Origin of the sequence: Microbacterium hydrothermale (genome assembly GCF_004854025.1) — a bacterium.
Classification (GTDB): Bacteria; Actinomycetota; Actinomycetes; order Actinomycetales; family Microbacteriaceae; genus Microbacterium; species Microbacterium hydrothermale.
In genome coordinates, this window is the sequence record NZ_STGM01000001.1 from 227,875 (window position 1) to 452,547 (window position 224,673).

Annotated in this window: 223 protein-coding genes and 9 tRNA genes (2 of these 232 cut by a window edge); 159 read left to right on the forward strand and 73 right to left on the reverse strand. The window is 71.2% G+C overall.

From position 1 onward, the window contains the following. From otsA to FB047_RS01090, 10 genes are all read left to right on the forward strand, one after another. On the forward strand, positions 1 to 272 hold the 3' end of the coding sequence (otsA, locus tag FB047_RS01045; RefSeq protein ID WP_240752431.1) for an alpha,alpha-trehalose-phosphate synthase (UDP-forming). It extends 1,216 nt beyond the left edge of the window; 272 of the gene's 1,488 nt are visible here — the last part of the coding sequence; the start codon falls outside the window, past its left edge; it ends in the stop codon at positions 270 to 272. A 48-nt stretch (positions 273 to 320) separates the two neighbouring features. After that, complete coding sequence (otsB, locus tag FB047_RS01050; protein WP_136585397.1) at positions 321 to 1,100, forward strand: trehalose-phosphatase; 780 nt, start codon at positions 321 to 323, stop codon at positions 1,098 to 1,100. Between the two features lie 200 nt (positions 1,101 to 1,300). Continuing rightward, the gene (gene ilvD, locus FB047_RS01055; protein WP_136585398.1) at positions 1,301 to 3,019 is read left to right on the forward strand and encodes a dihydroxy-acid dehydratase; all 1,719 of its coding nucleotides are present in this window, start codon (positions 1,301 to 1,303) and stop codon (positions 3,017 to 3,019) included. A 44-nt stretch (positions 3,020 to 3,063) separates the two neighbouring features. Beyond that, positions 3,064 to 4,872: an acetolactate synthase large subunit gene (locus tag FB047_RS01060; RefSeq protein ID WP_136585399.1), complete on the forward strand. Its 1,809-nt coding sequence runs from the start codon at positions 3,064 to 3,066 to the stop codon at positions 4,870 to 4,872. A 1-nt stretch (position 4,873) separates the two neighbouring features. Continuing rightward, positions 4,874 to 5,383, forward strand: a complete 510-nt coding sequence (gene ilvN, locus FB047_RS01065; RefSeq protein WP_058625275.1) for an acetolactate synthase small subunit — start codon at positions 4,874 to 4,876, stop codon at positions 5,381 to 5,383. Between the two features lie 64 nt (positions 5,384 to 5,447). After that, positions 5,448 to 6,473 carry a ketol-acid reductoisomerase gene (ilvC, locus tag FB047_RS01070; RefSeq protein ID WP_136585400.1) on the forward strand — a complete coding sequence of 342 codons (1,026 nt, stop codon included), beginning with the start codon at positions 5,448 to 5,450 and terminating at the stop codon, positions 6,471 to 6,473. A 199-nt stretch (positions 6,474 to 6,672) separates the two neighbouring features. Next, complete coding sequence (locus FB047_RS01075; protein WP_136585401.1) at positions 6,673 to 7,260, forward strand: DNA polymerase III subunit gamma/tau; 588 nt, start codon at positions 6,673 to 6,675, stop codon at positions 7,258 to 7,260. After that, on the forward strand, positions 7,257 to 7,595 hold the full coding sequence (locus tag FB047_RS01080) for a bacitracin resistance protein (RefSeq protein WP_136585402.1): 339 nt from the start codon (positions 7,257 to 7,259) through the stop codon (positions 7,593 to 7,595). The genes FB047_RS01075 and FB047_RS01080 overlap by 4 nt, the downstream gene beginning before the upstream one ends. Before the next feature lie 369 nt (positions 7,596 to 7,964). Continuing rightward, positions 7,965 to 9,569: a phosphoglycerate dehydrogenase gene (gene serA, locus FB047_RS01085; protein ID WP_136585403.1), complete on the forward strand. Its 1,605-nt coding sequence runs from the start codon at positions 7,965 to 7,967 to the stop codon at positions 9,567 to 9,569. A 168-nt stretch (positions 9,570 to 9,737) separates the two neighbouring features. Further along, positions 9,738 to 9,941, forward strand: coding sequence for a hypothetical protein (locus FB047_RS01090; RefSeq protein WP_136585404.1), 204 nt, complete (start codon positions 9,738 to 9,740; stop codon positions 9,939 to 9,941). On the opposite strand, the gene FB047_RS01095 is transcribed toward FB047_RS01090, so the two are convergent. Next, complete coding sequence (locus FB047_RS01095) at positions 9,910 to 10,452, reverse strand: TetR/AcrR family transcriptional regulator (RefSeq protein WP_136585405.1); 543 nt, start codon at positions 10,450 to 10,452, stop codon at positions 9,910 to 9,912. The genes FB047_RS01090 and FB047_RS01095 overlap by 32 nt on opposite strands. 95 nt (positions 10,453 to 10,547) lie before the next feature. Between FB047_RS01095 and FB047_RS01100 the strand changes: the two genes are divergently transcribed. The 5 genes from FB047_RS01100 (at position 10,548) to FB047_RS01120 (ending at position 16,549) form a co-directional block, all read left to right on the forward strand. Beyond that, a complete protein-coding gene (locus FB047_RS01100; RefSeq protein ID WP_240752433.1) occupies positions 10,548 to 12,071 on the forward strand; it encodes an MFS transporter in 1,524 nt (507 codons plus the stop codon). Positions 12,072 to 12,096: 25 nt separating this feature from the next. After that, positions 12,097 to 13,146: a 3-isopropylmalate dehydrogenase gene (locus tag FB047_RS01105; protein ID WP_136585407.1), complete on the forward strand. Its 1,050-nt coding sequence runs from the start codon at positions 12,097 to 12,099 to the stop codon at positions 13,144 to 13,146. 53 nt (positions 13,147 to 13,199) lie between these two features. Then, positions 13,200 to 14,306, forward strand: coding sequence for a branched-chain amino acid aminotransferase (locus FB047_RS01110; RefSeq protein WP_058623387.1), 1,107 nt, complete (start codon positions 13,200 to 13,202; stop codon positions 14,304 to 14,306). Positions 14,307 to 14,532: 226 nt separating this feature from the next. Further along, positions 14,533 to 15,300 (forward strand): fumarylacetoacetate hydrolase family protein, encoded by a 768-nt coding sequence (locus tag FB047_RS01115; protein WP_136585408.1) that lies wholly within the window; start codon positions 14,533 to 14,535, stop codon positions 15,298 to 15,300. Continuing rightward, the gene (locus tag FB047_RS01120) at positions 15,293 to 16,549 is read left to right on the forward strand and encodes an MFS transporter (RefSeq protein WP_136585409.1); all 1,257 of its coding nucleotides are present in this window, start codon (positions 15,293 to 15,295) and stop codon (positions 16,547 to 16,549) included. Before FB047_RS01115 ends, FB047_RS01120 begins: the two co-directional genes overlap by 8 nt. 97 nt (positions 16,550 to 16,646) lie before the next feature. On the opposite strand, the gene FB047_RS01125 is transcribed toward FB047_RS01120, so the two are convergent. Then, entirely contained in the window at positions 16,647 to 17,735 is a 1,089-nt protein-coding gene (locus FB047_RS01125) for an aminotransferase class V-fold PLP-dependent enzyme (protein ID WP_136585410.1), read from the reverse strand. Between the two features lie 80 nt (positions 17,736 to 17,815). Here FB047_RS01125 and FB047_RS01130 point away from each other — a divergent pair, with 80 nt between their 5' ends. The 10 genes from FB047_RS01130 (at position 17,816) to FB047_RS01175 (ending at position 26,768) form a co-directional block, all read left to right on the forward strand. Then, complete coding sequence (locus FB047_RS01130; RefSeq protein WP_136585411.1) at positions 17,816 to 18,766, forward strand: LysR family transcriptional regulator; 951 nt, start codon at positions 17,816 to 17,818, stop codon at positions 18,764 to 18,766. Positions 18,767 to 18,776: 10 nt separating this feature from the next. Then, entirely contained in the window at positions 18,777 to 20,285 is a 1,509-nt protein-coding gene (gltX, locus tag FB047_RS01135; protein WP_136585412.1) for a glutamate--tRNA ligase, read from the forward strand. Positions 20,286 to 20,385: 100 nt separating this feature from the next. Further along, positions 20,386 to 20,457 (forward strand) — tRNA-Gln (locus FB047_RS01140). 500 nt (positions 20,458 to 20,957) lie between these two features. Further along, complete coding sequence (locus FB047_RS01145; protein ID WP_167494115.1) at positions 20,958 to 21,737, forward strand: CE1 family esterase; 780 nt, start codon at positions 20,958 to 20,960, stop codon at positions 21,735 to 21,737. A 76-nt stretch (positions 21,738 to 21,813) separates the two neighbouring features. Further along, a complete protein-coding gene (locus FB047_RS01150) occupies positions 21,814 to 22,023 on the forward strand; it encodes a hypothetical protein (RefSeq protein ID WP_136585414.1) in 210 nt (69 codons plus the stop codon). A 63-nt stretch (positions 22,024 to 22,086) separates the two neighbouring features. Continuing rightward, positions 22,087 to 22,506, forward strand: coding sequence for a hypothetical protein (locus FB047_RS01155; RefSeq protein WP_136585415.1), 420 nt, complete (start codon positions 22,087 to 22,089; stop codon positions 22,504 to 22,506). Between the two features lie 129 nt (positions 22,507 to 22,635). Further along, positions 22,636 to 23,421 carry a DeoR/GlpR family DNA-binding transcription regulator gene (locus FB047_RS01160; protein ID WP_205822551.1) on the forward strand — a complete coding sequence of 262 codons (786 nt, stop codon included), beginning with the start codon at positions 22,636 to 22,638 and terminating at the stop codon, positions 23,419 to 23,421. Then, on the forward strand, positions 23,418 to 24,383 hold the full coding sequence (locus FB047_RS01165) for a 1-phosphofructokinase family hexose kinase (protein WP_136585416.1): 966 nt from the start codon (positions 23,418 to 23,420) through the stop codon (positions 24,381 to 24,383). The genes FB047_RS01160 and FB047_RS01165 overlap by 4 nt, the downstream gene beginning before the upstream one ends. Before the next feature lie 19 nt (positions 24,384 to 24,402). After that, complete coding sequence (locus FB047_RS01170) at positions 24,403 to 26,469, forward strand: PTS fructose transporter subunit IIABC (protein WP_136585417.1); 2,067 nt, start codon at positions 24,403 to 24,405, stop codon at positions 26,467 to 26,469. A gap of 29 nt (positions 26,470 to 26,498) precedes the next feature. Then, complete coding sequence (locus tag FB047_RS01175; RefSeq protein WP_058623374.1) at positions 26,499 to 26,768, forward strand: HPr family phosphocarrier protein; 270 nt, start codon at positions 26,499 to 26,501, stop codon at positions 26,766 to 26,768. Positions 26,769 to 26,846: 78 nt separating this feature from the next. On the opposite strand, the gene FB047_RS01180 is transcribed toward FB047_RS01175, so the two are convergent. Together FB047_RS01180 and FB047_RS01185 are read right to left on the reverse strand one after the other, a co-directional pair. Beyond that, a complete protein-coding gene (locus FB047_RS01180; protein WP_136585418.1) occupies positions 26,847 to 27,785 on the reverse strand; it encodes an Rv0361 family membrane protein in 939 nt (312 codons plus the stop codon). 60 nt (positions 27,786 to 27,845) lie between these two features. Continuing rightward, complete coding sequence (locus FB047_RS01185; protein ID WP_136585419.1) at positions 27,846 to 28,484, reverse strand: MBL fold metallo-hydrolase; 639 nt, start codon at positions 28,482 to 28,484, stop codon at positions 27,846 to 27,848. A gap of 187 nt (positions 28,485 to 28,671) precedes the next feature. Here FB047_RS01185 and FB047_RS01190 point away from each other — a divergent pair. Beyond that, positions 28,672 to 28,747 (forward strand) — tRNA-Glu (locus FB047_RS01190). 169 nt (positions 28,748 to 28,916) lie between these two features. Here the strand turns inward: FB047_RS01190 and FB047_RS01195 are convergent. Then, complete coding sequence (locus FB047_RS01195) at positions 28,917 to 29,990, reverse strand: DUF4349 domain-containing protein (protein ID WP_136585420.1); 1,074 nt, start codon at positions 29,988 to 29,990, stop codon at positions 28,917 to 28,919. Further along, positions 29,987 to 30,541 carry an RNA polymerase sigma factor gene (locus FB047_RS01200; protein WP_136585421.1) on the reverse strand — a complete coding sequence of 185 codons (555 nt, stop codon included), beginning with the start codon at positions 30,539 to 30,541 and terminating at the stop codon, positions 29,987 to 29,989. The genes FB047_RS01195 and FB047_RS01200 overlap by 4 nt, the downstream gene beginning before the upstream one ends. A 176-nt stretch (positions 30,542 to 30,717) precedes the next feature. On the opposite strand from FB047_RS01200, the gene FB047_RS01205 reads away from it, so the two are divergent. Further along, positions 30,718 to 31,779: a TerC family protein gene (locus FB047_RS01205; RefSeq protein WP_136585840.1), complete on the forward strand. Its 1,062-nt coding sequence runs from the start codon at positions 30,718 to 30,720 to the stop codon at positions 31,777 to 31,779. Between the two features lie 200 nt (positions 31,780 to 31,979). Here the strand turns inward: FB047_RS01205 and FB047_RS01210 are convergent, their stop codons facing one another. Both FB047_RS01210 and FB047_RS01215 read right to left on the reverse strand, forming a co-directional pair. Beyond that, complete coding sequence (locus tag FB047_RS01210; protein WP_136585422.1) at positions 31,980 to 33,293, reverse strand: LLM class flavin-dependent oxidoreductase; 1,314 nt, start codon at positions 33,291 to 33,293, stop codon at positions 31,980 to 31,982. Further along, on the reverse strand, positions 33,290 to 34,600 hold the full coding sequence (locus tag FB047_RS01215; RefSeq protein WP_136585423.1) for an O-acetylhomoserine aminocarboxypropyltransferase/cysteine synthase family protein: 1,311 nt from the start codon (positions 34,598 to 34,600) through the stop codon (positions 33,290 to 33,292). Before FB047_RS01215 ends, FB047_RS01210 begins: the two co-directional genes overlap by 4 nt. Positions 34,601 to 34,867: 267 nt before the next feature. Between FB047_RS01215 and leuC the strand changes: the two genes are divergently transcribed. From leuC to FB047_RS01245, 6 genes are all read left to right on the forward strand, one after another. Then, positions 34,868 to 36,361 (forward strand): 3-isopropylmalate dehydratase large subunit, encoded by a 1,494-nt coding sequence (gene leuC, locus FB047_RS01220; RefSeq protein ID WP_136585424.1) that lies wholly within the window; start codon positions 34,868 to 34,870, stop codon positions 36,359 to 36,361. 1 nt (position 36,362) lies between these two features. Then, a complete protein-coding gene (gene leuD / locus FB047_RS01225) occupies positions 36,363 to 36,959 on the forward strand; it encodes a 3-isopropylmalate dehydratase small subunit (protein ID WP_136585425.1) in 597 nt (198 codons plus the stop codon). A 63-nt stretch (positions 36,960 to 37,022) separates the two neighbouring features. Then, positions 37,023 to 38,396 (forward strand): UDP-N-acetylglucosamine 1-carboxyvinyltransferase, encoded by a 1,374-nt coding sequence (gene murA, locus FB047_RS01230; RefSeq protein WP_136585426.1) that lies wholly within the window; start codon positions 37,023 to 37,025, stop codon positions 38,394 to 38,396. Between the two features lie 4 nt (positions 38,397 to 38,400). Next, the gene (locus FB047_RS01235; protein ID WP_136585427.1) at positions 38,401 to 39,147 is read left to right on the forward strand and encodes a lysophospholipid acyltransferase family protein; all 747 of its coding nucleotides are present in this window, start codon (positions 38,401 to 38,403) and stop codon (positions 39,145 to 39,147) included. Beyond that, the gene (locus FB047_RS01240; RefSeq protein ID WP_136585428.1) at positions 39,137 to 40,279 is read left to right on the forward strand and encodes an NAD(P)H-dependent glycerol-3-phosphate dehydrogenase; all 1,143 of its coding nucleotides are present in this window, start codon (positions 39,137 to 39,139) and stop codon (positions 40,277 to 40,279) included. The genes FB047_RS01235 and FB047_RS01240 overlap by 11 nt, the downstream gene beginning before the upstream one ends. Next, entirely contained in the window at positions 40,179 to 41,264 is a 1,086-nt protein-coding gene (locus FB047_RS01245; protein WP_136585429.1) for a D-alanine--D-alanine ligase family protein, read from the forward strand. Before FB047_RS01240 ends, FB047_RS01245 begins: the two co-directional genes overlap by 101 nt. Positions 41,265 to 41,313: 49 nt before the next feature. Here FB047_RS01245 and FB047_RS01250 read toward each other — a convergent pair whose 3' ends face one another. Next, positions 41,314 to 41,823: a DUF3515 family protein gene (locus tag FB047_RS01250; protein WP_205822553.1), complete on the reverse strand. Its 510-nt coding sequence runs from the start codon at positions 41,821 to 41,823 to the stop codon at positions 41,314 to 41,316. Between the two features lie 25 nt (positions 41,824 to 41,848). On the opposite strand from FB047_RS01250, the gene thiL reads away from it, so the two are divergent. Continuing rightward, positions 41,849 to 42,853 carry a thiamine-phosphate kinase gene (gene thiL, locus FB047_RS01255; RefSeq protein ID WP_136585430.1) on the forward strand — a complete coding sequence of 335 codons (1,005 nt, stop codon included), beginning with the start codon at positions 41,849 to 41,851 and terminating at the stop codon, positions 42,851 to 42,853. A 70-nt stretch (positions 42,854 to 42,923) separates the two neighbouring features. Here the strand turns inward: thiL and rsmD are convergent, their stop codons facing one another. Then, a complete protein-coding gene (gene rsmD / locus FB047_RS01260; RefSeq protein WP_136585431.1) occupies positions 42,924 to 43,487 on the reverse strand; it encodes a 16S rRNA (guanine(966)-N(2))-methyltransferase RsmD in 564 nt (187 codons plus the stop codon). Between the two features lie 82 nt (positions 43,488 to 43,569). Between rsmD and FB047_RS01265 the strand changes: the two genes are divergently transcribed. The 6 genes from FB047_RS01265 (at position 43,570) to mutM (ending at position 48,737) form a co-directional block, all read left to right on the forward strand. Continuing rightward, the gene (locus FB047_RS01265) at positions 43,570 to 45,747 is read left to right on the forward strand and encodes an ATP-dependent DNA helicase RecG (protein ID WP_136585432.1); all 2,178 of its coding nucleotides are present in this window, start codon (positions 43,570 to 43,572) and stop codon (positions 45,745 to 45,747) included. 42 nt (positions 45,748 to 45,789) lie between these two features. Next, positions 45,790 to 46,287 (forward strand): pantetheine-phosphate adenylyltransferase, encoded by a 498-nt coding sequence (gene coaD / locus FB047_RS01270; protein WP_136585433.1) that lies wholly within the window; start codon positions 45,790 to 45,792, stop codon positions 46,285 to 46,287. 157 nt (positions 46,288 to 46,444) lie between these two features. Continuing rightward, a complete protein-coding gene (locus FB047_RS01275) occupies positions 46,445 to 46,939 on the forward strand; it encodes a YceD family protein (RefSeq protein WP_136585842.1) in 495 nt (164 codons plus the stop codon). 2 nt (positions 46,940 to 46,941) lie between these two features. Continuing rightward, on the forward strand, positions 46,942 to 47,151 hold the full coding sequence (gene rpmF / locus FB047_RS01280) for a 50S ribosomal protein L32 (protein ID WP_013586329.1): 210 nt from the start codon (positions 46,942 to 46,944) through the stop codon (positions 47,149 to 47,151). A gap of 10 nt (positions 47,152 to 47,161) precedes the next feature. Continuing rightward, positions 47,162 to 47,854 (forward strand): ribonuclease III, encoded by a 693-nt coding sequence (gene rnc / locus FB047_RS01285; protein WP_136585434.1) that lies wholly within the window; start codon positions 47,162 to 47,164, stop codon positions 47,852 to 47,854. Continuing rightward, positions 47,847 to 48,737 (forward strand): bifunctional DNA-formamidopyrimidine glycosylase/DNA-(apurinic or apyrimidinic site) lyase, encoded by an 891-nt coding sequence (gene mutM, locus FB047_RS01290; protein ID WP_136585435.1) that lies wholly within the window; start codon positions 47,847 to 47,849, stop codon positions 48,735 to 48,737. Before rnc ends, mutM begins: the two co-directional genes overlap by 8 nt. 78 nt (positions 48,738 to 48,815) lie before the next feature. Here mutM and FB047_RS01295 read toward each other — a convergent pair whose 3' ends face one another. Together FB047_RS01295 and FB047_RS01300 are read right to left on the reverse strand one after the other, a co-directional pair. Continuing rightward, positions 48,816 to 49,898, reverse strand: a complete 1,083-nt coding sequence (locus FB047_RS01295) for a GNAT family N-acetyltransferase (protein WP_136585436.1) — start codon at positions 49,896 to 49,898, stop codon at positions 48,816 to 48,818. Between the two features lie 65 nt (positions 49,899 to 49,963). Then, complete coding sequence (locus FB047_RS01300) at positions 49,964 to 50,260, reverse strand: hypothetical protein (RefSeq protein WP_136585437.1); 297 nt, start codon at positions 50,258 to 50,260, stop codon at positions 49,964 to 49,966. Positions 50,261 to 50,689: 429 nt separating this feature from the next. Between FB047_RS01300 and smc the strand changes: the two genes are divergently transcribed. The 4 genes from smc (at position 50,690) to FB047_RS01320 (ending at position 56,089) form a co-directional block, all read left to right on the forward strand. Continuing rightward, a complete protein-coding gene (gene smc, locus FB047_RS01305; RefSeq protein ID WP_136585438.1) occupies positions 50,690 to 54,208 on the forward strand; it encodes a chromosome segregation protein SMC in 3,519 nt (1,172 codons plus the stop codon). A 4-nt stretch (positions 54,209 to 54,212) separates the two neighbouring features. Continuing rightward, positions 54,213 to 55,085: a signal recognition particle-docking protein FtsY gene (gene ftsY, locus FB047_RS01310; protein ID WP_136585439.1), complete on the forward strand. Its 873-nt coding sequence runs from the start codon at positions 54,213 to 54,215 to the stop codon at positions 55,083 to 55,085. A 71-nt stretch (positions 55,086 to 55,156) separates the two neighbouring features. Then, a complete protein-coding gene (locus FB047_RS01315; RefSeq protein WP_136585843.1) occupies positions 55,157 to 55,657 on the forward strand; it encodes a DUF2004 domain-containing protein in 501 nt (166 codons plus the stop codon). A gap of 3 nt (positions 55,658 to 55,660) precedes the next feature. Further along, positions 55,661 to 56,089, forward strand: coding sequence for an MSMEG_6728 family protein (locus FB047_RS01320; RefSeq protein ID WP_136585440.1), 429 nt, complete (start codon positions 55,661 to 55,663; stop codon positions 56,087 to 56,089). A 6-nt stretch (positions 56,090 to 56,095) separates the two neighbouring features. On the opposite strand, the gene FB047_RS01325 is transcribed toward FB047_RS01320, so the two are convergent. The 4 genes from FB047_RS01325 to lipB all read right to left on the reverse strand — a co-directional run bounded on the left by FB047_RS01325 (position 56,096) and on the right by lipB (position 59,393). Continuing rightward, complete coding sequence (locus FB047_RS01325) at positions 56,096 to 56,422, reverse strand: hypothetical protein (protein ID WP_136585441.1); 327 nt, start codon at positions 56,420 to 56,422, stop codon at positions 56,096 to 56,098. After that, a complete protein-coding gene (locus tag FB047_RS01330; protein ID WP_136585442.1) occupies positions 56,419 to 57,597 on the reverse strand; it encodes an inorganic phosphate transporter in 1,179 nt (392 codons plus the stop codon). The genes FB047_RS01325 and FB047_RS01330 overlap by 4 nt, the downstream gene beginning before the upstream one ends. Before the next feature lie 129 nt (positions 57,598 to 57,726). Next, the gene (gene lipA, locus FB047_RS01335; protein WP_205822564.1) at positions 57,727 to 58,752 is read right to left on the reverse strand and encodes a lipoyl synthase; all 1,026 of its coding nucleotides are present in this window, start codon (positions 58,750 to 58,752) and stop codon (positions 57,727 to 57,729) included. Further along, positions 58,749 to 59,393 (reverse strand): lipoyl(octanoyl) transferase LipB, encoded by a 645-nt coding sequence (gene lipB / locus FB047_RS01340; protein WP_276606264.1) that lies wholly within the window; start codon positions 59,391 to 59,393, stop codon positions 58,749 to 58,751. The genes lipA and lipB overlap by 4 nt, the downstream gene beginning before the upstream one ends. Positions 59,394 to 59,453: 60 nt before the next feature. On the opposite strand from lipB, the gene FB047_RS01345 reads away from it, so the two are divergent. Continuing rightward, a complete protein-coding gene (locus tag FB047_RS01345) occupies positions 59,454 to 60,002 on the forward strand; it encodes a TetR/AcrR family transcriptional regulator (RefSeq protein ID WP_136585444.1) in 549 nt (182 codons plus the stop codon). A gap of 113 nt (positions 60,003 to 60,115) precedes the next feature. Continuing rightward, a complete protein-coding gene (ffh, locus tag FB047_RS01350; protein WP_136585445.1) occupies positions 60,116 to 61,660 on the forward strand; it encodes a signal recognition particle protein in 1,545 nt (514 codons plus the stop codon). Between the two features lie 14 nt (positions 61,661 to 61,674). On the opposite strand, the gene FB047_RS01355 is transcribed toward ffh, so the two are convergent. After that, entirely contained in the window at positions 61,675 to 62,418 is a 744-nt protein-coding gene (locus FB047_RS01355; RefSeq protein WP_136585446.1) for an SGNH/GDSL hydrolase family protein, read from the reverse strand. Positions 62,419 to 62,467: 49 nt separating this feature from the next. Next, on the reverse strand, positions 62,468 to 63,631 hold the full coding sequence (locus FB047_RS01360; protein WP_136585447.1) for a glutamate--cysteine ligase: 1,164 nt from the start codon (positions 63,629 to 63,631) through the stop codon (positions 62,468 to 62,470). Between the two features lie 222 nt (positions 63,632 to 63,853). On the opposite strand from FB047_RS01360, the gene rpsP reads away from it, so the two are divergent. The 4 genes from rpsP to trmD are packed head-to-tail and all read left to right on the forward strand — an operon-like array spanning position 63,854 to position 65,850. Further along, the gene (gene rpsP / locus FB047_RS01365; RefSeq protein ID WP_136585448.1) at positions 63,854 to 64,267 is read left to right on the forward strand and encodes a 30S ribosomal protein S16; all 414 of its coding nucleotides are present in this window, start codon (positions 63,854 to 63,856) and stop codon (positions 64,265 to 64,267) included. 5 nt (positions 64,268 to 64,272) lie between these two features. Beyond that, complete coding sequence (locus FB047_RS01370) at positions 64,273 to 64,503, forward strand: RNA-binding protein (RefSeq protein ID WP_056230892.1); 231 nt, start codon at positions 64,273 to 64,275, stop codon at positions 64,501 to 64,503. Further along, a complete protein-coding gene (rimM, locus tag FB047_RS01375) occupies positions 64,503 to 65,159 on the forward strand; it encodes a ribosome maturation factor RimM (protein ID WP_136585449.1) in 657 nt (218 codons plus the stop codon). Before FB047_RS01370 ends, rimM begins: the two co-directional genes overlap by 1 nt. A 1-nt stretch (position 65,160) precedes the next feature. Next, positions 65,161 to 65,850, forward strand: a complete 690-nt coding sequence (gene trmD, locus FB047_RS01380) for a tRNA (guanosine(37)-N1)-methyltransferase TrmD (protein WP_136585450.1) — start codon at positions 65,161 to 65,163, stop codon at positions 65,848 to 65,850. A 145-nt stretch (positions 65,851 to 65,995) separates the two neighbouring features. Here the strand turns inward: trmD and map are convergent, their stop codons facing one another. Beyond that, entirely contained in the window at positions 65,996 to 66,778 is a 783-nt protein-coding gene (gene map, locus FB047_RS01385) for a type I methionyl aminopeptidase (protein ID WP_136585451.1), read from the reverse strand. 136 nt (positions 66,779 to 66,914) lie between these two features. On the opposite strand from map, the gene FB047_RS01390 reads away from it, so the two are divergent. From FB047_RS01390 to FB047_RS01435, 10 genes are all read left to right on the forward strand, one after another. Beyond that, positions 66,915 to 67,406, forward strand: coding sequence for an MFS transporter permease (locus tag FB047_RS01390; RefSeq protein WP_240752438.1), 492 nt, complete (start codon positions 66,915 to 66,917; stop codon positions 67,404 to 67,406). Positions 67,407 to 67,593: 187 nt separating this feature from the next. Next, positions 67,594 to 67,941 (forward strand): 50S ribosomal protein L19, encoded by a 348-nt coding sequence (gene rplS / locus FB047_RS01395; RefSeq protein WP_043363166.1) that lies wholly within the window; start codon positions 67,594 to 67,596, stop codon positions 67,939 to 67,941. 140 nt (positions 67,942 to 68,081) lie between these two features. Then, positions 68,082 to 68,834 (forward strand): signal peptidase I, encoded by a 753-nt coding sequence (gene lepB, locus FB047_RS01400; RefSeq protein ID WP_136585452.1) that lies wholly within the window; start codon positions 68,082 to 68,084, stop codon positions 68,832 to 68,834. Continuing rightward, on the forward strand, positions 68,831 to 69,484 hold the full coding sequence (locus FB047_RS01405; RefSeq protein WP_136585453.1) for a ribonuclease HII: 654 nt from the start codon (positions 68,831 to 68,833) through the stop codon (positions 69,482 to 69,484). Before lepB ends, FB047_RS01405 begins: the two co-directional genes overlap by 4 nt. A gap of 77 nt (positions 69,485 to 69,561) precedes the next feature. Continuing rightward, positions 69,562 to 69,885: a DUF2469 family protein gene (locus tag FB047_RS01410; protein WP_055836674.1), complete on the forward strand. Its 324-nt coding sequence runs from the start codon at positions 69,562 to 69,564 to the stop codon at positions 69,883 to 69,885. 93 nt (positions 69,886 to 69,978) lie between these two features. Continuing rightward, positions 69,979 to 70,341, forward strand: coding sequence for a YraN family protein (locus tag FB047_RS01415; protein ID WP_136585454.1), 363 nt, complete (start codon positions 69,979 to 69,981; stop codon positions 70,339 to 70,341). Then, a complete protein-coding gene (locus tag FB047_RS01420; RefSeq protein ID WP_136585455.1) occupies positions 70,338 to 71,864 on the forward strand; it encodes a YifB family Mg chelatase-like AAA ATPase in 1,527 nt (508 codons plus the stop codon). Before FB047_RS01415 ends, FB047_RS01420 begins: the two co-directional genes overlap by 4 nt. Continuing rightward, positions 71,861 to 73,045 carry a DNA-processing protein DprA gene (gene dprA / locus FB047_RS01425; protein ID WP_136585456.1) on the forward strand — a complete coding sequence of 395 codons (1,185 nt, stop codon included), beginning with the start codon at positions 71,861 to 71,863 and terminating at the stop codon, positions 73,043 to 73,045. The genes FB047_RS01420 and dprA overlap by 4 nt, the downstream gene beginning before the upstream one ends. A gap of 143 nt (positions 73,046 to 73,188) precedes the next feature. Beyond that, the gene (locus tag FB047_RS01430; protein ID WP_136585457.1) at positions 73,189 to 74,202 is read left to right on the forward strand and encodes a tyrosine recombinase XerC; all 1,014 of its coding nucleotides are present in this window, start codon (positions 73,189 to 73,191) and stop codon (positions 74,200 to 74,202) included. 39 nt (positions 74,203 to 74,241) lie between these two features. Then, the gene (locus tag FB047_RS01435; protein WP_136585458.1) at positions 74,242 to 74,883 is read left to right on the forward strand and encodes a DUF3060 domain-containing protein; all 642 of its coding nucleotides are present in this window, start codon (positions 74,242 to 74,244) and stop codon (positions 74,881 to 74,883) included. Positions 74,884 to 74,891: 8 nt separating this feature from the next. Here FB047_RS01435 and FB047_RS01440 read toward each other — a convergent pair whose 3' ends face one another. After that, complete coding sequence (locus tag FB047_RS01440; protein ID WP_136585459.1) at positions 74,892 to 75,404, reverse strand: murein hydrolase activator EnvC family protein; 513 nt, start codon at positions 75,402 to 75,404, stop codon at positions 74,892 to 74,894. Positions 75,405 to 75,717: 313 nt separating this feature from the next. Here FB047_RS01440 and rpsB point away from each other — a divergent pair, with 313 nt between their 5' ends. From rpsB to FB047_RS01485, 9 genes are all read left to right on the forward strand, one after another. After that, positions 75,718 to 76,581: a 30S ribosomal protein S2 gene (gene rpsB / locus FB047_RS01445; protein ID WP_136585460.1), complete on the forward strand. Its 864-nt coding sequence runs from the start codon at positions 75,718 to 75,720 to the stop codon at positions 76,579 to 76,581. 213 nt (positions 76,582 to 76,794) lie between these two features. After that, entirely contained in the window at positions 76,795 to 77,622 is an 828-nt protein-coding gene (gene tsf, locus FB047_RS01450) for a translation elongation factor Ts (protein ID WP_136585461.1), read from the forward strand. Between the two features lie 127 nt (positions 77,623 to 77,749). Next, a complete protein-coding gene (gene pyrH, locus FB047_RS01455) occupies positions 77,750 to 78,469 on the forward strand; it encodes a UMP kinase (RefSeq protein WP_136585462.1) in 720 nt (239 codons plus the stop codon). Positions 78,470 to 78,544: 75 nt separating this feature from the next. After that, complete coding sequence (frr, locus tag FB047_RS01460; protein WP_076675969.1) at positions 78,545 to 79,099, forward strand: ribosome recycling factor; 555 nt, start codon at positions 78,545 to 78,547, stop codon at positions 79,097 to 79,099. A 5-nt stretch (positions 79,100 to 79,104) separates the two neighbouring features. Beyond that, the gene (locus FB047_RS01465; protein ID WP_136585463.1) at positions 79,105 to 80,154 is read left to right on the forward strand and encodes a phosphatidate cytidylyltransferase; all 1,050 of its coding nucleotides are present in this window, start codon (positions 79,105 to 79,107) and stop codon (positions 80,152 to 80,154) included. Further along, complete coding sequence (locus tag FB047_RS01470) at positions 80,151 to 80,726, forward strand: DivIVA domain-containing protein (protein ID WP_136585464.1); 576 nt, start codon at positions 80,151 to 80,153, stop codon at positions 80,724 to 80,726. Before FB047_RS01465 ends, FB047_RS01470 begins: the two co-directional genes overlap by 4 nt. Positions 80,727 to 80,775: 49 nt before the next feature. Continuing rightward, positions 80,776 to 81,492, forward strand: coding sequence for an aggregation-promoting factor C-terminal-like domain-containing protein (locus FB047_RS01475; protein ID WP_338095108.1), 717 nt, complete (start codon positions 80,776 to 80,778; stop codon positions 81,490 to 81,492). A gap of 9 nt (positions 81,493 to 81,501) precedes the next feature. Beyond that, complete coding sequence (locus FB047_RS01480) at positions 81,502 to 81,789, forward strand: hypothetical protein (protein WP_136585465.1); 288 nt, start codon at positions 81,502 to 81,504, stop codon at positions 81,787 to 81,789. Next, positions 81,789 to 82,511 carry an alpha/beta hydrolase gene (locus tag FB047_RS01485; RefSeq protein WP_136585466.1) on the forward strand — a complete coding sequence of 241 codons (723 nt, stop codon included), beginning with the start codon at positions 81,789 to 81,791 and terminating at the stop codon, positions 82,509 to 82,511. The genes FB047_RS01480 and FB047_RS01485 overlap by 1 nt, the downstream gene beginning before the upstream one ends. Before the next feature lie 2 nt (positions 82,512 to 82,513). Here the strand turns inward: FB047_RS01485 and FB047_RS01490 are convergent, their stop codons facing one another. Further along, a complete protein-coding gene (locus FB047_RS01490) occupies positions 82,514 to 83,590 on the reverse strand; it encodes an AI-2E family transporter (protein WP_136585467.1) in 1,077 nt (358 codons plus the stop codon). Between the two features lie 174 nt (positions 83,591 to 83,764). Here FB047_RS01490 and FB047_RS01495 point away from each other — a divergent pair, with 174 nt between their 5' ends. Together FB047_RS01495 and FB047_RS01500 are read left to right on the forward strand one after the other, a co-directional pair. Further along, on the forward strand, positions 83,765 to 85,561 hold the full coding sequence (locus tag FB047_RS01495) for a DUF8094 domain-containing protein (protein ID WP_136585468.1): 1,797 nt from the start codon (positions 83,765 to 83,767) through the stop codon (positions 85,559 to 85,561). Beyond that, positions 85,558 to 86,502 carry a tetratricopeptide repeat protein gene (locus FB047_RS01500; RefSeq protein ID WP_136585469.1) on the forward strand — a complete coding sequence of 315 codons (945 nt, stop codon included), beginning with the start codon at positions 85,558 to 85,560 and terminating at the stop codon, positions 86,500 to 86,502. Before FB047_RS01495 ends, FB047_RS01500 begins: the two co-directional genes overlap by 4 nt. Before the next feature lie 108 nt (positions 86,503 to 86,610). Here the strand turns inward: FB047_RS01500 and glgB are convergent, their stop codons facing one another. The 3 genes from glgB to glgX all read right to left on the reverse strand — a co-directional run bounded on the left by glgB (position 86,611) and on the right by glgX (position 93,001). Further along, entirely contained in the window at positions 86,611 to 88,749 is a 2,139-nt protein-coding gene (gene glgB, locus FB047_RS01505; RefSeq protein WP_136585470.1) for a 1,4-alpha-glucan branching protein GlgB, read from the reverse strand. Then, a complete protein-coding gene (locus FB047_RS01510; RefSeq protein ID WP_136585847.1) occupies positions 88,746 to 90,713 on the reverse strand; it encodes a maltotransferase domain-containing protein in 1,968 nt (655 codons plus the stop codon). Before FB047_RS01510 ends, glgB begins: the two co-directional genes overlap by 4 nt. A gap of 185 nt (positions 90,714 to 90,898) precedes the next feature. Beyond that, on the reverse strand, positions 90,899 to 93,001 hold the full coding sequence (gene glgX / locus FB047_RS01515; RefSeq protein ID WP_136585471.1) for a glycogen debranching protein GlgX: 2,103 nt from the start codon (positions 92,999 to 93,001) through the stop codon (positions 90,899 to 90,901). A gap of 46 nt (positions 93,002 to 93,047) precedes the next feature. Between glgX and FB047_RS01520 the strand changes: the two genes are divergently transcribed. From FB047_RS01520 to ligA, 3 genes are all read left to right on the forward strand, one after another. Continuing rightward, positions 93,048 to 94,232 (forward strand): cysteine desulfurase family protein, encoded by a 1,185-nt coding sequence (locus FB047_RS01520; protein ID WP_136585472.1) that lies wholly within the window; start codon positions 93,048 to 93,050, stop codon positions 94,230 to 94,232. 9 nt (positions 94,233 to 94,241) lie between these two features. Continuing rightward, the gene (mnmA, locus tag FB047_RS01525) at positions 94,242 to 95,339 is read left to right on the forward strand and encodes a tRNA 2-thiouridine(34) synthase MnmA (protein WP_136585473.1); all 1,098 of its coding nucleotides are present in this window, start codon (positions 94,242 to 94,244) and stop codon (positions 95,337 to 95,339) included. Positions 95,340 to 95,412: 73 nt separating this feature from the next. Beyond that, positions 95,413 to 97,863, forward strand: a complete 2,451-nt coding sequence (gene ligA / locus FB047_RS01530) for an NAD-dependent DNA ligase LigA (protein ID WP_136585474.1) — start codon at positions 95,413 to 95,415, stop codon at positions 97,861 to 97,863. A 55-nt stretch (positions 97,864 to 97,918) separates the two neighbouring features. On the opposite strand, the gene FB047_RS01535 is transcribed toward ligA, so the two are convergent. Together FB047_RS01535 and FB047_RS01540 are read right to left on the reverse strand one after the other, a co-directional pair. Then, positions 97,919 to 98,416, reverse strand: coding sequence for a hypothetical protein (locus tag FB047_RS01535; protein WP_136585475.1), 498 nt, complete (start codon positions 98,414 to 98,416; stop codon positions 97,919 to 97,921). Positions 98,417 to 98,540: 124 nt separating this feature from the next. Beyond that, on the reverse strand, positions 98,541 to 100,220 hold the full coding sequence (locus FB047_RS01540) for a long-chain-fatty-acid--CoA ligase (protein WP_136585476.1): 1,680 nt from the start codon (positions 100,218 to 100,220) through the stop codon (positions 98,541 to 98,543). 82 nt (positions 100,221 to 100,302) lie between these two features. Between FB047_RS01540 and gatC the strand changes: the two genes are divergently transcribed. From gatC to FB047_RS01570, 6 genes are all read left to right on the forward strand, one after another. Continuing rightward, complete coding sequence (gene gatC, locus FB047_RS01545; protein WP_056230955.1) at positions 100,303 to 100,602, forward strand: Asp-tRNA(Asn)/Glu-tRNA(Gln) amidotransferase subunit GatC; 300 nt, start codon at positions 100,303 to 100,305, stop codon at positions 100,600 to 100,602. Next, the gene (gatA, locus tag FB047_RS01550) at positions 100,599 to 102,119 is read left to right on the forward strand and encodes an Asp-tRNA(Asn)/Glu-tRNA(Gln) amidotransferase subunit GatA (protein ID WP_136585477.1); all 1,521 of its coding nucleotides are present in this window, start codon (positions 100,599 to 100,601) and stop codon (positions 102,117 to 102,119) included. Before gatC ends, gatA begins: the two co-directional genes overlap by 4 nt. Beyond that, positions 102,119 to 103,633 carry an Asp-tRNA(Asn)/Glu-tRNA(Gln) amidotransferase subunit GatB gene (gatB, locus tag FB047_RS01555; RefSeq protein WP_136585478.1) on the forward strand — a complete coding sequence of 505 codons (1,515 nt, stop codon included), beginning with the start codon at positions 102,119 to 102,121 and terminating at the stop codon, positions 103,631 to 103,633. The genes gatA and gatB overlap by 1 nt, the downstream gene beginning before the upstream one ends. 253 nt (positions 103,634 to 103,886) lie before the next feature. Beyond that, complete coding sequence (locus FB047_RS01560) at positions 103,887 to 105,143, forward strand: DNA polymerase IV (protein WP_136585479.1); 1,257 nt, start codon at positions 103,887 to 103,889, stop codon at positions 105,141 to 105,143. A gap of 64 nt (positions 105,144 to 105,207) precedes the next feature. After that, positions 105,208 to 105,528, forward strand: coding sequence for a hypothetical protein (locus tag FB047_RS01565; RefSeq protein WP_076675934.1), 321 nt, complete (start codon positions 105,208 to 105,210; stop codon positions 105,526 to 105,528). Beyond that, positions 105,503 to 106,096 (forward strand): nucleoside/nucleotide kinase family protein, encoded by a 594-nt coding sequence (locus FB047_RS01570; protein WP_136585480.1) that lies wholly within the window; start codon positions 105,503 to 105,505, stop codon positions 106,094 to 106,096. The genes FB047_RS01565 and FB047_RS01570 overlap by 26 nt, the downstream gene beginning before the upstream one ends. Positions 106,097 to 106,145: 49 nt before the next feature. On the opposite strand, the gene FB047_RS01575 is transcribed toward FB047_RS01570, so the two are convergent. The 6 genes from FB047_RS01575 to FB047_RS01600 all read right to left on the reverse strand — a co-directional run bounded on the left by FB047_RS01575 (position 106,146) and on the right by FB047_RS01600 (position 108,295). Further along, positions 106,146 to 106,628, reverse strand: coding sequence for a DUF2017 family protein (locus FB047_RS01575; RefSeq protein ID WP_240752453.1), 483 nt, complete (start codon positions 106,626 to 106,628; stop codon positions 106,146 to 106,148). After that, a complete protein-coding gene (gene clpS, locus FB047_RS17150; protein ID WP_136585482.1) occupies positions 106,625 to 106,939 on the reverse strand; it encodes an ATP-dependent Clp protease adapter ClpS in 315 nt (104 codons plus the stop codon). Before clpS ends, FB047_RS01575 begins: the two co-directional genes overlap by 4 nt. Continuing rightward, positions 106,930 to 107,277 (reverse strand): metallopeptidase family protein, encoded by a 348-nt coding sequence (locus FB047_RS17155; RefSeq protein ID WP_136585848.1) that lies wholly within the window; start codon positions 107,275 to 107,277, stop codon positions 106,930 to 106,932. Before FB047_RS17155 ends, clpS begins: the two co-directional genes overlap by 10 nt. 168 nt (positions 107,278 to 107,445) lie before the next feature. Beyond that, positions 107,446 to 107,521: transfer RNA gene (locus tag FB047_RS01590), tRNA-His, on the reverse strand. Between the two features lie 36 nt (positions 107,522 to 107,557). Beyond that, entirely contained in the window at positions 107,558 to 108,184 is a 627-nt protein-coding gene (orn, locus tag FB047_RS01595) for an oligoribonuclease (protein ID WP_136585483.1), read from the reverse strand. A 35-nt stretch (positions 108,185 to 108,219) separates the two neighbouring features. After that, positions 108,220 to 108,295: transfer RNA gene (locus FB047_RS01600), tRNA-Arg, on the reverse strand. 104 nt (positions 108,296 to 108,399) lie between these two features. On the opposite strand from FB047_RS01600, the gene FB047_RS01605 reads away from it, so the two are divergent. Then, positions 108,400 to 108,609 (forward strand): methyltransferase, encoded by a 210-nt coding sequence (locus FB047_RS01605; protein WP_136585484.1) that lies wholly within the window; start codon positions 108,400 to 108,402, stop codon positions 108,607 to 108,609. A 107-nt stretch (positions 108,610 to 108,716) separates the two neighbouring features. Here the strand turns inward: FB047_RS01605 and yczE are convergent, their stop codons facing one another. Further along, positions 108,717 to 109,325, reverse strand: coding sequence for a membrane protein YczE (yczE, locus tag FB047_RS01610; RefSeq protein ID WP_136585485.1), 609 nt, complete (start codon positions 109,323 to 109,325; stop codon positions 108,717 to 108,719). Positions 109,326 to 109,386: 61 nt separating this feature from the next. Between yczE and yczR the strand changes: the two genes are divergently transcribed. Then, the gene (gene yczR / locus FB047_RS01615) at positions 109,387 to 110,805 is read left to right on the forward strand and encodes a MocR-like transcription factor YczR (RefSeq protein ID WP_136585486.1); all 1,419 of its coding nucleotides are present in this window, start codon (positions 109,387 to 109,389) and stop codon (positions 110,803 to 110,805) included. Between the two features lie 52 nt (positions 110,806 to 110,857). On the opposite strand, the gene FB047_RS01620 is transcribed toward yczR, so the two are convergent. Beyond that, positions 110,858 to 111,115, reverse strand: coding sequence for a hypothetical protein (locus FB047_RS01620; protein WP_136585487.1), 258 nt, complete (start codon positions 111,113 to 111,115; stop codon positions 110,858 to 110,860). Positions 111,116 to 111,319: 204 nt separating this feature from the next. Between FB047_RS01620 and FB047_RS01625 the strand changes: the two genes are divergently transcribed. The 4 genes from FB047_RS01625 (at position 111,320) to FB047_RS01645 (ending at position 114,923) form a co-directional block, all read left to right on the forward strand. Then, the gene (locus FB047_RS01625; RefSeq protein WP_167494116.1) at positions 111,320 to 111,892 is read left to right on the forward strand and encodes a single-stranded DNA-binding protein; all 573 of its coding nucleotides are present in this window, start codon (positions 111,320 to 111,322) and stop codon (positions 111,890 to 111,892) included. A 209-nt stretch (positions 111,893 to 112,101) separates the two neighbouring features. Beyond that, the gene (locus FB047_RS17045) at positions 112,102 to 112,608 is read left to right on the forward strand and encodes a DUF6993 domain-containing protein (RefSeq protein WP_205822568.1); all 507 of its coding nucleotides are present in this window, start codon (positions 112,102 to 112,104) and stop codon (positions 112,606 to 112,608) included. 103 nt (positions 112,609 to 112,711) lie between these two features. Continuing rightward, complete coding sequence (ettA, locus tag FB047_RS01640) at positions 112,712 to 114,391, forward strand: energy-dependent translational throttle protein EttA (protein WP_076675917.1); 1,680 nt, start codon at positions 112,712 to 112,714, stop codon at positions 114,389 to 114,391. Continuing rightward, entirely contained in the window at positions 114,384 to 114,923 is a 540-nt protein-coding gene (locus FB047_RS01645; RefSeq protein WP_136585491.1) for an acyl-CoA thioesterase, read from the forward strand. The genes ettA and FB047_RS01645 overlap by 8 nt, the downstream gene beginning before the upstream one ends. Positions 114,924 to 115,030: 107 nt before the next feature. On the opposite strand, the gene FB047_RS01650 is transcribed toward FB047_RS01645, so the two are convergent. Beyond that, positions 115,031 to 115,900 carry an acyl-CoA thioesterase gene (locus FB047_RS01650; RefSeq protein WP_205822570.1) on the reverse strand — a complete coding sequence of 290 codons (870 nt, stop codon included), beginning with the start codon at positions 115,898 to 115,900 and terminating at the stop codon, positions 115,031 to 115,033. A 55-nt stretch (positions 115,901 to 115,955) separates the two neighbouring features. On the opposite strand from FB047_RS01650, the gene FB047_RS01655 reads away from it, so the two are divergent. Beyond that, complete coding sequence (locus FB047_RS01655) at positions 115,956 to 116,624, forward strand: DUF8185 domain-containing protein (protein WP_136585492.1); 669 nt, start codon at positions 115,956 to 115,958, stop codon at positions 116,622 to 116,624. Between the two features lie 171 nt (positions 116,625 to 116,795). Next, positions 116,796 to 117,632, forward strand: coding sequence for a cation-transporting ATPase (locus tag FB047_RS01660; RefSeq protein ID WP_136585493.1), 837 nt, complete (start codon positions 116,796 to 116,798; stop codon positions 117,630 to 117,632). Positions 117,633 to 117,665: 33 nt separating this feature from the next. Here FB047_RS01660 and FB047_RS01665 read toward each other — a convergent pair whose 3' ends face one another. The 5 genes from FB047_RS01665 to pepN form a co-directional block, all read right to left on the reverse strand. Continuing rightward, positions 117,666 to 118,115, reverse strand: coding sequence for a globin (locus tag FB047_RS01665; RefSeq protein ID WP_136585494.1), 450 nt, complete (start codon positions 118,113 to 118,115; stop codon positions 117,666 to 117,668). Beyond that, complete coding sequence (locus FB047_RS01670; RefSeq protein WP_136585495.1) at positions 118,112 to 119,353, reverse strand: mechanosensitive ion channel family protein; 1,242 nt, start codon at positions 119,351 to 119,353, stop codon at positions 118,112 to 118,114. The genes FB047_RS01665 and FB047_RS01670 overlap by 4 nt, the downstream gene beginning before the upstream one ends. An 87-nt stretch (positions 119,354 to 119,440) precedes the next feature. After that, positions 119,441 to 120,238: an ABC transporter permease subunit gene (locus FB047_RS01675; protein ID WP_136585496.1), complete on the reverse strand. Its 798-nt coding sequence runs from the start codon at positions 120,236 to 120,238 to the stop codon at positions 119,441 to 119,443. Then, positions 120,235 to 121,146 (reverse strand): ABC transporter ATP-binding protein, encoded by a 912-nt coding sequence (locus FB047_RS01680; protein WP_136585497.1) that lies wholly within the window; start codon positions 121,144 to 121,146, stop codon positions 120,235 to 120,237. Before FB047_RS01680 ends, FB047_RS01675 begins: the two co-directional genes overlap by 4 nt. 130 nt (positions 121,147 to 121,276) lie before the next feature. Further along, on the reverse strand, positions 121,277 to 123,826 hold the full coding sequence (gene pepN, locus FB047_RS01685; protein WP_136585498.1) for an aminopeptidase N: 2,550 nt from the start codon (positions 123,824 to 123,826) through the stop codon (positions 121,277 to 121,279). A 151-nt stretch (positions 123,827 to 123,977) separates the two neighbouring features. On the opposite strand from pepN, the gene FB047_RS01690 reads away from it, so the two are divergent. The 5 genes from FB047_RS01690 to FB047_RS01710 all read left to right on the forward strand — a co-directional run bounded on the left by FB047_RS01690 (position 123,978) and on the right by FB047_RS01710 (position 129,043). Further along, positions 123,978 to 125,165, forward strand: coding sequence for a ferrochelatase (locus FB047_RS01690; protein WP_136585499.1), 1,188 nt, complete (start codon positions 123,978 to 123,980; stop codon positions 125,163 to 125,165). 88 nt (positions 125,166 to 125,253) lie between these two features. Further along, positions 125,254 to 125,796: a ribose-5-phosphate isomerase gene (locus tag FB047_RS01695; protein WP_136585500.1), complete on the forward strand. Its 543-nt coding sequence runs from the start codon at positions 125,254 to 125,256 to the stop codon at positions 125,794 to 125,796. Then, on the forward strand, positions 125,796 to 126,785 hold the full coding sequence (locus FB047_RS01700) for an Fpg/Nei family DNA glycosylase (protein WP_136585501.1): 990 nt from the start codon (positions 125,796 to 125,798) through the stop codon (positions 126,783 to 126,785). Before FB047_RS01695 ends, FB047_RS01700 begins: the two co-directional genes overlap by 1 nt. A 144-nt stretch (positions 126,786 to 126,929) precedes the next feature. Next, a complete protein-coding gene (locus FB047_RS01705) occupies positions 126,930 to 127,553 on the forward strand; it encodes an FMN-binding negative transcriptional regulator (protein ID WP_205822571.1) in 624 nt (207 codons plus the stop codon). Beyond that, a complete protein-coding gene (locus FB047_RS01710; protein ID WP_136585502.1) occupies positions 127,550 to 129,043 on the forward strand; it encodes an amidohydrolase in 1,494 nt (497 codons plus the stop codon). The genes FB047_RS01705 and FB047_RS01710 overlap by 4 nt, the downstream gene beginning before the upstream one ends. Positions 129,044 to 129,190: 147 nt before the next feature. Here FB047_RS01710 and FB047_RS01715 read toward each other — a convergent pair whose 3' ends face one another. The 5 genes from FB047_RS01715 to FB047_RS01735 all read right to left on the reverse strand — a co-directional run bounded on the left by FB047_RS01715 (position 129,191) and on the right by FB047_RS01735 (position 132,614). Next, on the reverse strand, positions 129,191 to 129,676 hold the full coding sequence (locus tag FB047_RS01715; protein WP_056231037.1) for a Dps family protein: 486 nt from the start codon (positions 129,674 to 129,676) through the stop codon (positions 129,191 to 129,193). A 110-nt stretch (positions 129,677 to 129,786) separates the two neighbouring features. After that, on the reverse strand, positions 129,787 to 131,001 hold the full coding sequence (locus FB047_RS01720; protein WP_136585503.1) for a signal peptidase I: 1,215 nt from the start codon (positions 130,999 to 131,001) through the stop codon (positions 129,787 to 129,789). Beyond that, positions 130,986 to 131,450: a hypothetical protein gene (locus tag FB047_RS01725; RefSeq protein WP_167494117.1), complete on the reverse strand. Its 465-nt coding sequence runs from the start codon at positions 131,448 to 131,450 to the stop codon at positions 130,986 to 130,988. The genes FB047_RS01720 and FB047_RS01725 overlap by 16 nt, the downstream gene beginning before the upstream one ends. Before the next feature lie 32 nt (positions 131,451 to 131,482). Further along, complete coding sequence (locus FB047_RS01730; protein ID WP_136585505.1) at positions 131,483 to 132,007, reverse strand: hypothetical protein; 525 nt, start codon at positions 132,005 to 132,007, stop codon at positions 131,483 to 131,485. Between the two features lie 10 nt (positions 132,008 to 132,017). Next, complete coding sequence (locus FB047_RS01735; RefSeq protein ID WP_136585506.1) at positions 132,018 to 132,614, reverse strand: alternate-type signal peptide domain-containing protein; 597 nt, start codon at positions 132,612 to 132,614, stop codon at positions 132,018 to 132,020. A 147-nt stretch (positions 132,615 to 132,761) separates the two neighbouring features. Between FB047_RS01735 and FB047_RS01740 the strand changes: the two genes are divergently transcribed. After that, a complete protein-coding gene (locus FB047_RS01740; RefSeq protein WP_136585507.1) occupies positions 132,762 to 133,298 on the forward strand; it encodes a gamma carbonic anhydrase family protein in 537 nt (178 codons plus the stop codon). 281 nt (positions 133,299 to 133,579) lie between these two features. Next, complete coding sequence (locus FB047_RS01745; RefSeq protein ID WP_136585508.1) at positions 133,580 to 133,939, forward strand: SdpI family protein; 360 nt, start codon at positions 133,580 to 133,582, stop codon at positions 133,937 to 133,939. A gap of 50 nt (positions 133,940 to 133,989) precedes the next feature. Here FB047_RS01745 and FB047_RS01750 read toward each other — a convergent pair whose 3' ends face one another. The 5 genes from FB047_RS01750 to FB047_RS16800 all read right to left on the reverse strand — a co-directional run bounded on the left by FB047_RS01750 (position 133,990) and on the right by FB047_RS16800 (position 136,862). Then, a complete protein-coding gene (locus FB047_RS01750; RefSeq protein WP_136585509.1) occupies positions 133,990 to 134,817 on the reverse strand; it encodes a hypothetical protein in 828 nt (275 codons plus the stop codon). A gap of 29 nt (positions 134,818 to 134,846) precedes the next feature. Further along, positions 134,847 to 135,143, reverse strand: coding sequence for a hypothetical protein (locus FB047_RS01755; protein ID WP_136585510.1), 297 nt, complete (start codon positions 135,141 to 135,143; stop codon positions 134,847 to 134,849). 10 nt (positions 135,144 to 135,153) lie between these two features. Next, positions 135,154 to 135,774 carry a hypothetical protein gene (locus FB047_RS01760; RefSeq protein WP_136585511.1) on the reverse strand — a complete coding sequence of 207 codons (621 nt, stop codon included), beginning with the start codon at positions 135,772 to 135,774 and terminating at the stop codon, positions 135,154 to 135,156. 45 nt (positions 135,775 to 135,819) lie between these two features. Beyond that, positions 135,820 to 136,113, reverse strand: a complete 294-nt coding sequence (locus tag FB047_RS16795; protein ID WP_167494118.1) for a WXG100 family type VII secretion target — start codon at positions 136,111 to 136,113, stop codon at positions 135,820 to 135,822. A gap of 98 nt (positions 136,114 to 136,211) precedes the next feature. After that, positions 136,212 to 136,862, reverse strand: a complete 651-nt coding sequence (locus FB047_RS16800) for a hypothetical protein (RefSeq protein ID WP_167494119.1) — start codon at positions 136,860 to 136,862, stop codon at positions 136,212 to 136,214. Between the two features lie 254 nt (positions 136,863 to 137,116). Here FB047_RS16800 and FB047_RS17160 point away from each other — a divergent pair, with 254 nt between their 5' ends. Next, positions 137,117 to 137,455: a DUF4190 domain-containing protein gene (locus FB047_RS17160; protein WP_240752460.1), complete on the forward strand. Its 339-nt coding sequence runs from the start codon at positions 137,117 to 137,119 to the stop codon at positions 137,453 to 137,455. Between the two features lie 53 nt (positions 137,456 to 137,508). Here FB047_RS17160 and FB047_RS01775 read toward each other — a convergent pair. Further along, positions 137,509 to 137,582, reverse strand: a tRNA-Gly gene (locus tag FB047_RS01775). A gap of 200 nt (positions 137,583 to 137,782) precedes the next feature. Between FB047_RS01775 and FB047_RS01780 the strand changes: the two genes are divergently transcribed. From FB047_RS01780 to FB047_RS01810, 7 genes are all read left to right on the forward strand, one after another. Further along, a tRNA-Pro gene (locus FB047_RS01780) sits at positions 137,783 to 137,856 on the forward strand. 73 nt (positions 137,857 to 137,929) lie between these two features. Continuing rightward, the gene (gene tig / locus FB047_RS01785) at positions 137,930 to 139,441 is read left to right on the forward strand and encodes a trigger factor (RefSeq protein WP_136585513.1); all 1,512 of its coding nucleotides are present in this window, start codon (positions 137,930 to 137,932) and stop codon (positions 139,439 to 139,441) included. Positions 139,442 to 139,617: 176 nt separating this feature from the next. Continuing rightward, the gene (locus FB047_RS01790; protein ID WP_136585514.1) at positions 139,618 to 140,106 is read left to right on the forward strand and encodes a tetratricopeptide repeat protein; all 489 of its coding nucleotides are present in this window, start codon (positions 139,618 to 139,620) and stop codon (positions 140,104 to 140,106) included. Between the two features lie 79 nt (positions 140,107 to 140,185). Then, positions 140,186 to 140,770: an ATP-dependent Clp protease proteolytic subunit gene (locus FB047_RS01795; RefSeq protein WP_058231493.1), complete on the forward strand. Its 585-nt coding sequence runs from the start codon at positions 140,186 to 140,188 to the stop codon at positions 140,768 to 140,770. Between the two features lie 23 nt (positions 140,771 to 140,793). Continuing rightward, positions 140,794 to 141,456 carry an ATP-dependent Clp protease proteolytic subunit gene (locus FB047_RS01800; RefSeq protein ID WP_136585515.1) on the forward strand — a complete coding sequence of 221 codons (663 nt, stop codon included), beginning with the start codon at positions 140,794 to 140,796 and terminating at the stop codon, positions 141,454 to 141,456. 324 nt (positions 141,457 to 141,780) lie between these two features. Further along, positions 141,781 to 143,049 (forward strand): ATP-dependent Clp protease ATP-binding subunit ClpX, encoded by a 1,269-nt coding sequence (clpX, locus tag FB047_RS01805; protein ID WP_136585516.1) that lies wholly within the window; start codon positions 141,781 to 141,783, stop codon positions 143,047 to 143,049. 40 nt (positions 143,050 to 143,089) lie between these two features. Continuing rightward, the gene (locus FB047_RS01810; protein ID WP_136585517.1) at positions 143,090 to 143,611 is read left to right on the forward strand and encodes a hypothetical protein; all 522 of its coding nucleotides are present in this window, start codon (positions 143,090 to 143,092) and stop codon (positions 143,609 to 143,611) included. Between the two features lie 105 nt (positions 143,612 to 143,716). Here FB047_RS01810 and FB047_RS01815 read toward each other — a convergent pair whose 3' ends face one another. Continuing rightward, positions 143,717 to 145,765 (reverse strand): M3 family metallopeptidase, encoded by a 2,049-nt coding sequence (locus tag FB047_RS01815; RefSeq protein ID WP_136585518.1) that lies wholly within the window; start codon positions 145,763 to 145,765, stop codon positions 143,717 to 143,719. 79 nt (positions 145,766 to 145,844) lie between these two features. On the opposite strand from FB047_RS01815, the gene FB047_RS01820 reads away from it, so the two are divergent. Then, on the forward strand, positions 145,845 to 146,435 hold the full coding sequence (locus FB047_RS01820; protein ID WP_136585519.1) for a winged helix-turn-helix domain-containing protein: 591 nt from the start codon (positions 145,845 to 145,847) through the stop codon (positions 146,433 to 146,435). Next, complete coding sequence (locus FB047_RS01825; protein ID WP_136585520.1) at positions 146,432 to 146,644, forward strand: hypothetical protein; 213 nt, start codon at positions 146,432 to 146,434, stop codon at positions 146,642 to 146,644. Before FB047_RS01820 ends, FB047_RS01825 begins: the two co-directional genes overlap by 4 nt. Before the next feature lie 139 nt (positions 146,645 to 146,783). Here FB047_RS01825 and FB047_RS01830 read toward each other — a convergent pair whose 3' ends face one another. Then, positions 146,784 to 147,032, reverse strand: a complete 249-nt coding sequence (locus tag FB047_RS01830) for a hypothetical protein (protein ID WP_136585521.1) — start codon at positions 147,030 to 147,032, stop codon at positions 146,784 to 146,786. Further along, positions 147,032 to 149,602: a valine--tRNA ligase gene (gene valS, locus FB047_RS01835; protein ID WP_136585522.1), complete on the reverse strand. Its 2,571-nt coding sequence runs from the start codon at positions 149,600 to 149,602 to the stop codon at positions 147,032 to 147,034. Before valS ends, FB047_RS01830 begins: the two co-directional genes overlap by 1 nt. Before the next feature lie 273 nt (positions 149,603 to 149,875). On the opposite strand from valS, the gene FB047_RS01840 reads away from it, so the two are divergent. The 8 genes from FB047_RS01840 (at position 149,876) to ndk (ending at position 160,896) form a co-directional block, all read left to right on the forward strand. Next, a complete protein-coding gene (locus tag FB047_RS01840) occupies positions 149,876 to 151,489 on the forward strand; it encodes an ABC transporter substrate-binding protein (RefSeq protein ID WP_136585523.1) in 1,614 nt (537 codons plus the stop codon). 14 nt (positions 151,490 to 151,503) lie between these two features. Then, positions 151,504 to 152,481: an ABC transporter permease gene (locus FB047_RS01845; RefSeq protein WP_136585524.1), complete on the forward strand. Its 978-nt coding sequence runs from the start codon at positions 151,504 to 151,506 to the stop codon at positions 152,479 to 152,481. After that, entirely contained in the window at positions 152,478 to 153,314 is an 837-nt protein-coding gene (locus FB047_RS01850; RefSeq protein ID WP_240752468.1) for an ABC transporter permease, read from the forward strand. The genes FB047_RS01845 and FB047_RS01850 overlap by 4 nt, the downstream gene beginning before the upstream one ends. Beyond that, positions 153,311 to 154,933 carry a dipeptide ABC transporter ATP-binding protein gene (locus FB047_RS01855; RefSeq protein ID WP_136585525.1) on the forward strand — a complete coding sequence of 541 codons (1,623 nt, stop codon included), beginning with the start codon at positions 153,311 to 153,313 and terminating at the stop codon, positions 154,931 to 154,933. Before FB047_RS01850 ends, FB047_RS01855 begins: the two co-directional genes overlap by 4 nt. Before the next feature lie 394 nt (positions 154,934 to 155,327). Continuing rightward, complete coding sequence (gene ileS, locus FB047_RS01860; RefSeq protein WP_136585526.1) at positions 155,328 to 158,726, forward strand: isoleucine--tRNA ligase; 3,399 nt, start codon at positions 155,328 to 155,330, stop codon at positions 158,724 to 158,726. After that, positions 158,723 to 160,075: a bifunctional folylpolyglutamate synthase/dihydrofolate synthase gene (locus tag FB047_RS01865; protein WP_136585527.1), complete on the forward strand. Its 1,353-nt coding sequence runs from the start codon at positions 158,723 to 158,725 to the stop codon at positions 160,073 to 160,075. Before ileS ends, FB047_RS01865 begins: the two co-directional genes overlap by 4 nt. Continuing rightward, complete coding sequence (locus FB047_RS01870) at positions 160,063 to 160,476, forward strand: DUF4233 domain-containing protein (RefSeq protein ID WP_136585528.1); 414 nt, start codon at positions 160,063 to 160,065, stop codon at positions 160,474 to 160,476. Before FB047_RS01865 ends, FB047_RS01870 begins: the two co-directional genes overlap by 13 nt. A 3-nt stretch (positions 160,477 to 160,479) precedes the next feature. After that, positions 160,480 to 160,896, forward strand: coding sequence for a nucleoside-diphosphate kinase (ndk, locus tag FB047_RS01875; RefSeq protein WP_013586434.1), 417 nt, complete (start codon positions 160,480 to 160,482; stop codon positions 160,894 to 160,896). Between the two features lie 460 nt (positions 160,897 to 161,356). Here ndk and FB047_RS01880 read toward each other — a convergent pair whose 3' ends face one another. Both FB047_RS01880 and FB047_RS01885 read right to left on the reverse strand, forming a co-directional pair. Then, on the reverse strand, positions 161,357 to 161,593 hold the full coding sequence (locus FB047_RS01880) for a PLDc N-terminal domain-containing protein (RefSeq protein ID WP_136585529.1): 237 nt from the start codon (positions 161,591 to 161,593) through the stop codon (positions 161,357 to 161,359). 33 nt (positions 161,594 to 161,626) lie between these two features. Then, positions 161,627 to 162,223 carry a vitamin K epoxide reductase family protein gene (locus FB047_RS01885; protein WP_136585530.1) on the reverse strand — a complete coding sequence of 199 codons (597 nt, stop codon included), beginning with the start codon at positions 162,221 to 162,223 and terminating at the stop codon, positions 161,627 to 161,629. Positions 162,224 to 162,599: 376 nt separating this feature from the next. On the opposite strand from FB047_RS01885, the gene FB047_RS01890 reads away from it, so the two are divergent. Next, positions 162,600 to 165,347, forward strand: coding sequence for an Rne/Rng family ribonuclease (locus FB047_RS01890; protein ID WP_136585531.1), 2,748 nt, complete (start codon positions 162,600 to 162,602; stop codon positions 165,345 to 165,347). Between the two features lie 139 nt (positions 165,348 to 165,486). Here the strand turns inward: FB047_RS01890 and FB047_RS01895 are convergent, their stop codons facing one another. Continuing rightward, positions 165,487 to 165,765, reverse strand: coding sequence for a DUF4031 domain-containing protein (locus tag FB047_RS01895; protein ID WP_136585532.1), 279 nt, complete (start codon positions 165,763 to 165,765; stop codon positions 165,487 to 165,489). Positions 165,766 to 165,979: 214 nt separating this feature from the next. Between FB047_RS01895 and rplU the strand changes: the two genes are divergently transcribed. The 9 genes from rplU (at position 165,980) to rsfS (ending at position 172,729) form a co-directional block, all read left to right on the forward strand. After that, positions 165,980 to 166,288 (forward strand): 50S ribosomal protein L21, encoded by a 309-nt coding sequence (gene rplU / locus FB047_RS01900; RefSeq protein ID WP_076675829.1) that lies wholly within the window; start codon positions 165,980 to 165,982, stop codon positions 166,286 to 166,288. An 18-nt stretch (positions 166,289 to 166,306) separates the two neighbouring features. Continuing rightward, complete coding sequence (rpmA, locus tag FB047_RS01905; RefSeq protein ID WP_058596273.1) at positions 166,307 to 166,564, forward strand: 50S ribosomal protein L27; 258 nt, start codon at positions 166,307 to 166,309, stop codon at positions 166,562 to 166,564. Between the two features lie 150 nt (positions 166,565 to 166,714). Then, positions 166,715 to 168,259: a GTPase ObgE gene (gene obgE, locus FB047_RS01910; RefSeq protein WP_136585533.1), complete on the forward strand. Its 1,545-nt coding sequence runs from the start codon at positions 166,715 to 166,717 to the stop codon at positions 168,257 to 168,259. Continuing rightward, complete coding sequence (gene proB / locus FB047_RS01915; protein WP_136585534.1) at positions 168,256 to 169,092, forward strand: glutamate 5-kinase; 837 nt, start codon at positions 168,256 to 168,258, stop codon at positions 169,090 to 169,092. Before obgE ends, proB begins: the two co-directional genes overlap by 4 nt. A 4-nt stretch (positions 169,093 to 169,096) precedes the next feature. Next, complete coding sequence (locus tag FB047_RS01920; protein ID WP_136585535.1) at positions 169,097 to 170,356, forward strand: glutamate-5-semialdehyde dehydrogenase; 1,260 nt, start codon at positions 169,097 to 169,099, stop codon at positions 170,354 to 170,356. 55 nt (positions 170,357 to 170,411) lie between these two features. Then, positions 170,412 to 170,636, forward strand: a complete 225-nt coding sequence (locus FB047_RS01925; protein ID WP_136585536.1) for a hypothetical protein — start codon at positions 170,412 to 170,414, stop codon at positions 170,634 to 170,636. A gap of 10 nt (positions 170,637 to 170,646) precedes the next feature. Continuing rightward, positions 170,647 to 171,243: a nicotinate-nucleotide adenylyltransferase gene (gene nadD, locus FB047_RS01930; RefSeq protein ID WP_136585537.1), complete on the forward strand. Its 597-nt coding sequence runs from the start codon at positions 170,647 to 170,649 to the stop codon at positions 171,241 to 171,243. Then, positions 171,240 to 172,352: a hypothetical protein gene (locus FB047_RS01935; RefSeq protein WP_136585538.1), complete on the forward strand. Its 1,113-nt coding sequence runs from the start codon at positions 171,240 to 171,242 to the stop codon at positions 172,350 to 172,352. Before nadD ends, FB047_RS01935 begins: the two co-directional genes overlap by 4 nt. Continuing rightward, entirely contained in the window at positions 172,349 to 172,729 is a 381-nt protein-coding gene (gene rsfS / locus FB047_RS01940) for a ribosome silencing factor (protein WP_136585539.1), read from the forward strand. Before FB047_RS01935 ends, rsfS begins: the two co-directional genes overlap by 4 nt. 191 nt (positions 172,730 to 172,920) lie before the next feature. Here the strand turns inward: rsfS and FB047_RS01945 are convergent. The 5 genes from FB047_RS01945 to FB047_RS01965 form a co-directional block, all read right to left on the reverse strand. Next, positions 172,921 to 172,993, reverse strand: a tRNA-Ala gene (locus tag FB047_RS01945). Between the two features lie 42 nt (positions 172,994 to 173,035). Then, positions 173,036 to 173,899 (reverse strand): 3-methyladenine DNA glycosylase, encoded by an 864-nt coding sequence (locus tag FB047_RS01950; protein WP_136585852.1) that lies wholly within the window; start codon positions 173,897 to 173,899, stop codon positions 173,036 to 173,038. Between the two features lie 44 nt (positions 173,900 to 173,943). After that, the gene (locus FB047_RS01955) at positions 173,944 to 174,654 is read right to left on the reverse strand and encodes an SOS response-associated peptidase (RefSeq protein ID WP_136585540.1); all 711 of its coding nucleotides are present in this window, start codon (positions 174,652 to 174,654) and stop codon (positions 173,944 to 173,946) included. A 138-nt stretch (positions 174,655 to 174,792) separates the two neighbouring features. Next, positions 174,793 to 175,824 (reverse strand): App1 family protein, encoded by a 1,032-nt coding sequence (locus tag FB047_RS01960; RefSeq protein ID WP_136585541.1) that lies wholly within the window; start codon positions 175,822 to 175,824, stop codon positions 174,793 to 174,795. Positions 175,825 to 175,829: 5 nt separating this feature from the next. After that, positions 175,830 to 176,510 (reverse strand): DedA family protein, encoded by a 681-nt coding sequence (locus FB047_RS01965; RefSeq protein ID WP_136585542.1) that lies wholly within the window; start codon positions 176,508 to 176,510, stop codon positions 175,830 to 175,832. Positions 176,511 to 176,552: 42 nt separating this feature from the next. Between FB047_RS01965 and FB047_RS01970 the strand changes: the two genes are divergently transcribed. Then, positions 176,553 to 177,809 carry an anthranilate synthase component I family protein gene (locus FB047_RS01970; protein WP_205822573.1) on the forward strand — a complete coding sequence of 419 codons (1,257 nt, stop codon included), beginning with the start codon at positions 176,553 to 176,555 and terminating at the stop codon, positions 177,807 to 177,809. Positions 177,810 to 177,874: 65 nt separating this feature from the next. Further along, complete coding sequence (leuS, locus tag FB047_RS01975) at positions 177,875 to 180,448, forward strand: leucine--tRNA ligase (RefSeq protein ID WP_205822582.1); 2,574 nt, start codon at positions 177,875 to 177,877, stop codon at positions 180,446 to 180,448. Between the two features lie 64 nt (positions 180,449 to 180,512). Here the strand turns inward: leuS and FB047_RS01980 are convergent, their stop codons facing one another. Then, positions 180,513 to 181,022: a DUF2087 domain-containing protein gene (locus FB047_RS01980; RefSeq protein WP_136585544.1), complete on the reverse strand. Its 510-nt coding sequence runs from the start codon at positions 181,020 to 181,022 to the stop codon at positions 180,513 to 180,515. Between the two features lie 108 nt (positions 181,023 to 181,130). Between FB047_RS01980 and FB047_RS01985 the strand changes: the two genes are divergently transcribed. The 3 genes from FB047_RS01985 to holA all read left to right on the forward strand — a co-directional run bounded on the left by FB047_RS01985 (position 181,131) and on the right by holA (position 185,265). Further along, positions 181,131 to 181,790: a ComEA family DNA-binding protein gene (locus FB047_RS01985; RefSeq protein ID WP_136585545.1), complete on the forward strand. Its 660-nt coding sequence runs from the start codon at positions 181,131 to 181,133 to the stop codon at positions 181,788 to 181,790. Then, the gene (locus FB047_RS01990) at positions 181,787 to 184,093 is read left to right on the forward strand and encodes a ComEC/Rec2 family competence protein (RefSeq protein WP_136585546.1); all 2,307 of its coding nucleotides are present in this window, start codon (positions 181,787 to 181,789) and stop codon (positions 184,091 to 184,093) included. The genes FB047_RS01985 and FB047_RS01990 overlap by 4 nt, the downstream gene beginning before the upstream one ends. A gap of 134 nt (positions 184,094 to 184,227) precedes the next feature. Further along, on the forward strand, positions 184,228 to 185,265 hold the full coding sequence (gene holA, locus FB047_RS01995; protein ID WP_136585547.1) for a DNA polymerase III subunit delta: 1,038 nt from the start codon (positions 184,228 to 184,230) through the stop codon (positions 185,263 to 185,265). Positions 185,266 to 185,398: 133 nt separating this feature from the next. Here holA and FB047_RS02000 read toward each other — a convergent pair whose 3' ends face one another. From FB047_RS02000 to FB047_RS02010, 3 genes are all read right to left on the reverse strand, one after another. Next, a complete protein-coding gene (locus FB047_RS02000; RefSeq protein ID WP_136585548.1) occupies positions 185,399 to 186,220 on the reverse strand; it encodes an alpha/beta hydrolase in 822 nt (273 codons plus the stop codon). A 182-nt stretch (positions 186,221 to 186,402) separates the two neighbouring features. Next, on the reverse strand, positions 186,403 to 186,663 hold the full coding sequence (rpsT, locus tag FB047_RS02005; protein ID WP_136585549.1) for a 30S ribosomal protein S20: 261 nt from the start codon (positions 186,661 to 186,663) through the stop codon (positions 186,403 to 186,405). Between the two features lie 115 nt (positions 186,664 to 186,778). Next, on the reverse strand, positions 186,779 to 187,504 hold the full coding sequence (locus FB047_RS02010; protein WP_136585550.1) for an alpha/beta fold hydrolase: 726 nt from the start codon (positions 187,502 to 187,504) through the stop codon (positions 186,779 to 186,781). Positions 187,505 to 187,666: 162 nt separating this feature from the next. Between FB047_RS02010 and lepA the strand changes: the two genes are divergently transcribed. The 16 genes from lepA (at position 187,667) to FB047_RS02090 (ending at position 204,023) form a co-directional block, all read left to right on the forward strand. Beyond that, complete coding sequence (lepA, locus tag FB047_RS02015; RefSeq protein ID WP_136585551.1) at positions 187,667 to 189,511, forward strand: translation elongation factor 4; 1,845 nt, start codon at positions 187,667 to 187,669, stop codon at positions 189,509 to 189,511. A 27-nt stretch (positions 189,512 to 189,538) separates the two neighbouring features. After that, positions 189,539 to 190,183 (forward strand): DUF1990 family protein, encoded by a 645-nt coding sequence (locus FB047_RS02020; protein ID WP_136585552.1) that lies wholly within the window; start codon positions 189,539 to 189,541, stop codon positions 190,181 to 190,183. Next, positions 190,183 to 191,400, forward strand: a complete 1,218-nt coding sequence (gene hemW, locus FB047_RS02025) for a radical SAM family heme chaperone HemW (protein WP_136585553.1) — start codon at positions 190,183 to 190,185, stop codon at positions 191,398 to 191,400. Before FB047_RS02020 ends, hemW begins: the two co-directional genes overlap by 1 nt. 230 nt (positions 191,401 to 191,630) lie before the next feature. Then, entirely contained in the window at positions 191,631 to 192,671 is a 1,041-nt protein-coding gene (gene hrcA, locus FB047_RS02030) for a heat-inducible transcriptional repressor HrcA (protein WP_136585554.1), read from the forward strand. A 49-nt stretch (positions 192,672 to 192,720) separates the two neighbouring features. Further along, positions 192,721 to 193,842, forward strand: coding sequence for a molecular chaperone DnaJ (gene dnaJ / locus FB047_RS02035; RefSeq protein ID WP_136585555.1), 1,122 nt, complete (start codon positions 192,721 to 192,723; stop codon positions 193,840 to 193,842). Between the two features lie 2 nt (positions 193,843 to 193,844). Further along, entirely contained in the window at positions 193,845 to 194,579 is a 735-nt protein-coding gene (locus FB047_RS02040; protein WP_136585556.1) for a 16S rRNA (uracil(1498)-N(3))-methyltransferase, read from the forward strand. A gap of 148 nt (positions 194,580 to 194,727) precedes the next feature. Then, entirely contained in the window at positions 194,728 to 195,075 is a 348-nt protein-coding gene (locus FB047_RS02045) for an HIT domain-containing protein (RefSeq protein WP_136585557.1), read from the forward strand. 49 nt (positions 195,076 to 195,124) lie between these two features. Next, complete coding sequence (locus FB047_RS02050; protein ID WP_240752564.1) at positions 195,125 to 196,150, forward strand: PhoH family protein; 1,026 nt, start codon at positions 195,125 to 195,127, stop codon at positions 196,148 to 196,150. Next, positions 196,147 to 196,614, forward strand: a complete 468-nt coding sequence (ybeY, locus tag FB047_RS02055; protein ID WP_076675771.1) for an rRNA maturation RNase YbeY — start codon at positions 196,147 to 196,149, stop codon at positions 196,612 to 196,614. The genes FB047_RS02050 and ybeY overlap by 4 nt, the downstream gene beginning before the upstream one ends. Next, complete coding sequence (locus FB047_RS02060; RefSeq protein ID WP_136585559.1) at positions 196,611 to 197,921, forward strand: hemolysin family protein; 1,311 nt, start codon at positions 196,611 to 196,613, stop codon at positions 197,919 to 197,921. The genes ybeY and FB047_RS02060 overlap by 4 nt, the downstream gene beginning before the upstream one ends. Next, positions 197,918 to 198,811, forward strand: a complete 894-nt coding sequence (gene era / locus FB047_RS02065; protein ID WP_136585560.1) for a GTPase Era — start codon at positions 197,918 to 197,920, stop codon at positions 198,809 to 198,811. Before FB047_RS02060 ends, era begins: the two co-directional genes overlap by 4 nt. A 106-nt stretch (positions 198,812 to 198,917) precedes the next feature. Next, a complete protein-coding gene (locus FB047_RS02070) occupies positions 198,918 to 199,865 on the forward strand; it encodes a quinone oxidoreductase family protein (protein WP_136585561.1) in 948 nt (315 codons plus the stop codon). Continuing rightward, complete coding sequence (locus FB047_RS02075; RefSeq protein WP_136585562.1) at positions 199,862 to 200,452, forward strand: GNAT family N-acetyltransferase; 591 nt, start codon at positions 199,862 to 199,864, stop codon at positions 200,450 to 200,452. Before FB047_RS02070 ends, FB047_RS02075 begins: the two co-directional genes overlap by 4 nt. 180 nt (positions 200,453 to 200,632) lie before the next feature. Next, positions 200,633 to 202,393, forward strand: coding sequence for a 2-isopropylmalate synthase (leuA, locus tag FB047_RS02080; RefSeq protein WP_136585563.1), 1,761 nt, complete (start codon positions 200,633 to 200,635; stop codon positions 202,391 to 202,393). A 53-nt stretch (positions 202,394 to 202,446) separates the two neighbouring features. After that, positions 202,447 to 203,205, forward strand: coding sequence for a methyltransferase domain-containing protein (locus tag FB047_RS02085; protein WP_240752470.1), 759 nt, complete (start codon positions 202,447 to 202,449; stop codon positions 203,203 to 203,205). A 26-nt stretch (positions 203,206 to 203,231) separates the two neighbouring features. Next, the gene (locus FB047_RS02090) at positions 203,232 to 204,023 is read left to right on the forward strand and encodes an MOSC domain-containing protein (protein WP_240752489.1); all 792 of its coding nucleotides are present in this window, start codon (positions 203,232 to 203,234) and stop codon (positions 204,021 to 204,023) included. Positions 204,024 to 204,047: 24 nt separating this feature from the next. Here FB047_RS02090 and FB047_RS02095 read toward each other — a convergent pair whose 3' ends face one another. Beyond that, a complete protein-coding gene (locus FB047_RS02095) occupies positions 204,048 to 204,740 on the reverse strand; it encodes a trimeric intracellular cation channel family protein (RefSeq protein ID WP_205822585.1) in 693 nt (230 codons plus the stop codon). A 93-nt stretch (positions 204,741 to 204,833) separates the two neighbouring features. Here FB047_RS02095 and recO point away from each other — a divergent pair, with 93 nt between their 5' ends. The 8 genes from recO (at position 204,834) to FB047_RS02135 (ending at position 212,500) form a co-directional block, all read left to right on the forward strand. Next, positions 204,834 to 205,562, forward strand: a complete 729-nt coding sequence (recO, locus tag FB047_RS02100) for a DNA repair protein RecO (protein WP_136585566.1) — start codon at positions 204,834 to 204,836, stop codon at positions 205,560 to 205,562. Beyond that, positions 205,559 to 206,362: an isoprenyl transferase gene (locus FB047_RS02105; RefSeq protein ID WP_136585567.1), complete on the forward strand. Its 804-nt coding sequence runs from the start codon at positions 205,559 to 205,561 to the stop codon at positions 206,360 to 206,362. Before recO ends, FB047_RS02105 begins: the two co-directional genes overlap by 4 nt. 49 nt (positions 206,363 to 206,411) lie before the next feature. Then, on the forward strand, positions 206,412 to 207,095 hold the full coding sequence (locus tag FB047_RS02110) for a DsbA family oxidoreductase (RefSeq protein WP_136585568.1): 684 nt from the start codon (positions 206,412 to 206,414) through the stop codon (positions 207,093 to 207,095). Between the two features lie 81 nt (positions 207,096 to 207,176). Next, positions 207,177 to 208,343, forward strand: a complete 1,167-nt coding sequence (gene dusB, locus FB047_RS02115) for a tRNA dihydrouridine synthase DusB (protein WP_136585569.1) — start codon at positions 207,177 to 207,179, stop codon at positions 208,341 to 208,343. Further along, entirely contained in the window at positions 208,333 to 209,667 is a 1,335-nt protein-coding gene (locus FB047_RS02120) for a deoxyguanosinetriphosphate triphosphohydrolase (RefSeq protein WP_136585570.1), read from the forward strand. Before dusB ends, FB047_RS02120 begins: the two co-directional genes overlap by 11 nt. Continuing rightward, positions 209,667 to 211,508: a DNA primase gene (gene dnaG, locus FB047_RS02125; RefSeq protein WP_136585571.1), complete on the forward strand. Its 1,842-nt coding sequence runs from the start codon at positions 209,667 to 209,669 to the stop codon at positions 211,506 to 211,508. The genes FB047_RS02120 and dnaG overlap by 1 nt, the downstream gene beginning before the upstream one ends. A gap of 80 nt (positions 211,509 to 211,588) precedes the next feature. Further along, positions 211,589 to 212,362, forward strand: a complete 774-nt coding sequence (locus FB047_RS02130; RefSeq protein ID WP_136585572.1) for an ATP-binding cassette domain-containing protein — start codon at positions 211,589 to 211,591, stop codon at positions 212,360 to 212,362. A gap of 62 nt (positions 212,363 to 212,424) precedes the next feature. Continuing rightward, positions 212,425 to 212,500: transfer RNA gene (locus FB047_RS02135), tRNA-Asn, on the forward strand. A gap of 50 nt (positions 212,501 to 212,550) precedes the next feature. Here FB047_RS02135 and FB047_RS02140 read toward each other — a convergent pair. The 3 genes from FB047_RS02140 to FB047_RS02150 form a co-directional block, all read right to left on the reverse strand. Beyond that, a complete protein-coding gene (locus FB047_RS02140; RefSeq protein ID WP_136585573.1) occupies positions 212,551 to 213,603 on the reverse strand; it encodes a hypothetical protein in 1,053 nt (350 codons plus the stop codon). Between the two features lie 127 nt (positions 213,604 to 213,730). Then, the gene (locus tag FB047_RS17165) at positions 213,731 to 215,275 is read right to left on the reverse strand and encodes a serine/threonine-protein kinase (RefSeq protein ID WP_240752497.1); all 1,545 of its coding nucleotides are present in this window, start codon (positions 215,273 to 215,275) and stop codon (positions 213,731 to 213,733) included. 143 nt (positions 215,276 to 215,418) lie between these two features. Beyond that, complete coding sequence (locus tag FB047_RS02150; RefSeq protein ID WP_136585574.1) at positions 215,419 to 215,913, reverse strand: DUF2231 domain-containing protein; 495 nt, start codon at positions 215,911 to 215,913, stop codon at positions 215,419 to 215,421. 139 nt (positions 215,914 to 216,052) lie between these two features. Here FB047_RS02150 and FB047_RS02155 point away from each other — a divergent pair, with 139 nt between their 5' ends. From FB047_RS02155 to FB047_RS02165, 3 genes are all read left to right on the forward strand, one after another. Beyond that, positions 216,053 to 218,584, forward strand: coding sequence for an acyltransferase family protein (locus FB047_RS02155; protein ID WP_240752499.1), 2,532 nt, complete (start codon positions 216,053 to 216,055; stop codon positions 218,582 to 218,584). A gap of 146 nt (positions 218,585 to 218,730) precedes the next feature. After that, entirely contained in the window at positions 218,731 to 219,105 is a 375-nt protein-coding gene (locus FB047_RS02160) for a tRNA-dihydrouridine synthase (protein ID WP_136585576.1), read from the forward strand. Next, positions 219,105 to 220,409, forward strand: coding sequence for a glutathionylspermidine synthase family protein (locus FB047_RS02165; RefSeq protein ID WP_136585577.1), 1,305 nt, complete (start codon positions 219,105 to 219,107; stop codon positions 220,407 to 220,409). The genes FB047_RS02160 and FB047_RS02165 overlap by 1 nt, the downstream gene beginning before the upstream one ends. A gap of 36 nt (positions 220,410 to 220,445) precedes the next feature. On the opposite strand, the gene def is transcribed toward FB047_RS02165, so the two are convergent. Next, positions 220,446 to 221,012, reverse strand: coding sequence for a peptide deformylase (def, locus tag FB047_RS02170; protein WP_136585578.1), 567 nt, complete (start codon positions 221,010 to 221,012; stop codon positions 220,446 to 220,448). A 41-nt stretch (positions 221,013 to 221,053) separates the two neighbouring features. On the opposite strand from def, the gene FB047_RS02175 reads away from it, so the two are divergent. The 3 genes from FB047_RS02175 (at position 221,054) to FB047_RS02185 (ending at position 223,145) form a co-directional block, all read left to right on the forward strand. Next, positions 221,054 to 222,016: a DMT family transporter gene (locus FB047_RS02175; RefSeq protein WP_205822587.1), complete on the forward strand. Its 963-nt coding sequence runs from the start codon at positions 221,054 to 221,056 to the stop codon at positions 222,014 to 222,016. 11 nt (positions 222,017 to 222,027) lie between these two features. Next, on the forward strand, positions 222,028 to 222,984 hold the full coding sequence (locus FB047_RS02180; RefSeq protein WP_136585579.1) for a methyltransferase family protein: 957 nt from the start codon (positions 222,028 to 222,030) through the stop codon (positions 222,982 to 222,984). 87 nt (positions 222,985 to 223,071) lie between these two features. Then, positions 223,072 to 223,145 (forward strand) — tRNA-Ile (locus FB047_RS02185). Here FB047_RS02185 and FB047_RS02190 read toward each other — a convergent pair. Continuing rightward, positions 223,127 to 223,381, reverse strand: coding sequence for a hypothetical protein (locus FB047_RS02190; protein ID WP_136585580.1), 255 nt, complete (start codon positions 223,379 to 223,381; stop codon positions 223,127 to 223,129). The two genes, FB047_RS02185 and FB047_RS02190, sit on opposite strands and share 19 nt — an antisense overlap. Positions 223,382 to 223,501: 120 nt before the next feature. On the opposite strand from FB047_RS02190, the gene FB047_RS02195 reads away from it, so the two are divergent. Further along, a complete protein-coding gene (locus tag FB047_RS02195; RefSeq protein ID WP_136585581.1) occupies positions 223,502 to 224,368 on the forward strand; it encodes a zinc-ribbon domain-containing protein in 867 nt (288 codons plus the stop codon). An 82-nt stretch (positions 224,369 to 224,450) separates the two neighbouring features. Here FB047_RS02195 and FB047_RS02200 read toward each other — a convergent pair whose 3' ends face one another. Further along, positions 224,451 to 224,673: the 3' portion of a hypothetical protein gene (locus FB047_RS02200; RefSeq protein ID WP_136585582.1), read on the reverse strand. The gene runs 146 nt beyond the window's last position; the window shows 223 of its 369 coding nt (coding positions 147–369); its start codon lies off the right edge, out of view; the stop codon is at positions 224,451 to 224,453.

The window sequence follows — 224,673 nt, forward strand, 5'->3', positions numbered from 1 at the left end:
CGCTGCTGATCAACCCGCACGACATCGACGGCATGAAGGATGCCATCGTCCGCGCCCTCGAGATGCCCGCCGCCGAGCAGGGTCGCCGCATGCGGGCGCTGCGCAAGCGCGTGCGCGACCACGACGTCGAGGACTGGTCGGCGGACTTCCTCGAGGCCTTGTCGGTGTTCCACGAGAAGGCCTCCACCGCGGCGGCCGCCGCCGAGGTGACCCGTGACGACGACGGTTCCACCCCCGAGCGCGAGCCGATCGACGACACGGATGCCGGATGAGCCGCGCCCACGCGACGGTTGTCGCCGGCGCAGAACAAAGGATGCCGCATGACCGCCGCTGACGCCGCCGTCGAGGCCGTCGCCACCACCGCGACGCTGCTGATCGCGCTCGATTTCGACGGCACGCTCTCGCCGCTCGTCGACGAGCCGATGTCGGCACGCATGACCCCCGGCGCGCGCGCCGCGCTCGAGGAACTCGCCGCTCTCCCCGCGACGACGGTCGCTCTGGTGTCGGGACGCACGCTCGCCGACCTGCGCGTCATCGCCGAGCACGACGACGCCTCGCCGTGGTGGCTCATGGGTTCGCACGGCGCCGAGTCGTGGGAGCCGGGTTCCGGCGCCGCGGAATCCGACGACGACGCCGACGACCGCGCCCTGCGCGATCGCCTCACGACCGAGATCCGCGACGCCGTCGCCGCCCTGCCGGGCGTCCGCGTGGAACCGAAGCAGTTCGGCCTCGGCCTGCACACGCGCACGGCGGATGCCGAGACCGCGCGCGCCGCGCGGGCGGCGACCGACGAGATCCTCGCCGCCGAGGCTCCCTCGTGGCGACGCCGCACCGGCCACGACATCCTCGAGTTCTCGTTCCGTCACGAGGGCAAGGACTCCGCCGTCGCGCACCTGCGCGAGCGTCTCGGGGCGAGCGCGGTGCTCTTCGCCGGCGACGACGTGACCGACGAGGACGCCCTGCGGTCGCTGCGGCCGGGTGATCTCGGCGTGCGCGTCGGCGGCGGCGACACGGCCGCGACGCTGCGCGTCGCCGACATCGACGCGTTCGTGGCGGTGCTGGAGCAGATCGCACGGCTGCGTCGCGCTCACACGCGCTGAGCCGAGGTCGCGCCGCCCGCGCGCAGGGGCGGGTTCGTGCGGCCGGGCCGCCGGCGCGCGGGGCAGGTCCCTCCGGCGGGGGCCGGTCCGTCCGGCGGCGCCGCCGGCGCGTGGGGACACGGCCGTCCGGTGCGTCTATGAATCCTCCGTTCGCCGCCCGTTCGGCATCGCTCGCGTGCGGCTCGCAATAGACTTCGAGAATGCCCGCACCGCAGAATCCGAACACCGGCGAATTCGACATCAAGCCCCGCAGTCGGGTCGTCACCGATGGCATCGAAGCCACGACGTCGCGCGGAATGCTCCGCGCGGTCGGCATGGGTGACGAGGACTGGGACAAGCCCCAGATCGGCATCGCGTCGAGCTGGAACGAGATCACCCCCTGCAACCTCAGCCTCGACCGCCTCGCGCAGGGCGCGAAAGAGGGCGTGCACGCCGGCGGCGGATACCCGCTGCAGTTCGGCACCATCTCCGTCTCCGACGGCATCTCGATGGGCCACGAGGGAATGCACTTCTCGCTCGTCTCGCGCGAGGTCATCGCCGACAGCGTCGAGACGGTCATGATGGCCGAGCGCCTCGACGGCTCCGTGCTGCTCGCCGGCTGCGACAAGTCGATCCCGGGCATGCTCATGGCATCCGCTCGTCTCGACCTGTCGAGCGTCTTCCTGTACGCGGGCTCGATCGCCCCGGGCTGGGTCAAGCTCAGCGACGGCACCGAGAAGGACGTCACGATCATCGACTCGTTCGAGGCCGTGGGCGCGTGCCTCGCGGGCAAGATGAGCGAAGCCGACCTCAAGCGCATCGAGTGCGCGATCGCGCCCGGCGAGGGTGCGTGCGGTGGCATGTACACGGCCAACACCATGGCGTCCGTCGCCGAGGCGCTCGGCCTGAGCCTCCCCGGATCGGCCGCCCCACCTTCGGCCGACCGCCGCCGCGACTACTTCGCCCACCGCTCGGGCGAGGCCGTCGTCAACCTGCTGCGTCAGGGCATCACGACGCGCGACATCCTGACCAAGGAGGCGTTCGAGAACGCCATCGCCCTCGCCATGGCGCTCGGTGGCTCGACCAACGTCGTCCTCCACCTGCTCGCGATCGCGAACGAAGCAGAGGTCGAGCTGAACCTGCACGACTTCAACCGCATCGGCGACCGCACCCCGCACGTCGCCGACATGAAGCCCTTCGGCCAGTACGTCATGAACGACGTCGACCGCCACGGCGGCATCCCGGTCATCATGAAGGCGATGCTCGACGAGGGGCTCCTGCACGGCGACGCGCTGACCGTCACGGGCAAGACCCTCGCCGAGAACTTGGCCGACCTGAACCCCGACCCCGTCGACGGCAAGGTCATTCACTCGTTCGACGACCCGATCCACGCGACCGGCGGCATCACGATCCTGCACGGCTCGATGGCGCCCGAGGGCGCTGTCGTGAAGTCGGCCGGCTTCGACGGCAACGTGTTCGAGGGTCCCGCCCGCGTCTTCGAGCGCGAGCGCGGCGCGATGGACGCCCTCGAGGCGGGCGAGATCGCCGCCGGCGACGTCGTCGTCATCCGCTACGAGGGCCCGAAGGGCGGCCCCGGCATGCGCGAGATGCTCGCGATCACCGCCGCCATCAAGGGCGCGGGGCTCGGAAAAGATGTACTACTGTTGACGGACGGACGATTCTCAGGCGGCACAACCGGCCTGTGCATCGGCCACATAGCTCCCGAAGCGGTGGACGCAGGTCCCATCGCCTTCGTGCGCGATGGTGATCTGATACGGGTCGATATCGCCGCTCGCACTCTCGACTTGATCGTCGATGAGGCCGAGCTGAGTTCCCGCCGTGACGGTTGGGAACCGCTTCCCCCGCGCTATACCCGTGGCGTTCTGGCCAAGTACTCCAAGCTCGTGCACTCCGCCGCGGAGGGCGCGGTCACGGGCTGACGGCCATCCCCTTCTCACCTTCTCCCGGTTCTCGAGGTACTCCCATGTCCATCGATTCCCCTACGGCGGCCGTGCCCCGGCCGCCCGCCCGCACCGCTCCGGCGCCCGTGATGTCGGGGGCGCAGGCGGTCGTCCGCTCGCTCGACCTGCTCGGCGTCACCGACGTGTTCGGTCTTCCGGGCGGGGCGATCATGCCCGTCTACGACCCGCTCATGGACGACGAGCACGTCCGTCACATCCTCGTTCGTCACGAGCAGGGCGCCGGCCACGCCGCCGAGGGCTACGCGGCCGCCTCCGGCAAGGTCGGCGTCGCGATCGCGACCTCGGGTCCCGGAGCGACCAACCTCGTCACCGCGATCGCCGACGCCTACATGGACTCGGTGCCCCTGGTGTGCATCACCGGTCAGGTGTTCTCGACCCTCATGGGCACGGACGCCTTCCAGGAGGCCGACATTGTCGGCATCACGATGCCGATCACCAAGCACTCGTTCCTGGTCAAGACGGCCGAGGAGATCCCCGGCGCGATCGCCGCGGCCTTCGAGATCGCCTCGACCGGCCGCCCGGGTCCCGTTCTGGTCGACATCACGAAGGACGCGCAGCAGGCCGAGGCGCCCTTCGTCTGGCCGCCCAAGATCGACCTCCCCGGCTACCGCCCGGTGACCAAGGCGCACGGCAAGCAGATCCAGGCCGCGGCCCAGCTGCTCGCCACCGCGCAGAAGCCCGTGCTCTACGTCGGCGGCGGGGCGATCCGCGCCAACGCGTCGGCCGAGCTCAAGGTGCTCGCCGAGGCGACCGGCGCCCCCGTGGTGACCACGCTGATGGCGCGCGGCGCGTTCCCCGACTCGCACGAGCAGCACCTCGGCATGCCCGGCATGCACGGGACGGTCCCCGCCGTGCTCGCGCTGCAGGAGAGCGACCTGATCGTCTCTCTCGGTGCGCGCTTCGACGACCGCGTCACGGGCAAGGCCTCGCTGTTCGCCCCGAACGCGCAGGTGGTGCACGTCGACATCGACCCCGCCGAGATCTCCAAGATCCGCACGGCCGACGTGCCGATCGTGGGCGACCTCAAAGAGGTGCTCGTCGACCTGGATGCCGCGTTCCGGGCCGCCGACGCCGAGCACCCGCACGACTACACCGAGTGGTGGACCTACCTGAACGGCCTCCGCGAGGAGTTCCCGCTCGGTTACACCCCGACCTCGGACGGTCTGCTCTCGCCCCAGTACGTCATCCAGCGCATCGGCGAGCTGACCGGTCCCGAGGGCGTGTACGCCTCCGGCGTCGGCCAGCACCAGATGTGGGCCGCGCAGTTCATCAAGTACGAGCGCCCCAACGCGTGGCTCAACTCCGGCGGCGCCGGCACGATGGGCTACGCCGTGCCCGCGGCGATGGGCGCCAAGGTGGCCCAGCCCGAGCGCGCGGTCTGGGCGATCGACGGCGACGGCTGCTTCCAGATGACCAACCAGGAGCTCGCGACCTGCGTCATCAACGACATCCCGATCAAGGTCGCGATCATCAACAACTCCTCGCTGGGCATGGTGCGCCAGTGGCAGACGCTGTTCTTCGACGGCCGCCACTCCAACACCGACCTGAACACGGGACACGGCACGCGTCGCATCCCCGACTTCGTCAAGCTCGCCGAGGCCTACGGATGCCTCGCGATCCGCGTCGAGAAAGAAGACGAGATCGACGCCGCGATCCAGCTCGCGCTCGACACCAACGACCGTCCCGTCGTGATCGACTTCGTCGTGAGCGCCGACGCCATGGTGTGGCCGATGGTCCCGCAGGGCGTCAGCAACAGCTACGTCCAGTACGCGCGCGATCACTCGCCCGCCTTCGCCGAGCAGGAGGACTGAGATGTCTCGTCACGTTCTGAGCCTCCTCGTCGAGGACAAGCCGGGTCTGCTGACCCGTGTCGCCGGTCTCTTCGCCCGTCGCGGGTTCAACATCGAATCCCTCGCGGTCGGCGTGACCGAGGTGCCCGGTCTGTCGCGCATCACGGTCGTCGTCGACGTCGAGGGCCTGCCGCTCGAGCAGGTCACGAAGCAGCTGAACAAGCTGATCAACGTGATCAAGATCGTCGAGCTCGACCCCGCGGCATCCGTTCAGCGCGAGCACGTCCTCGTGAAGGTGCGCGCCGACAACGCCACCCGCTCCAACGTGCTCGAGGTCGTGAACCTCTTCCGCGCCTCGGTCGTCGACTACGCACCCGATGCGATCGTGATCGAGATCACGGGCGACTCCGGCAAGGTCGGCGCGTTCCTCAAGGCCATCGAGCCGTTCGGCGTGAAGGAGCTCGCGCAGTCGGGCCTCCTCGCGGTCGGTCGCGGTGGCAAGAGCATCACCGAGCGCGTCCTGCGCGGCTGAGACCCCCTACTTCCACTCACCAGCGGCCCCTGTGCGGGGCCACGATTCAAGGAGAAACATCCTCATGGCAGAGATCTTCTACGACGACGACGCCGACCTCTCGATCATCCAGGGCAAGAAGGTCGCGATCGTCGGCTACGGCTCGCAGGGTCACGCCCACGCGCAGAACCTGCGCGACTCGGGTGTCGAGGTCGTCATCGCCCTCAAGGACGGCTCGAAGTCGACCGCGAAGGCCCAGGAAGACGGCTTCGAGGTCAAGAACGTCTCCGACGCGGCCGAGTGGGCCGACGTCATCATGATCCTGGCGCCCGACCAGCACCAGCGCTCGATCTTCGCCGACTCGATCAAGGACAAGCTCACCGCGGGCAAGACCCTCGCCTTCGCGCACGGCTTCAACATCCGCTTCGGCTACATCGACGCCCCCGAGGGCGTCGACGTCATCCTCGTCGCCCCGAAGGCCCCCGGCCACACCGTGCGTCGCGAGTACGTCGCCGGCCGCGGCATCCCCGACATCATCGCCGTCGAGCGCGACGCCTCGGGCTCGGCCTGGGACACCGCCCTGTCGTACGCCAAGGCCATCGGCGGCACCCGCGCCGGCGTCATCAAGACGACCTTCACCGAAGAGACCGAGACCGACCTCTTCGGCGAGCAGGCCGTGCTCTGCGGTGGCATGAGCCACCTCGTCCAGTACGGCTTCGAGACGCTGACCGAGGCGGGCTACCAGCCGCAGATCGCCTACTTCGAGGTTCTGCACGAGCTCAAGCTCATCGTCGACCTCATGTGGGAGGGCGGCATCGCCAAGCAGCGCTGGTCGATCTCCGACACCGCCGAGTACGGCGACTACGTCTCCGGACCCCGCGTGATCTCGCCCGACGTCAAGGAGAACATGAAGGCCGTTCTCGCCGACATCCAGTCGGGCGCGTTCGCCGAGCGCTTCATCGCCGACCAGGACAAGGGCGCCCCCGAGTTCCTCGCGCTCCGCGAGAAGGAGCAGGGTCACCCCATCGAGGCGACCGGCAAGGAGCTCCGCGGCCTCTTCGCCTGGAAGCAGCAGGACAGCGACTACGTCGAAGGCTCGGCCGCTCGCTGAGTTCTCGTGCGAACGCCCCGTGGTCGCGGCCACGGGGCGTTCGCCGTTCCGGGGCGGGTGATCCGGATGCCGCGAGCCGCGCGTCCGGTGGCATCCACCGTGGGGAGCTCGGGGCGGATGCCGCGGGCCTGACGCGCATGACCTCCCCGCACCGGCGGGGCGCGACCCGGCCGCGGGGGAGCGCCGCTACCGTGGAGCCGTGAGCACTCCGCGCGATGACGACGCCCTGTCCTGGGACGGTGACGACGATCCCACGCTCGATGTCGGCGAGACGCACGCCCCGCGGCGCACGGGGCGTGTCGAGACGCCGGCCGAGGCCGAACCCCTCGAGCCCCTGCATCCGGGGCCGTCCGCGGCGGCGCCGGTGACGCGGCATCCGGAGACCCCGGTCGCTGAGCCGGTGGTCGGTGCGAAGGCCGTCGATGCGAAGGCCGTCGATGGGACGACCGTCGACGCACCGGTCGACGACGCGGAAGCGGATGCCGTGGCCGCGGCGCCCCTCGGCAACGTCGGCCTCGTGGGGATCGGCATGGTCGCGGCGACCTTCCTGCTCTTCGCGATCGGGTGGCTGCTCGCCGGGCTGCGCCTGAACGGACTCGGCCTGCCCATCTCGTCGGTCACGGTGATCGCCCTGACGATCGGCGCGGCGCTGGCACCCCTCGTCTGGTTCGTGGCGGTGCTCGCCCTGACCCGCAGCTGGCGCACCTGGCAGCGTTTCCTGCTGCTCATCGTGGGCATCGTGCTGCTCGTCCCCTGGCCGTTCCTCTCGCTGGGAGCCTTCGCATGAGCACTCCCGCCCGCACCCGTCACCTTCCCACGTGGCTCCTCGTCACGATCACGGGGCTGTTCGGCCTGTTCTACGCGTACGTCGTGTGGAGCGCGGTCGCGCTGCTCATCCAGCAGGTCGGCGGGCCCCTGGGGCTCAACGGGCTCGGATGGTTCGTCTACATCCTGCCGATCGTGTTCCCCCTCATCGCCTTCGGCATCGCCTTCGCGATCGGCCAGCGCCGCCGCGCGGGGGAGCTCGCGGTCGTGCTGCTCGCGGGGCTCACGCTCTCGGCCGCGTTCTGGCTCGCGATCGTCGGCTACGGCACGACCTCGTACGGCCTCTACGGGGGCTGAAAGCGCGAGGTTCGGCATCCGGCCCCGGGTGGGCCGTGTCGCGGAGGCGTCGCGCGTCCGGGGGAGTCGCCGCGAGACTGCATCGGGCAGACATCTCGGCTGCGGGCTGCCGCCGACGTGTCGGTGGGACGCCGTCTCGCGCGCCCGGACGGCGGCTGTACGGCCCGCACGGGGGCTGAACGCGCGAGGTTCGGCATCCGGTTCCCGGTGGGCCGTCCCGAGCCCGAGACGCCGTGCGTCACACGGTCGGGCGGGCATTCGGGGCCGCGCTAGGCTGGCAGACGGCCCGCACGGGTCGCGCGCCCGGTTCGCGCCGGCGGTGCGCGCCGGTGCGCGCCGGTCCCCAGCACCGTTTCGAAGGACGCATCCGTGACGAAGCCCGTCGTGCTCATCGCCGAAGAACTCTCTCCCGCCACGATCGACGCGCTCGGCCCCGATTTCGACGTGCGCAACGTCGACGGGACCGACCGCCCCGCGCTGCTCTCGGCCCTGGCCGACGCGCACGCGGTGCTCGTGCGCTCGGCCACCCAGATCGACGCCGAGGCCCTCGCCGCGGCCCCGTCGCTGAAGGTCGTCGCCCGCGCGGGCGTCGGTCTCGACAACGTCGACATCAAGTCGGCCACCGCGGCCGGAGTGATGGTGGTCAACGCCCCGACCTCCAACATCATCTCGGCCGCCGAGCTCACCGTCGGTCACGTGCTCAGCCTGGCGCGCCGCATCCCGGCCGCCCACGCCTCGCTCGCACAGGGCCTGTGGAAGCGCAGCTCGTTCACCGGCACCGAACTGTTCGAGAAGACGATCGGCATCATCGGCCTCGGCCGCATCGGCGCCCTCATCGCCGCCCGCCTGCAGGGCTTCGACATGCGCGTCATCGCGTACGACCCCTACGTCACGGCCGCGCGCGCCCAGCAGCTCGGCGTGCAGCTCGTCTCGCTCGACGAACTGCTCGAGCAGAGCGACTTCGTCACGATCCACATGCCGAAGACGCCCGAGACGACCGGCATGATCGGCGCCGAGCAGCTGCGCCGCATGAAGAAGAGCGCGTACGTCATCAACGTGGCCCGCGGTGGGCTCATCGACGAGGAGGCGCTCTTCGAGGCCCTCACGAACGGTGAGATCGCCGGAGCCGGTCTCGACGTGTTCTCGACCGAGCCGCCGGCCGAGGGCGGCCCCGCGCGCAAGCTCCTCGACCTGCCGAACGTCGTCGTCACCCCGCACCTGGGGGCCAGCACCGAAGAGGCGCAGGAGAAGGCGGGCGTCTCGGTCGCGCGCAGCGTCAAGCTCGCCCTCGAGGGCGACCTCGTCCCGGATGCCGTGAACGTCGCGGGCGGCGCGATCGACCCGTTCGTGCGCCCCGGTATCGCCCTCGTCGAGATGCTCGGCCAGTTCTTCAGCGGTCTCGCCGACAGCGCCCTCACCAGCCTCGACATCGAGGTGCGCGGAGAGCTCGCGCAGTACGACGTCAGCGTCTACCGCCTCGCCGCGCTCAAGGGGTACTTCAGCCGCATCGTCAGTGAGAGCGTCTCGTACGTCAACGCCCCGCTGTTCGCCGAGCAGCGCGGGGTCGAGGCGCGCCTCGTCGTCGAGGCCGAGAGCCCGCTGTACCGCAACATCACGATCCTGCGCGGAACGCTCGCCGACGGCTCCACCCTGACGGTCGCGGGCACGCTCGCCGGAACCCGCATGGTGCCCAAGGTCGTCGCGATCAACGGGTACGACATCGAGGTGCCGATCGAGCAGCACCACATCGTCATGCGCTACGCCGACCGCCCCGGCATCGTCGCGATCTACGGCCAGAAGCTCGGCGAGGCCGGCATCAACATCGCCGGTCTCCAGGTGGCGGCCCAGGATGCCACCGGCCGCGCCCTCTCGGTGCTCACGGTCGACTCGCCGGTTCCCGACGAGATCCTCGGCGCGATGCGCGAGGCCGTCGGCGCCGACCTGTTCCGGCAGATCGAGATCGTCGAGGGCTGAGTCCCGGACGCGTCACGGGGGAGGGGGTCGCTGCGGCGGCCCCCTTCGTCGTCACGTCGCCGCGGGCGGGGTGCAGGCATCGCCGGCGGGGGTGAGAGGTCCCCGGTGTCGGGGTGAGACGCGGCGGTGGACCGCTGCCGGACGTGCGCGCCGCGACGATCCTGGGGGATGAGTCGTCTCGACGTCTTCCTGGCCGTGCTCGGCGTGGGCTTCGCCGTCCTCGGTCTAGCCGACCTGGTCGGCGGCCACGGCTGGGGTGGGGCCGAGCTCGTGGGCGGCTGCCTGATGGTGGCCGGGAGCTCGACGTCCGCGCGCCGCGCCCGCGGGGCGCGCGGCGACCTCAGGTGGTGGCGGCGACGACCGCGTCGATGAGCCGGTCGAGCGCGGGACCCTCGATGGCGGGACCCGGAACCGCGTTGAGATCGAGCACGGCGTTGAAGTAGAGCCCGTCGCTGACGAGCAGCACCATCTGCAGGGCCGTCTCGTCGCGTGTGTGCGCGCGCAGGCTCTCCTCCCACAGTTCCCGCACGCGGCGGAGAGACGCGGATGCCGCGTCGTTGCCGTTCTGCGCGAGCCGGGAGACCGCCAGGATGGTCACGTCGAGGGGCGAACCGGTGTTCTGCGACGAGCGCAGGTGCGCCGCGACGACGCCCTCGGCGGACTTCTCGATCTCGTCGACGTCTTCTTGCGCGAGGCGTTCGAGTCGCTCGACGAGGGCGGCCTCGAGCGCGCTCTTCGAGTTGAAGTGGTAGAGCAGGCCACCCTTCGACACGCCGGCGCCGCGGGCCGTCGCGTCCATCGTCGCGGCGCGTTCCCCCTCGTCGACGAGGATGCGGGTGAACGCGTCGAGGACGGCTTCTCGGGCGAGTGGGGGGCGGCTCATGTCTCCTCGATCGTACTGGCGGGCGGTGACCCACCTCTGTTACTATACCGGCTGGACGGTTTAGAAACGGATTCAGAAGAATGCTCACCTCGTCGATGCCCACCTCGGAAATCACCGTGACCCGCGCCGGATGGCGCGGATGGTTCGCGCTGGCGGTGCTCATGCTGCCGGTGCTGCTGGTCTCGGTCGACAACACCGTGCTGAGCTTCGCCCTGCCCGAGATCGCGCTGTCCCTGCAGCCGTCGAGCATCGAGCAGCTCTGGATCATCGACGTCTACCCGCTCGTTCTGGCGGGTCTGCTGGTGACCATGGGTACCCTGGGAGACCGCTTCGGTCGGCGTCGCCTCCTGCTGATCGGCGCGACCGGCTTCGCGGCCGTCTCCGCGCTGTCCGCGTTCGCGCCCACGGCGGCGCTGCTCATCGCGGGCCGCGCGCTCATGGGTGTGTTCGGGGCCATGCTCATGCCCTCGACGCTGTCGCTGCTGCGCAGCATCTTCCGCGATCGCGACCAGCGTCGATTCGCCATCGCCATCTGGGCGTCGGGCTTCTCCGCCGGCGCCGCTCTCGGTCCGATCGTCGGGGGCATCCTGCTCGAGCACTTCTCGTGGGGCTCCGTCTTCCTCATGGCCGTGCCCGTGCTCGTGCCCCTGCTGATCCTCGCGCCGTTCTTCGTCCCCGAGAGTCGCGACCCGCACCCGGGCCGGTTCGACCCGGTGAGCGTGCTGCTGTCGCTCGCGACGATGGTGCCGATCGTCTACGGCATCAAGAAGCTCGCCGTCGACGGCCCACTGTCGCTCGCGCCGGTCCTGTTCGTCGTCGGCGTGGTCTTCGGCTGGCTCTTCGTCCGCCGGCAGCGGGCGCTGCCGACCCCCATGCTCGATATGTCGCTGTTCCGCAGGGGCACCTTCTCGGGCGCGATCCTGGTCAACCTCCTCAGCGTGGTCGGACTCGTCGGCTTCCTGTACTTCGTCGCGCAACACCTCCAGCTCGTGGTGGGTCTGTCGCCGATGGTGGCGGGCTTCGCCCTGCTGCCGGGGCTCGTGCTCATGATCGTCTCGGGACTCGCGGTCGTTCCGGTCGCGAAGCGCCTCGCTCCCCGCGTCGTCGTGCCCATCGCCCTCACGTTCTCGGTCGTCGCCTACGTCATGGTCGCGTTCTCGACGGCCGACCTCGTCCAGCTCATCGTCGCCTTTGGTCTGCTCGGCATCGGCATCGGCGCGGCCGAGACGGTGTCGAACGAGCTGATCCTCTCCAGCGCTCCCTCGGCCAAGGCGGGAGCTGCGAGCGCCGTGTCCGAGACCGCGTACGAGGTCGGAGCCGTGCTCGGAACGGCCGTGCTGGGTGGCATCCTGGCCGCGTTCTACCGCGCACAGCTGGTGCTGCCCGCCGGCCTTCCGGATGCCGCCGCGCAGGGGGCGCGTGAAACCCTCGCAGGCGCCGTCGCGGTGTCGCAGACGCTCGACGATCCCGCGCTGGCCGAGGCGCTGCGCACGGCCGCGGCGCACGCCTTCGACTCGGGTGTCGTCATCACGGCGCTCATCGGTGCCGGCCTGATCGTCGTGGCCGCGGTGATCGCTGCCACTACCCTGGGAGGATCCCGCGGCGCGTCGAAGCAGTGACGCGCCCCGAGCTCTGAGGAGAGCGATGTCGCGTGTCGTGAAGTTGGCCGTCATCCCCGGTGACGGCATCGGTCCCGAGGTCGTCACCGAGGCCGTGAAGGTGCTCGACGCCGTCACCGCCGCGTCGGACGTCACGTTCGAGAAGACGCCCTTCTCGCTCGGTGCGGGACGCTACCTCGAGACCGGAGACACTCTCACCGACGACGATCTGTCGGCGATCGCCTCCCACGACGCGATCCTGCTCGGAGCGGTCGGGGGAGTGCCCGGCGACCCGCGGCTCGCGAACGCGAACATAGAGCGCGGGCTGCTCCTGAAGCTCCGCTTCGAGCTCGATCACTACGTCAACCTGCGCCCGTCGAAGCTGTACCCGGGATCGACCGGACCGCTGGCAGACCCCGGCGAGATCGACTTCGTCGTGGTGCGCGAGGGTACCGAAGGCCCGTACGTCGGCAACGGCGGCTCGATCCGCCGCGGCACCGCGCACGAGGTCGCCAACGAGACCTCGGTCAACACGGCATACGGAGTCGAGCGCGTCGTGCGCTACGCCTTCGCCCTCGCCGCGCGGCGCCGTCAGAAGCTCACGCTCGTGCACAAGACCAATGTGCTCGTGCACGCGGGCGGCATGTGGAAGCGCATCGTCGACGCGGTGGCGGGGGAGTTCCCCGGCGTCGCCGTAGACTATCTGCACGTCGACGCGGCAACCATCTTCCTGGTCACGAACCCGGGTCGCTTCGACGTGATCGTCACCGACAACCTCTTCGGCGACATCCTGACCGACCTGGCCGGCGCCGTCACCGGTGGCATCGGCCTCGCCGCTTCGGGCAACATCAACCCCGACGGCGCGTTCCCCTCGATGTTCGAGCCCGTGCACGGATCGGCGCCCGACATCGCGGGAAGCCAGAAGGCCGACCCCACGGCCGCGATCCTCTCCGTCGCCCTCCTGCTCGACCATCTCGGGCTCGCCGACGAATCCGCCCGCGTCACCCGCGCGGTCGAAGACGACATCGCGACGCGTGAGGGCTCGCGCACGACCGCTCAGATCGGCGACGCGATCGCCGCACGGGTCCAGGCGTAACCTGGACCGATCGGCCCGTACCGCCCCGGCACACGAAGAGTTTTGGATCACAGATGACCACGATCGACACCGACCCCGACACCGGACTCGACCCGCTCGAGTTCGCCGTCACCCGCAACCTCGCGGCCAAGAGCGCCGCCGAGCGCGACGCCATCCTCGCCAGCCCCGGCTTCGGGCAGAGCTTCACCGACCACATGGTCGACATCTGCTGGTCGGTCCGCGGCGGCTGGCACCGTCCGCGCGTCTCGCCGTACGGCCCGATCTCGCTCGACCCGGCCGCGGCCGTCCTGCACTACGGGCAGGAGATCTTCGAGGGCATCAAGGCCTACCGTCACGCCGACGGTTCGGTGCACACCTTCCGGCCCGATCAGAACGGCCGCCGTCTGCAGCGCTCCGCCCGCCGTCTCGCGCTGCCCGAACTGCCGGTTCCCTACTTCCTGCAGTCGCTGAAAGAACTCATCGCCGTCGACGGCGCCTGGGTGCCCTCCGGCGAAGACCAGAGCCTCTACCTGCGTCCCTTCATGTTCGCGAAAGAGGCCTTCCTCGGGGTCCGACCGGCCCACAAGGTCGCCTACTACCTCATCGCCAGCCCCGCCGGCGCCTACTTCAAGGGCGGCGTGCAGCCGGTCTCGATCTGGCTCAGCGAGGACTACTCGCGCGCCGGCAAGGGCGGCACGGGTGCGGCGAAGACCGGCGGCAACTACGCCGCAAGCCTGCTGCCCCAGTCCGAGGCGTATGAGAACGAGTGCGACCAGGTCGTCTTCCTCGACCAGGACCGCAACGTCGAGGAGCTCGGCGGCATGAACGTCGTGTTCGTCTACAAGGACGGCACCATCGTCACCCCGCAGTCCGACTCGATCCTCGAGGGCATCACGCGCGACTCCCTGCTGCAGCTCGCCCGCGACCGCGGCCACCACGTCGAGGGGCGCAACGTCTCGCTGACCGAGTGGCGCGAGGGAGTGGCATCCGGGGACATCGTCGAGGTCTTCGCGTGCGGAACGGCCGCCGTCGTCACCCCGATCGGCACGCTCAAGGGGCGCGACTTCATCGACGAGCAGCCCTCGGGCACCCTCGCGCTCGAACTGCGCGAGGAGCTCACGAACATCCAGTACGGTCGCGCCGAAGACAAGCACGGCTGGCTGTACCGCCTCGACGCCTGACCCGCGTCGTCACAGGAGGGGCTCCCGGATGCCGGGGCCCCTCCGTGGTTCGCGGGTGCGTCGTGGCGGCGTTAGTCGCCTTCCGCGCGCGCGACCATCAGGGGCGATAACCGCTGTCCCGGGTGAGCAACGCTGTGCCACCGCGTTCCTCACCACGGACGGCGTTCGTCGGCGGGGGTCTGGGCGATGCCGTCGCTGCGTCGCACCCCGCGGATAGGCTGGCCGGGTGAAGATCGCTCGATTCAGCCACCAGGACGCCCTTCGTTACGGCATCGTCGACGACGACCACCTCGTCGTTCTCGAGGGCGACCCCATGTTCGCCGGGTTCGACACGACCGGTGAGCGCATCCCCCTCGCCGACGCGGCCCTTCTCGCGCCGGTCATCCCGCGCTCCAAGGTCGTCTGCATCGGCAAGAACTACCACGACCACGCGGCCGAGATGGGCGGCGAGGCTCCCGAGGAGCCGCTGATGTTCCTCAAGCCCAACACCTCGGTCATCGGCCCGCACGACGTCATCGTCCGCCCCACGCGCCTGAGCTCGCAGACCGACTACGAGGGCGAGCTCGCCGTGGTAATCGGGCGCATCGCGAAGAACGTCCCCGCCGAGCGCGCGGGGGAGTACATCTTCGGGTACACCGTCGCGAACGACGTCACCGCGCGCGACCTCCAGCGCACCGACGGGCAGTGGTCGCGCGCCAAGGGGTTCGACACGTTCTGCCCCGTCGGGCCGGTGATCGAGACCGACCTCGACGTGGCATCCGCTCGCATCGTGACCCGCGTCAACGGCGAGGTCCGGCAGGACGGTCCGGTGTCGGACATGATCCACGACATCCCCACGCTCGTCGCCTACGCCAGCGCGGTCTTCACGCTGCTGCCCGGCGATCTGATCCTCACCGGCACGCCGGCGGGTATCGGCTCGTTCTCCGCGGGCGATGTGGTCGAGGTCGAGATCGACGGCATCGGGGTGCTGCGCAACACCGCGCGCGATGCCTGAGGTCGCCGCGCCGGCGGGCGTCGATCTCGTCGCGACGCAGAGGTGCACCGTGCGCGTGCTCGCCGCGGGGCAGGTGCTCACCGGCGTCGCGTTCGGGGCGACGCTGTCTCTCGGCGCCCTGCTGGCGGCCGACCTCTCGGGGCAGGAGGCACTGTCGGGCTTCGCCACCGCGTCGGTCACGCTGGGAGCGGCGCTGACGGCGATCCCTCTCGCGCGACTGGCCGGCCGCCGCGGTCGGCGATTCGCCCTCACGACGGGCAACCTCGCCGCCCTCGCCGGCATCGCGGTCGTCATCACGGCCGCGGCGACGCGCGCGTTCCCGCTGCTGCTCGTGGGGATCGCCCTCATCGGCGCCGGCAACGCGGGAACCCTTCAATCCCGCTTCGCCGCGACCGACCTCGCCCCCGCGACCCGGCGCGGACGCGACCTCGCGACCGTCGTGTGGGCGACCACGGTCGGCGGGGTGGTCGGGCCCCTGCTGCTCGCCCCCGGAGAACTGCTCGGAGCGAGCATCGGCATGCCGCGGCTGACCGGTGCCTACCTGTTCTCCTTCGCGGCCCAAGCCGTGGCGTTCGCGCTCTACGCGCTCGTCCTGCGACCCGACCCGCTGCTGCTGGCGCAGCGTCTCGACCGCGAGAGCGCGGCATCCGCTCCCGTCGCGCCGCAGCCCGACCGTCCCGCGCTCGCGCGGTTCGCGATGCTCGCGGTGGCCGCCTCCCACGTGACCATGGCGTCGGTCATGGCGATGACCCCGGTGCACCTGTCGCACATCGTCGCTCCGGATGCCGTGACCCTGGCCGTCGGGGTCACGATCGCGCTGCACGTGTTCGGGATGTACGGGCTGTCGCCGGTGTTCGGCGTGCTCGCCGATCGCTGGGGACGCATCCCCGTCATCCTGCTCGGTCAGGCGCTGCTGGCGGCCTCCCTCGTCACGGCCGCCGTGTTCGCCGACGCGCAGATCGGCGTCCTCGTGGCGCTCGTGCTGCTCGGTCTCGGGTGGAGTGCCGCGACCGTCGCCGGGTCGGCCCTGCTCACCGAGGCGACACCCCTCGCGCTGCGTCCGCGCCGCCAGGGACGCAGTGACACCCTGATGACCGCGTGCGCGGCGGTCGGGTCGGTGCTGGCCGGGATCATCCTCGGGCTGTCGGGCTATGCGGGTCTGGCGCTGTGGGCACTGGTGTCCGTCGCCGCCGTGTGCGGGGCCGCGATTGTCGCCCGGCGCTTCTCCGTTGCTCCCGCTCTCCCGTAGCGATCGGCAGGGCCCCGCTCGCACGCGCGGGCGGCACGCACGGGGAGAGGAGCGTCAGGTGGCAGCGCGTCCCGCCCCTCACGCGGACGAGGGAAAGTCAGATCGCGTAGACCAGTCCGTCGAAGGCCGACAGGTCGTCGCCCCCGCGCACGCCGAGCGCGTGCAGCGCCCGGTCGACGTCGAGCTCGTCGTTGAAGACGTGGAACGCCACGCGCGCCCGACCCGCGCGCCCGGATGCCGTGATGCCGTGCGCGGTGAGCTGGGCGAGCGCTTCGCCCGTGGCATCCGGCCACGTGACGATCGCCGAGGGGCGAGACGGATGGGGCAGTCCGAGTCCGTCGCGGAACCGCGCGGCGAGGCTCGTCGCGTGCACGTAGGTCGAGGTGATGTCGGCCTGCGCGAACATCTCGAGAGCGGGCGCCGCCCCGACGAAGGCCTGCCACGCGGGCGAGACGTCGAAGCGTCGCGCGTCGGGGGCGAGGTCGCCGCCGGTGCCGTAGCACGACGACCACGGGTCGTCGCCGCTGTACCAGCCGGCCTGGACAGGGCGGATCCCGTCGGCGAAGTCGGGGGTGAGCGTCAGGAAGGACACCCCGCGCGGGCAGCACAGCCACTTGTAGGCGTGGCACACGGTCGCGTCGAACATCGTCGCGTCCACCGGCAGCCACCCCGCCGCCTGGGTCAGGTCGCACAGCGTGCGGGTGCCCGCGCGCGCCGCGGCGGCGGCGATGCCCGCGGCATTCGCCACCTCCCCGGTCGCGGACTGCACGAGCGAGAACGCGACGAGCCACGTGCCGGGCGTGATCGCGGCGGCGAGGTCGTCGAGGGGCGCGGTGCGCAGGCGGATGCCGCGACCCGCGCGCGCGAAGGGCGCGACGAGGGAGGAGAAGTCGCCCTCGGCGCACAGCACCTCCGCGCCGTCGGGGACCGAGGCGGCGATGAGCGCGACCTGCACCGAGGTCTGCGACCCGATCGCGACGTCGCCGACCGGGGAGCTGACCAGCCGCGCGTACGCGGCGCGGGCCTTCTCGACGGCCTGCGACGCCGCGACGACATCGGGGCGACCGGATGCCGCGGCATCCAGGTCGGCGCGGACGGCGCGCACGGTCTCGCGCGACGGCAGACCGAGGGTGCAGGCGGCGAGATAGTCACGGCCGCCGGCGAAGTGCGAAGCGAGGCTGCTCATAGATCCAGGTTCCCGCCTGGTCGCTCATTGCACTAGAGCAGGTGTTGCATGGAATGCATCCGCTCTGGTTATGTGTCCGCATGAGTGAGGGTGAAGACGGTCTCGACGCCCACGGACTGCGCGTCGTCAAGGCCATCGCCGACACCGGGTCGATCACGGGGGCGGCCCGCGCTCTCGGGTACAGCCAGCCCGCCGTCAGTCAGCAGGTGCGCCGCCTCGAGCAGCGCGCGGGACTGCCGATCGTCGAGCGCGTCGGGCGCGGCATCCGCCTGACCGAGGCGGGCCGGGTGCTCGCCCGTCACGCGGCGACCGTGACCACCGCCCTCGACGCCGCCGCGGGCGACCTCGCCGAACTGCGGGGACTGCGCGCCGGACGCGTCCGCATCGCCGCGTTCCCCTCGGCGTCGTCGACCGTGGTCCCGCGCGTCATCGCCGCCGTCACCGCGCGCCGCCCCGGCGTCTCGATCAGCTTCGTCGAGGCCGAACCTCCCGAGGCGATCGCCGCCGTGCGAGAGGATCGCGCCGACATCGCCCTCATCTACAGCTACCCGGGCGATCGGCGCGAACAGCTCACCTCGGCGGCCGCCGGTCTGTCGGTGCGGCACCTCGCCGACGACGACACCGTCGTGGTCGTCCCGGCCGAGCACCCGGCGGCATCCGACGATCCGATCGACCTGTCGCAACTGGCGGGGGAGCGCTGGATCGCCGGCTGCCCGCAGTGCCGCGGCCACCTGCTCGAGGCGTGCGGGCGCGCCGGTTTCGTCCCCGACATCGCCTTCGAGACCGACAACTACATCGCGGTCGAGAACCTCGTCGCGCTCGGCGTGGGCATGGCGATCCTGCCGCGCATGGCCGTGGCATCCCTGCCCCTTCCGGCCGGCATCGCCGTGCCGCGCCTCCCTGCCGCCGAAGCGCGCACCCTGCACGTCGTCACCGCCCGCGGCGCGGAGAGCGTCCCCGCGGTCGGCGCGGCGCTCGAGGTCGTGGCGGAGGTGTTGGGCGACCATCGGCCCGGCAGCGCCCGCCGGTAGGATCGAGGGGATGTCTGCCACGCCCGATCCCCGCACCACGACCGCCTCCGGCGCCGACGTTCGCGTCCGCTTCTGCCCGTCTCCGACGGGTCTGCCGCACGTGGGTCTCATCCGCACCGTCCTGTTCAACTGGGCCTACGCCCGGCACAACGGCGGGAAGCTCGTCTTCCGCATCGAAGACACCGACGCCGCGCGCGACAGCGAGGAGAGCTACCAGCAGCTCCTCGACGCGCTGCGGTGGATGAACATCGACTGGGACGAGGGTGTCGAGGTCGGTGGCCCGCACGCTCCCTACCGCCAGTCGCAGCGGCACGAGATCTACCGCGAGGTGCTCGACAAGCTCGTCGCCGCGGGCGCCGTGTACGAGAGCTACTCGACCGCCGAAGAGATCGATGCCCGCAACGAGGCCAACGGCCGCGCCAAGCAGCTCGGCTACGACAACTTCGATCGCGACCTCACCGAGGAGCAGAAGGCCGCCTTCCGCGCCGAGGGCCGTCAGCCCGCGTGGCGCCTGCGCGTGCCCGACCACGACCTGAGCTACGTCGACCTCATCCGTGGCGAGGTCACCTTCCCGGCCGGGTCGTTCCCCGACTTCGTGCTCGTTCGCGCCGGGGGAGTGCCCCTCTACCCGTTCGTGAACCCGGTCGACGACGCCCTCATGGGCATCACCCACGTCATCCGCGGTGAGGACCTCATGCCGTCGACGGCGCGCCAGCTCGCGCTGTATTCCGCGCTGGTGGATGCCGGGGTCACGACGTTCATCCCGCGCTTCGGTCACATGCCGCTGGTGCTGGGCGAGACGGGCAACAAGAAGCTGTCGAAGCGCGACCCGCAGGCCGACCTCTTCCTGCAGCGTGAAAAGGGCTTCATTCACGAGGGTCTGCTCAACTACCTCTCGCTGCTCGGCTGGTCGCTCGCGAGCGACCGCGACGTCTTCTCGCTCGAGGAGATGATCGCCGCGTTCGACATCGCCGACGTCAACCCGAACCCCGCGCGCTTCGACCAGAAGAAGGCCGAGGCGATCAACGGCGACCACATCCGGATGCTGGATGCCGACGACTTCGCCGCGCGCATCGTGCCGTACCTCGCCGGTGCGGGGCTCATCGACGAGGAGCCGAGCGCGGAGCACCGCGCGATCATCGCGGAGGCCGCGCCGCTCGTTCAGGAGCGCGTGCAGCTGCTCGGCGAGGTTCCGGGGATGCTGGGCTTCCTGTTCGTCTCCGACGTGACCTACGCCGAGGACGCGCTCAAGGGGCTCCCCGCGAACGCGGCCGAGGTGCTCATGGCGTCGATGCGGGCGCTCGAGGGCGTCGACGACTTCAGCGCCGCGGGCGTGCAGCAGGCGTTGTCGACCGCCCTGGTCGACGAGCTGGGCCTGAAGCCCCGCGTGGCGTACGGTCCTCCGCGTGTCGCGCTGACCGGGCGGCGCGTGTCTCCGCCGCTGTTCGAGTCGATGGAGCTGCTCGGCAAGACCGAGACGCTGCGTCGTCTGGACGCGCTCGTGCAGCACCTGGGCTGAGCGTCTTCGTCGGCGCGACGCGCGCGGGCGAGGCGGGATTTGGCAGGGGAGCGGCTCTCACGTAAGCTTGATCCTCGGCACGAGTTACGGCTCAGCGCCTTGGGGTATGGTGTAATTGGCAACACGGCGGTTTCTGGTTCCGTTGTTCTTGGTTCGAGTCCAGGTACCCCAGCACGAAGAAAGCCCCGGTCATCGCGAAATAGCGAGAGCCGGGGCTTCTTCTTTGCCCTGGCGGCGACGACCCCGGCGCGGGGCGGCGCCGCACGACCGCGCGCGAGCTCGACGGTTTCGATGACCTGCCCCGGTGACCGCGGACGCAGCGGGTGAGGGCGAGGGTGACACCGCGCGCGTCCTCTGGGGTGAGCGGCGTACTGTCTCGCGCGTGCGTGCCCGTTCCCTCTTCCTCGCCCTCGTCGTCGTCTCTCTCGCCCTCGCGGGTTGCGTCGGACCGGCCGCCTCCGCCGACGGCGCCGGGGGTCTCGTGACCGCCGCCCGCGATGGGGGATCCGCGGGCGCGGCGACGATCGCGGCGGCGGGCACGTCGGGCGCCCCGGGCGCTGCGGGCACATCGGGCGCTGCGGGCACATCGGGCGCTGCGGGCGCCTCGGGCGCTGCGGGCACCTCGGGCTGCGGAGCGGATGCCTCCCCGCCGGGTCGAGCTCGACGCGGTCGGTGAGCGTCGCGGGCGTCACGCGCACGGAGCAGCTGCACGTGCCGAACGGATACGACGGTTCGACCCCGACGCCCGTCATCCTGGCCTTCGTCGGTCACGGCACGTCGACGCAGAAGCTCGAGGGCTCCAGCGGGCTGGACGACGGCGACGCGATCGTGCTCTACCCGCAACCCGCCGGGAGTGCCCCGCAGAACGGATGGGAGGGCGCCCCCTACGCGTCGGGACAGGACGACGTCGCTTTCGTCGGCGCGCTGCTGGACGACCTCGAGGCCCACCTCTGCGTCGACACCGCCCGCGTGTTCGCCGCGGGCATCTCCAACGGCGGCGGCTTCGTCTCGCTCCTGTCATGCCGGCTGCCCGCGCGCATCGCGGCGTTCGCGGTCGTGTCGGGCGCGATCTACCCCGCGGACGACCCCGCCTGCGCGAGCGTCCCCGCCGTGCCGGTGGTCGAATTCCACGGCACCGCCGACCCGGTCATCCCGTACGACGGCGGCACCAGTCACGCGGCCGCCCTCGAACCGGTCACGCAGTGGCTCGACGAACAGGCGCAACGAAGCGGGTGCGCCTCATCCCCGACGCGGACCGCGATCGGATCCGACGTCACGGAACAGCAGTGGTGCGGATGCCAGGGGCGCGGCGCACTCACGCACTATCGCATCGAGGGCGGTGGGCACACCTGGCCGGGCGCCACGGCGACGAGCGGACCGGGCGCCACGACGCAGACGATCTCGGCCACCCGGATCATCGAGGACTTCTTCGCGGCGCACCCGCTGTCGTGAGGGCGGCGGGGAGCCGGGGGAGCCGCGTCCGACGGGTTCACAGCCCACGCCGAAGCGCGGACGCGACACTGGGCCCATGGGACTCTTCGTTCAGCGACCCGAGGAACCGAGCGAGTGGGCGGGCCTGCCCGGCGAACCCGTGCGCGCGCGCACGGCGGCCGAGATGCTGCCCGACGACGACCAGCCCGACGCCTCGCCCGCCGCGCTGCTCGGACTCGTCGACGGCTCGGTCGCCTCGATCGAGGTGCCGATCCCCTCGCCGAGCGAGACCGGCGAGACCGACTGACCCTCGGGCGTGCGGGGCGGAGGCCCCGCGTGCTCCGTTCCGATCCGCGTGAAGAAGGTCACCGTGAAGCGTTCCGCCCTCGTCGTCGCCGCGGTCGCGCTGCCCCTCGCTCTCGCGGGCTGCGCGCCAGCGGCATCCGATCCCGCTCCCGTCCAGCCGGCACCCGTCACCGCGGCGCCGTCGAGCACCCCGGACCAGCAGGTGCTCGCCCCCGACGTCGTCTCGCCCGCGACCCTCGCCGGAACCGAGGTGACCGTCGCGATCGGGGGAGCGCTCGTGCTCGACGTCCCCGACGGGACCGAGGCGGAGTGGACGGGCTCGACGTCCGACCTCTCGATCGCCGAGTTCTCGGCGGGTGGCCCGTCGGAGGGAGCCGTGTTCCGGCCCGGGTTTCAGGTGCGCGCCGTCGGCACGACGGCGGCCACCGTGACGGGCCCCGACGGGAAGAGCGTCGCCTTCACGATTTCGGTGGTCGCGCCCTAGGGGAGCGCTGACGGGAGGCGGGGTCGCGGCGCGCGAGGCGCGGCGGTCCCGTCTCTTGCCATGTGCCCACATTCTGTTGCTCTATGTGGCTTCATGTTGTACTGTGTGGGAATCTTCGAAGGAGATCCCGTGTACGCAATGGAGCGCCAGAAGCTCATCGAGCGCGAACTGCGCGATGTCGGACGTGTCAGCGTCGTCGATCTCGCCCGTCGCTTCGACGTGACGACCGAGACGGTTCGTCGCGACCTCGATCGCCTCGAGAGCCTGGGCTCCCTTCGCCGCGTGCACGGCGGCGCCGTCGACATTGGTCGCGCCAGCACCGCGGAATCCCCCCTCACGGAGCGTCGCGAGCGACACGGCGACGCGAAGCGCGCGATCGCCGCCGCCGCGGTGGACCTGCTCGGCCCCGACTTCCGCGGATCGGTCTTCCTCGACGCGGGGACGACGCCGGCGGCGGTGGCCGCCCTGCTGCCCGACGCGCTGGGCGCGGGCATCGGCGGGGTCGAGGTCGTCACCCACTCGCTCGAGGCCGCCCACGTGCTCTCCGCCGACGATCGCCTGTCGCTCACCACCATCGGCGGACGCGTCCGCGGCGTCACCGCCGCCGCCGTCGGCGCGCACACCGTGCGCACCATCGGTCAGCTGCGTCCCGACCTCGCCTTCGTCGGCACCAACGGCCTCAGCGCCGGGTTCGGCCTCAGCACGCCCGATCCCGACGAAGCAGCCGTCAAGGCCGCCATCATCCAATCGGCCCGACGCGTCGTCCTCGTCGCGGACGCGGCCAAGTTCGGAGAGGAACTGCTCGTGCGCTTCGCCCAGCTCGACGAGATCGATGTTCTCGTGACCGATGCGGCTCCGCCCGCCGACCTGGCCGAGGCCCTCGCCGACGCCGATGTCGAGGTGCGTGTCGCATGATCGTCACCCTGACCGCCAACCCCTCCGCCGATCGCGCGGTGGTGCTCTCCGAGGCTCTGCAGCCCGGCGAGGTGCAGCGCGCGCTGTCGTCGCGAGAAGACGCCGGAGGCAAGGGCGTCAACGTCGCCCGCGTCGTCTCGGCGGCCGGGGCTCCCGCCCGCGCCGTCGTGCCCGTGAACGCCCACGACCCGTACCGGCTGCTGCTGGAAGACACCGGCATCGCGCTCGACCTCGTCGAGGTGGCGGGCCGCGCCCGCGCGAACCTGACCATCACCGACCCGAGCGGCGAGACGACCAAGCTCAACCTCCCCGGTGCCACGCTCGACGCCGCCGAGGCGGCCGCCCTCACCGCGGGCGTCGTCGCGGCCGCCGAGGGCGCGACCTGGCTGGTGCTGGCCGGATCGCTCCCGCCCGGTGTCCCGGCGACGTTCTACGCCGACCTCATCGCCGCCGTCCGCGATCGCTGGGGCTCGAAGGCCCCGCTCGTCGCGGTCGACGCCTCGGGCGAGGCCCTCGCGGCGGTCGTCGAGACCGCTCGTCCCGACCTCATCAAGCCCAACCACGAGGAGCTCGCCGAGCTCGTCGGCGAGGATGCCGCGGGCGACGCCGACGTGCTCGCCGAGGCGACGCGACGAGCCACGGCCCTCGTGCCCGGGCGCCTGGCATCCGCTCTCGTGACCCTCGGTGCCGACGGAGCGCTGCTCTTCACGGCCGAGGGCGCCTGGCGCGGACGCGCCCCCCAGATCCAGGTCGCCAGCACGGTCGGGGCGGGCGACAGCTCGCTCGCCGGCTACCTGCTGGCCGATCTCGACGGGGCCTCGGCCCCCGACCGCCTCGCGCGCAGCATCGCCTACGGCGCCGCTGCCGCGACCCTGCCGGGGACGCAAGCCCCCACTCCGGCCGATCTGCCCCCGGGCCCGATCGCCGTTTCCGCCTTCGCCACCCCTCTCGCAACATCCTGACCACGAAAGGTCACTGACAATGTCCGACATCATCACTCCGGAGCTCGTCACCCTCGACGCGCCCCTGGGCACCGACAAGCAGTCGGTGATCCGCGCCCTCGCCGAGCGCGTCGTCGCGCAGGGCCGCGCGACGAGCGCCCAGGAACTCTTCGACGACGCGTGGGCCCGCGAACAGAAGGACGAGACCGGCCTGCCCGGCGGCATCGGCATCCCGCACGCGCGCAGCGCGTCGGTGACCGAGCCGACCCTCGCCTTCGCCCGCCTCACTCCGGGCGTCGACTTCGGCGCTCCCGACGGTCCCGCCGACATCGTGTTCCTCATCGCCGCCCCCGCGGGTGCCGACGAGGCCCACCTCGCGGTGCTGTCGCAGCTGGCCCGCAGCCTGATGAACGATCAGTTCATGTCTGGCCTTCGCGCGGCCTCGACCCCCGCCGACGCGGTGCGCATCATCACGGATGCCGTCTCCCCGGCGCCCGCGCCCGTTTCGACCGCCGCTGCCGAGGCCCCGGCCGCCACCCGTGCCGAGGCGCGCACCGCCACCGCCACGAAGACGAAGAAGATCGTCGCCGTCACCGCGTGCGCGACCGGCATCGCCCACACCTTCATGGCCGCCGACGCGCTCACCGCCGCCGGGGCCGAGACCGAGGGCGTCGACCTCATCGTCGAGCCGCAGGGGTCGAGCGGCTACAAGGCCCTCCCGCAGAGCGTGATCGACGACGCCGACGCCGTGATCTTCGCGGTCGACGTCGACGTGCGCGAGCCGCAGCGCTTCGCGGGTAAGCCCGTCGTGCGCGCCGGAGTCAAGCGCGGCATCGAGCAGCCGAAGCAGCTCATCGCCGAGGCCCTCGCCGCCAGCGAGAACCCGAACGCCGCCCGTGTGCAGGGCGGTGCCGCGGCGGCATCCGCCTCGGACGCCCCCGTGGTGCAGCAGTCGGTCGGCCGTCGCATCCAGCGCTGGCTGCTCACCGGTGTGAGCTACATGATCCCGTTCGTCGCCGGTGGCGGTCTGCTGATCGCGCTCGGCTTCCTGCTCGGCGGCTACCAGGTCACCAAGGATGCCGCGAACATCATCATCCAGAACTCGCTGTGGGACCTCCCCACCGAGAACCTGACCTCGCCGCTCGGCCCGATCGGCCAGTACCTCGGCTCGGTCGCCTTCATGATCGGTGCGACGTCAATGGGCTTCATCGTCGCCGTGCTCGCGGGCTTCATCGCCTACGCGATCGCCGACCGCCCCGGCATCGCGCCCGGCTTCGTCGCCGGTGCCGTCGCGGTGCTCATGAACGCCGGCTTCATCGGCGGAATCATCGGCGGTCTGCTCGCCGGTTTCATCGCCTGGTGGCTCGGTCGCTTCGACGCCCCCCGCTGGCTGCGCGGACTCATGCCCGTCGTCATCGTTCCCTTCCTGGGCTCGATCTTCGCGTCGGGGTTGATGATCCTGTTCCTCGGGCGCCCGATCGCCGCGCTCATGGCGGCGCTCACCGATGGCCTCACGGGCCTCGCCTCCAGCGGTGCCGGCGCGATCGTCCTCGGCGTCATCCTCGGTCTCATGATGTGCTTCGACCTCGGCGGCCCGGTCAACAAGGTCGCCTACGTCTTCGCGACGACGGGCCTCGCCGCGGCGAGCCAGACGAACACCGCTCCCTACCTGATCATGGCTGCGGTCATGGCCGCCGGTATGGTCCCGCCGCTGGCGATGGCCCTCGCCTCGACGATCCTCGCTCGCGGCAAGTTCACCCCGGTCGAGCGCGAGAACGGTGCCGCCGCGTGGCTGCTGGGCGCCTCGTTCATCTCCGAGGGTGCGATCCCGTTCGCCGCGGCCGACCCGCTGCGCGTCATCCCCGCCTCGATGGTGGGCGGCGCGATCACCGGTGGACTCAGCATGCTCATCGGCGTGCAGTCCTACGCTCCGCACGGCGGCATCTTCGTGCTGTTCGCGATCAACCCCGTGTGGGGTTTCCCCCTCGCGATCATTGTGGGTACGGTCGTGACGGCGCTGATCGTCGTCGCCCTCAAGGGCATCGGCCGGAGCACCAAGGACGCCGCCGTCACCGAGGCCGCTCCCGTGGCCACGGTCGCCGCGTAAACACCCCCGTCGAATCGGAAGGATTCACCATGGCAGAACGTCAGGCCACCATCGCCAGCGCCTCGGGCCTCCACGCCCGCCCCGCGAAGCTCTTCGTGCAGGCCGTGCAGGAGAAGAAGGTCCCCGTCACGATCGCGGCCCAGGGCGGCCCCGACCTCAACGCCGGCAGCATCCTGTCGCTCATGGGCCTGGGCGCCGGTCACGGCACCGTCGTGACGCTCAAGGCCGAGGGTGAGGGCGCCGAGCAGGCGCTCGACGAGCTCGTCGCTCTGCTCGAGACCGACCTCGACGCGCAGTAAGCACTGATTCTCAGAACACCGGATGCCACGGGCCCCAGGGCTCGTGGCATCCGGTGTTTCCGGGACTGACGCGACCGGTCAGTCGAACGCGAGCGAGAGGGTGCCGTCCGCGTCGCGCGACACGGTCCCGCTGTAGTGGAACTCGATCGTCGTCGGGGTTCCGTCCTTCGTCGCAGCGAGCGAGCCCGTTCCTGAGTCGAATCGCCAGGACTCTCCGTCATCGGTGTAGAGACGATCGATGGCGAGGTACCCGTCGCTCGGGGCGTCCGTCCCCGCGGCGGTGACGCCCTCGAGCGCCGGGGGGCACGACGATCCGGAGAACGCGGCGTCCGCGCATTTCTCGAAAGCCGCGCGGAGCAGGGGAGTGGCCTTCGATTGCACGAGCGCGAGCTGGTCCTCGGGAACCGCGGGGAGCGAGAGGGGATCGACGTGGAGGCCCGTCGTCGATCCGTCCGGCACTTCGTAGAGGAACGATTCGGACCGCTCGAGCACTCCGGTGGGGTCGGAGACCGTCACCTGATACCGACCCGGCCAGGCGGGGCCGTCGACGCGGCCGTCCGTCACGGGGAGGTCGCAGGCGTCGTCGATCGACATCTGGGCGACCGTCGGGCCGTCGAAGCCGATCGCGAGCCGCCACTCGTCGGGGAAGGCGATGCGCCACGCGTCCGGCTCGCGCGTGAGGGCGAGGGTGATCGTCGTCGCCGAGGGAGCTTGATAGTCGACTGTCGCCGTCGCCGTGGCTCCGTTCACCTGAAGCTCCGTCACCTCCGGCGCGGCGATCGCCTTCGAGGTGCTCGAATCCTGGGCGAGAGCGGCACAGATCAATCCGTCGGCGCCGAGCGTCGTCCGCGAGAGCGCTTCCGAGAACCGCCCATCGGCGACGGCACGCAAGAACGTGTCGACGGTGGTGCGAGCCTCCTCATCGCCGCCGCTCTCCGCAGCAGGCGCCGCGCACCCACCGAGCACGGCGACGCCGATGAGGAGCAGCGGCACGATCCGTCGACCCGCGCTGCTCATGGCAGCGCGGCGATCGTCGGCCAGGCGCCCGCAACGAGAAGAGGCACGGTATCGGCCCGATCAGACCGCGACCGAGTCGCCCGGCTTCAGGTCGACGAAGGAGCCGCCGTTCTGCTCGACGGCCCACGTCAGGCGGGCGTCGCCCATCTGCTTGCCCGCTACCGACAGCGTCATGTCGTGGGTCGCGAACACGCGCTCGGGCTTGACTGCGAGGACGTAGTCGATCGCGTCTCCGATCTTCAGCCACGGCGCTCCGACGGGGGCGGCGAGGAGGGACACCTTCTTGTGCTTCGGCACGGCGTAGGAGTCGCCGGGGTAGTAGAGGGCGTCGTTGACGAGGACGCCGACGTTGTCGACCACGGGGATCGACTCGTGGATCACCTCGTGGCGGCCACCGAAGAACTCCAGGTGGAACGGACCGAGGTCGAGGCTGTCGCCGGGGTGCACCACGGTGACGTCGAACCCCGCGGCCGCGTTACGCACGCCCTCGGGGCCGTAGATCGGCACCTCGGGATGAGCCTTCTGCAGACGCGTGAGGTGCTCGGGGGTCCAGTGGTCGGCGTGCTCGTGAGTGATGACCACACCCACCAGCCCGGTGAGGTCTTCGAGGGGCGAGGTGAAGCTGCCCGGATCGATGACGAGCGTGTGCCCGCCTTCGACGACGACGAGGGACGCGTGTTCGTGCTTCGTGAGGCGCATGCTCCGAGTCAACTCCCGGCCGGGGGAGAGCGGCAAGTGCTGGCGCCCGGGGTGAACATCGCCTAACGGGTCTTCCCAGGGCCGCGCGTTCGCGGTACCGTGGCCGGACACGCCCGGGATATCGGTGGCTCGGCCTCGATTTTGCGTGCGCGTCATTCGTGGTGCATACTTGAACACGTTGCGACGCGGCCCCATCGTATAGCGGCCTAGTACGCCGCCCTCTCACGGCGGTAACGCGGGTTCGAATCCCGCTGGGGTCACCAACACGAGAAAGAGCCTCGACCGGATGGTCGGGGCTCTTTCTCGTTGTCGCCGACTCTGGCCGGACGGGAAGCCGAATTCGCGGGTTGGGCCCCACCGCCCGGAGGCGGGGCGCCGTGCGTCGTGCAGCGACGCGAGGAGGTGGACGGAGGGCACCGTGCGCCCGGGTGGTCAGTCCGCGCGGGCCGCGCGGCGGCGGCGGACGAACCGACGCACGCCCCACACCACGGCGGCCACGATGCCCGCCACGGCGATCCAGGGCAGCAGGAAGCCGAGCCCGATGACCACCCCGTTGAGCGTCGCCACAAGCCCGTTCCACCCGGCCGCGAGGCCGTCACCGAAGCCCGCGGGGTCGGCGGCGACGGATGCCGTGCGCGCGGTCAGCTGCACCGTCAACGTCGACATCGCGACCTGCGATGACAGCGACTGGAGGATCTGCCGATCACTGTCGAGCTGCGCCTGGCGCTCGGCGAGGGCCGATTCCGCGGCGATGAGGTCGGAGACCGAACCGGCCTGCGCCATGAGCTCGGTCAGGCGGGCGACCGAGGCTTCGCCGGCGGCCACCCGCGCGCGCAGGTCGATCGCCTGATCGGTGACGTCGGACCGGGTCACGCTGGTCGCGGTGACCTCGCCCACGGCGCCGAGTCCGTCCATCGCGCTGGCGAGCGCATCCGCGGGGACGCGGACGGTGATCCAACCGGGGGAGGGCGTTGCGCCCCTCGTCGCCGCGTCGAGGGGCATCGCGACGCCGCCGTCGCCGAGCTGCGACGACTCGACGTATCCGCCGGCCGCGGTGGCGGCGTCGCCGATCGCCCGCACCGCGTCGCCGATGTCGTCGACGGCGACCGTGCTGGATCCCGTGGCGACGATCTCCCGCCCTGCGTCGGCGGTCGAGGCGGACGCATCGGACCGGGCTCCTGCCCCGCTCTGGTCGGGGGCCACGGGTGCGGAACCCGCCTCCGAGCCCGCGAAGCCCTGCGCGGACTGATCGGTCGTCGCGCCCTCCGACGCACTGTCCGCCGCGCCGGCGACGGTCGACGACCCGCTGATGCCGGAAGTGGTACCCAGCGCTGGTCCGACGATCGCCGCAACCACGACGACGGCGGCCGCGGCGCCGACACCCGTCCAGACGCCGCGTCGGCGACGACGACGGCGGTCGCGCTCGTCGGCGATCCGAGCGAAGACGGCGGTCTCGATGGCATCCGCTCGGTCGACGGGAAGGGTGGGAAGGGCGGGGGTGTTCATGAGGTCTCGGTCTCCATCGCGGTGGCGCGCATCCGGGACCGGATGCGGGAGAGGCGGTTGCGAACCGTGCCGTGCGTGACGCCCAACGAGGCCGCGGCGGCCTCGTAGCCGTAGCCCTCCGCCGCGCACAGCCGGAAGATCTCCCGGTCGAGCTCGCTCAACCGGTCGACGGCGGCGAGGATCGCGGCGACCGTCTCGGCCTCGACGACCTGCGCCTCGACGTCGACGAGGGAGGGGATCTCGGCATCCAGCTGCGCGTGCGACCCGTGACGGCGGCGCGCGCGCAGGCGGTTCTGCGCCTGCAGGCGGCAGATCGTCGCGAGCCAGGGGAGGAGCGACACCCCCTCGAGGCGCAGGGAGGGGATCTTCCGCCACGCGGTGACGAAGGTCTCCTGCGTCACATCCTCCGCGTCGGCGGCAATCCCGACCAGTCCGAACGCGACCCAGTAGACCGGCCGCACGTACGAACGGTAGAGGGTGCGGAACGCCTCATCGGATCCGGCGGCGGCGCGCGCGACCAGCGCCCTGTCGTCGATCACGTCGTCGGTCATCGGCATCCATCTCTCGTCCGGGCGAGGCTCTGCGAGCACTCTCTCACTGAGAGGTGTCCGCGCGGGGCGGATCGTCTCAACCGGGTACGCGCGCAATGCGCAGTACGCGCACAAGCCCCGGTTCTCCCGCGACCGCTCGATAGACTCGAGCGTTTCCCCGGACGAAAGGCCCCGTGATGGAGCTGCAGCTCGACCCGCTCTTCCAGACCATCACGTTGGTGGTGCTGGTCGTCATCCTGATCGCCGATCTGCTGATCATCCTCAAGCGTCCGCACATCCCCGCGCCCAAGGAGTCGACGCTCTGGGTCGTCTTCTACGTCACCCTCGCCCTGATCTTCGCCGGCGTGCTCTGGATCGTCGCCGGGGGAGAGGTCGCGGGGCAGTTCGTGGCCGGCTGGCTCACCGAGTACAGCCTCTCGATCGACAATCTCTTCGTCTTCGTGCTGATCATGGGCCAGTTCGCGGTGCCGCGCCGGTACCAGCAGGAGGTTCTGATGGTGGGCATCATCATCGCTCTGATCCTGCGCGGCGCGTTCATCCTCGTCGGTGCGACGATCATCGAGAACTTCAGCCCGATCTTCTACCTCTTCGGTCTGTTCCTCGTGTACACCGCGATCCGTCAGGCGTTCCCCGGCGACGACGATGACGACGCCCAGAAAGAGAACCTCATCGTGCGCACGCTTCGTCGCGTGCTACCGATGAGCGATTCCTACGACGGCAAGAAGGTCATCACCCGGGTCAATGGCAAGAAGCTGTTCACCCCGATGATCATCGTGTTCGTGGCGATCGGCGTGACCGACCTGCTCTTCGCGATCGACTCGATCCCCGCGATCTTCGGCATCACGCAGAGCCCGTTCATCGTCTTCACGGCGAACCTGTTCGCCCTCATGGGGCTCCGCCAGCTGTATTTCCTGCTCGGTGACCTGCTCGACCGCTTGAAGTACCTGCACTACGGCATCGCGTTCATCCTCGCGTTCATCGGCGTCAAGCTCATCCTGCACGCGATGCACGTCAACGAGCTGCCGTTCCTCAACGGCGGGGAGCCGATCGAGTGGGCGCCCGAGATCTCGACCTGGGTGTCGCTCGCGGTGATCGTCGTGTCGATGGCCGTGGCCACCGTCGCGAGCCTGATCGCCGCGCGTCGCGAGCCGGCGGCGGAGGGGCGTCAGGATGCCGCCGCCGACGTCGCCGACGAGAAGGGCACTCCCTCGACGGTGGAGCGCCCCGAGCGCGACTGACCCGCGCGCGGGGCGTCGGCGTCGTGCGCGGCCCGCTCGTCCCACTTCTAGGAGTGCGTGTTCCACTTAAAGCTGGTCGAGCGCCCGCTGACCGGCCGTAAGTGGGACGAGGGGGCTCGGCCGGGCGGGCGGCATCCGCCGTCGAGAACGACTGCTGGCGCCAGGAGGGGGGGACGAGGGGTCCCCGCCGCCCCGGGAATCTAGAACGCGCGCAGATTCGCGTGGAGGCCGCCGTTCACGTACTCCTCGCGCAGGATGCCGCGCCGCCGCAGGATCGGCACCAGGTCGTCGAGCACGCGGTGCACGGTGACCGGATGCAGGTCTCCCCACAGCAGCACGCCGTCGTTGCCCCAGGTGCCGAGCTCCTCGATGCGGTCGGCGAACTCGTCGGCGGTGCCCACGAAGCCCGAGCCGTCGTTCAGTCGTCCGAGGCGCGCGTGGGCGGCCAGCAGCGTGCGCAGGGGAGCGTCGTCGTCGTGCTTTCCGACGAGCCGCTTGATGCTGCCCTCCGACACGTGCTCGCCGAAGATCGACCGGTCGAGCGGCTCGTCGAGGTCGAGCCCGGTCAGGTCGGTCTCGAGATCGCTCGACTGCTTGCGCGCGATCGCGACGAGGGCCTCGTCGGACGGATCCGCGGATGCCGCCACCAGACGGTCGGCCTCCTCCGGCGACGACACCAGCACGGGCTGGATCGCGAAGAGGATCTTGATGTCGGCCGCGGTGCGTCCCGCGGCTTCGGCTGCGGCGTGGATGCGTCCGCGGTACGCGCGGATGCTCTGCTCGTCGAGGGGAGCCAGCGCGAGCTGCACGTCGGAGTTGTGCCCGGCGAACGACAGTCCGCGCCCCGAACCGCCCGGGGAGACGATCGCCGGCTCGCCGTCGGTGAACGGCACGGCGTTCAGGGGCCCGTCGAACCCGAAGTGCTCGCCGCGGTGGCGGACGGCATCCAGCTTCGATCCGTCGGCGTACACGCCTGACTCCTCGTCGACGACCAGGGCGCCCTCGCCCCAGCTCCGCCACAGGCGACGGATGCCGTCGAGCCACTCCTCGGCTCGGTCGTAGGCCGCGTCGTGTCCGAGCTGGGGAGCCGTGGAGAAGTGCCGCGCGCTGCCGGTGTCGGTGACGACGTTCAGGCCCAGGCGGTGTCCGCTGAGGTGCTGCAGCGTCGCGAACTGGCGGGCGGCGGTGTAGGGCAGGTACGCCGCCGGGTTCACCGTGGGCACGACCCCGAGGTGCTGCGTCGCCGCGAACAGGTAGGGGGCGAGCAGCAGCGGGTCGTGCTTGGGACCGCCGAACGCGTGGCGCACGCGGAGATCGATGGTCTCGGCACTGCCGAGGGAGGGGGCGTCCTCGATGATGAGCAGGTCGAAGCCGGCCTGCTCGAGCGTGCGCGCGGAGTCCTGGTACAGGCCGGGCTCGGTCCAGCGGTGGTTCCACCGCAGATACGGATGACCCCACCCGTGCGGGCCGAAACCGCGCGCGAGGAACCAGCCGAAGTGCTGGAGCCGGCTCACAGGACCACCGTCTCTCGCTCGGCCACCGGCACGCCGACGAGCGCCTGCTCGAGGTCGGCGAGGATGTCGTCGACGTCCTCGATGCCGATCGACAGGCGGACGGTCCCGGGGAACACCCCCGCCCGCTCGCGCTCTTCGACGGTGCGGGCCGAGTGCGAGGTGCTCTGCGGGTGGAGGATCAGCGAACGCACGTCGCCGAGGTGGGTCATGTGCGTGATCAGTCGCACGGACTGCACGAGATGGCGGGCCGCCTCGAGTCCGCCGCTCAGCGTCACGGTGAAGACCGAGCCGGAGCCGCGTCGCAGGTAGCGCCTGCCGAGCGCGTGGTGCGGGTGGGACTCGAGTCCGACGTAGTCGACGCGGTCGACCTCGGGGCGCGACTCGAGCCACTGCGCCACGGCGAGCGCGTTGGCGGACTGCCGCTCCACGCGCAGGCTCAGCGTCTCGATCCCCTGACCGATCAGGAAGGCGTTGAGCGGCGAGGGCGAGGGTCCGAACCGCGGCGCGACGCTCTCGCGGATGTACTGACCGCGCGCGCGGGGGCCGTGCTTCTCGGCGTAGCTCGCGCCGCCCAGACGGTCGGTCTGCACGAGGTGGGGGAAGAGGTGACCGGATGCCGCGGCGTCGAAGCGACCGTCGTCGACGATGACGCCGCCGAGGACCGCCCCTTGACCGGCCAGGAACTTGCTCGCCGAGTGCACGACGATCGCGGCCCCGTGCTCGATCGGGCGCAGCAGGTAGGGCGTGGTGAACGTGCTGTCGACCACGAGCGGGATGCCGGACTCGGCGCCCACGGCGGCGACGGCCGCGACGTCGAGGACGTCGTTGCGCGCATTGGAGAGCGTCTCGGCGAAGAGGGCCTTCGTCCGCGGGGTCACGGCGGCGCGGACGGCATCCAGGTCGGAGACGTCGACGAACGTCGTGTCGATCCCCAGGCGCGCGAGGTTGTCGAGAAGGAGCCCGCGCGTGCCCTCGTAGATGTGCTCGGAGGCGACGACGTGGTCGCCCGCACCGGCGAGGGCGAGCAGAGCCACCGTGACGGCCGCCTGCCCGCTCGAGACGAGGACCGCCTGATCCCCGCCCTCGAGTGCGGCGAGCCGCTCCTCGACGGCCTGCACGGTCGGGTTGCCGGTGCGGCTGTAGCCGAAGCCCGCCCCGGTGCCGAAGTGGGCGGCCGACTCGTCGAGATCGCTGAAGGTGAAGCCCGCGGTCAGGTAGATCGGCGTCGCGCGCGGCGCGGCGGGAGCGGTCGCGGAACCCGCGTGCACCTGTCGGGTCGAGAATCCGGTGTCGGCGCCTGCGGCCATGGGCGCTCTCCTTCCTGCGGGCCGGGCGCCGCCCCGAAGGACGCGCCCGAGGTGTTCGGGATCGGGCCAGGCTCGCACGCGCGGCGGGGCGAGGGCCAACCGTGCGGCGCCGTGTTACGCGGGAGGCGGTGTGTCGGCCGGTGGTATCGTGACCGGGTGCGGATCGCTCGCCTCCTCCTTAGCGGCCGCGACGAGACCTTGTCCTAGGCCTCTCTCGTCGCGGAGTTCGTCGCGGGCCTCACACCCCTTCCGAGGAGAAACGCCACCATGAGCAGCACATCGATCGACGGCATCCACGTTCCGGACCGCCCCCGCACCCTGGCCGAGAAGGTCTGGGACGACCACCTCGTGGTCAAGGGCGAGGACGGACAGCCCGACCTCATCTACATCGACCTGCACCTCGTGCACGAGGTCACCAGCCCTCAGGCCTTCGACGGTCTGCGCGCCGAGGGTCGTCCCGTGCGTCGTCTCGACCTGACGATCGCCACCGAGGACCACAACACCCCGACCCTCGACATCGACAAGCCGATCGCCGACCTCACGAGCCGCACGCAGATCGACACCCTCCGTCGCAACGCCGACGAGTTCGGGGTGCGCATCCACTCGCTCGGCGACAAGGAGCAGGGCATCGTCCACGTGGTCGGGCCGCAGCTCGGTCTGACCATGCCCGGCATCACCGTCGTGTGCGGCGACTCGCATACCTCGACGCACGGCGCCTTCGGCGCGATGGCGTTCGGGATCGGCACGAGCGAGGTCGAGCACGTGCTGGCCACGCAGACGCTGCCGTTGAAGCCGTTCAAGACCATGGCGATCACGGTGGAGGGCGAGCTCAAGCCCGGCGTGACGGCGAAGGACATCATCCTCGCGATCATCGCCAAGATCGGCGCGAACGGCGGTCAGGGCTACGTGCTCGAGTTCCGCGGCAGCGCCATCCGGTCCCTCTCGATGGAGGGGCGCATGACCATGTGCAACATGTCGATCGAGGCGGGTGCCCGCGCCGGCATGATCGCCCCCGACGAGACGACCTTCGCCTACGTCAAAGACAAGCCGCACGCCCCGCAGGGCCAGGACTGGGACGACGCGGTCGCGTACTGGCGCACCCTGCCGAGCGACGAGGGAGCCGTCTACGACGCGGAGGTCTTCCTCGACGCGAACGAGCTCGAGCCCTTCGTCACCTGGGGCACGAACCCCGGTCAGGGCGTGTCGCTGAGCGACGTCGTGCCGACCCCGGCCGACATCGTCGACCCGAACGAGCGCGCCGCCGCCGAGCGGGCGCTGGAGTACATGGACCTCGAGGCCGGCACGCCCATGAAGGACATCCCGGTGGATGCCGTGTTCATGGGCTCGTGCACCAACAGCCGCATCGAAGACCTCCGCGCTTTCGCCTCCGTCATCGAGGGCCGCACGAAGGCCGAGAACGTCCGCGTCATGGTCGTGCCGGGATCGGCCCGCGTGCGTCTCGAGGCGGAGGCCGAGGGGCTCGACAAGGTCTTCACCGACTTCGGCGCCGAATGGCGTTTCGCCGGATGCTCGATGTGCCTGGGCATGAACCCCGACCAGCTGGCTCCGGGGGAGCGGTGCGCGTCGACGTCGAACCGCAACTTCGAGGGCCGTCAGGGCAAGGGGGGTCGCACGCACCTCGTGTCGCCGCTCGTCGCCGCGGCCACGGCCGTACGGGGGACGCTGTCGAGTCCCGCCGACCTGGACCCCCTGCCCGGGCAGAACGCGCCCGCGACCGTTTCGACCAGGGCGGAGGCCTGACATGGAGAAGTTCACCACGCACACCGGTGTCGCCGCCCCGCTGAAGCGCTCCGCGGTCGACACCGACCAGATCATCCCCGCGGTGTTCCTCAAGCGCGTCACCAAGACCGGCTTCGACGACGCGCTCTTCTCGAACTGGCGGCAGGACCCCGGGTTCGTGCTCAACCAGGACGCCTACCGCTCGGCATCCGTCCTCGTCGCCGGTCCCGACTTCGGCACCGGATCCAGCCGCGAACACGCCGTGTGGGCCCTGCGCGACTACGGTTTCCGCGTCGTGCTGAGCCCGAAGTTCGCCGACATCTTCCGCGGCAACGCCGGCAAGCAGGGCCTGGTCACGGGCGTGATCTCGGAGGACGACCTCGAGCGCATCTGGGCCGTGATCGAGGCGCAGCCGGGGATCGGGATGACGGTCGATCTCACCGCGAAGACCGCCACGGTCGGCGACCTCCAGGTCTCGTTCGACATCGACGATTACACTAGGTGGCGGCTTCTCGAAGGGCTCGACGACATCGGGCTCACGCTGCGTGACGAAGACAAGATCACGCAGTTCGAGGCGCGCCGCGAGGCATGGCGGCCGCGGACCCTTCCGGTCCGCTGAGCCCGATCGACCCGATCGGGTCGATCTGCCGCCCCTCGTCCACGAAGTGAGGTCCACCCCCCTATGAGCACACTCGTCACCGATTCCGGAGACCGCACCCCCGGACAGCCGGACTGGGAATCGGCCGAGACCCTGGCCATCCGCGGCGGACGTCCGCTGCGCGGAACGGTCGAGGTCAAGGGCGCGAAGAACCTCGTGACCAAGGCGATGGTGGCGGCCCTCCTGGGCGAGACCACGAGCACCCTGCGCGACGTCCCGATGATCAGCGACGTCAAGGTCGTCCGTTCGCTCCTCGAGGTGCACGGCGTCACGGTCACCGAGGGCGAGGAAGAGGGCACCCTGCACCTCGACCCCTCGGGCGCCGTCGCCGCGCACTTCGAGGAGATCGACGCGCACGCCGGGGCGTCTCGCATCCCGATCCTCTTCTGCGGCCCCCTGCTGCACCTGCTCGGCGAGGCGCTCATCCCCGACCTCGGCGGATGCCGCATCGGCGACCGCCCCATCAACTTCCACATGGACGCGCTGCGCGCCTTCGGTGCGGTCGTCGACAAGAGCTACGAGGGCATCCGCATCACGGCCCCCAACGGCCTGCACGGGGCGAACATCACGCTGCCGTACCCCAGCGTCGGCGCCACCGAGCAGGTGCTGCTGACCGCCGTGCGCGCCAAGGGCGTGACGGAGCTGCGCAACGCGGCGATCGAGCCCGAGATCATGGACCTGATCGCCGTGCTGCAGAAGATGGGCGCGATCATCTCCTACGAGCCCAACCGCGTGATCTTCATCGAGGGCGTCGACAGCCTCGTCGGCTACGACCACCGCGCGATCTTCGACCGCAACGAGGCCGCCTCCTGGGCCTGCGCGGCGCTCGCGACCGACGGCGAGATCTTCGCCAAGGGCGCGCGTCAGCAGGACATGCTCACGTTCCTCAACGTCTTCCGCAAGGCCGGCGGCTGGTTCGACGTGCGCGAGGACGGCATCCTGTTCCGTCGCGGCGAGGCCCTGAAGCCCGTGATGGTCGAGACCGACGTGCACCCCGGCTTCATGACCGACTGGCAGCAGCCGCTCATCGTCGCGCTCACGCAGGCCACCGGAACCTCGACCGTGCACGAGACGGTCTACGAGAACCGGCTCGGGTTCACCGCGGCCCTGAACAAGATGGGCGCCGACATCGTCGTGCACCCGAAGGGCATCGACAGCCCCGATCGCCGCGTCCCGCGTCGCGACCTCGAGCAGGCCGCCGTCATCAACGGACCGACCCCCCTGCACGCCGCCGACGTCGAGGTTCCCGACCTGCGCGGCGGGTACAGCTACGTCATCGCGGCCCTCGCGGCCGAGGGCGAGTCGACCGTCCGCAACATCGGGATCATCCGGCGCGGCTACGAGAAGTTCCTCGAGAAGCTCACGGCCCTGCACGCCGACTTCGACGTCGTGGGCTGACACCGTGGCGACCTCCTCCTCGCCTGAGAAGAGCCGCCCGAGCGCGTTCTGGCCGCTCGCCGCGATCATCGTGCCCGTGACCGGACTGTTCGCGCGCATCGAGATCCGCGGTGTCGAGAACCTCCCGAAAGACGGGGCGTACGTGCTCGCCCCGAACCACAACTCGGAGTTCGACCCGGTGATCGTCGCGGTCGCCGTGTGGCGCCTCGGTCGCGCGCCGCGGTTCATGGCGAAGGAGAGCCTGTTCCGGGTGCCCGTGCTGGGTGCGGCGCTGAAGGCGACGGGCATGGTGCCCGTCCCGCGCACCTCGACGAGCGCCAACCAGTCGATGAAGGCGGCCGAGCAGATCGCCCGCGACGGCCGCGGGGTCATCGTCTACGCCGAGGGCACTCTCACGCGCGACCCCGACCTGTGGCCGATGCGCGGCAAGACCGGCGCCGTGCGCCTCGCCCTCGCCGGCGATCTGCCGCTCATCCCGATGGCGCAGTGGGGCGTGCAGCAGATCCTGCCGCGCTACGGCAAGCTGCGCTTCCCCCGTCGCTCGCGAGTGATCGTCGAGTTCGGGCCGGCGATGGACATGTCGGAGTACGCCGCCGCGCCCACCCAGCCCGCGACATTGACCCGCGCGACCGACGCGATGATGAACCGCATCACCGAGATGCTCTCGGGCATCCGCGGACTGCCCGCGCCCGCCGAACGCTGGAACCCGTCGCAGCACGGACAGAACGAAACGGGCCGCCTTGACGCGTAAGAGTCAGACGCCGATCGCGGGGCCGAAGGTCGCCGTCGTCGGTGCGGGCAGCTGGGGCACGACGTTCGGCAAGATCCTCGCCGACGGCGGAGCGTCCGTGGTCATGTGGGCGCGGCGACCCGAGCTGGCCGCCGAGATCACCGAGTCCAAGCGCAACAGCCGCTACCTCTCGGGCATCAACCTTCCGCGCACGATGACGGCCACGACCGACCTCGCCGAGGCGCTGCGCGGGGCCGAGCAGATCTACCTGTCGGTGCCGAGCCAGTCGCTGCGCGAGAACCTCGCCGCGATCCGGCCCTTCGTCGAAGACACCGACGTGCCGCTGGTGTCGCTCATGAAGGGCGTCGAGAAGTCGTCGGGCCTGCGCATGAGCCAGGTCATCGAGCAGGTGCTGGAGTGCGATCCGGCGCGCATCGCGGTGGCATCCGGTCCCAACCTCGCCCTTGAGATCGCGCGCGAGCAGCCGACGGCCGCCGTCATCAGCTCGCTCAGCCCCGAGACGGCGGAGGCCGTGGCCCGGCGGGCGCGCAACCGGTACTTCCGCTCCTTCGTGAACACCGACGTCATCGGCACCGAGTTCGGCGGCGTGCTGAAGAACCTCATCGCCGTGGCGATCGGGATCGTCGACGGGGTGGGGTACGGCGAGAACACCAAGGCGTCGATCATCACGCGCGGCCTCGTCGAGATGACCGACTTCGCCGTCGCACAGGGCGCGCAGCCCGAGACGCTGCAGGGCCTCGCGGGACTGGGAGACCTCATCGCGACGTGCCAGTCGCCGCTCAGCCGCAACAACACGGCGGGGCGACTGCTCGGGCAGGGGTACGGCTACAAAGAGGTCGTCACCCAGATGCAGCAGACCGCCGAGGGGCTGGCATCCGTGGCCCCCGTGCTCCAGCTCGCGAAGCAGGTCGGTGTCGACATGCCCATCGTGCAGCAGGTGAAGATGGTGCTCGACGGGACGATGGATCCCCGTGACATCGCGCCGCACCTGACGACAGACGACGACCAGCCGCAGGGCGAGAGGACGCAGAATGACCAGACCGGTGGTGGTGGTGCTCTTCGGCGGGCGCTCCAGCGAGCATTCGATCAGTTCCGCCACGGCGGGCGGGGTGCTGCGGGCGATCGACCGTGACCGCTTCCGGGTCATCCCGGTCGGCATCACCCGCGACGGCGCCTTCGTCCTCGAGGACGACGACCCCGACAAGTTCGCGCTGATCCCCGCCGCCCTGCCCGAGGTGCGCGACAACGGCACCCGCGTGCGGCTGCCCGACTCGACGCTCTCGCGCGAGTGGACGGTGACGGATGCCGCGGGCACGCGCTCGCTCGGCGAGGTTGACGTCGTGCTGCCGATCCTGCACGGCCGCTTCGGCGAGGACGGCACGGTGCAGGGTCTGCTCGAGCTGCTCGGCATCCCGTACGCCGGTGGGGGCGTGCTGATGTCGGCGATCGGCATGAACAAGCACGTGACGAAGCAGGTGCTCCGCGCCGCGAACGTGCCGGTGGTGCCCTGGGTGGCCGTCACGCGCGCCGACCTCGCCCGCGACCGCGGTCTCTGGGAGCGCCGCATGCGTGCGCTCGACCTGCCGGTGTTCGTCAAGCCGAACGAGGCGGGTTCCAGCGTCGGCGTCACCAAGGTGTCGCGCTGGGAGGATCTGGATGCCGCGCTCGACATCGCCTTCGCCGAGGACGGCCTCGTGCTGGTCGAGAAGGCCATCGTCGGCCGCGAGGTGGAGTGCGGCGTGCTGCCCGGCCGCGACGGCGGGCCCGTGCGCGTGAGCGTCGCGGGAGAGATCGTCGTCACCGGTCGCGAGTTCTACGACTTCGAGGCGAAGTACCTCGATGCGCCCGGCGTCGAACTGGTGTGCCCCGCCGACCTGGCCGACGGCGAGCTCGCCGAGATGCAGCGGATCGCCGCGCAGGCGTTCGAGGCGATTGGCGGACAGGGCCTCGCGCGGGTCGACTTCTTCTACACGGGGACCGAGTTCTACGTGAACGAGGTCAACACCATGCCCGGGTTCACGCCGATCTCGATGTTCCCGACCTGCTGGATCGCCTCGGGGCTGTCGTACCCCGACCTGATCAGCGATCTGCTGGACGCCGCGCTCGAGAAGGCCTGAGCCGGCGGGGCGCCGCCCGCCGACTCCGTGCGGTGGGCCCCTGGCCCGTCTAGGGCGTCGGCGTCGGGGTGGGGGAGGCCGTCGCGTCGGAGGCGGTGGTGCACACCGATCCGGTCGGCTGCAGATACGACCGGATCAGGGGGCCGAGCGCTTGCGCGACGTCGCCGCTGCTGGCCTCTTCGTAATCGAGGTAGACCTGCAGCGCCGGCGTGCGGCCGAAGGTCGTGAGCGTGTAGCGGTTCTCGGCGGCCTGCGACTCGTCGACCAGCCAGTCCACGCCGTCGAACGAGCGGCAGGGCAGGGTCGAGGGGCCGGGGGTCTCGAGGCCGCAGGTCATGAGGATCGCGGCGGGGTCGCCCCACGCTCCGGTCGCCTGCGCGTCGGTCCACCGACGCTCCTGTCCCGAGATCGTCTGCGGCAGGCGAGCGACGATGTTCGCGCACGCGGGGTCGTTGGCATCCTTCGCGGGCTCCATCGCGACCGTCGTGCTGCACGCCGCGAGGCCCGGGAGCAGGGCGAGAGCGGTCAGCAGGGCGAGGGGACGACGGGAGCGGGGCACCCCTCCAGGCTAATAGCGTGGGAGGGTGACCGACGCCGACACCAGCCGTGAGACCACCGTGGGAGACCTGTCCGAGGGGCAGATCCTCCGCGGCATCCTGGACCGCCTTCCGCCCTCGCAGGCGCCGGTCGGTCCGGGCGACGATGCCGCTGTCCTCGCGATGCCCGACGGGCGCGTGGTCGCCACCACCGACACGCTCGTGCACGGTCCGGACTTCCGGCTGGCGTGGTCGGCGCCCTTCGACCTCGGCTTCAAGGCCGCCGCGGTCAACCTCGCCGACGTCGCGGCCATGGGGGCGCGGCCGGTCGCCCTGCTCGTCGCCCTCGCGATGCCCGACAAGACGCCGGTGTCGTTCGTGCGGGCGCTCGCGGACGGTCTCGCGGCCGCGTGCGCGGAGCTCGCCCCCGGCTGCGCGGTCGAGGGCGGCGACCTCACGGTCTCGGACACCCTCACCCTCGCGGTCACGGCCCTCGGCAGCCTCGACGGCCGTGACCCGGTGCGCCGTTCGGGGGCTCGCGCGGGTGACGGGGTCTACGTCATCGGCGAACTCGGCGAGGCCGCGCGGGGACTCGAGATCCTCTTCCGGCGCTTCACCGACGACGACGGGGCCCCTCTCGCGCTGACCCCGGAGGCCCGCGCGGCGCTCGACCCCGTCGACGCGCGGGCCGTCTCGCGTCAGCTCGCCCCGCGCCCGCCGATCGCCGCGGCCCTGGAGGCCGCGGCATCCGGCGCCACCGCGATGATGGACCTCTCCGACGGACTGGTGCTGGATGCCACGCGCCTGGCCGACGCGTCCGACGTCACGATCGAGATCGACAGCGCCACCCTCGGCGAGGAGCCGGTCCGCGCGCTCGACGGCGGCGAGGACCACGGTTTCCTCGTCACCTTCGCCCCGGATGCCGCTCCCCTCGGCCGCCGCATCGGATCGGTCGTCTCGCGGACGACCGACGCGGTGCGGGTTGACGGCCGCGCGTGGGAGGGCCCGGGCGGGTGGGATCCCTACCGGGATTGGGACGCGCGCCGCGGCTGAGACCGGGACCCTCTCCGACGGCCGACGGGAGCCGGCGGGCCGAACGGCCGGGGCGTCGCCCCGGGTGCGGTCACGACGCGGGGCGTCCCCACCACATCGTCGTGTCGCCGTAGGCGCGGTCGCGGTCGGCCTCGAGACCCACCGCGTCCCACGCGGGTGCGGGGGAGCGCTTCGCTCGTTCCACGATGACCGTGGCGTCGGGGCCGAGCCGCGGCGCGAGGGCGACGAGCACCGCCGTGAGCTCGGCCTCGCCGACGTCGTAGGGCGGATCGATGAAGACCAGGTCCCACGTCTGCGCGGATGCCGCGAGGTAGGTCGTGACGTTCGCGCGGTGCACGCGCGCGGGGGCGGAGACGCCCGCCGTGCGCAGTCTCTCGGCGTTCTTGCGGATGAGGGCGGCGGCGGGAGCCGCGAGTTCGACCAGGTCGGCCGAGGCGGCGCCGCGGCTGAGGCTCTCGAGGCCCAGCGCGCCGGAACCGGCGTACAGGTCGGCGACGCGGGCGTCGTCGACGAGGCCCGCGGCGTCGAGGGCGCCGAAGAGCGACTCGCGGACGCGGTCGCTCGTGGGGCGCGTGCCCTTCGGGGGGACGTCGAGGACGGTGCCGCCGGCGCGGCCCGAGATGATGCGCGTCACCGCTCCAGCCTAGGGTTCCCGACTGCCGGGAATCGGTTGCGCCCGGCGCGGGCATGTCGGAGGTCGTCCCTAGACTCGGACCATGCCCGGTTTCTCGCTCGCCTCCCGTCTCGACGGGGCCGTCGGCGGCAAGACGGCGACGGCGTTCGACAAGGCCTTCGGCGTCACGACGGTGGGCGAGCTCCTCGAGCACTACCCCCGGCGCTACGCGCGCCGCGGCGAGCTCACGCCGATCGCGACCCTGCCGCTGGGCGAGCCCGTGACGATCGTCGCCGAGGTGGTCAGCGCGAGCGAACGCCGCATGCAGAACCGCCGCGGATCCCTGCTCGAGGTCGTCATCAGCGACGGCGACGGACGCATGTCGCTCACGTTCTTCAACCAGCCCTGGCGGCTGAAAGACCTGACCCCCGGTCGGCGCGGCATCTTCTCGGGCAAGGTGGGCGAGTACCGCCGCCAGACGCAGCTGACCAACCCCGACTACGAGCTCTTCGACGACATCGCCGAGGCGCGCGCCGAGGCCGAGGTCACGGCCAAGCGGCCGATCCCGATCTATCCCGCGACGAGCACCGTGCCCAGCACCCTCGTGCAGAAGACGATCGCCCTCGTGCTCGACGGCCTGGGCGAGATCGACGATCCGCTGCCCGAAGACCTCCGCGCCCGTCGGGGGTTGCTGGGAGCCCGCGCGGCGCTCGAGCGCATCCACCGTCCCGAGAACGACGACGACATCCCGCCCGCGGTGGAGACCCTGCGCATGCAGGAGGCCTTCGTGCTGCAGACCGCCCTCCTCCAGCAGCGCCAGTTCGTGCGGGCGCTGTCGGCGGCGAAGAGGCCCGCCGCGCCCGGGGGGCTGCTCGAACGGTTCGACGCGATCCTGCCGTTCGAACTCACCCCCGACCAGCAGAGCGTGGGTGCGCAGCTCGCCGCCGATCTCGTCGGCGGTTGGCCGATGAACCGGCTCGTCCAGGGCGAGGTGGGATCGGGCAAGACCCTCGTCGCCCTGCGCGCGATGCTGCAGGTCGCCGAGTCGGGCGGGCAGTCCGCCCTCATCGCCCCCACCGAGGTGCTCGCCGGTCAGCACCTCCGCTCGATCGCGCGGATGCTGGGTCCGCAGCTCGCGCCCGAGCTCATGCCCACCCTGCTGACCGGGCAGATGCCGGCGGCCGAACGCCGCAAGGCGGCTCTGCGGGTGGCGTCCGGACAGGCGCGCATCGTCGTCGGCACCCACGCGCTGCTCAGCGCCACCACCACTTTCGCCGACCTCGGTTTCGTCGTCGTCGACGAGCAGCACCGGTTCGGCGTCGACCAGCGCGAGGCGCTGCGGTCGAAGGGCGACTCCCCGCACACGCTCGTCCTCACGGCGACCCCGATCCCGCGCACGGTGGCGATGACGGTGTTCGGCGACCTCGACGTCTCGACGATCCGCACCATGCCCGCGGGGCGAGCCGGCATCCAGTCATTCGTCGCCCCGCTGGCCGAGAAGCCCGGCTGGTTCGCACGGGTGTGGGACCGCGTGGCCGAAGAGGTCGCCCTCGGTCGGCAGGCGTTCGTCGTCTGCCCCGCGATCGACGCCGAGCAGGTGTCCGCCGACGGCAAGAGCGACGAACCCGCCGACGCGCCCGCCGCCGCGAGCGGCGAGGGCAACCGCACGCGTTGGGGCGTCGTGCAGGTCGAGGCGCTCCTGTCGAGGCTGCCCTCGTTCGCCGACATCCGCGTGCAGATCCTGCACGGCAAGATGGCCTCCGACGAGAAGGATGCCGTCATGCAGGCCTTCGCGCGGGGCGACATCGACGTGCTCGTCGCCACCACGGTCATCGAGGTCGGCGTCGACGTGCCGAACGCGTCGACGATGGTCATCCTCGAGGCCGACCGGTTCGGCGTCTCGCAGTTGCACCAGCTGCGCGGCCGCGTCGGCCGCGGGGGATTGCCGGGGTTGTGCCTGCTCGTCACCGAGGCGTCTCCGGGCACCTCGGCGCGCTCGCGCGTCGAGGCCGTCGCGGCGACCCTCGACGGGTTCGCCCTGGCCGAGGTCGACCTCGAGCTGCGCGGCGAGGGCGACGTCCTAGGGGGAGCGCAGTCGGGGGCGCGGTCGTCGCTGCGTCTGCTGCGGGTCGTCACCGACGCCGCCCTCATCACCGAGGCGCGGGCCGAGGGCGAGCGCGTGCTCGCCGACGATCCGACCCTCCAGCGGCATCCGGGCCTCGCCGCCGCCCTCGAACGCCGGGTCGGCGTCGAGGAGCGGGCCGCGCTGGCGAAGTCCTGAGCCTTCCGCCTCGGCGCGACGGCCGCTCGATAGGCTGGCGGCATGGACCCCCGGATCGCCGTCGTCCCCGGCTCGTTCGACCCGCCCACCCTCGGACACCTCGACGTCATCCGGCGCGCGGCCGGTCTGTTCGACCAGCTCCACGTGCTGGTGGTGCACAACCCCGGCAAAGAGGCGATGCTGCCCATCGCCCAGCGTCAGAGCCTGCTCGAGCAGTCGATCCAGGAGGCCGGCGTCGAGGGCGATGTGATCGTCGCGGCGTGGAGCATGGGCCTGCTCGTCGACTACGCGACCGATGTCGGCGCGAAGGTGCTCGTGAAGGGCATCCGCTCGCAGGTCGACGTGGCGTACGAGACCCCGATGGCGATCGTCAACCGCGACCTCGCCCACGTCGAGACGGTGTTCCTGCTGCCCGATCCCTCCCACGCCCTGGTGTCCAGTTCGCTGGTGCGTCAGGTCGCCGGTCTCGGCGGAGACGTGTCGCCGTACGTGCCGCCCGCTGTGGCGCGGTTCCTCGACACCGGCGCGCGCGGACTCTGAGCCTTCCCCTCGCGCGCCGACGCCGGCGCTCGCGCGACGCGTTCCGGCCGCCCGGCCTCCGTCCAGGGGCGCGCGGGTAGCATTGTCGACCGTGAGAACCCACCGTCCCGGTCCCTTCCAGCTCCCCGTGCGCGACATCGAGCGCAAGCCGGGTGAGATGCGCGAGCACTCGCTCGACATCCCCGCCCCCGAGAAATGGGGGGAGGGTCTCGTCTCCGTGCCGGAGGGCGAGGTGCTCGAACTCGAGGTGCGCTTGGAGTCCGTGCACGAGGGCATCCTCGTCTCGGGCACCGTCGACACCACCGCCGCCGGGGTGTGCGGGCGCTGCCTCATCGACATCACCGAGCCTGTCGAAGTCGAGTTCCAGGAACTTTTCGCGTATCCTGAGGGAGAAGCGAGTGACTTCGACGTTCAAGACGACCACGTGGATCTTGAAAATCTGGTCCGGGATGCCATTGTCCTGTCGCTTCCGTTCCAGCCGGTGTGTCAGCCGGATTGCCCCGGGCTCGACCCGAACACGGGCGAGAGGCTGACGGAAAGCCCCGGCGAACCGGAGCAGTCGCCCGTCGATTCCCGATGGGCTGCGCTCCAGCAGTACACCTCAGACCACGGCGATGCGCTCCGCGCCGCCCCCAAGACAGAGAAGAGCTAGACATGGCAGGTAACCCCCCGAAGCGGAAGGTCTCCCGCTCCAACACCCGTTCGCGTCGCGCCCAGTGGAAGGCTGAAGCCCCCGCCCTGGTCAAGACCATCGAGAACGGCAAGGTCGTCTACAGCCGCCCCCACCAGGCGAAGGTCGTCACCGACTCGCAGGGCACCGAGCTCTTCCTCGAGTACAAGGGCCGCAAGGTCGCCGACGTCTGATCGGTGATCCGTGACGCGTAACAACGTCGAGCGCTCAGCGCTCACCGAGAAGCTCGGGGTCGACATCGACCCCGAGCTTCTTTCTCTTGCCCTGACGCATCGTTCCTTCGCCTACGAGAACGGCGGCATCGCGCACAACGAGCGCCTCGAGTTCCTCGGTGACTCCGTGCTCGGCCAGGCGGTGACGGTGCGTCTGTTCACGCGGCATCCCGACCTCGACGAGGGAAGCCTCGCCAAGCGGCGTGCCAGCGTCGTCTCCACCGTCGCGCTGGCCGAGGTGGCCCGCACCATCGGCCTCGGGCCGCACGTGCGGCTCGGACGCGGCGAAGTGCTCACCGGCGGTAGCGACAAGGATTCGATCCTCGCCGACACGATGGAGGCGCTCATCGGAGCGACGTTCCTGTCGGCGGGCCCCGACGCCGCGACCGCGATGGTGCTGCGTCTGGTCGAGCCGCTCCTCGCCGACCCCGAGCGCTACGGCGCGGCGATGGACCCGAAGACGAGCCTGCAGGAGATCGCGGCGCGACTCGGTCTGCCCGCCCCCGTGTACGCCGTGGACGCCACCGGCCCCGATCACGATCGACGCTTCACGGCGACGGTGACCGTGGGCGATGTCGCGACGACGGGCGAGGGCACGAGCAAGAAGCAGGCCGAGATGGCCGCCGCCCTCACCGCGTGGCGCGAGCTCGACGCGCGTGCCTGAGCTCCCCGAGGTCGAGGTCGTGCGCGCGGGCCTCGAGCCCGCCGTGCACGGCGCGACGATCGTCTCGGTCGACGTGCGCGACGAGCGCGCCCTCACCCGGCACACCGGGGGAGCGGCGCACTTCGAGGCGCACCTCACCGGTCGGCGCATCGCGGCGGCCGTCCGGCGCGGCAAGTTCCTGTGGATGCCGGTGTCGGACGACGAGGCGGTCGTCACGCACCTCGGAATGAGCGGGCAGATGCTGCTGCGGGCGCCGGGCTCTCCCGAGGAGCGGCACGAGCGCATCCGCCTCGAGATCGAGCACCCCGAGCACGGCGACCTCTCGGTGGTCTTCGCCGATCAGCGCACCTTCGGCTCCCTCGCGGTCGACGACCTGGTCGACACGCCCGACGGTGCCGCCGGCGGGAGGGGTTCCGCGCTCGCACGGGTCCCCACCCAGGTGGCCCACATCGCGCGCGATCCGCTGGATCCCGCCTTCGACGCGGGACGGTTCCGGGCGCGGGTGGCGCGGACGTCGTCGGGCATCAAGCGCGTGCTGCTGGATCAGACCGTCGCCAGCGGCATCGGCAACATCTACGCCGACGAGTCGCTGTGGGCGGCCCGCATCCACCCTGAGACGCCGGGTTCGGCGCTGCCGACCCGGGCCGTGAACCGCCTGCTCGCCGAAGTGCAGGCGGTGCTCGAGAAGGCGCTGGCCGAGGGCGGGACGAGTTTCGACGCGCAGTACGTCAACGTCAACGGGCAGGCGGGCTACTTCGCCCACTCGCTCAACGCCTACGGGCGCACTGGTCAACCGTGCCCGCGGTGCGGCCGACCGATCGTGCGCGTGTCATTCATGAACCGCTCGAGCCACTTCTGCCCGCACTGCCAGCGTCGGCGCTGACGCGCTCCGCACGCGGAAGCCGCCGGCATCCGTCGCCCCGGGCAGGCCTGCGGCGACGGATGCCGGCGATTCACGCGATCAGTCGAGCACCTTCTTCCAGACGCCCTCGTACGAGATCGGCGCGAAGCCGATGCGTTCGTTGATCGAGAGCATCGGGCGGTTCTCTTCGGCGTTGTACGTCATCACGCGCGGAGACTCCGGGGCGACGTCGTGCCACGCGAGCAGACCCGCGCACTTGACGAGCATGCCGAGCCGATGACCGCGGTGAGCGGCGACGACGAGGGTGTCCTCCTGGCTCGTCGCGGCGGTGCGGTCCTTGCCGATGACCAGTTCGTTGAAGGCCGCGAGCTCGCCGCTGTCGACGTGCTGGGCCGCGGTGACGAGCATGTGGCGTCCCGCGTCGGTGTATCCCGCTTCGTAGCGGCGCACGCGCGCGGCATCCCACACCTCCTCGTCGAACTCCAGATCGGCCGACGGCGCGTCGGTGACCATGCGCGACTTCATCCACGCGAACGAGTCGACGAATTCGTCGGGGGTCGGCAGCGTCCACTGCACCACGCGGTAGCCGGCTGCAGCGGTCTCCGCCTCGGCCAGCAACGACTCGAGGTGCGGACGCGATCCGTCGAGCTCGAGCCGGCTCACCCGCACGATCTGTTCGAGGGTGCACCCGGATGCCGTGAGGAAGCGCGCGGCGTGATCCTCGGGGATCGAGCCGAACCCCGTGGGGGCCGCGAGTCGCGGTCCGTCGGCGGCGGGATGCTCCGCCCAGGCCTGCAGGACCGTGCGTCCCTCGGCGCGGGCGATGCGCTCGATCTCGGCGAACGCGGCGCGGCCGATGCCGTGGCCCCACGCGGAGCGTCGCAATTCGATGAGCCAGAAGCCGGTGCGCGCCCCGTCCTCCTGGGGGAGGTCGAGGCCGACGCGCCCCACGACGTCGCCGTGGAACACGACGATCCACGAGAACCGCTTCATTTCGGGTTTCGGTTGGTACAGCGGGAGCAGTTCGTCGGCCGGCATCGAGGAGTCTTCGTGGCCCGAGATCTCGGCGTAGATGAGGTTGCGCAGACGCACCATCTCGCGGAAGTCCGCGGCATCGGGCGCGTCGAGCGAAGAGGGGATGTGGAGGGGGCGCAGCTCGAGGCCGGCGGGGAGGGAGGTCATGAGAATGCTTTCGTGTCGGAGGGGATGGCGGTGGGGCCGACGTCGCGGACGTTCGACCCCACCTCTCAGAACGGCGGGCGGCTGAAGGCCGCGGCGCTCTGCCAGGCCCGCTCGCGCTTGTCGCGCTCGGCCTGGATCTTCTGCGCGCGATACGCGCTGACCGCCTGGTGGTCGAGGGCGCGAGCGCGATCGGCGTGCCGGGTCAGCAGCCAGAGGCCGAGACGCAGGGACAGCCGGTCGAACAAACCCAGCGGGCGGTAGGCGGTCGTGTCGAAGGTGACCGAGGTCGGTGTCGGTGTGGTGGTGGTGGTGGTGGGCGCGGCCGAAGTGTGCTGCGGCGCGCGCGCGAACAACGCGTTCATGCGGAGGCTCCGTGAGAAGAAGACGAGGAAGCGACGCGCCGGACGGGCGCGTGGCGGGACCGTGAACGGTCCGGGCGAGCAGAGGGCTCGCGGGAAGCGGAGACGGAGGGCGTCTCGACGCGACGGGATTACCCGAGACGGGAGGGCATGCCGACGGCGGAGGTCACTTCGGAGACGGGTGCGGAGAGCACGGGGACGGCGGCGAAGCCGTGGGCGGTGAAGCCGGTCGTGTTGCGAATCATGGAAGGAACCTCCTTTCGACGTCGGTTGCGACCCCCGACGCTAGCGAACGTATTCAGCGAATGTCAAGCTGTCTTCCAGAAATGACGGTCTGTCGGGCGCGTCTGCGCGGTCGGATCGGCCCGGTTCCGCGGAATTCCGGGGCTGTTCGGATAGCGTGGAGCGCCGGGCCGATCGAGGGAGGGTGACGTGCATCTCAAGAGCGTCACGCTCAAGGGCTTCAAGTCGTTCGCGCAGGCGACGACCTTCGCGCTCGAACCCGGCGTCACCTGCATCGTGGGCCCCAACGGCTCGGGCAAATCCAACGTCGTCGACGCGCTCGCCTGGGTGATGGGGGAGCAGGGCGCGAAAACCCTCCGCGGCGGAAAGATGGAGGACGTCATCTTCGCCGGCACCTCGACGCGCGGCCCCCTCGGCCGCGCCGAGGTGCAGCTGACGATCGACAACGCCGACGGCGCTCTGCCGATCGACTACAGCGAGGTCACGATCAGCCGCACGCTGTTCCGCACCGGCGCGAGCGAGTACGCGATCAACGGCCAGACCTGCCGCCTGCTCGACGTGCAGGAGCTGCTCAGCGACTCCGGCCTGGGCCGCGAGATGCACGTCATCATCGGCCAGGGGCGTCTCGACACCGTCCTGCAGGCGACCGCAGAAGACCGACGCGGCTTCATCGAGGAGGCCGCCGGCATCCTCAAGCACCGTCGGCGCAAAGAGAAGACCGCGCGCAAGCTCGAGGCGATGGAGACGAACCTCACGCGCCTGAGCGATCTGGCGGGAGAGTTGCGCCGCCAACTCAAGCCCCTCGGCAAACAGGCCGAGATCGCGCGCGAGGCGGCGACGATCGCGGCCGTGGTGCGCGACGCGAAGGCGCGTCTCTACGCCGACGACCTCGTGCGGCTGCGGACGCAGCTGGCCGACGCGGCGCGCGCGGAGAGCGAGCGTCACACCGAGCGACTGGGGCTGCAGGAGCAGTCCGACGGTCTGCGTCAGCGGGTCGAGCGCCTCGAGAACGACCAGCGCTCCGAGGCGGTCGACCGCGCGCGCAGCGTCGCCTTCGCCCTCGAGCAGGTGCAGGAACGCCTCCGCGGGCTCTACACGCTCGCCGGGCAACGCCTCACCCTTCTCGCCGACGACGACGACGGAGTGGGTTCCGGCTTCGCTCCGACCGTCTCGCAGCGCACCATCGACGACGTGCGCGCCGAGATCGAGGACATCGCGGCCGGTCTCGGCGACGCGCAGGATGCCGCCGCCGACGCGGGTCGTGCCGTCGCGCGCGCCCGGGCCGACCTCGACGCCCTCGACGTCGACATCGCCGCCCAGAGCGCCCTCGTGTCGGAGCATGACCTCAAGATCCAGTCGCTGCGCGGCACGGCCGCGGCGGCGAACTCGGCCCTCGCGGCCGTGCAGGGCGGTCTCGACCGGCAGCAGCGCGCACTGGACGCCGCGCTCGTCCGGCGCGCGGAGGCGGAGCGGGCTCGGGCCGAGCTCGACCCCGACGTGGTCCCCGAGGCGTCGACGGCCGAGCACGCGGCGGCGTACGAGCGGGCGCAGCGTGACGCGAACGAGGTGGAGACCTCGGTGGCAGGACTTCGCGAGCGCTTGCACGCCGCCGAACGCGAGCGCGACGCGCTGTCGGCCCAGACCACGGCCCTCGGCCGTGCCCTCGATGTGCGCAACGCCGCCGCCGACCTCGTCGCCGCGGGTGCCCCGGGCGTGCGCGGCCTCGTCGCCGACGACGTCAAGGTGACCGCGGGATACGAGACCGCGATTGCTGCGGCCCTCGGCTCCCTCGCGGAGGGGCTGCTCGTCGACGCCCCCGACGACGCGATCGCCGCCGCGCGCACGGCCGCGACCTCCGACCTCGGACGCGTCGAGATCGCGATCGCGGGCGTCTCGTCGGACACGCACCCGCCGGAGCTGGACGCGACCCCCGCGGTCGAGGTGGTCACCGCGTCGCCCGGGGTGGTCGGCATCCTGAGTCGGACCGTCATCGTCGACGATCTCGACGCCGCCGCCGCGCTGCGCGACCGCCTCGCCGCGGACGTCACCGTGGTCACGCGCGCCGGCGAGATGCTCACCGCCCACACGCTGCGCGCCGGATCCGACTCGGGGCGGTCGCGACTCGAACTCGCCGCCGAACGCGACGCCGCCGCCGAGCGGCTGGCCGAGATCATCGTGGTCGCCGACTCGCTGCGGGAAGCCCTCGGCGACGCGCAGCGCACGCTGTCGGATGCGCGTCAACGCACCAAAGAGACCCTGTCGACCCTCCGCGCTCACGACGCCGCCCTGGCGAGCCACGCCGAGAAGGTCAACCGGGTGACCGTCCGCCACGAGGCTGCGGTTGCGGAGTGCGAGCGCCTCGCGGCCGGTGTCGCCCAGGCGGAGACGGCCGTGACCGAGGCGGAGGCCGCCGCGCGGCGGGCCGACGAGGCACTGACCCGCGCGCTGGAGGCGCCCCGACCCCTGCTCGACGCCTCGGCGCGGGAGCCGCTCGCCGCGGAGGTCGAGGCCGCGCGCGAGACCGAGATGCGCGCGCGCCTGGACATCGAAACGCTCAAGGAGCGGGTCCGCGCCGGTGAGGCGCGCATCGTGCAGCTCGAGCAGCAGCGCGAGCGCGAACGCGCGGCCGCCGAGGAGGCGGCGCGTCGCGCCGTCATCCGCCGCGCGCAACGCGAGATCGCCGCGGAGGTCGCCGGAGCGCTGCCGGCCCTGCTCGACTCCGTGGACCGTTCCGTCAGTCAGGCGCGCGTCGAGCTCGCGGCCGCCGAGACCGCGCGCGCCGCCGTGACCGAGGAGCTCACACGCGCCCGGAGCGAGGAAGCCGCCGTGCGCGAGCGGCTCGCGCGGCTCACGGAGAGCGTCCACGGGCTCGAGCTGCAGATGCACGAGAAGAAGCTGCACGTCACGAGCCTGCTGGACCGCGTACGCTCCGAGCTCGCGCTCGACGAAGACATTCTCGTTTCGGAATACGGCCCCGACCAGCTCGTTCCGCGAGAAGATGGCGCGGATCCGGTCGCCTTCGACCGCCCCGGGCAGAAGCGCCGCCTGCAGGAGGCGGAGCGCAAACTCGGCCGGCTCGGCCGGGTGAACCCGCTCGCCCTCGAGGAGTTCGCCGCCCTCGAGCAGCGCCACGCCTTCTTGACGGAACAGCTCTCCGACCTCCAGCAGACCCGCGCCGACCTGCAGACGATCATCGCCGACCTCGACGAGAGGATGCAGACGATCTTCGTCGCCGCCTTCGAGGACACCCGCGCGGCCTTCACCGAGATCTTCCCGATCCTCTTCCCGGGCGGGTCGGGCAGCATCTCGCTCACCGAACCGGACTCTCCGCTGACGACGGGGATCGAGGTCGCCGTGCGACCCGTCGGCAAGAAGATCGAGCGCCTCTCGCTGCTCTCGGGCGGAGAGCGGTCGCTGGCCGCGGTGGCGTTCCTCACATCGATCTTCACGGCGCGACCGAGCCCGTTCTACATCCTCGACGAGGTCGAGGCGGCGCTCGACGACGCGAACCTCGGCCGCCTGCTCGGCGTCTTCGAGAAACTCCGCGCGAGCAGCCAGCTCATCGTGATCACGCACCAGAAGCGCACGATGGAGATCGCCGACGCCCTCTACGGCGTCTCGATGCGGCAGGACGGCGTGTCGGCCGTCGTCGGGCAGCGGGTCGGCGACCGCGCCGCCGCCCGGGGCGAGGCCGCCCCCGTAAGCTGAAGCAATGGCTGAGAACTCCTGGTCGCTGGGCCGCGCGCTGCGCGGGTTGTTCGTCAAACCCACCATCGACGAGACGACCTGGGACGACCTCGAGACCGCGCTGCTCACGGCCGACTTCGGCCCCGACGTCACCGAGCGTCTGATCGACGAGCTGCGCGAGAAGGTCGAGCGCTACCGCACCACCGACCCGCGCGACCTCCAGCGCATGCTGCGCGAGACGCTCGAGGAGCACTTCGCGAAGTTCGACACGACCCTGCGCCTCACCGAGCGTCCCGCCGTCGTCCTCGTCGTGGGCGTGAACGGCGTCGGAAAGACCACGACGATCGGCAAGTTCGCGAAGTTCCTGCAGCGCTACGGCCGGTCCGTCGTCGTGGGCGCCGCCGACACCTTCCGCGCCGCCGCGGTCGACCAGCTGGCGACCTGGGCCGAACGCGGGGGAGCCACGATCGTCCGTCCGCAGCACGAGGGCCAGGACCCGGCATCCGTCGCGTTCCAGACCGTCGCGCACGCCAAGGAGACCGCGACGGAGATCGTGCTGATCGACACCGCCGGCCGCCTGCACACCAAGGGCGGCCTGATGGACGAGCTCGGCAAGATCAAGCGCGTGGTCGAGAAGCAGGCGCCGATCAGCGAGGTGCTGCTCGTCCTCGACGCCACGACCGGCCAGAACGGGTTGATGCAGGCGCAGGCCTTCCTCGACAGTGCGGGGGTCACCGGCCTCGTGCTGACCAAGCTCGACGGCTCGGCCAAGGGCGGCTTCGTGCTGGCGGTGCAGGAGCGCACCGGCATCCCGGTGAAGCTGCTGGGGCAGGGCGAGGGCATCGGCGATCTCACCGGATTCACCCCGCACGTCTTCGCCGCGTCGCTGGTCGACTGAGCGCATAGCGCACCGCGGGCCCGTGGCGGGTCTGCTTCCCGAAGGCCGCGGGTGATGCTTACATGGGACTCATGGCGATCGAGCACGATTTCTTCGGACTCCTCGAGTCGGGCCCCGACGGGTCGATCTTCTGGAGCGAGAACGTCGAGTTCGGCGACCAGAGCGTCACCGTCGACCTGACCGCACCCGACCAGGACGACGTCTCGGTCGAGGCGCTCGACGTGGCGGCATCCCTCATCTCCTCGCTCGAGGCGATCGACCTGGCCGCGCGCAACGCGATGGTCAACGAGCTCGACTCGCGCACGAGCGAGGTGACCGAGTACATCCTGCAGCAGCAGGCGACCCTGGGCGAAGAGCTCGACGACCTGCTCGTCGACGCCTCGGGCGACACCCACATCGACGTCATCAAGGCGCTGCAGCTGATGAGCATGACCATCCTCGCCGACGAGCACGGGGGCGCCGACCCGTTCGCGGTGCTCGAGTACGCGCTCGACCCCGATGCGACCGACGACGTGCTGCTGGTCAACCTCGCCTCGGACGGGCGGGTGCAGTCGGTCACCAGCGCCGACTGAGTCGTGCAGACCTTCCTGCCGTACCCGTCGTTCGTCGCGTCGGCGCAGGCATTGGATGCCAAGCGCCTGGGCAAGCAGCGGGTGGAGACGTTCCAACTGCTCAGGGCCCTGACCGTCCCCGACCACGGGTGGCGGCACCACCCCGCGGCGAAGATGTGGGACGGTCACCTGCCCGCGCTCGTCTCGTACGGTCTCGTGATCACCGACGAGTGGATCGCGCAGGGCCATGCTGACACGCTGCGCGAGAAGATCCTGGCGTTCGCTCCCGAGGTCGACGGCCTCGCGCAGGAAGACCTCGATCTTCCGCCGTGGATCGGCGACGAGGCGTTCCACCTCGCGCACCGCTCCAACCTCGTGCGCAAGGATCCGGAGTTCTACGCCGCGCGGTTCGGCGCGGTCCCGGACGACCTGCCCTACGTCTGGCCGGTCTGAGGCCTCTCAGGCCCCGTGGAACACCGGGATCACCAAGTAGATCCCGTACACGACCGCCGCGGCGACCCCCGCTAAGCACACTCCTCCGGCGAGCGTCGCGGCGAGGGGACGAGGGTGCTCGCGGTGCTCCACCACGGCCCGGGGGCCCTCGGGGTCCTCGCCGGGCGGAACCCGCACATCGGGCGCACCGACGGCGAGGAGACGGATGCCGAGAGCGTACAGACCCACGATGATCAGGGTCGCCGACAGTCCGACGACGAAGACGAGCGCGATCGAGCCCCCCTCGGTGTCGAGCCAGGAGCCGGCGGCGGCGGTGCGGACGAGGGGCATCATGCGCGTTCTCCTTCGGGCTGACGGGCGCCGGGGCGACCGACGTGGTCGGCATCCAGGGAATCGTCGTTGACGGTGTCGGCGGAGACGGGCTTGCGCCGCGCGAGGACGAACAGGCCGACGCACACGGCGAGTCCGAGGACGAGGACGATCACCAGCCCGACGAGCCCGCCGCTCGCGGCCCAGGCCGCGAGCCCGCCCGCGATGGCCGCGGCGGGGAGGGTGACCACCCACCCGAACGCGATCCGCGTCACGACGTTCCAGTGCACCGAGGCGAGACGCTTGCCGAGACCCGAGCCGATGACGGCGCCCGAGGTGACCTGGGTGGTCGAGAGGGGGAAGCCCAACGTCGACGAGATGAGGATCGTCGAGGCGGCGCTCGTCTCGGCGGCGAAGCCCTGCGGCGGTTTCACGTCGGTGATGCGCTTGCCCACCGTCCGCATGATCCGCCATCCGCCGAGGTAGGTGCCCAGGGCGATCGCGAGTCCGGCCGAGAGGATGACCCACAGCTGCGGGCCCGTGCCGGCCTCTTGGAAACCGGCGACGATCAGGGTCAAGGTGATGACGCCCATCGTCTTCTGCGCGTCGTTGGTGCCGTGCGCGAGGGACACCAGCGACGCCGACACGGTCTGCCCGTGCCGGAACGCGGTGGAGGAGCCGGCCACGGTGGCCATCTTCGTCACCCGGTAGACGACGAAGGTCGCGGCCAGGGCGATGAGTCCGGCGATGAACGGGGACAGCAGCGCGGGCAGGACGATCTTCGACAGCACGCCGCCCCATTCGACCGCCTGCACGCCCACCCCGATGACGGCGGCTCCGATCAGTCCGCCGAAGAGCGCGTGCGTCGAGCTCGAGGGCAGTCCGAGCCACCACGTGAGGAGGTTCCAGACGACGGCGCCCATGAGACCGGCGAAGATCATCGGCACGGTGATCGAGGGCAGTCCCCGGTCGTCCTGAGCGAGGATCCCCTCGGACACGGTCTTGGCGACAGCCGTCGACAGGAACGCGCCGACGAGGTTGAGGATCGCGGAGATGAGCACCGCGACCTTCGGCTTCAGCGCTCCGGTCGCGACCGACGTCGCCATGGCGTTCGCGGTGTCGTGGAAGCCGTTCGTGAAGTCGAAGAAGATCGAGAGTGCGACGACGAGGAGGACAGGGACGAGGACGGTGAGTTCCACCGCAGCTCCGTTCGCGAGGTGGTGCCGGGTCGCGGGTCGGTTGGCCCGGCGACACGGTAGACCTCGGAGGTGACGCGACGGTGCCCTTCCACCGCGGGGGCGGACGGGTCTACTCTGCGCCTCGCCCGGTCAGACCGCCTGCGCGAAACCGGCGGCGGCGGCGGCGATGTCCTTCGCGAGGTGCGCCAGGTGCGGCGGGATCTCGCGGCCCTTCGACATCATCGACTGCGCCCACAGGCGACCCGCGCGGTACGACGAGCGCACCAGCGGACCCGCGAGCACCCCGAGGAAGCCGATGCGCTCCGCCTCTTCTTTGAACTCGACGAACTCGGCGGGCTTGACCCAGCGCTGCACGGGGAGGTGCCGCGGGGTGGGCCGCAGGTACTGCGTGATCGTGATGATGTCGGTGCCCGCGTCGTGCAGATCGCGCAGCGCCTGCACGACCTCCTCGGGCTCCTCTCCCATCCCGAGGATGAGGTTCGACTTCGTGATGAGGCCGGCGTCGCGGGCCGCGCTCAGCACGCCGAGCGAGCGCTCGTAGCGGAACGCCGGGCGGATGCGCTTGAAGATGCGCGGTACCGTCTCGACGTTGTGGGCGAAGACCTCGGGGCGCGACGAGAAGACCTCGTCGAGGTGCGCGGGGTTGCCGGAGAAGTCGGTGGCGAGGATCTCCACGCCGGTGCCGGGGTTCTCGGCGTGGATGCGCCGCACGGTCTCGGCGTGAAGCCACGCTCCCTCGTCGGGCAGGTCGTCGCGCGCGACACCCGTGACCGTGGCGTAGCGCAGCTGCATCCGGGTGACGCTCTCCGCGACGCGCCGGGGCTCGTCGCGGTCGTAGTCGGCGGGCTTGCCGGTGTCGATCTGGCAGAAGTCGCATCGGCGCGTGCACTGCGACCCGCCGATGAGGAAGGTCGCCTCTCGGTCCTCCCAGCACTCGAAGATGTTCGGGCAGCCGGCCTCCTGGCAGACCGTGTGCAGCTCCTCGGTCTTCACCAGGTTCTGCAGGGCGGTGTACTCCGGCCCCATGCGCGCCTTCGTCTTGATCCACTCGGGCTTGCGTTCGATGGGGGTCTCGGCATTGCGCACCTCGAGGCGCAGCAGCTTGCGCCCGTTGGGGGCGGTGGATGCCGCGGGGCCCGTGCCGCATGCGCTCACGCGGCGACCGCCGCGTACTCGGCGCGGAACACGCGCTCGATCGACCCGACGATGTCGCGGGGGGTGACGTCGGCGCCGACGATCTCGCTGACGGTGGTCACCCCGGCATCCGAGATGCCGCACGGCACGATGTGGCGGAATCCCGCGAGGGTGTTGTCGCAGTTGACGGCGAAGCCGTGCATGGTCACTCCTTTTTCGACGCGGACTCCGATCGCCGCGACCTTGTCGACACCGAGGGGGCGTCGGACCCAGACTCCGCTGCGGCCCTCGACGCGGAAGCCGTCGACGCCGTGCGCCGACAGGGCGTCGATGAGCAGTCCCTCCAGGCGCCGGACGTGGGCCACCACGTCGATGGGCTCGGGAAGGCGCACGATCGGATAACCGACCAGCTGTCCCGGACCGTGCCAGGTGATCTTGCCGCCGCGATCGACGTCGATCACGGGTGTGCCGTCATCGGGCCGCTCGTGCGCCTCGGTGCGTTTGCCGGCCGTGTAGACGGCCTCGTGCTCCAGCAGAAGCAGGGTGTCGCCGCGCTCGCGCGCCACGACGTCGGCGTGCACGCGGCGCTGGTGGGCCCAGCCGTCGAGGTAGGGCACGTAGTGCGGGGCGAGGCCCGCGTGCTGGATGTCGATCATCGACAGCTCCCGCCTTGTTGGATTGCGTCCAAGAATACATGGCGCCGTGCGATCTAGGCTGAGGGCGTGACCTCCGAGCCTCGCAGCGGCCGCCCGCGCGCCTCCTCGCGCGAGGTGCTGTCGGAAGCCGCCACCGAGCTGTTCCTCGAGCAGGGCTACGACGCCACCAGCGTGTCGGACATCACCCGACGCGCCGGAGTGAGCCGGTCGAGCTTCTTCAACTACTTCTCCGCCAAGAGCGACGTGCTCTGGGCGGGTTTCGACCAGCAGGCGGATGCCGGGATCGCGCTGCTGCGCGAGGGGCTCCCGGTTGCCGAGGCGCTGACGGCGATCGGCCGTGGCCTCGCCCCCGACGCGTTGGCCCTCGCGATCACCCACGCGGACGCGATGGGCATCGCCGCCGAACTCGACCGTGACCGCGCCGTGCGGCAGTTCCGGCTGCAGCGCGAGATCGCCTCGCGGCTCGCGCACGACGGGATGCCGGAGCTCGCCGCTCAGGTGCGCGGGGGTGCGCTTTCGGCTGCCGTCCTGGCCGCCGTCTGGGCGTGGGCGGACCGCACGGCATCGGGGCGCCCGCTCGTCGAGCTGCTCGAAACCGCGATCGCCCTGACGTGAACGGGGGCCGGCGCCGCGGCATCCGCGATTCGGGAGACCCTGAGGTCGCGCCACCAGGCCCGTCCCCGGCGAGGGCGGCGAATGCGCCCCGGCCCGCGTAAACTCGACTCATCATGGCGACTTTCGGCACCCTCTCCGACCGGCTCACAGAGACCTTCCGCAACCTCCGGAAGAAGGGCCAGCTCACGCCCGCCGACGTCGACGGGACGGTGCGCGAGATCCGTCGTGCCCTCCTCGACGCCGACGTGGCCCTGCCCGTCGTCAAGGAGTTCACCGCCGCCGTCCGCGAACGCGCGCTCGGCGACGAGGTCAACCGCGCGCTGAACCCGGCGCAGCAGGTCGTGCAGATCGTCAACGACGAGCTCATCGGCATCCTCGGCGGGCAGCAGCGCCGCCTGCAGTTCGCCAAGAACCCGCCGACGGTCATCATGCTCGCCGGCCTCCAGGGCTCGGGAAAGACCACCTTCGCCGGCAAGCTCGCGAAGATGCTCGAGAAGGACGGCCACACCCCGCTCCTCGTCGCGTGCGACCTGCAGCGCCCCAACGCCGTCAACCAGCTCCAGGTCGTCGCCGAGCGCGCCGGGGCCGCGATCTACGCGCCCGAGCCGGGCAACGGCGTCGGCGACCCGGTGACGGTCGCGCGCGACGGTGTCGCGTACGCCACGCGCCAGCAGCACGACATCGTCATCATCGACACCGCCGGTCGCCTCGGCGTCGACGCCGAGCTGATGAAGCAGGCCGCCGACATCCGAAAGGCGACCCAACCCGACGAGGTGCTCTTCGTCATCGACGCCATGATCGGCCAGGATGCCGTCAACACGGCGAAGGCGTTCCAGGACGGCGTCGACTTCACCGGTGTCGTGCTGTCGAAGCTCGACGGCGACGCCCGCGGCGGCGCCGCGCTGTCGGTCGCCTCGGTCACCGGTCGCCCCATCATCTTCGCGTCGACCGGTGAGGGACTCGACGACGTCGAGCCGTTCCACCCCGACCGCATGGCATCCCGCATCCTCGACCTCGGTGACATCCTCACCCTCATCGAGCAGGCGCAGCAGGCCTTCGACGAAGCCGAGGCGATGAAGGTCGCCGAGAAGCTCGCGACGGAGACCTTCACGCTCGAGGACTTCCTCGAGCAGATGCAGCAGATGAAGAAGATGGGCTCCATGAAGAAGATGCTCGGGATGCTCCCGGGCATGGGGAACATGAAGCAGCAGCTCGAGGACTTCGACGAGCGCGAGATCGACCGCACCGAGGCCATCATCCGCTCGATGACGCTGGCCGAGCGTCGCAACCCCAAAATCCTCAACGGCTCGCGCCGCCTGCGCATCGCGCGCGGTTCGGGCATGACCGTCACCGACGTCAACCAGCTCGTGCAGCGCTTCGACCAGGCCGCCAAGATGATGAAGACCGTCGCGCGCGGGGGGGTGCCCAACATCCCCGGCATGGGTCCCGTCGGCGGCAAGCCCGGCGCGTCGAGCAAGCGCGGCAAGCAGCAGAAGGCGAAGGGGTCGCGCTCCGGCAACCCGGCCAAGCGCGCCGCCGAGAACGCCGGCATCGCGGCATCCGCCCCCGCCACCGGGTCGGGCTTCGGCCTGGGCGGAGCGAAGGCGCCGAGCGAGGCCGACCTCGCCGAGCTGCAGAAGATGCTCGGCCGCGGCTGACCGCCGACGGCGTCCTAGGGCAGGACGTCGGCGTCCTGCAGGGCCGACATGACGGTCTGCTCGATCGCGCGCTGACCACGGGCGGTGGGATGAACGTCGTCCTCCTGCATCCATTCGGGGTGGCCGCGCAGCGGCTGTCCGACGTCGAGGAACGTTCCGCCCACCGACTCCACGGCGTCACGTAGGGCGTCGGAGGTGACGGCGGTGTCGTCCGGCACCTCGTCCTCGTCGTTCCAGATGGTGCTGAGGCCCACGATGCGCGCATCTGGTGCCGCGTCGTGCAGCTCGGTCACGGTGTCGGAGGTGTCGGCGCGGATCTCGTCGGCATCCTCCCAGAAGTCGTTGCTCGAGGACTCGACGATCAGCAGCTGCGGCTGAAGGGCGGCGACCGCCGGTACGAAACCGGCGTAGGTCGTGCCGCAATCGCCCTGCACGACGAAACCCATGCCGGGGCACGCGAGGTTGGTCATCGAAACCGTGCCGCGACCGGCCAGGAGCACCGGCCACGCCTCGGCGGGGTCGAGGCCGAAGCCCGACATGAGCGAATCGCCGAGGGCGACGGTGCGCACGGGCGCGGGCGCCGACGCCGCGGCACCCGTGATCGTCGCGGTCGGGTGCGGTGTCGGCAGCTCGGCGGCGCCGAACGACGGCGCGGGTGCGGCGTCGACCGGTTCGGCCGCGCAGCCCGCGAGAAGCGTCACCGCTCCCGTGCACAGGGCCAGCAGCGAGATCGCCCATGCGCGGCGTCCGGAGGTCATGACGTGATCCTAGGAGGACGCGCCTATGAGCGAGCGCGGAGGTCTCCCTCTAGACGCGCAGGGCGGCGAGGTGCTCGCGCAGTGTCGGGCCGCCGCGGAACTCGCGGATGAGGTGGTGGACGACCTCGCGGAGGTCTCCGTCGGCCGCCTCGGCGACGGCGATCTGCCGCGCCGAACTGCCGCCGGTGGCGAGGATCGTCTCGAGGCTCGCGAATTCGCGCGCGCACTTGAGCTCGAGCGCGACGTCGGCGAGCTCCTCCATCGTCTCGCGCAGGTGCTCCACGACCGGTCGCTGCGTGCCCTCCCGGTCGACGATCACCCGCGCGTCCAACCCGTAGCGGGCGGCGCGCCACTTGTTCTCGCGCGCGTACCAGGGCGGGATGCCGGGTAGTTCGCGTCCCTCGTCGAGGAGGCGCGAGAAGTGCTCCACGAGGGTCTGCGCCAGGGCGGCGACCGCCGCGAGTTCGGGCAGCGTCGACATACCGTCGCACGCGCGGATCTCGACCGTGCCCCACTTGGGCGCCGGACGGATGTCCCAGCGCACCTCGCTGGCATCCGCCATGACTCCCGTGCGCACCATGTCGTCGAGGTAGCCCTCGAAGTCGTCCCACGTCTGCAGCTGCCAGGGGAGGCCCGCGGTCGGCAGCTGCTGGAAGACCAGCGCGCGGTTGGAGGCGTAGCCCGTGCGCTCCCCGGCCCAGAAGGGGCTGGATGCCGAGAGCGCCTGCAGGTGGGGGAGGAAGACGGTCAGGGCGTTGACGATCGGGATGACCTTGTCGACGTCGTCGACGCCGATGTGCACGTGGATGCCCCAGATCATCATGTTGCGTCCCCACCACTGCGTGCGCTCGATGAGGGTGTGGTACCGCGTCTTGTCGGTGACCTGCTGGTCGAACCACTGCGCGAACGGGTGGCTGCCCGCGCACAGCAGCTCGACGCCGCGGGGCTCCGTCTCTTCGCGGAGGGCGCAGATGGCGTCGCCGATGTCGTCGACCGCCTCGGCGACGGTGTGACCGACCCCGCTGGTCACCTCGACGGTGTTGGTGAGAAGTTCCCCGGTGACCGTGAACCGCTCGAGGGCCGACTTCTCCTCGAGCTCGTCGAGGATCTCGGGAGCGCGGGGGACGAGGTCGCCGGTCTCGCGGTCGGCGAGCATGAGCTCCCACTCCAGACCCACGGACGAACGCGTCGATGCAGCGAACGGCAGCCTCATGCGGTCAGTCTGACACGGGGTCCCGACCCGCGGATCGTCCGCTACCCTCCGTGTCGCGGCGTGTCGCCTGTCACCGCGGGGTCCGAGCGTCTGGCAGAATAGAGGGCTGGACCCGCTACTCGACCCTCTATCCAGTATCGGTCCACCCTTTTGAGCTTCCGCCGGGTGTGCACCCCACTCTCCAGGCGTTCGGTTCGTTCGTTTTCATCATTTGGAGTCATCGTGGCTGTCAAGATCCGTCTCAAGCGCCTCGGAAAGATCCGCGCGCCCTACTACCGCATCGTCGTCGCCGACTCGCGCACCAAGCGCGACGGTCGCGTCATCGAGGAGATCGGCAAGTACCACCCGACCGAGGAGCCCTCGTTCATCGAGGTCGACTCGGAGCGCGCGCAGTACTGGCTGTCGGTCGGCGCCCAGCCCACCGAGCAGGTCGCCGCCATCCTCAAGCTCACGGGCGACTGGGGCAAGTTCAAGGGCGACAAGGACGCGAAGTCCACCGTCAAGGTCCGCGAAGAGAAGGCCGCCTACGAGGCCGACTCGTCGAAGAAGTCGGTCATCAAGCCGAAGGCCGAGAAGAAGGCCGACGCTCCCGCCGAGGCGCCCGCTGAGGACGCCGCCGAGACCTCGGCCGAGTAATCCCCGTGCTTTCCGCCGCGCTCGAACACGTCGTCAAGGGGATCGTCGATCACCCGGATGCCGTGACCATCCGTTCCAGCTCCTCGCCCCGCGGCGACGTGCTGGAGGTTCGCGTGCACCCCGATGACCGGGGCCGCGTGATCGGGCGCGGCGGACGCACCGCCAAAGCACTGCGCACGGTGGTGTCGGCTCTGGCCGACGGCCGCCGTGTGCGCGTCGACGTCGCCGACGACTGATGGCGACCGGCGACACCGCGGGCGCTCAGCCCGCCAAGACCCAGCTCCGCGTCGGGCGTCTCGTCAAGGCGCACGGGCTCAAGGGAGCCTTCAAGCTCGAGCTCTACACCGACGACCCCGACGGGCGCTTCACGCCCGGGAGCACCTTCACCCTGCAGGTTCCGGAATCCTCGCCGTGGCACGGCCGCGAGCTGACGGTCCGCGAGTTCCGCTGGATGAACTCCCACCCGGTGGCGTTCTTCGAGGGCGTCGACGACCGCACGGCCGCCGAAGAGCTCGTGAAGGCGATCCTCTGGATCGACCAGGACACCGACGACGCGCCCGCCGAAGACGACGCGTGGTACGACCACCAGCTCGTCGGCCTCGACGTCGTGCGCGAAGGCGCGGTCATCGGCCGTGTCACGCGGGTCGACCACTTCCCGGCGCAGGATCTGCTCATCGTCACCCCGACGGGCGACGACCGCGAGGTGCTCGTGCCGTTCGTCAGCGCGATCGTGCCCGAGGTCGACATCGCCGGGGGCCGCGTCGTCGTGACGCCGCCCGCGGGCCTGTTCGAAGAGCTGCCGCCCGAGGCCGACGACGAACCCGCCCCGACCGAGGTCGAGACGCCGCAGGACGACGCGGCCACTGACGCCGCCGCCGACCGCGAGGACTGACGTGCGCATCGACGTCGTGTCGATCTTCCCGACCATCTTCGACGCGCTCGAGGTCTCGCTGCTCGGAAAGGCCCGGCAGACCGGCCTTCTCGACGTGCGCGTGCACGACCTGCGCGAATTCACGCATGACCGCCACCGCACGGTCGACGACACGCCCTACGGGGGCGGCGCCGGAATGGTGATGAAGCCGGAGCCCTGGGGCGAGGCGCTCGACGCGATCGTCGGCGACGCCGACCCGCGGCCCGTCATCGTCTTCCCCTCGCCCGCGGGGGAGCGCTTCACGCAGTCGATCGCCCGCGAGCTCTCCGCGGCCCCGCATCTCGTGTTCGGCTGCGGTCGCTACGAGGGCATCGACGAGCGCGTCTTCGACTACGCCGCGGAGCACGGCGACGTGCGCCTGCTCTCGCTCGGCGACTACGTGCTCAACGGCGGGGAGGTCGCCGTGATGGCGATGGTCGAGGCGATCGGCCGCCTCGTCCCGGGCGTCGTCGGCAACCCCGAGAGCCTCGTCGAGGAGTCCCACGAGGACGGCCTGCTCGAGTACCCCTCGTATACCAAGCCCTCGGTCTGGCGCGATCGCGAGGTCCCGCCGGTGCTGCTCAGCGGCAACCACGGCGCCGTCGCGTCCTGGCGACGCGAGCAGCAGCTCGAGCGCACGCGCGCACGCCGCCCCGACCTCCTCGCCGACTGAGTCCGCTCGGTACGGCGGTCTGGGGCCGGCCCTCCGGTGGCACGGGGCCCGCGAATCCGGGGCGTTCCCGGACGGAGCGTCGCCGCCGCGCGGCCGGAGACGACGGATGCCGCGACCTCGAGGCCGCGGCATCCGGATCCCGGCGTCAGTCGACGCCGAGGAACGAACGGTCGGTGAGGACGATCGGGCCGTCTGCGGTGATCGCCACCGTGTGCTCGGAGTGCGCCCCGCGCGAGCCGTCGGCGCTGCGGAGGGTCCAGCCGTCGGGGTCGGTGACGAGCTCGTCGGTGGTCTGCAGGAACCACGGCTCGAGGGCGACCACCAGGCCCGCGCGCAGCGGGTAGCCGCGTCCGGCCTTGCCGTCGTTGGCGACGTGCGGGTCGCCGTGCATGGTGCGACCCACGCCGTGTCCGCCGAAGTCGGTGTTGATGCTCAGCCCCTCCGCGCGCGCGATGGCGGCGACGGCGGCCGAGATGTCGCCGATCTTGTGCCCGACCGTCGCGGCGTCGATCGCGGCCGCGAGGGCGCGCTCGGTGGTGTCGATGAGGGCCAGGTCTTCGTCGCGGGGCGTTCCGACGACGAAGGAGACGGCGGAATCGGCGACCCAGCCGTCGACGGAGGCTGCGAAGTCGAGCGAGACGAGGTCACCGTCGCGCAGCGCGTAGTCGTGGGGGAGTCCGTGCAGGACGGCGTCGTTGATCGAGGTGCACAGCACCTTGCCGAAGGGGCTCGCCCCGAAGGAGGGGTGGTAGTCGATGTAGCACGACTCGGCCCCGGCCGCGCGGATCATGTCGTGCGCGCGACGGTCGAGGTGCAGGAGGTTCGTGCCCACCTTCGTCTCGTCGCGCAGCGTGGCGAGAACCTCCGCCACGAAGCGGCCCGCGGGGCGCATCGCGTCGATCTCGGCCGGCGTACGCAGTTCGATCATGGTGGTTCCCTTTCGTCGAACTCCCATTCTCTCCGATCGATGTCGACGCGCACGCGGATGCGAATGCGGATGCAGACGGGCCCGCGCCATCGAATCCTCAAAGGCGCCGCACATGCTCGCCGCCTAGCATCGGCTCATGGTGCTGCGTCGACTGTTCTTCCGCTGGTTGTTCCCGGCCGCCTTCGTGTTGCCGCTGTGGCTGTTCGTGGGCTGGATCGTGTTCTCCGGCGGCAGCGGCTGGGCCCTGCTCTGGCTGTTCGTCGCCGTCCCCGCGGTGTTCGTGTCGCAGCTCCTGTTGACGCTGCTCATCCGTGCGCGGGCGAGCGTCCGCGAGAGCCGGGCGGTGTCGTGGCGCGATCTGGGCGGCCTCGGCCTCTGGCATGTCGTGATCATCGCACTCGGGCTCTTCGACTCGCGCGTGTTCTTCCCCCTGCTCGTGCTGTCGGTCGTCGGCGCTCTCGTGCTCTTCTGGTCGTCGCTCGCGCAGGTGTGGAACGAGGCGCGCGGTGCGGTGACGGTGCTGCACGCCACGGACGGCACCGCGTACATCCCGCCGGCCCCGGAGCGCCCCCAGCCCCGCGTCGAGGGCGACGTGATCGTGGTGTCGGAGACGCGTCGGCCGGACTGAGCCCGGTGGAGCGGCGGCGTCGGACGCGACGTTTTGGTGGCCGCGCCCGGACATGGCACAATAACCCTTTGTGCCCTGACCGGCTCTGCCTCAGGGGAGTCCGCCGCATCCCGCGGCCCCGGGCACGCCTCACCTTTTCCCCTTTTATCGTGCGATCGACCTGTGGCGGTCGCAGGAAGTGACGATCATGCAGATCCTCGACTCCGTCGACGCGGCTTCGCTGCGCTCCGACATCCCCGCCTTCGGCCCCGGCGACACCGTCAAGGTGCACGTCAACATCACCGAAGGAAACCGCTCGCGTATCCAGGTGTTCCAGGGCGTCGTCATCGGCCGCTCGGGCGACGGCGTGCGCGAGACCTTCTGCGTCCGCAAGGTCAGCTTCCAGGTCGGCGTCGAGCGCACCTTCCCGGTCCACAGCCCCGTGATCGACCACATCGAGGTCGTCACGCGCGGTGACGTGCGTCGCGCCAAGCTGTACTACCTGCGCAACCTGCGCGGCAAGAAGGCCAAGATCAAGGAGAAGCGCGACCGCTGAGTCGACTCTCTTCGAACGCCCCGTGGATTTCACCACGGGGCGTTCGGCGTTTTCGCGGCGACGTGGTCACGGGCCGGCGGCCGGGTGTGCGACCCTTGTTGCTGCGGTTCTCCGGCGTGCGGGGACCCGGTGAAGGAAACATGAGCGACCAGACCGCCTCGACCCCGGATGCCACCTCCTCGGCATCCCGTTCCACCGTCCGCCGTCGGGGCTGGGGCGCGTTCCTGCGCGACCTGCTGGTGATCGTCGTGATCGCGCTGCTGGTGTCGTTCCTGGTCAAGACCTTCGTCGTGCGCTCGTTCTACATCCCGTCGGCGTCGATGGAGAACACGCTGATGATCAAGGACCGCATCCTCGTCGACGAGCTCACCCCGCGGTTCGGGGAGTACTCCCGCGGCGACGTCGTGGTCTTCCGCGATCCGGGCGGATGGCTCGACAACACGCCGACCCCGCAGCGGTCGCCCGTCGTCGAGGGGGTCGATTGGGTGCTCTCGCTGTTCGGCCTCTCCGCGCCCGACAGCGACGACCACCTCATCAAGCGCGTGATCGGCACGGCCGGCGACCACGTGGTGTGCTGCAACGCCCTGGGGCAGACGACCGTCAACGGCGTCCCCCTCGATGAGAGCTACGTGCGCCTCGCGCCGGGAGCGACGGCCCCGGAACCCGTCCCGTACGACGTGACCGTGCCCGAGGGGTCGCTGTGGGTCCTGGGTGACAACCGCAACTCCTCGCGCGACTCGCGCTTCAACCAGGCGCAGCCGGGGCAGGGCTTCGTCCCCGTGGACAACGTCGTCGGACGTGCCTTCCTCATCACCTGGCCGTTCGACCGCTTCGGCCTCATCGACTTCCACCACGAGGTGTTCGCGGGGGTGCCCGCGCCGGGGGCGCCGTGATCGAGCCCACCCTGACTCTCGAGCGGCGGCTGCTCAAGGAGCACTCCCTCGTCATCGCCTGCGACGAGGTCGGACGCGGCGCCCTCGCCGGCCCCGTCGCCGTGGGGGCGGTCGTGCTCGACGCGGCGCGCTCGCGCAAGCGGGTCCCGGTGGGGCTGCGCGACTCGAAGCTCGTGCCCGAGGCGCGTCGCCCCGAACTCGCCGCGCGGGCGGCGGCCTTCGTGCAGCACAGTGCCGTGGGCTGGGCCAGTTCGGTCGAGATCGACGAGATCGGCATCATCCGGGCGCTGGGTCTCGCCGCCGTCCGGGCGATCGCCGACCTCCGCGCGCACGGCGTCGTCGCCGAGGACGCCCTCGTCATCCTGGACGGCAACCACGACTACATCACCCCGGCGGGCGAGCCGCACCTGACGGTGACGCCCATCGTCAAGGCCGACCGCGACTGCGCGAGCGCGGCGGCGGCATCCGTCATCGCGAAGGTCGCGCGCGACACCCTGATGACGGGACTGCACGACGATCTGCCCGCCTACGGCTGGGCGCGCAACAAGGGCTACGCGAGCCTCGATCATCGCTCGGCGATCACGGAGCACGGGATGACCGTGCACCACCGGCACTCGTGGGCGATCGCCGCGGCCCCGACGCTGTTCTGACCTCCCCGCACGGCGGACGCGCCCGGGGGAGGGCCCGTGCGGCCCGCTCCGCGTCACCCGCCTAGGATGGGAGGACCATGGATGACGACGTCTTCGAGGACTACGACCGCGAACTCGAACTGGCCCTGTACCGCGAGTACCGCGATGTCGTGCGCCAATTCACCTACGTGATCGAGACCGAGCGTCGGTTCTACCTCGCGAACGATGTGAACGTCGTGCGCCGCGACACCGAGCACGACTTCTACTTCGAGATCTCGATGACCGACGTGTGGGTGTGGGACATCTATCGCGCCGACCGCTTCGTGAAGTCGGTGCGGGTGCTGACGTTCAAGGACGTCAACGTCGAAGAGCTCTCGCGCCACGACTTCCAGCTGCCCGACGAGCTCTCGCTCGACAACTGACGACTCCTCCCCACCCCTCGTCCTCGTCGTTTCGTCCACGGATGAGCGGATCCGTCCCCGCGCGCGGATGAGCAGGATGCCACGCTCTCGGGCATGGCAGCGAAAGATGAGCTCGGCAGAGCCGGAGAAGACCGCGCCGTCGCGTATCTGATCGACGACGGCTACCGCATCCTCGCGCGCAACTGGCGATGCCCCCAGGGCGAGATCGACATCGTCGCGGAGCGCGCGGACAGCCTCGTCGTGGTCGAGGTGAAGACGCGGCGGAGCGAGGACTACGGTCATCCCTTCGAGGCCGTGGACCGACGCAAGGCGGAGCGTCTGTGGCGCCTGTCGATGGCCTGGATCGCGCAGCATCCGGAGCACGCGCGGGGCAGGCGACTCCGGGTCGACGTGATCGGCTTGGTGGGCGACGACCCCGCCGCGGCGCGTCTCGAACATCTCGAGGACGCCCTGTGACCGTCGCGCGGACGTGGGCCGTCGCCCTGACGGGGCTGCGCGGCGATCTCGTCGAAGTGGAGGCCGACGTCTCGTCGCAGACGCCGGAGTTCGCGATCATCGGTCTCGCCGACAAGGCCCTGGGCGAGGCGGGCCGGCGCGTGCGCAACGCCTGCGCGAACCGCGGACTCGATCTCCCCAAGCGACGCATCACCGTGAACCTCTCGCCCGCGAGCCTGCCCAAGCGCGGGTCGGGGTTCGACGTGGCGATCGCCGTCGCCGCCCTCGCCACGTCGGTGCGGATGGATGCCACGAGCGTCGCGCAGACGGTCCACATCGGCGAACTGGGTCTCGACGGCCGCCTGCGTCCCGTCGCGGGGGTGCTGCCCGCCGTCGTCGCCGCCCGTGCGGCAGGGCTCCGCCGGGTGGTCGTCCCCGCGGCGAACGCGGCCGAGGCGGCCCTGGTCGAGGGCGTCGAGGCGCGGGCCGCCACCTGCCTCGCCGACGTCGTCCGGTGGCACGGAGGGAGCAGCGACGCTCCGGACCTGACGGCCGTCGCCCTCCCCGAGGCCCCTGAGCCGTCGGACGCCGCGCTCGACCTGGCCGACGTCGTGGGCCAGCGGGAGGCCGTCGACGCCCTCGTCGTGGCGGCGGCCGGCGGACACCACATCCTCATGAGCGGGCCGCCGGGGGCGGGCAAGACGATGCTCGCGCGGCGGTTGCCGGGCATCCTGCCCCCGCTCGACGACGAGGCGGCGCTGTCGGTGGCCTCGGTGCGCTCTCTTGCGGGGGAGTCGGTGACGCGGCTCTCGCGGACACCCCCGTTCGAGAACCCGCACCACGGCGCGACGGCGGCCGCGCTCATCGGGGGCGGCTCGGGAATCATCCGTCCCGGAGCCATCGCGCGGGCGAGCGAAGGGGTGCTGTTCCTCGACGAAGGCGGCGAGTTCCCGGCCAGCGTGCTCGACGCCCTGCGCCAGCCTCTCGAGAACGGGGTGATTCAGGTCCACCGGTCGGGCGTGACCGCGACGTATCCGGCGCGGTTCCAGCTCGTGGTCGCGACCAACCCGTGTCCGTGCGGTCAATACGGCGTGCCGGGCGGGAGGTGCGAGTGCGCGCCCCAGGCGATTCGTCGTTACACCCGTCGACTGTCGGGGCCCCTTCTCGATCGCATCGACATCGACCTGCGGCTCCAGCGCGTGTCGTCCGCGCGACGAGACGACGCCGCGCTCGCGATGACGTCGACGCAGGCCCGGGCGGTGGTCGCCGAAGCTCGTGCGCGGGCGGCGCGACGCTGGAACGAGACGCCGTGGCGGCGCAACGCGGACGTCCCGGGCACGTGGCTGCGCGGGCCGGCCGCCCCGGGTGGCGACGTGCTCGCGCCCCTCGACTCCGCCCTGCGGCGCGGTGCCCTCACGCTGCGGGGCTACGACCGTCTGCTGCGCGTCGCGTGGACCGTCGCCGACATCGCCGGGCACGACCGACTCGACCGAGCCGACATCGGTCGAGCGCTCTACCTGCGACGGGGGGCGAACGCCGCATGACGACCCTCGACCTGTCGGAGGGCTTCGCCCGCGCCGCGATCGACGGGCTGCGCCCGGGGGAGGATGCCGCGGTGACCGGCGATCCCGTGGAGGCCTACGCCCGCGCCGTGTGGAGCGTCCTCGTCGAACCGGGCGACAGCGAGGCCGGGGTCCTGATCGCGGCGGTCGGTGCGGCGGCCGCGCTGCGCGTGGTGGCGGAGGCGCGGGGCGACGCGCTCGACCGCGCCCGGGAGCGATGGCTGCCGAGGATGCGGGCCTCGGCCGTCGCGTCGGCTCTCGATGCGGCCCGCCGGTGCGGGGCGAGACTCGTCGTGCCGGGCGACGGCGACTGGCCCGTCCGGGTCGACGATCTCGATGCGCACGCCCCGGTCGCGCTCTGGCGGCGCGGAACGGGGGCACCGGCGGCCGCGCCCGCCGTGGCCCTGGTGGGCGCGCGGGCGGCGACCGCGTACGGCGAAGGCGTCGCCGTCGACCTCGCGGCGGATCTCGCGACAGCCGGCGTGGTCGTGGTCTCGGGCGCGGCCTACGGCATCGACGGGGCCTGTCACCGGGGGGCTCTCTCCGCGGGAGGTCGGTCCGTGGCCTTCCTCGCCGGGGGAGTGGATCGACCGTATCCGCGGGGCCACGAGGCACTCCTGGACCGCATCGCGGCGACCGGCGCCGTGTGGAGCGAGACGCCGTGCGGATCGGCGCCCACCAAGTGGCGGTTCCTGGCCCGGAACAGGCTGATCGCGGCTCTCGCCGATGCGGTCGTCGTCATCGAGGCGGGATGGCGCAGCGGCTCGCTCAACACCGCCGGTCACGCGGCGAGCCTCGGGCGGCGGCTCGGTGCGGTTCCGGGGCCCGTCACGAGCGCGGCGTCGGCGGGCTGTCATCGGGTGCTGCGGGAGTTCGACGGCGTATGCGTGACCTCGGCGGCCGACGTCCTCGAGATGCTCGGTGCGGGCGCCCCGACACAGCCCACGGTCGTCGGCGGCGCCACCGACGACACCACGCGACTCTTCGACGCCCTCTCGCCGAGGTCGGCGCGCTCGATCGACGACGTGGCGCGACGGAGCGGCTTGGCACGAGGCCAGGCCGAGATGCTGCTCGGGTTCGCCGAGTTGGAGGGGCGCGCCGTGCGCGACGACGGCGGTGCGTGGCGCTCCGTGGGCCGCGGGCCGGGCTCGGGCCCGGGCTGACGACGGGGAAGGGCGCGAGAGCGCGACGGGCTCGGGCCCGGGCTGACGACGGGGGAGGGCGCGAGAGCGCGACGGGCGATCGGGCTCTCCGCCTCCCCGCGCGTGCTCCGGAGTCCCCGGCGATCGCACGCCACAGTGGACGGGTGCGCACCTCAGCAGCGGTCCGGGCCTACCTGACCCACCTCTCGGATGTCCGGCGCCTGTCCGCCGCCACGGTCCGCGCCTACCGCTCCGACCTCGACGACCTGGTGCGGGCTCTCGACGACCCCGAGATCACCGCCATCGACGTCGAGGGCCTGCGCGAGTGGCAGTGGCGCGCGGCGCAGTCGGGGTTGTCGAAGGCCACGGCGGCGCGTCGTGCATCGACCGTGCGCGGGTTGTTCGCCTGGGCGGGCGAGACCGGCCTCGTGACCGCGGATCCGTCCGCACGGCTCGTCTCGCCCAAGCGAGGCCGCACGCTGCCGGCGGTCGCGACCGAGGACGCCCTGTCCGACGTCCTGTCCGAGGCGGCCGCCCGGGCGCGGGAGGGCGACCCCCTCGCGCTGCGCGACCACGCCCTGCTGGAACTGATCTACGCCTCCGGTGCGCGCGTGTCGGAGATCTGCGGGCTCGACGTCGACGACATCGACCACCAGCGACGGACCCTGCGGCTGCTCGGAAAGGGCGACAAAGAACGTGTGGTCCCGTTCGGGCTCCCCGCCGAACACGCCCTTCAGGCCTACTTGGTGAGGGGCCGCCCCGCCCTGAGGGCCCGGGCGGTGGAGTCCGATCCCGAACGCGCGGAGAGCGCCGCCGAGCGCATCGGCTCCTCCCGTGGTCGGGGCGGCGCTGCATCCCCGGGAGGAGGCGCGTCCCCGTCGTCGCGGCCGCGAGGATCCGCGCGCGCCGTCTTTCTCGGCGCGAAGGGGGCACGTCTCAATCCCCGCGCGGTGCACGCCCTGGTCTCGCGGACCGTGGGACCCCGACTGGGCACGGAGGCGCTGGGTCCCCACGCCCTCCGACACTCCGCCGCCACGCACCTGCTCGATGGCGGGGCGGACCTCCGCGCCGTCCAGGAGATCCTCGGTCACGCGAGCCTGGGCACCACGCAGATCTACACCCACGTCTCAGCGGAGCGGTTGCGCGAGGCCTACCGTCTCGCCCACCCCCGCGCGTGACGCTGGCGTGCACGCCGGGGCACCCCGTACCGTGAAGGGGTGACGACCCGTCGATTCGCCCTCGCCGGGGCCGGTGCCCTCCTCGCCGTCCTGGTCGTCACTTCCTGCGCGGCGCAGCCGCAGCCCGTGGAGACGCGCCTCCCTCCCGGCTACGGGGCCTCCAGCGCCCCGTCTGCGGCATCCGTCCCCTCTCCCTCCGTCGTGACGACATCGCCGGCACCGGACGCGCAGCCCACTCCCGCTCCGATCGTCACCGTTTCCGCGGCTCCGTCCTCCCCGGGCGACGAGGCGGGTGCCCTCACGTGCGCCGACGGGGGAAGTCAGAGCATCTCCGGCGCGGAGCAGACGGTCCGCCTCACCGGAACGTGCGGCGAGGTGACGGTGTCGGGTTCGGCCCTCACCGTCGACGCCTCCGGGGCCACGATCGGGACGCTCCGGATCTCCGGCGACCGCGCGCGCGTGACCGCGGCGGGCATCGACGCGCTCGTCGTTCAGGGGAACGACGGATCGGTCGGCTCCGCGGGCGCGATCGGCAGCGTCGACCTGAGCGGGGACCGCACCACCGTGGAGGCGGCGGGAGCGATCGCCACGGTCGCCGTGCGCGGCCAGGACAACGTCGTGCGGGCCGGTGGAGGCGTGGGCTCCTCGACGGTGGAGGGACGCGGGAACACGGTCGGCTGACCCCCGGTTCAGCAGCAGGGGAGGAGGACCGCCCGCGGAACCCCGCCCAGGAGGCGCAGCGGGTTGATGTACTCGCCCTCGAGTCGGACGCCGAGGTGCACGGACCCCGGTGCCGTGTGTCCACCGCGGCTCACGACCGCGATCCGCTGGCCCGTCCGCACGTGGTCCGCCACCGCGAGGTCGGAGTCCACCGGCTCGTAGGAACTGACGAGACCATCGCCGTGGTCGATCGTCAGGACGCCGCGCCCCGCGACCTCGCCCCGGAAAGCGACGACCCCGTCGGCGGGCGCCAGGACATCGGTGCCGGCGACGTCGATGCCGCGGTGCCCCGGGCCGTAGGGGTGGGCGGGCGCTTCGTAGGGGCGGACGATGCGCACCGGGGCGACCGGCCACGTCCAGCCGCGATCGGGCACCGGGTCGGCGGCCACGGCGCCCGTCGGAGCGACGGCGAGAAGAAAGGTCGCGACGAGCACGAGGGCGGATGCGAGCAGCCGGAGGCGAGGCGGGAGCGACGGACGCATGTCGCGAGTCTGGCCACCCCGCTCCCTTCCCGCGGGCGCGCGCGGCGGTGCGGGGGATGATCGGGGGCGCGCACGCGAGGGGGAGGACCCGTCCTGTATGCTGAGTGGTGCATCCCGCTCGTCGGGATGACTCCGCGTGCCCACAGCGCACCGTGTCGATCTGCGATCGGCGCACAGCGCGGCATCCACACCCCATGGTCCTCCGCTCCGGCGGGTGGCGGGTGTGCGCCGGGCACCAGGCTCGTCAGACGGTCCGTCTGGCGCGAACAACCACAACCACGGCGCATGAGCGCCCAGAAACAGGAGTACGACCATGGCCGTCGTCACCATCCGCCAGCTGCTCGACAGCGGCGTTCACTTCGGACACCAGACCCGCCGGTGGAACCCGAAGGTCAAGCGCTTCATCCTGACCGAGCGCAGCGGCATCCACATCATCGACCTGCAGCAGTCGCTCGGCTACATCGACAAGGCGTACGAGTTCGTCAAGGAGACCGTCGCGCACGGCGGCACCATCCTCTTCGTCGGCACCAAGAAGCAGGCGCAGGAAGTCCTCGCCGAGCAGGCGACCCGCGTGGGCCAGCCCTACGTCAACCAGCGCTGGCTCGGTGGCCTCCTCACCAACTTCCAGACGGTGTCGAAGCGCCTCGCCCGCATGAAGGAGCTCGAGGAGCTCGACTACGAGAACCCGGCTGAGAGCGGCTTCACCAAGAAGGAGCTGCTGCTCAAGAAGCGCGAGCTCGACAAGCTGCACAAGTCGCTGGGCGGTATCCGCAACCTGCAGAAGACCCCCTCGGCCATCTGGGTCGTCGACGCCAAGCGCGAGCACCTCGCGGTCGACGAGGCCAAGAAGCTCGGCATCCCCGTCATCGGCATCCTCGACACCAACGCCGACCCCGACGAGTTCCAGTACCCGATCCCCGGCAACGACGACGCGATCCGCTCGGTGAGCCTGCTCACGCGCATCATCGCCGACGCCGCGGCCGAGGGCCTGATCCAGCGTCACCAGCCCGCCGGTGAAGAAGAGGCCGCAGAGCCCCTCGCCGAGTGGGAGCGCGAGCTGCTCGAGACCCCCGCCGAGTCGACCGAGGCCCCGGCCGCCGAGTCGACCGACGAGGCTCCCGCCGCCGAGGCGACCGAGGCTCCCGCCGCCGAGGCCGAGGCCACCGACAGCAAGTAAGCCGCGCGACCGCCGCGTCACCCTTCGGTGAACGGCCGGTCACCCGCACAGGCTACGATCCGGCGGGGTCGTGACCGCGTCCGCTCCGCGACGCGAGCCACGATCCCGCCGGGCTCCTCTTCACGGTGGGGTCGTGACCGCCCCTCCTCGGGGGATGACACGGCCCCGCTGGGCTCACATCTAGAACGCAAACGACAAGGAGACCGCCACACCATGGCAAACTTCACGATCGCCGACATCAAGGCGCTGCGCGAGCAGCTCGGCACGGGCATGGTCGACACCAAGAAGGCGCTCGAAGAGGCTGACGGCGACGTCGAGAAGGCCGTCGAGATCCTGCGTCTCAAGGGCGCGAAGGGCAACGCGAAGCGTGCCGACCGCTCGACGAGCGAGGGCCTCGTGGTCGCTCGCGAGAACGCCGGCTCGGTCACGCTGCTCGAGCTCGCCTGCGAGACCGACTTCGTCGCCAAGAACGAGCGCTTCATCGCTCTGGCCGACAAGGTCGTCGACGCGGCCGCCGCCGCCGGCGCCGACTCGGTCGAGGCCGCTCTGGCCGCCGACGCCGAGGGCAAGACCGTCGAGCAGCTCATCTCCGACGAGGCCGCGATCATCGGCGAGAAGGTCGAACTCCGCCGCGTGCGCACGATCTCGGGCGACAAATTCGAGGTCTACCTTCACAAGACCAGCAAGGACCTGCCCCCGCAGGTCGGCGTGGTGCTCGCCTACACCGGTGACGACGCCGAGACCGCTCGCTCGATCGCGCAGCACATCTCGTTCGCGAACCCCTCGTACCTCACCCGCGACGCCGTGCCCGAGGCCGACGTCGAGAAGGAGCGCGAGATCGTCACCGAGATCTCGCGCAACGAGGGCAAGCCCGAGGCCGCCCTGCCGAAGATCGTCGAGGGCCGCGTCAACGCGTTCTTCAAGCAGGTCGCCCTGCTCGACCAGGACTACGCGAAGGACAACAAGCTGTCCGTCGCCAAGGTCGCGTCCGACGCCGGTCTCACCCTGACCGACTTCGCCCGCTTCAAGGTCGGCGCGTAAGCAGTCGTGAAAGGCCCGGGATGCCACGGCATCCCGGGCCTTTTCCCTGCCCGCGCTCCGATCGGTTCCGCCGTATCGGTCCGCCACAGCGGGGAGATAGTTTGTTCAAGACGAGAGGACACCACACGTGATCGATGAAGCCACCAAGCGCCGCCGGGTTCTGCTCAAGCTGTCGGGGGAGGCGTTCGGCGGAGGCCAGTTGGGTGTCAACCCCGACGTGGTCAGCCAGATCGCCCGTGAGATCGCCGAGGCGGTGGACCGGGTCGAGATCGCGATCGTGGTCGGCGGCGGCAATTTCTTCCGCGGCGCCGAACTCAGCCAGCGGGGCATGGACCGCGGGCGTGCCGACTACATGGGCATGCTCGGCACCGTGATGAACTCCCTCGCCCTCCAGGACTTCCTCGAGCAGGCGGGCGCGGCCACGCGCGTGCAGTCCGCGATCTCGATGACCCAGGTCGCCGAGCCTTACATTCCGCGTCGTGCGGTGCGGCACCTCGAGAAGGGGCGCGTCGTGATCTTCGGCGCCGGCGCGGGTCTGCCGTACTTCTCGACCGACACCGTCGCCGCCCAGCGGGCCCTGGAGATCGGCGCGACCGAGGTGCTCGTCGCGAAGAACGGCGTCGACGGCGTCTACACCGCCGACCCGCGCGTGGACCCCAGCGCCACCAAGCTCGACCACCTCACCTACAACGACGCCCTGCAGAAGGGGCTCAAGGTGGTCGATTCGACGGCGTTCAGCCTCTGCATGGACAACGGCATCGACATGCGCGTGTTCGGTATGGAGCCGGCCGGCAACGTCACCCGTGCCCTGCTCGGCGACGAGATGGGAACGCTCGTCACCGCGTGACGCGCCGCGCGGGCCCGGGGAGCCGGGCCCGCGCGCGACTAGAGTGGGAAGTCAGTTCCAACGAATGGAGTCACCGTGATCGCCGATGTCCTCGCCGATGCCGGAGCGCGTATGGATCGCGCCGTGGAGGCCGCCAAGGAGGACTTCGCGACCGTCCGCACCGGACGCGCGAACCCCCAGATGTTCCAGAAGGTCCTGGTCGACTACTACGGGTCGCCCACCCCTCTCGCCCAGCTCGCCTCGCTGAACAACCCCGAGGCACGCACGCTCGTCATCAACCCCTACGACAAGTCCGCGTTGAAGGCCATCGAACAGGCCATCCGCGACATGCCGAACCTGGGGGTCAACCCCACGAACGACGGCACCATCGTGCGCGTCACCATGCCCGAGCTCACCCAGGACCGCCGCAAGGAGTACGTCAAGATCGTGCGCGGCAAGGGCGAGGACGCCAAGGTGCAGGTGCGCAACCTCCGCCGCAAGGCGAAGGACGACCTCGACGCCCTCAAGAGCGACGTTGGCGAGGACGAACTCGTCCGCGCCGAGAAGGAGCTCGACGCCGTCACGCGCACGCACGTCGACCTGATCGACGAGGCGCTCAAGCGCAAAGAGGCAGAGCTCCTCGAGGTCTGACCCGCATGCCCGACGTCCCTGAAACCGGCGATGCCGAGCCGGTCGACACGCTCGACGGCCGTCGGGGCGGGTCGGCGCGCCGTTCCCCGGCCACCGGCGAAGGGGTGACGGCGATCGAGTCGCAATTGCGCGCGATGCGGTCGGATGCCGAGCAGCACATCGCCCACGCGCGCGCGGAATTCGATCAGGCCAACGAGCGTCTGAAGCAGCGGACCGGTCGCGACGTCATCGTCGCCACGCTCATCGGGGTGGCGATCGGTGCGATCGTGATCGCCTCCCTGATCTTCGTCAAGTGGGCGTTCGTGCTGTTCGCCGCGGCGGCGATGGTGCTGGGCGTCCTCGAGTTCAGTCGAGCGCTGCGCGTCGCCGGTCGGCGCGTCGACGTGGTGCCCCAGCTGGCGATGGGCTTCGTGCTGCTGCTCAGCGGCTTCTTCCTCGGAGCCTGGGTGCACTGGATCGCCGCTCTCGTCGCCGTCAGCGTCGTGATCGTGTGGCGCTTGGTCGCGCAGCTGTTCGCCGCCGACGGTCGCGCCCGCATCGAGGTGGTCGGCGACGTCCTCGTCGCCGGCTTCGTGCAGTTGTACGTCCCGTTCCTCACCAGCGTCGCCATGATCCTGCTGGCGCAGCCTCGCGGGGAGTGGTGGGTTCTGGCCTTCCTCATCCTCGCCGTGGCGGCCGACACGGGCGCCTACATCTCCGGTCTGACCTTCGGCCGCGGCGGGCGGCATCCGATGGCGCCGCGCATCAGCCCCAAGAAGACGTGGGAGGGCTTCGCCGGCGCCTGCGTCGCGGCGCTCGTCGCCGGTGCGCTGCTCGCGGCCTTCATGCTGCAGGTGCCGTGGTGGGCCGGTCTGATCTTCGGAGCCGTCGTGCTCGCGACTGCGACGGTCGGCGACCTCGGCGAGTCGATGGTCAAGCGCGACCTCGGCATCAAAGACATGAGCTCGTGGCTCCCCGGGCACGGGGGAGTGCTCGACCGCCTCGACTCGATCCTGCCGTCGGCGACGGCCGCTCTCGTGATGTTCTACCTGCTCGCCCCGTTGGGAGTGTCATGACCGAGACCCCGATCCACGACAGGGTGTCGGCGACACCCTTCCCCGACGCGCCCGGGCGCGCGAAAGGGTACGAGAAGCGCGCCGTCGACGCGTTCCTCGCCCGCGCGCGGGAGGCCTTCGAGGCCGACGACGACGGCGTCCTGCGCTCGTCCGAGGTGCGCGCGGTGTCGTTCCCCCTGGTCCGCGGCGGCTACGCCGTGGCTCCGGTCGACGCCGCCCTCGGGCGGGTCGAAGACGCGTTCGCCGCACGCGAGCGCGAGCACGCGCTGTCGCGCCTGGGTGCGCGCGCGTGGGTGGCCGAGACGCGCGACACCGCCCAGGTCGTCCTCGACCGGCTGAGCCGGCCCCGGGGGCAACGGTTCGAGCGCGTATCTTTTCTGCACTACGGCTATCGCGTCGACGAGGTCGACGTCGTCGCCGATCGGATCGCGCGCTATCTCGCCGCCGGTGACCCCGTGACTCCCGATCAGGTGCGCGCCGTGGCCTTCCGCCTCCAGCGCGGCGGTTACCGCGAGACCCAGGTCGACGCCGTGCTCGACGCGGTCGTCGAAGTCATGCTCGCCGTCGGATGAGGCCTCGGGATGACACCCGCCCCGGGGCGTCGGTAGACTCGTCGGCACTGTGACTTCTGGTTCGGATCTCTCGCGTCGATCGTCCGCCCGCGTCGCCCGTCGAGGCGCCGGGGCCATCGACGTGATCCCCCCGGCACTCCCTCGTCGCGCGGCGCCGCGGTGGTCGCGTCGTCGTGGGGTGGTCGGCGTGTTCGGCGCCTGCGCCGCCGTGCTGTTCGCCGCGGCCTACGTCGGCCCCATGGGTGCCTCGCTGCTGCCCGCGCAGGCCGAGGAGCCGCACACGGTCACGCTCTACGCCGAGGGCCTCGGCGACACGCAGGCCGTGTCGACGACGGGCGAGAAGCAGGCCCCCGACCTGCAGCGCTCGAGCTACAACGTCTACGTCAAGCCGAAGCCCACGCCCACGCCGACGCCGTCGGCCACGCGCGATTCGGGCTCGTCCGCCGGCGACGGCGGCGGCAGCAGCGGCCCGCTCTTCTACACCGGCGGAGGCGCGCCGGCCGAGTGGATGGCCGCCGCCGGGATCTCCGAGTCCGACATGGGCTACGTCGACTACATCGTCAGCCGCGAGAGCGGATGGAACCCCAACGCCACGAACCGTTCGTCCGGCGCGTGCGGTCTCGTCCAGGCGCTGCCGTGCAGCAAGGTCCCCGGCAACGGGTACGACCCCGTCGACAACCTGCGGTGGGCCACCGGGTACGCCACGGGGCGCTACGGCAGCTGGGAGGGCGCGTACGCCTTCTGGACGAGCAATCACTGGTGGTGAGCGGCATCCATGCCCCGCTCGCGTAAGCGCCGCCCCGATCCGGGTCGCGGCGACGATTCCCTCAATCGCCTGATCGCGGGCTGGAAGCGCACCGAGGTCAAACGCGGCGCGGAATGGACCGTCCAGCCGCTCTCGGGGCCGCAGGCCGTGAAGGACTACGTGTGCCCCGGCTGCGGGCGCACCGTCACCGCCGGAACCCCTCATCTCGTCGTCTGGCGCGCGGACGGCGTCCTCGGCGATGCGGCGGACCTCGCCGCACGCCGGCACTGGCACACGCACTGTTGGAGGATCGCCTGATGGAGATTCGCGGACCCGTTCTGCTCCCCGCCCGCCGCGAAGAGGTCGAGCTGCGCACGGTCGACGAGCTGACGCTCGTGGGCGAGCTCGCCCTTCCGCTCGAGCGCGAGCCCGTCGCGACCCTGGTGACCCTGCATCCGCTGCCCACGGCGGGCGGTTTCATGGACTCGCACATCCTCCGCAAGGCCGCGGGGCGGCTTCCCGCCCTCGCCGATCTCGCGGTGCTGCGGTTCAACACCCGGGGGACGACCTCTCCGCGCGGGACGAGCGAGGGCGCTTTCGACGGGGGCGCGAACGAGTGCTTCGACGTCGCGGCGGCGATGGACCTCGTGCGGGAGCGCGGCCTTCCGCGCCCGTGGCTGGTGGGGTGGTCGTTCGGCACCGAACTCGCGTTGAAGTACGGACGCGACCACGACATCGAGGGCGTCATCCTGCTCTCCCCGCCGCTGCATCGCGCGAGCGCCGACGAGGTCGCGGCGTGGGCGGGGGATCAGCGTCGCATGGTCGTGCTCGTGCCCGAGTTCGACGACTACCTGCGACCCGCCGAGGCGCGCGAGCGGTTCTCGTCGGTCCCGGATGCCACCCTCATCGCGGTCGAGGGGGGTAAGCACCTCTGGGTCGGCGAGACGCAGACCCGCCGCGTGCTGACCGAGATCGTCGCCGCCGTGAACCCCGACGCGCTGCCGCTGCCCACCGAGTGGGACGGCGACGTCGTCGACTGACCTCAGCGCTCGTTCTGCCGCGGGATGATGACCTCGCGGTAGATGATGAGGATGCTCGCGGCGACGGGGATCGCGATGAGGGCTCCGAGCAGGTTGAGCAGTGCCCCGCCCGCGAGCGCCGAGATGACGACGACCGATCCCGGCACCGACACCGCCCGGTTCATGATGCGCGGAGAGATGACGTACGCCTCGATCTGCATGTAGACGAGGTAGTAGATGGCGGCCGCGACGATGGCCCAGCCCGGCGTCCCGAGCCCCGGGATGAGGCACGTCAGCACGATGATCGTCGACCCCGTCAGGGTGCCGACGAGCGGGATGAGCGAGAAGAAGAACGCGATCACGGCGAGCACGGCCGGGAAGGGCGCGTTGATGATCGTCAGGAAGATCGCGCTCAGCACGCCGTTGATCACGCCGAGGCTGACCTGCCCCATGACGTAGTACCCGACGGAGTCGGTGATCTTCTCGGCGAGCTCGATGAACCGCGCGCGCTTGGACGCCGGGACCAGCTGGTACACCGCCGACTTGAGCGAGGGGGTGGATGCCGTGAAGTAGATCGTCAGGATGAGCACGATGAACGCCCCGCCCAGGCCCGCCGCCACCGCGCCGGCACCGGTGAGGAGGGAGTTGCCGATCGCCGTCGAGATGGAGCCGACGTCGAGGGTCGTGAACCAGTGCTGGACGCCCGCCCAGACCTCGTCGATCTTGAGCCAGGGGAGGGTGTCGGACGCCCACTGCTGCACCTGCGCGACCACCTCGTTCCAGCGGCCCGGCTGCAGCAGCTGCTCGATCTGTGCGACCAGCTGCGCGATCTGGCTGACGATGATGGGCACGACCATGAAGATGATCCCGGCGAAGATGCCGAGGACCGCCAGGATCGTCACCAGGACGGCCGCCCAGCGCGGCAGTCCTCGTCGCTCCAGGAACGAGACGACCGGGTCGAGGCCCAGGGAGAGGAAGAGCGCGGTACCGACGTACAGAAGGATCGTCGACAGGTTCTGCACACTGCCGATCAGCAGCAGGCCGACGCCGACGCCGAGCGTCGCCAGCAGCGCGACCCGGAAGGGATTGTGGATCTTCATGCCGAACGACTCCCGCCTCAGCCGGGCGAGCGTGCCCGTCTCGTCAGGATAGTGACCGCGGGGCCCCGCATCGGCGAGCCACGAGCCTCGCCGCGAACTTTCAGCCGCCCTCGGATAGTCTGAAACGTCGATTCTTCGGTGGCGCCCGAGCTGCCGGTGGGGATGGTGTGAAGCGTGAGATTCGTCTGGGCCGTGGTGGCGTTCGTCATCGCCGCCGCCATGATCGGTGCCGGCATCGCCCAGCGCACGGTCTTCCAGGGGCCGTCCGAGACCACGAAGGCGGTGCAGACCGAGGGAGCCTCGGCCTACACCCTCATCGACGGCTCGGTGCTCACGAGCGTCCCGGGAGCGCAGACCCTGCGCGTCGAGGGCGACGGGGCCGTTTTCCTCTCCTACGGCCGCACCGCTGATCTGAAGGCGTGGCTCGCCGATGTGGACTACACCGCGGTGACCGTGAACGGCGAGGGCGAGGTGCAGACCGCCGACCAGGCGCCGACGGTGACCCCCGCGTCCGCCGCCACCACGGGCGGACGCAGCCCGATCGACAACGACCTCTGGCTCGACGAGTTCGAGCAGACGGGTTCCCTGTCGACCACCCTGCAGCTCCCGAGCGACATGAGCGTTCTGGTCGCCTCGGACGGCACCGCGCCCGCCCCCGCGAACGTGAGCGTGACGTGGCCCATCGACGACTCCACGCCCTGGGCGGGCCCGCTGATCGTCGGCGGCGGTATCGCGCTTCTCGCCGGCATCGTGCTCTACCTCCTCGGCATCCGTCACGTGCGCCGTTCGCGCCGCCCGCGCCGCAAGGGCCTGCCGCTCCCCGTCACCGAGCCCATCTCGATCGCCGAATCGGATGCCGCGGCCAAGGGCGTGGTGAGCGAAAGCCCCTCGCGCCGATCCTCGGGTTCGCGCGGTCGTCGTGCGCTCGTCGCCGTCCCCGCGTTGGGCGTGTCGGTGGCGCTGCTCGCGGGATGCTCGGCGGACGCCTGGCCGCAGTTCGCGGCCTCGGAGACTCCGACGCCCACCCCGACCGTCGTCGTCCCGGAGGGGCAGTTCCCTCCCGCGGTCACCGAGGCGCAGGCCAAGCGCATCGTGTCCCGCGTGTCGAGCACGGTCGCATCCGCCGACGCAGCCCTCGACCAGAACGCCGCCGCCCAGCGTCTGTCGGGCCCCGCGCTGGCCGAGCGGGCGACCAACTACACCTTGCGCGCGGCCCTTCCCGATCGCCCCGCCCTCCCGGCGATCCCGTCGGAGCCGGTGCAGATCACGCTGCCGCAGACCACCGGCTCGTGGCCGCGCTCGCTCATGACGGTGGTGGAGTCGGCGGATGCCGCCACCCCGACCACGACGATCATGATGATGACGCAGGAGACGCCCTGGGACGACTACAAGGCGTCCTACGTGGGCAACCTGGAGGCGTCCACCAACCTGCCCGAACTCGCCGCCCCCTACGTCGGCGCGACGCAGGTGCCGCCGGACTCGTCGTTCCTCACCCTCGCCCCTGAGAAGGTGGCGGCCGCGTACGCCGACATCATCAACAACGGCGAGAACAGCGCGTCTGCGCCCCTCTTCGACACCGGGAACGACCTGCTGCTGTCGGCGATCCAGGACAACAAGACCAAGCGCACCGACGAGCTCAACCAGACGGGTGCCGGCACCGCGGAGATCAGCTTCGCCGCCTCGGCGGGTCCCGCGACGCCGATCGCGCTCGCGACGCTCGACACCGGAGCGATCGTGGCGGTGAACGTCTACGAGAGCGACACCGCTAAGCCGACCAACGCCGACGCGGTCATCAAGCTCGACAACAACCCCGCGGTCAAGGCCCTCACCGGGGTCGACCAGTCCGCGACGGGCTTCACCACGACCTACTCCGACCAGGTGTTCTTCTACGTGCCCAGCCAGGGTTCCGACGACAAGATCCGCCTGCTCGGCTACCGTTCCAGTCTCCTCGAAGCGAAGGTGTCCCCGTGAGCACTCCCGCCCCCGGTTCCGTGATGCGCGGCGCCGTCGACCTCTCGTCGCTGCGCAACCGCCCGGCCGCCCCCGCGGCGCCCGCCGCCCCGCCCGCCGACGGCGCGGCGCCGGCCGGCGCTCTGCCGCTCGTCTTCGACGTCACCGACGCGACTTTCGGCGAGGTGCTCGAGCTCTCGCGCACGGTCCCCGTCGTGATCGACCTCTGGGCCGAATGGTGCGGTCCCTGCAAGCAGCTCAGCCCGGTGCTCGAGAAAGTCGTCACCGAGCTGGCGGGTCGCCTCGTGCTCGCGAAGGTCGACGTCGACGCCAACCCGCAGCTCGCGCAGGGCTTCCGCGCGCAGTCCATCCCGATGGTGCTCGCCCTCGTCGCCGGCCAGCCGGTGCCGTTGTTCACCGGCGCGGTGCCGGAGCAGCAGGTGCGCGACGTCTTCGCCCAGCTCCTACAGCTGGCCGCCCAGCACGGGGTGACGGGAACCGTCCCCGTCGAGGGTGCCGCCGCGGACGCGCCTGCGGAGGAGCCCCCGCTCCCGCCGCTGCACGCCGAGGCCTTCGCGGCGATCGAGGAGGGTGACTACGCCCGCGCCATCGCCGCGTACGAGAAGGCCCTCGCCGAGAACCCGCGGGACGCCGACGCGCGCGCCGGCCTCGGTCAGGTGCGCCTGCTCGACCGCGTGCAGGGCGCCGACCTCCAGGCGGCACGGGCCGCGGCCGCGGCCGAGCCCACGGGCGTCGACGCGCAGTTCGTCGTCGCCGATCTCGACGTCGTGGGCGGTCACGTCGACGACGCGTTCGGTCGACTGCTCGACCTGTTCGCGGCGCTCCCGTCGGACGAGCGCGCCCCGGTGCGCGAGCGGCTTCTCGAGCTGTTCGGCATCGTGGGGGACGACGACGCCCGTGTGATCCGCGCGCGTGCGCGGTTGGCATCCCTCCTCTTCTGAGCCACGATGAACGGCCCCGCCCCCTCGAGGGGAGCGGGGCCGTTCGCGTTCTGCCCGGCGAACGCACGAGGCCCGCCCCCGGAGGGACGGGCCCTGTGCGTGACCGGGTCAGGCGCCCGCGCGGTGGTGCAGCCAGAGCACGCCCAGCGGCGGGAGGGTGAGCGTGGCGCTGCCGCGGCCGTCGGTGGCCACGGCGCCGAGGTTGCCCTGACCGGAGCCACCGAACGCCTCGGCGTCGCTGTTGAGCACCTCGGTCCACATGCCGGACTCCGGCAGGTCGAGGGGGAAGTCGGTGAGCGGAACGCCCGAGAAGTTGCACACGACGGCGACGGTGTTGCCGTGGTGGTCGCGGCGGGCGAACGCGAGCACGTTCGGGTTCCACGCCGGAGCCCCCAGGCGCGAGAACGCGGCGCCGTCGTGGTCCCGCGACCAGAGCGCCGCCTGCTCCTTGTACACGCGGTTCAATTCGCCGACGAAGTCGTGCAGCTGTCGGTGCGAGGGCTGGTCGAGCATCCACCAGTCGATCGAACGCGACTCCGACCACTCCGACATCTGGCCGAACTCCTGGCCCATGAACAGCAACTGCTTGCCGGGGTGCCCCCACATGTACGCCAAGAACGCGCGCATGTTCGCGAGCTTCTGCCAGTGGTCGCCGGGCATGCGGCCGAAGAGGCTGCCCTTGCCGTGGACAACCTCGTCGTGGCTGATCGGGAGGATGAAGTTCTCGCTGAACGCGTACACGAACGAGAACGACAGCTCGCCCTCGTGGTGCGAGCGGTACATCGGATCGCGCCCGATGTACTGGAGCGAGTCGTTCATCCAGCCCATGTTCCACTTGAACCCGAAGCCGAGACCGGCGTGGCTCGTCGGGGCGGTGACACCGGGGAAGCTCGTGGACTCCTCGGCGATCAGGGCGATGCCCGGGTAGCGCTTGTACGAGGTCGCGTTGACCTCCTGCAGGAAGCGGATCGCCTCGAGGTTCTCCCGGCCGCCGAACTGGTTGGGGGCCCACTCCCCGTCGTTGCGGGAGTAGTCGAGATAGAGCATGGATGCCACGGCATCCACGCGCAGACCGTCGACGTGGAACTCCTCGAACCAGTACAGCGCGTTCGCGACGAGGAAGTTGCGCACCTCGTTGCGGCCGTAGTCGAAGATGAGCGTCCCCCAGTCCTTGTGCTCGCCGCGACGGGGATCGGGGTGCTCGTACAGCGCCTCGCCGTCGAAGCGGGCGAGGGCGAAGTCGTCCTTCGGGAAGTGCCCCGGGACCCAGTCCATGATCACGCCGATGCCGGCCTGGTGCAGGCGGTCGATGAGGTAGCGCAGGTCGTCGGGGGATCCGAAGCGGCTCGTGGGGGCGTAGTAGCCCGACACCTGGTATCCCCACGATCCGCCGAAGGGGTGCTCCGCGAGCGGGAGGAATTCAACGTGCGTGAAGCCCTGCGCGCCGACGTAGTCGATGATCTCGTCGGCGGCGTCGCGATACGACAGGCCCTGCTTCCACGAGCCGAGGTGCAGTTCGTAGATCGACATGGGCCGGTCGATCGGCGCGGTCCGGGAGCGCTCGTTGATCCACGCGTCGTCGGCCCAGGCGTAGGCGGAGTCGGTCACGACCGACGCGGTGGCCGGGGGGACCTCGGCCAGGCGCGCCATCGGATCGGCCTTCTCGATCCATTGTCCGCCCCGCGTGAGGATCTCGAACTTGTAGCGTGTGCCGAGGCCGATCCCGGGGATGAAGAGCTCCCAGACACCGCTGCCGCCCATCGAGCGCATCGCGCTGCCGGTGCCGTCCCAGCCGTTGAAGTCGCCGATCACGCGCAGCGCGCGGGCATCGGGCGCCCAGACCGTGAACGCGGTGCCGCTCGAACCGTCGAGCTCGCGCACGTGCGCACCGAGAACGCGCCACAGCTCCTCGTGACGCCCCTCGGAGATGAGGTGGAGGTCGAGTTCGCCGATCGACGGGGCGTGCCGGTAGCCGTCGTCGGAGGCGTGCTCCGAGCCGTCGTAGGACGCCCGCACGACGTAGGCGCCCGGGTGGGTGGCCACGGGGGCCTCCCAGATCCCGCCGCGCACGTGCTCGAGCGCGACGGAGGTCCCGTCGGCGAGTTCGGCGACGACCGTCGCGGCGAGGGGACGCCGCGAGCGGATGACCCAGCCGTCGGCGGTCTCGTGCACGCCGAGCACGCTGTGCGGGTCGTGGTGGGCGCCGTGCGCGACGGCGTCGAGGATCTCGGGGGAGAGGGAGGTCATCGGGTCTCCTTGACGTGCAGGATGTGCACGGGCTCGCTGAAGGCGTCGAGGCGGACGAAGTTGTGATCGGCCCAGGTCCAGACCTGGCCGGTCACGAGGTCTTCGACGTCGTACGACGCGCCGGGCTCGACGCCGAACACGGTCGTGTCGAGGTGGACGGTGGTCTCGCGGGCCGAGTGGGGGTCGACGTTGGCGACCACGATCACCGTGTCGGCGACGCCCGTGGGGCTGAGGGCGGCGTCGAGGTGCTTGGAGTAGACGAGGATCGCGTCGTCGTCGCTCCAGTGCACCCGCAGGTTGCGCAGCTGTCGCAGCGCGGGGTGGTCGCGCCGTGCGGCGTTGAGCATGCGCAGGTACGGGGCGAGCGAGTCGCCCGCGGCCTCGGCGCCCGCCCAGTCGCGGAACTTGTACTCGTACTTCTCGTTGTCGATGTTCTCTTCCGAACCCGGCCGGGCCACGTTCTCGAACAGCTCGTACCCGGCGTAGACCCCGTAGGTGGGGGCCGCGGTCGCGGCGATCGCGGCGCGGATCTTGTAGGCCGGTCGACCGCCGAACTGCAGGTACTCGGTGAGGATGTCGGGGGTGTTGACGAAGAGGTTGGGGCGCAGGAAGTCGTCGGTCTCGCGCGCGAGGCCGCCCAGGAACTCCTCGAGCTCCTCCTTGGTGTTGCGCCACGCGAAGTACGTGTAGCTCTGCTGGAAGCCCGCCATCGCCAGCCCCTGCAGCGGTGCGGGGCGGGTGAACGCCTCGGCGAGGAAGACGGCGTCGGGCTCCTCCGCGCTGACGGTGGCGATGAGCCACTCCCAGAACTGCAGGGGCTTCGTGTGCGGGTTGTCGACGCGGAAGATGGTGACGCCCTGCGCGATCCAGTGGCGCACGATGCGCAGCACCTCGGCGCGGATGCCCTCCGGGTCGTTGTCGAAGTTGACCGGGTAGATGTCCTGGTACTTCTTCGGCGGGTTCTCGGCGAAGGCGATCGATCCGTCGGGGAGGGTCGTGAACCACTCGGGGTGCTCGGCGACCCAAGGGTGGTCGGGCGAGGCCTGCAGAGCCAGGTCGAGGGCGACCTCGATGCCCGCCGCGCGGGCGGCGTCGACGAAGGCGCGGAAGTCGTCGAGCGTGCCCAGATCGGGGTGCACGGTGTCGTGCCCGCCCGCGGCGGCACCGATCGCCCACGGCGAGCCGGGGTCGCCGGGCTGGGTGACGAGGGTGTTGTTGGGGCCCTTGCGGTTGGTCACGCCGATCGGGTGGATCGGCGGCAGGTAGAGGACGTCGAAGCCCATGTCGGCGACACCGGGGAGTCGGTCGACGGCGGTGCGGAACGTGCCGCTGATCACCGAGCCGTCGTCGCCGCGGGTCGCGCCCTCGGACCGCGGGAAGAACTCGTACCAGGCGCCGACGCCGGCGCGCTCGCGTTCGACGAGCAGTTCGGCGTCTTTGCCGACCGAGACCAGACCCATCATCGGCCGCGCCTCGAAGAGGGCGGCGATGGCGGGATCGCGCACGATCTGCAGAGCGGTGTCGTCGTGCACCTCGGGGTCGCGCAGAGCGCGAGCCGCGTCGTACAGCACGTCTTTGTCGCTGCCGGGGCGCTTCTTCTCACCGCGCGCGCGGTCGAAGAGCTGAGCGCCCATCTCGCGCATGAGGGCCGTGTCGACGCCCGCCGCGATCTTGACCTCGGCCGCGTGCTCCCAGGTCGCGAAGTCGTCGGCGAAGGACTCGAAGCGGAAGCGCCACACGCCCTGCTCGAGCGGAGCGACGAGGGTCGACCACCGGTCGAACCCGTCGTTCAGGGGGCTGAGACGGTGCAACGACTCGTCGCCCGAGGGGGAGAACAGGCGCACCTGCACGCCGATGCGGTCGTGGCCCTCGCGGAAAGCGGTGACGGTGAAGGGCACGGCCTCGCCGAGGTAGGCGGAGGGGCGGAACCGTCCGCCCGGCACGCTCGGATGAGGCAGCGCCATCGGGATGCGCGGGGTGACCACGCTGCGCGAGGTGGGCGTCGGCTTGACCGGACGCACGGGAATCGAAGCGGCGCTGCGCCAGGGCAGCTCGGGCGAAGGAGTCGTCGTGGTGGCCACGGTCCGAACCTACCGCGGGCCGCCGACGTCGCCGTCACCTTTCGCGCGGCCTTGACAGGGCGCGCCGGTTACTCGACGCGGAACAGCAGCATCGAGGCACCCGCGACGGGCACGGCGTCGCCGGGGGCGTGGCGCACCGCGTCGGTGGTCGGGCTCTCGTCGGCGCTCGACCACAGCTGCACGTACGACCCCGCGCCCTCGTCGTCGTCGAGGGGCGGAAGGACGATGTCGACGTCGCTCTCGGTGCCGTGCACCACCAGCAGCACGCGGTTCGGCTCTTCGTCCTCGGGCGTCGAGGTCGCGAGGTACTGCAGCGTGCGGTGGGCCGGATCGTTCCACCGCTCGCTCGACATGGTCTCCCCGTGCTCGTCGAACCACTCCATGACGGATGCCGAGGGGATGCGCTCCCCGAGACGGGCGAAGCGCTTGGGGCGGAGGGCCGGATTCTCGCGACGCACGGCGAGGAGCCGCTGCGTGTGGGCGAACAGGTCCTCCTGCCAGGGAGCGAGATCCCACGACAACCAGGTGAGCGCGGAGTCGTGGCAGTACGCGTTGTTGTTGCCGCGCTGGGTGCGGCCCATCTCGTCGCCCGCGGTGAGCATCGGCACGCCAGCCGACAGCAGCAGCGTCCCCAGGAGGTTGCGCATGGCCTTTCGCCGCGTGGCGAGCACGCGCTCGTCGTCGGTGCGCCCCTCGGCCCCGTGGTTGAACGAGCGGTTCGTGTCGGCGCCGTCGCGGTTCTGCTCGCCGTTTCCGAGGTTGTGCTTGACGTCGTACGACACGAGGTCGCGCAGGGTGAAGCCGTCGTGAGCCGTGACGAAGTTGACGCTCGCGAGCGGACCCCGCTCCTCGCTGAAGGTGTTCGACGATCCCGCCAGGCGCGTCGCGAAGCCCCCGACGCCCACCGGGGCCGTGTCTGCGCGACGGGCGTAGTCGATGTCGCTGAGCCAGAAGTTGCGCACGCGGTCGCGGTACCGGTCGTTCCACTCCAGCCAGCCGGGGCCGAAGTTGCCGGTCTGCCACCCGCCCATGCCGACGTCCCACGGCTCGGCGATGAGCTTGGTCCCCGCCAGTCGCTCGTCGTCGCGGATGGCGGCGAGCAGGGGGTGGTCGGGAGTGAAGGAGTGGTGACGGTCGCGGCCGAGGGTCACGGCGAGGTCGAAGCGGAACCCGTCGATCTGCACCTCCTCCGCCCAGTAGCGGAGGGAATCCAGGACGAGCCGGGCCGCGGCATCCGTCGAGGTGTTCACCGCGTTGCCGCAGCCGGTCTCGTCGATGTAGACGCCCTCGGCCGTCTGACGGTAATAGGCGCTGTTGTCGATGCCGCGCAGGCTCGTGCGCGGGCCGCCGATGCCCTCTTCGGCGGTGTGGTTGTAGACGACGTCGAGCAGCACCTCGAGCCCGGCCTCGTGCAGGAGCTTGACCATGCCCTTGAACTCCCGCAGCACCGCGTCGGGTCCCTCGGCACGACTGGCCGCCGTCGCGTAGGGCGCGTGCGGGGTGAAGAAGTTCAGGGAGTTGTACCCCCAGTAGTTCGTCAGCCCCAGCTGCAGCAGCCGCGGCTCGGTCGCGAAGGCGTGCACGGGGAGCAGCTCGACGCTCGTGACCCCGAGCGAGAGCAGATGCTCGATCATCGCCGGGTGCGCGAGTCCCGCGTAGGTGCCGTGCAGGGCCGGCGGGATGTGCGGATGCCGCTTGGTGAGGCCCTTCACGTGACCCTCGTAGATGACCGTGCGGTCCATCGGCACCCGGGGTTTGGTCGAGGATCCCCAGTCGAACGCGCCGTCGACGACGACCGAGCGCCAGTCGCCGAAACTGCCGGAGACCAGGCCCCGCGAGTACGGTTCGATGAGCAGGGACTGCGGGTTGAATGTGTGGCCCGGTCCGTGCGGTCCACCGACGCGGATCGCGTAGCGCGCGCCCGGGCGCAGCAGCGGCGTGGTCGCCTCGAAGACGCCGCCGCCGACCGGGGTCATCGTGATGGTCTCGGTGGCCCAGTCGAGGTCGACCTCGTCGAAGACGAGCACCTGCATCGCGTCGGCGGACCCCGACCACACGCGCAGCGTGCCGCCGTCGGGTCCGAGGCGGACGCCGAGGTCGTCGAGCGCGGGGCTGAGCAGCCCCGGCAGGTCGGGAACGCGTGCGGGCAGGGCAGTCTCGGGTCGGACCATGCGTCTTAGGGTAGTGAAGGCGAGTGCCGATACCGGGAGGGCGAGGATGCGGGTCTACCTCGATCACGCAGCGACGACGCCTCTTCGCGCAGAGGCGCGGGAGGCCTGGGTCGCCGCCCACGAGGTGCTCGGCAACCCCTCGTCGATCCACGGGGCGGGGCAGGACGCCCGTCGTCTGCTCGAGGACGCCCGCGACGTCCTCGCCGACGTGCTGGGCTGCCAGAGCATCGAGGTGGTGCTGACCTCGGGCGGCACCGAGGCGGCGAACCTCGCCCTGAAGGGGCTCTGGTGGTCGCGCGCCGCGGGGTCCGACGCCGTGGTCCTCCCCGACGGCGAGCACCACGCCACGCTCGACGTCGTCGGCTGGCTCGCTGCCGCCCAGGGCGCGGCCGTGCGCCGCGTGGGCCTCGACCCCCTCGGGCGCATCGAGCCCTCCGCTTTCGCCGACGCCCTCCCGGGTGCGGCGCTCGCGACGGCGCTGGTGGCCAACAACGAGGTCGGGACGATCCAGGATGCCGCCGCCCTGGCCGCCGCGGCATCCGCTGCCGGCGTTCCCCTCCATCTCGACGCGGTGTCGGCGCTCGGGCAGATCCCCGTCGACTTCGCCGCGTGGCGCGGGTCGGGCGCGCAGCCCGGAGGACTGGCGGCGCTGTCGGTCTCGGCGCACAAGGTCGGCGGGCCGGTCGGCGTGGGGGCGGCCGTCGTCTCCCGGCACGCGGCCCTGACCCCGCTGGTGCACGGCGGGGGCCAGCAGCGCGGGCTCCGCGCGGGGACGCAGGACGTCGCCGGTGCCGCCGCCTTCGCCGCCGCCGCGCGCGCGGCCGAGGCGGAGCGCGCGCACGAGAGCGTGCGCCTCGCCGCCCTGCGCGATCGCCTCGTCCGCGGCATCCGCTCGGCCATTCCCGACGCACGACTGCTCGGCGATCCCGAGGAGCGTCTGCCGGGCAACGCGCACGTGGTGTTCCCGGATGCCGCGGGCGAGACGCTGCTGTTCCTGCTCGACATGGCGGGGGTGGCCGTCTCGACCGGCTCGGCGTGCCAGGCGGGCGTCGCCGAGCCCTCGCACGTCGTGCTCGCGCTCGGACTCGACGACCGCGCCGCGCGGTCGGTGCTGCGGTTCACCCTCGGTCGCACCTCGACCGACGCCGACGTCGACGCGGTTCTCGCCCGCCTTCCCGAGGCCCACGCGCGGGCGGTGGCATCCGGCGCCCGCTCAGCGGGGCGTTCGTAGACTGGGACGATGCGAGTTCTGGCGGCGATGAGCGGGGGAGTCGACTCCGCGGTGGCGGCGGCCCGCGCCGTGGAGGCCGGCCACGAGGTCGTCGGCGTGCACCTGGCGCTGTCGCGCGCGGGAGGGACCCTGCGCGCCGGCAGTCGCGGCTGCTGCACGATCGAGGACGCGATGGACGCCCGCCGCGCCGCCGACAAGCTCGGCATGCCGTTCTACGTGTGGGACTTCTCGGAGCGCTTCCGCGATGACGTGATCGACGACTTCGTGGCCGAGTACCGCGCGGGACGCACGCCCAACCCGTGCATGCGGTGCAACGAGAAGATCAAGTTCGCCGCCCTCCTGGAACGGGCGATCGAGCTCGGCTTCGACGCAGTGTGCACCGGGCACTACGCCACCCTGGTCGACACGCCCGAGGGGCGCGAGCTGCACCGCGCCTCCGACAACGCGAAGGACCAGTCGTACGTGCTCGGCGTCCTCACCGCCGAGCAGCTGGCGCACACCTACTTCCCCCTGGGGTCGACGCCGTCGAAGGCGCTCGTGCGGGCCGAGGCCGAGGAGCGGGGCCTGACCGTCGCGCACAAGCCCGACAGCCACGACATCTGCTTCATCCCCGACGGCGACACGCGCGGATGGCTCGCCGACAAGGTGGGTGCGCAGCGCGGGGAGATCCTCGACCGCACCGGTGCCGTCGTGGGGACGCACGAGGGCGCCCACGCGTTCACCGTGGGCCAGCGTCGCGGCCTGCAGCTGGGCGTGCCCGCCGCCGACGGCAAGCCGCGGTTCGTGCTCGAGGTGCGGCCGGTGAACAACACCGTGGTGGTCGGCCCGAAAGAGGCCCTCGCCTGCAGCGAGATCGCCGGGGAGCGCTTCACGTGGGCGGGGCGCGCGCCCGCCACGGCGTCGTTCGCGTGCGACGTGCAGATCCGTGCCCACGCCGACCCCGTGCCGGCGTCCGCCGCGATCGAGGACGGTGTGCTGACCGTGCGTCCCGAGACGCCCTTCGACGGCGTCGCGCCGGGGCAGACCGCCGTGCTGTACGACGGGACGCGCGTGATCGGCCAGTTCACGATTGACCGGACGGTGTCGGCGGTTCCGGTCGAGGCCTGAGCCCGTCGCGCGCGCCGCACGACCTCATCCGTGCCGCGAACCCCGCGACGGGGAGCAGGCAAGGCCCGCGGCGATGTCGGACCCCCTCCCTAAGCTGGATGCCGTGACCGAGCACGATCAGCTTCCCGATCTGACCCTCGACGAGGCGCGCGCCGAAGCGGCCGAGCTGACGCAGCGCATCGTCGACGCGCGCGACGCCTACTACGGACGCGACGCCGAACTCGTCGACGACGCCACCTACGACGGCTGGATGCACCGCCTCGAGGCGATCGAGCGGTCGTACCCCGAGCTGCAGGGGCAGGACAGCCCCACGCAGTCCGTCGGCGCCGCCGAGGCGACCGATCTCGTCACGATCGAGCACGCCGAGCGGATGCTGAGCCTCGACAACGTGTTCTCACCCGACGAGCTGCGCGACTGGGCCGTGAAGACGCAGGCCGCGGCCGGGCGGGCCGTGCAGTGGCTGAGCGAGCTGAAGATCGACGGCCTCGCGATCAACCTGCGCTACGAGAACGGCGTGCTCACCTCCGCGGCGACCCGCGGCGACGGCCGCGTCGGCGAGATCGTGACCGACAACGCCCTGCGGGTGTCCGGAATCCCGCGCGAACTGTCCGGCGACGGCCACCCGGCTCTCGTCGAGGTGCGCGGCGAGGTGTTCATCCCCGTCGCGGCGTTCGAGAACCTCAACCGTCTGCAGGGCGAGTACCGTGAGCGGGCCGTCGCCGAGTCGCGCGAGCGCGCCGCGGGCCGCCGCGGCGGGAGGGCCTTCGACGAAGAGAAGGCCGAGCAGGCCGCCGCGCGCCGCTTCCCCGCGTTCGCCAATCCACGCAACGCCGCCAGCGGCGGGCTCCGCCAGCAGATCGAGAAGAAGAGCGGGCTCGAACTCGAGGCAGGTCTCGAGCGCATCGCCTCGCTCGCGCTCTACGTGCACGGCATCGGCGCGTGGCCCGACCCGCCGGTCGCGGCGCAGAGCGAGATCTACGACCTGCTGAAGTCGTGGGGTCTTCCAACGTCGCCCTACAGCCGCGTCGAGTCGACCATCGACGGGGTGCTCGACTTCGTCGCCCATCACGGCGAGCACCGACACGACGTCGAACACGAGATCGACGGCGTCGTCGTCAAGGTCGACGAACTGGCGCTCCACGACGAGCTCGGCGCCACCAGCCGCGCGCCCCGCTGGGCCATCGCCTACAAGTACCCGCCCGAGCAGGTCAACACGAAGCTGCTCGACATCGTCGTGTCGGTGGGACGCACCGGGCGGGCGACGCCGTTCGCGGTGATGGAGCCCGCCAAGGTCGCCGGCAGCGTCGTGCGACAGGCGACCCTCCACAACCAGGACGTCGTCAAGGTCAAGGGCGTCCTGATCGGCGACACGGTCGTGCTGCGCAAGGCCGGCGACGTCATCCCCGAGGTGCTCGGCCCGGTCGTGGAGCTGCGCGACGGCACCGAGCGGGCGTTCGTCATGCCCGCCGACTGCCCCGAGTGCGGAACGCCGTTGCGCCCCGCGAAAGAGGGAGACATCGACCTGCGGTGCCCGAACGCGCGCTCGTGCCCCGCGCAGGTGCGCGGACGCGTCGAGCACATCGGCTCGCGCGGCGCCCTCGACGTCGAGGCCCTGGGCGAGGTCACCGCCGCCGCCCTGACCCAGCCCGAGGTGCCCGAGCGGCCGCCGCTCGACACCGAGGCCGGTCTGTTCGACCTCACCATCGACGAACTGGTGCCCATCGAGGTCGTCGTCCGCGACTCCGAGACGGGCGAGCGGAAAGTCGACCCCGACACGGGCGAGCTCGTGCGCCGCGCACCGTTCCAGAAGCTCGGCCCCGCGACCTACCCGCCGGGTGCCGAAGACCTCGACCCGGCGGAGCGCCGGCGGCGCGGCATCCGCAAGGACTTCCGCGAGGTGCGCCCCTCGGAGCAGGCGACGAAGCTCGTGGCCGAGCTCGAGAAGGCCAAGACCAAAGACCTGTGGCGCTTGCTCGTCTCCCTGAACATCCGCCACGTGGGCCCGGTCGCGGCGCGCGCCCTCGCGCAGTGGTTCGGGTCGCTGGATGCCATCCGCGCGGCCTCGCGCGAAGAGCTCGCGGCCGTCGAGGGCGTGGGCGGCATCATCGCGGATGCGGTGATCGACTGGTTCGAGGTCGACTGGCACCGCGAGATCGTCGAGCGCTGGCAGGCCGCGGGAGTGCGCTTCGCAATCCCCGGACACCCCGGCCCCGGTGCCGCCGCGGCGGCCGGGGGAGTGCTCGCGGGGCTCACCGTCGTCGCCACGGGTTCACTCGAGGGCTACACGCGCGAAGGGGCCCAGGAGGCCATCCTCGCCGCCGGAGGCAAGGCCGCCTCCAGCGTGTCGAAGAAGACGGACTTCGTCGCCGCGGGACCCGGTGCCGGCTCGAAGCTCGCGAAGGCCGAGGAGCTGGGGCTGCGCATCCTCGACGCGGCGCAGTTCCGCATCCTCGTCGAGCAGGGCCCCGCCGCTCTCGACGGCGGAGCGGCGGACGAGGCTTCGGAGGCCGCTCCCGCCGAGTGAGGCGAAGAGGGCGGAGCCGCAGCCCCGCCCTCTTCGCGTCCGGTGCCGTGTCGGATCAGCCGGCGCAGGCCGTCCCGGCCTGCGTGAAGCTCTCCTGCAGTGCCGTGACCTGCTCGCTCAGCCCACTCGCGGTGCTCGGATCGGCGATGACGCCCTCGAGGAAGGTGACGTACTGGTTCAACGTCGCGCTCGCGTTCTGCGCGGCCGGGGCGATGTCGGCGTTGGTGATCTGCGAGAAGTCGCCCTGCACCTTCGTCGCGAGCTCCTTGAACCGGTCGACGGCCGCCTGAGGATCGGAGGTGTTGATCTCACCGCTGGCCTCGGTGACGTCGTTGAACGACGTGATGATGATCTGGCAGGCGTCCTGCTTCGACTGGTCACCGTCTGCGGCGGCCGAGGCGGCGGGCGCGGGACTCGACGAGACGGGGCTGGGAGCGGTGGACTCCGCGGTCGTCGGCGCGGCATCCGAAGAGGCCCCTCCGGAACATCCGGCCAGCAGCAGAGCGGCGGCGGCGAGAGCGCTGAAGGCGGCCGAGGCGCGCGTGATGGTCATGTGATTCCCCCCAAAGGTCACGGTCGGGCCGGGAATCGGCCCGTCGAATCACCGTAGCGATTCGTCGACCGACCGCCCGGATCGTCCTCGCCCCTTGCGCGGAGCGGGTCCCGCGGTGCAGGGGTCAGTCCGCGAGGAGTTTGTCGCGCACCTGGCGTCGCAGGACCTTGCCGATCAGCGAGCGGGGCAGGTCGTCGACGACGACGATGCGACGGGGCACCTTGTAGGGCGTCAGGATGCCGCGTGCGAACGCGCGCACCGCCTCGACGTCGAGCTCACCGGGCACGGTGGGCACGACCGCCGCGACGACCTCTTCGCCGGAGTGCTCGCTGGGCAGACCGACCACCGCGACGTCGGCGACGCCGGGGTGCTGGCGGAGCACGTTCTCGACCTCGGTCGGCGCGACGTTGAAGCCGCCCGTGATGATGAGTTCCTTGATGCGGTCGACGATGCGGACGAAGCCGTCCTCGTCGATCGTCACGATGTCGCCGGTGCGGAACCAGCCGTCGATGAACACCGCCTCGGTCTCCTCCGGCTTGCCGTAGTACCCCGAGAACACCTGGGGCCCGCGCACCAGCAGCTCCCCGCGTTCGACATCGGTGCGCGGATCGTCGGGGTCGACGACCCGGCACTCGGTGCCGGGGAGGGGCAGACCGACGGTTCCGGCCACGCGGTTGTCGGCGACGGGATTGGCCATGAGCACGGGGGAGCACTCGCTGAGGCCGTACCCCTCGACCAGGTATCCGCCGGTGGCTTTCTCGAACGGGACGACGAGGTCGTGCGGCAGCGCCATGGCGCCCGAGATCGCGACGTCGGTCCCCGCGAGCGAGACCCCCTTCGCCTCGGCCGCGGCCAGGAGCCGTTCGGCGATGGGCGGGACCAGGGGGAGGAAGGTCGCGGGATGCTTCTTCGTCACCGCGAGTACGAGGTCGGCGTCGAACTTCGGGAAGAGCACCAGTCGCGCGCCCATCGACATCGCGAAGGTCAGGCACAGCGTCAGCCCGTAGGCGTGGAACATCGGCAGTACGGCGTACACGACGCACCCCTCGCCCCGCACGATCTGGGGTACCCACGCCCGCGCCTGGGCGGCGTTCGCGAGCAGGTTCGCGTGGGTGAGCATCGCCCCCTTCGGCGTGCCCGTCGTGCCGCTGGTGTACTGGATGATCGCGAGGTCGGAGGCGACGGGGCGCGGATGCGACGCGGGCAGCGGATCGTGCCGCACGACCTCTTCCCAGTCGGTGGCTCCCCGCGTCGCGGCGTGCAGGGCGGCGCGGGAGGCGCGGGCTTTCGCGACCGGCAGACGCAGCGCGAGACGCGTCGTCCAAGGCATCGCGCGCGTGACATCCACCGAGATCAGGGTATCCACGCGCAGGTCCGCGGGGAACTCCTGCACCGTCGCGACGACCTTGCTCCACACGATCGCGTGCTTCGCCCCGTGGTCCTCGAACTGTTTGCGCAGCTCTCGCGGCGTGTAGAGCGGGTTGTGCTCGACGACCACGGCCCCGAGGCGCAGCACGGCGTAGAACGCGACGATGTGCTGGGGACAGTTGGGCAGCACGAGCGCGACCGGGTCGCCGGCGCGCACACCGTGCGCGGCCAGCGCCGCGGCGGCGCGTGCGATCTGCGCCGACATCTCGGCATACGTGGTCTCGCGCCCGAAGAACTGCAGCGCGGGAGCGTCCGGGTAATCACGGGTGGACGCGTCGACGATGTCGAGGAGCGACCCCGTCTGCGGCTCCAGGTCGACGGGCACGCCCGCCGCATAGCTCGAGGTCCAGGGTCGCGGCGGATCGAAGCTCGTCACCCGGCCAGCCTAGGGCGGCACCGCGGTCGGGGCCAGGCGGCACGCGACGGGCGGGCGACCGCGCGCGAACTAGACTCGGGGGGTGTCTGAAATCACTCCTGATCTCGTGCGCCATCTCGGTGTGCTCGCCCGGATCCAGTTGAGCGACGAGGAGGTCCAGAGCCTCACCGGCCAACTGGATGCCATCGTCGACAACATCGCGAAGGTGTCCGAGGTGGCGACCCCCGAGGTCGTCGCGACGAGCCACCCGATCCCGCTCGAGAACGTCTTCCGCCCCGACGTCGTGCAGCAGCAGCTCACGCGCGAGCAGGTGCTCCAGAACGCTCCCGACCAGGCCGACGGCCGTTTCCGTGTGACCGCGATCCTGGGAGAAGAGCAGTGACCGACCTCACTCGTCTGACCGCGGCCGACCTGGCCGCCAAGCTCGCTTCGTCCGAGGTGTCGAGCGTCGAGGCCACGCAGGCGCACCTCGACCGCATCGCCGCCGTCGACGGCGACGTGCACGCGTTCCTGCACGTGAGCGACCACGCCCTCGAGGTGGCCGCCGACATCGACCGCCGTCGCGCGGCGGGCGAGCAGCTCCACGAGCTCGCGGGCGTCCCGCTCGCCGTCAAGGACGTGCTCGTGACCACCGACATGCCCTCCACGAGCGGATCGAAGATCCTCGAGGGGTACATGTCGCCCTACGACGCGACCGTCGTCGCGCGCTCGCGCGCCGCCGGTCTCGTACCCCTCGGCAAGACGAACATGGACGAGTTCGCGATGGGCTCCTCCACCGAGTTCTCGGCCTACGGCCCCACGCGCAACCCCTGGGACCTCGACCGCATCCCCGGCGGATCCGGCGGCGGGTCGGCCGCGGCCGTCGCCGCGTTCGAGGCGCCGCTGGCCCTCGGTTCCGACACGGGCGGGTCGATCCGTCAGCCGGCGCACGTCACGGGCACCGTCGGTGTGAAGCCGACGTACGGCGGCGTGAGCCGTTACGGCGCGATCGCCCTGGCATCCAGCCTCGATCAGGTGGGGCCCGTCACGCGCACCGTCCTCGATGCGGGGCTGCTGCACGACGTCATCGGCGGGCACGACGCGAACGATTCGACCTCGCTCTCCGACGCGTGGCCGTCGTTCGCCGCCGCCGCCCGCGAGGGCGCGACCGGCGAGGTCTTGAAGGGCCTCAAGGTCGGCGTCATCCGCGAACTCGACGACCGCGGCTTCCAGAAGGGCGTCTCGGACTCGTTCCGCGTCTCGCTGGCCGCCATGGAGGCGCAGGGCGCCGAGATCGTCGAGATCAGCGCCCCCCACTTCGAGTACGGCGTTGCCGCGTACTATCTGATCCTCCCCGCCGAGGCATCGAGCAACCTCGCGAAGTTCGACTCGGTGCGCTTCGGGCTCCGTGTGACGCCCCAGGGCACCCCGACGGTCGAGAACGTGATGGCTACCACGCGCGACGCCGGCTTCGGCCCCGAGGTCAAGCGCCGCATCATCCTCGGCACCTACGCGCTGTCGGCGGGCTATTACGACGCCTACTACGGCAGCGCCCAGAAGGTGCGCACCCTCATCCAGCAGGACTTCGACGCCGCCTTCGCCCAGGTCGACGTGATCGCGACGCCGTCGGCGCCGACCACGGCCTTCCGCCTCGGCGAGAAGCTCGATGATCCGCTCCAGATGTACCTCAACGACGTGACCACGATCCCGGCGAACCTCGCCGGCGTCCCCGGCATCTCGGTGCCGAGCGGCCTGGCGGAGGAGGACGGCCTGCCCGTCGGCATCCAGTTCCTCGCCCCCGCCCGCGAGGACGCGCGTCTGTACCGCGTCGGTGCGGCGCTCGAAGCGCTGCTCCTCGACCAGTGGGGCGGACCGCTGCTCGACAAAGCCCCTTCCCTCACGAACGGAGCGTCCCTCTGATGGCCAAAGACGCACTCATGGACTTCGACGAGGCGCTCGAGATGTTCGAGCCCGTCCTCGGCTTCGAGGTGCACGTCGAGCTCAACACCGCGACCAAGATGTTCTCGGCCGCCCCCAACCCGGCCAACGAGGCGAACCACGGCGCCGAGCCCAACACGCTCGTCGCCCCGGTCGACATGGGCCTCCCCGGCGCCCTGCCGGTGGTGAACGCCGAGGCGATCCGCTCGTCGATCAGCCTGGGCCTTGCCCTCGGGTGCTCGATCGCGCCGTCGAGCCGGTTCGCGCGGAAGAACTACTTCTACCCCGACCTCGGCAAGAACTACCAGATCTCGCAGTACGACGAGCCGATCGCCTTCGAGGGCTCGGTCGAGGTCGAACTCGAAGACGGCACGATCGTCACCGTGCCGATCGAGCGCGCGCACATGGAGGAGGATGCCGGAAAGCTCACCCACATGGGAGGGGCGACCGGTCGCATCCAGGGCGCCGAGTACTCGCTCGTCGACTACAACCGCGCGGGCGTGCCGCTCGTCGAGATCGTCACGAAGCCGATCTTCGGCGCGGAGCACTCGGCTCCCGCGCTGGCGAAGGCGTACGTCGCGACGATCCGCGACATCGTGCGCGGTCTCGGCATCTCGGAGGCCAAGCTCGAGCGCGGGAACCTCCGCTGCGACGCGAACGTCTCTCTGCGCCCCCGCGGCCAGGAGAAGCTCGGCACCCGCACTGAGACGAAGAACGTCAACTCGATGCGCTCGGTCGAGCGGGCGGTGCGGTACGAGATCCAGCGCCAGGCCGCGATCCTCGCCAAGGGCGGGACGATCACGCAGGAGACGCGCCACTGGCACGAGGACACCGGGCGCACCTCTCCCGGTCGCCCCAAGTCGGATGCCGACGACTACCGCTACTTCCCCGAGCCCGACCTGCTGCCGGTCGTCCCCGCGCCCGCACTGATCGAGGAACTGCGCGCCGCCCTGCCCGAGCCGCCCGCCGCGCGTCGGCGCCGACTCAAGGCCGAGTGGGGCTTCACCGACCTCGAGTTCCAGGACGTCGCCAACGGCGGTCTGCTCGACGCGGTCGCCGACACGATCGCCGCCGGTGCCGCTCCCGCGGCCGCCCGCAAGTGGTGGACCGGCGAGATCACGCGCGTCGCCAACGCGCAGGAGCGCGACGCCGCCGACCTGGTGTCGCCCGCGAACGTGGCCGCCCTGCAGAAGCTGGTGGATGCCGGCACCCTGACCGACAAGCTCGCCCGTCAGGTGCTCGAGGGCGTCATCGCCGGCGAGGGCACCCCGCAGGAGGTCGTCGACGCCCGCGGGCTCGCCGTCGTCTCCGACGACGGGGCCCTCATCGCCGCGATCGACGACGCCCTGGCCGCCCAGCCCGACGTGCTCGCGAAGATCCGCGACGGCAAGGTGCAGGCCGCCGGTGCGGTCATCGGCGCGGTCATGAAGGCCATGAAGGGCCAGGCCGACGCCGCGCGCGTGCGCGAGCTCGTGCTGGAGCGCGCCGCCCAGTAAGACACCGGATGCCACGATCCCGACCGCTCGGAGAGCGCGGGGTCGTGGCATCCGTGCGTTCGCGGACGTGCCCTCGGGCCGTCCGAACGGGCGGTGGTCTGCGCAGGGTCGGTGGTCTGCACAGAGTCGGTGATCTGCGCCGAGTCCGTGGGTTTCGCGGATTCCGGGCTGAGGTTGTGCGAATCGCGGAGGGTGTGCACGGGGCGGGCGCCGGGCGGGACCGATGTCGGTGGTCCGGGGGAGAATGGATGCCATGGGACGCGGTGATGGAACGGGACGCATCGTCTCGCGCCCCGACGCCGACGACACGGGCACGGGCATCCTGCACGTCGACATGGACGCGTTCTTCGCCTCGGTCGCCGTGCTCGACGATCCCTCGCTCGCGGGCAAGCCCCTCATCATCGGCGGCTCCGAGGGGCGCGGCGTCGTCTCGAGCGCGTCGTACGAGGCGCGCCGGTACGGCGTGAAATCCGCGATGCCGGTCGCGATCGCCCTCCGGCTGTGTCCCACGGCGATCGTCGTCAACCCGCCTTATCACCGCTACACCGAGATGTCGCGCCAGGTGATGGCGATCTTCCACGACGTCACGCCGCTGGTCGAGCCCCTCTCGATCGACGAGGCCTTCCTCGACGTCCGCGGGGCGCGGCGCCTGTGGGGCAGTCCGGGCACGATCGCGCGCGACCTGCGCGCGCGGGTGAAGGCCGAGACGGGGCTGACCTGCAGCATCGGCGTCGCCGCCACGAAGCACGTCGCCAAGATGGCCTCCACGATCTCCAAGCCCGACGGTCTGCTCGTCGTCGCGGCGGCCGACACCGAGGCGTTCCTGCGGCCGAGGTCCGTGCGCGCCCTGTGGGGGGTGGGGCCGAAGGCGGCGGAGGCGCTCGAGAGCCGCGGCATCCGCCTCATCTCCGACATCCTCGATACCCCCCGCCACGCCCTCGATCAGGTGCTGGGGGCCGCGATGGGCGAGCGCATCTGGCATCTGTCGCGGGGGATCGACGCGCGAGAGGTGCACACCGGTCGGGCCGAGAAGAGCGTCGGACACGAAGAGACGTTCCACACCGACATCTCCGACACCCGGACGCTGCACGTCGAACTGCGGCGCCTCGCCGACCGTGTCGGCGCGCGCCTGCGCACGCAGCAGTACGAGGCCGCCACCATCTCGATCAAAGTGCGCTTCTCCGACTTCACCACGCTCAGTCGCTCCCGGACACTGCCGGAGCCGACGTCGGTCGGACAGCGCATCGGCGACGCGGCGATCGAGCTGTTCGACTCGATCGATCGGCGTCAGGCCGTGCGACTCGTGGGGGTCCGCGGAGAGAAGTTGAAGCCCGCCGCGATGGCCGCCACCCTGTGGGACGACGACGCGGAATGGCGCCGCGTGGAGGGCGCCCTCGACGGCGCAGCCGCCCGCTTCGGCCGCGGCGCGGTCACGCGCGGGTCGCTGCTGGGCCCCTCCCGCGGCGGGGAAGCGCTGCCCACCAATCCCCGTCCGTCGTACGACCACTGACACGCTCGTCCGCCGCGCGCAACGCCCGTGCGGCGCGGCCGCGCGGGCGGCTACGGTGGGGGACATGCCCAACATCGCATTGGAACTCGGCAAGCAGGCCACCAGCTTCGGCGTCACCTCCGCGTACGGCGAGCAGCAGGACGTCGACGGCGTGCGCATCGTCCCCGTCGCGCTCACCTGGGCCGGCTACGGCGGCGGCTCGGACGAGCAGGGCAACGGGGGCGGCGGCGGCGGTGGATACACCCTCCCGCTCGGCGCCTACATCCGCCGCGGCGACGACCTGCGCTTCGACCCGAACCTCGTGTCGCTGCTGGCCGTCGGCATCCCCTTCGTGTGGGTCGCCGGTCGCGCGCTCAGCCGTGTCATCCGCGCCCTCAAGAAGTAATCCCGACCCGATCGACGACGCTCTGACGGCGGCCGTGGCCGCGGTCACGGCGCGCATCGTCGCGGTCGGTGCCGCGAACCCCGCCGTCGTCGTCGATGGTCGCAGCGGAGCGGGCAAGAGCTCGCTCGCGCGGCGCCTCGTCTCGGCGTGGCCGGGGCGAGGGCGCGTGCAGCTCGTCGCGCTCGACGACGTGTACCCCGGGTGGGACGGTCTCGCGGCGGGCGTGGAGTACGCCCGAGAGACGATCCTCCTCCCGCACGCGCGCGGACTCCTCGGGGTATGGGAGCGCTGGGACTGGGACGCCGGGGCGCGCGCCGAGGCCTACGCGGTCGATCCGTCGCTGCCGCTCGTCGTCGAGGGGGCGGGGATCCTCACCCCCGACATCGCGCGACTGGCCGACGTGTCGGTGTGGGTGGAGTCCCCCTCCGCCTCGCGACGGGATCGCGCACTGGCGCGCGACGGAGACACCTATCGCCCGCACTGGCAGCGCTGGGCGCGGCAGGAAGACGTCCACATCGATCGGCACAGCCCCGCGGAACGCGCCGACCTGCGCGTGCGCGTGCCCTGAGGACGCCGACTGCGGTCAGCGCCTGCCGGGGCGACTCCGGAGCGGCGGCTCAGGAGCGATCGAGCGCGGCCATGAGGCCGTCGAGGCGGTAGCCGATCCAGTCGTAGACGCCGAAGCGCGGGTCGTCCGGCCGGTGGTCGTCGTCGGTCTGGATGCCGAGGCGCGTCGCGAGCACGAGGCGCACAGCCGACAGCGTCCGCATCCACGCCAGGGCCTCATTCTCGCCGAGCGCGACGGCGATCGTGGCATCCGGATCGCCCTCCGGCGTCGGCTCCCCGCCGTCTGCTCCGAGCGTCTGCAGCACCGTCGCGGCATCCTGGGAACGACGCTCGATGAGGTCGCCCCCGGTGAGGCGGCGGAACTCGCGGCTCGCCGCCTGATCGTCGGGATAGGCGTCGGGCATGAGCCGGGAGACGGCGGGATCGTCGCCGGTGCGCGAGTCCGCGAGGAGGTCGCGGAACTGACCGACAATCCCCGCGAGATGGAGGGCTTCGAGACCACTGATCTCGAGCACGACGATCCGCTCGCTCACGAGGGGTCCTTTCTGACGGTGGCCCACAGCCCGAAATCGTGCATGGCCTGCGTGTGGGCTTCCATGACCTCGCGCGGGCCGCGCGCCACGACCGCGTGCCCGTCGTGGTGCACCGCGAGCATGAGGCGGTGCGCGGTCGGCGCGTCGAAGCCGAAGTAGGTGCGGAACACGTGCGTGACGTAGCTCATGAGGTTGACCGGGTCGTTCCACACCACGGTCTGCCACGACGACGGCGGCCGCGCGGAGAGATCGTGCTCCTGATCGACGTCGGCGTCGATGTCCGGGGAGGCGAGGCCGGAAATCACGCCCACCCCAGCTCGTGAAGACGGTCGTCGTCGATGCCGTAGAAGTGGGCGATCTCGTGCACGAGCGTCGTGTGGATCTCGTCGCGGAGCTCGTCCTCGTCGGCGCAGGCGGCCAGGTGCGATTCGCGGTAGACGATGATGCGATCGGGCAGTTCGCCGACCCCGTACCGATCGCGCTCGGTGAGCGCCCATCCGTCGTACAGGCCCAGCAGATCGAGCGATCCGTCGTCGGGACGGTCCTCCACGACGAACACGACGTTGTCGAGACCCTCGACCATGTCGTCGGGGAGGCGGTCGAGTTCGTCGACGACGAGCTGCTCGAAGGCGTCGGCGTCCATGACCATCGCCGGACGCGACGCGATGTCGTCGTTCACGTGGCCTCCCGGGGGCGAAGCGAGGGACGGATGCCGGATCCGCGCGGTCGAAAGCCGCCCTGAGATTCTACGGCCGTGGCGGAGGCGGCATCCGGAAACACGGAAGCCCGGCTCGATACCGGCCGGGCTTCTGTGGACTGGGGTGGCTAACGGGACTTGAACCCGCGACCCCCGCGACCACAACGCGGTGCTCTACCAACTGAGCTATAGCCACCATGTGCCTTCGGAAGAAGACAACTGAAAGATTATGTCACACGTCGAGACCGAACGACGACACGGCCGACGCCGACACGGCCTTGGCCTCGTCGCTCGTGGGACCCGGCTGCGGCACGAACACGGCGGCGCGGTAGTACGCGAGCTCGCGGATCGACTCGCGGATGTCGGCGAGAGCGCGGTGGCCACCGTTCTTCGCGGGGGCCTGGAAGTAGGCGCGGGGGTACCAGCGGCGGGACAGCTCCTTGATGCTCGACACGTCGACGTTGCGGTAGTGCAGCCAGCGGTCGACGCGCGGCATGTACTTCGCGAGGAACATGCGGTCGGTGCCGATGGTGTTGCCGGCGAGCGGCGCCTTGCCCTCGACCGGGGCGAAGCGCTGGATGTACTCGAGCGTCTGGAACTCGGCATCCGCGAGAGACACGCCGTGGGGGATCTCGTCGAGGAGGCCGGAGGACCGATGCATCTCGGTGACGAACTCTCCCATGTTGGCCAGGGCGGAGTCGTCGGGCTTGATGACGATCTGGAATCCGGGGTCGAGCACGTTCAGCTCGAAATCGGTGATGACGACGGCGATCTCGACGAGTTCGTCGACCGCGAGGTCGAGCCCGGTCATCTCGCAGTCGATCCAGACGAGCCGGTCGTTCTCGGAGGCGTTTACCATCCCCACATCCTACTGAGCGGGTACGACGCCGGATCTGGTCCCCCAGACACGATTCGAACGTGTGACCGGCGGATTAGAAGGCCGCTGCTCTATCCACTGAGCTACTGGGGGTCGCTTTCCAGGATATCGGTCGCGCCCGCGCGCCCGCACCAGCCCCTGGCGCCGCGACGGAGACGGGCGTAGCCTCCCGGGCGAACGAGAGCAAAGGAGCACTCATGTCAGACACCGCGACACGACGCCTCTGGGTGGCGTACGGCCCCGTGGGGGTCGTCGGCAAGATCCAGAAGGATGCCGAAGGCTACAGCGTGCACATGGCGGGCAAGGACGAGCGGCTCGGGGTCTACCCCTCGATGGAGATCGCGAAGAACGCCCTGCACGCCCATCTGAAGCCGGGCAGCGACCGTCCGGAGTTTAGGGAGCACTGATCCCCGCGAGCCGACGCCCCGTCCGCGAGACGAGCACGCGGGCGGCGCGTCGGCGTGTCCGGCCCGCTCCCGTGCCCGGGGAGGGAAGCGGTGAACCCGGCTCGGCGTCAGACGCGTGCCACGCGGCGAGACCGCGGGGCGGGTCGAGGGGTCGCGAGCAGGGGCATCGCGACGTGCACGAGCGGTCCGATGCCCAGTGCGAACACCACGGTGCCGATGCCCACCGTGCCGCCGAGCAGCCACCCCAGGACGAGCACGGACCCCTCGACGCCCAGTCGCGACGCCCAGATGGGCCACCCGAAGCGGCCGTGCAGGCCGGTCATCAGTCCGTCGCGGGGGCCGGGTCCGAAGTTCGCACCGATGTAGAGACCGGATGCCACGGCCACGAGCACGACGCCAACGACGAGCATCAGGGCCTGCGCCCAGAGGACGTCGGGGTGAGGCAGCACGCCCAGCGCGAGTTGGAGGCTCGTGCCCACGAGCAGGATGTTGGCGATCGTGCCGACGCCGGGCTTCTGACGCAGGGGGATCCATAGCAGGAGCACGCCGAGGCCGATGATGTTCGTCACCCACCCGATCCCCACGCCCGTCACTCGCGAGACGCCCTGCGCGAAGACCGTCCACGGGTCGACGCCGAGGCCGGCTGCGACGGTGACGGCGCAGCCGATGCCGTAAAGAACGAGTCCGATCAGGAGGCGGGTGAAGCGCGAGAGCATGCTGCGATCCAATCACGCGATTGGCTACACCTGTAGATGCCAATTCGAGTACGGTGGCCGCATGGATTCGCGCATCTCGGCTCGCGCCCTCGCGGCGGCCCTTGGTGGATGGCGGGGGAGTGGGCCCGCCTACGAGGCCCTCGCCGACGGCGTGCGCCTGCTGTGCCTCGACAACCGGCTCGCCCCGTCGACGGCTCTCCCCGCCGAACGCGAACTCGCGGCCGCCCTCTCGTTGAGCCGCACGACCGTGGCCGCCGCGTATCGCAGCCTGCGCGAGACGGGGCACATCGAGAGCCTGCGGGGCAGTGGGAGCGTCACCCTGCCGTTGCGCCGCAGTGACCCCGGCCGCCTCGACGCGGACGCCGACGACATCGACCTGCAGCAGGCCAGCCCCGCCGCCTGGCCGGGTCTGCCCGCGGTCATCGCCGAGGCCGCGGCCCAGGCCCCGGCGCTGGTCGCCCGGATCGGTTACGACGTGGTGGGCGACCCGGCACTGCGCGCGGCGATCGCCGACCACTACAGCCACCGCGGCCTCGTCACCTCCCCGGATCAGATCCTCGTCACGACCGGGGCGCAGAGCGCGATCCACCTGATCGCCTCGGTGCTGCTCGGGCGCGCGGACCGGGTGCTGCTCGAGACCCCGACCTACCCGCACGCCGCGGACGCGTTCCGTCGCGTCGGGGCGCGCCTCATCGGCGTTCCGGTGGACTCGGACGACGGGTGGGACCTCGAGCGTGCCGAGCAGAGCTTCGCGCGAGCCCTGCCCTCCCTGGCATACCTGATGCCCGACTTCCACAATCCGACGGGACGGACCATGAGCGCCGTCGAGGCGGAGGCTTTCCTCGCGGGCGCCCGCAGCGCCGGCACCCTGCTCGTGCTCGACGAGACCACCGCGCAGCTCGACATCGACCGCTCCGGAGGGGCCGCGCCCTTCCCGGACGACGACCGCATCATCCGGGTCGCCTCTCTGGGCAAGACCGTGTGGGGCGGTCTGCGCGTGGGCTGGGTGCGCGCGGCCCCCGACATCGTGCGGCGACTCGCGAGCGGACGACCCGTGCACGATCTCGGCACCCCCGAACTCGAACAGGCGATCGCGACCCGACTCGTCCCGCGGCTCGAGGAGATCGCGCGCCAGCGGGGGGATCTGCTGCGCGCGGGACGCGACACCGTGCGCGCCGCGCTCACGAGCGCGTTCCCGGACTGGGACGTCCCGGAGGTCGACGGCGGCGTGTCGGTGTGGGTCGGCATCGGCGAACCCCTCAGCACGCCCCTGGTCATGAGCGCACGCTCTCGCGGACTTGCCCTCTCGGCCGGATCGCGCTTCGCGGTCGAGGGAGGACACGATCGTCGGCTGAGGGTCCCGTTCACCGCGCCTCCGGCCACGCTCGAGCGCGCCGTCGACATACTGCGCGCCGCGTGGGACGACGTCCGAGGCGGGCGTGCGGCGGCGACGAGAGAGGACTTCGCCACCGTCGTATGACGCGACCATCAACGGGGTGCACGGATGCCCCGAGCTCTGCGGCACCGCGACCTTAGCGGCCGTAGCGCAAGCACTCGACGGCCTCGTGGGAGGACCAGAACTCCCCGAGCCGACGGAACCCGCCCGAAGCCGTGTGGAAGCGCTCGGCCGTGTAGCGCCACCCACCCTCCGCCGCGACCGCGCGAATGTGACCGACGACGATGCCGCGCGGATCGGCGATGCGCCACAGACCGGCGGCGACGTGCGTCGCCGCTCCCCACCCGGCCGAGCGCGGTGCCGGTGCGAGGTCGTTCCACAGTGCAGTGCTCATGCGCACACGGTACGACCGACCTCCGACATCGCTTCGGGCACCGCCGAGAACGCGTCCTCCCCAGGGCGCCATCCGCTCGATCCGTCCACGGATTGGCGAAACGGGCCGGCGAACCGGTGGCGTCTCGGGCGAATCTGAGCGTGGCTCCGGCATCCGTCGGGCACACGGATGCCGGAGCATCACCCACGTCGAGAGGACAACATCATGAGCGATCACATCACCCTGGTCGGCAACATCGTCGGCGAGCTCGAGGAGCGCACCAACCGCGGCGGCGGCGTGATCGCCGCATTCCGCCTCGCCGTCGGCGAGAGGCGCTTCGACCGCGAGAAGAACGAGTGGGTCGACGCCCACACGAACTTCTACGGCGTCTCCGTCTTCGGCGAGTTGGGGGTGCACGCGCTGCGCTCCCTCCGCAAGGGACAGCGCGTGATCCTCAGCGGACGCCTGCGCCTGCGCGAATGGGAGACCGAGACGAAGCGCGGCGTGAGCGCCGACGTCGTGGCGGATGCGATCGGACACGACCTGCGATGGGGCGTGTCGAGCTTCGCACGCGCAGACAGAGCGTCCGCGCCGGCGGTCTCCGCACCGCCGATCGCCGCCGGTTCTCCGGGGACCTCGGCGACCGACTCCGAGGGGTGGAGCCTGCCGGGTGCATCCCTCGAGGCCCTCGGTGCGGAGCGGAACGGGGGAGAAGCCGGCCCCGAGCCGATCGAGGCCGGCGGCCGACTCGCGGGACAGATCACCGACGAGCAGGTCGCCGAGGTGACGCCGTTCTGATCACCCGCACGAGAGATCCGCCCGCGTAGCGGGTGAATCGGCGCAACCCCGCGGCCCCCGGAGAGGGCTGGGTGGCGGGGTCCTGGCGGGGAGCCGCGCGGGAGGCTGGGTCAAAGGCCTCGTGGACGGGGCGAGTGCAGGGATCGAGGAGAGCGGGTAGGCGGACGGCGTGGCGGAGGGCTGGTCGAGAGGATCCGTAGACTCGGGACGTGTCTCGCCTTCTCGGACGATCCCTCGCCGCCCTGACCCTCGTGGCCGCACTCGGCCTCGCGGGCTGCACCGGCGGCTCGACGCCGCAGCCGAGCACGCCGACCGTGACGCCCGCGGCGACACCGGGGGGCGATGCGGCGACAGCGTCGCCGGACGCGACGGCGTCGCCCACTCCGGCGCCGTCGGCGACGAGCGAGGCCTCCCAGCGTCTCCCGCTGTTCACGCAGACCGTCGCGGCGGTGTGGACAGGGCCGAACCCCGTGTCCGGCCGCGCGTACATCGACGCGCTGGCGGCGGCGGGCTTCGACAAGGCCGCCATGCAGGTGACCGCGGACCAGTCCACGATCGGGAACGCCGCGGAGAGCATCGAGTTCGCCGTCCGGATCGGAGACCAGTGCCTCGTGGGGCAGGTCGGCCCCTCGATCGGAGACCCCGTGACCGCCGTCCTCCCCGGCCTGTCCGCCGGCGGATGCCTCATCGGACAGACGCGGGCGATCGACTGGTAGTCGTCGCGGGCGCCGACAGGCGGAGCCCGACCGGAGGCCGCCGCGGACGCGGCTGCGCGAGCACGTCGGCTCGTCGGGTCGACGCCCCTAGACTGGAACGGTTATGGCCGAATACATCTACTCCATGGTCCGTGCCCGCAAGGCTGTCGGCGAAAAGCTCATCCTCGACGACGTCACGATGTCGTTCCTCCCCGGCGCCAAGATCGGCATGGTCGGCCCGAACGGTGCGGGAAAGTCCACGATCCTGAAGATCATGGCCGGCCTCGACACCCCGTCCAACGGCGAGGCGCGGCTCAGCCCCGGCTTCACCGTGGGCATCCTCATGCAGGAGCCCGAGCTCGACGACAGCAAGACCGTGCTGGAGAACATCCAGGACGGTGTCGCGATCAAGCCGAAGCTCGACCGCTTCAACGAGATCTCCGCACTCATGGCCGACCCCGACGCCGACTTCGACGCGCTGCTGGCCGAGATGGGCACCCTTCAGGAGGAGATCGACGCGGCCGACGGCTGGGACCTCGACTCCCAGCTCGAGCAGGCGATGGACGCGCTGCGCACGCCCCCCGCCGACGCCTCGGTCGTCCCGCTCTCCGGTGGTGAGCGACGCCGCGTCGCCCTGGCCAAGCTGCTGCTGCAGAAGCCCGACCTCCTGCTGCTCGACGAGCCCACCAACCACCTCGACGCCGAGAGCGTGCTCTGGCTCGAGCAGCACCTGAAGGCCTACAAGGGTGCCGTCATCGCCATCACCCACGACCGGTACTTCCTCGACAACGTCGCGGAGTGGATCGCCGAGGTCGACCGCGGTCACCTCTACCCGTACGAGGGCAACTACTCGACCTACCTCGACAAGAAGGCGCAGCGCCTCGACGTCCAGGGCAAGAAGGACGCCAAGCTCGCCAAGCGTCTGAAGGACGAGCTCGAGTGGGTGCGCTCGAACGCCAAGGGACGCCAGGTCAAGTCGAAGGCACGTCTGGCCCGCTATGAGGAGATGGCGGCCGAGGCGGAGCGCACGCGCAAGTTGGACTTCGACGAGATCCAGATCCCCGCGGGTCCGCGACTGGGCAGCATCGTCATCGACGCGAAGAAGCTCGAGAAGAGCTTCGGCGACCGCTCGCTCATCAGCAACCTCAGCTTCAACCTGCCTCCCAACGGCATCGTCGGCGTCATCGGCCCGAACGGTGTGGGAAAGACGACGCTCTTCAAGACGATCGTCGGCCTCGAGCCCCTCGACGGCGGCACGCTGAAGATCGGCGAGACCGTCAAGATCAGCTATGTCGACCAGTCGCGCGCGAACATCGACCCCGAGAAGACGCTGTGGGAGGTCGTGTCCGACGGGCTCGACATCATCACGGTCGGCAAGACCGAGATCCCCTCGCGCGCCTACGTGTCGAAGTTCGGCTTCAAGGGCCCCGACCAGCAGAAGAAGGCCGGCGTGCTCTCCGGCGGTGAGCGCAACCGCCTCAACCTCGCGCTCACGCTGAAAGAGGGCGGCAACCTGCTCCTCCTCGACGAGCCGACCAACGACCTCGACGTCGAGACCCTGAGCTCGCTCGAGAACGCGTTGCTCGAGTTCCCCGGTTGCGCCGTGGTCATCACCCACGACCGGTGGTTCCTCGACCGCATCGCCACGCACATCCTGGCCTACGAGGGCACCGAGGAGCACCCCGACCAGTGGCATTGGTTCGAGGGCAACTTCGAAGCCTACGAGGCGAACAAGATCGAACGCCTGGGTGCGGATGCCGCCAACCCGTCGCGCTCGACGTACCGCAAGCTGACGCGTGACTGACGCAGACGCCCTCCCCGTCTCGGGCCCCGCGACCGCGGGGCCCGAGCGGCTTCACGTGCCCATCCCGCTGCGGTGGGGCGACCTCGACGCCCTCGGGCACGTGAACAACACCTCGATGCTCAAGCTGCTCGAAGAGGCCCGACTGCGCGCGTTCTGGCGCAGTGACGACGAGGGCGAGGCCCTGCCGACGGCGGTGTTCGACATGAGCGTGCTCGAGAGCGGAGGAGAGCGGGCGACCCTCATCGCCCGGCAGGAGATCGAGTACCTGCGGCCCGTTCCCTACAGTCAGCGCCCCCTCGACGTGCGCATGTGGATCGGAGCGATGGGCGGCTCGAGCGCCGACATCTGCTTCGAGGTGTACAGCCCGCTCGGCGACGCCGACCAGGTGCTGTACGCGCGCGCCACCGCGGTCGTCGTGCTCGTCGACACCGCGAGCGGTCGGCCGATCCGCTGGAGCGAGACCGAGCGCTCCGCATGGGCGCCGTACGTCGGCGACCCGATCGTCTACCGTCGTCGCTCCACCAAGGGCTGAGCTCCGCGGGCTTCCGGTCGGTCAGGCCACCCACCGGGCTCGTGACCGCACCGGAGCGGATTCACCGCCGCTCCCGCGCGTTCGCTCTCACAGCATCCCGCCCGAGGTCAGTCGCGCGGAACGCGCACCATGACCTCCTGGGCGACGCTCGCGAGGAGCACCCCCGAGCGCGTGTACACGCGGCCCGTCGACAGGCCGCGGCCGCCGCGGGCGTTCGGCGACTCCTGCACGTAGAGCAGCCAGTCGTCGACGCGTCCGGGGCGGTGCCACCACATCGCGTGATCCAGGCTCGCGACGCGCAGGCCGGGAGCGTTCCAGGCGACCCCGTGCGCGCGCAGGATCGTCTCCTGGATCGTGAGGTCGCTCAGGTAGGCCAGGGCCGCGCGGTGCACCGCGGGATCGTCGCCGATGGGCCGGCGCAGCTTCATCCACACCGCCTGTTGCGGGACGTGCGGGCCCTCGACGGAGGCGTAGACGGGGGAGCTCACATGCCGCACGTCGACGGGGCTCGCCGAGAGCATGCGCCGACTGATCGGGTGCAGCGCCTCGACGTCGACCGGGGCGACGTCCTCGGGCGCCGGGACGCCCTCGGGCATGGGCTCGAAGTGCTCCAGCCCCGGGTCCTCGTCTTGGAACGACGCGATCATCGAGAAGATCGGCACACCCGACTGGAACGCCTGCGTGCGACGGGTCGAGAACGACCGGCCGTCGTGGATGCGGTCAACCGAGAACGTGATCCCGTCGGCGGGGTCGCCGGGACGCAGGAAGTACCCGTGCATCGAGTGCACGGTGCGCTCGGGGGGAAGGGTGCGCGAGGCGGCGACGATCGTCTGCGCGAGCACCTGCCCGCCGTAGACGCGGCCGGTCGGCATGGCCTGCGATACGCCGGTGAAGATGTCTTCGGTGGTCCGGGCGCCGGCATCGCGGAGGTCGAGGACCGCGAGCAGCGACGCCACGGGATCGATGGCGTCGGTCACGCTGACTCCCGTTCCTGGCGCGGCGAGGGGCGCACCACTTGCTAGTTTAGAGCGGGTGTCCGCCCGCCTGTTGTTCCCCGACCCGCAGGCGGCAGCCGACCTGCTCACCTTCGCCGGCCGCACGATCCGTCTCGGCGACGGAACCGTGCGTCTGCGCGCCCGTGACGGCGTCCTCGTCACCACCGCCGCGCCCCTGGCCCCACGCGGCCTGATGGACAGCACGCCCACCGTGCTCGGTCTGCGCGCCTCGGCGATCGACCCCGAATTGGAGTGCGACCTCGTCGTCGAGGCGGCCGCGCTCCTCGCCGCTCCCGACGACGCGAACGCCGTCATCCTGCCCGACACGGCGACCTCGCCCGCGTGGGCCGGCATCTCGCCGCCGCAGGGCGGATGGGAGCAGACGGATGCCGTCGACGCCGCCGTCCTGGCATCCCGGGCTCAGTACGGGGTCGCGGCGGTCGCCGACGCCCTGCCCGCCGACGCCGGGGAGGACGTCGTACGCGTGGTCCGCGCGCAGGTGTGGGGTCAGCCCGACGAGGCCCTTGCCGGTCTTCCCCTCGGCGTCGCCTTCGCCGCCTTCGCCCTCGGGTTCATCGCCGGGGAGGAGCAGGCGCCCGTCCGCCGCAGCGGGGCCTGGACGCGGGTCAGTCTCGCGCGCGGCCACGTGCTCGTGCGCGGACCGGTGCGCTCCGGACTGACCGCGGTGCGGTCGACGGGGAGCTGATTCAGCCGACGCAAAGGAGCCGCCCCTACTCTGGTCTCAGCAAGGGGAGTACTCCCATCGCGATGCATCCGTCATCACGAGGCCACCGTTGGCCTCCGGGTGCGTCGGCCCCGTTGGGGCGGAGGAGACCTTGACGTCGCGGCAGCGTGCCGCCCGTCGAGAGGTTCTCCCATGGTCTCGTTCTCCCGTCTGTTCGATCTCGCGTCGAAGGCCGTCGACAAAGCGTCGTCGTCGTCGTCTGGATCCGCGTCGCGCCCCGCGGCCGGCGGGGGTCGCGATTGGCGTGACGTGGTGCGCTCCGCCGCCGACGCGGTGACCGGCGACCGCCGCGCCGACGCATCGCCCGTGCCCGTGTCCGGCCCCGACGCCCGGAGCCGATACGCGCCCCCGCGCGCGGGGGCGGCCGGCGAGACGCTCTCGCCCGACGACCGCGCCGCGATCGCCCGGTACGACTACCTGCTGCGCACCGCCGACCCCGACCGCGTCGAGCAGATGCACCGCGAGGCGTTCGCGCGTCTCACCCCGACCCAGCGCACGCACGTGCGGGAGCGGATGGATGCCGAGCTCTCGCCCCACGAGCGGCCCCGGTCCGACGCGCCCGACGACCTCGCGCGCACCGCGGCGCGGGCGGAGGCGGCGCGGCCGGGTCGCATGTCGTCGCTGCTCGCGAAGGCCGGGAAGGGTGGGCTGATCGGCGCGGGCGTCGTCGGTGCCGGCGGTCTGCTCGCGGCGGTTGCGGGCGGCGCGATCGTCAGTGCGGTCGCCGCCCCCCTACTCGCTCAGGCGATGCAGTCCGGCGTCGACTTCGCGGGGCTGGCCGAGGGCGTCGACCTCGAGGCGATGGCATCCGGAGTCGACCTCGCGTCGCTCGCCGAGGGCACCGGCGTCGGGGAGTGGGCGGGGGGAGCCCAGGATGCCGTGGCCGGAGCGGGAGAGCAGCTCAGCGGCTTCAGCGAGAGCCTGTCGAACCTCGACATCCCGGGGTTCGGCGACTTCCTCGGACGCTGACCGGGGGACGGGGCTCCGCGGGCCCGGGCGCGCTCAGTCGCTCGCGCGGACCGGGAGCCCCGTGTCGGGGCGACCGTTCTGCTGCGGGCCGATCCCGCGCGGTTCGAAGGTGTTGACCATGGCGTACGCGGCGCGTTCGACGTAGTCCCAGAGCGGCGCCTCGAAGGCGGGAGGCAGCGCGATCTCGTCGACCGCCGCGCGCATGTGACGCAGCCAGCGGTCGCGCGCGTCGGGGTCGACGTGGAACGGCATGTGCCGCATGCGCAGGCGCGGGTGGCCGCGGGTCTCGCCGTAGGTGGTCGGACCGCCCCAGTACTGCGCGAGGAAGAGGGTCAACCGCTCGGCGGCGGGACCGAGGTCTTCTTCGGGGTACATCGGCTTGAGCACCTCGTCGGAGGCGACGCCGCGGTAGAACGCATCCACCAGGCGACGGAAGGTGTCCATGCCCCCGACCTGGTCGTAGAAGCTGACGGGCTCGCTCACGGGGTGTCCTTCTCGTCTGCGCGGACCGCCGGCGGGGTGGGTTTGGGCTGATCGGCGCCCGGGGCGTCGGGGAGGTTGACGACGGCGGTCGGCGTGTCGTCGCGGACGGCCTTCTTCGTGACGGGCGCCGCGGTGTCGGAGGTGCGGTCCTCGACGGTCTCGACGACCTCGACCTTGCGGCCACGCGGCCGCCACCGGGGGCGGTCCGCGCCCGCGGGGATCTGCGTCTCCTTCGTCTTGGGCGGGTGCGCGCCGCGCACGCTCTGCGCCCCCTCCGGGCCGGTGAGCATGATCGAGTTCAGCTGCGGCAGGGCGATGCCCATCGCGTCGATCGCGCGCTTGAGACGGGCGCGCAGCTCGCGCGCGACGTCGTCCTTCGCGCTCGAGCGCGTCTTCATCACGAGGCGGATGACGAGGGCGTCGCCGCTGATGGACTCGAGGCCCCAGATCTCGGGCTGCTCGATGATGCGCGAGCGCCACTTCGTCTCTTTCGCCATGGCCTTCGCCGCGTTCAGCATCGCCTTCTCGACATCGTCGATGTCGGCGTCGACCGGCACGGCCAGGTCGATGATCACGCGCGACCACCCCTGCGACATGTTGCCGATGCGGGTGATCTCGCCGTTGCGGACGTACCAGAGCGTGCCGTTCACATCGCGCACGTGGGTGATGCGCACGCTGACGAACTCGACGATGCCGGTCGCGAGTCCGAGGTCGACGACGTCGCCGATGCCGATCTGATCCTCGGCGACGATGAAGATGCCGTTGAGCACGTCTTTGACGATGTTCTGCGCGCCGAAGCCGAGGCCCGCGCCGATCGCGGCGGTGAGCAGCGTCAGGGACGCCAGGGCATCCGGCGCCACGATGCCCGCGATCCACACCAGAGCGACGATCACGAGCACCACGTTGACGATGTTCTGCAGGATCGTGCCGAGCGTGCGGGTGCGCTGCACGAGGCGCACCGCGCTCAGCGGCGAGCGGTCCAGGGCCTGCGTGTCGTCGACGCGCGCCTTGACCTTCGCGCCGTTGACGATGCGGTCGACGACGCGGCGGATCACCAGGCGCAGGATCCACGCGGCGACAGCGACGCCGACGACGATCCCGAGGATCTGCAGGAGCACGCCGCCGAAGTCGAGCAGCCGGCCGCCGATCCACGTCCAGGTGTCGAGGTTGGCAAGGTCCGAGGGCGAGGTGATCGTGGGAGACGGACTGGGGGAGGGATTTTCGGCGAGAACGAACATCGGATTCAGACTAACGACGGATGCCTCGGCGCCGGCTGAGCGTCGAGGCATCCGTCCGATCGGGACGGGGTCCGTGCGGAAGAGGGGTCAGGCGTCGCGCGAGCGCAGCGCGAGCCACCCGAGGGCGAGCGGACCGACGACCCACCCCGCCAGCGTGAGAGCGGGCTCGAGGAGGTCCTCGCCGCCGGGCTGCGTCAGGGCCCCCGCCGCGTTGACGGGAAGGTACTTCGCCGATTCCACGATCCACATCCACTCCGGACCCGCGATCGAGAAGAGGCTCAGCACGATGGGCAGGACGAACAGCACGCCCACCGTGACGGCGATCGCCCCCGCGCCGCTGCGCAGCAGGAAGCCGAAGCCGACGCCCATCAGCGTGAAGCAGGCCATCGACAGCGCGCCGAGCGCGAGCGGCACGAACGAGTCGAGGGGAGACGCCCAGTCGATCCCCGTGCTCGTGAACGGCGAGGTGAGCACGATCGCGACGGCGTAGATGACGACCGCGGTGAGCATCATGGCCACCGCGACGACCAGCGCCTTCGCCAGCAGCACGGCTCCGCGGCGCGGTTCGGCGGTGAGGGTGGAGCGGATCATGCCGGTGGAGTACTCGCCGGTCACGACGATGGCGCCGAGGATCCCCGCGACGAGCATCGTGAACTGCGTGGGGGCGAGGATGACGTTCGTCGGCGCCATCCCCCCGCCCATGCCGCTGGTCGCCAGGGCGATGAGCAGCGACATGCCGACGGACATGGCCGCGGTGACCCCGAGCGACCACCAGGTCGAACGCAGGGTGAGCACCTTGATGGCCTCGCTGCGCAGCAGGTGGGGGAAGCTGAGGCGGTGCGCCGTGGTGTGCGTGGCCCGACGGGGGCCGGCGAGCGTGGTCATGCGATCTCCTTGGTCTTGTACTCGACGGCGTCGTCGGTGAGGGCGAGGTAGGCGTCCTCGAGGGAGCCGACGCGCGGGCTGAGTTCGTAGAGGGGGATGCCGTGGGCGGCGGCGATGTCGCCGACCGACTGCGGCGTGATCCCGGTGATCTGCGCCGCACCCGGCTCGACGGCCGAGACGGTGGCATCCGGGATCTCCAGGGCGGCGACGAGCTCGCTCAATCGCGGTGAGCGGACGAGGAGCGTCGTCGTGGTCCAGGTGCGGACGAGCTCGGGGAGCGGCGCATCGGCGAGCACCCGGCCGCGCCCGAGCACGATCACGTGGTCCGCGGTCTGCGACATCTCGCTCATGAGGTGGCTCGACAGCAGGACCGTCCGGCCCTCGGCGGCGAGGTGCCGCACGAACTGCCGCACCCAGCGCACGCCCTCGGGGTCGAGGCCGTTGACGGGCTCGTCGAGGATGAGGGTGTGCGGGTCGCCCAGCAAGGCCGCGGCGATGCCCAGCCGCTGTCCCATACCGAGCGAGAAGCCGCCCGCGCGCTTGCCCGCGACGGAGCCGATCCCGGTGAGCTCGATCACCTCGTCGACCCGCCGGCGACCGATGCCGTGCGTCGCCGCCATGGCGCGCAGGTGATCGCGCGCCGAGCGTCCGGTGTGCACGGCCTTGGCATCCAGCAGCACGCCGACCTCGGTGAGGGGCGAGCGCAGCTGCCGGTAGTCCTGCCCTCCGACGGTGACCCGCCCGGCGGTCGGCCGGTCGAGACCCACGATCATGCGCATCGTGGTGGACTTGCCGGCGCCGTTCGGGCCGAGGAAGCCCGTCACGCGGCCCGGGGCGACGGTGAACGACACGCCGTCGACGGCGGTCTTGTCGCCGTATCGCTTGGTGAGGTTGTCTGCAACGATCATGCCTCCACGCTACGAAGGCACCCCCGCGCACCGCGTCCGCCGAGAGGATGACCCGCGTCGCCGCACGGATGATCCCCGAGACGACGAATGCCCCCTCCCGGAGGAGAGGGCATTCGACAGGGGATGCCGATCAGGCGGCGTCGCGCTCCTGCACGGCCAGGGCGCGCTCGACGCCGGCGAGGTTCTCACCGACGAGGCGGCGCAGCGCAGGGGCGGCGTCGGCGTGCTGCGAGAGCCACTGGCGCGTCGCGTCGCGCAGCGCCGTGTTCGCCAGCGCGGCGGGGTACAGACCCACGATCAGGTACTGGGCGATCTGGTAGCTGCGCGACTCCCAGATCGGCAGCAGCATCGCGAAGTACGGCTCGACGAAATCGGCGAGCACGTCGACCGTGGTCGGGTTGGTGAACCCGGCGGCGGTCGAACGCACGATCGTGTTGGGGGCATCGGAACGCTCGATGAGCGAGTCCCACGCCTGCTGCTTGGCCTCGTGCGAGGGCAGCGACGCCTTCGCCATCGCGGCGAACTCGCCGCCCTTGGCCGTGTTGTCGGCCGCGCGCGCCGCGTCGATGTCGGCGGAGGTGACCGCTCCCGCCGCGGCGAGCGAGACGAGCAGCTGCCACGACAGGTCGGTGTCGATCTCGAGTCCCTCGAGGGTCGTCGAGCCGTCGCGCAGGGCCTTCACCGTCTCGGCGTGCGCCGGGGTGGAAGCCGCCGACGCGAACGCCGTGACGAACTGCAGCTGGCTGTCGCTGCCGGCCTCGGCCGCCTGCGCGAGCTCCCACAGTCCGTCGGCCACGCGGGCGCGTGCCGCGTCGCGGGTCGCCGGCGCGACATAGGAGTTCGCCGCCTGCTGCAGCTGCGCGAGCGTCGTGCGCACCGTGGTCGACTCGGTCTCGGAGCCGATGTTGCGCAGCACGAGGTCGAGGTAATCGGTGGCCGAGGCCTCGGCATCCCGCGTCTGGTCCCAGGCCGCGCCCCACACGAGCGAGCGCGCGAGCGGGTCGGAGATGTCCTTGAGGTGGGCGATCGCCGTCGCGAGCGAGCGCTCGTCGAGACGGATCTTCGCGTAGGCGAGGTCGTCGTCGTTGAGCAGGACGAGGTCGGGACGACGGATGCCGCGCAGTTCGGCGACCTCGGTGCGGTCGCCGTCGACGTCGAGCTCGACGTGGTGCACGCGCTCGAGCGCTCCGGCGTCGTTCAGCGAGTAGAAGCCGATGCCGAGGCGGTGCGGACGGATCGTGGGGTAGTCGCTCGGGGCGGTCTGCACGATGGCGAAGCGCGAGATGGTGCCGTCGGCACCCTCTTCGATGAGCGGGGTGAGGGTGTTCACTCCCGCGGTCTCGAGCCACTTCTTCGCCCAGTCGCCGAGGTCGCGTCCGCTCGTGGTCTCGAGCTCCGTGAGCAGGTCGCCCACCTCGGTGTTCGACCACTGGTGCTTCTGGAAGTAGGCCGCGACTCCCGCGAAGAACTGCTCGATGCCGACCCAGGCCGCGAGCTGCTTGAGGACCGATCCGCCCTTGGCGTAGGTGATGCCGTCGAAGTTGACCTGCACGTCTTCGAGGTCGTTGATCTCGGCGACGACGGGGTGCGTCGAGGGGAGCTGGTCCTGGCGGTACGCCCAGGTCTTCTCCATCGCGTTGAAGGTCGTCCAGGCGGCCTCCCACTCCGTGGCCTCGGCCGTGGCGATGGTCGACGCCCACTCGGCGAACGACTCGTTGAGCCAGAGGTCGTTCCACCACTTCATCGTGACGAGGTCGCCGAACCACATGTGGGCGAGCTCGTGCAGGATCGTGACGACGCGGCGCTCCTTCACGGCATCCGTCACCTTGGAGCGGAAGACGTAGGTCTCGGTGAAGGTGACCGCACCCGCGTTCTCCATGGCGCCCGCATTGAACTCGGGCACGAAGAGCTGGTCGTACTTGGCGAAGGGGTAGGGGAAGCCGAACTTCTCCTCGAAGTAGGCGAAGCCCTGGCGGGTCTTCTCGAACACGTAGTCGGCGTCCAGGTACTGCCACAGGCTCTTGCGCGCGAAGACGCCGAGGGGGATGACGCGGCCGTCGGCGCTCGTGAGCTCGCTGTAGGTGGCCTCGTAGGGGCCGGCGACCAGCGCCGTGATGTACGACGAGATGCGCGGGGTCGCGGGGAAGTCCCAGCGCGCGACGTCGCCGTCGAGGGCGACGGGCTCGGGCGTGGGGGAGTTGGACACGACCTTCCAGCGCGCGGGAGCCGTCACCGAGAAGGTGAACGCGGCCTTGAGGTCGGGCTGCTCGAACACCGTGTACATGCGACGCGAGTCGGGCACCTCGAACTGCGAGTAGAGGTAGACCTCGCCGTCGACGGGGTCGACGAAGCGGTGCAGGCCCTCACCGGTGTTGGTGTACTCGCAATCGGCTTCGACGACGAGTTCGTTGGTGGCCTCGAGTCCGTCGAGCGCGATGCGCGAGTCGGCGAAGACGGTCGCGGGATCGAGCGAGCGACCGTTCAGCGTGACCGCGTGCACCTCGCGGGCGATGAGGTCGATGAAGGTCGACGCGCCCTCGGTCGCGGCGAAGGTCACCGTGGTGCGCGAGGAGAACACCTCGTCTCCGCGGGTCAGGTCGAGCTGCACGTGGTACTCGTGCGTGTCGACGATCGCGCGGCGCTCCTGCGCCTCGATGCGGGTCAGGTTCTCTCCTGGCACTGGCGTTCTCCCGGGGATGAGGGTGGGATCGTCGCGGATGACGCGCCGGCGTGGGTGACGACGGACGCCGTCGGCGACGACGACAACCACATAAGCCTAGTGTCGAGATACCCCCCGTCCGGGCTGTGCGGGCAAGTGCGAAGATGTCTGCGTGAGCACGACCGATACGGACACCAGCCCTGAGACCGTCCTCTATGCCTCGCCCGCGGCGGCATCCGGACCCAAGTGGGTCGAGACGCCCGTCGCGTACGACGGCATCCTCCTCGCCGGCTTCGGCGGTCCCGAGGGACAGGACGATGTCATCCCGTTCCTGCGCAACGTCACGCGCGGGCGCGGCATCCCCGACGAGCGCCTCGAAGAGGTCGCCCACCACTACCGTCACTTCGGCGGCGTGAGCCCCATCAACCAGCACAACCGCGAGCTGAAGGCCGCGCTCGAGGCCGAGATCGCGAAGCGCGGGCTGAACCTCCCGGTCTACTGGGGCAACCGCAACTGGGAGCCCTACCTCGAAGAGGCGGTGACCGAGGCGGCCGAGGCCGGCGATACGACGCTGATCGCGATCGCCACGAGCGCCTACAGCTCCTTCTCGAGCTGCCGTCAGTACCGCGAGGACTACGCCCGCGTGCTCGAGGCGACCGGTCTCGGAGAGACCGTGACGATCGACAAGGTGCGTCAGTTCTTCGACCACCCCGGCTTCGTCTCCACCTTCGTCACGGGCGTGACCGAGGCGGTCTCGGCGTACGTCGCCGAGGGCATCGCCCCCGAGAAGATCCGCGTGCTCTTCTCCACGCACTCCATCCCCACGGCCGACGCCGAGCGTTCGGGTCCCCGCGACGTCGACTTCGGCGAGGGCGGGGCGTACGAGGCCCAGCACAAGGCCGTCGCGGCCTTCGTCATGGCCGAGGTCGCCGCCGCCGTGGCCGACGTCGAATGGGAGCTCGTCTACCAGTCCCGCTCGGGCCCGCCCACGCAGCCGTGGCTCGAGCCCGATGTCAACGACGTCATCGCCGAGCTTCCCGGTCGCGGGGCCGAGGCCGTCGTCATCGTTCCGCTCGGCTTCGTCAGCGACCACATGGAGGTGCTCTGGGACCTCGACACCGAGGCGATGGAGGCCGCCGAAGAGGCGGGCATCAAGGCCGTGCGCACGCCCACCCCGGGGATCGACCCCGCCTACGTGTCGGGCCTGATCGACCTGGTCGAGGAGCGCCTCAACGGCACCCCGAAGGCCGAGCGTCCGCACCTCACCGACCTGGGCCCCTGGTACGACGTGTGCCGCCCCGGGTGCTGCGAGAACATCCGCGCGGGCTTCAAGCCCGTCGCCGCGGGTCTGCGTCCCTGACGGCTCCCGACACCGCCCGTCCCCTCCCGGGGCGGGCGGTGTCGTCATCCGCGCCCGCCGTGTCGGCGGCCCTCAATAGGATTGGCCCATGCGCATCCACATCGGCACCGATCACGCCGGTCTCGAGTTCTCCACCCAGATCCAGCACCACCTCGCCGCCCAGGGGCACGAGGTCGTCGACCACGGTCCGATCGAGTACGACCCGCTCGACGACTACCCCGCGTTCTGCATCCGTGCGGCGCAGGCCGTGGTGCGCGATCAGGCGGCGGGCGTCGACGCCCTCGGCGTCGTGTTCGGCGGCTCCGGCAACGGAGAACAGATCGCCGCGAACAAGGTGCTCGGCGTGCGCGCCGCCCTGGTGTGGAACATCTCGACCGCCGAGCTCGCGCGCGAGCACAACGACGCCAACGTCATCTCGATCGGTGCGCGCCAGCACACCTTCGACGAGGCCGCGTCGTTCATCGACCGGTTCATCGCCACTCCGTTCTCGGGAGAAGAGCGGCACGCGCGTCGCATCGGCCAGCTCGCGGCGTTCGAGCAGGACGGCGTGCTGCTGCCCGATCCGCGCGGCGGCGAGAGCGGCAACACCTTCACCGACGCCAGCGACTCCTTCGACCCCGAGGCAGGCTGATGCCCGAAGGGCATTCCGTCCACCGCATCGCGCGTCAGTTCGACCGCAACATCGTCGGACGCGTGGTCGCGGCATCCAGTCCGCAGGGGCGTTTCGCCGAGGGCGCCGAGGTGATCGACGGCCGTGAGGCGCTCGAGGCGCGAGCCGTCGCGAAGCAGATGTTCGTCCGCTTCGACGGCGACGTGTGGCTGCGCGTGCACCTCGGCATGTACGGGGCGTGGGACTTCTCGGGCGACGTCTCGGTCGACGCGACCATCGCGTCGTCGAACGGCCGGATGGGGCAGACCAACCAGCGCGGCACCGTCGTCGACGAGGCGATCATGGATGCCGCGGGCGAGAACTCCCTGAGTTCGATCGGCGCTCCGCGGCGTTCCCGCGTGCGCATGTCGGAGCAGACGACCGGCCTCGAGGAGCAGTCGGAGTGGCCGCCGCCCCCGGTCGGTGCGGTGCGCCTGCGACTGCTCACCGAGACGACGTGCGCCGACCTGCGCGGGCCCACCGCGTGCGTGCTGCAGACGCCCGACGAGGTGCAGGCGACGATCGACAAGCTCGGACCCGACCCGCTGGTCGACGACCTCACCGAGGGCGAGGAGCGCTTCACCGCGACGGTGAAGAAGAAGCCGACGCCGATCGGCCTGCTGCTGATGGACCAGTCCGTCGTGAGCGGCATCGGCAACGTCTATCGCGCAGAGATCCTTTTCCGCGCGCGCCAGAATCCGCACACGCCGGGTCGCGACGTGCCCGAGGAGGTCGTGCGCGAGATGTGGCGCGATTGGGCGAGGCTTCTGCCGATCGGCGTCGAGACCGGCCAGATGATGACGATGGACGACCTCGACCCGGCGGCCTACCGCCGCGCGATGGCGCGCCGCGCCGATCGCCACTGGGTCTACCACCGCGAGGGTCTGCCGTGCCGCGTGTGCGGAACGGCGATCGTGATGGAGGAGGCGGCCGGGCGCAAGCTCTACTGGTGCCCGAGCTGCCAGGCGTGACGGCCTGGTGCCGGTCCCGTCGACGAGCTCAGGGACCTCGGTGCGGCCCGCGTGTGGTCGCTGAGCCTGTCGAAGCGACCGTCGGGAAGCGCGCGGTCGCTGAGCCTGTCGAAGCGGCCGGAAGTCGCGTTCTAGGCTGATCCGGTGCGTCAGAACCCCAGCTTCGCGATGACCGACGTCGACGAGATCCGTCGCCTCATCGACCTCAACCCGTGGGTGACCCTCGTCAGCCACACCGATGACGGACTCGTCGCCTCGCACTACGCCGTCATGCTCGACGACACCCGCGACGATCTCACCATCGTCGGGCACGTCGGAAAACCCGACGACGCGATCCTCGGCCTCGGGGAGCGTGAACTCCTCGTCGTCGTGCAGGGGCCGCACGGGTACATCACGCCGCGGTGGTACGGCGACGTCCCCGCGGTGCCGACGTGGAACTTCGTCTCGGCCCACCTGTCCGGCATCCCGGAACTGCTCACGCCCGAGGAGAACCTGCGCGTGCTCGAGCGCCTCGTCGACCGCTTCGAGGGCCACGACGACGACGCACGCGGCCTCTACACCCTGCCGAACGACACGGCGTTCGTCGAGCGCCTCGAACGCGGGACGGTGGGGTTCCGTCTCACGCCGACCCGGGTGACCGCGAAGCGCAAGCTCAGTCAGAACCGCAGCGCCGACGTCGTCGAGACGATCATCGACGGTCTCTCGTCGCACAACGCTCCTCTCGCCGCCGAGATGCGGCGCGCGGCCGACGCGCGGGTGCGCCCGTGATCGGGGAGGGGGCCGGGTTCGTCCGCGCCGTGCGCGTCGCCGGTCCCGGGCGCGAGCTGCTCCCGACCGACGAGCCGGTCGATCTCGTGCTCGCGGGCGGCCGGATCATCGACATCGCCCCCACGGGCAATCTCCGCCCGACGGGTCCGGTGATCGAGGGAGAGGGCGGCTGGCTCCTCCCCGGCCTCTGGGATCACCACGTGCACGCGCTGCAGTGGGCGCTGGCGGCCGATCGCGTGCCGCTCGGCGAGGTCGCGTCGGCGCGCCACGCCGCGGCGATCATGGCGCTCGCCCCGGTCGCGGACGGGCGGCGCGTCGGCTCCGGGTTCCGCGACGGCCTGTGGCCCGACGCACCGAGCCTCGCCCTGCTCGACGACGCCTGCGGAGAGGTGCCCACCTACCTCATCAACGCGGACGTGCACAGCGTCTGGATGAACGCGGCCGCCTTCCGTCGCGAGGGCTTCGCCCCCGTGGCATCCGGAGTCCTCGTCGAGGAGGACGCCTTCGAGATCTCGCGTCGCCTGAATGCGGTGGAGCCGGATGCCGCGGACGCGGCGGTCGAGCGGATGGCCCGGGCGGCCGCCGCGCGCGGCATCGTCGGCATCGTCGATCTCGACATGACGTGGAACGACGAGCCGTGGCAGCGCCGTGCCGCGCGCGGCTTCGACACGGTACGCGTGTCGTACGGCACGTATCCGCAGCACCTCGACCGCGCGATCGCCGAGGGACTGCGCACGGGAGACCCGGTGCGCGGCGCTCGGAACGACCTCATCCGGGTGGGGCCGCTCAAGGCGATCACCGACGGCTCCCTGGGCACGCGGACGGCGGCGTGCGCGCACCCCTACCCGGGGGACCCGGGCAACCACGGGCTCCTGACCGTGTCGCCGACCGACCTGGTCGACATGATGACGCGGGCCACCGCCGCGGGCCTGGAGTGCGCGATCCACGCGATCGGCGACGTCGCCAACAGCCACGCCCTCGACGCCTACGCCCTGACAGGTGCGACCGGGACGATCGAGCACGCGCAGCTGGTCGCCCACGCCGACATCCCGCGTTTCGCCCGCCTGGGCGTGGCGGCGAGCGTGCAGCCCGAGCACGCTCTCGACGACCGCGACATGACGGATGCCATGTGGGCCGACCAGTCTGCGCAGCCCTACCCGCTGCGGGCCCTCGCCGACAGCGGCGCCAACCTGCGGTTCGGCTCCGACGCGCCGGTCGCGCCCCTCGATCCGTGGGCGGCGATGGCCTCCGCGGTCTTCCGCACGCGGGACGGGCGCGAGCCCTGGCAGCCCCACCAGCGGGTGGGCATCGAGACCGCGATCGCGGCGTCCACCGCCGGTGGGTCCACTGCGCCCGCCGAGATCGCGCCGGGTGCCCTCGCTGACCTCGTCATCGTGGATGCCGACCCTCTGACCGCCGACGAGCGCGCCCTGCGCGCAATGCCGGTGCGTGCAACGCTTCTGGAGGGTCGGGTGACGCACGGCGCCTGACACCCCCCCGCCCCCATCGCGTGAGGGGTCGCTTCCTGTCGCCCGGCAGCGCGCGCGGCGACAGGAAGTGACCCCTCACGCCGCCCGGTGATGCCCGGGTACGACGGAGGGGGCGGCGCCGAAGCACCGCCCCCTCCGGGAGACGTCTTACGCGGCGAGGTGCGCGAAGAGGAACCAGCGGTCCTTGTCCAGGCCGCGCTTGATCTCGATCGCGACATCCTGGCTCGACATGTCGATCTCGTCGAGGCCTTCGATGGCGGCCTCGATGTCGACGAGCACGGCGTCGATGTCGGCGATCACCGCGCGGATGACGACGTCGGACTGCGCGAATCCGGCGGGCACCTCGGTGGCCTTCGCCTTGGCGGCGACGGTCGACAGACGCGAGTCGATGGGCAGGCCGAGGGCGACGATGCGCTCGGCGGCGAGGTCGGCCCACTCCTGCGCGTGCGCCACGACGGAGTCGAGCAGCTCGTGCACGCCGATGAAGTTCGCGCCGCGCACGTGCCAGTGCGCCTGCTTGCCGTTGACGACGAGCGCCTCGAGGCCGATGACGACGGGGGAGAGGAACTGGGCGGTGCCGGCGGCCATCGTCGGGTCGACGGTGGTGGCGGCGGGGGTCTGAACGGTGCTCATGTCTGCTCCTTGTCGCAGTGAACGAAGTCTGTTGGATGCAACGCTACTCACGCCCCCGCATTCCGCAAGCAAGATGAGGCTCGGCTAAATCCCCGATGAACAGGCAATCCTTACCTTCTCTCCGGCCTGCGACGGAGAAGGCCGATCCCGCACCCGAGGGTGAGAAGACCCGCGACGAGAAGGGCCGTCGACGGAGCTGCCGCGGCGCCGGTCAGGGGCAGGACGCCGTCCGGATCCCACCCCGGTTCGCCCTCGCCGACGGCCTGCGTCAGACGGACAGAAGGAGTGACCAGAGCCTCGCCCCGGCGCGAGGCGTTGGGGGCTCGGGGGTCCAGTCTCAGAGCAACGTCGACGCGGAGCGTCGCACCGGGGGCGATCGGATCGCTCACCCACTCGCCACCCGGGTCCACCGCTGCGTCATCAACGACGAGCCGGACATCCTCTGCCAGCTCACGATCCGTCGGGGCCTCGCCCCGCGGGGCCGCATCGATGAGGATCCCCGCGCGCGCGGCATCCGTGCTCCCGTTGCGGATCCACAGGACCGACGCGACGGACCCGCCCGGGACGAGCGGCGCATCGGAGCGGAACAGCGACACGGCACCGTCGGGGGTGAACGTCTTCCCGTCGACGCTGAGCAGCAGCCGCGCGTCCGCCGCGCCGGTCGTCGCCTCGGCGGGAGCGGGAGAGCCCACGGATGCCGCGATGCCGACCACGAGCACGACGACGAGGCCGAAGGTGGTCGGGCGACGTCGCCGCGACCGGCTCGATCGGGCGAGATCGAGGATGAGCAGCGCTCCGCCGTATCCGACGATGAGCACTCCCGCCGACGCGATCACCGCGCCGCGGGCCTGCCCCCCGAACAGTGCCGCCGGGTACCCGAAGTACGGGATCGCGAGGACGACGGAGCCGCGGAGCTGTTCCCGTTGCACCGGGGGATCGTCGAGGTCGTTCGCATCCCCCCGGGTGATGAGCAGTCGATCGCCTCCAGTACTCGACGTCGTCCCCACCACGCGGTGGGTGACCACGGCGGGATCGCCGGATCGGATCTGGTAGGTCACGACGTCACCGACGCGCACCTCGTCGAACGCGACCGGCTTGACCGCGATGAGGCTGCCCGGCGGCATCCCCGGTCGCATGCTCCCGGTCAGGATCGTGTACGTCTGCGCGCCGAGGAGCAGGGGCACCACCACGGTGAGGAACGCGAAGGTCGACACGACGACGAGGACCGCCGTCGCCAGGGCGCTCCGCGCCCGCCGCCACCCCCGGTGCGGGTGCGCGACGGTGCCAGGGCGTCGGCCGCGTCGGAGGCCTACCCCGACTGGCATTTCAGTCCTCCCGACAGTGCGGCCAGCAGACTTCCGGCGAGCACGATGTTCTGACGGGCGCTGGGCGACGAACTCCAGTCCTGGTTGACCGCAGTGACCGTGACGTACACCGATCCGCCCGCGAGCAGGTTTCCGAGCACCAGCAGCAGCAGGTTGTTCAGGGTCGACCCCGTCACGTCGTAGCTGGTTTCGGGCTGGTTCGTCGCGAGCGTTGCGGTCGAAGTGTTGACGGTGTTGGCGAGGACGACGCGATAACCCGTCGCCCCGTCCACCGCCGGCCACGAGATGCGGGCGGCCGGCGGCGACGACGTCGTGGTCTGACACGTGGCTGCGGGGGCGGTCAGCGAGCCGGCGGAGAGGGTGAACGACGGCGCCGGGACGGACACCTGCCACGCCGCTGCGGCAGGACCGGTCCCGGGAACGACGATGACGGCGATCAGCGCGAGCACGGCGAGGAGGAGAGAGCCCCGCCCGCGCCGGTTCACGACACCACCTGGTCGGCCGTCACGGTGATCGTCGGCGCGACCGCCTTGCCCTGCACCGACGGCGGCGCCGTCGTCGCCAGGGTCACCCGCAGGCAGAGGTCGACGCTCTGCCCGGGGGACAGGCCTCCGGCGGGGGAGTACCCGGTGGGGCCGAGCGGGGTGCCCGATCCGCAGGCCCCGACGTAGACCTGGGTCGTGACGTAGGGAGCGAGATCGGCCGAGACGGCGGGGGAGGCGCTCAGGCGCCAGCGAAGTGTCGTCCCGCCGGCCGCGGTCTCGGTGACGCGCAGCGTCGCCGTATCGCTCACGCGTCCGGGATACAGCGGCTTCCACGCCGTCCACGCACCGACCCATTCCGTCGACAGGTCGAAGGACCCCGCGGTGAGGGCGCCCGCCGCGAGCGCCGTGCGACTCTGCCAGAGGGCGTGTGCCGTCGACGTTCCGAAGACGACGAGCCCGGCGACCGTCAGCGCGGCGGCCCACTGCAGCCGTCGCGAGACGGCGTCGGCTCGCGTGCGCACGGGACGCGCGTCAGCTGGATGCCTGCGTGAGCGTGAACGCGATGTCGTTAAGGTTGACGCTCTGCGTCGCCCCCGCGCGCCCGGTCGTACCGGGCTTGAAGGTGACCGTGAGGGTCGCCGTCGCCGCACCGCTGTTGGCGGAGGTCAGCCGGTAGGTGTTGGCGCTGGTGGCGGTGCCGTAGCTGGCGACCGACAGCACGACGTCGAGGTTGCTGCCCAGCGCACCGGACGTGAAGGTCGAGCCCACCTCGGCCTTGAGATCGGCGGCGATCGTGTTGCCCACGAGGGTCACATCGATCGGCTGCGTCAGCGTCAGAACGTCTCCCGGCACGATCTTGACCGTCGTGAGGTTGGCGACCGGCTGCGCCGTTCCGAGCACGCCCTTGAGGGTCCAGGTGCCCGCCCCGAGCGAGAGGTTCAGATCGCCGGCGGTGACGGGGCCCGCGGTGAGGGCCGTCTGCGTGGACCAGTAGGCGTACGAGCCTCCTCCCACCGAGAGCAGGGCCGCTCCGACGGTGATGATCGCGATCGCCGTCTTGCGTCGATGGCGGCGGACGGGGCGCTGTGCGAGAGAGGCACGGGTGGCGGGTGCTGTTTCGACTGACATGCTGACTCCTGGGACACGGCGACGGTGTTGCGACCGAAGCTAGAGCGGCGCACTCCCCGGACCGCTACCGAATCGACGGCCGGGGCTACGGCTGTCCGCCGGGCTCAGTAGTCGCCAGTAGTGCCCCGGTGCGGATAGCCTCGCCGCATGACGATCGCGCCCGACGCCTCCCTCCTCGCCCTCGAGGGCGCCGCGCCCTCTGTGCACGACACCGCGTTCGTGGCATCCGGGGCCCGTGTCGTCGGTGACGTGCGGCTCGAGGAGGGCGCGAGCGTCTGGTATAACGCCGTGCTGCGCGGCGACAGCGCGTCGATCGTAGTCGGGGCGCGCAGCAACCTGCAGGACAACGTCTCGGTGCACGTCGACGCCGGTCACGGCGTCGTGATCGGAACCGACGTCTCGGTGGGGCACAACGCCGTCGTGCACGGGTGCGAGATCGGCGACGGGTCGCTCATCGGCATGGGGAGCGTCGTGCTGTCGGGGGCGCGGATCGGGGCGGGATGCCTGGTCGCCGGGGGAGCGGTGGTGCTCGAGGGGACCGTGGTGCCCGACGGTTCGCTCGTCGCGGGCGTGCCGGCGAAGGTGCGCCGCGCGCTCACCGATGACGAACGCGCGGGACTCCTCCGCAACGCGCAGACGTACCTGCGGCACACGACGCGCCACGCCGACGCGCGGCGCGTGTGAGGGCGACCGCGGGACCGTCCTTTCGGGACGCTCCGCGCAGCGCCCGCGACGTCGCGCCTTCGCTCCTCGTCCGCTCCCGCAGGTCGTGCCTAGGGTGGAGCGATGGTCATCACCACCCTTCGGCTCGGCGAGGTTCGACGTCACCGACGTGGGCCGCGGCAGGGCACCGTGGGGTGCCACCCCGGGCAGGCGGCATCCGTCGCGGGTGGGAACGTCGACCTGAACGATTTCTTCCGCCGGCCTCCGGGTCGGCGCGACGCCCCGTGATCGGAGGACAACCCATGCTCGTCGCCCTCAGTACCGCCGTCCCCCTGCTCGTCGCGGGAGCGGTGATCGTGTGGATCGCCGCCCGATCCGCGAGCGGCTCACTCTCCCGCAACTCCTGGATCGGCATCCGCACCACGGCCACGCTCCGCGGAGACGAGGAGTGGCGGACCGGTCACGCCGCCGCCGTCGTGCCGATGTACGCCGGAGGCATCGGTCTCATGGCCTCAGCCGCCGCGGCGGTGTTCGCCGGCGAGGACGGCGCGGTGTGGGCCGCGATGATCGGCTGCGCCTGGGTCGTGGTGTGCCTGCTGATCGCCACGGTCGTCGCCGGCCGTGCGGTCGCCCGGATGGATGCCGATCACCCGGCGTCCTGACGCTCCCCTCGCTCGATGAGGGGAGCGGCGCCGTGGTCAGCGCGACGAGCTCAGGTCAGACGCGCGACGGGCCACCGGCCGAAATCGGTGCCGGTGACGTTCGACGCGTTGGACTTGAACGTCTCGATCTGCGTGTTCGACTCCCGCGTGAAGTCGTAGATCGTCTGGGCGGTGTCGAGGATGAGCTGGAGGATCGTCGAGATCGCCTCGGCGATGGGCGTGGCCAGGTCGACCCACTTCAGCGGGTTGCCGGTGATGAACGCCGCGGCCTTCGGGAGCGCCTCGATGACGAACTTGGCGACGTTGACGGCGAGCTGATACCAGAGATCGATGATCCGCGTCGCGTGATCGCGGAGGAACGTGCGCATGTTGTCGACGTGCGGGACGAGACCCTCGAGGGCTCCGCGCTGACCGGCGGGCACGTTGGCGTACAACCGACCCATGTCATCGGTCCACGACGAGGTCGCGTAGAACCGGTCGTCGCCGATGGCGGCGACGACTCCGGTGAGCGCCGTGTTGACCGCGTCCCACTGGTCGGCCATGCTGCGCATCGCGAACGGGTTGCCGGGGCTGAGCAGCTTGGCGAGCTCCGTGAGCACGGCCTCCAGGCTCGAGGCCGCCTCATCGAGGATGCGACGCACCTCCGGCTTGTTCATGAGGATGCTCTCGAGCTCCTTCCACGCGAAGTAGAACCCCGCGACGGGGAAGACCGTGGTGAGCAGGGCCTGACCGAGACGTTCCCAGCCGGAGGGCTCGTGCACGGAGTCGACTTTGGCGCGGCATTCGTCGACCTTGTCCTGCGTCTGGTGCACGGTGGGCCGCAGCTGCGCGGTCATCTCTTCGAGCTGACCCTGATCAGCGGGGGTGGAGAGGGACACGGGGCTCCTAGGGGGGGGGGATGAGGGGCTCAGCGACCGGCGACGGAGTCGGCCGCGGTCATGTTGGTGGCGGTGTCGCGCAACGCCTGAGCGATGCGGGCCGTCTCGGTGGCACCCCCGCGGAGCAGTTCGAGGATCTGCGCGTGGGTGGAGTTGTACGACGAGGTCGCGCCCAGGGCGTAGGTGAGGCCGTCCATCACGAAATCCTGCAACGCGAGGGTCTCGATGGTCGACACGGCGCTGGTGAACTGCCCGGCGATGTCGTCCCATCTCTGCGCGTCGGCCGTCAGATCGGAGACGACGAGGTCGATGTTCTGGTCAACCATGGGGTTCCTCTCAGCTCCGTCGGGAGGTCGCCGACACGGGTGTGGTCAGCTGACGGAATTCGGCGATGGCGGGGAATCGTCTGTCCATCTCGCGCGCCACGTCGGCGCCCGAATGGATGGCCTTGTTCATCGGTTCCACGAGGACCGCGGCGACGTGCGAACCGCTGTGGGCGGTGAGCCACTGCTCCTCGAGGGTGATCGATCCGAGCGACGAACCCCACGCGGCGACGGTGACGTAACCTCTCTCGTCCCGGAACTCCCGGGGCTCTCGGAGCGCCTCCACGTAGGACTCGGCGTAGTCGGACTGCACGGCGAAGACCTCGAGCAGCAGGGCGACGGGAACGTTGCGCGCGTCGTCCACCGACACCAGCTCGGGCCGGGAAGAGGTGGTCTCATCGGCGCGGTGAAGGTCGGCCCGGGTCGCCTCGGCGCTGTTGTAGGACGCCGCGATCCATCTGCCGAGTTCGTCGACGGCGATCTGGGAACGCCAGTCGTCGGCGATGACCACTTCGCGCACCGAGCCGTCGGGCTCGAGGCACACCCCCACGCGTTCCGTCGGGTCCCAGCCCCAGATCCCGTCGTCGTCACCGGTGTCGTCTGCGGCGAAATAGCCGTACGGCGATCGCGTCATCCCGTTCCCTCTCGATGTGTCTGATCCGTCGGCACGAGGCGCGGATCAGCTCCAGATCTGTGCGTTGCGCTTCTTGGCATCCGCGAAGACGTCCTGCGCGTCGATCGCGCGATCGCGGTTGAGCGCCAGGTAATCGGCGAACTCGGCGAGCTGGGCGCTCCAGGCGCGCTGGGCCCGGTCGTAGGCGTCGGACGCCTCACCGCTCCAGCGGTCCCTGAGGGTCGCCACCTCGGCGTCGAGCGTGTCGAGAGAGGAGCGGATGCCGGCGAGTCCGGCCCCGAGCTGATCGATGAGGTGGGACATCCCATCGTGCTGCACCTTGATATGTCCGTCGGTCATGAGGGCCCCCTTCGACATCACCGCGTCGATCGACGGTAACAAGCGAACGCCGATCAAACCAGTACCGGCCGCAATCTCGGGCGGCGCGCCGGTCTTCCTCAGCCCGCGAACTCGAGGGCGCCGCCCGCGAACGACACGCCCGTGGGCAACGGGGTGTCGGACTCGGGGGCCGTGACGGGGAAGTCGAGTTCGAACGGGCCGACGGCACTCCCGGCACCCGTGTACGACACGGAGTATCGGCCGGGAAGCAACGAGGTGTAGCTCGCGGCCGTCCCCACTTCGATCTCGAGAGTGTCGGACACGGTGACCCGACCGGCGCCGGCGGCCGACCGCAGGATCGTCGGCGTGCCCGACCATCCCGCGATGAGCGGCCGGTCTCCGCCCGCCATGACGAGATCCAGCTCACGGTCGTCCGACCCCAACCGGTAATCGACCTGGACGTAGACGGTGCCCTGGTTCTCGGTCGCGACCGAGATGCGCGCGTCCTGGGGACGCTCCACGGCCGACGAATAGAAGTCATCGGTCAACGCGTCGGCGGGAAAGCTCGACCTGTCCGCGAGATACGTCGACGCCTGCTGCGCATCGCCGTTCTGGAGGGCGTTCATGAAGGCGTCGACGGTCTTGCGTTCGGCGGAGAACTCACCGCCGGCATCGGGTCCTCCGCTGCACGCGACGAGACCGACGACCAGCGGGACGGTCGCCGCCCCCGCCATCGCTCGCCACACCGCACGCCGTTTCTGGTTCTGCATTCTCGGCCCCTTTTCCCCTGCACGGAGGCAGTGCGCCCCCCAGCAACGTAGCAAGCGCGCAGACCGTCGTCGACGACGCGCGGGATCGGTCTCGGGGCAGGCGCTTCCGACACCGTCGCGCGCGAGACCCGGGAGAAGCCGAACGTGGAACGCCTCCACCCTTCGACGAGGGGTCACAGGAAACACCCAGGAAGCCCCCGCCGCGCGCTAGGGTCCGATACGTACGTCGTCAAGAGCAGCGTTATGGAGGAGCCATGTCCGTCGAATACAACCGGCCCACGTCCGGACCCGTCCCCGGCCGCACGCTGGGCATCGTCGCGCTCGTCGTGGCGATCTTCTTCAACGTCATCGGCCTGATCCTGGGCATCGTCGCCCTCGTGCAGAGTCGCAAAGCAGGGCATAAGAACGGCTTCGCCGTCGCGGCGATCATCGTCGGCGCCGTCCTGACCGTGGTCGGGATCATCGTGGCGATCGCGGTGATCTCCGCCATCGGCTTCGGTACCGCCGCTTACCAGGCCTGCGAGGCAGCCGGCTTCACCGGCTCCGTCGTGGTGAACGGCACGGAGGTCGCCTGCAGCTCGATCGGCGGCTGACCACCGGAGAACGAAGAACGGCCCGTCCTCGGGGGACGGGCCGTTCTTCGTGATGGAGGGGCTGACGAGAATCGAACTCGCATCATCTGTTTGGAAGACAGAGGCTTTACCACTAAGCTACAGCCCCGAATTCTCCACCCCGAAGGGGCGAGCATTCGAACGTCACCACTCTACGACACCGCGCGACCCGTCGCGAACGCCACCGCGGGTGTGTGCGCCGGTTCCCGGTGTCGGATCCGCCGCGCACCACGGGAAATCCGGCGCTCCCGGGTCGATCGACTAGACTTTCCGAGGTCGTTTCGTCGAACGCGTTCGCGCGCGTCGCCCCGGGGCGTAGCTCAGCTTGGTAGAGCGCCCGCTTTGGGAGCGGGAGGCCGCAGGTTCAAATCCTGTCGCCCCGACGCAACGGCCCCACAGACCACAGGCCCACACGGCCCCCGCGTGCGCGCGGGCCACACGAGGAGAACACACCGCATGGTCAACAGCACCGTCGAGCAGCTCAGCCCCACCCGGGTCAAGCTCCACATCACGGTCTCGCCCGACGAGCTCAAGCCGAGCATCGCCCACGCCTACGAGCACATCGCCCGCGACGTGCAGATCCCCGGCTTCCGCAAGGGCAAGGTGCCCGCCCCCATCATCGACCAGCGCATGGGACGCGGCGCCGTCATCGAGCACGCCGTCAACGAGGGTCTTGACGGGTTCTACCGTCAGGCCGTCGAGGCGCAGGACCTGCGCGTCATCGGTCGCCCGAGCGCCGAGATCGTCGAGCTCCCCGAGCTCAAGGACTTCTCCGGCGACCTCGTGGTCGACGTCGAGGTCGACGTGCGTCCCGAGTTCGAGCTGCCCGCCTACGACACCATCACGGTGACCGTCGACGCCGCCGAGGCCGACGAGGCCGGCATCGACGCCGAGCTCGACCGCCTGCGCGCGCGCTTCGGCACGCTCGTGACGGTCGACCGTCCCGCCACGACCGGCGACTTCGTCGAGCTCGACCTCGTCGCCACGATCGACGGCAACGAGATCGACCGCGCCGAGGGCGTGTCGTACGAGATCGGCTCCGGCGAGCTGCTCGAGGGCATCGACGAGGCCATCGAATCGCTGACGGCCGACGAGCAGACCACGTTCCGCTCGAAGCTCGTCGGTGGAGAGCACGCCGGCGAAGAGGCCGAGGTGGCCGTCACGATCACGGCCGTCAAGGAGCGCGAGCTCCCCGACGCCGACGACGACTTCGCGCAGATGGCGTCCGAGTTCGACACCATCGCCGAGCTCCGCGAGTCGCTCAGCGAGCGCGTGTCGCAGCAGGCCGTCTTCACGCAGGGCTCCGCCGCGCGCGACAAGTTCATCGACGCCCTCCTCGAGGCCGTCGAGATCCCCGTGCCGCCGCAGCTGATCGAGGACGAGGTGCACAACCACCTCGAGGGTGAGAACCGCCTCGAGGACGACGTGCACCGCGCCGAGGTCACCGAGGCGAGCGAGAAGCAGTTCCGCACGCAGATGGTCCTCGACAAGATCGCCGAGGACGCCAACGTCCAGGTGTCGCAGGACGAGCTGACGCAGTACCTCATCCAGTCGGCCGCGCAGTACAACATGGCGCCGCAGGACTTCGTCAACGCGCTCCAGCAGGGCAACCAGCTGCCCGCGCTCGTCGGCGAGGTCGCGCGCAACAAGGCGCTCGCGATCGCCCTGGGCAAGGTCACGGTGGTCGACACCGCCGGCAAGCCCGTCGACCTGACCGGGTTCGTGGCCGTCGAGGGCGAAGAGCCCGCCGAGGGTGACGACGAGGCTGCCGAGGTCGCCGACGAGGCACCCGCCGCCGAGGAGGCCCCCGCGAAGGCTCCCGCCAAGAAGCGCGCCCCCGCGAAGAAGAAGGCCGCCGACGAGGCTCCGGCCGACGAGGCCGCCGCGGAGGAGGCGCCCGCGAAGGCTCCCGCCAAGAAGCGCGCGCCGGCCAAGAAGAAGACCGACGAGGCCGCTGACAGCGAGTAAGTCGTGAGGAAGGGGGCGGATGCCGCGGCATCCGCCCCCTTTCCCGTCCCCGGGCGCCGTCCGGGGGAACCACCCCGTCGAGTGTCCAGAACGCGCGGAGGATGTCTCGAAGCCTCCGGGGGTTCTGGACGCTCGCGGGGGAGCGTGGGTTCGGAACGAGGGTGAGGATGCGACGAATGGACGACTGGCAGAACAGGGTGGACGCCGTCTGGGCCGACGAGACCCTCAGCCCCGAAGACGTCATCACCCGGATCGACGAGCTCTCGGCGGAGCGTCCTACCGACGACGCCGTCGCGCTGTTCGAGCGCGCGGGGGCACGCGACTCGGCCGGTGTCGAGGACGAGGCCGAGGTGCTCTACCGGCGCGCCCTCGCGATCGGGCTCGACGACGAGCGCCGGACGCGGGCCACCATCCAGCTGGCGAGCACGATCCGCAACCTGGGCAAGACCGAGGAAGCGCTCGAGATGCTCCGCGCCGAGTACGAGCGCGAGCCGCGTGGACCCCTGCACGACGCGGCCGCCGCGTTCTACGCCCTCGCCCTCGTGTCGAGCGGAGAGGCCGAGCGGGCGGCATCCGTCGCTCTTCAGGCGCTCGCCCCGCACCTGCCCCGCTATACCCGTTCCGTGACCGGATACGCGCGAGAAATCGCCGATCGCCTCGACTGATCCGCCCGCGGCGAACACGGCATCCGGTGTCGGAGCCCGCCGGTAGATTCGTTGCAGATCACCGGAAGAGGAGCACTAAATGCCCGAACCCCTTATGGCAACGAGCGTCTTCGACAGGCTGCTGAAGGACCGCATCATCTGGCTCGGTTCGGAGGTGCGCGATGAGAACGCCAACGAGATCTGCGCGAAGATCCTCCTGCTCGCCGCAGAAGACCCGCAGAAGGACATCTACCTCTACATCAACTCGCCCGGCGGCTCGATCACGGCCGGCATGGCGATCTACGACACGATGCAGTTCGTGCCGAACGACATCGTCACCGTCGGCATCGGCATGGCGGCGTCGATGGGCCAGCTCCTGCTGACCAGCGGCACCAAGGGCAAGCGCTACATCACGCCCAACGCGCGCGTGCTGCTGCACCAGCCCCACGGTGGGTTCGGCGGAACGTCGAGCGACATCCAGACGCAGGCGCAGCTCATCCTCGACATGAAGCGCCGTCTCGCCGAGATCACCGCGAACCAGACGGGCAAGAGCGTCGAGCAGATCAACGCCGACGGTGACCGCGACCGCTGGTTCACCGCTCAAGAAGCCCTCGAGTACGGCTTCGTCGACCACATGCGCGAGCACGCCACCGACGTCACCGGCGGCGGCGGAACCGCGGCCTGAGTCGAGAGGAAAAGGACACCATCATGAACATCCCCACCTTCGGCGGCGCCGCAGCGCACATGCCCTCGAGCCGCTACGTCCTCCCTCAGTTCGAGGAGCGCACGGCCTACGGCTACAAGCGCCAGGACCCGTACAACAAGCTGTTCGAGGACCGCGTCATCTTCCTGGGCGTCCAGGTCGACGACGCCTCGGCCGACGACGTCATGGCCCAGCTGCTCGTGCTCGAGTCGCAGGACCCCGACCGCGACATCATCATGTACATCAACTCGCCCGGCGGCTCGTTCACGGCCATGACGGCGATCTACGACACGATGCAGTACGTCTCGCCGCAGATCCAGACCGTCGTGCTCGGACAGGCCGCATCCGCGGCATCCGTCCTGCTCGCCGCCGGCGCCCCCGGCAAGCGTCTCGCCCTGCCGAACGCGCGCATCCTGATCCACCAGCCCGCGATGGGCGAGGCCGGGCACGGGCAGGCGTCCGACATCGAGATCCAGGCGCAGGAGATCCTCCGCATGCGCACCTGGCTCGAAGAGACGATGGCCCGCCACACCGGACAGGACGTCGCCAAGGTCAACAAGGACATCGACCGCGACAAGATCCTCTCGGCGCACGAGGCGATGGAGTACGGCATCGTCGACCAGGTGCTGACCACGCGCAAGCGCACCCCGGCGGCCCTCACCGCCTGACGCGCCCGCGTACGACGAAGCCCCGCAGACCCCTCCCGGTCTGCGGGGCTTCGTCGTACGCGCGATCGCCGCGCATCCTCGCCCCGGCGCCGCGAGACGGCGATTCCCCGACGAATCGGCGGCGGGCTGCGGCCGAGATGTCAGCGAGATGGCGTCTCGGCGCGACGGGCATCCGGCCGTGCGCGCGGGGGAGCGAACGGATGCCGCGTGTCCGCCGCGAGCGATCACGACACCGCCGAGAGCGCAAATGCCCTCGGATGTCGTGCCCTCGGGTTAGGCTCGGGTAACACACCGGCGGGGGCCGGGTGACGGAAGGAACCGGCCATGGCACGCATCGGTGAGAGCGCCGACCTGTTCAAGTGCTCCTTCTGCGGCAAGAGCCAGAAGCAGGTGCAGCAGCTGATCGCCGGTCCCGGCGTGTACATCTGCGACGAGTGCGTCGAGTTGTGCAACGAGATCATCGAAGAGCGCATGGCCGAGTCGTCGGCCGGCGAGGTCGCCGAGTTCGACCTGCCCAAGCCGCGCGAGATCTTCTCGTTCCTCGAGGAGTACGTCGTCGGCCAGGAGCCCGCCAAGCGCGCCCTCGCGGTCGCCGTCTACAACCACTACAAGCGCGTCCGCGCCCACGGCACCCTGCAGCCCGCCGAGGCCCGCGCCGAAGAGATCGACATCGCCAAGAGCAACATCCTGCTGCTCGGCCCCACGGGCTGCGGCAAGACGTATCTGGCGCAGACGCTGGCGAAGCGTCTCAACGTGCCCTTCGCGGTGGCGGATGCCACGGCGTTGACCGAGGCGGGATACGTCGGCGAAGACGTCGAGAACATCCTGCTCAAGCTTCTGCAGGCCGCAGACTTCGACGTCAAGCGGGCCGAGCAGGGCATCATCTACATCGACGAGGTCGACAAGATCGCCCGCAAGGCCGAGAACCCCTCGATCACGCGCGACGTGTCGGGTGAGGGCGTGCAGCAGGCCCTGCTGAAGATCCTCGAGGGCACGGTCGCCTCGGTTCCGCCGCAGGGCGGTCGCAAGCACCCGCATCAGGAGTTCATCCAGATCGACACGACGAACGTGCTGTTCATCGTGGCCGGCGCCTTCGCGGGGCTCGAAGAGATCATCTCTGCCCGCGTGGGCAAGCACGGCGTCGGCTTCGGCGCTCCGCTGCAGCGCAAAGAAGACGCGCCCGACCTCTTCAGCGAGGCCCTTCCCGAAGACCTGCACAAGTTCGGTCTGATCCCCGAGTTCATCGGCCGTCTGCCCGTCGTGGCATCCGTCTCGCCCCTCGACCAGGAGGCGCTCATGGAGATCCTCACCGCGCCGCGCAACGCGCTGGTCAAGCAGTACCAGCGCATGTTCGAGCTCGACGGCGTGCAGCTGGAGTTCGACGAAGACGCGCTGCGCGCGATCGCCGACCTCGCCGTCGCCCGCAAGACCGGTGCGCGCGGCCTGCGCGCGATCCTCGAAGACGTGCTCGGACCGATCATGTTCGACGTGCCCTCGGCCGACGACATCGCCAAGGTCGTCATCACGCGCGCGGCGGTCGAAGACGGGGCGCAGCCCACGATCGTGCTCGCTCAGAAGCGTCGCAGCGCCTGAGCGCTCAGCGCGGGTGGAGGGGGCGAGGGCCTCTCTCCGCGTGCGTCCGTCCTCGGTCGGGCGCATCACGCGCGGCGCGCGCCTCATCGTGCGTCGCCCGCCCGATGAGGCTCTGGCCGCGACCCTCGACGCCCTCGTGACGGAGCGCTTCGACCTCGGTGACGAGCGCGTGGCCCGTGCCCTGCGGGAGCGAGAGTCGGAGTGGGTCGCGCAGGACGTGCGCATCGGCCGCCCCGACCCGTCGTGGAGTACCGGGATGGCCGACGCGGTGCTCTCCGACACCGTTCTCGCGTTCGTCCCCGGCCTGTGGCGCCGCGCCACCTCGACCGTCGTGGTCGCGAGCGCACGGGACCACGAGCAGGGGGCGGAGGTCGTCGTCTTCGCGCATCCGACCGTGCGCGGGTGGACCTCGTCGAACGACGCCGGGCCCCTCGTGCACGCCGCCCTCGACCGCGTCGAGGCGACGGGCGACGTCGTCTCGCGGACGCCGCTGCACGGCATCCCGAACGACGGCAGCCCGGCTTCGCAGGCGTTCGTGCGCGACGTGCTGGGATGGCGCTGAGCGACACGGTCCAGAGGGTGTCGGGGTTCACGGCGTCAGCTAAGTCCCCAGGACGGGCGGGTCGTGTCGACCTCGCCCGCCCCGCGACGGAGGGGGCTGCCGCGCTCAGCCCGTGAGACCGCGGCGCTCCAGGAGGGGCTGGATCTCGGCATCCCGGCCCCGGAAGTCGCGATACGCGGCCAGAGGGTCACCGGACCCACCGACCCCCAGCAGCCGCTGGCGGAAGCGGTCGCCGTTCTCGCGCGTGAGCCCGCCGTTCTCGCGGAACCACTCGACCGTGTCGGCGTCGAGCACCTCGCTCCAGATGTAGGAGTAGTAGCCGGCGCTGTACCCGCCCGAGAACACGTGCGCGAAGTACGTCGAGGCGTAGCGGGTGGGCACGGCCGGGTTGTCGAGGCCGATGTCGGCGAGGGCCGCGGCCTGGAAGGCGGCCACGTCGATGTCACTCGACGCCTCGTCGAGGGTCAGCCCGTGCCAGGCCTGGTCGATCCAGGATGCCGCGAGGTATTCGCTCGTCGCGAAGCCCTGGTTGAACGCCTCCGAGGCGTGCAGGCGTTCGACGACGTCGGCGGGGAGGGGCTCGCCGGTGTCGATGTGGCGGGCGTAGTTCGCGAGGATCTCGGGCCAGAGGATCCACATCTCGTTCACCTGGCTGGGGAACTCCACGAAGTCGCGGTAGACGGCCGTGCCGCCGAAGTGCGGGTAGGTCACCGTCGCGAAGAGTCCGTGCAGGGCGTGACCGAACTCGTGGAAGAGGGTCGTGACCTCGTCGAGCGACAGCAGGGTCGGGGTGCCCGGAGCGGGCTTGTTGACGTTGAGGTTATTGACCACGACCGGGGCCGTGCCGCGCAGGGCCGACTGCGTGACGATGGAGTTCATCCACGCGCCGCCGCGTTTCGTATCGCGGGTGTAGAGATCGAGCAGGAACAGCCCGAGTTCGCTGCCGTCGGCGTTGTGCACCTCGAAGACGCGGACCTCGGGGTGATAGCCCTGCAGGTCGTGGCGCTCGTTCACGCGGATGCCGTAGAGCTGCTCCGCCGCGAAGAAGACGCCGTCGCGCAGCACCCGCTCGGCCTCGAACCAGGGCCGGAGCGCGGCGCGATCGAGGTCGTAGCGCTCCGCGCGCACCTTCTCGGTGTAGAACGCCCAGTCGTGGGCGTCGATCCGGATGCCGTCGGCATCGGCAATCCGCTGGAGCGCGGCCTGCTCCTGGCGGGCGTTGGCGGCGGCGGGGGCCGCGAGGCGTCGGAGGAGCGACGCGACGGCCTCGGGCGAACCCGCGGTCTGATCGGCGAGCACCGCGGCCGCGTGGGAGGGGTAGCCCAGGAGCGCCGCGCGCTCGGCGCGCAGGCGGACGATCTCGCGCAGGACGGGCCGGTTGTCGTACTCGTTGTCGCGCGTCGCCCGCGCGCGGGAGGCCTCGAGCAGGCGACGACGGCTCTCGCGGTTGGTCAGCGAGGCCAGATACGGGTGGCCGGTGTACAGCGTGAGCGTCACGACGTAGCGGCCGTCGAGACCGCGGGCGGTCGCGGCCTGCGCCGCGGCCGAGAGCTCGCCGTCACCGAGACCGTCGAGCTCGGCGGCGTCGTCGAAGACCACGGCGAGGTCGTTCGTGTCGGCCAGGAGGTTCTTCTCGAACGTGTTGGTGAGGACCGACAGACGCTGGTTCAGGTCGGTCAGGCGTGTCTTCTGCGCGTCGTCGAGCCCCGCGCCCGCGAGGGACATCTCGCGGTGATGCCGCTCGACCAGGTACCGGCTCTCGGCATCGAGGTCGAGACCGTCGAGCTGCGCGTGGACCGCCGCGATACGGCTGTACAGGGCGGCGTCGAGCTGGATGGCGTCGCGGTGCGCCGCCATGAGCGGGGCGAGCTGCTCCTCGACCAGCTGGATCTCGGGCGTCCCGTCGGCACCGGTGACGGTGTAGAACGTGCGGGCGACGCGGTCGAGCAGTTCTCCGCTGCGCTCGAGGGCGACCAGCGTGTTCTCGAACGTGGGCTCCGCCGTCTGGGCGGTGATCGCATCGACCTCCGCGCGCTGCGCCGCGAAGGCGGCGTGGAACGCGGGCAGGTAGTGCTCAACCGCGATGCTGCCGTAGGGCGGCAGGTCGTAGGGGAGTGCCGGCGGGGAGAGGAGGGGATTGGGGGCATCCGTCATCGGTCCAGCCTACGTCGCCACGACAACGGGGTGCAGAGAAGACGTTGCAAAAGACAGCTTGCAAAGATATCTTTGCACTATGACTCCGCCGCCCCGCGCTGAGCGCGTCCTCGATGCCGGAGCGCTCCGCGCCCTGGCGCACCCCCTGCGCGTCCGGTTGTACGACATCCTCAGCCAATACGGTCCGCAGACGGCCAGCTCCCTCGCCGAGCTGACGGGGGAGTCGACGGGGGCGACGAGCTACCACCTGCGCGCTCTCGCACGGCACGACCTCATCCGCGAGGTCGCCGGCCGCGGCACCGCGCGCGAACGCTGGTGGGAACGGCCCGCCGGAATGGTCACCCTCACGAACCCCGAGATGCAGAACACCCCCGCGGGGCGCGCCGTGATGGAAGCGGTCCAGTCCGAGACGCTCACCCTGCGCCACCAGCAGCTCATGCACTTCGCCGCCCACGGCTGGGACGAGGCCGAACAATGGCGTGACGCCGCGATCATCTCGACGGCGACCGCGCGGCTGACGGCGGAGCAGTCGCGCGACCTCGTGCGGCGGATCCAGGCACTGGTCGACGAGACCGTCGCCCGCTACCGCGACCAGACCGGCGAGGGCGTCCGCCCCGTCACGATTCGCAACGACGTCTTCCCACTTCCGACCGAGAGGGGCTCCGCATGAGCGCCGTCACGCACACCGTCTCGCTCCCGGGCCGTCCCACCCCCGTCGAAGCGGCGCTGCTCGCCCTCTCGCGCGCGGTCACGCGCTGGGCGGAGGAACGGATGCGCCGACGCGCGGACGCGATCGAGGCGGAGCCGGCGCGTCGAGCCGGGCGGTCCGCTTCGCAGGAGATGTCGGCGGATGCCGCGCGGTACCTGTTGCCGCGCTGATCACAGAGGTCCCTGAGCTCGTCGAAGGGACCGGCGAGCCTTCGGCGGCTTCGACAGGCTCAGACACCTCCCGCTCCCACGCACGAAGCCCGCCGACGCGCGAAAGCGTCGACGGGCTCCGTCGCTCCGGCGGGAGGGCTCAGGCGAACTCGGCGTCGTCGTCGTAGCGCACGACGACCTCGCCCGCGGCATCCTGGCTCACGATGACCCCCGTGTCGAGCTCGGCGACGGGGCGGCCCTCGAGGAAGGTCAGTGTCCAGCGCGGGGCGGGAGCGCTCAGACCATCGGGGTTGAGGGCTGCCTCGACCGCGGCGATCTGCGCGTGCAGAACCTCGGGAACAGCCTTCGGCGGCTGCTCACGAGCGGTCCAACGGGTTCCGAGTTGCATCAGGCCTCCTGGGGTGCGAACACGATATCGGTGACGGTGGTGGAGTCGGCCTCGACGAACGAGATCTTCTCGATGCGTCCGACCGCGCGCAGGTCACCCTCGGCGAGACGCAGCGCCTCGACGTGGGGGCCCGACACGGTGAGCGAGGTCACCGGCGTCTTCTGCGAGGCCTTCGCCTCGGTCTTGGCGCGACGGATGCCGATGAGCGCGGCGCTCACCGCGGTCAGAACGGCGGGGTCTCCCTCCGAGCCGCTCGGCTCGGGCCACGCGGCGGTGTGCACGGAGCCCTCCTCGAACCACGACCACACCTCTTCGGACGCGAACGACAGCACGGGGGCGAACAGGCGCACCAGCGTCGACAGGGCCGTGCGCAGCGCGAGGGCCGCCGACGCCTGACCGGCGTCGGACTGGTCGTACGCGCGCTCCTTGACGAGCTCGAGGTAGTCGTCGCAGAACGTCCAGAAGAACGACTCCGTGATCTCGAGCGCCCGCGCGTGGTCATACGCCTCGAACGCGGCCGTGGCGTCGCGCACCACGGCATCCAGGGTCGCGAGCATCGACGCGTCGAGAGCGTGCGTGACCTCGGCTCCCTCGGGCACCGGGAACGACAGCACGAACTTCGCCGCGTTCAGCAGCTTGATCGCGAGGCGCCGACCGATCTTGACCTGCGTGGGGTTCTGGGGGTCGAAGGCCGCGTCGGTTCCGAGGCGGCTCGACGCCGACCAGTACCGCACCGCGTCGGAGCCGTGCTGCTTCAGGATGTCGGCGGGCGTGACCACGTTGCCCTTCGACTTCGACATCTTCTTGCGGTCGGGGTCGACAATGAAGCCCGAGATCGCGGCATCCGACCAGGGGCTCCGGTCGTCCTCCAGGGCGCTGCGCAGCATCGTCGAGAAGAGCCACGTGCGGATGATGTCCTGACCCTGCGGACGCAGGTCGAACGGCGACACGAGGTTCCACAGTTCCTCGTCGCGCTGCCAGCCGCCGGCCAGCTGCGGGGTGAGGGACGACGTCGCCCACGTGTCGAGGATGTCGCGCTCGGGGTCGAAGCCGCCGGGAACGCCCCGCTGGTCCTCGGTGTAGCCCGGGGGCACGTCGGTGGTCGGGTCGACCGGGAGCGAGGCGAGGTCGGGGGTGAGCACGCGAGCGTAGTCGCGCTCGCCGTTCTCGTCGAGGCCGTACCAGACCGGGATCGGCACGCCGAAGAAGCGCTGGCGCGACACGAGCCAGTCGCCGGTCAGTCCGCTGGTCCAGTTCTCGAAGCGCACGCGCATGAAGTCCGGATGCCACGACATCTCGCGACCGAGCGAGATCAGACGCTCGCGCAGCTCGGCATCCCGCGCGCCGTTGCGGATGTACCACTGGCGCGTCGACACGATCTCGAGCGGGCGGTCGCCCTTCTCGAAGAACTTCACGGGGTGCGTGAAGGGCTTGGGCGCGCCCTCCATGGCCCCGGAGTCCTGCAGCAGCTCGACGATGCGCTTCTTGGCGCTGAACACGGTCTTGCCCGCGAGCTCGCCGTACGCCGCCTTCGCGGCATCCGTCACGATCACCTCGGGGGCCTCGGCCACGATGCGGCCGTCCTTGCCGATGATCGTGCGGTTGGGCAGGTCGAGCTCGCGCCACCAGATGATGTCGGTGACGTCGCCGAAGGTGCAGATCATGGCGATGCCCGAGCCCTTGTCCTTCTGCGCGAGCGGGTGCGCGAGCACGGGCACCTCGACGTCGAACAAGGGGGTGCGCACGGTCGTGCCGAACAGCGGCTGGTAGCGCTCGTCGTCGGGGTTCGCGACGAGGGCCACGCACGCCGGCAGCAGCTCGGGGCGGGTGGTCTCGATGAACACGTCGCCCGAGCCGTCGGTCTTGGCGAAGCCCACGCGGTGGTACGCCGCGGGCTGGTCGCGGTCCTCGAGCTCGGCCTGGGCGATCGCGGAGCGGAAGTCCACGTCCCACAGCGTCGGCGCGAGGGCCTGGTACGCCTCGCCGCGCTCGATGTTGCGCAGGAACGCCAGCTGGCTCGTGCGGATCGAGTCGTCGGAGATCGTGCGGTAGGTCTGCGTCCAGTCGACGCTCAGGCCCAGCTCGCGGAAGAGATCCTCGAACTGCTTCTCGTCCTCGACGGTCAGCTGCTCGCACAGCTCGATGAAGTTGCGGCGGCTGATGGGCACCTGGTCGGCGGCCTTGCTGCTCTTGTTGTCGCCGCCCGCGAACGGCGGGGTGAAGTCGGCGTCGTACGGGAGCGAGGGGTCGCAGCGCACGCCGTAGTAGTTCTGCACGCGGCGCTCGGTGGGGAGGCCGTTGTCGTCCCAGCCCATCGGGTAGAACACGGTCTTGCCGCGCATGCGCTCGAAGCGCACCTTCACGTCGGTGTGCGTGAACGAGAACACGTGCCCGATGTGGAGGCTTCCGGATGCCGTCGGGGGCGGGGTGTCGACCGAGTACACGCCCTGCCGGCCGGCCTCGGCCGCGCGGATGCGGTCGAAGACGTAGGTTCCGCGCTCGCGCCACGCGGCATCCCACTTCTGCTCGAGGCCTTCCAGCGCGGGCTTGTCGGGAATGGTGGCAGCCATGGGGTACTCCTCGAGCGATATGGGCGGCACTGTGTGAGCGTGCCTGATGGGTGTGACCTCAACGATACCGGGGGTCGCGCGCGAGGCGGGAATCTTGCGTGACTCGCCAGGAATTGTCGCTTCGCGTCCCCCAGGGCGACAATTCCTGGCGACTCGCGCGGAGGATGCGCGGCCGTTCGCTGCCGGCGAGCACCCTGCGCCGGGGTTTCCGCACCCGGTCCAGGAACCCCGGTAAGCTGAAAGCCTCCCCATCAGACCTTCCGAGGATTCCCCATGCCTTCTCCGCTTTCGCGTCGCGTGCTGTCGGCGGTCGCCGTTGCGGCCGTCTCCGCCCTCTCTCTGTCCGCCTGCGCCGGGTCGGACCCCGCGGCATCCGGTGACGGCGAGATCGTCTGGGCGATCGAGGGAGCGAACCTGTCCGCCGGCAAGATGGACCCCCAGACCAGCCAGCTCGACGTCACCGCCATGGTGCAGCGCGCCGTGCTCGACTCGCTCGTGTTCCAGGAGGCCGACGGGTCGTTCTCGCCGTGGCTGGCTGAATCGTGGGACATCGAGGACGACGGCGCGAGCTACCTCTTCCGCCTGCGCACCGACGTGACGTTCCACGATGGGACCCCCTTCGACGCCGCCGCGGTCAAGGCGAACTTCGACCGCATCGCCGACCCCGCGACCGCCTCGGCGCAGGCCGCGAGCATGCTCGGCGGCGACCTGTACGCGGGGACCGACGTCGTCGACGAGCACACCGTGCGCGTGCGCTTCTCGCAGCCCTACGCGCCGTTCCTGCAGGCGGCGAGCACGGCCCTGCTCGGCTTCTACTCCCCGGCGGTGCTCGAGACCAAGGCCGACCAGCTCGCCGCGGGCGGCCCCGACGTCACGGTCGGCACCGGTCCGTTCGAGCTGACCGAGTACACGCCCGATCAGGACATCGTGTACACGCGCAACGATGACTACACCTGGGGCCCCGACGGCGCCGGGAAGCCCTCGTTCAAGACTCTGCGGGTCGACATCCTGCCCGAGGCCTCGGTGCGCGTCGGTGCGCTGTCGAGCGGTCAGGCCGATGTCGTGACGAACCTGCCGCCGAACCTCGTGTCGCAGGTGCCCGCCGACGACACCGTCCAGTCGATCGCGTACCCCGGCCTTCCCTACTCGCTCTTCCTCAACGAGAAGTACGGCGTCTTCGCCGACGAGAAGGTGCGCCAGGCCTTTACGCGCGCGATCGACGTCGACACCGCCGTGGACGAGATCTTCTTCGGTCAGTACCCGCGGGCCTGGAGCATCCTCGGTGCCACCACCCCCGGTTACGACGCGAGCCTCGAGAACTCCTGGCCCTTCGATCAGGCCGCGGCCAATGCTCTGCTCGACGAGGCCGGCTGGACGGGACGGGATGCCGACGGCATCCGCACCAAGGACGGTCAGCGCCTCTCCGCGCGCTGGATCGCCTGGACCCCGGTGCCCGACGACCGCGCCGCCCTCGCGAACGCCGTGCAGAGCGACCTCAAGGCGGTCGGCTTCGACCTGCAGCGCGAGGTGCTCGAGCCGGGCGCCTACAACGAGCAGTACGGGCCGAAGACCTACGACGTTACCGACTGGGGCTTCTCGGGCGTCGACCCGGATCTGCTGCGCAGCCACCTCGCCACCGACGGGTTCCAGAACGCCTCGCAGGTGAGCGACCCCGCGATGGACGCGCTGCTGGAGCAGGGCGCCTCGACGACCGACCAGGCCGCGCGCGACGACGTGTACGCCCAGGTGCAGCAGTGGAACGCCGAGCACGCCGCGATCGTGCCCCTGTACAGCCCGACGCTCATCAGCGCCGTGCGTCCGGACGTGTCGGGGCTGACGTTCGACCTGTACGGTCGTCCGCTGTTCGCGACCGCCTCCGTCGGCTGAGCCCGGACCCTCGGATGCCACGTTCCCGCTCGCGCGCCCTCGTCCGGCGCATCGCCGGGATCGTGGCATCCGTCGTCCTCGTGCTGTGGGGGGCGGCGACCCTGGCGTTCGCGGCGTTCCGCGTCATCCCGGGCGACCCCGTGTCGGTCATGCTCGGCCCGCAGGCGCAGGTCGCGGAGTCCGTCAAGGCCGGGATCCGCAGCGACCTCGGCCTCGACCGGCCCGTGCTCGAGCAGTACGCGACATTCCTGGCGCGCCTCGCGCGCGGCGACCTGGGGGAGTCGTACCAGTTGCGTCAACCGGTGGTCGAGGTGATCGGCCGCCAGCTCGGCCCGACGCTGCAGCTCTCGGCGCTCGCGCTGGCCATCGCGGTGGTGCTGGCCCTGGCATCCGCCCTGCTCGTGCGCGGGCGCACCGGCCGGGCCGTGGCATCCGGGATCGAACTGGTCGTGCTGTCGTCGCCGGTGTTCTGGACGGGCCTCGTGCTGTTGAGCGTGTTCTCGTTCCAGCTCGGATGGTTCCCGGTGTCGGGGGCGCGGGACGCCGCGGCGATCGTGCTGCCCGCGGTGACCCTGGCCCTTCCCGTCGCGGCCCTGCTGTCGCAGGTGCTGCGCGACGGGGTCGAGGCGGCCGAGCGCGAGCCGTTCCTTCTGACGGTGCGGGCGCGCGGGGCGACGCCGCTGCGCGAGAGCGTGCACCACACGCTGCGGCACGCGGGCGTCGGGGGAGTCACGCTCGCCGCTTACCTCGTGGGCTCGCTGCTGGGCGGCGCGGTGCTGGTCGAGACGGTGTTCGCGCGACCGGGGATCGGCCGCGTGACCCTCACGGCCATCACCGATCGCGATCTGCCCGTGATCACCGGGGTGATCCTGCTGAGCGCCCTCGTGTTCGTCGTGGTCAACACGCTCGTCGACCTCGTCGTGCCCCTGCTCGACCCGCGCCTGCGCACCGACCGGACGGCGCTGCGCGTGCGGGCGGGGGTCCCCGCGTGAGCGTCGCGGCCCCGTCGCGCCCGCGGGTGGGACGGGCGATCGCGCTCTCGAGCGCCGGAGCGGTGCTCGCCCTGATCGCCCTCGCCGCGATCGCCCCCGGGCTGCTCGCCACGCACGACCCCCTCGTGACCGACGTGCGCGCGAGCCTCCAACCGCCGAGCGCGGCGCACTGGTTCGGCACCGACCAGAGCGGACGCGACGTGTACTCGCGCGTGGTCTTCGGCGCCGGACGCTCGGTGGGGATCGGTCTGCTCGCGACGGGCCTCGCCCTCGTGGCGGGGGTGATCGCCGGGTCGCTGTCGGCGGTCGCTCCGCGGTGGGCGGATGCCGCGGCCATGCGCATCGTGGACGTGCTGCTGGCGTTCCCCGAGTTCCTCGTCGCCCTGCTCGTGGTCGCGGTGCTGGGCCCGGGACCGGTGAACGTCGCCGTCGCCGTGACGATCGCCGCGGTGCCGGTGTACGTGCGTCTCGCCCGGGTGCAGACGCGCTCCCTCGCCGCCGCCGAGCACGTCGAGGCCGCGCGGCTCATCGGTGTGCCCGCGGCGATCGTGCACGTGCGGCACGTGCTGCCGGGGGTCCTCGGTGCGGTGAGCGTGCTCGCCACGATCGGCGTCGGCACGAGCATCCTCGCGGCGGCGGGGCTGAGCTTCCTGGGCCTCGGGCCGACCGAGCCGACCCCCGAGTGGGGGCTGATGCTGTCGGCCGGACGCAACCTGCTGCTGCAGGCGCCCTGGGTCGCCGTGTTCCCGGGAGCGGCGATCACGGCGACGGTCGTGAGCGTCAGCGTCGTCGGCCGCATCCTGCGCGCACGATCCGAGGAGCGGGGCGCATGAGCGGCGGTGGGGAGCTTCGTGCCGGCGGTTCGGGGCCGGGGTCCGCGACCCCCGGTGTCGACGCGGCGTCGGGCCGCGGCATCCGTCTGCGCGGTCTGCGCATCGACGGTCCCGCCGGCGCGCTCGTGCGAGGGCTCGACCTCGACGTCGCCCCGGGCGAGTGCGTCGCGATCGTGGGGGAGTCCGGCACGGGCAAGTCGCTCAGCGCCCGCGCCCTGCTCGGCCTCGTGCCGCGCGGCCTCTCGACCCGCGTCGATGCTCTCGAGATCGACGGTGTCGATGCGAGCCGCCTCGGCGAGCGGCAGTGGCGCACGCTGCGCGGACGTCGCATCGCGCTGGTGTCGCAGGACGCCCTCGTCTCGCTCGACCCCCTGCGCCGCGTGGGCGCCGAAGTGGCCGAGCCGATCCGCATCCACGAGCCGTCCGTGCGCGGTGAGGCGCTGTCGGCGCGGGTGCGGGCGAGCCTCGAGCGCGTGGCCCTCCCCGAGCCCGAGGACCGCGCCCGCCGGTACCCGCACGAGCTGTCCGGGGGGCAGCGTCAACGCGCTCTCATCGCCTCGGCCCTCGCGGCTCGACCGGCCGTGCTCGTCGCCGACGAGCCGACGACGGCCCTGGATGCCACGGTGCAGGCGCACGTGCTCGCGCTCCTGCGTCGTATCGCCGACGACGGCGTGGCGGTGGTGTTCATCAGTCACGACCTCGCGGCGGTCGCACGGGTGGCCGACCGGGTGGTGGTGATGCACGAGGGGCGGGTCGTCGAGACCGGCCCGACTGCGCAGGTGCTCGCCGCGCCGCACGATCCGCAGACGCGGGCCCTCGTCGAGGCGGTGTCGCACCGTCCCCTCGGACGCGCTCCCCGCACCGACGCCCCCCTCATCGCGGCCGCGGGTCTGCGCAAGAGCTTCGGTCGGCGCGTCGCGGTCGACGACGTATCGCTGGAGGTCCGTCGGGGCCGCACCCTGGCGGTCGTCGGCGAGTCCGGCTCGGGCAAGACGACGCTCGCGCGCCTGCTCGTCGGGGTCGACGACCCGGATGCCGGCTCCCTGCGCTTCGACGGACGCCCCTGGTCGTCGCGCGTCGCGCGCGGCGCCGCGCGGACCCGCGTTCAGCTCGTGCAGCAGAACCCCTGGGGCGCCCTCGACCCGCGGTGGACGATCGGACGCACGCTCGCCGAGGCCGTGGCCGCGGGAGGCGTCGCACGGCCCGCCCGCCGGGCCGCGGTCGCCGCGCTGCTGGAGGAGGTCGGCCTGTCCCCGGCGTTCGTGCGACGCCGGCCCGCGCAGCTGTCGGGCGGTCAGCGGCAGCGCGTCGCGATCGCCCGCGCCCTCGCGGTCTCGCCCGACCTGCTCGTGCTCGACGAGCCGGTGTCGGCGCTCGACGCGTCGGTGCGCGCGCGCATCCTCGACCGCCTCCTCGCCCTGCAGGCCGAGCGCGACCTCGCGATGGTGTTCGTCACGCACGACCTCGACGTCGTCGCGGGTATCGCCGACGACGTGATCGTGGTGAAGGACGGGCGCGTCGTGGATTCGGGCACCGTGTCGTGCGTCTTCGCCGACCCGCGGCATCCGTTCACCCGGGAGCTGCTGGCCGCGGCGGGTCTGGGCCCCGCCCGCGCCTGAACCGGCGGTCGCGTCCGCAGGCACCGCTCCGCGCGGACGCGCTCCCCACCCGAGCGTCCAGAACACCCGGACGCAAACGCCCCGGCCGCCGGGTTTCTCGGACACTCCGCGGGGCCGGCACCCCGCGACCCGAACCGCAGCGCACCGCGCCCGGCTCGCGTAGAATGGGGCGATCAGCACCGATCCGGCCATCACCGGGGAGCTCGCGGAAGAACGTCCGGCCCTTCGACACGCTCAGGGACCGAACAAGTAGAACCGCGCGGGGCAGGCCCGTCACAGCCGCAGTGAGAGCGGTGCCGGCCCCTGAGCTCGTCGAAGGGTCCGGCGCAACGCAGGGTGGTACCGCGGTCCGAGTGGATCGTCCCGGCGAGGAGACCTCGACCCGCGGAGAGACATGACCTACCCTCGCCCCTCATCCTTCGGCCCGGCCGCCGACGCGCAGAGTGCCGCCGTCACGGCATCCGTCGTCCCGAGCCCCCGCTTCCCGGCGATCGAGGACGACACGCTCGCCTTCTGGAAGGCCGACGACACCTTCCGCGCCTCGATCGCGAACCGCGAGGGCGCCGAGGAGTGGGTGTTCTACGACGGCCCGCCCTTCGCGAACGGCCTGCCGCACTACGGACACCTGCTCACCGGGTACGCGAAGGACGTCTTCCCGCGCTTCCAGACCATGCGCGGCAAGAAGGTCGACCGCGTCTTCGGCTGGGACACGCACGGCCTTCCCGCCGAGCTCGAGGCGATGAAGCAGCTCGGGATCACCGAGAAGGACGAGATCGAGCGCATGGGCGTCGCGACCTTCAACGCGAAGGCCCGCGAGTCGGTGCTCGAGTACACGCGCGAGTGGCAGGACTACGTCACGCGCCAGGCCCGCTGGGTCGACTTCGAGCGCGGCTACAAGACGCTCGACACGACGTACATGGAGAGCGTCCTGTGGGCGTTCAAGACGCTGCACGACAAGGGTCTCGCGTACGAGGGCTACCGCGTGCTGCCCTACTGCTGGCGTGACGAGACGCCGCTGTCGACGCACGAGCTGCGCATGGACGACGACGTCTACAAGATGCGCCAGGACCCCTCGGTCACCGTCACCTTCCCGCTGGTGGGCGCCAAGGCCGAGTCGCTCGGCCTCACCGGCGTCCGCGCCCTGGCCTGGACGACGACGCCGTGGACCCTGCCGACGAACCTCGCTCTCGCGGTGGGTCCCGGCATCCGGTACGCGGTCGTCGAGGGCGGTCCCAACGGCGCGGCCGACGTGCACACGACCCCCGACGGCACGCCCGACGAGGCGTTCGAGGCCGTCGCGCACCGCTACCTTCTGGCCGAGGATCTGCTTCCCAACTACGCTAAGGACCTCGGGTACGACAGCGCGGATGCCGCCCGCGAGGCCGTGCAGACGACGATCTCGGGCGCGGAGCTCGAGGGCGTCGCGTACGACCGACTGTTCGACTATTACGCCGACGCCTCCGTGTGGGGAACCGAGAACGCGTGGAAGATCCTCGTCGACGACTACGTCACGGTCTCCGACGGCACCGGCATCGTGCACCAGGCCCCCGCCTACGGTGAGGACGACAAGCGCCTCGCGGATGCCGCGGGCCTGCCCACGATCATCTCGCTCGACGACGGCGGACGGTTCCTCTCGGCCGTGACCGACGTCGCGGGCGAGCTGTGGCTCGAGGCCAACCGTCCCCTCATCCGTCTGCTGAAGCAGGCCGGTCGCCTGCTGCGCGAGGCGTCGTACGAGCACTCGTACCCGCACTGCTGGCGCTGCCGCAATCCTCTCATCTACAAGGCCGTGTCGAGCTGGTTCGTGCGCGTGACCGACATCAAGGACGATCTGCTGGCGAACAACCAGCAGATCACCTGGGTGCCCGAGAACGTCAAGGAGGGCCAGTTCGGCAAGTGGCTCGAGGGGGCGCGCGACTGGTCGATCAGCCGCAACCGGTATTGGGGCTCGCCGATCCCGGTGTGGAAGAGCGACGACCCGAACTTCCCGCGCGTCGACGTGTACGGCTCGCTCGCCGAGATGGAGGCCGACTTCGGCCGCCTCCCGGTGAATGCCGACGGCGAGGTCGACCTGCACCGCCCCTACATCGACGACCTCACCCGGCCGAACCCCGACGACCCGACCGGGAAGTCCACGATGCGCCGCATCGAAGACGTCCTCGACGTGTGGTTCGACTCGGGCTCGATGCCGTTCGCGCAGGTGCACTACCCGTTCGAAAACCACGAGTGGTTCGACGAGCACGCCCCCGCCGACTTCATCGTCGAGTACATCGGGCAGACCCGCGGTTGGTTCTACGTCATGCACGTGCTCTCGACCGCGCTGTTCGACCGCCCCGCCTACACGGGCGTGTCGTGCCACGGCATCGTGCTCGGCAACGACGGGCAGAAGATGTCGAAGTCGCTGCGCAACTACCCCGACGTGCGCGAGGTGTTCGACCGCGACGGTTCGGATGCCATGCGGTGGTTCCTCATGTCGTCGAGCGTCCTGCGGGGTGGCAACCTCGTCGTGACCGAGGAGGGCATCCGCTCGGGCGTGCGCGAGTTCCTCCTGCCGCTGTGGAACGCGTGGTACTTCTTCGCGACGTACAGCAACGCCTCGGGCCCCGAGGGCTACACCGCCGAGTGGCGCACCGACTCGACCGACGTGCTCGACCGGTACATCCTCGCGCTCACCGGCGACCTGGTGACGAACGTCGCCGCCGATCTCGAGGGCCTCGACTCCACGACCGCCGCGGAGCGCCTGCGCGACTTCGCCGAGGTGCTGACCAACTGGTACATCCGCCGCTCGCGCGACCGCTTCTGGGTGGGTGTGACCGACGACCCGTCCAGCCGCGAGGCCTTCGACACGCTCTACACGGTGCTCGAGACGCTGACCCGCGTCGCCGCTCCGCTGCTCCCGCTGGTCACCGAGCGCGTGTGGCAGGGCCTGACCGGCGGGCGCAGCGTGCACCTGACCGACTGGCCCGACGCCTCGGCGTTCCCCGCGGCGAAGGACATCCGCACCGCGATGGACACCGTCCGCGAGGTCTCGAGCGTCGCGAACGCGCTGCGCAAGCGCGAGGGCAAGCGCGTGCGCCTGCCCCTGCCGCGTCTGACGGTGGTGACCCCGGATGCCGCCGGCCTGGCGCAGTTCGACGACATCCTCCGCGAAGAGCTCAACGTCAAGGCGGTCGAGCAGGTGGCCCTCCGGGAGGGAACGGCCGCCGAGTACGGCATCACCCACCGCCTCTCGGTGAACGCCCGCGCCGCGGGTCCGCGCCTGGGCAAGCAGGTGCAGCAGGCCATCAAGGCCGCGCGCGAGGGCGACTGGAGCGAGGTCGACGGGAAGGTCGTCGCGGGCGGCATCCCGCTCGAGCCCGCCGAGTACGACCTCGTCGTCGAGACCGCGGGTCGTCCCGAGGGTGAGGCGTTGGCCGTGCTGTCGTCGGGCGGCTTCGTGCTGCTCGACACCGTCACCACCCCTGAGCTCGAGGCCGAGGGCCTGGCGCGCGACATGATCCGCGGCATCCAGGACACCCGCAAGGCCGCCGGCTTCGACGTGAGCGACCGGATCTTCCTCTCGCTCACGTTCGCCGACGACGCCGACGCGCAGGCCGTCGCCCAGGCGTTCGAGGTCGCGGGCGTGGCATCCGAGACCCTCGCCGAGGCCGTCGTGCTCGCCGGTCCCGGAGGACGACTGATCGAGAGCGGCCGAGCCCTCCCCGCCGAGCACGAGGCGCAGATCTCCGCCAAGACCTATGCGAACGTCGGCGCCGTCACGGTCGCCGTCGCGCGGATCGGAGCCCCCGCATGAGCGATCGCACCCGCGCCGACGCCGTCTACAGCGCGCTCCTCGAGCGGCAGGGGGAGCAGTGGGTGCAGCCGCGCGTCGAGCGCACCCGCCGCGTGCTGGAGCTGCTCGCCGACCCGCAGCGCACGTACCGGGTGATCCACGTCACCGGAACGAACGGCAAGACCTCGACCAGCCGCATGATCGAGAGCCTGCTGCGCGCGATGGGCCTGCGCACCGGCCTGTTCACCAGCCCGCACCTCGAGCGCTTCACCGAGCGCATCCTCATCGACGGAGAGCCCGTGGCGGATGCCGCGATCGCCGACGCGTGGGACGAGATCCAGCCGTTCGTCGACATGGTGGATGCCGAGCTCGCGGCATCCGGAGACGCCCCGCTGACCTTCTTCGAACTGCTCACGGTGCTCGCGTTCGTGGTCGCCGCCGACGCGCCGATCGACGTCCTCGTTCTTGAGGTCGGCATGGGCGGGGAGTGGGATTCGACGAACACCGCCGACGGCGACGTCGCGGTCTTCACGCCAATCGACATCGACCACGCCGACCGGCTGGGGTCGACGATCGCCGAGATCGCCACCGTCAAGGCGGGGATCATCAAGCCCGGGGCGGCCGTCGTCTCGGCGCCCCAGCCGCCCGAGGCGCTGCGCGCGATCCGCGCGCGTGCCGAGAAGGAGGGCGCGACCGTGGCCGTCGCCGGCGACGGCTTCGCCCTCGAGGGGCAGACTCTCGCCGTGGGCGGCCAGCAGCTCGACCTGCGGGGTATCGCCGGTTCGTACCGCGAGGTGTATCTGCCGCTCTACGGCGCGCACCAGGGCGCGAACGCGGCCCTCGCGGTCGCGGCCGTCGAGTCGCTGATCGGCGGGGGAGAGCAGTCGTTGAACGCCGACGTCGTCGCCGACGGGCTCGGCACCGCCACCTCGCCCGGCCGCCTGCAGCTCATCGGCACCGCGCCGACGGTCTTCGTCGACGCCGCGCACAACCCGCACGGTGCGCGCGCCCTCGTCGCCGCGCTGAAGGAGTCGTTCGACATCGACGAGTGGGGGGCCGTGGTCGGCATCCTCGAGGGCAAGGATGCCGCGGGCATCATGTCGACGCTCGCTCCGGCCGTCGCGCGGGTCTTCGCGACCGCTCCCGACAGCGACCGCGCGACCGACCCCGATGCGATCGCCGACGTCGCGGAGGCCGCCGACCTGCCCGTCACCGTGCACCCGACCCTCGAAGACGCCGCCGACGCCGCTCGCGCGTGGGCCGCGGAGTCCGACCGCCGCGCGGTCGTGATCGCCGGGTCGGTCGTGCTGGCCGGGGAGGCCCTGCGTCTCGCCGCGCTCGAGGACTGGAAGGCCGGGTGGCAGGAGTGAGTCCCCGACAGCCCCGACCCCGCCGCCAGCGGGGAGCGCAGGAGTCGCTCGGCGCGGTCGTGCTCGGCTTCGAGTCGATCATCGTCTTCCTGGGCGGCCTCGTGGTCTACGGCCTCAAGGTGCTCCCCGCCGGCATCGAACCCTGGTGGGGGATTGTCGGCGGCGTCGTCCTCGCCGTCGCCATGGTCGCGGTGTCGGGCCTGCTGCGTCACCGCTGGGCGCTGTTCGCCGGATGGGGTCTGCAGGTGCTGCTGCTGCTCGGAGGTTTCCTCGTGCCCGCCCTCGCCGTCGTCGCGCTCATTTTCGGCGGCATGTGGGCGTATGCGACGATCAAGGGAGCGGCCCTCGATCGCGCGAACGCGCGGCGGGCCGCCGACCCCGACCTCTCGAACGGAGAATGACCCATGGCCACCGAAGAGACCCTCGTCCTGGTCAAGCCCGATGGCGTCGCCCGCGGCCTCACGGGCGCGATCCTCGCCCGCATCGAGGCGAAGGGCTACGCGCTCGTCGACATCCGCCTCGTCGAGCCCGACCGCGAGACCCTCGCCCAGCACTACGCCGAGCACGAGGGCAAGCCGTTCTACGAGCCGCTGCTCGAGTTCATGATGTCCGGTCCGTCCGTGGCGATCCGCCTCGCGGGCAACCGTGTGATCGAGGGCTTCCGCTCCCTCGCCGGCACCACCGACCCCACCACCGCCGCTCCCGGCACGATCCGCGGCGACTTCGGTCGCGACTGGGGCCTCAAGGTGCAGCAGAACCTCGTCCACGGCAGCGACAGCGTCGAATCCGCCGAGCGCGAGCTCGCGATCTGGTTCGCCTGATCCCGGATGCCGAGAAGGCCGCCGCCCCGAAAGGGGTGGCGGCCTTCGTCGTCGGTGTCGGCGGGCGTCGCCGTGGGGTGAGGGGCCCGTCGAGGGTGCGCGGGGGTGCCTGCCCGGGCTCGTGCGCGTGTAACCTCAGCGATTCGCGCCGGGTCAGCGGCATCCGGGGCTTCCGGGCTGAGGTTGCGCGGATCGCGGAGGATGCGCACGGACCGCGCGCCCGGCCGGCCCGCCGTGGCACAACCTCAGCGATTCGCACCGACTCAGCGGCATCCGGGGCTTCCGAGCTGAGGTTGTGCAGATCGCGGAGGATACGAACGGACCGCGCGCCCGGCCGGCCCGCCGTGGCATAACCTCAGCGATTCGCACCGACTCATCGGCATCCGGGGCTTCCGGGCTGAGGTTGCGCGGATCGCGGAGGATGCGCGCGGACAGCGCGCCCGGCCCGAAGCGCCCGCGGTCAGGAACGCGCGACGTCGCCGCGGGGGCGTCGGCCGGCGAGGATCCACGCGAGCGGACCCAGCACGGGCACGAGCAGGATCACGACGGCCCACACCGCGACGACCGCCGACGACAGATCACGGGCGCGACGCGACAGGCTGAGGACCGCCAAGACCGCCAACCCGAGGGCCACCACGGCGAGGCTCGACCACACGAGGTCAGACGTGGCGGGCAGCAGGGGGTTCGCGGCATCCATGTCCGCACCCTATCGCCCCGGCTGGGATTCGGGTCAGAGCTGCGCGAGCACGTCCAGGCGCAGCTGAGCGAGCACGGCGACCACCACGTAGGCGAGGAAGGTGGCCAGCGGAACCCAGGGCATCAGCCGGTCGGCGACCTGCCGCACGCGCTCGCCCGGGATCACTCCCTCCCGCAGCACGTGCAGGGTCACGACGAAGAACGAGGGGATCACGACCGACCACGTGACCATGCACCACGGGCACAGCGTCGCGAGCACGAACAGGCTCTGCGCGATGAGCCAGATGACGAAGCCGATCGCGAACGCGAATCCGACCCAGAACAGGGCCCAGAACCAGCGCGCGAACCGCGCACCCGCCAAGAGAGCCATGCCCACCACGATCGGCGCGATCCAGGCCGCGAGTCCGATGATCGGGTTGGGGAAGCCGAAGACGCTTCCCTGCGCCGACTGGAGGTTGGTCGAGCACTGCACGAGCACGCTGAAGTCGCACGACGCGGCGTCGCCCGGGTTGGCGAGCTGGTGGAAGCGTTCCATCGTGAGCGAGAACGCCGCCCACCAGCCGACCACCCCGGCGAAGATCAGCCAGAGCGCGACGACGACCGGACGACGGGGAGTGACGCTTTCGCTCATGGGGCGATTCTGCCACCGCCCGCATATCCACCCGCTGAAGACGCCTCGGCGTCGAGCGACGCGCTCCCGCGCCGTCTCTCATCCGCACCCCTCGGTCGTTCCCGGATGCCGCGACCCGGCGGACCGCGACCGGCATCCCGGTGTCGCCCGGGGGTGTCCGCTGGCCGTTTCGCCGGTCCGTGCGATAATGAAGGCTGATGTGACCGCGGCCGCGCCGCAGGAACATCACCCAGAAGACTTCGGGCGATGACCGCCCTTCGCAGCACGAGCCGCAGGCCTGCTGCAGACCGAGTGAGTTCGCGGCCCCGCCGGGTGCGGCGCTGCATGAGATTTCGTCGGGCGACGCGCGGTGTCGCCCGCCAGGGAGAACCCCGATATGGCCGATGTGACCGACGATCAGACCCCCGACGAGCAGACCCCCGAGGAGCAGGCACCGGTCGAGACCCCCGGCGTCGACGCCCCCGCGAGCGATACCCCTGCTGACGACGCCCCTGCGGACGACGCCTCTCCGCTCGACGAGGAGGAGGCCGCGACTCAGGATGCCGCCGAGGCGGCCGACGACGACACGCAGGCCCCCGCGGTGCTCGAGGCCCCTGAGACGACCGAGGCCGATGCGGAACAGACCGCCGAGGCCGCCGCGCCCGCGAGCGAGGAGGCCCCCGCCGAGGAGCCCGTGACCGAGGAGCCTGCGTCCGAGGAGCCTGCGACCGAGCAGTCGACCGCCGAGACGTCGGCCGCCGACACGCCCGCAGCCGATGAGTCTGACGCGCAGCCCGCGTCCCACGCAGAGCCCGCCGCCGACGCAGAGCCCACGCCCGCCGCCGAGGCGCAGCCCGCCGCCGACGCAGAGCCCACCGCCGAGCCCGAGAAGCCCGCCGAGCCCGACGTTTCCGCCAAGCCCGAGAAGCCCGCGCGCCCCACGGCCGTCTCGCTCGGCCTGCTGCCCGAGAACTTCGTGTCGGCCGTGTCGACCGCTCTGCACTTCTACGCGCCCGAGCTGCCCCCGCTGCCCGCCCGCGAGGAGTCGTGGGACCGCGACGACCGCGACGACGAGGGCCCGCACGAGCGCGGCTCCGCCAACGCGCGCCGTCGCAACCGTCGCCGCGGGGGAGCGAACGCCGGCCCCGCCGACGAGAGCACCGAGGTCTCCGCCCCGGCCCCCGTCCGCCAGCGCGCGGTCGAGGTGATCACCGAGCCGCAGCGCATCAAGGGCTCCACGCGCCTCGAGGCCAAGAAGCAGCGTCGCCGCGACGGTCGCGAGGCCGGCCGTCGTCGCCCCGTCGTGACCGAGGCGGAGTTCCTCGCTCGCCGCGAGGCCGTCGACCGCGTCATGGTCGTGCGGTCCAAGGCCGGTCGCATCCAGATCGCCGTCCTCGAAGACAACGTGCTCGTCGAGCACTACGTCGCCCGCAACCAGGACGCGTCGCTGATCGGCAACGTCTACCTCGGTCGTGTCCAGAACGTTCTGCCCAGCATGGAAGCCGCCTTCGTCGACATCGGTCGCGGCCGCAACGCGGTGCTCTACTCGGGCGAGGTCGACTGGGACGGCGTCGAGACCAACAACCAGCCGCGCCGCATCGAGCTCGCCCTCAAGTCGGGCGACCGCGTGCTCGTGCAGGTCACGAAAGACCCCGTGGGCCACAAGGGCGCCCGCCTGACGAGCCAGATCTCGCTCCCGGGCCGCTACCTCGTCTACGTGCCGAACGGCACGATGAACGGCATCTCGCGCAAGCTGCCCGACACCGAGCGCGCCCGCCTCAAGAAGATCCTCAAAGAGGTCCTGCCCGAGTCGTCGGGCGTGATCGTGCGCACCGCGGCGGAAGGGGCCACCGAGGAGCAGCTGACCCTCGACGTGCAGCGCCTCACCTCGCAGTGGGAGCACGTGTCGAGCCAGGTCAAGACCATCCAGGCCCCGGCCCTGCTGCACTCCGAGCCCGACCTGCTGGTCAAGATCGTGCGCGACGTCTTCAACGAGGACTTCACGCGCATGCTCATCCAGGGCGACGAGGCGCTGCAGACCATCTCGTCGTACCTGAAGGGCGTCGCCCCCGACCTGCTCGAGCGCGTCGAGAAGTACGAGGGCGAGCAGGACCCCTTCGACGCCTTCCGCGTCACGGAGCAGATCGAGAAGGCGCTCGACCGCAAGGTCTGGCTGCCCTCCGGCGGCTCGCTGGTCATCGACCGCACCGAGGCGATGACCGTCGTCGACGTCAACACCGGCAAGTTCGTCGGTTCGGGCGGAAACCTCGAAGAGACCGTCACCAAGAACAACCTCGAGGCGGCCGAAGAGATCGTGCGGCAGCTGCGCCTGCGCGACATCGGCGGCATCATCGTCGTCGACTTCATCGACATGGTGCTCGAATCCAACCGCGACCTCGTCCTTCGACGCCTCATCGAGTGCCTGAGCCGCGACCGCACGAAGCACCAGGTCGCCGAGGTCACCTCGCTCGGTCTCGTGCAGATGACGCGCAAGAAGCTCGGCCTCGGCCTGCTCGAGACCTTCAGCGAGGCGTGCGAGGTGTGCGCCGGTCGCGGCGTCATCGTCCATCACGACCCCGTCGTGCGCCACCGCGCGTCCGGTTCCTCGTCGGGCAACGGCGGAAACGGCAGTGGCAGTGGGAATGGCAACGGCAACGGCGGCTCCAACCGCCGCGGGCGGGGCGGCAACGGCGGCTCGCAGAACGGCAACGGAAACGGCAACGGCGGCTCCCACGGCGGGGCGAACGGCTCCGCGCAGAACGGCGGCGCGGCCGCGGCCGCCGCGGGCGGCACGCACGTGATCACCGAGGGTGTGAAGTCCGCGCTCGCGCAGATCGCGGCATCCACCGTCAAGCCGACCCTCGACGACCCCGCCGTCGTCGAGGCGGCGGTCGTCGCCTCCGTCGAGGCCGTCCTCGAGGCCAAGGCCGAAAGCGAGGCGCCGGCCGCGCCCGCTCGCGAGAAGCGCCCCCGCAAGAAGCGCGAGCCCAAGGCCCCGCGCACCGAGAAGGACGCCCTCCTCGAGTCGGTGCTCGAGGCTCTCCCCGAGCCCAAGGCCCCCGGTCAGGGGCGCTCGCGTCGTCGGGTGACCACCGCCGCCCTCACCGGCACGCCGGTCAACGCGCAGCCCACCCAGGAATCCTGAACCCGTCGTCCGTGAGGGGTCGCACCCCGTCGCCGAGCATCGAACCCGGCGGCGGCGTGCGGCCCCTCACGCACGGCGGAGGGGCGGATGCCGCGCTCGCGCGCGTCCGCGTCCGACTCGACCTCCCGCGAGGTCGGTGTCAGCGTCCCGCGTCGCGGCGCTCGCGCGCGGTGATGCGCAGCCCCGAGGCGCGCAGGCGCCGGACGAGCTCTCTGCCGCCCACGTGCTCCGCGCCCGCGGCGACGAGGTCGGCGTGCCGCTCGTCGGGGACGTCGTAGTGATCGAGGTCGAAGGCGCGGCGGGGGATCCCCGCGGCCTCGGCGAACGCGTGCAGTTCGGCGAGATCGCTGTCGCTCACCAGATGCGCCCACAGCCGTCCGTGCGCGGGCCACTGCGGGTCGTCGATGAGGATCGCCATCCCGCGATCCTACGGGCGACACGCGGGGCGGATGCTTTTGCCGGATGCCTCCGGGTGAGCTAAACTCGACCCTTGGTGCGTCGCGTCCGCTCTCATCGGAGCGTGACCCCGCTGACTTTCGTCGGCCGGATCGCACCGAGACTTGGGTCGTCAGACCCTCCCGACGTCATCAGACAACCGGAGCCGTGCGCTCCCGAACGAAAACAGGTGTGAAGTGGTTTACGCAGTTGTGCGCGCCGGCGGCCGCCAGGAGAAGGTCCAGGTCGGCACGGTCGTCGTGCTCGACCGCCAGAAGGCGAAGGTCGGCGAGAGCATCCAGCTGCCCGCCGTCCTGTTCGTCGACGGCGACGCGGTCACGACCGACGCCGACAAGCTCGCGAAGGTCTCGGTCACGGCCGAGGTGCTCGGCGAGGAGCGCGGTCCGAAGATCGTGATCCAGAAGTTCAAGAACAAGACCGGCTACAAGAAGCGCCAGGGCCACCGTCAGGACCTCACGCGCGTCAAGATCACCGGCATCAAGTAAGAGCCAGGAGACGCAGAGATGGCACACAAAAAGGGCGCAAGCTCCACCCGCAACGGTCGTGACTCCAACGCACAGCGCCTCGGCGTGAAGCGCTTCGGCGGCCAGGCCGTCAACGCCGGCGAGATCCTCGTCCGCCAGCGCGGCACGCACTTCCACCCCGGCGCCAACGTCGGCCGTGGCGGCGACGACACGCTGTTCGCTCTGGCCGCCGGTGCGGTCGAGTTCGGCAACAAGGGCGGCCGCAAGGTCGTCAACATCGTCGCCGCTGCGGAGTAATCCTCAGCGCTCCGGCGCTTCCGAGGGGGTGGGCACTGCCCGCCCCCTCGTCTTTTTTCCCGTGCAGCGGCGACCCGAACCCGCCTGCACCGACGGCATCCCCGTCTCCGCCGCGTCGGCCCCGCCGCCGCTCACCCGGAAGGACCCGCCATGGTCACCTTCGTCGACCGCGTGACCCTGCACCTGCGTGCGGGCAAGGGCGGCAACGGCTGCGTCTCGGTGCGCCGTGAGAAGTTCAAGCCGCTGGCCGGTCCCGACGGCGGCAACGGGGGCAGCGGCGGCGACGTCGTGCTCGTCGCCGACCCGCAGGTGACCACCCTGCTGTCGTACCACCACTCGCCGCACCGCTCCGCCGGCAACGGCGGATTCGGCATGGGCGACCACCGCTCCGGTGCCCTCGGCGAAGACCAGGAACTGCCGGTCCCGCTCGGCACCGTCGTGAAAGACCCCGACGGCAACGTCCTGGTCGACATGCTCACCCCGGGCATGCGCTTCGTCGCCGCCCCGGGCGGCCTCGGCGGTCTCGGCAACGCGGCGCTGGCGTCTCCGAAGCGCAAGGCCCCCGGCTTCGCACTGCTCGGCACCCCGGGCTGGGAGGGCGATGTCGTCCTCGAGCTCAAGACCGTCGCCGACGTAGCGCTGGTCGGCTTCCCCTCCGCGGGCAAGTCGAGCCTCATCGCCGCGGTGTCGGCGGCGCGTCCGAAGATCGCCGACTACCCCTTCACCACCCTCCACCCCAACCTGGGCGTGGTGCAGGCGGGCGATGCGCGCTACACGATCGCCGATGTGCCGGGCCTCATCGAGGGGGCCAGCGAGGGCAAGGGTCTCGGCCTGGAGTTCCTCCGTCACGTCGAACGCTGCACGGCCCTCGTCCACGTGCTCGACTGCGCCACCCTCGACCCGGGTCGCGACCCGCTGAGCGACCTCGACATCATCCTCGCCGAGCTGGCCGCCTACCCCGTGCCGGAGGGGCAGCTCCCGCTGCTCGAGCGGCCCCAGATCGTCGTGCTCAACAAGATCGACGTCCCCGAGGCGCACGAGCTGGCCGACTTCGTCCGCCCCGACATCGAGGCCCGCGGTTTCCGCGTCTTCGAGATCTCCACGGTCAGCCGTGCGGGCCTGCGCGAACTCACCTTCGCCCTCGGCGACATCGTCGATCAGCACCGCCGTGCGACGGTCGACGCCGCTCCCGCGGAGCGCGTCGTCATCCGCCCCAAGGGCGCCGAGAAGGACTTCGAGATCAAGGTCGAGGGCGGCACGTACGGCCCCGTCTACCGGGTCCTCGGCGAGAAGCCGGTCAAGTGGGTGCAGCAGACCGACTTCCAGAACGAGGAGGCCGTGGGCTACCTCGCCGACCGCCTCGCGCGCCTCGGCGTGGAGGACGGGCTGTTCCGCGCCGGTGCGGTCGCGGGCGCGACCGTGGTGATCGGCCCCGGCGACGGCATCGTCTTCGACTGGGAGCCCACCCTCACCTCGGCGGCCGAGCTCATGACGGCCCCGCGCGGTACAGACCCGCGCCTCGTGCAGAACAACCGCCGCACCTCGACCGAGCGTCGTGAGCAGTATCACGAGCGCATGGATGCCAAGGCCGACGCCCGCGCCGAACTCGAGGCCGAGCGCCGCGCGGCGCGGGCCGCGGGGATCTCGCCCGACGGCGACTCGTCCGCGCTGACGTTCGAGGACGAGGAGCGATGACCGCGACGACGCGCGCCGACATCCCCGGCGCCGCCCGAGTCGTGGTCAAGGTCGGTTCGTCGTCGATCAGCGGAGACGGTGCGCACCGCATCGACACGATCGTCGAGGCCCTGTCGCGCGCGCACGGCGCGGGCACCGAGGTCGTGCTCGTGTCGTCGGGCGCCATCGCCACCGCCCTCCCGCTGCTCGATCTCGGCGGGCGTCCGAACGACCTGGCGACGCAGCAGGCCGCGGCCGCGGTCGGGCAGAACGTCCTCATGTGGCGCTACCAGACCTCGCTCGACCGTTTCGGTCTCCTCGCCGGACAGGTGCTGCTGACCGCCGGCGACCTCGAGAACGCCACGCACCGTTCCAACGCCCGCCGGGCCATGGAGCGGCTCCTGGGTCTCGGCATCCTCCCCATCGTCAACGAGAACGACACCGTCGCGACCCACGAGATCCGCTTCGGCGACAACGACCGACTGGCCGCGCTGGTGGCCCAGCTGATCGGCGCCGACGCGCTCGTGCTGCTCAGCGACATCGAGACCCTCTTCACCCGGCCGCCCAGCGAGCCCGGCGCGCGCCCGATCACCGATGTCGCGTGGGGCGACGACCTGTCCGACTTCGAGTTCGGCGCGGGCGTCGTCAACGGCGTCGGCACCGGGGGAGCGGCCACCAAGGCCTCCGCGGCGAAGCTCGCGTCGACCGCGGGAGTGGGGGTCCTCGTGACCAGCGCCGACCTCGTGGCATCCGCTCTCGACGGCGACGCCGTCGGCACCTGGTTCGCCCCGAATCCCGACCCCGTCACCCTCGCCACGGGCCCCGTGGGCGCCGTGGGTGCGCCGGTACACTGAGCGCATGACCGCGATCGCCGCCTCCGTCGACGAGCGCCTGCGTCTGGCCAAAGACGCGGCGCGCGAGATCGCCCTGCTCGACGGGCCGCGCAAGAGCGCCGTGCTGAACGCGGTGGCCGACGCCCTCGTCGCCGCCACTGCCGACATCGTCGCGGCCAACGCCGTCGATCTGGAGCGGGGACGAGCGGATGCCATCGGCGAGGCCCTCCTCGACCGACTGCGCCTCGACGACGCCCGGGTCGCCGCCCTGGCCGCCGCGGTGCGCGCCGTCGCGGAGCTGCCGGATCCGGTCGGCCGGATCCTCGACGAGCGCACGCTGCCCAACGGCCTCGCGCTGCAGAAGGTCGCGGTGCCGTTCGGCGTCGTCGGCTCGATCTACGAGGCGCGTCCCAACGTGACCGTCGACATCGCCTCGCTCGCCCTCCGCTCCGGCAACGCCGTCGTGCTGCGCGGCGGTTCGGCCGCGCAGAGCAGCAACGCCACGCTCGTGCGCGTCATGCGCGAGGCTCTGAGCGCTCAGGGCGTCACCCCCGAGGCAATTCAAAGCGTCGACGACTTCGGCCGCGACGGGGCGCGCGCCCTCATGAACGCCCGGGGGCTGGTCGACGTGCTCGTGCCGCGGGGGAGCGCTTCGCTCATCGAGACCGTGGTGACCGAGTCGACCGTCCCCGTGATCGAGACCGGGGCCGGAGTCGTGCACGTCTTCCTCGACGCCACCGCCCGAGACGACTGGGCGCGGGACATCGTGCTCAACGCCAAGGCGCAGCGTCCGAGCGTGTGCAACGCCGTCGAGACGGTCCTCGTGCACCGCGCCGCCGCCGATCGCCTGCTGCCCGAGCTGCTGGCATCCCTGTCCGACGCGGGCGTCACGGTGCACGGCGATGAGGCGACCCGGGCTCACGACGACCGCGTGGTGGCGGCCACCGACGACGACTGGGCACGCGAGTACGGCACTCTGGACCTCGCGATGCGGGTGGTCGACGACCTCGACGAGGCGCTCGCGCACATCCGCCGCTACTCCACGCAGCACACCGAGGCGATCGTCACGGCCGACCAGACCGCCGCCGACCGCTTCCTCGCCGAGGTCGATTCGGCCGTCGTGCTGGTCAACGCCTCGACGCGTTTCACTGACGGGGGCGAGTTCGGCTTCGGCGCCGAGGTCGGCATCTCGACCCAGAAACTCCACGCCCGCGGCCCCATGGGGCTCGCCGAACTGACGAGCACCAAGTGGCTCGGGCGCGGCGGCGGCCAGGTCCGCGCCTGACCGCCTAAAATGGCAAGGCGCATCGCGATGCGCGCACACTTCGAACGGAGCACTGATGACTTTCGTGTCACTTCTCGCCCAGGCCGCTGAAGAGGGCGCCCACCACGGGGGCAACGTCCAGGCCTCGACCTTCTGGTACGGCGTGGTGGCCTTCGTCGTCTTCATCTCGCTGGGCCTGGTCACGCTGTCGTACCGCAACGTGTCCAACCGTCACGCGCACAAGGCCGAGGCCTACACGCAGAAGCACGGCACGCCCACGCCCGAGGCCCACGGCCACTGAGGGCCACCGTATGTCGGTGACGCGCGCCCCTCGTATCGGGGTCATGGGTGGGACGTTCGATCCCATCCATCACGGTCACCTCGTCGCGGCCAGTGAGGTCGCCCAATCGTTCGATCTCGACGAGGTCGTCTTCGTGCCGACGGGTCGCCCGTGGCAGAAGGACGACGTCACCGAGAGCGAGCACCGCTATCTCATGACGGTGATCGCGACGGCATCCAACCCCCAGTTCACGGTGAGCCGCGTCGACATCGACCGCGCAGGGCCCACCTACACGATCGACACCCTGCGCGACCTGCAGGAGCAGCGTCCGGGCGCGGAGCTCTTCTTCATCACGGGAGCCGACGCCGTCGCGCAGATCCTCAGCTGGCGCAACCATCAGGAGCTGTGGGACCTGGCGCACTTCGTCGCCGTCTCGCGCCCCGGCCACGTGCTCACCACGGAGGGACTTCCCTCCGAGAACGTGAGCCAGCTGGAGATCCCGGCCCTGTCGATCTCGTCCACAGACTGCCGCGCCCGCGTGCGCCGAGGACACCCCGTGTGGTACCTCGTGCCCGACGGTGTCGTGCAGTACATCGCCAAGCATCACCTCTACCGGAGCAAGGCATGAGCACTTCCGAGAATCCCGAGACGCCCGCCCTGACCCGTCGTCAGCTGCGCGAGCTGCGTCAGACCGGCGCGACCCCGATCATCCCGCCGCAGCCCGAGGGCGAGCAGGCCCCGGATGCCGCGGAGTCCGCGCCCGCGGACGTGATCGATGCGGTTCCCGCCGGCGCGACCGAAGCCCCCTCGACCGAAGCCCCCGCGCCCGAGGAACGTCACGACGACGGCGTCGTCGCCGACGAGTCGGAGACCCGCGACGAGACCGATGAGGCCGCCCCTGCGCCCGCGGTGAGCGGTGACATCCCCGCTCCCGCTCCGATCGAGGAGCCGACGGCGCCCGCTCTGCGTCCCGCCACCTTCGATTCGGCGTTCGGCGACGCGGGCGCCGAGTTCGGCGTGTCCGGCCTCACGCGTCGTCAGGTGCGCGCGCAGGAGAAGATCCGCACGGCGGCCGTTCCCATCATCAGCCCCGATCTCGAACCGGCTCAGCCGCGGCAGAGCCCGCTGCCGACGCCCGCAGCCGCCGAGGGAACCCTCCCCGCGATCTTCCGTCCCGCCGTCGCCGACACCGACGAGAACGCCGTCGCCTCGACCGACGAGGTTCCCGCGCCGTCGGTGGTCAACCCGGCGCTCGGCTCCGATCTGCTCGACGGACAAGCGCCGGATGTCACCCTCCCGGCCTCGTTCGATCAGCTGATCGCCCGCAACACCGGCGCGACCGGAGCGGTGTCGACGCCGAACGCCCTGATCCTCTCGCAGACCCCCGCGGGCGTCCCGCTCGTGGGCCCGATCAACGGCACCGGAGAGATCATGATCACCGGCACCTTCGAGCTCCCCGAGGGTCTCGGATCGGTCGGTCACGCACCCGGCACCACCGACGGCCGCGACGCCGACGCGGTGCTCCTCGACGGCGAGCTCCCGCCCGCCTCGTCCCCCACGCCGATCGCCGCCAGCGCCGCGATCAGCACCGTCAAGCAACCGGGCGAGATCATCCGCCCCCCGGCGCCCGAGAAGGGGAGCAAGCTCCTCGTCGGCCTCATCATCACGACCGGCGCGCTCGCGCTGGCGGTGGCCGTCACCCTCGTGCTCGCCTTCACGACAGGAGTCTTCCGATGACAGCCACCGACAACGGCCGCGAGATGGCGCAGATCGCCGCCCTCGCCGCCGACTCCAAGAGCGGCGACGACATCGTCGCCCTCGACGTGTCCGAGCCCCTGCCGCTCGTCGACGTCTTCCTCCTCGTCACCGGTCGCAACGAGCGCAACGTCGCCGCGATCGCCGACGAGGTCGAGGAGAAGCTCCTCGAGGCCGGCCACAAGCGTCTGCGCCGCGAGGGACGCCAGGAGTCGCGCTGGGTGCTCCTGGACTTCGGCGACCTCGTCGTGCACGTCTTCCACGAGGAGGAGCGCGTCTACTACGGCCTCGAGCGCCTCTGGAAGGACTGTCCCGTCATCCCGATCGAGCTGCCGACGCCGGCCAACGCGGCCGATTAAAGGCCCCTCGATCAACGCCCTCTGCCCGCCGGCAGGGGGCGTTCTCGTTGGCGTACGCGCGGTGCGGCAGGGAGGGCGCAGGAGAGCGGCCGGCCGCAACGGCGGAACGGGGGAGGGCGGATGCCGCTGCTCGCTGTTCCGCACGGATGCAACGAGAAAGCCCCCGCCGAAGCGGGGGCTTTCTCTCTGGGTGGACCTGAGGGGACTCGAACCCCTGACCCCCTGCATGCCATGCAGGTGCGCTACCAGCTGCGCCACAGGCCCGTGTTTTTTGTTTTCCGCCCCGTTTGAGGCAACTCCATGAGCTTACAACACGGAACGCAGACGAGAAAAATCGGCGTCGCCGGGCGTGTCGTCGGGTGCGGTCACGGCAGCGACGAGCCGCGCGCGGAGGGCCTGTCCGCGGGCGCTCATGGCACGTTGGCGCGCCACGTACTCCGCCTTGCCCTCGGGGGTCTCGATCGCCACGGCGCGGTACCCCCAGTCCGCCAGGTCGTACGGCGAGGCCTCCATGTCGAGCGTGCGGATGTCGCGAGCCAGCTCGAACGCGTCGAGCAGCACGTCGCCGGGAACCAGGGGGCCGAGCTTGACGGCCCACTTGTAGACGTCCATGCCGGCGTGGAGACACCCGGGCTGCTCGCGCTCCGCCTGATCCTCGCGTCGGAGCGCTGCGCGGTTCAGCGGAACCGCCTCGGGCGTGAAGAAGCGGAACGCGTCGAAGTGCGTGCACTTCAGCTCGTGCGCGTCGACGACCGCGTCGGTGCCGTCCCGGCCGAGCCGCAGCGGAACCGCGTGGCGCACCTCGTCGGCGCGATACGCCATGGCCCACTCGTGCAGGCCGAAGCACCCGAACTGCGGGGCCCGGTCTCGCGTGGCGCGCAGGAGGTTGACGATGCCGCGGTACATCGAGCCCTTCTCGGCGCGAAAGCCGGCGGCATCCACCCTCACGTCATCGCCCCGGCCGCGGTACCAGCGCCACGCGGAGCGCTCGGGGGCGTCACGCAGCACGATGCCCGGTCCGGGATGCCACCGGCGCAGGATCGCGGATTTGTAGGAGTAGTACGTGAACAGGAAGTCCTCGACGGGGTGCTTCTCGCCGCGGCTCGCGCGCGCGCGATGCGCGGCCGTCAGCGCCTCGGCGCGCTCCGCGTGCGCGGACGCGAGCGGCATCCATTCGTCTCGGGAGAGCACCGCGTCCGCAGCGAGCAGGTCGCTCACTCGACGCGCTCGATGAGCTCGGGGGAGTCGTTGCGCACATTCCCGACCGCCGACGAGACGACGTGATCGTCGAGGGTCTCGGCGACGTCGGGAGCCGCGTCGATCGCGGCGTCGAGGATGTCGCCGACGTTCTCGGTGGTGGGGTCGAGCCACGCCTCGGCGACGTCGGGGTCCATGAACAAGGGCATGCGGTCGTGGATGGACCCGAGCCGGCCGATGGAGTCCCGCGTGAGGATCGTGCAGCTGAGCACCCACCGGGCGGGATCGTCATCGGCGCGGGCGGGGTCTTTCCACCACTCGTACAGCCCCGCGAAGAACAGCGGCGAGCCGTCGGCGGGGTGGATGTAGTGGGGTGTCTTTCCGGCGTCGGTGGTCTTCCACTCGTAGTACCCGGATGCCGGGATGATCGCACGGCGCTTGATCAGCGCGTTGCGGAACATCGGCTTGTCTTCGACCTCTTCGCTGCGGGCGTTGAACGCGCGCGCACCGATCTTGACGTCTTTCGCCCACCCCGGGACGAGACCCCACCGGGCCACCTCGAGGCGTCGGACGGGCGGCTCGCTCTTGAGGGAGTCGAGCACGATCGCCACCGGCGAGGTCGGCGCGATGTTGTACGAGGGGCGCGGCAGCTCGTCGGCCTCGACGTCGACGCGCAGCACCCCCACGAGCTCACTGGCGACATTGGCCACGACGAATCGACCGCACATGCCTCCACCGTACGCGGACCCTCCGACACCGGGATCCGCGAGCGGGCGCCGAACACGGCCGCGACCGACGGCACGCCGCTCCCCGCGCGCATCACGACGGTCTTCCCGGCGCGGAAGGGGACGCCGCGGCATCCGGGATCAGGCGTCGGGGGATATGACCCCGACGCTCTCGAGGCGGTCGAGCAGCGCGGCGCCGTCGGATCCTGTGACCCACGGCACCTCGGCCGCCGAGTGGTCGTCGACGACGGTGCGCCCGCCGGCGAGCACGGCCTCGGCGGGCAGCAGGCGGCGGATGGCGACGGCTTCGACGTTCTGCGGGTGCTCGATCGCGAAACCGGTGTAGATCGCGTCGTCGTGCTGTCCGTCGTCACCGACGAGGAGCCACTTGACGTCGGGGAACTCCGCGGCGAGGCGGCGCAGGTTCTGCTCCTTGTGGTCGCGGCCGCTGCGGAACCACCGGTCGTGGGTCGGCCCCCAGTCGGTGAGCAGGAAGGAGCCTGCCGGGAACAGGTGCCGGCGCATGAAGCGCGTCAGGGTGGGGGCGACGTTCCACGCACCCGTGGAGAGGTAGATGACCGGGGTTCCGGGATGCTCGCGCGTGAGGCGCTCGAGCATGACCGCCATGCCGGGGACGGGCTGGCGCGCGTGCTCGTCGACGACGAAGGAGTTCCACGCCGCGAGGAGCGGTCGGGGGAGGGCGGTGACCATCACGGTGTCGTCGACGTCGCTGACGACCCCGAAGCGCACGTCGGAGCCGACGATGAAGACCCGGGTCTCGGCGGGCTCGCTGCCCTCGACCGACATCGTGATGCTCTGCCACCCCGGTGCGAGCGACGCGGGAAGCTGAGCGTCGATGACCCCGCCGCGATCGGCCGCGACCTGATGCGTCACCCCGTCGATCACGACCGTGACGTGCGCGAAGCCCACCGGCACCGCGGCGAAGCTGCGCCATCCGCGCAGGCTCTCGAGCTCGCCGGTGGAGGTGCGCCGCTTCGGCGGGGCGATGAGGACGCGACCGAGGACGCGCACCCACTCCTCGGTGCCGTAGCCCGGGAAGCCGGTCACGGCGGGCCGGAGACCGCGGGCCCGGGCGCGACGTTCGCGCCAGCGGTGGAAGCGACGCTCCAGTCGGGCGAACCAGAGCACTTTGGCGCGAGGATTGCGAGGCATCCGCCTCAGTCTTTCACGTCACCGTCCGCGGATTCGAGGATCTGGTCGTCATCGGCCAGGTGACGACGTTCCATCCGTTCGATGACCTTCTTGCCGACGAAGACGAGGATCAGGAAGACGACGAGGATGCCGACGAACACGTAGCCGGCGTAGTGGATCTGGTCGCTGAGCTCGCGGTAGGTGCCCGCGGCGCCCGCCGCGACGCCGACGTACAGGCTCGCCCACACGGCGCAGGCCGGGGCCGTCCAGGCGAGGAAGCGCCGATAGCTGTAGCCGCTCATGCCGACGGTGAGGGGGACGAGCGAATGCAGCACGGGGAGGAAGCGCGAGAGGAAGATCGCCGGCCCCCCGCGGCGGCGGAGGTAGCGGTCGGCCCGGTCCCAGTTGCGCTCGCCCAGCTTCCGACCGAGTCGGGAGGCGCGGATACGCGGTCCGAAGAACCGTCCGAGCCAGAAGCCGAAGCTCTCGCCGATCAGCGCTCCCACGACGATCGCGGCGGCGAGGACCACGCCCTCGATCGGGGAGGCGACCGCGGTGCCGGCCACGATCACCATGGTGTCGCCGGGCACGATGAGACCGACGAGCACGCTCGTCTCGAGCATGACCGCGATGCCGGCGATGACCGTGCGCAACACGGGGTCGACGTTCTGGACGACGTCGAGCAGCCACGTGAGGATCTCGTTCACCTCCGTCAGCCTAGAGCCGCCGGCCACGCCTAGCCTGGGAGCGTGCCCGACTCCTCCTCCCCGTTCGCCCGGATCGGCTGGATCGATCCCGAGGCGGTCTTCGTGCACCTGTTCGCGACCGCCGCGCACGCCTTCTGGCTCGACGCCGGGACGGATGCCGAGACGGGCTGGAGCTGGATGGGCACCGGGACGCCCGTCGCCCCGGACGCTCCTCTCGCGGTCGTCGCCGCGCGCGCCGACGGCGGCGACGACTCCCACCACCGTGCCTCCGACGACGGGGCGTTCCGCGGGGGATGGGTCGGCTGGCGGACGTACGAGGGGGCCGACGCCTGGATGAGGGTCGACGCCCTCGTCGCCTTCGACCACGGCAGCCGCCGCGTCCTCGTCTTCGGCGACGCCGACCTCGCGGCGCGGGCGGCGGCGGCGCCGGCCGCTCCCGCCGTGGCCTCCGCGACGGCCAGGGGAGCGGCATCCGCCCGCGTCTCACCCGACCGGTACGCCGAGCTCATCGAGGAGTGTCGCGACCGCATCCGTGACGGCGACGCCTACCAGCTCTGTCTCACCACTCGCTTCACCCTGGCGGGGAGCTTCGACGCCCTCGACGTCTTCCGACGCCTGCGCGCGACGTCGACCTCGCACCACGCCGGCTTCGTCCGCTTCGGCGAGACGGCGCTCGCGAGCGCCTCTCCCGAGCGGTTCCTGCAGGTGCGCGACGGGCGCGTGCATACGCATCCCATCAAGGGCACCCGGCGCCGCGCCGCCGACGCGGCCGCCGATCGCGCGCTCGCCGAGGAGTTGCGCACGGATGCCAAGGAGCAGGCCGAGAACGTCATGATCGTCGACCTGATGCGCAACGACCTCTCGCGCGTCTGCGAGCCGTCGAGCGTCGGCGTCGACCGCCTGCTCGAGGTGGAGACCTACCCCAACGTGCACCAGCTGGTGAGCGAGGTGTCGGGGACGCTCCTGGCGGCGACGACCCTCGGCGACCTCCTGTCGGCGACGTTCCCCGCGGGCAGCATGACCGGCGCTCCCAAGGCCTCGGCGATGCAGATCCTCGCGGCGCTCGAGGCCGAGCCCCGCGGCGTCTACTCGGGAGCCTTCGGATGGATCGGCGACGACGGCTCCGCCGACCTCGCGATGGTCATCCGCAGCGTCGTGGTGCAACCGGATGCCGCCTGGGTCGGCGCCGGGGGAGGCATCACGTGGCGGTCGGTCGCGGCATCCGAGGTGGCCGAGGTCGGGCTCAAAGCGCGCAGCCCCCTCGCCGCCCTCGGGGCCGAGGTCCCGCCCGGGTGGTGACGCGGACTCCGATAGCCTGGGGGTTGGTCCCCGCGGCCTCCCGACCTTCACGATTGGCTTCACCCGTGTCTCAGAATTCCGCAGCAGACCCCCGCGAGGGGGGCTTCGACACCCACGCCATCCAGGCGAAGTGGCAGCAGGCTTGGGCCGAGAAAGACCCCTTCCGCGCCGGGGGCGACGACGACACGCGTCCGCGCAAGTACGTGCTCGCGATGTTCCCGTACCCCTCGGGCGACCTGCACATGGGTCACGCCGAGAACTACCTCTACTCCGACATCGTGGCGCGCTTCTGGCGTCACCGCGGCTACAACGTGCTCAACCCCATCGGATGGGACTCGTTCGGCCTGCCGGCCGAGAACGCCGCCATCAAGCGCGGCGCCGATCCCGTCGAGTGGACGTACGCGAACATCGACCAGCAGAAGGAGAGCCTGAAGGACTACGGCGTCTCGTTCGACTGGAGCCGCGTGCTGCACACGAGCGACCCCGAGTACTACCGGTGGAACCAGTGGCTGTTCCAGAAGCTGTACGAGAAGGGCCTGGCCTACCGCAAGGACGCCCTGGTCAACTGGGACCCGGTGGATCAGACCGTGCTCGCCAACGAGCAGGTGCTGCCCGACGGCACGAGCGAGCGCAGCGGCGCCGTCGTGGTGAAGAAGAAGCTGACGCAGTGGTTCCTGCGCATCACCGACTACGCCGACCGCCTGCTCGACGACCTGAACCAGCTCGAGGGCTTCTGGCCGAGCAAGGTCCTCCAGATGCAGCGCAACTGGATCGGCCGCTCCGTCGGCGCCGACATCACCTTCGAGATCGAGGGTCGCGCCGAGAAGATCACGGTCTTCTCCACCCGCCCCGACACGCTGCACGGCGCGACGTTCTTCGTCGTCGCGCCCGAGTCCGACCTCGCGGCCGAGCTGGCGGCATCCGCCGATCAGGGCGTGCAGGAGACGTTCCGCGCCTACCTCGAGCAGGTGCAGCGCGCGACCGACATCGAGCGTCAGGCGACCGACCGCCCGAAGACCGGCGTGTTCCTCGGGCACTACGCGATCAACCCCGTCAACGGCGAGAAGCTGCCGATCTGGGCCGCCGACTACGTGCTGGCCGACTACGGCCACGGCGCGGTCATGGCCGTGCCCGCGCACGACCAGCGCGACCTCGACTTCGCGCGCGCCTTCGACCTGCCCGTGAAGGTCGTCGTCGACACCAACGCCCCCATCACCGGGGCTATCCCCGTCATCGAACTCGACGACGAGGGCGTGCCGATCGATCCGCTGGGAGAGGTCGACGAGACCGACCCCGTGAAGACCGGGATCGCGCTCACCGGCGACGGGCGCATGATCAACTCGGGTTCGCTCAACGGCCTCAGCAAGCGCAACGCGATCGCGCGGATGATCGAGGAGCTCGAGGCGAAGGGCGTCGGCCGCGCGGCCAAGACGTACCGCCTGCGCGACTGGCTCATCTCGCGCCAGCGCTACTGGGGCACGCCGATCCCGATGCTGCACGGCGAGGACGGCTCGATCACGCCCGTCCCCGCCGACCAGCTGCCCGTGCGCCTGCCCTCGGTCGAGGGCCTCGACCTCAAGCCCAAGGGCACCTCGCCCCTGGGAGCCGCGACCGAGTGGGTGCAGGTCACCGACCCCGAGACCGGGCAGACGCTGCTGCGCGACCCCGACACGATGGACACCTTCGTCGACAGCTCGTGGTACTACCTGCGGTTCCTGTCGCCGAACAACGAGACCGAGGCGTTCCCGACGCGCGAGGCGTCGAAGTGGGGCCCGGTCGACTTCTACATCGGCGGTGTCGAGCACGCGATCCTGCACCTGCTGTACGCGCGCTTCATCACGAAGGCGCTCTTCGACATGGGCCTGGTGGAGTTCACCGAGCCGTTCTCGAGCCTCATCAACCAGGGCATGGTCATCCTCGACGGCGCGAAGATGTCGAAGAGCAAGGGCAACGTCGTGCTGTTCCAGGAGGAGCTGAACGCCCACGGCGCCGACGCCCTCCGCGTCGCCCTGGCCTTCGCGGGCCCGGTGGAGGACGACAAGGACTGGAACGACGTCTCGACCACGGGAGCGGCGAAGTTCCTCGCCCGCGCCCTGCGCATCGCGCACGACGTCGACAGCGAGACCGACGTCGTCTGGGCCGAGGGCGACGCGTCGCTGCGCCGCGTGACCCACCGCCTGCTGGCCGAGGCGCCCAACCTCATCGAGCAGACGAAGTTCAACGTCGTCGTCGCCCGCCTCATGGAGCTGGTCAACGCCACCCGCAAGGCGATCGACGGCTCGGCCGGAGCGAGCGACCCCGCCGTGCGCGAGGCGGCCGAGGTCATCGCGATGACCCTCGACCTGTTCGCCCCGCACACCGCCGAGGAGATGTGGCAGACGCTCGGCTACGAGGGCTTCGTCGGTCTCGTCACCTGGCGCCAGGCCGACCCGACACTGCTCGTCGAAGACAGCGTCACCGCCGTCGTGCAGATCGACGGCAAGGTGCGCGGCACGCTGCAGGTCTCGGCCAAGATCGGCGCCGACGAGCTCGAGACCCTCGCCCGCGGCGACGAGAAGGTGCGCCGCGCTCTCGGCGACCGTGAGATCGTGCGCGCGGTCGTGCGTCCGCCGAAGGTGGTCAGCTTCTCGACGAAGTGATCGTCGATCCCGGATGTCACGTTCTCGCGCTCTACGGAGCGGTGGGGGCGTGGCATCCGGCGTTTCAGAGTCGCGGGGCGTCTCCGCGACGGTAGGCGTCTCCGGTGCGCGAGCGGGTGAGCAGTCCCGCATCGACGAGATAGCGCCGCATCGACGCGACGTCGTCGACGATCGCCGAGAGCCGCTCGTTGATCGTGGCTTCGTCGACGCTCTCGTCGACGGTGATCACGCGGTGGGCGATGCGGGCCAGCACGGCGGCGCGGTCGGCCTGACGCGCGGGATAGACGCTCAGACGGCCCGCGGAGAAGAACCGGTCGACGCCCGACGGACGCTCCGGCGCGGGGGCGGCGGCGAGGGCGCGCGCGAAGACCTCGGGGACGGGGCGCAGGCGGTCGCCGTCCCGCTCCGCGAGGCCCGCGGTCACGAGGGAGCGCTCGACGCGGCGCGCCGCTCCCGGTGACATCGCCCGGAGCTCCTCCGTCGCGTCGTCGTCGAGCACCAGCCGCGCGTAGACGCGCCGGCAGCGGTCGTCGGACAGGGTGGCGACGAGGGCGCGCCAGGCGTTCGCATCCATCGCTCCAGGCTAGGCGGGGCTCCTCCCCAACGGAGCGGTCGACACCCTCGTCCACGGATCCGCCGCGAGCGCCCGCGGGCGGGTGGCGGTCGTCCCTACCGTGAGCGCATGGCCGCCCCCTCCGCTCCGTCCCCGGATGCGGAGCGCTCTGCCGGCGCGCGACGCCGGCTCGGCGTGGGCGCGGTCATCGTGCTCGTGCTCGGTGCGTTCGCCCTCACGATCCTCATCGGGATGTTCCGCGGCGCGACCGGGGTCGAGACCGTGTCGACCGAGGCCTCGCCATCGGCATCCGCCTCGCCGGGCGCGGCCATGCCTGCGGCGACCGGCGTGTATGTGCACGTCGCCGGCGCGGTGCGCCACGCCGGGCTCTACCGGTTGGAGGTGGGCGGACGGGTCGCCGACGCGCTCGCCCTGGCCGGCGGCTTCGCCGATGACGCCGACCGCGACGGCGTCAACCTCGCCCGCCCCGTCGCCGACGGGGAGCAGATCGTCGTACCGGTGGCGGGGGCAGCGGGCGACGCCTCCGCCGCCGCGGCTGGAGGAGCGGGTGGGGCGGGCGCCGGTGGCTCGACCGGAGGGTTGATCGACCTGAACACGGCGACGAAGGAGCAGCTCGACACCCTGCCGCGCGTGGGGCCGGCGATGGCCGATCGCATCATCGCGTGGCGTAGCGAGAACGGGCGGTTCACCAGCGTCGACGACCTGCTCTCGGTTCCCGGCATCGGCGACAAGATGCTCGCGGCCCTGCGCGATCTGGTGCGGGTATGAGCGACCGGATGCTGTTGCGGCGACGCACCTGGAGATCCGTCACGGTCGCAGGCGTGGCCTGGGTCGCGGCCGCAGGAGCGACGGCGACACCCGAACCCGGGGTGATCGCGGTCGCGGCGGCGATCGGCGCCCTGGCCGCGGTCGCGCTGAGTCTCCGCGTGCGGCATCCGGCGGTCATCGTGGCGGCCGTGGCCCTCGCCTGTGCGGCCGCCGCGGCCGGGACCGTCTGGAGCCTCGCGCCGGCGCAGCGGGCGATCGCCGACCTCGAGGTCGACGGCGGGCGTCACCTCCGCGTCGCCGCGACCGTGACGGGGCATCTGAACGCGACCCCCGGGGGCACGACCTGGTTCGACGCGACGGTGTCGTCGGTACAGGCCGGGGCGACGACGGTGCGCGGGACCATCCCCGCACACATCGGGCTCGACGCCGACGGAGCGCGCGAAGCGTCGACGATCGGGCCCGGAAGCAGGATCACCGTCTCGGGAACGGCGCTGCCGCACGTCGACACCGACCGCGCCGTGCTGACGCTGCGGGGGAGCGAGATCGAAAGCGCCTCCGCACCCGAGGGCCTCTGGGCCGTCTTCGAGGAGGTGCGCGACGCTCTGGTGGCCTCGACCCGGGGGCTGCCCCCTCCCGGAGCGGGGCTGATCCCGGGGCTCGCCGTCGGCGACACCTCAGGCCTCGACCCGGGTACCGAGGCGGCCATGAACGCCGCCTCGCTGTCGCACCTGACAGCGGTGTCGGGTGCCAACTGCGCGCTCGTCGTCGGAGCGACCTTCGGCCTGCTCGCGCTGTGCGGGGCACCCCGCGGGCTGCGGGTGGGTGGCGCCCTCGTCGTCCTGGCGGCCTTCGTCGTGCTCGTGACACCCGAACCCAGCGTCGTGCGCGCCGCCGCGATGAGCGCGATCGCCCTCGTCGCGATGGGGCTCGGTCGCCCGGCCATCGGTGTCGCCGTCCTCGCGGCGGCCACGACCGTGCTGTTGATCACCGACCCGTGGCTGTGCCGCTCCCTCGGTTTCGCCCTGTCGGCCGCCGCGACCGCCGCCCTCCTCGTGCTCGCTCCACCCCTCGCGTCCGGCCTGTCGCGATGGATGCCGCCTCCCGTCGCCCTCGCCCTGGCGGTGCCGACCTCGGCGCAGATCGCCTGCGGTCCGCTGATCGTGCTGATCGACCCGCACGTGCCCCTGCTGGGCGTCGCGGCCAACATGCTCGCCGACCCCGCCGCGGCACCCGCGACGATCCTGGGTGCTCTGGCGTGCGTCGCGCCCGTGCCGTGGCTGCGCGACGGCCTCACCGCTCTGGCCTGGATCCCCGCCGCGTGGATCGCGGCCGTGGCGCGCACGACGGCCGCGATCCCCGCGCAGAACCTGCCGTGGCCGGACGGCCCGGCCGGTGCGGCGCTGCTCGCGCTCGTGGGCGCTGCGATCGCGCTCGCGATCGCCCGTCCCCGGAAGATTCCGCGTCTGACCGCCCTGGCGACGGCGATGGTCGCCGTGCTCGTGGGAGTGACCGGCGCGACGAGCGCGGTCCGCACGGTGGCGGGTCCGCTCACCGTCCCCGCGCGCTGGCAGATCGCGATGTGCGACGTCGGGCAGGGCGACGCCACGCTGTGGAGATCGGGCTCAGCCGTCGCGCTGGTCGACACCGGACCGGATCCCGCGCCGCTCGACGAGTGTCTGCGCACGCTGGGTGTCTCGCACCTCGACCTCGTCGTCCTGACCCACTTCGACAAAGACCACGTCGGGGGGACGGGTGCGGTCATCGGGCGGGCCGCGGTCGTCGTCCACGGTCCGCCCGCCGAGGCCGCCGACCAGCGTCTGCTCGACCGGCTCGAGCGTGACGGGGCCTCCGTCCAGCTCGCGACGATGGGGATGAGCGGCAGCGTCGGCGCGACGCGGTGGCAAGCGCTCGGCCCGCTTCCCGGCGCCGAGCCGGGCAATGACGCGAGCGTCGCGATCGACGTCTCGGGCGACGGGTTCCCCCGGACGATCATGCTCGGAGACCTGGGCGCCGAACCGCAGGCGGCCCTCCTCCGCCGTGTCGATCCGCCGCGCGTCGAGGTCGTCAAGGTCTCGCACCACGGGAGCGCAGACCAGGATCCCGCGCTCTACCACCGCCTGCACGCCGCCCTCGGCCTGATCGGCGTGGGTGCGCACAACACCTACGGTCATCCGACCGAGAGGCTGCTCGGCATCCTCCGGGAGACCGCGACGGAGGCGGCACGGACCGACACCGGCGGACTCCTCGCCGTCTGGCGCGAAGACGACGGGCGACTCGCCCTGTGGCAGCAGCGGGGAGGGTGAGACGGCGATGCGCGGTCGGAGGACGGGGGGAGCGGGCACGGGCGTGGCGGGGGCGAGAACCGACCGGCAGCCTCGCGACCCGAGCCGGACCCCGCCCCGACCGCGGTGTCCGAGGCGATCGGTAGGCTGGGGGAGTGACCCCGGCCCCCCGACGCGCAGCCCCCGCCAAGGCCAAATCGGCCATCCCGCAGGTGTCGTGGCGCGCCCCGCAGCCGGCGCCGGTCGTGCTCGTGTCGGGTCCCGAAGAGGTCTGCGCCGAGCGGGCGATCGCCGGCATCCGTTCGATGCTGAAGAGCGAGGACCCCAGCCTCGAGGTCACCGACATCCGCGCCGACGACTACGCCGCGGGAACCCTCCTCGCCGTGACCTCGCCCTCGCTGTTCGGCGAGCCGCGGCTGGTCCGGGTCAGCGGGGTCGAGAAGTGCAGCGACACCTTCCTCACCGAAGCGGTGTCGTACCTGTCTCAGACGCAGGAGGGCGCCACCGTCGTCCTGCGTCACACCGGAGCGAGCGTCCGCGGAAAGAAGCTGCTGGACGGCATCCGCGCGGGTAACGGCGGCGGCATCGAGATCGCGTGCCCGGCCGTCAAGCGCGACTCCGATCGCTTCGACTTCGCGGTCGGGGAGTTCAAGGCCGCGAACAAGCGCATCGCGCCCGTCGCCCTGCGCTCGCTCGTCTCGGCCTTCGCCGACGACCTCACCGAGCTCGCCGCAGCCTGCCAGCAGCTCATCGCCGACGTCCCCGGCGACATCGACGAACGCATCGTCGAGCGCTACTACGGAGGGCGCGTCGAGACCTCCGCGTTCACCGTCGCCGACACCGCCATCGCCGGGCAGTACGGACCGGCGCTGCTCGCCCTGCGTCACGCCCTGGCATCCGGAGCCGACCCCGTGCCCCTCGTCGCCGCTGTCGCGATGAAGCTCCGCACGATGGCGCGGGTCGCCGGAACCCGCGAGTCGTCGTCGGCCACCGCACAGCGACTCGGCATGAAGGACTGGCAGGTCGACCGCGCCCGCCGCGACCTCGTCGGCTGGACCGGCAACACCCTCGGCATGGCGATCCACGCCACGGCCCGCGCCGACGCCGAGGTCAAAGGCGCCTCGCGCGACCCGGTCTTCGCGCTCGAGCGCATGATCACGATCATCGCTACACGCGCCCCGTACGGGGACTGAGGGGCACGTCCCGCCGCGAGGCGAGCTCCTGCCGAGAGTCGGAGATCACGCGAGAACAGGATCGCTCGAACCTCGATCGTCCTGTCGCGGAACGATCTCCTGTCCTCACCCTCGAGGCGCCGCTCCCGTTGTGTCAGCCTGTAAGCCCCACGCGACGCGCGAGCGTCTCGAACAGCCGCCGACGCCAGGGGAGCGACGACCAGCCGTGGTCGGCTCCGTCGACCAGGGTGAACGACCCGCCCGGCATCGTCCGCGCGTAGCGGGAGCCGTAGTCCGCGGGCACGACCTCGTCGGCGGAACCGTGCAGCACGTCGACCGGCCCGGGATAGGCGCCCGCCGGACCGTACACGTCGAGTCCGTCTCGCACGTCGTCGACGATCGCGGGCCCCACGGCCATCCCGCCGAGGTCGACGTACCCTCGCGCGCGCATCGCCGCGAGCGGTTCGCCCATCACCCGGTCGTGCACCGTCATGTCATCGACGATCACGCCGGCCGGCGACCACAGGGTCACCGAGGCGACCCGCTCCGGATCCCGTGCCGCGGCGAGGGCCGACTCGACGGCGCCGAGGCTGTGGCCGACGACGTGCACGCGTCCCTCGCCCGCCACCTCGCGGATCATCGCCCGCACCTGCTCGACCTCGTCGCGCACCGTGATGTCGAAGAAGTCCCCGTCGCTCACCCCCTGTCCGAGACGGTCGAACGACCACGCCGCCGCTCCCCGGTCGACCAGGTACCGCGCCGCCTGCACGAAGAGCTGGCGCGATCCGGCCGAGGTGCTGCTGAACCCGTGCACGAACAGCACGCGCGCGGAGGCGGATGCCGCGGTCCCGGCGTCCCATCGCCAGCCGCGCAGCGTCCGGTCGCAGTGCGTCAGCTCCACCGCGGTCACGACGGGCTCCCGCTGCGCGCGGACGGCCGCGAGGTCGGGGGAGGGAGGCTCGGGGGTGTGCGTCATCCCTCGATTTTCGTCGCGCGGTGGTCCTCCCGCCACGCTCGGCCGCGCATGCGTCCGTGGGGGTAGAGTGCGCGGGCCGGTCGACCGTCCGCCGCGGGTCTCCACACCTCACCGGGTGAACGATCCCGGAAACGACGAAGCCCGCCCCGCGGATGCGGGACGGGCTGTCGAACGGCTGCGGCTCAGAGAGCGTTGACCTGCTTCGCGATGGCCGACTTGCGGTTCGCGGCCTGGTTCTGGTGGATGACACCCTTGCTCACGGCCTTGTCGAGCTTCTTGCCGGCGAGGACGAGCGCCTTCTCGGCGGCTTCCTTGTCACCGGCCAGAACGGCCTCGCGGGTGCGACGCACGTGCGTCTTCAGCTCGCTCTTGACGGCCTTGTTGCGCTCGCGCGCCTTCTCGTTGGTCTTGTTGCGCTTGATCTGCGACTTGATGTTCGCCACGTCGACGGTCTTTCGTTTGAGTGAGTGTTGGAAGTGCCGGTCGAGCGGTAGAGGGGCGCCGTACCGGCGGTCGTGGAGGTCGGGAAAAACCCCACACGCAAGCCAAGATCCGAGTCTAACAGGTCGACGTCTCGACCGTGGTGAGCGCCACGTCCAGCAGCGCGTTGAAGACGCGCGGCCTCATCGCGGTCACGAGGTGGGTCGTGCGCGGGACGACGATCAGCTCGGCATCCTTCGCGATCGAGACGAAGAGTCTCTCGTTCACGCGCAGCTGATCCCACTGCCCGTTGACGAACCAGAGCGGAACGTCGATCCGACGCAGCGCCGCCAGCAGGTCCAGCACCGACAGCGACGCGAGGGCGGTGTCCTGCGCGTCGAACGCGTAGCCGCCGGCGCCGAAGTCCGGTCGCGTCTCGGGAGGGAGAGTGCGATCCAGCACGCGATTGGTCAGTCCGAGGCCCCTATCCGGGAGGCTGTCGAATCGACGCGCGAGAAACCTGTACGCCGCGAGCCCCACCCCACGCGGGATCGAGGTGCAGGATGCCGCGACGAAGGCCGCGACCGGCGGCGGCTCCTCCCGCCCCACGTAATCGATGCACAACAGGCCGCCCATCGAGTGCCCCACGAGCAGCACGGGGCCGCGCGTCGCGGCATCCTGAACGGCCCGGTCGATCGTCGCGAACGCCTCGTCGAGGGTGAAGTCCTCGCCCCGACGCGTTCCGTGGCCCGGCAGGTCGACCGCCGTCACGGGATTCCCGCGGTCCCGCAGGTGGGCCACCTGCGCACGCCACATCGTCGCCGACGTGCGGATGCCGTGCACGAGCACGACCTGGACCGTCATGGCATCCACTGTAGGAGCGCCGCACCCCGTCGGGCCCATCCCACGGCGACCGAACGGGGCCGCGGGATCGCGCGCCGCAACGGACCTCGGAGGCTCCGGATGCCGCCTCCCCGAGCATCCGCGGACGGCGATGTCGGCGCACCACCGTAGAATCGACGGAACATGTCACCGCGCGCCCTGAAGCCCCTCGAGCCGTCCGCCACCCCGCCGGCGCAGATCCGCAACTTCTGCATCATCGCCCACATCGACCACGGCAAGTCGACGTTGGCCGACCGCATGCTGCAGATCACCGGCGTCGTCGCCGACCGCGACATGCGCGCGCAGTACCTCGACCGCATGGACATCGAGCGCGAGCGCGGCATCACGATCAAGTCGCAGGCCGTGCGGATGCCGTGGTCCACCGCCGACGGCACGTTCGCCCTCAACATGATCGACACGCCCGGCCACGTCGACTTCACCTACGAGGTCAGTCGCTCCCTCGCGGCGTGCGAGGGCGCGATCCTGCTCGTCGACGCCGCCCAGGGCATCGAGGCGCAGACCCTCGCCAACCTCTACCTGGCACTCGAGAACGATCTGACGATCATTCCGGTGCTCAACAAGATCGATCTCCCCGCCGCCGACCCCGACAAGTACGCGGCCGAGCTGGCGGGTCTCATCGGCGGCGACCCCGCCGACGTGCTGCGGGTCAGCGGCAAGACCGGTATGGGCGTCGAGGAGCTCCTCGACCTCATCGTGGAGAAGATCCCCGCCCCCGTCGGCGTGGCCGACGCGCCCGCGCGCGCGATGATCTTCGACTCCGTCTACGACGCGTACCGCGGCGTGGTGACGTACGTGCGCATGATCGACGGCGCACTGCAGCCGCGCGAGCGCCTGCAGATGATGTCGACCGGCGCGACGCACGAGGCGCTCGAGATCGGCGTCTCCAGCCCCGAGCCGATCCCCACCCAGGGGCTCGGCGTCGGCGAGGTCGGCTACCTCATCACCGGCGTGAAGGACGTGCGCCAGTCGAAGGTCGGCGACACGATCACCACGCACCGCAAGCCCGCCACCGAGGCCCTCGCGGGATACACCGACCCGAAGCCGATGGTCTTCTCGGGCATCTATCCGATCGACGGCAGCGACTACGCCGAGCTGCGCGAGGCCCTCGACAAGCTCAAGCTCTCCGACGCCTCCCTGCAGTACGAGCCCGAGACCTCCGTCGCGCTGGGCTTCGGCTTCCGCTGCGGCTTCCTGGGCCTCCTGCACCTCGAGATCATCACCGAGCGCCTCTCGCGCGAGTTCGGCCTCGACCTCATCACCACCGCCCCGTCGGTGACGTACGAGGTCACCACCGACACCGGTGAGACGGTGTCGGTCACCAACCCGAGCGAATACCCCGACGGGCGCGTCGCCTCGGTGTCGGAGCCGATCGTCAAGGTCGGCATCCTGCTCCCGAAGGACTACGTCGGCACCGTCATGGAGCTGTGCCAGTCGCGCCGCGGCACCCTGCTGGGCATGGACTACCTCAGCGAAGACCGGGTCGAGCTGCGCTACAACATGCCGCTCGGCGAGATCGTCTTCGACTTCTTCGACCACCTCAAGTCCCGCACGCAGGGATACGCGAGCCTCGACTACGAACCGGCCGGCTCGCAGACCGCCGACCTCGTCAAGGTCGACATCCTGCTGCAGGGCGACAAGGTCGACGCGTTCAGCTCGATCGTGCACCGCGAGAAGGCGTACAGCTACGGCACGATGATGGCCGAGCGTCTGCGCAAGCTCATCCCGCGCCAGCAGTTCGAGGTGCCCATCCAGGCCGCGATCGGCGCCCGCATCATCGCGCGCGAGACGATCCGCGCGATCCGCAAGGACGTGCTCGCCAAGTGCTACGGCGGTGACATCACCCGAAAGCGCAAGCTCCTCGAGAAGCAGAAGGAGGGCAAGAAGCGCATGAAGATGGTCGGTCGCGTCGAAGTCCCCCAAGAGGCGTTCATCGCCGCGCTCTCCGGCGACGTCGAGGCCAAGAAGTAATACGCACGCAACCGAGAGGGGTGGATCATGCGCCGGCAGAACTTCACCGATGACACGGTCGATTACGCCGCGGTCGGCGCCACCCAGGCGCCCGACCTCATGCAGTACCCGCCGGAGCACTCCGTGCCCGCCGAAGACGCGTGGCGCATCGGCAGCGGCGAAGAACGCTTCGCCGCGGCGGGCGAGTTGCTGCTGTCGTGGGCCCCGCTGCGCTCCGAGGAACTGAGCATCACCGACGTGCGCCCCGCCTCGAACACCGGCTACGCGGGCGTCGGCTTCGACGCCGAGGGCGCCCCGGTCGCACCGAGCCGTCTTGAGGCCGAGCAGCGCTTCGCGGCCGACGGCACGCCCTTCGTCAGCCCCGGCACCGGCGTTCGCCTGCACGGCAAGGTCGACGGACACCGCGCCGACGCCGAGCTGCGCGTCATCTCGGTCTTCGAAGAACCCCGCCGCGTGGGCTTCATCCTCGGCACCGTCGGGCACTCCATCGTGAGCGGCGAGGAGCTGTTCGCCCTCGAGTGGCGCGAGAACGACGAGGTCTGGTTCGTCGTGCGCGCCTTCGACCGGCCCACGGCCCCGTCCTACCGCCTCTTCACCAGCCGCGTGCGCCGCCGGCGCAAGGCGCTCTTCGCGCGCTACCTCCGCGCGATCTCACCGCTGTACTCGTCCTGATGGGCGGACCCCTCCCGCTCGGCGACCCCGCCCCGGTCGACGGCCGACTCCCCGAAGACCTCGTCGTCGACCCCGCCGCCGATTTCGGCGTCTACCTGCACGTGCCGTTCTGCCGCGTGCGCTGCGGCTACTGCGACTTCAACACGTACACCGCGAGCGAGTTGCGCGGAGCGCGGCAAGACGACTTCGTCGACACCCTGGTCGCGGAGGTGCGTCTCGCGGGCGGGGTGATGGATGCCGCGGGCGGTCGGCGGGCGGCATCCACCGTGTTCTTCGGGGGAGGGACGCCGACGCTGCTGCCGCCGGGAGACCTCGCCCGGATGCTGCGCGCGGTGCACGACGAGTTCGGAATCGCCGAGGACGCCGAGGTCACCGTCGAAGCCAACCCCGACACGGTCGATGACACGGTCGCCGAGACGCTCGCCGCGGCCGGGGTGACCCGCCTGTCGATCGGCATGCAGTCGGCCCGGCCGCACGTGCTCGCCGCGCTCGATCGCACGCACGATCCACTGAACGTCGCGACCGCGGTCGCCGCCGCGCGCCGTGCCGGTCTCGACGTCTCGGTCGATCTCATCTACGGCGCGCCGGGGGAGTCGCTCGATGACTGGCGCGCCTCGCTCGAGGCCGCCGTCGCGCTCGAGCCCGATCACGTGTCGGCGTACGCGCTCATCGTCGAGGACGGCACGAAACTCGCGCGGCAGATCCGCTCCGGCGCCGTCGCGATGCCGGACGACGATCTGCAGGCCGACATGTACGAGCTCGCCGACGATCTGCTCGCCGCCGCGGGATACGACTGGTACGAGGTGTCGAACTTCTCGCGCGGGGTGGAGCACCGCTCGCGTCACAACCTCGCGTACTGGCGCGGCACCGACTGGTGGGGCTTCGGTCCGGGAGCGCACAGTCACGTCGCGGGGCTCCGGTGGTGGAACGTCAAGCACCCCGCCGCGTACGCCCAGCGCCTCGCCGCCGCGGAGTCTCCCGCTGCCGCGCGGGAGCGCCCCGACGAGACCGCGCGCCGCCTGGAGTCGGTGCTCCTGCGCAGCCGCATCCGCGAGGGGATCGCGGTGTCGGAGGTCGTCGGCGAGGGCCGGAAGGCCGTGGCATCCCTCATCGCCGACGGTCTCATCGAGGGGGCGGATGCCATCCGCGGCCGCATCGTGCTGACGCGCCGCGGGCGGCTCCTGGCGGATGCCGTGGTGCGGGCGCTCACGGTCTGACCCGCGCAGCGTTGATCCCCCCGTCGGATCGTCGCCGTTGTGGCGCGAGGCGCCGGCCGCGGGTGTTGCTCACGCGCGCATCCCGGCATCCGGGCGCCGCATCCCTCGATGAACGCCGAGGGCGGAGGGGCCGCGCGCGGAGCGCTCCGCGAGCCGCTCGACGCGGGGTGGCGGTGATCGTCGTAGAATTGGCACTCAGTCGAGTCGAGTGCCAGACGGGAGGAGAGCGCATGGTGTCGGAACGCGGCCTCCAGGTACTCCGCGCGATCGTGCAGGACTACGTCGACACGCGCGAGCCCGTCGGCAGCAAGGCGATTGTCGAGCGGCACGCGTTCGGCGTGTCGGCGGCGACCATCCGCAACGACATGGCGCTGCTCGAAGACGAAGACCTCATCGTCGCCCCGCACACGTCGTCCGGGCGTGTGCCGACCGACAAGGGCTACCGCGTCTTCGTCGACCACCTCGCCGAACTGCGCCCCCTGTCGACCGCGCAGCGCAGTGCGATCACGTCGTTCCTCGACGAGGCCGGCGACCTCGACGACCTCCTCGCGCGCACCGTGCGGGCCCTCACGCAGTTGACCGGTCAGGTCGCGATCGTGCAGTACCCCTCGTTCGCGCGCGCCAACGTCACGCACGTCGAGCTCGTCGCCCTCGGCGGACCGCGCGTGCTCGTCATCCTCGTCACCGACACCGGTCGCGTGTCACAGCGCATCGCGCTCGTGCCCGCGGAGCCGGGAGACAGCGACATCGCGCTTCTGCGCGCGCGCGTCGGAGCGGTGCTCGTCGGCCGCAGCGTGGCCGACAGCTCCCAGCGCGTCGCCGACGCCCTCGCCGACGGCCCGCGCCCGGGCGTGATCCTCGACGCGATCGCCGACGCCGTCCTGCGCGTCGTCGGCGAAGAGCTCGAGGAGTTCCGCCAGGACCGACTCGTGATGGCCGGGGCCGCGACCCTCGCCAAGCGCGAACAGGACTTCCGCGGCAGCATCTACCCCCTCCTCGAGGCGATCGAAGAGCAGGTCACCCTGCTGCGCCTGATGAGCGAGATGGTCGCCGACGAGAAGGGGCTGTCCGCGAGCATCGGCCGCGAGAACGAGCCGTTCGGTCTCGTCGAGGCCTCGGTGCTCGCGAGCCGGTACGACGGTTCGACCGGTGGCGCGCGGGTGGGGCTGCTCGGCCCGACGCGCATGGACTACTCCTCCAACCTCGCGGCGGTCCGCGCCGTCGCGCACTACCTGACCCGGATGCTCGAAGACGACGACAGCGCTCGCTGACGGCATCCCCGAAGAGAACGACCCCGCGGGAGCGGGCAGGAAGGCGATTGTGGCTGACCACTACGAGGTCCTGGGCGTCGAACGAGACGCCAGCCCGGAAGACATCAAGAAGGCCTACCGGCGTCTCGCGCGCCAGCTGCACCCCGATGTGAACCCCGGTGAGGACGCGTCCGAGAAGTTCAAGCTCGTGACGCACGCCTACGACGTGCTGAGCGACCCCGAGCAGCGCCGCCGCTACGACATGGGCGGCGACCAGAGCCCGTTCGGCGGCGGGGGAGCGGCCGGCTTCGGCGGCTTCAGCGACATCTTCGAGACGTTCTTCGGCGGAGCCCAGGGCGGCGGCGGACGCGGCCCGCGACCGCGTTCCCGCCGGGAGCGCGGCCAGGACGCCCTCGTGCGCGTCACCCTGCAGCTCGGCGACGTCGTGTTCGGCACGCACCGCGACCTCGAGGTCGACACGGCCGTGCTGTGCGAGACGTGCCAGGGCGCGTGCACCCAGCCGGGGACGAGCGAGGTCACCTGCGACATCTGCCACGGCTCCGGCCACGTGCAGCGCACCGTCCGCAGCCTGCTCGGCAACGTCGTCACCAGCCAGCCCTGCACCGTGTGCCACGGGCACGGCACGACCATCCCCTACCCCTGCGGCACCTGCCAGGGTCAGGGACGCGTCCGCGCCCGCCGCACCGTCTCGGTCGACATCCCCGCCGGCGTCGAGTCGGGGCTGCGCCTGCAGCTGCCCGGGTCGGGCGAGGTCGGACCCGCGGGTGGCCCCAACGGCGACCTCTACCTCGAGATCACGGTCGAGTCCCACGACGCGTTCAGCCGCGAGGGCGACGACCTCGTCGCCACCCTCGAGGTGTCGATGCCGGATGCCATCCTCGGCGCCACGACCACGATCGAGTCCCTCGACGGCAGCGTCGACCTCGAGGTGCGCCCGGGCGTGCAGTCCGGAGACGTGCTCACGATCAAGGGCCGCGGGATCACCCCGCTGCGCGGCAGCCAGCGCGGCGACCTCAAGGTGGGCGTGCACGTGGTCACCCCCACGCGCCTCGACCACAAGGAGCGCGCCCTCATCGAGGAATTCGCCAAGCGCACCAAGGCGCCCAAGCCGCGCCTGGCGGAGCATCAGCAGGGCATGTTCAGCAAGTTCCGCGACCGCTTCCGACACTGAGCATGGCGCTGCATTTCGTCGTCGACGAGGCGGGTTCCGCTCGTCCCGGTGACACGATCGCCCTCACCGGCGCCGAGGCGCATCACGCCGCGTCCGTGCGGCGCGTGCGCGTCGACGAGGCCGTCACGCTCGGCGACGGCCGCGGCGCCTGGCTCTCGGGCGTCGTGACCGGCGTCGCGCCCAAGCAGGTCGACGTGCGGGTCACGGGCCGCGAGCAGGTCGACGCCCCCGTCCCCCGGTTCGTGCTGGTGCAGGCCCTCGCGAAGGGCGATCGCGACGAGCTGGCCGTACAGGCCGCGACCGAGCTCGGCGTCGATGCGATCGTGCCGTGGCAGGCCTCGCGCAGCGTCTCGCGATGGGATGCCAAGGCCGAGAAGGGTCTCGCGCGCTGGCGCACGATCGTGCGCGAGGCCGCGAAGCAGGCGCATCGCGCGTGGATCCCCGACGTGGAGGGCGTGGCGCGCACGGCCGATCTCGTCGCCCGCGCCGGCAGCGCTCTCATGCTGGTGCTGGAGCCCTCGGCATCCGTCCGCCTCACCGAGGTGGCCGCGGAGATCTCGGACGCACGCGATGTCGTGCTCGTGGTGGGCCCGGAGGGCGGGATCGCTCCCGAGGAGCTGTCCGCCCTCGAGGACGCCGGCGCGCTACTCGTGCGCCTCGGCGACACCGTGCTGCGCACCTCCACCGCGGGAGCCGCGGCGATCTCGGTGCTGTCCGCCGCGCACGGGCGGTGGTGAGCGGCCCGCTTCCTCGGGGGTGACCTTCGCCGTTCGCGCGGGAGATCTCGGTCACGAACGGCGCAACCCGCCCCGAAATACTCGTCGACGCACCGGCGGCCCCGCCGACTCGGCCTGCGTGTCGGAGGCCCTCACTAGACTGGATGCCATGAGCGAACCGTCGATCTTCACGCGCATCCTGCAGGGCGAGATCCCCGCCGAGATCGTGGCCGAGACCGAGAACGTCTTCGCGATCCGCGACATCGCCCCGCAGGCGCCGGTGCACCTGCTCGTCATCCCCAAGACGGCGCAGTACCGCGACGTCGTCGCTCTCGCGGCCGGCGACCCCGCTCTCCTCGCCGAGGTGGTCGACCTCGCCCACCGCGTCGCGGCCGAGCACGCCGACGGCGACTTCCGCCTCGTCTTCAACACCGGCGAGGGCGCCGGTCAGACCGTCTTCCATGTGCACGCCCACGTCCTCGCGGGCGGCCTGAACGAAAAGAGCCTGGGTGGCTGATTCCCCCGAAGAGACCGTTTCCGAGCAGATCGCCGTCGACGGCGTCGCCATGGTGCAGCTGCTCGGACCGCAGGACCGCCTCCTGCGCGTCGTCGAGAAGGAGCATCCCGACGTCGACGTGCACGTCCGCGGCAACGAGATCACGCTGACGGGAACGGCCTCGGCCGTGCGCGCCGCGCGCGGTCTCGTCGACGAGCTGCTCGCCATGACGCGATCCGGGCAGGGCCTCGATCCCTCCGACGTGTCCAGCTCCAACCGCATGCTCCGCAGTGACGGCGGACCCCGCCCGTCCGAGGTGATGGGCGAGGCGATCCTGTCGTCGCGCGGCAAGGTGATCCGCCCCAAGACCGCCGGCCAGAAGGAGTACGTCGACGCGATCGACGAGAACACGATCGTGTTCGGCATCGGCCCCGCCGGAACCGGCAAGACCTACCTCGCCATGGCGAAGGCCGTGCAGGCGCTGCAACGCAAAGAGGTCAACCGCATCATCCTGACGCGGCCCGCCGTCGAGGCGGGGGAGCGGCTCGGCTTCCTTCCCGGAACGCTCACCGACAAGATCGACCCGTACCTTCGCCCCCTGTACGACGCGCTCAACGAGATGATGGACCCCGACATCGTCCCCAAGCTCATGGCGACGGGCACGATCGAGGTCGCGCCCCTGGCGTACATGCGCGGTCGCACGCTGAACGACTCGTTCGTCGTGCTCGACGAGGCGCAGAACACCACGCCCGAGCAGATGAAGATGTTCCTCACGCGCCTCGGGTTCGGCACGCGCATGGTCGTGACCGGCGACATCACCCAGGTCGACCTCCCTCAGGGAGCCTCGGGCCTGCGGCTGGTCACGCGGGTGCTGAGCGACATCGACGACATCCACTTCTCCCGCCTGACCAGCGACGACGTCGTGCGGCACTCGCTCGTCGGCCGCATCGTCGACGCGTACAGCGAGTACGACGAGAAACGCTTGGCCGCGCGTCGCGAACGCGACGAAGCCTCCGAATTCGCCACCCGTGCGGAGCGACGCGGCCCCGGTGCCGCCGGACCCCGCGATCACCTCCCGAGACGGAACCGCTCATGACCATCGAGATCAACAACGAGTCCGGCCACGAGGTCGACGAGCAGGTGCTGCTGCGCCTGATGGAGTACAACCTGGCCGAGCTGCACGTCAGCGCCGACGCCGACGTGGCCATCGTGCTCGTCGACGAGGGCGCGATGGAGTCGCTGCACGTGCAGTGGATGGATGAACCCGGCCCGACCGATGTGCTGAGCTTCCCGATGGACGAGCTGCGTCCGGGATCCGAAGACGCCCCCACCCCCGCGGGTCTGCTCGGCGACATCGTGCTGTGCCCCGCCGTGGCCGAGACCCAGGCGGTCGCGGCGAAGCACTCGACGCAGGACGAGCTGATCCTGCTCACCACCCACGGTCTGCTGCACCTGCTCGGCTTCGACCACGCCGAGCCCGACGAAGAGCGCGAGATGTTCGGTCTGCAGCGCGAGCTGATCACCGGTTTCCAGGCCGTCGAGCGCCAGCGCCGGGCATGACCGAGGCGCTCCTCCTCGTCGCCGCCTTCCTTCTCGTCGCGTTCGGCGGTCTGATGGCGGCCTCGGAGGCGGCGCTGGGCGTGACCTCGCGCACCGACCTGCTCGAGCTGGGCGCCTCGGGGCGCAACGTTCGGTCGCTGCGTCGCATCGCCGACGACACCAGCGCGCACAACACCGCCGTGGTGTTCATCCGCGTGCTCTCCGAGACCACCGCGGCCGTGCTCGTCGCCGCCGCGTTCATGCTGATCTTCGACAACATCTGGCTGGCGGTCGCCGCCGCGGCCGTGCTGATGACGGGCATCTCGTTCGTCGCGGTCGGCGCGAGCCCCCGCTCGGTCGGTCGCCAGCACGCGCGCGGCCTGCTGCGCGGCGTGGCCCCGGTCATCCGGGGCATGCGCGTGCTCCTCGGCCCCCTCGCCCACGGGCTCGTCGCGGTCGGCAACAAGGTGACGCCGGGGGTGTCGCCGTCGACCTCTTTCGCGTCGGAGGAGCAGCTGCTCAGCATCATCGACGAGGCCGCCGAGAACGAGTTGATCGAGGAGGACGACCGCGAGCTCATCCACTCGGTCTTCGACTTCACCGACCGGTACGTCCGCGAGGTGATGGTCCCGCGCACCGACATGGTGAGCGTAGATGCCGCGGCCACCTCGCGCGAGGCCCTCGCCCTCTTCCTCGAGAAGGGCGTGTCGCGCGTGCCCCTCGCCGACGACGACGCCGACGACGTCGTGGGCGTGCTGTACCTGAAGGACCTCGTGCAGTTCGGCTTCCGCGACGAGGCGGGCTGGCGCGATGCGCCCATCCGCCGCATCGCGCGTCCCGCGGTCTTCGTGCCCGAGTCGATGAAGGCCGAAACCCTGCTGCAGCAGATGAAGAGGGATGCCGTGCACGTCTGCCTCGTGGTCGACGAGTACGGCGGCGTCGCCGGACTGGTGACGCTCGAAGACCTCATCGAAGAGCTGGTCGGCGAGATCGCCGACGAGTACGACGCCCCGAACACCGAGATCGTCGAGCTCCCCGACGGGCGTTACCGCGTCAACGCCCGCCTCGGCCTCGACGAGGTCGGCGACCTCTTCGGGCTCGAGCTCGACGACGAGGACGTCGATTCGATCGGCGGTCTGCTCGGCAAGGCCCTCGGCCGCATCCCCCAGCCCGGCGCCACCGCCGAGCACTCCGGCCTCGTGATGACCGGCGGCGCGTCGCGCGGTCGCAACCGGGGCATCGCCACCGTGATCGTCGAGCGGGGCGAGACGCCCGCCGACGACGACGCCGAGGCAGAGGCCTCGGCGCGTGAAAGGAACGACAGATGACCGACACCCGATCCGGTTTCGTGACCTTCGTGGGCCGGCCCAACGTCGGCAAGTCCACGCTGACCAACGCCCTCGTGGGCGAGAAGGTCGCGATCACGAGCGAGAAGCCGCAGACGACCCGCCGGGCGATCCGCGGCATCGTCAACCGCCCCGGCGGTCAGCTCGTGGTGGTGGACACCCCCGGCATCCACCGCCCGCGCACCCTGCTCGGGCAGCGCCTGAACGACCTCGTCGAGCAGGTGCTCGGCGATGTCGACGTCATCGCGTTCTGCGCTCCCGCGACCGAGAAGGTCGGCCCCGGTGATCGCCGGATCGCGGAGTCGCTGTCGGGCTACCCGCGCGCCAAGAAGGTCGCCCTCGTCACGAAGACCGACGCGGCCACGCGCGACCAGATCACCGAGCGCCTCGTCGAGGTCGACGCCCTGCGCGAGGACTGGGCCGCGGTCATCCCGCTCTCGGCGGTGACGAACGACCAGCTCGACGTGCTGAGCGACGAACTCCTCGCGCTCATGCCCGAGGGGCCCGCGCTCTACGCCGACGACGTCGTCACCGACGAGACCCTCGAGGATCGCATCGCGGAGATCATCCGCGAGGCGGCCCTGCACGGCGTCCGCGACGAGCTGCCGCACTCCATCGCGGTGACCGTCGACGATGTGGCCGCGCGCGAAGACAGCGATCTGACCGACGTGTACGCCAACATCGTCGTCGAGCGCGACAGCCAGAAGGCCATCATCATCGGCAAGAAGGGCTCGCGCCTGGCCGACGTGGGGGCGCGCGCCCGCGCCGGGATCGAGCCTCTCGTCGGCGGGCGCGTCTATCTGTCGCTGCACGTACGGGTGGCGAAAGAATGGCAGCGCGACCCGAAGCAGCTCGGACGCCTCGGCTTCTGAGCCCCGGCTGCGACCCGGCGCCCGAGCAACCCCGACGTCGCGCGAGAGCGCGCTCGTCTCAGTCCGATCCGCGCGAGATCGCGCGGTCGCAACGGAAGGTGCAGGCATGGCGAAGAGGTGGACGGCCCCGACCCCCGGGCCCATCGAGACGTGGAGCTTCGACGACGTCGACGTGCCCGCCCCCGGTGCGGGGGAGGTGACCGTGCGAGTCCGCGCGGCGGGCGTCAATCCGGCCGACGCCAAGCACGTCGCGACCGCCCGTCCCGGCGCGACGTTCCCCGTCGCGATCGGCTACGAGCTCTCCGGAGAGATCACGGCGATCGGCCCCGACACGGTCGGTGGATCCGGAGAGCTCGCGGTGGGCGACGAGGTCGTGGCCTTCCGCGTGCAGGGCGCCTACGCCACCGACATCACGGTGCCGGCGCGCGACGTCTTCGCCAAGCCCTCGTCGCTCTCCCACGCCGAGGCCGCCAACCTGCTGCTGGCCGGGACCACCGCCGCCGAGATGATCCAGGTCACCCGGGTCGTAGAGGGCGAGACCGTGCTCCTGCACGCCGCCTCCGGAGCGGTCGGGGTGAGCCTCCTGCAGCAGGCGCGAGAGCTCGGCATCCGCGTGATCGGCACCGTCGGCCCGGATGCCGCGGACTCGGCCGACCGTGTCCGCCGCTACGGCGGGATCCCCGTCGCCTACGGCGAGGGCCTGCGCGAGCGCGTCGAGGCGGCCGCCGACGGCGCGCCGATCGCCGCGGCGTGGGATGCCGCGGGGACCGACGAGGCCATCGACGTCTCGCTCGAGATCGTGGCCGACCGCGACCGGGTCGTCACGATCGTGTCGCCCGACCGCGCCGCCGCCGACGGGTTCCTCTGGATCGCCGGGGCCCGGCCCGAGAGCGCGCGCTTCCGCGACATCGCCCGCGCCCGCGTGCTCGAGCTCGCGGCATCCGGGGCCCTCGAGGTCCCCCTCTCTCGCACCTTCCCCCTGGCGGAGGCGGTCGAGGCCGTGCGCTTCGTCATGACCGGCCACCCCGGCGGCAAGGTGGCCCTGCTGCCGTGAGCGCGTCGCCGTTCTCGCTGAAGCCCGCGCCCGACCGACTCGACGTGAGGCGGGAGCGCGTGCGGCTGCGCCCCTTCGAGGAGCGTGATCTCGACGCCATGGCCGCCTACCGCGGCGACGCCGAGGTCTGCCGCTACCTGCCCTTCGATCCGCAGACCGCCGACGACATCCGTCGACGCAACGGAGCCCTCATGGGGCGGACGACGCTGGAGGGCGAGAACGGCGGCGTCATGCTCGCGGTAGAGCGCCTCGACGACGACGTCGTGATCGGCGACCTCGTGCTCTTCCACCTCGATCCCGCCGCGGGATCCGCCGAGATCGGCTGGGTGATGAGCCCGGCGGCATCCGGTCGGGGGCTGGCCACGGAGGCCGTGCGCGCGCTGGTCGACACCGCGTTCGAGGTGTACGGCCTGCGCCGACTGGTGGCCCGGATCGATCCCGACAACGCCCGTTCGGTCGCCCTGGCCGAGCGGCTCGGCATGCGGCGCGAGGCCCACTTCGTCGAGGAGGACTGGTTCAAGGGCCGGTGGAGCGACCTGCTCGTCTACGCCGTCCTCGCGCGCGAATGGGACGCGCCCGCGGGGTGAACGCGGTGACCGCCGGTCCGCGGTGGACGGATGCCGCGGCACGGGGCTGCTACGATCGCAGAATGCGCTTCGGTGGCCTGCTTCTTCTTAGCTGCCGCGACGAGTCCTCGTTCTAAGGGCCTTCCTCGTCGCGGAGATCGTCGTCGGCCCCACCGAACGAATCTAAAGAAGCGACACATCATGAAGAACACGCAGAAGCCCACGTCCGCTCCGGTGCACAAGTACCGTCCCTTCCACGAGCAGATCCGGGTCGACCTGCCCGACCGCACGTGGCCGTCGAAGCGCATCGAGGTCGCGCCGCGCTGGTGCGCCGTCGACCTGCGCGACGGCAACCAGGCGCTCATCGACCCGATGAGCCCCGAGCGCAAGCGCGTCATGTTCGACCTGCTGGTGAAGATGGGCTACAAGGAGATCGAGGTCGGGTTCCCGAGCGCGAGCCAGACCGACTTCGACTTCGTCCGCCAGCTGATCGACGACGACCTCATCCCCGACGACGTCACGATCCAGGTGCTGACGCAGGCGCGAGAGCACCTGATCGCCCGCACGTACGAGGCGATCGCCGGCGCGAAGCAGGCGATCGTGCACCTGTACAACTCGACCTCCGTGCTGCAGCGCGAGGTCGTGTTCCGCACCGACGAGCAGGGCATCGTCGACATCGCCCTCGAGGGCGCGCGCCTGTGCAAGAAGTACGAGGCGACGATCCCCGAGACGCAGGTGTTCTACGAGTACTCGCCCGAGAGCTACACCGGCACCGAGCTCGAGTTCGCGCTGCGCATCTGCAACGAGGTGCTCGAGGTGTTCCAGCCGACGCCCGAGCGCAAGGTCATCCTGAACCTGCCGGCCACCGTCGAGATGGCCACGCCCAACGTGTACGCCGACTCCATCGAGTGGATGTCGCGTCACCTGAACCACCGCGAGAACGTCATCCTCTCGCTGCACCCGCACAACGACCGCGGTACCGCCGTCGCGGCGGCGGAGCTGGGCAACATGGCCGGCGCCGACCGCATCGAGGGGTGCCTGTTCGGAAACGGGGAGCGCACCGGCAACGTCGACCTGGTCGCGCTGGGGATCAACCTGCTGACCCAGGGCATCGACCCGCAGATCGACTTCAGCGACATCGACCAGGTCAAGCGCACCGTCGAGTACTGCAACCAGCTGCCCGTGCCCGAGCGCAGCCCCTGGGCCGGCGACCTGGTCTTCACCGCGTTCAGCGGATCGCATCAGGATGCCATCAAGAAGGGCTTCGAGGCGATGGAGGCCCGCGCGAGAGCCGAGGGCAAGACCGTCGACGAGATCGAGTGGGCGGTGCCGTACCTGCCGATCGACCCGAAGGACCTGGGACGTTCGTACGAGGCCGTCATCCGCGTGAACTCGCAGTCGGGCAAGGGCGGCGTCGCCTACCTGCTGAAGGCCGACCACGCGATCGACCTGCCGCGCAAGCTCCAGATCGAGTTCTCGGGCGTCGTGCAGGCCCGCACCGACGCCGAGGGCGGCGAGGTGTCGAGCGCTCAGATCTGGGACATCTTCACCGACGAGTACCTGCCCTCGACCGTCGACGACCAGCGCTGGGGCCGCTTCGAGCTGCTCTCGACCCGCTCGTCGAGCGACATGTCGGGCGATGTGCACCTCGACGTCTCGCTGCGCGACGGCGACACCACGCACCCGGCCTCGGCCGTGGGCAACGGTCCGGTGGCCGCGTTCCTCGAGATCGTGCGCTCCCAGGGCTTCGACGTGACGCTGTACGACTACGTCGAGCACGCCCTCAGCTCCGGCGGCGACGCGCAGGCCGCGGCCTACGTCGAACTGCAGGTCGACGACCAGCGCCTGTGGGGCGTCGGCATCGACGGCGACATCTCGACCGCGTCGCTGAAGGCGATCGTGTCGGGCGTGAACCGCGCGATCCGTACCCGTCAGACCAGCGGCGAGCTGGCCGGCGTCTGACACCGCGCACGAGAGACACGACCGTGGCCTACGCCCACGGACACCACGAAAGCGTGCTGCGTTCACACGCCGCGCGCACCGTCGCCGACTCGGCGGCCTACCTGGTGTCTTCGCTGTCGACCGGCGCCCGCATCCTCGATGTGGGCGCCGGTCCCGGCACCATCACCGTCGACCTCGCCGACCGGGTGTTCCCGGGAGAGGTCGTCGGAGTGGATGCCGCTCCGGACGTGGTCGAGATCGCCCGCGCGGCCGCGGGGGAGCGCACGAACGTGACCTTCCGCACCGGTGACGCGTACGCGCTCGACGAGCCCGACGCCTCGTTCGACATCGTGCACGCCCACCAGGTGCTGCAGCACCTCGCCCGGCCGGTGGAGGCGCTGCGGGAGTTCCGCCGCGTCGCCGGACCCGAGGGCCTGGTCGCGGTGCGCGACGTCGACTACGGCGGGGTCATCTGGCATCCGGTGATCCCCGCCCTCGACGAGTGGCTCGAGATCTATCACGGGGTGCATCGCGGATCGTCGGGCGAGCCCGATGCGGGTCGACGCCTCAAGGCGTGGGCGCGCGGAGCCGGGTTCACCCGCATCGAGGCGAGCGCGAGCGTGTGGGTGTTCGACACCCCCGACAAGCGCGCCTGGTGGGGCGGGATGTGGGCCGATCGCGTGCTCGCGTCGTCCTTCGCGGGTCACGCGCGGCGCCTGGGTCTCGCCGACGAGGCGATACTGCAGCGCATCTCCGACGCGTGGCGCGAGTGGGCGGCGCACCCGGACGGGTGGATCCTGCTCCCGCACGGCGAGGTGCTCGCCCGGTGGTGACGGCGGCGGAGGGCGTGGATGCCAAGATGAACGACGTGATCCGCATCGACGCCCTCTTCCGCTACCCGGTGAAGGGCTTCACGCCCGAACGGCGCGACAGCCTCGTGATCCAGCCCGACGGGCGGGTGCAGGGCGACCGGTCGCTCGTCTTCCGCTTCGCGGACGCGGTCGAGCCCGAGGACGCCACGTATCCCAAGAGCCGCGGTCTCGCGCTCATGACCTTCCCCTCGCTCGCGCGCGTCGACCTCGCGTTCGACGACGAGGCGCGGACCCTGCGGCTGCGCGTCGACGACATCGACGTGACCGCCGACCTGAGCGACGAGGGTCGCTCGCGACTCGCCGAGGCCGTCACCGCGTACCTGCGGACCACGGGCGATGCCCGACTGCTCGAGGCCGACGGCATCCTGCCCCTGGGTCTTCTCGGCGACGGCCGCACGGCGCGGTTCCAGGATCGTCCGCAGGGGTTCGTCTCGCTGCACGGAGCGGCCTCGGTCGCCGACCTGGATGCCGCGGTCGAGGCGCCCGTCGACGACCGGCGTTTCCGCTCGAACATCGTCGTCTCGGGCATCTCCGCGTGGGAGGAGCTCGGCTGGGCCGGGCGCGTGCGCATCGGCGAGGTCGAGTTCGAGGTGCAGAAGCCGATCGAGCGGTGCGCGGCGATCACCGCGAACCCCGACACCGGAGTGCGCGACGCGCGCCTGCTGCGGGTGCTGACGACGGAGTTCGGTCAGGACGAACCGACCCTCGGCATCCTGCTGCTGCCCGTCGCGGGCGGCGGGACGATCCGCGTCGGCGACGAGGTCATCCTCGACGCCTGAGTCGCCGAAAGTCGTCTCGCGCGGTCAGTCCTCGGTGCGGATGATCGGGATGCCGGTGGTCTCGACCGCCACCTTGCGACGGTAGAGTTTGCGCTGCTCGGGGAGCGACAGGTCGAACAGCACCGCGAGCACACGCACGACGGTCGTCACCACCACGCCGATCACCGCCGCGACCGGCAGCGGCACGCCGAACGCGGCGGTCGTCGCCAGCACGACGCATCCACCGCCCGCCGCGACGGCGTAGAGCGATCCCACGTGCATGATCGCGACGGGCAGGCCCATCAGCACGTCGCGCAGCACGCTGCCGCCGGCCGCCGCCAGGACGCCGACGAAGATCGCGGGCACCGCCGGCATCCCGAGGGCGAGCGCCTTCGAGGTGCCGAACGCGCCGAACAGACCGATCACGACGGCGTCGAGCATGACGATCGCGCGGTTGAGCCGCTGGAAGATCCCCGACAGCAGCATGCCCACGATCGAGGCGAGCGTCGCCGTGATGAGGTACCAGTTGCTCTGCAGGGTCGCGGGGGTCAGCCCCAGCAGCAGATCGCGGATGAGGCCTCCGCCCATGCCGAGCAGGATGCCGATGATCGCGACCCCGAGCAGGTCCAGGCGTCGCTGCCCCTGGAATCCCGAGGCGAAGAGCGCCCCCTGCACGCCGCCCAGGGCGACGGCGGTGAGATCCGCCCAGAGGGGGATGACGAAGGTCGGCGTGTCCACGGCATCCATTCTCCCGTCCCACGCCCACGGCCGCGGCACGGTATCGGGCGCGCCGCGCAGGCCGCTCACGGGTGGGCGGACGGATAATGGACTGTGCCCACCTACCGCGACGAAGTCGTGGTCCTGCGTACCCACAAACTGGGGGAGGCGGACCGCATCCTCACCCTCCTCAGCCGCCGCAACGGCAAGATCCGCGCGGTGGCCAAGGGCGTGCGGCGCACCTCGTCGAAGTTCGGATCGCGCCTCGAGCCCTTCATGGTCGCCGACGTGCAGCTGTTCAAGGGCCGCAACCTCGACATCGTGCAGCAGGCGGAGTCGCTGGGCTCGTACGGCGCCGACATCGTCGTGAACTACGACCGCTACACCACCGCCAGCGCGATGGTCGAGACCGCCGACCGACTGAACGAGGCCGAGGCCACCCCTCAGCAGTACCTCCTGCTCGTCGGCGGTCTGCGCTCGCTCGCGCGCGGCGATCACGCGGAGCGCAGCGTGCTGGACTCGTACCTGCTGCGCGCGATGGCCCTGTCGGGGTGGGCCCCGGGGCTGACCGAGTGCGCGCGGTGCGGCACGATCGGCGATCACCCGTACTTCCTCCCGCAGCTCGGCGGCGTCGTCTGCTCGACCTGCGCCCCCGCGGGCTCGCCGCGCGTCGCGCGCGAGACCGTCGACATGCTCCGCGCCCTCATGGCGGGGGAGTGGGACACGATCGACGACGCCCCCGGCCGCACCGTGGCCGCCGCCTCGGGTCTGGTGGCCGCGTACGCGCAATTCCACCTGGAGCGCGGCATCCGTTCCCTCTCGCACCTGGAGTCGCATCGATGACACCGAAGCCGTTCACGCACCGCGACGCCGTGCCGTACCGCCCCCTGGACTGGACGGGGGAGTACCCGCCCACGTACCCCAAGGGCGCCGTGCCGGAGCATGTCGCGATCGTCATGGACGGCAACGGCCGGTGGGCCAACCGCCAGGGACTCACGCGGGTCGAGGGGCACCGCGCGGGCGAGGCGGCCCTGCTCGACGTGGTCGCCGGGGCGATCCAGGCGGGCGTGAAGCACCTGTCGGTCTACGCCTTCTCGACCGAGAACTGGTCGCGCTCTCCCGACGAGGTGCGCTTCCTCATGGGCTTCAACCGCGAGGTGCTGCACCGCCGCCGCGATCAGCTGAACGAGTGGGGCGTGCGCATCCGGTGGTCGGGCCGCAAGCCGCGCCTGTGGGGCTCGGTCATCAAGGAGCTCCAGCACGCGGAGCGCCTCACCGAGGGCAACTCCACGCTGACCCTCACGATGTGCGTGAACTACGGCGGACGCGTGGAGATCGTGGATGCCATGCGCCGCATCGGCGACGACATCGCCGCCGGGAAGCTCAAGCCCTCGGCCGTGACCGAGAAGCTCATCCGCAAGAACCTGTACCAGCCCGACATGCCCGACGTCGATCTGTTCGTGCGCTCGAGCGGCGAGCAGCGCACCTCGAACTTCCTTCTGTGGGAGTCGGCCTACGCCGAGATGGTGTTCCTCGACACGCTGTGGCCCGACTTCCGCCGCACCCACCTGTGGGATGCCATCGGGCTCTACCTCTCGCGCGATCGGCGGTTCGGGGGCGCGATCGACGCGCCGACGGCGTGACGGATGCCGCGATCGGAATAGATCCATCGTCGAAGGAGTTGCACGCGATATGACGGATGCCATCAAGATCGACGTGTGGAGCGACATCGCCTGCCCCTGGTGCTACATCGGCAAGCGGAACCTCGAGAACGGCCTGGCCGCCACGGCCGGCGACGACGACGCCCCGGTCGTCGAGATCGAGTACCACTCGTTCGAGCTCTCGCCCGACACCCCCGAGGACTTCCACGGCGGCGAGGTCGACTACCTCTCGCAGCACAAGGGCATCTCGCCCGACCAGGCGCGCGAGATGCTCGACCGCGTCACCGGCGTCGCCGCCGAGGCGGGACTCGCGTACCGCTTCGACATCCTGCAGCACACCAACACCGTCAAGGCGCACGAGCTGCTGCACTTCGCCAAGGAGAACGGCAAGCAGCTGGAGCTCGCCGAGGTGCTCATGTCGGCGTACTTCCTCGAGGGCAAGCACGTCGGCCGCGACGACGACCTCGTCGCCCTCGCCGTCGAGGTCGGTCTCGACGAGGATGCCGCCCGCGAGGCCCTGTCGTCGCAGCGCTTCCGCGCCGCCGTGCGCGCCGATCAGGAGCAGGCCCGCCAGTTCGGTATCACCGGCGTGCCCTTCTTCGTGATCGACGGCAAGTACGGCGTGAGCGGGGCGCAGCCCGTGGAGGCGTTCAGCCAGATCGCGCGTCAGGTGTGGGGCGAGCGGCGCGAGGTCGCCGAGACCGCCGACGCGTGAGGCTCCTCCCCACCCCTGCCCGCGTCCCTGCATCCGTGGACGCGGGCGCCGTCGGCATCGGGCGTCTGGGAGAATGACAGGGTGAATACGGCATTGGCTCCGACGCGATCGCTTCGCATCGGCAACATCGAACTCGACGCTCCCGTCGTGCTCGCCCCCATGGCCGGCATCACGAACACGGCGTTCCGTCGTCTGTGTCGCGAATACGGTGCCGGGCTCTACGTGAGTGAGATGATCACGACGCGCGCGCTCGTCGAACGCAATGAGACCACGATGCGTCTCATCCGCCACCACGAGTCCGAGACGCCGCGCTCGATCCAGCTCTACGGCGTCGATCCGGCCACGACCGAAGCGGCCGTGCGCATGATCGTCGACGAAGACCACGCCGACCACATCGACCTGAACTTCGGCTGCCCGGTGCCCAAGGTCACGCGGCGCGGCGGCGGCGCCGCCCTGCCGTGGAAGACCTCGCTGTTCCGCGAGATCGTGGAGCGCGCGGTGAAGGCGGCGGGCGACAAGCCGCTGACGGTCAAGATGCGCAAGGGCATCGACGCCGACCACCTCACCTATCTCGAGGCCGGACGCATCGCCGAGGGGGCGGGGGTGGCATCCATCGCCCTGCACGCCCGCACGGCGAGCGAGTTCTACTCCGGCCACGCCGACTGGGCCGCGATCGCCACGCTCAAAGAGACGGTCACGAGCGTCCCCGTGCTCGGCAACGGCGACATCTGGTCGGCCGACGACGCCGTGCGCATGATGGACGAGACCGGGTGCGACGGCGTCGTGGTCGGTCGCGGCTGCCTCGGCCGTCCGTGGCTGTTCGGCGACCTCGCACGCGCCCTCGGCGGTCCGGACGCGGCCCACGGCGAGCCCGTCGACGCCACCCTCGGTTTCGTGGCGAAGGCCTTCCGCCGCCACGCCGAGCTGCTCGTGCAGTTCTTCGAGGACGAGGGGCGCGGATGCCGCGACATCCGCAAGCACGTCGCCTGGTACTTCAAGGGCTACCCCGTCGGCGGTGAGCTGCGCGCGAGCCTCGCGACGGCCTCGACGCTCGACGAGATCGACGAGCTGCTGGCCACGATGGAACTCGACGCCCCCTACCCGGGAGCCGCGGCCGAGGGGCAGCGCGGTCGCGCCGGAACGCCCAAGCGCCCCGCCCTGCCCGACGGCTGGCTCGACTCCCGCGAGATCGGCGTCGAAGCCGGCCGGGCCCTCGCCGACGCGGAACTGCACCACAGTGGCGGTTGAGGCGTCGCCGACGGTCGCCCGACCGGTCGGCTACGACGACGTCGACGCGGCGCGCTTCCACGTCGAGAACCACCGCTCCCAGCGCGACGATTTCGCGCGCGACCGCGCCCGCGTGCTGCACTCGGCCGCGCTTCGGCGGCTCGCCGCGAAGACGCAGGTGCTGAGCCCCGCGAGTCCCGCCGACTTCGCCCGCAACCGTCTCACGCACTCCCTCGAGGTCGCGCAGGTGGGGCGCGAGCTCGCGACCGCGCTGCAGCTCTCACCCGACGTCGTCGACACCGCGTGCCTCAGCCACGACCTCGGCCACCCGCCCTTCGGGCACAACGGCGAACGGGCCCTCAACGAGTGGGCCGACGAGATCGGCGGCTTCGAGGGCAACGCGCAGACGCTGCGCATCCTCACGCGCCTCGAGCCGAAGGTGTTCGGTGCCGGCGGCGAACCGTTCGGCCTCAACCTCACCCGCGCGAGCCTCGACGCCACCTGCAAGTACCCGTGGACGGTGGATGAGCCCGTGCCCGACCCGGGCGGCCGCCTGAAGTTCGGCGTCTACCCCGACGACGAGCCGGTGTTCCACTGGATGCGCGGGAGCGCCCCGGCGCGACAGCGCTGCATCGAAGCCGAGGTCATGGACCTCTCCGACGACATCGCCTATTCGGTGCACGACTTCGAAGACGCGGTCGTCAACCGCTACGTCGACCCGGCGCGCCTCGCCTCGCGCGTCGGTCGCGAGGGGCTGCTCGACGCGATCCAGCGCTGGGTCGGTTACGACTTCGTGCGCGACGACCTCGCCGCGGGCCTGGAGCGCCTCATGGCCATGCCGGAGTGGATCCGCTCCTTCGACGGCACGCGCCCGGCGCTCGCGCGGCTCAAGAACCTCACCTCCGACCTCATCGGGCGCTTCGCGCGCGCCGCCACCGCCGCGACGCGCGAGGCGTACCCCGCCGACGAGCTCACGCGCTACCGCGCCCACGTGATCGTCCCGGCCGAGGTCGAGGTCGAGATGGCGGTGCTCAAGGGCATCATCGGCGCCACCGTCGTCTCGATCGACGGCCGCAAGGTGCTGTACCGCGAGCAGCGCCACGTGCTGAAGCGATTGGCATCCGCCCTGTGGGAGAACCCCGGAGCGTTGGACGCCCTGCATGCCCCCGACTTCGCGGCCGCTCGCGACGACGCCGCGGCACGACGCGTCGTCGTCGACCAGGTCGCGAGCCTCACCGACCAGCTCGCGATCTCGTGGCACGGGCGACTGGTGGGCGAGGTCGATGCCGCCGAGCTGGGCGTCTGGGCGCCCGGCGCCCGCGCCTCGCGCGGAGCGGATGCCTGATGGCGGGACGCATCCGTCAGGCCGACGTCGACGAGGTCAAAGCGCGGGTGAACATCGCCGACGTGATCGGTGAGCGCGTCGCTCTCAAGCCCGCGGGCGTGGGCTCGATGAAGGGCCTGTGCCCCTTCCACGACGAGCGCAGCCCGAGCTTCAACGTGCGCCCGCAGGTGGGCTACTACCACTGCTTCGGGTGCGGCGAGTCGGGCGACGTGTACTCGTTCCTGCGCGCGATGGACCACGTCTCGTTCACCGAGGCGGTCGAGCGCATGGCCGCGCGCGTGGGGTACACCCTGCACTACGAAGACGGGGGAGCCGCCCCCGAGACCTCCGGGCGCTCGCGCCTGTACGCCGCCAACGCCGCCGCGGCGGAGTTCTTCCGCGCTCAGCTCATGACTCCCGAGGCCGAGACGGGTCGCCGGTTCCTCGGCGATCGCGGCTTCGACGCCGGAGCGGCCGCGCACTTCGGGGTCGGCTACGCGCCGAAGGGCTGGTCGCACCTGCTCGATCACCTGAGCGCGCAGAAGTTCACCCGCGACGAGCTGCTGCAGGCCGGACTGGTGTCGCAGGGCCAGCGGGGCGTCTACGACCGCTTCCGCGGCCGCCTGGTCTGGCCCATCCGCGACATCACCGGGCAGGTGATCGGCTTCGGGGCGCGCAAGCTCTACGACGACGATCAAGGCCCCAAGTACCTCAACACCCCCGAGACCCCGCTCTACAAGAAGACGCAGGTGCTCTACGGGCTCGACCTCGCCAAGCGCGACATCTCGCGCTCGCACCGCGTGGTCGTGGTCGAGGGCTACACCGACGTGATGGCCTGCCACCTCGCGGGAGTGACCACGGCGATCGCCTCGTGCGGAACGGCGTTCGGCAGCGACCACATCACCGTGCTCCGGCGGGTGATGGGCGACGACAGCGCTTCCGGCGAGGTCGTCTTCACCTTCGATCCGGATGCCGCGGGCCAGAAGGCGGCGCTGCGCGCCTTCGCCGACGAGAAGCGTTTCGCGGCGCAGACGTACGTCGCCGTCGCGCCCGAGGGCCTCGACCCGTGCGACCTGCGTCTGCAGCGCGGCGACGGCGCCGTCCGCTCGCTCATGGAGACCAAGGCCCCCATGTTCGAGTTCGTCATCGATCAGCGGCTGAAGGATTTCAACCTCTCCAGCGTCGAGGGCCGCGCCGGGGCGCTGAACGCGGCCGCGCCGATCGTCGCCGACATCCGCGACCCCGCCCTGCGACCCGGCTACGTGCGCGTGCTGGCGCGTCGCCTGGGCCTCGACATCCCCGAGGTGCAGTCCGCGGTCGAGCGGGCCGCCCGCGGGGCCGACCGCGCCGAGAAGAGGGACGCGCAGCGCTCCGCGGAGCCCGCCCCCGTCGCGGTCTCGGTGACGATGGCCTCCCTCCCGCACACCCGCGATGTCGCCCTCGAACGCGGGGCGATGATGGCCTTCCTGCAGTACGGGCACCGCATCGATCCCGACCTGTTCCTGCGGGCCCTGCAGACGCCGTTCGGCCACCCGGCCCTCGAGGCGGTGCGCGCGTCCCTGGCATCCACGGATCTGTCGCAGCCCGGCTGGGCCGTGACGGCCGTGGAGGCGGTGCGCGAGCCGTTCCGTTCCCTCGCCGCCGAGCTGCTCACCGCGGAGTTCCCCGCCCGCACCGAAGAGGGAGCCGTGGCCTCGGCGAACGACCTCGCGCGGGGCCTTCTCGTGCGCGAACTGCAGCGCGAGAAGGACGAGCTCCTCCGCGGCATCCAGCGCGTCCCCGCGGATTCGGAGGAGGGGCGCCGGCTGCGGCTGCGGCTGCGCGAACTGGACGCCGACCGTCAGCGACTCGTCGCCACCTGACCCCGCGGGAGCGCTACCGCACCGGCGTGTCGCGAGGAAGCCCCGCGACGGGCGACGCGATCGTCGGGGAGGATGAGGGCATGCCGCGATCCCTCGACACCGACGTCGCCCTCCGCACCGACGACCTCTCGCTCGCGCGCAACGGCGTGCGCGTCATTGACGGGGTCACGCTCTCGCTGTCCGCGGGGGAGACGCTCATCGTCCGCGGGGCGACGGGCGCGGGCAAGACCTCGCTCGTGTCGTTGCTGGCCGGTCATCCCGACGACGGTCTCACCGTGGTCGGCGGAGACGCGCGCGTTCACGGCATCTCGGCTCGTCGGCCGGGCCGCGCCCGTCGGGAGTGGACCTTCCACACCGGATACCTGCCGCAGGGCGCCGGAGCGGGACTCCCGTCGCGGCTGACCGTGCAGGACGTGATCGCCGAGCCCATCACGAGTCGTGACCGCCGGGTCAACACCCGCGCCCTCGCGGTTCGCGTGGCGACACTGCTCGACGAGATGGAGCTGCCGCTGGGCACGGCTCCGAAGTACCCGTACGAGTTGAGCGCCGGCATGCGCCAGCGCGTCGCACTCGCACGAGCCCTCGTGCTGGAGCCCCGACTGTTCGTCGCGGACGACCTGTACGCCAACCTCGACGTCGAGGTGCGGGCGGCCGCGCGGGCCTCGATCATCCGCCGCCGCGACGACCGCGGCATGGCGTCGCTCATCGTGACGAACGACGCGGATGCGCCGCGCGATCTGGACGCCGACGTGCTCGTGCTGCACGCGGGGCACACGGTCGCGCTGGGGCACGGCGACGAGACGCTGCAGTGGACACCCGACGGCACGCCCGAGCGACGGATTTCGAGGCGCTGATTTTTCCGGCTGCCCCGGGTGCTGTTAGTATCGTGGGGTTGCCCGCCGCAAGGCGAGCATGATCCTCGGTAGCTCAATTGGCAGAGCAATCGGCTGTTAACCGATAGGTTCTTGGTTCGAGTCCAAGCCGGGGAGCCATAGAAGGCCCGGAGTCTCGCAGAAGTCGCGAGGCCCGGGCCTTCGTCGTCTCAGCCGACCGCGATCGGAAGATCCTCGTCCGAGCGCGGAGGGTGCGCCACCAGTTCGCGCGCCTGGGCGGCGTCGAGGTGCGCGGGGAACAGCGTGCGCGAGAACCGCCCGCGCGGGTCCTCCTTCGCGCGGGGGAGCGCGATGCGCGCCGCCTCCACCAGAGCGACCGCGGCCCGACGTTGAACCGGGTCCATCGCGAGCCCACCGTGGCGGCGCAGCAGCAGGGGTACCCGGAGCTTCCCGGGGCCCTCGAGAACGAGGAAGAGCGATCGCGTGCCGCCAGCGAGCATCGTTGCCGCGCTCACCCTCGCGGTCGTCAGGTCGCTCGCCGCGAGGGTCCGCGACCCGACCCGCACGCGCGCGATGGCGGTGTCGAACCAGACGTCGGCGATCTGCCGGAGCCCCCACACGACGCCGCTCGCGACGGCGGCGATCGCGACGATCCCGAGTGCGGCGACGGCGAGGGCCGACGCGCCCCGGAGGGTCAGGACGAAGAGCGGGATGAACTGCCAGGCGCCCCACACCAGGGCCGCTATCGCAGGCACCGCGAAGATCAGCCACGAGCCGCCCTCGCGACGCGAGACCAGGATCCAGCCCGAGGGGAGTGGATCGTCGTCGGAGGCGGCATCCTCCTCCACCCGCTTGCGTCCGCTCGCGTGGACGAGGACGAGGGTCGCGGCGCCCAGCACCAAGATTCCGATCCCCGCCGCACCGAGCCGCAGCGCGCTCCGATCGTCATCCTCGATCCCGAGGGCGAGGAGGGCGATGCCGAGGCCGCCGACGATGCCGATCCAGCCCTGCACCCGCGCCACGCGCACGGCGCGACGGCGCGCGACGGACCGATCGGGGGAGCGCGGTGACGGAGCGGGTTCCGGCTTCCACGACGAGCGGGTCGCCCACAGCATCGCGAGGCCGACGCCCGTCAGACCCGCCGCCATCCCCAGCGCCGAGAGCACGCTGACCGCGCCGCCGGTCGGCAGGAAGACGACGGATGCCACGAGCACGGGCACCGCGACGATCGCGACCACGACCGCTGCGCGCCTCGGCGACATGATTCCCCCCGCAGGAGATTCAAGCGGGATCGTCGCCAAGCTGCGAGGGGTTGCGCTCGTCCGGCCGAACGGGCCCGGGAGGATTCCCGCGGCAGCCTCGCCCGCGCCGCCGATTGCGAACCACCCGTCAGGGCGCGCCGGGAGAACCCTTCCCGTTGCCGTGCGATGCGCCCGGGCCCCCGCCGTTCGCCTCGCCCTTCCCGCGGCCTGATCCCGGGCCGCCACCGTTGCCCGCACCGTTGCCGGCTCCATTGCCCGCTCCGTTGCCGGCTCCCGGGCCGGTGCCGGGTGCGGGGTCCGAGATCGGAGGGGCGGAGGGGGCGGGCTCGACCGGGGTGGTATCTGCGGGCGCCTGATCTACGGTCGGCTGGTCGACGGAGACAGGGTCCGCGGGGGCCTGTCCCGACGAGGCGTCGCTGCCGGTGTCCGCGACCTGTTGGACGGTGGGGGCCGCGGGCACCGTCGAGGGCGTCGGAGCGGGGGTCTCGGCGACGATCGACGGCCGCGGAGACGCGACGTTCCCGCCCGCGGGCGCACCGCCCGACCCGGCGACGGAGAACGCGACGAGGTGGCCGGCGACGACGACCGCCGCCGCCGCGCCCACGCCCGCCCACACCCGATGCCGTCGATGCGACGGAACCGCCGCAGCCTCCGTCTCGCCGCGGAGGGACGCGGAGTCGGCCGGAGCCGCGATCACGGTAGACGGCGCAGGCAGCCTCTCGGTCGCGACCGCCCCGCCCATCGCGACGCCCGCCAGGCCGAGGTCGGCCCACGCGGCATCCGTCGTCACCGTCACCGGTCCCGTGTCGGCCGCGAGCGTCTCCGCCCCCGCTGCCAGCACCGCCGCCCGCGCGGCGACGTCGGAAGCGGACGGCCGCGACGACGGATCGTGCGCCGTCATGGCCGTGAGCAGGGACCGCCAGGCGTACCCGAGGGTCGAGGGCACGTCCGGTTGCCGGGCGAGCCGCGCGAGCAGGGTCTCCTGCACGGAGCCCCCGCCGAAGGGGTGCAGACGGGTGAGCGCCTCGATCGTCAGGAGTCCGAGCGCATAGACATCGGATGCCGCCTGCGGTGCCTCGCCGCGCACCTGCTCGGGCGCGAGGTAGGCGGCGGTACCGATCAAGGTTCCCGGGGTGGTCAGGCGCGTCGCGTCGACGAGGTGGGCGACACCGAAGTCGGCCAGGACCGCCTCGACCCCGCGCGCCGTGCCGCGGACGGGGCGGAGGAGGACGTTCGAGGGCTTGATGTCGCGGTGCACGATGCCCGCGTCGTGCACGACCGCCACGGCCGCCGCGAGGTCCGACAGGATGCCCGCGACCTCGACGGAGGAGAGGGGCCCCTGCTCGATCCGCCGCTGCAGCGACGGACCGTCGATGAGCTCCATCACGAGATAGACGTGGTCGCCGGCGTCGAGTCGGGCGTCGTACAGCGTCACGAGCGACGGGTGATCGAGCGCGGCCAGCGCCCGCGCCTCCGACATGCGGCGCAGCGGCTCGGCTTCGTCGCTGCGGTCGGTGAAGAAGATCTTCACCGCGACGTCACGGCGCAGCACCTCGTCGCGGGCGCGGAACACCCGCCCCATCCCGCCGGCGCCGATGCGCTCGGTGAGCACGTAGCGTCCACCGAGGATGTCGCCCGCGTGGGGCAGCGGCGCGTCGAGTGCGTGGTCCATCGAATCCTTCACGGAGGGCGCTGCGTGAGCGCCACGGAGGCGGTGGGAGGCGGGTGACGATCCACCCCTGCGAACGCTACGTCGGCCGCGCTGCGCACCCGTGGGGGTGGCGGTGCGCGCGACCGACGCCGATAATGAGCGTCTCAGTCGGATACCGACGACCCGCTCGACCACACCGCACGCGCACCGCTGTCGCCGACCTGCACCACGGAGAAGGTGGTGGCACCGGCGACCACGATCGCCACGATCGCGATGGCGATCGTCGCCACGCGTCCGCCGGCACGGCCGCCGCCGTCCCGTCGGTCGTCGCGCCGCGCGCACAGTCGGAACCAGAGCCACTGTCCGGCCGCGACGACGAAGAGTCCGATCGCCCACGGCAGCAGCTGATCGCCGAGCTCGGTGTGCCGCTCGAGCACGGCCGACTCGGGAACCTGGCGCTCCAGCGCCTCACCCGCCTCTTTGGCCAGCGGCACGAAGATCAGGGCGACGAGAGCCACGATCGGGGTCAGGATGCCGAGACGGCGACGCGCCGCCGGCCAGACGCTGCCGACGACGACCATGAGGGCCGCGAGGGGGATGAGCACAACGACGGCGTGAACGAGCAAGGGGTGGGCGGGGAGGCCCGCGATCTGCCACATGCGCACATCGAACCACCGGTGCGTGATCGGACTCCGGGCTTGCGCGAGCCGGACAGACGTGCTTGCCGAGGACGAACGATGTGGGAGCGCTTCCACTAAGCTCTCTCCGGTCGATCCCGACGGCCGGGAAGGACGTTCCGTGACCACGAGCCACGCGGGCAGGCGCCGCGACCTGCAGGGACTCCGCGCCGTGGCGGTGCTCGCGGTCGTCTCCACCCACCTGACCGGGTGGCCGCGCGGCGGCTTCGTCGGCGTCGACGTGTTCTTCGTCCTCTCGGGGTTCCTGGTCACCGGCATCCTGTTGAGCGACCTGCGCGAGGCGGGGACCGTGCGCCTGACCGCCTTCTTCGCGCGGCGCGTGAAGCGCCTCCTCCCGGCCGCGGTGCTGGTGCTGATCAGCGTCGTGGCGCTCGGCTCCGTGCTGTTCTCGACGACCCGCGCCGAGAGGACGCTCCTCGATGCGCTCTCCGCGCTCGGGCTCGCCTCCAACTGGAGGTTCGGGTGGGAGGGCCGCGACTACTTCGCGACCACCGACGTGTCGCCGTTGCAGCACTTCTGGTCGCTGTCGGTCGAGGAGCAGTTCTCGCTGGCCTGGCCGCTGCTGATCCTCCTCGCCGTCGCCACCCTTCCGGCGATCGCTCGACGCGGACGTTCGGCTCGCGTGGTGATCGCCCTGCTCGCTCTCACGGTCGTCGTCGCATCGGGTGCCGCCGCCGGGATGCTCACCCCGATCGATCCGAGCCTGGCGTATTTCTCGACTCTCACGCGGGTCGGAGAGCTCGCCGTGGGTGCCGTCATCGCGGCCGGTGCCGCTCCGCTCGCCCGCCTCCCCCGAGCCGTCGGGGGTCTGTTCTCCTGGCTGGGCGTCGCGGTGATCGCCGCGGCGTTCGTGGTCGTCGACCCGGATGCCGCCTTCCCCGCCCCGTGGGCCGCCCTCCCCGTCGCGGGCGCGGCGCTCGTCATCGCCGGAGGCATCGGGGGCGATCCGCGTCACCGATCCCTCTTCGTCCTGACGAACCCCCTCGCGGTGGTCATCGGCGACCTCTCGTACTCGCTCTACCTCTGGCACCTGCCCGTCATCGTCTTCGCCGGCATCCTTCTGCCGCCGGGCCCGGGCGCTCTCGCCATCGCCGCTCTGGCGATCGTCGTGCTGTCGGTGGCGACGTTCCTCGGGGTGGAGCAGCCCCTGCACCGGATGCCCTGGCCGCGCCACGCCGGACGGGCGGATGCCGCACCCCCGGCCGCCGGCCCGGTCGGTGCCGCACCCGCCGTCGTCGCGGCGACCCCCGCAGGCCCCACGGCGGCGTCCGCACGCCCGGGGGACACGCACGCACGCGCGGCGGAACCGTCACCGCGCCCGAGGATGCTGGCGTCGCGTCCGGCGGGCTGGGTCCCCGGGCAGCGGTACTACCCGGGTGCGCGCCCCCTCACGTCCGGGCCGACCACCCCCGCGATCGAGCCGGGTAGCCTCGCCACGACGCCGGGACCGGGCACCCCGGCCGTCGTCCCCGCCACGACGGCGGCGACCTCCCACGGCCCCCACGTCGAGACCGCTCCGACCGCGACCGCACCATCCTCCGCGCCAGGAGGAGACACCACCTCCCTCGACGTCGGTCCGGCTAAGACGTCCCCGTCGTTCCAAACGGACCGACCCGAGTCCTGGTCGACCTGGAGGGCGCGCTTCGCCCCGCGCGCGGCGATGGCCCTCGCGACGCTGGTGATCGGCGCCGGCGCGACGGTTCTCGCCGTCTTCGTCGCCTACGGAGCGCCGACCCTCCCGGGGGTTCCCCTCGTCGCGGCTCCACCGGCCGCGGTGGCCGCTCAGGACGACGACGCCCTGACGCACCTGCAGAGCGACCTCGCGGCCGCGACGACGGCGAACGCGTGGCCCGAGCTGCATCCCTCCCTCGACGACGCGATCCGCGACTCGTCGGCGACGAACCGGGCGCACGATTGCTTCACCCCCGATCGCACCCCCGATGCGTCGAGCTGCACCTGGGGAGACGCCGGCGCCTCCCACCACCTCTTCCTCGTGGGGGACTCCAGCGCGATGGCCTACGCGCCGGCCTTCGCCCGTCTCGCGGAAGAGAGCGGCGGCGCGTGGCGGGTCACGACCGTCGGCATGTACGGATGCCGCTTCACCGACGTGCTGATCGAGAGCCGCGACCCCGCGGTCACGGCCGGCTGCGACGCGCGGAAGGACGCCGTGGCGGCGATGGTGGCCGCCGATCCCGCGGATCTCCTCGTCGTCTCGAACGCGTTCACCCTGGCCCGCACCGTCGACGGGCGGGATCTGGATGCCGCGGACCTGGCATCCGCCACCGCGCGCGAAGTGGCCGGATGGGTTCCGGCGGGACGCACCGTGTACCTCGCACCCCCGCCGCACGGCGCCGACCTCGGCCGCTGCTTCTCGCCCGTCACGGGGCCGGGAGCCTGCCTGTCGGCCGTCGACGACGTGTGGACGCAGATGGAGTCGGCGACCGAGGCGCAGGCGGCGACGACCGGCGACGCCGCGATCAGCGCCCTCCCCTTCACCTGCTGGCAGGGCGCCTGCCCGGCCTTCGCGGGGCAGACGCCCGTGCGGTACGACGACACCCACATCACCCCCGCCTACGCCGAGCGGCTGACCCCCATCCTGCGGGGCGAGCTGGCGTCACGCGGCCTGTGGTGAGCGCCCGACGACGCGATCGCGATCTGCGCGCGTCCACCTACGACACCCGCGGGACGCCTCGCGCGGCGGCGCGTGCCCCGGGCGTCGCAGCGGTGTGAGAGCATCACCGGAGGCCCCGCCGTCCCGGCATCCCGAGGAGACCACCGATGCATCCCCCCACGCGCCGTCGCGCGTCGCGCACCGTCACCGTCGGCGTCGTCGCCGCGCTCGCCGCGACCCTCACCGGGTGCGGTCAGGGCGCGAACGTGTCGGAGGACTACGCGCAGATCTGCCGCGACAACGCGACCGAGAAGCGCCTGCCCGACGACGACTGCAACAACCACGGCGGCAGCGCGCACTGGTACTACCTCCCGATCGGTTCGAGCGGGCGGACGGTCCCCGCGGTGGGCCAGCCGACGACGGGCGGTGTCGACGAGCTCCCCTCCGGCAAGACGGCGGCGCGCGGGATCTCGAGCGACGGGGCGAGCGTGTCGCGGGGCGGCTTCGGCGGCTCCGGGTCCGACGGAAGCCACGGCGGCTGATGCGCCGCATCGAGCTCGATCCCCGTCCCGACTGGGAACGCACGATCAAGCAGTCGGGACTGATCTATTCGCGCACGCTGCGCGACGACGGATCAGCGGTGGAGTACTGGAACGACGCCGCCGCCTACGTCTTCACGCTCCCCGAGGTCGAGCGGTTGGAGAAGGAGACCGAAGAGCTGCACCGCATGAGCCGCGAGGCCGCGCGCTATCTCGCGAGCGGCGAGATGGGCACCCTCGGGCTCGACCCGCGGGCGTTCGAGTTCGCGCAGTGGTCGCTCGAGCAGGACGAGCCCGACGTCTACGCGCGCTTCGATCTCGCCTACGACGGCGACGGATCGCCGGCCAAGATGCTCGAGTACAACGCCGACACCCCCACGGGACTCATCGAGGCCTCGGTGACCCAGTGGTTCTGGCTGCAGGACCGGATCCGCACCGGGGCGCTCCCCGCCGACACCGACCAGTGGAACGGGCTGCACGAGGCCCTCGTCGACCGCTGGCGGACGCTGCTGCACCGCTCCCTCAGCGAGGGGGAGGGCGGGCGGCTCTTCGTCGCCCACTCGGACGCCGACACCTACGGCGAGGACTGGGACACCGTCGCCTACATGCGCGACCTCGCCGCGGAGGCCGGGTGGGAGCACACCGGCATCGAGATGAAGGACATCGGCTGGCACCACGGCGCGCGGCAATTCGTCGGCGTGCCCGAGCCGTGGGGTTCCTCACGCAGCGTCGCCGTGCTCCCCGGCGACGAGCCCGGCACGCAGTACCCCGTGATCCGCAACCTCTTCAAGCTCTACCCGTGGGAGGACCTCGTCTCGGGCGAGGACCGCGTCGTGGGCGATCAGGAGTTCGGGGCCCTCCTCATCGCGGGGCGCGGCCTGTTCGGCCGCTGGTACGAGCCGGCCTGGAAGATGTTCCTGTCGAACAAGCTGCTGCTCGTCGCCCTGTGGCGGCTCTTCCCCGGTCACCCGAACCTCCTCCCCGCCTACGCCGACGGTCCGAACGGCATGACCGACTTCGTCGTCAAACCCGTCTTCGGTCGCGAGGGGGACGGCATCCGCGTGCACCGCGCCGACGGGAGCGTCGCCTCCAACGGCCAGGAGTACCGACGCGAGGGCCGAGGTCGCGAGCGCGTGTGGCAGCAGTACCACGAGCTGCCCGACTACCCCGGGAGCCGGGGGAGCAACCACCCGGTGCTCGGTTCCTGGGTGGTGAACGACGAGGCCTTCGGCGTCGGCATCCGCGAGTCCGACGGCCCCATCACCGACTACTACTGCCGTTTCGCCCCGAACATCATCGAGTCCTGAGCATCCGGATGCCGGCGGGCCCGGCGACCACGACGCTCAGGCGTCGATGTCGTCGACGCCCGGCATCCACGACGCGCCCGGCTTGCCCCACTTGCGCTTCTTCGCGATCTTCGCCACGACCCGGGCGTCCTCGTCGTCGAGTCGGTCGACGTACAGGATGCCGTCGAGGTGGTCGAACTCGTGCTGAAGGATGCGCGCACGCCACCCCGTGACCTCGATGCGCACGGCGTGACCGTCGAGGTCGGTGCCGGTCAGCAGGGCCGCCTCGGACCGGCGCAGGGGGAAGCGCTCGCCGGGGAACGACAGGCAACCCTCGCTCTCGTCGTCGGGATCGGGATAGCCGGGCTCGAGCGGACGGATCCACAGCTCGGGGTTGATGACGACGCCGCGCCACGGCTGCCCCTCGTCGTCTTCGTACGTGTACGTGAAGATGCGCAGTCCGACGCCCACCTGGGGCGCCGCGAGACCGACGCCGGGAGCGGCGTCCATCGTCTCGAACATGTCGGCGACGAGCTGACGCACCTCGTCGGTGATCTCGTCGACGCGGGCGGCGGGAGCGTGCAGCACGGGATCACCCATGATGCGGATCGGGAGTACGGCCACGTCACCAGCCTATCCAGCGGGCGTGCGGTTATCGTCGGAGGGTGACTCCGCTCGATGCAGCCCTCAGCGACGGAATCGATCAGCTCGTCGGCGTCTTCCGCGATCCGCGCATCCTCCTCGGCATCCCGCTGGCCCTGCTCGGAGCGGTGTTCATGTCGTTCGGGGCGCAGTACCAGCACCGCGGCGTGCAGAAGGTCGAACGCCTGTCGGGCAAGACCACCGGGGGCCTCTCGCGCAAGCAGCTCACCTCGCTGCTGACGCGTCCGTCGTGGGTGGCGGGCACGCTCATGCTCGGCCTGGCGATCGTGTGCCAGCTCTCGGCCCTGTCGGTCGCCCCGCTGATCCTGGTGCAGCCCCTCGGCGCGATCGCGCTGGTGATCACGACGGTGCTCAACGCGCGGGTCTCGCGCCACAAGCCGACGCGCCAGTCGCTGCTCGCGATCGCCCTCTGCGTCGGCGGCATCTTCATCTTCGTCACGATCGCGGCGTTCTTCGCCACCGAGCACGTCATCACCGAGCGCGAACTGCTGATCATCCTCGGCATCCTGGCCGTGGTCGTGCTCGTCTTCGGCGTGTTCTGGGTGCTCGTGCGCCGCCGCGCGCAGGCGCTGTTCTACATCATGGCCGCGGGCGTCATCTACGGGTTCGTGGCGACCCTCGCCAAGGTCGTCATCAGCCGCGCGCAGGCCGGGAACTTCGAGTGGCTCACCCTGCTGTGCCTGGTGGCCCTCCTCGCCGCGGTCGCGGTCGGCGCGTACTTCGTGCAGACGGCCTATTCGGTGGGCCCGCCCGACCTGGTCATCGCGGGCCTGACGGTCATCGACCCGATCGTCGCGGTGCTGATCGGGCTGCTCGTGCTCGGCGAGGCCTCGACCGCTCCGGCGTGGGCGCTCATCGGGTTCGTCATCGCGGGCGCGATCGCCACGTGGGGCGTGGTGCAGCTCACCAAGCACCACCCGCAGATCGCCGCCGACGGCAAACCCGCGAAACCGCGCGTGCACTGACGGGCGCGGGGATGACCACCGCGCACCGCTCCCCGTTCGGGGGCGGACCGGCCGCCGCGACGATCGGCCGCGCGTACTTCGCCGCGCAGGCCGTCGCGGGTGCCGCCTGGTGGGTCGCGGTCTTCACCGTGCCGCTCGTGCGCGAGGCGACGCTCGGAGCGCTCGACCCGATCGCCGTGGCCGCCGTCGACATCCCGCTGTTCGTCGTCGCCTCGGGTCTGGCCGCGGCGCTCCCCGGGCGTGCGGCGATCGGCGCGGCGAGCGTGGCGACCGCGTGGACGATCGTGGTCACCGCCCTGCTCGCGGTGTACGCGACGATCACCGCCCTCGCGGGGGTCGGTGTGATCCTCATGATCGCGGCGAGCGGGGCGGCGGTGGGGGCGTGGTTCCTGCTGGCCCTCGGTCGCATACCGACCGAGTGGCTGCTGGTGGGCCCGTTCGCCTTCCGCCCCGCGCGTCCGCGGCGGACGCCTCTCGTGCACGTCGTCGTCACGCTGGGGCAGATCGTCGTGTTCTGGGGCCTTTTCCTCGTCGTCTTCCCGCTGATCATCGGCGCCCTCGAAGCGCGGTGGGGCCTGTCGCTGCCCGCGTCCGTCGGTGTCGCGGTCGCCGGCGTCGTCGTGGTGCTGTCGGCGAGCGCCCTCGGGCTGTGGTCGGCGGCATCCCTCACCGTGAAAGGCGACGGGACCCCGCTGCCCTCGGCCATGCCGAACCGGCTGGTGATCGCCGGTCCCTACCGGTTCGTCCGCAACCCCATGGCGATGGCCGGGATCGCGCAGGGCGTGGGGGCGGGACTGATGATGTCGTCGTGGATGGTCGTGGCGTACGCGCTCGCGGGCTCCCTGGTGTGGAACTACGCGATACGCCCGCACGAGGAAGCCGACCTGTCGCGCACCTTCGGCGACGCCTACCGCGCGTACGCCCGCACGGTCCGGTGCTGGGTGCCGCGGCTGAGGCCGGTGGGCTGATACCGACGGGGAGCTGATCAGGGGCGTCGGTCGGGGCCGGTCGCTTTCGAGATCGGGGTCGGGATGCCGCTAGGCTCGTCATCGCTGGGGGCGGTGGCCAAGCTGGTCAAGGCAGCGGGCTCATAACCCGACGATCGTGGGTTCAAGTCCCACCCGCCCTACTCTTCCTCCCCGACGCGGGGCCCTTGTGGGCCTCGCGCTGCTCCGCCGCGCGGGCGCCCACGAGTTCGACACCGAGCCGCACGCCACCCGTGATCACCAGGGCGAGGCCGAGGGTCGCGACGCCTGCGCCCCCGAGCCCGTCGAGGTCGGAGAGCGCGATCGCGGCGAACGCGACGACGGCGCCGGTGCACAACCACATCGACAGCGGCACGGAACGGCGCGGGGAGATCGTCATGCCTCGACGCTAGGCGGGTCGCCGCGGTGCCACCTCCGTCGCACGGCGGAGATCACTCCCGGGTTCGGGCGTCCACGTCCGCGCCGACCGATGTCGGAGGCCGCCGCTACGGTCGGGCGCATGGCGGAGAGAGTGCAGGCCTGGTGGGCGCGCCGGCAGTGGTCGAAGGGGCTCGACGTGCCCTATCCGGTGGGGACGTACCGCGAGGCGTGGGCGCCGTTCCCCGCGCTCGTGCGGCAGTACCACCCCGACCTCAACGCCGGTATCGCGCTGAGCCAGGTGCCTCCCGCGGCGGAGGTGCTGCTGCTCTGGCAGTGCGACGCGGGCCATCGGTTCGCGGCGACCCCGGGGGAGCAGCGCCTGCGTCCGGGGCGCGAGCGCCGACGCAGCGCCTGGTGCCCCGAGTGCAGCGAGAGGGCGAACCCCCGTCTCACCGTGGCGCTGCCGATGCGGGATGCCGTCACCCTGCCCGCGATCACGGGCAACGAGGTCCTCCGTGCCCGACGCCCGCGACCCGCCCTGCGGCTGTGCGAGAAGACACCGGATGTTGCGGTGGGAGAGGCGTTCGTCTCCGTGTGCGCCCCGAAGCCCGCCTCCGCGATCGAGGCGCGCGTGCGAGCCGATGTGCGGGAACGGCTGGACCTGCGCGACGAGTGCACCGCGGTCCGCGTCGCACGACCCTTCTTCGAGCACCTCGAGGTCTGGCCCGACCTGGTGTTCCCCGAACTGCGCATCGCCGTCGAGTACGACTCGATCGGTCGACACGGGCTGGAGCACGTCGGACGGCGGGAACAGGCCGACCGGCGCAAGGATCGCGCGCTGCGCGCCGCGGGATGGGAGGTCGTGCGGCTGCGCACCGCGAAACTCGAACCCCTCGGTCCCCACGATCTCCGGGTGACGACCTGGAATCGTGCGGCACGGGACCGGCTGGTCGACGCGTTCCGCGGCATCCGGGGTCCGCTGCTCGTGGACGCGTACCTGCGATGAAGCGCAGACGGCGTGTGGTCGTCGAGCGCTCCCGCCGAAGGCCTGCGCGGCGCCGGGAGACGTCCCGGAAGGGGAGGATGCGTCAGCGACGCCCCGAGGAGCGATCCCACTCCAGCGAGCGGAACTGCAGGTACGTGCACAGCCGCGCCGCGTCGAGCACCACCGCCGCGACGGCCCCCAGTTCGAGGGCGCTGAGCGTGGAATCCTCGTCGCGCGCGGGGATCGTGAGCTCCCACAGCGGGTCGTCGAACGCCCGCGGCTGCATGTACACGGTCAGGGGCGAGTCCTTCGGCCGCATGATGACC

What these genes read in the sequence shown, in the direction of transcription:
- otsB (WP_136585397.1), top strand. Translation starts at nt 321, where the DNA reads ATGACCGCCGCTGACGCCGCCGTCGAGGCCGTCGCCACCACCGCGACG.
- ilvD (WP_136585398.1), top strand. Translation starts at nt 1,301, where the DNA reads ATGCCCGCACCGCAGAATCCGAACACCGGCGAATTCGACATCAAGCCC.
- FB047_RS01060 (WP_136585399.1), top strand. Translation starts at nt 3,064, where the DNA reads ATGTCCATCGATTCCCCTACGGCGGCCGTGCCCCGGCCGCCCGCCCGC.
- ilvN (WP_058625275.1), top strand. Translation starts at nt 4,874, where the DNA reads ATGTCTCGTCACGTTCTGAGCCTCCTCGTCGAGGACAAGCCGGGTCTG.
- ilvC (WP_136585400.1), top strand. Translation starts at nt 5,448, where the DNA reads ATGGCAGAGATCTTCTACGACGACGACGCCGACCTCTCGATCATCCAG.
- FB047_RS01080 (WP_136585402.1), top strand. Translation starts at nt 7,257, where the DNA reads ATGAGCACTCCCGCCCGCACCCGTCACCTTCCCACGTGGCTCCTCGTC.
- FB047_RS01090 (WP_136585404.1), top strand. Translation starts at nt 9,738, where the DNA reads ATGAGTCGTCTCGACGTCTTCCTGGCCGTGCTCGGCGTGGGCTTCGCC.
- FB047_RS01095 (WP_136585405.1), bottom strand. Translation starts at nt 10,452, where the DNA reads ATGAGCCGCCCCCCACTCGCCCGAGAAGCCGTCCTCGACGCGTTCACC.
- FB047_RS01100 (WP_240752433.1), top strand. Translation starts at nt 10,548, where the DNA reads ATGCCCACCTCGGAAATCACCGTGACCCGCGCCGGATGGCGCGGATGG.
- FB047_RS01105 (WP_136585407.1), top strand. Translation starts at nt 12,097, where the DNA reads ATGTCGCGTGTCGTGAAGTTGGCCGTCATCCCCGGTGACGGCATCGGT.
- FB047_RS01110 (WP_058623387.1), top strand. Translation starts at nt 13,200, where the DNA reads ATGACCACGATCGACACCGACCCCGACACCGGACTCGACCCGCTCGAG.
- FB047_RS01120 (WP_136585409.1), top strand. Translation starts at nt 15,293, where the DNA reads ATGCCTGAGGTCGCCGCGCCGGCGGGCGTCGATCTCGTCGCGACGCAG.
- FB047_RS01125 (WP_136585410.1), bottom strand. Translation starts at nt 17,735, where the DNA reads ATGAGCAGCCTCGCTTCGCACTTCGCCGGCGGCCGTGACTATCTCGCC.
- FB047_RS01130 (WP_136585411.1), top strand. Translation starts at nt 17,816, where the DNA reads ATGAGTGAGGGTGAAGACGGTCTCGACGCCCACGGACTGCGCGTCGTC.
- gltX (WP_136585412.1), top strand. Translation starts at nt 18,777, where the DNA reads ATGTCTGCCACGCCCGATCCCCGCACCACGACCGCCTCCGGCGCCGAC.
- FB047_RS01150 (WP_136585414.1), top strand. Translation starts at nt 21,814, where the DNA reads ATGGGACTCTTCGTTCAGCGACCCGAGGAACCGAGCGAGTGGGCGGGC.
- FB047_RS01165 (WP_136585416.1), top strand. Translation starts at nt 23,418, where the DNA reads ATGATCGTCACCCTGACCGCCAACCCCTCCGCCGATCGCGCGGTGGTG.
- FB047_RS01170 (WP_136585417.1), top strand. Translation starts at nt 24,403, where the DNA reads ATGTCCGACATCATCACTCCGGAGCTCGTCACCCTCGACGCGCCCCTG.
- FB047_RS01175 (WP_058623374.1), top strand. Translation starts at nt 26,499, where the DNA reads ATGGCAGAACGTCAGGCCACCATCGCCAGCGCCTCGGGCCTCCACGCC.
- FB047_RS01180 (WP_136585418.1), bottom strand. Translation starts at nt 27,785, where the DNA reads ATGAGCAGCGCGGGTCGACGGATCGTGCCGCTGCTCCTCATCGGCGTC.
- FB047_RS01185 (WP_136585419.1), bottom strand. Translation starts at nt 28,484, where the DNA reads ATGCGCCTCACGAAGCACGAACACGCGTCCCTCGTCGTCGTCGAAGGC.
- FB047_RS01195 (WP_136585420.1), bottom strand. Translation starts at nt 29,990, where the DNA reads ATGAACACCCCCGCCCTTCCCACCCTTCCCGTCGACCGAGCGGATGCC.
- FB047_RS01200 (WP_136585421.1), bottom strand. Translation starts at nt 30,541, where the DNA reads ATGACCGACGACGTGATCGACGACAGGGCGCTGGTCGCGCGCGCCGCC.
- FB047_RS01205 (WP_136585840.1), top strand. Translation starts at nt 30,718, where the DNA reads ATGGAGCTGCAGCTCGACCCGCTCTTCCAGACCATCACGTTGGTGGTG.
- FB047_RS01215 (WP_136585423.1), bottom strand. Translation starts at nt 34,600, where the DNA reads ATGGCCGCAGGCGCCGACACCGGATTCTCGACCCGACAGGTGCACGCG.
- leuC (WP_136585424.1), top strand. Translation starts at nt 34,868, where the DNA reads ATGAGCAGCACATCGATCGACGGCATCCACGTTCCGGACCGCCCCCGC.
- leuD (WP_136585425.1), top strand. Translation starts at nt 36,363, where the DNA reads ATGGAGAAGTTCACCACGCACACCGGTGTCGCCGCCCCGCTGAAGCGC.
- murA (WP_136585426.1), top strand. Translation starts at nt 37,023, where the DNA reads ATGAGCACACTCGTCACCGATTCCGGAGACCGCACCCCCGGACAGCCG.
- FB047_RS01245 (WP_136585429.1), top strand. Translation starts at nt 40,179, where the DNA reads ATGACCAGACCGGTGGTGGTGGTGCTCTTCGGCGGGCGCTCCAGCGAG.
- FB047_RS01265 (WP_136585432.1), top strand. Translation starts at nt 43,570, where the DNA reads ATGCCCGGTTTCTCGCTCGCCTCCCGTCTCGACGGGGCCGTCGGCGGC.
- coaD (WP_136585433.1), top strand. Translation starts at nt 45,790, where the DNA reads ATGGACCCCCGGATCGCCGTCGTCCCCGGCTCGTTCGACCCGCCCACC.
- FB047_RS01275 (WP_136585842.1), top strand. Translation starts at nt 46,445, where the DNA reads ATGCGCGAGCACTCGCTCGACATCCCCGCCCCCGAGAAATGGGGGGAG.
- rpmF (WP_013586329.1), top strand. Translation starts at nt 46,942, where the DNA reads ATGGCAGGTAACCCCCCGAAGCGGAAGGTCTCCCGCTCCAACACCCGT.
- FB047_RS01295 (WP_136585436.1), bottom strand. Translation starts at nt 49,898, where the DNA reads ATGACCTCCCTCCCCGCCGGCCTCGAGCTGCGCCCCCTCCACATCCCC.
- FB047_RS01300 (WP_136585437.1), bottom strand. Translation starts at nt 50,260, where the DNA reads ATGAACGCGTTGTTCGCGCGCGCGCCGCAGCACACTTCGGCCGCGCCC.
- ftsY (WP_136585439.1), top strand. Translation starts at nt 54,213, where the DNA reads ATGGCTGAGAACTCCTGGTCGCTGGGCCGCGCGCTGCGCGGGTTGTTC.
- FB047_RS01315 (WP_136585843.1), top strand. Translation starts at nt 55,157, where the DNA reads ATGGCGATCGAGCACGATTTCTTCGGACTCCTCGAGTCGGGCCCCGAC.
- FB047_RS01325 (WP_136585441.1), bottom strand. Translation starts at nt 56,422, where the DNA reads ATGATGCCCCTCGTCCGCACCGCCGCCGCCGGCTCCTGGCTCGACACC.
- ffh (WP_136585445.1), top strand. Translation starts at nt 60,116, where the DNA reads ATGGCGACTTTCGGCACCCTCTCCGACCGGCTCACAGAGACCTTCCGC.
- FB047_RS01355 (WP_136585446.1), bottom strand. Translation starts at nt 62,418, where the DNA reads ATGACCTCCGGACGCCGCGCATGGGCGATCTCGCTGCTGGCCCTGTGC.
- FB047_RS01360 (WP_136585447.1), bottom strand. Translation starts at nt 63,631, where the DNA reads ATGAGGCTGCCGTTCGCTGCATCGACGCGTTCGTCCGTGGGTCTGGAG.
- rimM (WP_136585449.1), top strand. Translation starts at nt 64,503, where the DNA reads ATGGCGACCGGCGACACCGCGGGCGCTCAGCCCGCCAAGACCCAGCTC.
- map (WP_136585451.1), bottom strand. Translation starts at nt 66,778, where the DNA reads ATGATCGAACTGCGTACGCCGGCCGAGATCGACGCGATGCGCCCCGCG.
- FB047_RS01390 (WP_240752438.1), top strand. Translation starts at nt 66,915, where the DNA reads ATGGTGCTGCGTCGACTGTTCTTCCGCTGGTTGTTCCCGGCCGCCTTC.
- rplS (WP_043363166.1), top strand. Translation starts at nt 67,594, where the DNA reads ATGCAGATCCTCGACTCCGTCGACGCGGCTTCGCTGCGCTCCGACATC.
- lepB (WP_136585452.1), top strand. Translation starts at nt 68,082, where the DNA reads ATGAGCGACCAGACCGCCTCGACCCCGGATGCCACCTCCTCGGCATCC.
- FB047_RS01410 (WP_055836674.1), top strand. Translation starts at nt 69,562, where the DNA reads ATGGATGACGACGTCTTCGAGGACTACGACCGCGAACTCGAACTGGCC.
- FB047_RS01415 (WP_136585454.1), top strand. Translation starts at nt 69,979, where the DNA reads ATGGCAGCGAAAGATGAGCTCGGCAGAGCCGGAGAAGACCGCGCCGTC.
- dprA (WP_136585456.1), top strand. Translation starts at nt 71,861, where the DNA reads ATGACGACCCTCGACCTGTCGGAGGGCTTCGCCCGCGCCGCGATCGAC.
- FB047_RS01440 (WP_136585459.1), bottom strand. Translation starts at nt 75,404, where the DNA reads ATGCGTCCGTCGCTCCCGCCTCGCCTCCGGCTGCTCGCATCCGCCCTC.
- rpsB (WP_136585460.1), top strand. Translation starts at nt 75,718, where the DNA reads ATGGCCGTCGTCACCATCCGCCAGCTGCTCGACAGCGGCGTTCACTTC.
- tsf (WP_136585461.1), top strand. Translation starts at nt 76,795, where the DNA reads ATGGCAAACTTCACGATCGCCGACATCAAGGCGCTGCGCGAGCAGCTC.
- FB047_RS01465 (WP_136585463.1), top strand. Translation starts at nt 79,105, where the DNA reads ATGCCCGACGTCCCTGAAACCGGCGATGCCGAGCCGGTCGACACGCTC.
- FB047_RS01470 (WP_136585464.1), top strand. Translation starts at nt 80,151, where the DNA reads ATGACCGAGACCCCGATCCACGACAGGGTGTCGGCGACACCCTTCCCC.
- FB047_RS01480 (WP_136585465.1), top strand. Translation starts at nt 81,502, where the DNA reads ATGCCCCGCTCGCGTAAGCGCCGCCCCGATCCGGGTCGCGGCGACGAT.
- FB047_RS01485 (WP_136585466.1), top strand. Translation starts at nt 81,789, where the DNA reads ATGGAGATTCGCGGACCCGTTCTGCTCCCCGCCCGCCGCGAAGAGGTC.
- FB047_RS01490 (WP_136585467.1), bottom strand. Translation starts at nt 83,590, where the DNA reads ATGAAGATCCACAATCCCTTCCGGGTCGCGCTGCTGGCGACGCTCGGC.
- glgB (WP_136585470.1), bottom strand. Translation starts at nt 88,749, where the DNA reads ATGACCTCCCTCTCCCCCGAGATCCTCGACGCCGTCGCGCACGGCGCC.
- FB047_RS01510 (WP_136585847.1), bottom strand. Translation starts at nt 90,713, where the DNA reads ATGGCGCTGCCTCATCCGAGCGTGCCGGGCGGACGGTTCCGCCCCTCC.
- glgX (WP_136585471.1), bottom strand. Translation starts at nt 93,001, where the DNA reads ATGGTCCGACCCGAGACTGCCCTGCCCGCACGCGTTCCCGACCTGCCG.
- FB047_RS01520 (WP_136585472.1), top strand. Translation starts at nt 93,048, where the DNA reads ATGCGGGTCTACCTCGATCACGCAGCGACGACGCCTCTTCGCGCAGAG.
- mnmA (WP_136585473.1), top strand. Translation starts at nt 94,242, where the DNA reads ATGCGAGTTCTGGCGGCGATGAGCGGGGGAGTCGACTCCGCGGTGGCG.
- ligA (WP_136585474.1), top strand. Translation starts at nt 95,413, where the DNA reads ATGTCGGACCCCCTCCCTAAGCTGGATGCCGTGACCGAGCACGATCAG.
- FB047_RS01535 (WP_136585475.1), bottom strand. Translation starts at nt 98,416, where the DNA reads ATGACCATCACGCGCGCCTCGGCCGCCTTCAGCGCTCTCGCCGCCGCC.
- gatB (WP_136585478.1), top strand. Translation starts at nt 102,119, where the DNA reads ATGGCCAAAGACGCACTCATGGACTTCGACGAGGCGCTCGAGATGTTC.
- FB047_RS01560 (WP_136585479.1), top strand. Translation starts at nt 103,887, where the DNA reads ATGGGACGCGGTGATGGAACGGGACGCATCGTCTCGCGCCCCGACGCC.
- FB047_RS01565 (WP_076675934.1), top strand. Translation starts at nt 105,208, where the DNA reads ATGCCCAACATCGCATTGGAACTCGGCAAGCAGGCCACCAGCTTCGGC.
- FB047_RS17155 (WP_136585848.1), bottom strand. Translation starts at nt 107,277, where the DNA reads ATGGTCATGGACGCCGACGCCTTCGAGCAGCTCGTCGTCGACGAACTC.
- orn (WP_136585483.1), bottom strand. Translation starts at nt 108,184, where the DNA reads ATGGTAAACGCCTCCGAGAACGACCGGCTCGTCTGGATCGACTGCGAG.
- FB047_RS01605 (WP_136585484.1), top strand. Translation starts at nt 108,400, where the DNA reads ATGTCAGACACCGCGACACGACGCCTCTGGGTGGCGTACGGCCCCGTG.
- yczE (WP_136585485.1), bottom strand. Translation starts at nt 109,325, where the DNA reads ATGCTCTCGCGCTTCACCCGCCTCCTGATCGGACTCGTTCTTTACGGC.
- yczR (WP_136585486.1), top strand. Translation starts at nt 109,387, where the DNA reads ATGGATTCGCGCATCTCGGCTCGCGCCCTCGCGGCGGCCCTTGGTGGA.
- FB047_RS01620 (WP_136585487.1), bottom strand. Translation starts at nt 111,115, where the DNA reads ATGAGCACTGCACTGTGGAACGACCTCGCACCGGCACCGCGCTCGGCC.
- FB047_RS01625 (WP_167494116.1), top strand. Translation starts at nt 111,320, where the DNA reads ATGAGCGATCACATCACCCTGGTCGGCAACATCGTCGGCGAGCTCGAG.
- ettA (WP_076675917.1), top strand. Translation starts at nt 112,712, where the DNA reads ATGGCCGAATACATCTACTCCATGGTCCGTGCCCGCAAGGCTGTCGGC.
- FB047_RS01660 (WP_136585493.1), top strand. Translation starts at nt 116,796, where the DNA reads ATGGTCTCGTTCTCCCGTCTGTTCGATCTCGCGTCGAAGGCCGTCGAC.
- FB047_RS01670 (WP_136585495.1), bottom strand. Translation starts at nt 119,353, where the DNA reads ATGTTCGTTCTCGCCGAAAATCCCTCCCCCAGTCCGTCTCCCACGATC.
- FB047_RS01675 (WP_136585496.1), bottom strand. Translation starts at nt 120,238, where the DNA reads ATGACCACGCTCGCCGGCCCCCGTCGGGCCACGCACACCACGGCGCAC.
- FB047_RS01680 (WP_136585497.1), bottom strand. Translation starts at nt 121,146, where the DNA reads ATGATCGTTGCAGACAACCTCACCAAGCGATACGGCGACAAGACCGCC.
- FB047_RS01695 (WP_136585500.1), top strand. Translation starts at nt 125,254, where the DNA reads ATGCGCATCCACATCGGCACCGATCACGCCGGTCTCGAGTTCTCCACC.
- FB047_RS01700 (WP_136585501.1), top strand. Translation starts at nt 125,796, where the DNA reads ATGCCCGAAGGGCATTCCGTCCACCGCATCGCGCGTCAGTTCGACCGC.
- FB047_RS01715 (WP_056231037.1), bottom strand. Translation starts at nt 129,676, where the DNA reads ATGAGCACCGTTCAGACCCCCGCCGCCACCACCGTCGACCCGACGATG.
- FB047_RS01720 (WP_136585503.1), bottom strand. Translation starts at nt 131,001, where the DNA reads ATGCCAGTCGGGGTAGGCCTCCGACGCGGCCGACGCCCTGGCACCGTC.
- FB047_RS01735 (WP_136585506.1), bottom strand. Translation starts at nt 132,614, where the DNA reads ATGTCAGTCGAAACAGCACCCGCCACCCGTGCCTCTCTCGCACAGCGC.
- FB047_RS01740 (WP_136585507.1), top strand. Translation starts at nt 132,762, where the DNA reads ATGACGATCGCGCCCGACGCCTCCCTCCTCGCCCTCGAGGGCGCCGCG.
- FB047_RS01745 (WP_136585508.1), top strand. Translation starts at nt 133,580, where the DNA reads ATGCTCGTCGCCCTCAGTACCGCCGTCCCCCTGCTCGTCGCGGGAGCG.
- FB047_RS01755 (WP_136585510.1), bottom strand. Translation starts at nt 135,143, where the DNA reads ATGGTTGACCAGAACATCGACCTCGTCGTCTCCGATCTGACGGCCGAC.
- FB047_RS01760 (WP_136585511.1), bottom strand. Translation starts at nt 135,774, where the DNA reads ATGACGCGATCGCCGTACGGCTATTTCGCCGCAGACGACACCGGTGAC.
- FB047_RS16795 (WP_167494118.1), bottom strand. Translation starts at nt 136,113, where the DNA reads ATGACCGACGGACATATCAAGGTGCAGCACGATGGGATGTCCCACCTC.
- FB047_RS16800 (WP_167494119.1), bottom strand. Translation starts at nt 136,862, where the DNA reads ATGCAGAACCAGAAACGGCGTGCGGTGTGGCGAGCGATGGCGGGGGCG.
- FB047_RS17160 (WP_240752460.1), top strand. Translation starts at nt 137,117, where the DNA reads ATGTCCGTCGAATACAACCGGCCCACGTCCGGACCCGTCCCCGGCCGC.
- tig (WP_136585513.1), top strand. Translation starts at nt 137,930, where the DNA reads ATGGTCAACAGCACCGTCGAGCAGCTCAGCCCCACCCGGGTCAAGCTC.
- FB047_RS01790 (WP_136585514.1), top strand. Translation starts at nt 139,618, where the DNA reads ATGGACGACTGGCAGAACAGGGTGGACGCCGTCTGGGCCGACGAGACC.
- FB047_RS01795 (WP_058231493.1), top strand. Translation starts at nt 140,186, where the DNA reads ATGCCCGAACCCCTTATGGCAACGAGCGTCTTCGACAGGCTGCTGAAG.
- FB047_RS01800 (WP_136585515.1), top strand. Translation starts at nt 140,794, where the DNA reads ATGAACATCCCCACCTTCGGCGGCGCCGCAGCGCACATGCCCTCGAGC.
- clpX (WP_136585516.1), top strand. Translation starts at nt 141,781, where the DNA reads ATGGCACGCATCGGTGAGAGCGCCGACCTGTTCAAGTGCTCCTTCTGC.
- FB047_RS01815 (WP_136585518.1), bottom strand. Translation starts at nt 145,765, where the DNA reads ATGACGGATGCCCCCAATCCCCTCCTCTCCCCGCCGGCACTCCCCTAC.
- FB047_RS01820 (WP_136585519.1), top strand. Translation starts at nt 145,845, where the DNA reads ATGACTCCGCCGCCCCGCGCTGAGCGCGTCCTCGATGCCGGAGCGCTC.
- FB047_RS01825 (WP_136585520.1), top strand. Translation starts at nt 146,432, where the DNA reads ATGAGCGCCGTCACGCACACCGTCTCGCTCCCGGGCCGTCCCACCCCC.
- FB047_RS01830 (WP_136585521.1), bottom strand. Translation starts at nt 147,032, where the DNA reads ATGCAACTCGGAACCCGTTGGACCGCTCGTGAGCAGCCGCCGAAGGCT.
- valS (WP_136585522.1), bottom strand. Translation starts at nt 149,602, where the DNA reads ATGGCTGCCACCATTCCCGACAAGCCCGCGCTGGAAGGCCTCGAGCAG.
- FB047_RS01840 (WP_136585523.1), top strand. Translation starts at nt 149,876, where the DNA reads ATGCCTTCTCCGCTTTCGCGTCGCGTGCTGTCGGCGGTCGCCGTTGCG.
- FB047_RS01845 (WP_136585524.1), top strand. Translation starts at nt 151,504, where the DNA reads ATGCCACGTTCCCGCTCGCGCGCCCTCGTCCGGCGCATCGCCGGGATC.
- FB047_RS01855 (WP_136585525.1), top strand. Translation starts at nt 153,311, where the DNA reads ATGAGCGGCGGTGGGGAGCTTCGTGCCGGCGGTTCGGGGCCGGGGTCC.
- ileS (WP_136585526.1), top strand. Translation starts at nt 155,328, where the DNA reads ATGACCTACCCTCGCCCCTCATCCTTCGGCCCGGCCGCCGACGCGCAG.
- FB047_RS01865 (WP_136585527.1), top strand. Translation starts at nt 158,723, where the DNA reads ATGAGCGATCGCACCCGCGCCGACGCCGTCTACAGCGCGCTCCTCGAG.
- ndk (WP_013586434.1), top strand. Translation starts at nt 160,480, where the DNA reads ATGGCCACCGAAGAGACCCTCGTCCTGGTCAAGCCCGATGGCGTCGCC.
- FB047_RS01880 (WP_136585529.1), bottom strand. Translation starts at nt 161,593, where the DNA reads ATGGATGCCGCGAACCCCCTGCTGCCCGCCACGTCTGACCTCGTGTGG.
- FB047_RS01885 (WP_136585530.1), bottom strand. Translation starts at nt 162,223, where the DNA reads ATGAGCGAAAGCGTCACTCCCCGTCGTCCGGTCGTCGTCGCGCTCTGG.
- FB047_RS01890 (WP_136585531.1), top strand. Translation starts at nt 162,600, where the DNA reads ATGGCCGATGTGACCGACGATCAGACCCCCGACGAGCAGACCCCCGAG.
- FB047_RS01895 (WP_136585532.1), bottom strand. Translation starts at nt 165,765, where the DNA reads ATGGCGATCCTCATCGACGACCCGCAGTGGCCCGCGCACGGACGGCTG.
- rpmA (WP_058596273.1), top strand. Translation starts at nt 166,307, where the DNA reads ATGGCACACAAAAAGGGCGCAAGCTCCACCCGCAACGGTCGTGACTCC.
- obgE (WP_136585533.1), top strand. Translation starts at nt 166,715, where the DNA reads ATGGTCACCTTCGTCGACCGCGTGACCCTGCACCTGCGTGCGGGCAAG.
- proB (WP_136585534.1), top strand. Translation starts at nt 168,256, where the DNA reads ATGACCGCGACGACGCGCGCCGACATCCCCGGCGCCGCCCGAGTCGTG.
- FB047_RS01920 (WP_136585535.1), top strand. Translation starts at nt 169,097, where the DNA reads ATGACCGCGATCGCCGCCTCCGTCGACGAGCGCCTGCGTCTGGCCAAA.
- FB047_RS01925 (WP_136585536.1), top strand. Translation starts at nt 170,412, where the DNA reads ATGACTTTCGTGTCACTTCTCGCCCAGGCCGCTGAAGAGGGCGCCCAC.
- nadD (WP_136585537.1), top strand. Translation starts at nt 170,647, where the DNA reads ATGTCGGTGACGCGCGCCCCTCGTATCGGGGTCATGGGTGGGACGTTC.
- FB047_RS01935 (WP_136585538.1), top strand. Translation starts at nt 171,240, where the DNA reads ATGAGCACTTCCGAGAATCCCGAGACGCCCGCCCTGACCCGTCGTCAG.
- rsfS (WP_136585539.1), top strand. Translation starts at nt 172,349, where the DNA reads ATGACAGCCACCGACAACGGCCGCGAGATGGCGCAGATCGCCGCCCTC.
- FB047_RS01950 (WP_136585852.1), bottom strand. Translation starts at nt 173,899, where the DNA reads ATGCCGCTCGCGTCCGCGCACGCGGAGCGCGCCGAGGCGCTGACGGCC.
- FB047_RS01955 (WP_136585540.1), bottom strand. Translation starts at nt 174,654, where the DNA reads ATGTGCGGTCGATTCGTCGTGGCCAATGTCGCCAGTGAGCTCGTGGGG.
- FB047_RS01960 (WP_136585541.1), bottom strand. Translation starts at nt 175,824, where the DNA reads ATGCCTCGCAATCCTCGCGCCAAAGTGCTCTGGTTCGCCCGACTGGAG.
- FB047_RS01980 (WP_136585544.1), bottom strand. Translation starts at nt 181,022, where the DNA reads ATGGATGCGAACGCCTGGCGCGCCCTCGTCGCCACCCTGTCCGACGAC.
- FB047_RS01985 (WP_136585545.1), top strand. Translation starts at nt 181,131, where the DNA reads ATGGCCGCCCCCTCCGCTCCGTCCCCGGATGCGGAGCGCTCTGCCGGC.
- FB047_RS01990 (WP_136585546.1), top strand. Translation starts at nt 181,787, where the DNA reads ATGAGCGACCGGATGCTGTTGCGGCGACGCACCTGGAGATCCGTCACG.
- FB047_RS02000 (WP_136585548.1), bottom strand. Translation starts at nt 186,220, where the DNA reads ATGACGCACACCCCCGAGCCTCCCTCCCCCGACCTCGCGGCCGTCCGC.
- FB047_RS02010 (WP_136585550.1), bottom strand. Translation starts at nt 187,504, where the DNA reads ATGACGGTCCAGGTCGTGCTCGTGCACGGCATCCGCACGTCGGCGACG.
- lepA (WP_136585551.1), top strand. Translation starts at nt 187,667, where the DNA reads ATGTCACCGCGCGCCCTGAAGCCCCTCGAGCCGTCCGCCACCCCGCCG.
- FB047_RS02020 (WP_136585552.1), top strand. Translation starts at nt 189,539, where the DNA reads ATGCGCCGGCAGAACTTCACCGATGACACGGTCGATTACGCCGCGGTC.
- hemW (WP_136585553.1), top strand. Translation starts at nt 190,183, where the DNA reads ATGGGCGGACCCCTCCCGCTCGGCGACCCCGCCCCGGTCGACGGCCGA.
- hrcA (WP_136585554.1), top strand. Translation starts at nt 191,631, where the DNA reads ATGGTGTCGGAACGCGGCCTCCAGGTACTCCGCGCGATCGTGCAGGAC.
- FB047_RS02040 (WP_136585556.1), top strand. Translation starts at nt 193,845, where the DNA reads ATGGCGCTGCATTTCGTCGTCGACGAGGCGGGTTCCGCTCGTCCCGGT.
- FB047_RS02045 (WP_136585557.1), top strand. Translation starts at nt 194,728, where the DNA reads ATGAGCGAACCGTCGATCTTCACGCGCATCCTGCAGGGCGAGATCCCC.
- FB047_RS02050 (WP_240752564.1), top strand. Translation starts at nt 195,125, where the DNA reads ATGGTGCAGCTGCTCGGACCGCAGGACCGCCTCCTGCGCGTCGTCGAG.
- ybeY (WP_076675771.1), top strand. Translation starts at nt 196,147, where the DNA reads ATGACCATCGAGATCAACAACGAGTCCGGCCACGAGGTCGACGAGCAG.
- FB047_RS02060 (WP_136585559.1), top strand. Translation starts at nt 196,611, where the DNA reads ATGACCGAGGCGCTCCTCCTCGTCGCCGCCTTCCTTCTCGTCGCGTTC.
- era (WP_136585560.1), top strand. Translation starts at nt 197,918, where the DNA reads ATGACCGACACCCGATCCGGTTTCGTGACCTTCGTGGGCCGGCCCAAC.
- FB047_RS02070 (WP_136585561.1), top strand. Translation starts at nt 198,918, where the DNA reads ATGGCGAAGAGGTGGACGGCCCCGACCCCCGGGCCCATCGAGACGTGG.
- leuA (WP_136585563.1), top strand. Translation starts at nt 200,633, where the DNA reads ATGAAGAACACGCAGAAGCCCACGTCCGCTCCGGTGCACAAGTACCGT.
- FB047_RS02090 (WP_240752489.1), top strand. Translation starts at nt 203,232, where the DNA reads ATGAACGACGTGATCCGCATCGACGCCCTCTTCCGCTACCCGGTGAAG.
- FB047_RS02105 (WP_136585567.1), top strand. Translation starts at nt 205,559, where the DNA reads ATGACACCGAAGCCGTTCACGCACCGCGACGCCGTGCCGTACCGCCCC.
- FB047_RS02110 (WP_136585568.1), top strand. Translation starts at nt 206,412, where the DNA reads ATGACGGATGCCATCAAGATCGACGTGTGGAGCGACATCGCCTGCCCC.
- dnaG (WP_136585571.1), top strand. Translation starts at nt 209,667, where the DNA reads ATGGCGGGACGCATCCGTCAGGCCGACGTCGACGAGGTCAAAGCGCGG.
- FB047_RS02130 (WP_136585572.1), top strand. Translation starts at nt 211,589, where the DNA reads ATGCCGCGATCCCTCGACACCGACGTCGCCCTCCGCACCGACGACCTC.
- FB047_RS02140 (WP_136585573.1), bottom strand. Translation starts at nt 213,603, where the DNA reads ATGTCGCCGAGGCGCGCAGCGGTCGTGGTCGCGATCGTCGCGGTGCCC.
- FB047_RS17165 (WP_240752497.1), bottom strand. Translation starts at nt 215,275, where the DNA reads ATGGACCACGCACTCGACGCGCCGCTGCCCCACGCGGGCGACATCCTC.
- FB047_RS02150 (WP_136585574.1), bottom strand. Translation starts at nt 215,913, where the DNA reads ATGTGGCAGATCGCGGGCCTCCCCGCCCACCCCTTGCTCGTTCACGCC.
- FB047_RS02160 (WP_136585576.1), top strand. Translation starts at nt 218,731, where the DNA reads ATGCATCCCCCCACGCGCCGTCGCGCGTCGCGCACCGTCACCGTCGGC.
- FB047_RS02165 (WP_136585577.1), top strand. Translation starts at nt 219,105, where the DNA reads ATGCGCCGCATCGAGCTCGATCCCCGTCCCGACTGGGAACGCACGATC.
- FB047_RS02180 (WP_136585579.1), top strand. Translation starts at nt 222,028, where the DNA reads ATGACCACCGCGCACCGCTCCCCGTTCGGGGGCGGACCGGCCGCCGCG.
- FB047_RS02190 (WP_136585580.1), bottom strand. Translation starts at nt 223,381, where the DNA reads ATGACGATCTCCCCGCGCCGTTCCGTGCCGCTGTCGATGTGGTTGTGC.
- FB047_RS02195 (WP_136585581.1), top strand. Translation starts at nt 223,502, where the DNA reads ATGGCGGAGAGAGTGCAGGCCTGGTGGGCGCGCCGGCAGTGGTCGAAG.